Annotated in this window: 209 protein-coding genes, 1 tRNA gene, 2 pseudogenes and 1 riboswitch (2 of these 213 only partly in view); of the genes and pseudogenes, 143 read left to right on the top strand and 69 right to left on the bottom strand. The window is 71.2% G+C overall.

Annotated elements, in window-relative coordinates; genetic code table 11:
- From rpsQ to map, 13 genes are all read left to right on the top strand, one after another.
- Positions 1 to 184 carry the 3' portion of a 30S ribosomal protein S17 gene (rpsQ, locus tag ASG28_RS11035; protein ID WP_043593352.1) on the top strand. The gene continues 113 nt to the left of window position 1, outside the view, so the window shows 184 of its 297 coding nt (coding positions 114–297); its start codon lies beyond the left edge, outside the window; its stop codon occupies positions 182 to 184.
- A 34-nt stretch (positions 185 to 218) separates the two neighbouring features.
- Positions 219 to 587 carry a 50S ribosomal protein L14 gene (gene rplN, locus ASG28_RS11030; RefSeq protein ID WP_043593350.1) on the top strand — a complete coding sequence of 123 codons (369 nt, stop codon included), beginning with the start codon at positions 219 to 221 and terminating at the stop codon, positions 585 to 587.
- Between the two features lie 3 nt (positions 588 to 590).
- Positions 591 to 950: a 50S ribosomal protein L24 gene (gene rplX, locus ASG28_RS11025; protein ID WP_043593348.1), complete on the top strand. Its 360-nt coding sequence runs from the start codon at positions 591 to 593 to the stop codon at positions 948 to 950.
- Positions 950 to 1537, top strand: coding sequence for a 50S ribosomal protein L5 (rplE, locus tag ASG28_RS11020; protein WP_043593346.1), 588 nt, complete (start codon positions 950 to 952; stop codon positions 1535 to 1537). The genes rplX and rplE overlap by 1 nt, the downstream gene beginning before the upstream one ends.
- Positions 1538 to 1678: 141 nt before the next feature.
- Complete coding sequence (rpsH, locus tag ASG28_RS11015) at positions 1679 to 2077, top strand: 30S ribosomal protein S8 (protein WP_043593344.1); 399 nt, start codon at positions 1679 to 1681, stop codon at positions 2075 to 2077.
- A gap of 6 nt (positions 2078 to 2083) precedes the next feature.
- Positions 2084 to 2620 carry a 50S ribosomal protein L6 gene (gene rplF / locus ASG28_RS11010; RefSeq protein ID WP_043593343.1) on the top strand — a complete coding sequence of 179 codons (537 nt, stop codon included), beginning with the start codon at positions 2084 to 2086 and terminating at the stop codon, positions 2618 to 2620.
- Positions 2621 to 2622: 2 nt separating this feature from the next.
- Positions 2623 to 2994, top strand: coding sequence for a 50S ribosomal protein L18 (gene rplR, locus ASG28_RS11005; protein WP_043593341.1), 372 nt, complete (start codon positions 2623 to 2625; stop codon positions 2992 to 2994).
- Positions 2991 to 3731 carry a 30S ribosomal protein S5 gene (gene rpsE, locus ASG28_RS11000; RefSeq protein WP_043593339.1) on the top strand — a complete coding sequence of 247 codons (741 nt, stop codon included), beginning with the start codon at positions 2991 to 2993 and terminating at the stop codon, positions 3729 to 3731. The genes rplR and rpsE overlap by 4 nt, the downstream gene beginning before the upstream one ends.
- Complete coding sequence (rpmD, locus tag ASG28_RS10995) at positions 3731 to 3916, top strand: 50S ribosomal protein L30 (RefSeq protein ID WP_043593338.1); 186 nt, start codon at positions 3731 to 3733, stop codon at positions 3914 to 3916. The genes rpsE and rpmD overlap by 1 nt, the downstream gene beginning before the upstream one ends.
- Positions 3916 to 4551 carry a 50S ribosomal protein L15 gene (gene rplO / locus ASG28_RS10990; protein WP_082059801.1) on the top strand — a complete coding sequence of 212 codons (636 nt, stop codon included), beginning with the start codon at positions 3916 to 3918 and terminating at the stop codon, positions 4549 to 4551. The genes rpmD and rplO overlap by 1 nt, the downstream gene beginning before the upstream one ends.
- A 72-nt stretch (positions 4552 to 4623) precedes the next feature.
- Positions 4624 to 5946: a preprotein translocase subunit SecY gene (secY, locus tag ASG28_RS10985; RefSeq protein WP_055975035.1), complete on the top strand. Its 1323-nt coding sequence runs from the start codon at positions 4624 to 4626 to the stop codon at positions 5944 to 5946.
- Positions 5943 to 6563, top strand: coding sequence for an adenylate kinase (locus tag ASG28_RS10980; RefSeq protein WP_055975032.1), 621 nt, complete (start codon positions 5943 to 5945; stop codon positions 6561 to 6563). The genes secY and ASG28_RS10980 overlap by 4 nt, the downstream gene beginning before the upstream one ends.
- A gap of 4 nt (positions 6564 to 6567) precedes the next feature.
- The gene (gene map, locus ASG28_RS10975) at positions 6568 to 7401 is read left to right on the top strand and encodes a type I methionyl aminopeptidase (RefSeq protein WP_055975029.1); all 834 of its coding nucleotides are present in this window, start codon (positions 6568 to 6570) and stop codon (positions 7399 to 7401) included.
- A gap of 50 nt (positions 7402 to 7451) precedes the next feature.
- Here map and ASG28_RS10970 read toward each other — a convergent pair whose 3' ends face one another.
- The gene (locus ASG28_RS10970; RefSeq protein ID WP_055975026.1) at positions 7452 to 8648 is read right to left on the bottom strand and encodes an LCP family protein; all 1197 of its coding nucleotides are present in this window, start codon (positions 8646 to 8648) and stop codon (positions 7452 to 7454) included.
- Positions 8649 to 8947: 299 nt separating this feature from the next.
- On the opposite strand from ASG28_RS10970, the gene infA reads away from it, so the two are divergent.
- The 11 genes from infA to glmM all read left to right on the top strand — a co-directional run bounded on the left by infA (position 8948) and on the right by glmM (position 18653).
- A complete protein-coding gene (gene infA, locus ASG28_RS10965) occupies positions 8948 to 9169 on the top strand; it encodes a translation initiation factor IF-1 (protein WP_043593329.1) in 222 nt (73 codons plus the stop codon).
- Between the two features lie 68 nt (positions 9170 to 9237).
- Positions 9238 to 9354, top strand: a complete 117-nt coding sequence (gene rpmJ, locus ASG28_RS10960) for a 50S ribosomal protein L36 (RefSeq protein ID WP_043593327.1) — start codon at positions 9238 to 9240, stop codon at positions 9352 to 9354.
- Between the two features lie 190 nt (positions 9355 to 9544).
- Positions 9545 to 9919 carry a 30S ribosomal protein S13 gene (gene rpsM, locus ASG28_RS10955; protein ID WP_043593325.1) on the top strand — a complete coding sequence of 125 codons (375 nt, stop codon included), beginning with the start codon at positions 9545 to 9547 and terminating at the stop codon, positions 9917 to 9919.
- A 45-nt stretch (positions 9920 to 9964) separates the two neighbouring features.
- Positions 9965 to 10363, top strand: a complete 399-nt coding sequence (rpsK, locus tag ASG28_RS10950) for a 30S ribosomal protein S11 (protein WP_043593323.1) — start codon at positions 9965 to 9967, stop codon at positions 10361 to 10363.
- Between the two features lie 191 nt (positions 10364 to 10554).
- Entirely contained in the window at positions 10555 to 11550 is a 996-nt protein-coding gene (locus ASG28_RS10945) for a DNA-directed RNA polymerase subunit alpha (RefSeq protein WP_043593322.1), read from the top strand.
- A 48-nt stretch (positions 11551 to 11598) separates the two neighbouring features.
- Complete coding sequence (gene rplQ / locus ASG28_RS10940) at positions 11599 to 12165, top strand: 50S ribosomal protein L17 (protein ID WP_055975023.1); 567 nt, start codon at positions 11599 to 11601, stop codon at positions 12163 to 12165.
- A 161-nt stretch (positions 12166 to 12326) separates the two neighbouring features.
- Complete coding sequence (locus ASG28_RS10935) at positions 12327 to 15092, top strand: ExeM/NucH family extracellular endonuclease (RefSeq protein WP_055975021.1); 2766 nt, start codon at positions 12327 to 12329, stop codon at positions 15090 to 15092.
- Between the two features lie 112 nt (positions 15093 to 15204).
- Positions 15205 to 16104, top strand: coding sequence for a tRNA pseudouridine synthase A (locus ASG28_RS10930; RefSeq protein WP_235477763.1), 900 nt, complete (start codon positions 15205 to 15207; stop codon positions 16102 to 16104).
- A gap of 195 nt (positions 16105 to 16299) precedes the next feature.
- A complete protein-coding gene (gene rplM / locus ASG28_RS10925) occupies positions 16300 to 16746 on the top strand; it encodes a 50S ribosomal protein L13 (RefSeq protein WP_043593314.1) in 447 nt (148 codons plus the stop codon).
- A 32-nt stretch (positions 16747 to 16778) separates the two neighbouring features.
- The gene (gene rpsI, locus ASG28_RS10920; protein WP_082059799.1) at positions 16779 to 17264 is read left to right on the top strand and encodes a 30S ribosomal protein S9; all 486 of its coding nucleotides are present in this window, start codon (positions 16779 to 16781) and stop codon (positions 17262 to 17264) included.
- A gap of 27 nt (positions 17265 to 17291) precedes the next feature.
- The gene (glmM, locus tag ASG28_RS10915) at positions 17292 to 18653 is read left to right on the top strand and encodes a phosphoglucosamine mutase (protein ID WP_055975018.1); all 1362 of its coding nucleotides are present in this window, start codon (positions 17292 to 17294) and stop codon (positions 18651 to 18653) included.
- Between the two features lie 79 nt (positions 18654 to 18732).
- Here glmM and coaA read toward each other — a convergent pair whose 3' ends face one another.
- On the bottom strand, positions 18733 to 19689 hold the full coding sequence (coaA, locus tag ASG28_RS10910; protein WP_043593310.1) for a type I pantothenate kinase: 957 nt from the start codon (positions 19687 to 19689) through the stop codon (positions 18733 to 18735).
- 83 nt (positions 19690 to 19772) lie between these two features.
- Here coaA and glmS point away from each other — a divergent pair, with 83 nt between their 5' ends.
- The 10 genes from glmS to ASG28_RS10860 all read left to right on the top strand — a co-directional run bounded on the left by glmS (position 19773) and on the right by ASG28_RS10860 (position 31790).
- Positions 19773 to 21626: a glutamine--fructose-6-phosphate transaminase (isomerizing) gene (glmS, locus tag ASG28_RS10905; protein ID WP_055975015.1), complete on the top strand. Its 1854-nt coding sequence runs from the start codon at positions 19773 to 19775 to the stop codon at positions 21624 to 21626.
- 41 nt (positions 21627 to 21667) lie between these two features.
- Positions 21668 to 22090: a holo-ACP synthase gene (locus tag ASG28_RS10900; protein ID WP_055975013.1), complete on the top strand. Its 423-nt coding sequence runs from the start codon at positions 21668 to 21670 to the stop codon at positions 22088 to 22090.
- Positions 22087 to 23178 carry an alanine racemase gene (alr, locus tag ASG28_RS10895; RefSeq protein WP_055975009.1) on the top strand — a complete coding sequence of 364 codons (1092 nt, stop codon included), beginning with the start codon at positions 22087 to 22089 and terminating at the stop codon, positions 23176 to 23178. The genes ASG28_RS10900 and alr (ASG28_RS10895) overlap by 4 nt, the downstream gene beginning before the upstream one ends.
- Complete coding sequence (gene alr / locus ASG28_RS10890) at positions 23175 to 24311, top strand: alanine racemase (protein WP_055975006.1); 1137 nt, start codon at positions 23175 to 23177, stop codon at positions 24309 to 24311. The genes alr (ASG28_RS10895) and alr (ASG28_RS10890) overlap by 4 nt, the downstream gene beginning before the upstream one ends.
- On the top strand, positions 24308 to 24871 hold the full coding sequence (tsaE, locus tag ASG28_RS10885; protein WP_369814163.1) for a tRNA (adenosine(37)-N6)-threonylcarbamoyltransferase complex ATPase subunit type 1 TsaE: 564 nt from the start codon (positions 24308 to 24310) through the stop codon (positions 24869 to 24871). The genes alr (ASG28_RS10890) and tsaE overlap by 4 nt, the downstream gene beginning before the upstream one ends.
- Before the next feature lie 96 nt (positions 24872 to 24967).
- Positions 24968 to 26449 carry a polysaccharide biosynthesis tyrosine autokinase gene (locus ASG28_RS10880; protein ID WP_055975004.1) on the top strand — a complete coding sequence of 494 codons (1482 nt, stop codon included), beginning with the start codon at positions 24968 to 24970 and terminating at the stop codon, positions 26447 to 26449.
- Positions 26446 to 27570 (top strand): glycosyltransferase family 4 protein, encoded by a 1125-nt coding sequence (locus ASG28_RS10875; RefSeq protein WP_055975001.1) that lies wholly within the window; start codon positions 26446 to 26448, stop codon positions 27568 to 27570. The genes ASG28_RS10880 and ASG28_RS10875 overlap by 4 nt, the downstream gene beginning before the upstream one ends.
- Before the next feature lie 47 nt (positions 27571 to 27617).
- Positions 27618 to 29132, top strand: coding sequence for a lipopolysaccharide biosynthesis protein (locus ASG28_RS10870; RefSeq protein WP_200925287.1), 1515 nt, complete (start codon positions 27618 to 27620; stop codon positions 29130 to 29132).
- Entirely contained in the window at positions 29129 to 30136 is a 1008-nt protein-coding gene (locus ASG28_RS10865) for a glycosyltransferase family 4 protein (RefSeq protein WP_157485702.1), read from the top strand. The genes ASG28_RS10870 and ASG28_RS10865 overlap by 4 nt, the downstream gene beginning before the upstream one ends.
- Positions 30137 to 30476: 340 nt before the next feature.
- On the top strand, positions 30477 to 31790 hold the full coding sequence (locus tag ASG28_RS10860) for an arsenate-mycothiol transferase ArsC (protein WP_157510469.1): 1314 nt from the start codon (positions 30477 to 30479) through the stop codon (positions 31788 to 31790).
- Positions 31791 to 32150: 360 nt separating this feature from the next.
- Here the strand turns inward: ASG28_RS10860 and ASG28_RS10850 are convergent, their stop codons facing one another.
- Entirely contained in the window at positions 32151 to 33089 is a 939-nt protein-coding gene (locus ASG28_RS10850; RefSeq protein ID WP_055974992.1) for a glycosyltransferase family 2 protein, read from the bottom strand.
- 76 nt (positions 33090 to 33165) lie between these two features.
- Here ASG28_RS10850 and ASG28_RS10845 point away from each other — a divergent pair, with 76 nt between their 5' ends.
- Complete coding sequence (locus tag ASG28_RS10845) at positions 33166 to 34176, top strand: glycosyltransferase family 2 protein (RefSeq protein WP_235477762.1); 1011 nt, start codon at positions 33166 to 33168, stop codon at positions 34174 to 34176.
- A gap of 2 nt (positions 34177 to 34178) precedes the next feature.
- Here the strand turns inward: ASG28_RS10845 and ASG28_RS10840 are convergent, their stop codons facing one another.
- From ASG28_RS10840 to ASG28_RS10830, 3 genes are all read right to left on the bottom strand, one after another.
- Positions 34179 to 35243, bottom strand: a complete 1065-nt coding sequence (locus tag ASG28_RS10840; protein WP_055974986.1) for a glycosyltransferase — start codon at positions 35241 to 35243, stop codon at positions 34179 to 34181.
- Positions 35240 to 39955 (bottom strand): PKD domain-containing protein, encoded by a 4716-nt coding sequence (locus ASG28_RS10835; protein WP_055974982.1) that lies wholly within the window; start codon positions 39953 to 39955, stop codon positions 35240 to 35242. Before ASG28_RS10835 ends, ASG28_RS10840 begins: the two co-directional genes overlap by 4 nt.
- Before the next feature lie 114 nt (positions 39956 to 40069).
- Positions 40070 to 40720, bottom strand: a complete 651-nt coding sequence (locus ASG28_RS10830) for a hypothetical protein (protein WP_055974979.1) — start codon at positions 40718 to 40720, stop codon at positions 40070 to 40072.
- Between the two features lie 165 nt (positions 40721 to 40885).
- Between ASG28_RS10830 and ASG28_RS10825 the strand changes: the two genes are divergently transcribed.
- Positions 40886 to 42448: a glycosyltransferase family 39 protein gene (locus ASG28_RS10825; RefSeq protein WP_055974976.1), complete on the top strand. Its 1563-nt coding sequence runs from the start codon at positions 40886 to 40888 to the stop codon at positions 42446 to 42448.
- On the opposite strand, the gene ASG28_RS10820 is transcribed toward ASG28_RS10825, so the two are convergent.
- Positions 42396 to 43712, bottom strand: a complete 1317-nt coding sequence (locus tag ASG28_RS10820) for a hypothetical protein (RefSeq protein ID WP_055974973.1) — start codon at positions 43710 to 43712, stop codon at positions 42396 to 42398. The two genes, ASG28_RS10825 and ASG28_RS10820, sit on opposite strands and share 53 nt — an antisense overlap.
- Before the next feature lie 296 nt (positions 43713 to 44008).
- Here ASG28_RS10820 and ASG28_RS16445 point away from each other — a divergent pair, with 296 nt between their 5' ends.
- From ASG28_RS16445 to ASG28_RS10790, 6 genes are all read left to right on the top strand, one after another.
- Positions 44009 to 46507 carry a right-handed parallel beta-helix repeat-containing protein gene (locus ASG28_RS16445; protein WP_055974970.1) on the top strand — a complete coding sequence of 833 codons (2499 nt, stop codon included), beginning with the start codon at positions 44009 to 44011 and terminating at the stop codon, positions 46505 to 46507.
- Between the two features lie 107 nt (positions 46508 to 46614).
- Positions 46615 to 47289 carry a tRNA (adenosine(37)-N6)-threonylcarbamoyltransferase complex dimerization subunit type 1 TsaB gene (gene tsaB, locus ASG28_RS10810; protein ID WP_055974967.1) on the top strand — a complete coding sequence of 225 codons (675 nt, stop codon included), beginning with the start codon at positions 46615 to 46617 and terminating at the stop codon, positions 47287 to 47289.
- A complete protein-coding gene (gene rimI / locus ASG28_RS10805) occupies positions 47286 to 47825 on the top strand; it encodes a ribosomal protein S18-alanine N-acetyltransferase (RefSeq protein ID WP_082454579.1) in 540 nt (179 codons plus the stop codon). The genes tsaB and rimI overlap by 4 nt, the downstream gene beginning before the upstream one ends.
- Complete coding sequence (gene tsaD / locus ASG28_RS10800; RefSeq protein WP_055974964.1) at positions 47822 to 48919, top strand: tRNA (adenosine(37)-N6)-threonylcarbamoyltransferase complex transferase subunit TsaD; 1098 nt, start codon at positions 47822 to 47824, stop codon at positions 48917 to 48919. The genes rimI and tsaD overlap by 4 nt, the downstream gene beginning before the upstream one ends.
- A 118-nt stretch (positions 48920 to 49037) precedes the next feature.
- Positions 49038 to 49442 carry a DUF4190 domain-containing protein gene (locus ASG28_RS16765; protein WP_055974961.1) on the top strand — a complete coding sequence of 135 codons (405 nt, stop codon included), beginning with the start codon at positions 49038 to 49040 and terminating at the stop codon, positions 49440 to 49442.
- A 176-nt stretch (positions 49443 to 49618) separates the two neighbouring features.
- Entirely contained in the window at positions 49619 to 50632 is a 1014-nt protein-coding gene (locus ASG28_RS10790; RefSeq protein WP_055974957.1) for a DUF4190 domain-containing protein, read from the top strand.
- Between the two features lie 100 nt (positions 50633 to 50732).
- On the opposite strand, the gene ASG28_RS10785 is transcribed toward ASG28_RS10790, so the two are convergent.
- Complete coding sequence (locus ASG28_RS10785; protein ID WP_055974954.1) at positions 50733 to 51926, bottom strand: class I SAM-dependent methyltransferase; 1194 nt, start codon at positions 51924 to 51926, stop codon at positions 50733 to 50735.
- A 144-nt stretch (positions 51927 to 52070) separates the two neighbouring features.
- Between ASG28_RS10785 and groES the strand changes: the two genes are divergently transcribed.
- The 3 genes from groES to ASG28_RS10770 all read left to right on the top strand — a co-directional run bounded on the left by groES (position 52071) and on the right by ASG28_RS10770 (position 55029).
- Entirely contained in the window at positions 52071 to 52367 is a 297-nt protein-coding gene (gene groES, locus ASG28_RS10780; protein ID WP_043595988.1) for a co-chaperone GroES, read from the top strand.
- A 196-nt stretch (positions 52368 to 52563) separates the two neighbouring features.
- On the top strand, positions 52564 to 53544 hold the full coding sequence (rarD, locus tag ASG28_RS10775) for an EamA family transporter RarD (protein ID WP_082060075.1): 981 nt from the start codon (positions 52564 to 52566) through the stop codon (positions 53542 to 53544).
- A gap of 162 nt (positions 53545 to 53706) precedes the next feature.
- A complete protein-coding gene (locus ASG28_RS10770; protein ID WP_055974951.1) occupies positions 53707 to 55029 on the top strand; it encodes an ABC transporter substrate-binding protein in 1323 nt (440 codons plus the stop codon).
- A 336-nt stretch (positions 55030 to 55365) separates the two neighbouring features.
- Here ASG28_RS10770 and ASG28_RS10765 read toward each other — a convergent pair whose 3' ends face one another.
- The 4 genes from ASG28_RS10765 to ASG28_RS10750 form a co-directional block, all read right to left on the bottom strand.
- On the bottom strand, positions 55366 to 56088 hold the full coding sequence (locus ASG28_RS10765; RefSeq protein WP_043595993.1) for an ABC transporter ATP-binding protein: 723 nt from the start codon (positions 56086 to 56088) through the stop codon (positions 55366 to 55368).
- 80 nt (positions 56089 to 56168) lie between these two features.
- Positions 56169 to 57284: an ABC transporter ATP-binding protein gene (locus tag ASG28_RS10760; protein WP_157485793.1), complete on the bottom strand. Its 1116-nt coding sequence runs from the start codon at positions 57282 to 57284 to the stop codon at positions 56169 to 56171.
- 43 nt (positions 57285 to 57327) lie between these two features.
- Complete coding sequence (locus tag ASG28_RS10755; protein ID WP_043595990.1) at positions 57328 to 58311, bottom strand: branched-chain amino acid ABC transporter permease; 984 nt, start codon at positions 58309 to 58311, stop codon at positions 57328 to 57330.
- Between the two features lie 12 nt (positions 58312 to 58323).
- Positions 58324 to 59679 carry a branched-chain amino acid ABC transporter permease gene (locus ASG28_RS10750; RefSeq protein ID WP_055974948.1) on the bottom strand — a complete coding sequence of 452 codons (1356 nt, stop codon included), beginning with the start codon at positions 59677 to 59679 and terminating at the stop codon, positions 58324 to 58326.
- Positions 59680 to 60038: 359 nt separating this feature from the next.
- Between ASG28_RS10750 and guaB the strand changes: the two genes are divergently transcribed.
- The 9 genes from guaB to guaA all read left to right on the top strand — a co-directional run bounded on the left by guaB (position 60039) and on the right by guaA (position 70753).
- Complete coding sequence (gene guaB / locus ASG28_RS10745; RefSeq protein WP_055974945.1) at positions 60039 to 61541, top strand: IMP dehydrogenase; 1503 nt, start codon at positions 60039 to 60041, stop codon at positions 61539 to 61541.
- Positions 61542 to 61587: 46 nt separating this feature from the next.
- Entirely contained in the window at positions 61588 to 62709 is a 1122-nt protein-coding gene (locus ASG28_RS10740) for a GuaB3 family IMP dehydrogenase-related protein (RefSeq protein ID WP_055974942.1), read from the top strand.
- A 61-nt stretch (positions 62710 to 62770) separates the two neighbouring features.
- A complete protein-coding gene (locus ASG28_RS10735; RefSeq protein ID WP_082060050.1) occupies positions 62771 to 64630 on the top strand; it encodes a glycerol-3-phosphate dehydrogenase/oxidase in 1860 nt (619 codons plus the stop codon).
- 202 nt (positions 64631 to 64832) lie between these two features.
- On the top strand, positions 64833 to 65363 hold the full coding sequence (locus ASG28_RS10730; protein WP_043595745.1) for a cation:proton antiporter regulatory subunit: 531 nt from the start codon (positions 64833 to 64835) through the stop codon (positions 65361 to 65363).
- Positions 65364 to 65367: 4 nt separating this feature from the next.
- A complete protein-coding gene (locus ASG28_RS10725; protein ID WP_055974939.1) occupies positions 65368 to 66888 on the top strand; it encodes a cation:proton antiporter in 1521 nt (506 codons plus the stop codon).
- A 55-nt stretch (positions 66889 to 66943) separates the two neighbouring features.
- Positions 66944 to 67789 (top strand): SURF1 family protein, encoded by an 846-nt coding sequence (locus tag ASG28_RS10720; protein WP_055974936.1) that lies wholly within the window; start codon positions 66944 to 66946, stop codon positions 67787 to 67789.
- A gap of 74 nt (positions 67790 to 67863) precedes the next feature.
- Entirely contained in the window at positions 67864 to 68337 is a 474-nt protein-coding gene (locus tag ASG28_RS10715; protein ID WP_055974933.1) for a hypothetical protein, read from the top strand.
- 329 nt (positions 68338 to 68666) lie between these two features.
- Positions 68667 to 69107, top strand: a complete 441-nt coding sequence (locus ASG28_RS10710; protein ID WP_055974930.1) for a DUF3817 domain-containing protein — start codon at positions 68667 to 68669, stop codon at positions 69105 to 69107.
- Positions 69108 to 69199: 92 nt separating this feature from the next.
- Entirely contained in the window at positions 69200 to 70753 is a 1554-nt protein-coding gene (gene guaA, locus ASG28_RS10705; protein ID WP_055977499.1) for a glutamine-hydrolyzing GMP synthase, read from the top strand.
- Between the two features lie 354 nt (positions 70754 to 71107).
- Here guaA and ASG28_RS10700 read toward each other — a convergent pair whose 3' ends face one another.
- Positions 71108 to 71944, bottom strand: a complete 837-nt coding sequence (locus ASG28_RS10700; protein ID WP_055974927.1) for a Bax inhibitor-1/YccA family protein — start codon at positions 71942 to 71944, stop codon at positions 71108 to 71110.
- A gap of 274 nt (positions 71945 to 72218) precedes the next feature.
- Between ASG28_RS10700 and ASG28_RS10695 the strand changes: the two genes are divergently transcribed.
- Both ASG28_RS10695 and ASG28_RS10690 read left to right on the top strand, forming a co-directional pair.
- The gene (locus ASG28_RS10695; protein WP_055974924.1) at positions 72219 to 73211 is read left to right on the top strand and encodes a glycerophosphodiester phosphodiesterase family protein; all 993 of its coding nucleotides are present in this window, start codon (positions 72219 to 72221) and stop codon (positions 73209 to 73211) included.
- A gap of 80 nt (positions 73212 to 73291) precedes the next feature.
- Positions 73292 to 75712: an ATP-dependent helicase gene (locus ASG28_RS10690; RefSeq protein WP_055974921.1), complete on the top strand. Its 2421-nt coding sequence runs from the start codon at positions 73292 to 73294 to the stop codon at positions 75710 to 75712.
- Here the strand turns inward: ASG28_RS10690 and ASG28_RS10685 are convergent.
- Entirely contained in the window at positions 75709 to 76518 is an 810-nt protein-coding gene (locus ASG28_RS10685; RefSeq protein WP_162235708.1) for an FHA domain-containing protein, read from the bottom strand. The two genes, ASG28_RS10690 and ASG28_RS10685, sit on opposite strands and share 4 nt — an antisense overlap.
- A gap of 102 nt (positions 76519 to 76620) precedes the next feature.
- On the opposite strand from ASG28_RS10685, the gene ASG28_RS10680 reads away from it, so the two are divergent.
- The 6 genes from ASG28_RS10680 to ASG28_RS10650 all read left to right on the top strand — a co-directional run bounded on the left by ASG28_RS10680 (position 76621) and on the right by ASG28_RS10650 (position 85771).
- Entirely contained in the window at positions 76621 to 76914 is a 294-nt protein-coding gene (locus tag ASG28_RS10680; protein ID WP_043594286.1) for a WXG100 family type VII secretion target, read from the top strand.
- 81 nt (positions 76915 to 76995) lie between these two features.
- Positions 76996 to 77292 (top strand): hypothetical protein, encoded by a 297-nt coding sequence (locus ASG28_RS10675; RefSeq protein WP_055974915.1) that lies wholly within the window; start codon positions 76996 to 76998, stop codon positions 77290 to 77292.
- Positions 77289 to 78548 carry a putative T7SS-secreted protein gene (locus ASG28_RS10670; RefSeq protein WP_055974910.1) on the top strand — a complete coding sequence of 420 codons (1260 nt, stop codon included), beginning with the start codon at positions 77289 to 77291 and terminating at the stop codon, positions 78546 to 78548. The genes ASG28_RS10675 and ASG28_RS10670 overlap by 4 nt, the downstream gene beginning before the upstream one ends.
- Positions 78549 to 80173: 1625 nt before the next feature.
- The gene (locus ASG28_RS10660; protein ID WP_157485700.1) at positions 80174 to 80704 is read left to right on the top strand and encodes a hypothetical protein; all 531 of its coding nucleotides are present in this window, start codon (positions 80174 to 80176) and stop codon (positions 80702 to 80704) included.
- A 34-nt stretch (positions 80705 to 80738) separates the two neighbouring features.
- Positions 80739 to 81341 (top strand): hypothetical protein, encoded by a 603-nt coding sequence (locus tag ASG28_RS10655; protein ID WP_055974900.1) that lies wholly within the window; start codon positions 80739 to 80741, stop codon positions 81339 to 81341.
- A complete protein-coding gene (locus tag ASG28_RS10650; RefSeq protein WP_055974898.1) occupies positions 81338 to 85771 on the top strand; it encodes an FtsK/SpoIIIE domain-containing protein in 4434 nt (1477 codons plus the stop codon). The genes ASG28_RS10655 and ASG28_RS10650 overlap by 4 nt, the downstream gene beginning before the upstream one ends.
- A 35-nt stretch (positions 85772 to 85806) precedes the next feature.
- Here the strand turns inward: ASG28_RS10650 and ASG28_RS10645 are convergent, their stop codons facing one another.
- The 3 genes from ASG28_RS10645 to ASG28_RS10635 form a co-directional block, all read right to left on the bottom strand.
- A complete protein-coding gene (locus tag ASG28_RS10645; RefSeq protein WP_056051171.1) occupies positions 85807 to 87753 on the bottom strand; it encodes a thioester domain-containing protein in 1947 nt (648 codons plus the stop codon).
- A 1192-nt stretch (positions 87754 to 88945) separates the two neighbouring features.
- Positions 88946 to 89224 (bottom strand): hypothetical protein, encoded by a 279-nt coding sequence (locus ASG28_RS16430; RefSeq protein ID WP_157485699.1) that lies wholly within the window; start codon positions 89222 to 89224, stop codon positions 88946 to 88948.
- A gap of 43 nt (positions 89225 to 89267) precedes the next feature.
- Positions 89268 to 89678 (bottom strand): ester cyclase, encoded by a 411-nt coding sequence (locus ASG28_RS10635; RefSeq protein WP_055974889.1) that lies wholly within the window; start codon positions 89676 to 89678, stop codon positions 89268 to 89270.
- Positions 89679 to 89891: 213 nt separating this feature from the next.
- Between ASG28_RS10635 and sucC the strand changes: the two genes are divergently transcribed.
- The 8 genes from sucC (at position 89892) to ASG28_RS10595 (ending at position 100858) form a co-directional block, all read left to right on the top strand.
- Positions 89892 to 91055: an ADP-forming succinate--CoA ligase subunit beta gene (sucC, locus tag ASG28_RS10630; protein WP_055974887.1), complete on the top strand. Its 1164-nt coding sequence runs from the start codon at positions 89892 to 89894 to the stop codon at positions 91053 to 91055.
- Positions 91056 to 91070: 15 nt separating this feature from the next.
- On the top strand, positions 91071 to 91958 hold the full coding sequence (sucD, locus tag ASG28_RS10625; protein ID WP_055974883.1) for a succinate--CoA ligase subunit alpha: 888 nt from the start codon (positions 91071 to 91073) through the stop codon (positions 91956 to 91958).
- A gap of 191 nt (positions 91959 to 92149) precedes the next feature.
- Positions 92150 to 93523 carry a cell division protein PerM gene (locus tag ASG28_RS10620; protein ID WP_200925285.1) on the top strand — a complete coding sequence of 458 codons (1374 nt, stop codon included), beginning with the start codon at positions 92150 to 92152 and terminating at the stop codon, positions 93521 to 93523.
- A gap of 77 nt (positions 93524 to 93600) precedes the next feature.
- On the top strand, positions 93601 to 94194 hold the full coding sequence (purN, locus tag ASG28_RS10615; RefSeq protein WP_055974880.1) for a phosphoribosylglycinamide formyltransferase: 594 nt from the start codon (positions 93601 to 93603) through the stop codon (positions 94192 to 94194).
- The gene (gene purH / locus ASG28_RS10610; protein ID WP_055974876.1) at positions 94191 to 95855 is read left to right on the top strand and encodes a bifunctional phosphoribosylaminoimidazolecarboxamide formyltransferase/IMP cyclohydrolase; all 1665 of its coding nucleotides are present in this window, start codon (positions 94191 to 94193) and stop codon (positions 95853 to 95855) included. Before purN ends, purH begins: the two co-directional genes overlap by 4 nt.
- 429 nt (positions 95856 to 96284) lie before the next feature.
- Positions 96285 to 98120: an ABC transporter ATP-binding protein gene (locus ASG28_RS10605; protein WP_055974874.1), complete on the top strand. Its 1836-nt coding sequence runs from the start codon at positions 96285 to 96287 to the stop codon at positions 98118 to 98120.
- On the top strand, positions 98117 to 100042 hold the full coding sequence (locus tag ASG28_RS10600; RefSeq protein WP_082454575.1) for an ABC transporter ATP-binding protein: 1926 nt from the start codon (positions 98117 to 98119) through the stop codon (positions 100040 to 100042). Before ASG28_RS10605 ends, ASG28_RS10600 begins: the two co-directional genes overlap by 4 nt.
- 27 nt (positions 100043 to 100069) lie before the next feature.
- A complete protein-coding gene (locus ASG28_RS10595) occupies positions 100070 to 100858 on the top strand; it encodes a GNAT family N-acetyltransferase (protein ID WP_055974871.1) in 789 nt (262 codons plus the stop codon).
- Between the two features lie 127 nt (positions 100859 to 100985).
- On the opposite strand, the gene ASG28_RS16070 is transcribed toward ASG28_RS10595, so the two are convergent.
- Together ASG28_RS16070 and ASG28_RS10585 are read right to left on the bottom strand one after the other, a co-directional pair.
- Positions 100986 to 101405 (bottom strand): MGMT family protein, encoded by a 420-nt coding sequence (locus ASG28_RS16070; protein WP_082454574.1) that lies wholly within the window; start codon positions 101403 to 101405, stop codon positions 100986 to 100988.
- 25 nt (positions 101406 to 101430) lie between these two features.
- Positions 101431 to 101901: a GNAT family N-acetyltransferase gene (locus ASG28_RS10585; RefSeq protein WP_055974868.1), complete on the bottom strand. Its 471-nt coding sequence runs from the start codon at positions 101899 to 101901 to the stop codon at positions 101431 to 101433.
- Between the two features lie 98 nt (positions 101902 to 101999).
- Between ASG28_RS10585 and ASG28_RS10580 the strand changes: the two genes are divergently transcribed.
- From ASG28_RS10580 to ASG28_RS10560, 5 genes are all read left to right on the top strand, one after another.
- Entirely contained in the window at positions 102000 to 103274 is a 1275-nt protein-coding gene (locus tag ASG28_RS10580) for an ROK family transcriptional regulator (protein ID WP_055974865.1), read from the top strand.
- 230 nt (positions 103275 to 103504) lie between these two features.
- A complete protein-coding gene (locus ASG28_RS10575; RefSeq protein WP_055974862.1) occupies positions 103505 to 104893 on the top strand; it encodes an extracellular solute-binding protein in 1389 nt (462 codons plus the stop codon).
- A gap of 4 nt (positions 104894 to 104897) precedes the next feature.
- Positions 104898 to 105884, top strand: a complete 987-nt coding sequence (locus ASG28_RS10570) for a carbohydrate ABC transporter permease (protein ID WP_055974859.1) — start codon at positions 104898 to 104900, stop codon at positions 105882 to 105884.
- Between the two features lie 2 nt (positions 105885 to 105886).
- Entirely contained in the window at positions 105887 to 106723 is an 837-nt protein-coding gene (locus ASG28_RS10565; protein ID WP_043594260.1) for a carbohydrate ABC transporter permease, read from the top strand.
- Between the two features lie 94 nt (positions 106724 to 106817).
- A complete protein-coding gene (locus ASG28_RS10560) occupies positions 106818 to 109892 on the top strand; it encodes an alpha-mannosidase (RefSeq protein ID WP_055974856.1) in 3075 nt (1024 codons plus the stop codon).
- Between the two features lie 162 nt (positions 109893 to 110054).
- Here the strand turns inward: ASG28_RS10560 and ASG28_RS10555 are convergent, their stop codons facing one another.
- Positions 110055 to 110981 carry an ROK family protein gene (locus ASG28_RS10555; RefSeq protein ID WP_055974853.1) on the bottom strand — a complete coding sequence of 309 codons (927 nt, stop codon included), beginning with the start codon at positions 110979 to 110981 and terminating at the stop codon, positions 110055 to 110057.
- A 340-nt stretch (positions 110982 to 111321) separates the two neighbouring features.
- On the opposite strand from ASG28_RS10555, the gene ASG28_RS10550 reads away from it, so the two are divergent.
- From ASG28_RS10550 to ASG28_RS10515, 8 genes are all read left to right on the top strand, one after another.
- Positions 111322 to 112509 carry an ROK family transcriptional regulator gene (locus tag ASG28_RS10550; RefSeq protein WP_055974850.1) on the top strand — a complete coding sequence of 396 codons (1188 nt, stop codon included), beginning with the start codon at positions 111322 to 111324 and terminating at the stop codon, positions 112507 to 112509.
- 178 nt (positions 112510 to 112687) lie between these two features.
- Positions 112688 to 114010, top strand: coding sequence for a sugar ABC transporter substrate-binding protein (locus ASG28_RS10545; protein WP_157485698.1), 1323 nt, complete (start codon positions 112688 to 112690; stop codon positions 114008 to 114010).
- 141 nt (positions 114011 to 114151) lie between these two features.
- Entirely contained in the window at positions 114152 to 115153 is a 1002-nt protein-coding gene (locus ASG28_RS10540; protein WP_200925284.1) for a carbohydrate ABC transporter permease, read from the top strand.
- The gene (locus ASG28_RS10535; protein WP_200925282.1) at positions 115150 to 116103 is read left to right on the top strand and encodes a carbohydrate ABC transporter permease; all 954 of its coding nucleotides are present in this window, start codon (positions 115150 to 115152) and stop codon (positions 116101 to 116103) included. The genes ASG28_RS10540 and ASG28_RS10535 overlap by 4 nt, the downstream gene beginning before the upstream one ends.
- A 4-nt stretch (positions 116104 to 116107) precedes the next feature.
- Entirely contained in the window at positions 116108 to 117829 is a 1722-nt protein-coding gene (locus ASG28_RS10530; protein ID WP_082454572.1) for a beta-N-acetylhexosaminidase, read from the top strand.
- Positions 117830 to 117853: 24 nt separating this feature from the next.
- Positions 117854 to 118639, top strand: a complete 786-nt coding sequence (gene nagB, locus ASG28_RS10525) for a glucosamine-6-phosphate deaminase (protein WP_055974848.1) — start codon at positions 117854 to 117856, stop codon at positions 118637 to 118639.
- Between the two features lie 73 nt (positions 118640 to 118712).
- Positions 118713 to 120365, top strand: coding sequence for an N-acyl-D-amino-acid deacylase family protein (locus ASG28_RS10520; RefSeq protein WP_055974843.1), 1653 nt, complete (start codon positions 118713 to 118715; stop codon positions 120363 to 120365).
- Positions 120366 to 120652: 287 nt separating this feature from the next.
- Positions 120653 to 121279, top strand: a complete 627-nt coding sequence (locus tag ASG28_RS10515) for an NAD(P)-dependent oxidoreductase (protein WP_055974840.1) — start codon at positions 120653 to 120655, stop codon at positions 121277 to 121279.
- A gap of 192 nt (positions 121280 to 121471) precedes the next feature.
- Here ASG28_RS10515 and ASG28_RS10510 read toward each other — a convergent pair whose 3' ends face one another.
- On the bottom strand, positions 121472 to 121876 hold the full coding sequence (locus ASG28_RS10510) for a RidA family protein (protein WP_055974838.1): 405 nt from the start codon (positions 121874 to 121876) through the stop codon (positions 121472 to 121474).
- Positions 121877 to 122014: 138 nt separating this feature from the next.
- Here ASG28_RS10510 and ASG28_RS10505 point away from each other — a divergent pair, with 138 nt between their 5' ends.
- Positions 122015 to 123526 (top strand): alanine racemase, encoded by a 1512-nt coding sequence (locus ASG28_RS10505; RefSeq protein ID WP_055974835.1) that lies wholly within the window; start codon positions 122015 to 122017, stop codon positions 123524 to 123526.
- Here ASG28_RS10505 and ASG28_RS10500 read toward each other — a convergent pair.
- The 3 genes from ASG28_RS10500 to ASG28_RS10490 all read right to left on the bottom strand — a co-directional run bounded on the left by ASG28_RS10500 (position 123513) and on the right by ASG28_RS10490 (position 125989).
- A complete protein-coding gene (locus tag ASG28_RS10500; protein WP_055974833.1) occupies positions 123513 to 123743 on the bottom strand; it encodes a hypothetical protein in 231 nt (76 codons plus the stop codon). The two genes, ASG28_RS10505 and ASG28_RS10500, sit on opposite strands and share 14 nt — an antisense overlap.
- A gap of 56 nt (positions 123744 to 123799) precedes the next feature.
- Positions 123800 to 124690, bottom strand: a complete 891-nt coding sequence (locus ASG28_RS10495) for a hypothetical protein (RefSeq protein ID WP_055974829.1) — start codon at positions 124688 to 124690, stop codon at positions 123800 to 123802.
- A 102-nt stretch (positions 124691 to 124792) separates the two neighbouring features.
- Complete coding sequence (locus ASG28_RS10490) at positions 124793 to 125989, bottom strand: hypothetical protein (protein ID WP_157485697.1); 1197 nt, start codon at positions 125987 to 125989, stop codon at positions 124793 to 124795.
- A gap of 62 nt (positions 125990 to 126051) precedes the next feature.
- Between ASG28_RS10490 and ASG28_RS10485 the strand changes: the two genes are divergently transcribed.
- On the top strand, positions 126052 to 126306 hold the full coding sequence (locus ASG28_RS10485; RefSeq protein ID WP_055974824.1) for a DUF4287 domain-containing protein: 255 nt from the start codon (positions 126052 to 126054) through the stop codon (positions 126304 to 126306).
- Between the two features lie 84 nt (positions 126307 to 126390).
- On the opposite strand, the pseudogene ASG28_RS16920 reads toward ASG28_RS10485, so the two are convergent.
- From ASG28_RS16920 to ASG28_RS17100, 3 genes and pseudogenes are all read right to left on the bottom strand, one after another.
- Positions 126391 to 126504: pseudogene (locus ASG28_RS16920) on the bottom strand (DivIVA domain-containing protein); the annotation flags it as partial.
- Positions 126505 to 126552: 48 nt separating this feature from the next.
- A pseudogene (locus tag ASG28_RS17015) lies at positions 126553 to 126630 on the bottom strand (DivIVA domain-containing protein); the annotation flags it as partial.
- A 106-nt stretch (positions 126631 to 126736) separates the two neighbouring features.
- A complete protein-coding gene (locus tag ASG28_RS17100) occupies positions 126737 to 127384 on the bottom strand; it encodes a TetR/AcrR family transcriptional regulator (RefSeq protein WP_055977485.1) in 648 nt (215 codons plus the stop codon).
- On the opposite strand from ASG28_RS17100, the gene ASG28_RS16055 reads away from it, so the two are divergent.
- Entirely contained in the window at positions 127310 to 127819 is a 510-nt protein-coding gene (locus ASG28_RS16055) for a TetR-like C-terminal domain-containing protein (RefSeq protein ID WP_082454570.1), read from the top strand. The two genes, ASG28_RS17100 and ASG28_RS16055, sit on opposite strands and share 75 nt — an antisense overlap.
- Here ASG28_RS16055 and ASG28_RS10465 read toward each other — a convergent pair.
- Positions 127816 to 128070, bottom strand: a complete 255-nt coding sequence (locus ASG28_RS10465) for a hypothetical protein (RefSeq protein ID WP_055974815.1) — start codon at positions 128068 to 128070, stop codon at positions 127816 to 127818. The two genes, ASG28_RS16055 and ASG28_RS10465, sit on opposite strands and share 4 nt — an antisense overlap.
- Positions 128071 to 128210: 140 nt before the next feature.
- Here ASG28_RS10465 and ASG28_RS10460 point away from each other — a divergent pair, with 140 nt between their 5' ends.
- The 4 genes from ASG28_RS10460 to ASG28_RS10445 all read left to right on the top strand — a co-directional run bounded on the left by ASG28_RS10460 (position 128211) and on the right by ASG28_RS10445 (position 132816).
- A complete protein-coding gene (locus ASG28_RS10460; protein ID WP_082454569.1) occupies positions 128211 to 128765 on the top strand; it encodes an SRPBCC family protein in 555 nt (184 codons plus the stop codon).
- Between the two features lie 34 nt (positions 128766 to 128799).
- Positions 128800 to 129468, top strand: coding sequence for a response regulator transcription factor (locus ASG28_RS10455; RefSeq protein WP_055974811.1), 669 nt, complete (start codon positions 128800 to 128802; stop codon positions 129466 to 129468).
- On the top strand, positions 129465 to 131156 hold the full coding sequence (locus ASG28_RS10450; RefSeq protein ID WP_082454568.1) for a sensor histidine kinase: 1692 nt from the start codon (positions 129465 to 129467) through the stop codon (positions 131154 to 131156). The genes ASG28_RS10455 and ASG28_RS10450 overlap by 4 nt, the downstream gene beginning before the upstream one ends.
- Positions 131157 to 131277: 121 nt before the next feature.
- The gene (locus ASG28_RS10445; RefSeq protein WP_055974808.1) at positions 131278 to 132816 is read left to right on the top strand and encodes a hypothetical protein; all 1539 of its coding nucleotides are present in this window, start codon (positions 131278 to 131280) and stop codon (positions 132814 to 132816) included.
- A gap of 61 nt (positions 132817 to 132877) precedes the next feature.
- On the opposite strand, the gene ASG28_RS10440 is transcribed toward ASG28_RS10445, so the two are convergent.
- A complete protein-coding gene (locus tag ASG28_RS10440; RefSeq protein WP_043593424.1) occupies positions 132878 to 133858 on the bottom strand; it encodes an NAD-dependent epimerase/dehydratase family protein in 981 nt (326 codons plus the stop codon).
- 130 nt (positions 133859 to 133988) lie between these two features.
- Positions 133989 to 134891 (bottom strand): copper homeostasis protein CutC, encoded by a 903-nt coding sequence (locus tag ASG28_RS10435; RefSeq protein ID WP_055974805.1) that lies wholly within the window; start codon positions 134889 to 134891, stop codon positions 133989 to 133991.
- Positions 134892 to 135089: 198 nt separating this feature from the next.
- Here ASG28_RS10435 and ASG28_RS10430 point away from each other — a divergent pair, with 198 nt between their 5' ends.
- Positions 135090 to 136868: an AMP-binding protein gene (locus ASG28_RS10430; protein WP_082454567.1), complete on the top strand. Its 1779-nt coding sequence runs from the start codon at positions 135090 to 135092 to the stop codon at positions 136866 to 136868.
- Positions 136869 to 137025: 157 nt separating this feature from the next.
- On the opposite strand, the gene ASG28_RS10425 is transcribed toward ASG28_RS10430, so the two are convergent.
- The 4 genes from ASG28_RS10425 to ASG28_RS10410 all read right to left on the bottom strand — a co-directional run bounded on the left by ASG28_RS10425 (position 137026) and on the right by ASG28_RS10410 (position 140461).
- Complete coding sequence (locus ASG28_RS10425; RefSeq protein ID WP_055974802.1) at positions 137026 to 138411, bottom strand: N-acetylglucosamine-6-phosphate deacetylase; 1386 nt, start codon at positions 138409 to 138411, stop codon at positions 137026 to 137028.
- Positions 138408 to 138803 (bottom strand): YrdB family protein, encoded by a 396-nt coding sequence (locus ASG28_RS10420; protein WP_082454566.1) that lies wholly within the window; start codon positions 138801 to 138803, stop codon positions 138408 to 138410. The genes ASG28_RS10425 and ASG28_RS10420 overlap by 4 nt, the downstream gene beginning before the upstream one ends.
- Positions 138804 to 139107: 304 nt before the next feature.
- The gene (gene purU, locus ASG28_RS10415; RefSeq protein ID WP_369814162.1) at positions 139108 to 140004 is read right to left on the bottom strand and encodes a formyltetrahydrofolate deformylase; all 897 of its coding nucleotides are present in this window, start codon (positions 140002 to 140004) and stop codon (positions 139108 to 139110) included.
- A 40-nt stretch (positions 140005 to 140044) separates the two neighbouring features.
- On the bottom strand, positions 140045 to 140461 hold the full coding sequence (locus ASG28_RS10410; RefSeq protein ID WP_055974799.1) for a DUF1304 domain-containing protein: 417 nt from the start codon (positions 140459 to 140461) through the stop codon (positions 140045 to 140047).
- A 120-nt stretch (positions 140462 to 140581) separates the two neighbouring features.
- Here ASG28_RS10410 and ASG28_RS10405 point away from each other — a divergent pair, with 120 nt between their 5' ends.
- The 13 genes from ASG28_RS10405 to ASG28_RS10345 all read left to right on the top strand — a co-directional run bounded on the left by ASG28_RS10405 (position 140582) and on the right by ASG28_RS10345 (position 155017).
- Positions 140582 to 141610, top strand: coding sequence for a LacI family DNA-binding transcriptional regulator (locus ASG28_RS10405; protein ID WP_055974796.1), 1029 nt, complete (start codon positions 140582 to 140584; stop codon positions 141608 to 141610).
- A gap of 197 nt (positions 141611 to 141807) precedes the next feature.
- Positions 141808 to 143070, top strand: coding sequence for a hypothetical protein (locus ASG28_RS10400; protein WP_157485695.1), 1263 nt, complete (start codon positions 141808 to 141810; stop codon positions 143068 to 143070).
- 37 nt (positions 143071 to 143107) lie between these two features.
- On the top strand, positions 143108 to 144409 hold the full coding sequence (locus tag ASG28_RS10395) for an ABC transporter substrate-binding protein (RefSeq protein WP_369814161.1): 1302 nt from the start codon (positions 143108 to 143110) through the stop codon (positions 144407 to 144409).
- A gap of 149 nt (positions 144410 to 144558) precedes the next feature.
- A complete protein-coding gene (locus tag ASG28_RS10390; RefSeq protein ID WP_055977472.1) occupies positions 144559 to 145431 on the top strand; it encodes a carbohydrate ABC transporter permease in 873 nt (290 codons plus the stop codon).
- 1 nt (position 145432) lies between these two features.
- On the top strand, positions 145433 to 146323 hold the full coding sequence (locus ASG28_RS10385; RefSeq protein ID WP_082454565.1) for a carbohydrate ABC transporter permease: 891 nt from the start codon (positions 145433 to 145435) through the stop codon (positions 146321 to 146323).
- 173 nt (positions 146324 to 146496) lie between these two features.
- Positions 146497 to 147552 carry a glycoside hydrolase family 130 protein gene (locus tag ASG28_RS10380; protein WP_055974795.1) on the top strand — a complete coding sequence of 352 codons (1056 nt, stop codon included), beginning with the start codon at positions 146497 to 146499 and terminating at the stop codon, positions 147550 to 147552.
- A 90-nt stretch (positions 147553 to 147642) separates the two neighbouring features.
- A complete protein-coding gene (locus ASG28_RS10375; protein ID WP_055974791.1) occupies positions 147643 to 149751 on the top strand; it encodes a hypothetical protein in 2109 nt (702 codons plus the stop codon).
- 110 nt (positions 149752 to 149861) lie between these two features.
- Complete coding sequence (locus ASG28_RS10370; RefSeq protein ID WP_055974788.1) at positions 149862 to 150392, top strand: XRE family transcriptional regulator; 531 nt, start codon at positions 149862 to 149864, stop codon at positions 150390 to 150392.
- Entirely contained in the window at positions 150389 to 150712 is a 324-nt protein-coding gene (locus ASG28_RS10365) for a HepT-like ribonuclease domain-containing protein (RefSeq protein WP_055974786.1), read from the top strand. Before ASG28_RS10370 ends, ASG28_RS10365 begins: the two co-directional genes overlap by 4 nt.
- Before the next feature lie 40 nt (positions 150713 to 150752).
- Positions 150753 to 150998: a hypothetical protein gene (locus ASG28_RS10360; RefSeq protein WP_055974783.1), complete on the top strand. Its 246-nt coding sequence runs from the start codon at positions 150753 to 150755 to the stop codon at positions 150996 to 150998.
- 160 nt (positions 150999 to 151158) lie between these two features.
- Positions 151159 to 151764, top strand: a complete 606-nt coding sequence (locus tag ASG28_RS10355; protein ID WP_055974780.1) for a 2Fe-2S iron-sulfur cluster-binding protein — start codon at positions 151159 to 151161, stop codon at positions 151762 to 151764.
- A complete protein-coding gene (locus ASG28_RS10350) occupies positions 151761 to 152888 on the top strand; it encodes an FAD binding domain-containing protein (protein WP_082454564.1) in 1128 nt (375 codons plus the stop codon). The genes ASG28_RS10355 and ASG28_RS10350 overlap by 4 nt, the downstream gene beginning before the upstream one ends.
- Complete coding sequence (locus ASG28_RS10345; protein ID WP_055974779.1) at positions 152885 to 155017, top strand: xanthine dehydrogenase family protein molybdopterin-binding subunit; 2133 nt, start codon at positions 152885 to 152887, stop codon at positions 155015 to 155017. The genes ASG28_RS10350 and ASG28_RS10345 overlap by 4 nt, the downstream gene beginning before the upstream one ends.
- A 62-nt stretch (positions 155018 to 155079) precedes the next feature.
- Here the strand turns inward: ASG28_RS10345 and ASG28_RS10340 are convergent, their stop codons facing one another.
- The gene (locus ASG28_RS10340; protein WP_055974776.1) at positions 155080 to 156054 is read right to left on the bottom strand and encodes an XdhC family protein; all 975 of its coding nucleotides are present in this window, start codon (positions 156052 to 156054) and stop codon (positions 155080 to 155082) included.
- A 119-nt stretch (positions 156055 to 156173) separates the two neighbouring features.
- Between ASG28_RS10340 and ASG28_RS10335 the strand changes: the two genes are divergently transcribed.
- The 4 genes from ASG28_RS10335 to ASG28_RS10320 all read left to right on the top strand — a co-directional run bounded on the left by ASG28_RS10335 (position 156174) and on the right by ASG28_RS10320 (position 159360).
- On the top strand, positions 156174 to 156914 hold the full coding sequence (locus ASG28_RS10335) for a nucleotidyltransferase family protein (protein WP_082454563.1): 741 nt from the start codon (positions 156174 to 156176) through the stop codon (positions 156912 to 156914).
- Positions 156915 to 157116: 202 nt separating this feature from the next.
- Positions 157117 to 157635, top strand: coding sequence for a DinB family protein (locus ASG28_RS10330; RefSeq protein ID WP_055974773.1), 519 nt, complete (start codon positions 157117 to 157119; stop codon positions 157633 to 157635).
- A 499-nt stretch (positions 157636 to 158134) separates the two neighbouring features.
- Entirely contained in the window at positions 158135 to 158638 is a 504-nt protein-coding gene (locus tag ASG28_RS10325; protein WP_055974770.1) for a hypothetical protein, read from the top strand.
- Between the two features lie 176 nt (positions 158639 to 158814).
- Complete coding sequence (locus ASG28_RS10320) at positions 158815 to 159360, top strand: MOSC domain-containing protein (RefSeq protein ID WP_055974767.1); 546 nt, start codon at positions 158815 to 158817, stop codon at positions 159358 to 159360.
- 48 nt (positions 159361 to 159408) lie between these two features.
- On the opposite strand, the gene ASG28_RS10315 is transcribed toward ASG28_RS10320, so the two are convergent.
- Entirely contained in the window at positions 159409 to 159798 is a 390-nt protein-coding gene (locus tag ASG28_RS10315; protein WP_055974764.1) for a DUF2256 and DUF3253 domain-containing protein, read from the bottom strand.
- A gap of 118 nt (positions 159799 to 159916) precedes the next feature.
- On the opposite strand from ASG28_RS10315, the gene ASG28_RS10310 reads away from it, so the two are divergent.
- Positions 159917 to 160627 (top strand): DUF805 domain-containing protein, encoded by a 711-nt coding sequence (locus tag ASG28_RS10310; protein WP_055974761.1) that lies wholly within the window; start codon positions 159917 to 159919, stop codon positions 160625 to 160627.
- Between the two features lie 200 nt (positions 160628 to 160827).
- Entirely contained in the window at positions 160828 to 162126 is a 1299-nt protein-coding gene (locus ASG28_RS10305) for an MFS transporter (protein ID WP_055974759.1), read from the top strand.
- Between the two features lie 283 nt (positions 162127 to 162409).
- Here ASG28_RS10305 and ASG28_RS17010 read toward each other — a convergent pair whose 3' ends face one another.
- Together ASG28_RS17010 and ASG28_RS10300 are read right to left on the bottom strand one after the other, a co-directional pair.
- A complete protein-coding gene (locus tag ASG28_RS17010) occupies positions 162410 to 162535 on the bottom strand; it encodes a hypothetical protein (protein ID WP_255351264.1) in 126 nt (41 codons plus the stop codon).
- Between the two features lie 113 nt (positions 162536 to 162648).
- The gene (locus ASG28_RS10300) at positions 162649 to 163128 is read right to left on the bottom strand and encodes an Asp23/Gls24 family envelope stress response protein (protein ID WP_055974755.1); all 480 of its coding nucleotides are present in this window, start codon (positions 163126 to 163128) and stop codon (positions 162649 to 162651) included.
- 165 nt (positions 163129 to 163293) lie between these two features.
- On the opposite strand from ASG28_RS10300, the gene ASG28_RS10295 reads away from it, so the two are divergent.
- Positions 163294 to 164862, top strand: a complete 1569-nt coding sequence (locus tag ASG28_RS10295) for a cryptochrome/photolyase family protein (protein ID WP_055974752.1) — start codon at positions 163294 to 163296, stop codon at positions 164860 to 164862.
- Positions 164863 to 165117: 255 nt separating this feature from the next.
- Entirely contained in the window at positions 165118 to 165738 is a 621-nt protein-coding gene (locus ASG28_RS10290) for a hypothetical protein (RefSeq protein ID WP_055974749.1), read from the top strand.
- A gap of 269 nt (positions 165739 to 166007) precedes the next feature.
- Here the strand turns inward: ASG28_RS10290 and ASG28_RS10285 are convergent, their stop codons facing one another.
- Both ASG28_RS10285 and ASG28_RS10280 read right to left on the bottom strand, forming a co-directional pair.
- Positions 166008 to 167177, bottom strand: coding sequence for an SGNH/GDSL hydrolase family protein (locus tag ASG28_RS10285; protein WP_055974745.1), 1170 nt, complete (start codon positions 167175 to 167177; stop codon positions 166008 to 166010).
- Between the two features lie 58 nt (positions 167178 to 167235).
- The gene (locus ASG28_RS10280; protein ID WP_055974743.1) at positions 167236 to 168927 is read right to left on the bottom strand and encodes an ABC-F family ATP-binding cassette domain-containing protein; all 1692 of its coding nucleotides are present in this window, start codon (positions 168925 to 168927) and stop codon (positions 167236 to 167238) included.
- Positions 168928 to 169006: 79 nt separating this feature from the next.
- Here ASG28_RS10280 and ASG28_RS10275 point away from each other — a divergent pair, with 79 nt between their 5' ends.
- On the top strand, positions 169007 to 169192 hold the full coding sequence (locus ASG28_RS10275) for a PspC domain-containing protein (RefSeq protein WP_054147120.1): 186 nt from the start codon (positions 169007 to 169009) through the stop codon (positions 169190 to 169192).
- 52 nt (positions 169193 to 169244) lie between these two features.
- Here ASG28_RS10275 and ASG28_RS10270 read toward each other — a convergent pair whose 3' ends face one another.
- Positions 169245 to 169721 carry a DUF2017 domain-containing protein gene (locus ASG28_RS10270; RefSeq protein ID WP_055974740.1) on the bottom strand — a complete coding sequence of 159 codons (477 nt, stop codon included), beginning with the start codon at positions 169719 to 169721 and terminating at the stop codon, positions 169245 to 169247.
- On the bottom strand, positions 169718 to 170023 hold the full coding sequence (clpS, locus tag ASG28_RS10265; RefSeq protein WP_082454561.1) for an ATP-dependent Clp protease adapter ClpS: 306 nt from the start codon (positions 170021 to 170023) through the stop codon (positions 169718 to 169720). Before clpS ends, ASG28_RS10270 begins: the two co-directional genes overlap by 4 nt.
- Positions 170024 to 170083: 60 nt before the next feature.
- Positions 170084 to 170167, top strand: a riboswitch (ZMP/ZTP riboswitch).
- A 44-nt stretch (positions 170168 to 170211) separates the two neighbouring features.
- Here clpS and glyA point away from each other — a divergent pair.
- A complete protein-coding gene (gene glyA / locus ASG28_RS10260; protein ID WP_082454762.1) occupies positions 170212 to 171528 on the top strand; it encodes a serine hydroxymethyltransferase in 1317 nt (438 codons plus the stop codon).
- Between the two features lie 110 nt (positions 171529 to 171638).
- Entirely contained in the window at positions 171639 to 172508 is an 870-nt protein-coding gene (locus tag ASG28_RS10255) for a bifunctional methylenetetrahydrofolate dehydrogenase/methenyltetrahydrofolate cyclohydrolase (RefSeq protein ID WP_055977457.1), read from the top strand.
- Positions 172509 to 173439: 931 nt separating this feature from the next.
- On the opposite strand, the gene galK is transcribed toward ASG28_RS10255, so the two are convergent.
- Both galK and galT read right to left on the bottom strand, forming a co-directional pair.
- Positions 173440 to 174645 (bottom strand): galactokinase, encoded by a 1206-nt coding sequence (galK, locus tag ASG28_RS10250; protein WP_055974736.1) that lies wholly within the window; start codon positions 174643 to 174645, stop codon positions 173440 to 173442.
- A complete protein-coding gene (galT, locus tag ASG28_RS10245) occupies positions 174642 to 175745 on the bottom strand; it encodes a galactose-1-phosphate uridylyltransferase (protein WP_054146884.1) in 1104 nt (367 codons plus the stop codon). Before galT ends, galK begins: the two co-directional genes overlap by 4 nt.
- A 79-nt stretch (positions 175746 to 175824) precedes the next feature.
- Here galT and ASG28_RS10240 point away from each other — a divergent pair, with 79 nt between their 5' ends.
- A complete protein-coding gene (locus tag ASG28_RS10240) occupies positions 175825 to 176685 on the top strand; it encodes a DeoR/GlpR family DNA-binding transcription regulator (RefSeq protein ID WP_235477758.1) in 861 nt (286 codons plus the stop codon).
- A 72-nt stretch (positions 176686 to 176757) separates the two neighbouring features.
- Positions 176758 to 177699: an aldose 1-epimerase family protein gene (locus tag ASG28_RS10235; RefSeq protein WP_055974732.1), complete on the top strand. Its 942-nt coding sequence runs from the start codon at positions 176758 to 176760 to the stop codon at positions 177697 to 177699.
- A gap of 456 nt (positions 177700 to 178155) precedes the next feature.
- Here the strand turns inward: ASG28_RS10235 and ASG28_RS10230 are convergent.
- Positions 178156 to 178228 (bottom strand) — tRNA-Lys (locus ASG28_RS10230).
- 148 nt (positions 178229 to 178376) lie between these two features.
- On the opposite strand from ASG28_RS10230, the gene ASG28_RS10225 reads away from it, so the two are divergent.
- The 3 genes from ASG28_RS10225 to ASG28_RS10215 all read left to right on the top strand — a co-directional run bounded on the left by ASG28_RS10225 (position 178377) and on the right by ASG28_RS10215 (position 181312).
- Complete coding sequence (locus ASG28_RS10225; RefSeq protein WP_055977451.1) at positions 178377 to 179006, top strand: hypothetical protein; 630 nt, start codon at positions 178377 to 178379, stop codon at positions 179004 to 179006.
- Between the two features lie 780 nt (positions 179007 to 179786).
- Complete coding sequence (locus ASG28_RS10220) at positions 179787 to 180383, top strand: sigma-70 family RNA polymerase sigma factor (protein ID WP_055974731.1); 597 nt, start codon at positions 179787 to 179789, stop codon at positions 180381 to 180383.
- Complete coding sequence (locus ASG28_RS10215; RefSeq protein ID WP_055974726.1) at positions 180380 to 181312, top strand: anti-sigma factor; 933 nt, start codon at positions 180380 to 180382, stop codon at positions 181310 to 181312. The genes ASG28_RS10220 and ASG28_RS10215 overlap by 4 nt, the downstream gene beginning before the upstream one ends.
- A 143-nt stretch (positions 181313 to 181455) precedes the next feature.
- Here ASG28_RS10215 and pstB read toward each other — a convergent pair whose 3' ends face one another.
- The 7 genes from pstB to ASG28_RS10180 all read right to left on the bottom strand — a co-directional run bounded on the left by pstB (position 181456) and on the right by ASG28_RS10180 (position 189675).
- Entirely contained in the window at positions 181456 to 182235 is a 780-nt protein-coding gene (gene pstB / locus ASG28_RS10210; RefSeq protein ID WP_043597259.1) for a phosphate ABC transporter ATP-binding protein PstB, read from the bottom strand.
- A gap of 64 nt (positions 182236 to 182299) precedes the next feature.
- Entirely contained in the window at positions 182300 to 183394 is a 1095-nt protein-coding gene (gene pstA / locus ASG28_RS10205) for a phosphate ABC transporter permease PstA (RefSeq protein ID WP_054146879.1), read from the bottom strand.
- Positions 183394 to 184356 carry a phosphate ABC transporter permease subunit PstC gene (gene pstC, locus ASG28_RS10200; RefSeq protein WP_055974722.1) on the bottom strand — a complete coding sequence of 321 codons (963 nt, stop codon included), beginning with the start codon at positions 184354 to 184356 and terminating at the stop codon, positions 183394 to 183396. The genes pstA and pstC overlap by 1 nt, the downstream gene beginning before the upstream one ends.
- 131 nt (positions 184357 to 184487) lie before the next feature.
- The gene (locus ASG28_RS10195; protein ID WP_369814160.1) at positions 184488 to 185588 is read right to left on the bottom strand and encodes a phosphate ABC transporter substrate-binding protein PstS; all 1101 of its coding nucleotides are present in this window, start codon (positions 185586 to 185588) and stop codon (positions 184488 to 184490) included.
- 226 nt (positions 185589 to 185814) lie between these two features.
- Complete coding sequence (locus ASG28_RS10190) at positions 185815 to 186756, bottom strand: NUDIX hydrolase (RefSeq protein WP_055974720.1); 942 nt, start codon at positions 186754 to 186756, stop codon at positions 185815 to 185817.
- Entirely contained in the window at positions 186753 to 188924 is a 2172-nt protein-coding gene (locus ASG28_RS10185) for an RNA degradosome polyphosphate kinase (RefSeq protein ID WP_055974717.1), read from the bottom strand. The genes ASG28_RS10190 and ASG28_RS10185 overlap by 4 nt, the downstream gene beginning before the upstream one ends.
- A 115-nt stretch (positions 188925 to 189039) precedes the next feature.
- Positions 189040 to 189675 carry a helix-turn-helix domain-containing protein gene (locus ASG28_RS10180; RefSeq protein ID WP_055974714.1) on the bottom strand — a complete coding sequence of 212 codons (636 nt, stop codon included), beginning with the start codon at positions 189673 to 189675 and terminating at the stop codon, positions 189040 to 189042.
- Positions 189676 to 189842: 167 nt separating this feature from the next.
- On the opposite strand from ASG28_RS10180, the gene ASG28_RS10175 reads away from it, so the two are divergent.
- Positions 189843 to 191453 carry an NCS1 family nucleobase:cation symporter-1 gene (locus ASG28_RS10175; protein ID WP_055974713.1) on the top strand — a complete coding sequence of 537 codons (1611 nt, stop codon included), beginning with the start codon at positions 189843 to 189845 and terminating at the stop codon, positions 191451 to 191453.
- Complete coding sequence (locus ASG28_RS10170) at positions 191450 to 192199, top strand: aspartate/glutamate racemase family protein (protein ID WP_055974710.1); 750 nt, start codon at positions 191450 to 191452, stop codon at positions 192197 to 192199. Before ASG28_RS10175 ends, ASG28_RS10170 begins: the two co-directional genes overlap by 4 nt.
- A 90-nt stretch (positions 192200 to 192289) precedes the next feature.
- On the opposite strand, the gene ASG28_RS10165 is transcribed toward ASG28_RS10170, so the two are convergent.
- The 4 genes from ASG28_RS10165 to ASG28_RS10150 form a co-directional block, all read right to left on the bottom strand.
- Positions 192290 to 192508, bottom strand: a complete 219-nt coding sequence (locus ASG28_RS10165) for a hypothetical protein (protein WP_054146872.1) — start codon at positions 192506 to 192508, stop codon at positions 192290 to 192292.
- A gap of 142 nt (positions 192509 to 192650) precedes the next feature.
- Entirely contained in the window at positions 192651 to 194138 is a 1488-nt protein-coding gene (locus tag ASG28_RS10160) for a proline-rich domain-containing protein (RefSeq protein WP_055974707.1), read from the bottom strand.
- A gap of 97 nt (positions 194139 to 194235) precedes the next feature.
- Complete coding sequence (mshD, locus tag ASG28_RS10155) at positions 194236 to 195066, bottom strand: mycothiol synthase (RefSeq protein ID WP_200925280.1); 831 nt, start codon at positions 195064 to 195066, stop codon at positions 194236 to 194238.
- Between the two features lie 13 nt (positions 195067 to 195079).
- Positions 195080 to 195760 (bottom strand): winged helix-turn-helix domain-containing protein, encoded by a 681-nt coding sequence (locus ASG28_RS10150; protein WP_043597237.1) that lies wholly within the window; start codon positions 195758 to 195760, stop codon positions 195080 to 195082.
- 113 nt (positions 195761 to 195873) lie between these two features.
- Between ASG28_RS10150 and ASG28_RS10145 the strand changes: the two genes are divergently transcribed.
- The 4 genes from ASG28_RS10145 to ASG28_RS10130 all read left to right on the top strand — a co-directional run bounded on the left by ASG28_RS10145 (position 195874) and on the right by ASG28_RS10130 (position 199367).
- The gene (locus tag ASG28_RS10145) at positions 195874 to 196164 is read left to right on the top strand and encodes a hypothetical protein (RefSeq protein WP_055974701.1); all 291 of its coding nucleotides are present in this window, start codon (positions 195874 to 195876) and stop codon (positions 196162 to 196164) included.
- A gap of 202 nt (positions 196165 to 196366) precedes the next feature.
- Positions 196367 to 196990, top strand: a complete 624-nt coding sequence (locus tag ASG28_RS10140) for an FABP family protein (protein WP_055974697.1) — start codon at positions 196367 to 196369, stop codon at positions 196988 to 196990.
- Positions 196983 to 198218, top strand: coding sequence for a CAF17-like 4Fe-4S cluster assembly/insertion protein YgfZ (ygfZ, locus tag ASG28_RS10135; RefSeq protein ID WP_082454560.1), 1236 nt, complete (start codon positions 196983 to 196985; stop codon positions 198216 to 198218). Before ASG28_RS10140 ends, ygfZ begins: the two co-directional genes overlap by 8 nt.
- Positions 198219 to 198251: 33 nt before the next feature.
- On the top strand, positions 198252 to 199367 hold the full coding sequence (locus tag ASG28_RS10130) for an FUSC family protein (protein WP_055974691.1): 1116 nt from the start codon (positions 198252 to 198254) through the stop codon (positions 199365 to 199367).
- 16 nt (positions 199368 to 199383) lie between these two features.
- Here the strand turns inward: ASG28_RS10130 and ASG28_RS10125 are convergent, their stop codons facing one another.
- Complete coding sequence (locus ASG28_RS10125) at positions 199384 to 200160, bottom strand: hypothetical protein (RefSeq protein ID WP_055974688.1); 777 nt, start codon at positions 200158 to 200160, stop codon at positions 199384 to 199386.
- Between the two features lie 41 nt (positions 200161 to 200201).
- Between ASG28_RS10125 and ASG28_RS10120 the strand changes: the two genes are divergently transcribed.
- A complete protein-coding gene (locus ASG28_RS10120; protein ID WP_055974686.1) occupies positions 200202 to 200945 on the top strand; it encodes a phosphoglyceromutase in 744 nt (247 codons plus the stop codon).
- Between the two features lie 95 nt (positions 200946 to 201040).
- On the opposite strand, the gene ASG28_RS10115 is transcribed toward ASG28_RS10120, so the two are convergent.
- A complete protein-coding gene (locus ASG28_RS10115; RefSeq protein ID WP_056051169.1) occupies positions 201041 to 201574 on the bottom strand; it encodes an AAA family ATPase in 534 nt (177 codons plus the stop codon).
- A 95-nt stretch (positions 201575 to 201669) separates the two neighbouring features.
- Positions 201670 to 202323 (bottom strand): phosphate signaling complex protein PhoU, encoded by a 654-nt coding sequence (gene phoU, locus ASG28_RS10110; protein WP_055974680.1) that lies wholly within the window; start codon positions 202321 to 202323, stop codon positions 201670 to 201672.
- Between the two features lie 238 nt (positions 202324 to 202561).
- On the opposite strand from phoU, the gene ASG28_RS10105 reads away from it, so the two are divergent.
- Both ASG28_RS10105 and ASG28_RS10100 read left to right on the top strand, forming a co-directional pair.
- The gene (locus ASG28_RS10105; RefSeq protein WP_055974677.1) at positions 202562 to 203755 is read left to right on the top strand and encodes a sensor histidine kinase; all 1194 of its coding nucleotides are present in this window, start codon (positions 202562 to 202564) and stop codon (positions 203753 to 203755) included.
- A 13-nt stretch (positions 203756 to 203768) separates the two neighbouring features.
- On the top strand, positions 203769 to 204449 hold the full coding sequence (locus ASG28_RS10100; protein ID WP_055974674.1) for a response regulator transcription factor: 681 nt from the start codon (positions 203769 to 203771) through the stop codon (positions 204447 to 204449).
- A gap of 127 nt (positions 204450 to 204576) precedes the next feature.
- Here the strand turns inward: ASG28_RS10100 and ASG28_RS10095 are convergent, their stop codons facing one another.
- Positions 204577 to 205143 (bottom strand): hypothetical protein, encoded by a 567-nt coding sequence (locus ASG28_RS10095; RefSeq protein WP_055974673.1) that lies wholly within the window; start codon positions 205141 to 205143, stop codon positions 204577 to 204579.
- A 166-nt stretch (positions 205144 to 205309) separates the two neighbouring features.
- On the opposite strand from ASG28_RS10095, the gene ASG28_RS10090 reads away from it, so the two are divergent.
- From ASG28_RS10090 to rlmB, 4 genes are read left to right on the top strand one after another with little or no spacing between them, the layout of a single operon-like run.
- A complete protein-coding gene (locus tag ASG28_RS10090; protein ID WP_043597211.1) occupies positions 205310 to 205792 on the top strand; it encodes a CarD family transcriptional regulator in 483 nt (160 codons plus the stop codon).
- Positions 205782 to 207092, top strand: a complete 1311-nt coding sequence (ispD, locus tag ASG28_RS10085; protein WP_055974669.1) for a 2-C-methyl-D-erythritol 4-phosphate cytidylyltransferase — start codon at positions 205782 to 205784, stop codon at positions 207090 to 207092. Before ASG28_RS10090 ends, ispD begins: the two co-directional genes overlap by 11 nt.
- Positions 207089 to 208507 (top strand): cysteine--tRNA ligase, encoded by a 1419-nt coding sequence (gene cysS / locus ASG28_RS10080; protein WP_055974668.1) that lies wholly within the window; start codon positions 207089 to 207091, stop codon positions 208505 to 208507. Before ispD ends, cysS begins: the two co-directional genes overlap by 4 nt.
- A complete protein-coding gene (rlmB, locus tag ASG28_RS10075) occupies positions 208504 to 209550 on the top strand; it encodes a 23S rRNA (guanosine(2251)-2'-O)-methyltransferase RlmB (protein WP_055974665.1) in 1047 nt (348 codons plus the stop codon). Before cysS ends, rlmB begins: the two co-directional genes overlap by 4 nt.
- A 75-nt stretch (positions 209551 to 209625) precedes the next feature.
- Here rlmB and ASG28_RS10070 read toward each other — a convergent pair whose 3' ends face one another.
- Positions 209626 to 210927, bottom strand: a complete 1302-nt coding sequence (locus ASG28_RS10070; RefSeq protein ID WP_055974662.1) for a DUF4032 domain-containing protein — start codon at positions 210925 to 210927, stop codon at positions 209626 to 209628.
- Positions 210928 to 211069: 142 nt separating this feature from the next.
- Positions 211070 to 212170 carry an ABC transporter ATP-binding protein gene (locus ASG28_RS10065; protein WP_043597318.1) on the bottom strand — a complete coding sequence of 367 codons (1101 nt, stop codon included), beginning with the start codon at positions 212168 to 212170 and terminating at the stop codon, positions 211070 to 211072.
- A gap of 273 nt (positions 212171 to 212443) precedes the next feature.
- On the opposite strand from ASG28_RS10065, the gene ASG28_RS10060 reads away from it, so the two are divergent.
- Entirely contained in the window at positions 212444 to 213391 is a 948-nt protein-coding gene (locus tag ASG28_RS10060; protein ID WP_055974658.1) for a DsbA family protein, read from the top strand.
- On the opposite strand, the gene ASG28_RS10055 is transcribed toward ASG28_RS10060, so the two are convergent.
- Positions 213388 to 213939: a metallophosphoesterase family protein gene (locus tag ASG28_RS10055; protein ID WP_055974655.1), complete on the bottom strand. Its 552-nt coding sequence runs from the start codon at positions 213937 to 213939 to the stop codon at positions 213388 to 213390. The two genes, ASG28_RS10060 and ASG28_RS10055, sit on opposite strands and share 4 nt — an antisense overlap.
- Before the next feature lie 194 nt (positions 213940 to 214133).
- On the opposite strand from ASG28_RS10055, the gene ASG28_RS10050 reads away from it, so the two are divergent.
- From ASG28_RS10050 to ASG28_RS10040, 3 genes are all read left to right on the top strand, one after another.
- Positions 214134 to 215267, top strand: coding sequence for an AI-2E family transporter (locus ASG28_RS10050; RefSeq protein ID WP_055974653.1), 1134 nt, complete (start codon positions 214134 to 214136; stop codon positions 215265 to 215267).
- A gap of 287 nt (positions 215268 to 215554) precedes the next feature.
- The gene (locus ASG28_RS10045; protein ID WP_157485693.1) at positions 215555 to 217492 is read left to right on the top strand and encodes an MDR family MFS transporter; all 1938 of its coding nucleotides are present in this window, start codon (positions 215555 to 215557) and stop codon (positions 217490 to 217492) included.
- On the top strand, positions 217473 to 218060 hold the full coding sequence (locus ASG28_RS10040) for a MarR family winged helix-turn-helix transcriptional regulator (protein WP_055974650.1): 588 nt from the start codon (positions 217473 to 217475) through the stop codon (positions 218058 to 218060). Before ASG28_RS10045 ends, ASG28_RS10040 begins: the two co-directional genes overlap by 20 nt.
- A 176-nt stretch (positions 218061 to 218236) precedes the next feature.
- Here ASG28_RS10040 and ASG28_RS10035 read toward each other — a convergent pair whose 3' ends face one another.
- Positions 218237 to 219280: an NAD(P)-dependent alcohol dehydrogenase gene (locus tag ASG28_RS10035; RefSeq protein WP_055974647.1), complete on the bottom strand. Its 1044-nt coding sequence runs from the start codon at positions 219278 to 219280 to the stop codon at positions 218237 to 218239.
- Between the two features lie 174 nt (positions 219281 to 219454).
- Positions 219455 to 220396 (bottom strand): ROK family protein, encoded by a 942-nt coding sequence (locus tag ASG28_RS10030; RefSeq protein ID WP_043597201.1) that lies wholly within the window; start codon positions 220394 to 220396, stop codon positions 219455 to 219457.
- 82 nt (positions 220397 to 220478) lie between these two features.
- Between ASG28_RS10030 and ASG28_RS10025 the strand changes: the two genes are divergently transcribed.
- Positions 220479 to 221402, top strand: coding sequence for a carbohydrate kinase family protein (locus ASG28_RS10025; RefSeq protein ID WP_055974644.1), 924 nt, complete (start codon positions 220479 to 220481; stop codon positions 221400 to 221402).
- A 50-nt stretch (positions 221403 to 221452) separates the two neighbouring features.
- Here ASG28_RS10025 and ASG28_RS10020 read toward each other — a convergent pair whose 3' ends face one another.
- From ASG28_RS10020 to ASG28_RS10010, 3 genes are all read right to left on the bottom strand, one after another.
- A complete protein-coding gene (locus ASG28_RS10020; protein WP_055974641.1) occupies positions 221453 to 222460 on the bottom strand; it encodes an NADP-dependent oxidoreductase in 1008 nt (335 codons plus the stop codon).
- A gap of 169 nt (positions 222461 to 222629) precedes the next feature.
- Positions 222630 to 223544 (bottom strand): KPN_02809 family neutral zinc metallopeptidase, encoded by a 915-nt coding sequence (gene ypfJ, locus ASG28_RS10015; protein ID WP_055974638.1) that lies wholly within the window; start codon positions 223542 to 223544, stop codon positions 222630 to 222632.
- A 27-nt stretch (positions 223545 to 223571) separates the two neighbouring features.
- Positions 223572 to 224009, bottom strand: a complete 438-nt coding sequence (locus tag ASG28_RS10010; RefSeq protein WP_043597192.1) for a DUF5997 family protein — start codon at positions 224007 to 224009, stop codon at positions 223572 to 223574.
- A gap of 33 nt (positions 224010 to 224042) precedes the next feature.
- Between ASG28_RS10010 and ASG28_RS10005 the strand changes: the two genes are divergently transcribed.
- From ASG28_RS10005 to ASG28_RS09985, 5 genes are all read left to right on the top strand, one after another.
- A complete protein-coding gene (locus ASG28_RS10005; RefSeq protein WP_055974635.1) occupies positions 224043 to 224768 on the top strand; it encodes a LysR substrate-binding domain-containing protein in 726 nt (241 codons plus the stop codon).
- A gap of 51 nt (positions 224769 to 224819) precedes the next feature.
- Positions 224820 to 225602, top strand: coding sequence for an SDR family oxidoreductase (locus ASG28_RS10000; RefSeq protein WP_055974632.1), 783 nt, complete (start codon positions 224820 to 224822; stop codon positions 225600 to 225602).
- Between the two features lie 48 nt (positions 225603 to 225650).
- Positions 225651 to 226100 carry a YdeI/OmpD-associated family protein gene (locus tag ASG28_RS09995; protein ID WP_055974628.1) on the top strand — a complete coding sequence of 150 codons (450 nt, stop codon included), beginning with the start codon at positions 225651 to 225653 and terminating at the stop codon, positions 226098 to 226100.
- 133 nt (positions 226101 to 226233) lie between these two features.
- Positions 226234 to 226443 (top strand): DUF2945 domain-containing protein, encoded by a 210-nt coding sequence (locus ASG28_RS09990; protein ID WP_054146846.1) that lies wholly within the window; start codon positions 226234 to 226236, stop codon positions 226441 to 226443.
- A gap of 49 nt (positions 226444 to 226492) precedes the next feature.
- Positions 226493 to 226729: a hypothetical protein gene (locus tag ASG28_RS09985; RefSeq protein ID WP_043597179.1), complete on the top strand. Its 237-nt coding sequence runs from the start codon at positions 226493 to 226495 to the stop codon at positions 226727 to 226729.
- On the opposite strand, the gene ASG28_RS09980 is transcribed toward ASG28_RS09985, so the two are convergent.
- Positions 226722 to 227673: the 3' portion of an MFS transporter gene (locus ASG28_RS09980; RefSeq protein ID WP_055974626.1), read on the bottom strand. The gene runs 296 nt beyond the window's last position; the window shows 952 of its 1248 coding nt (coding positions 297–1248); the start codon falls outside the window, past its right edge — the gene reads right to left on this strand; the stop codon is at positions 226722 to 226724. The two genes, ASG28_RS09985 and ASG28_RS09980, sit on opposite strands and share 8 nt — an antisense overlap.

Genomic DNA, 227673 nt, shown 5'->3' with positions numbered 1-227673 from the left:
CGAGGTCGAGGACCGCGTGAAGCACCCCCTGTACGGCAAGGTCATCCGCCGCACGTCCAAGGTCAAGGTCCACGACGAGGCCAACGCGGCCGGTGTCGGCGACCTCGTCGTGATCAGCGAGACCCGTCCGCTCAGCGCCTCCAAGCGCTGGCGCCTGGTCGAGATCCTCGAGAAGGCGAAGTAGGCCTCGCGGCCTGCTTGCGTAGAAGGAGACACAAGTGATTCAGCAAGAATCCCGCCTCAAGATCGCCGACAACACCGGGGCAAAAGAGATCCTCACCATCCGCGTCCTCGGTGGCTCCGGCCGTCGTTACGCCGGTCTGGGTGACGTGATCGTCGCCACGGTGAAGGACGCCATCCCCGGTGGCAACGTGAAGAAGGGTGACGTCGTCAAGGCCGTCATCGTTCGCACCAAGAAAGAGGTCCGTCGTCCGGACGGCTCTTACATCAAGTTCGACGAGAACGCCGCAGTGATCCTGAAGGCCGACGGAGACCCCCGCGGAACCCGCATCTTCGGACCGGTCGGTCGCGAACTCCGCGACAAGAAGTTCATGAAGATCATCTCGCTGGCGCCGGAGGTTATCTAAGTCATGGCAAACATCAAGAAGGGTGACCTCGTGCAGGTCATCACCGGTGCCTCGCAGGCCCGCGGCGGAGACCGCGGCAAGCAGGGCAAGGTCCTCGAGGTGCTCGTCGAGCGCAACCGCGTGGTCGTCGAAGGCGTCAACTTCGTCACCAAGCACGTGCGTGTCGGCCAGACCCAGCGTGGTTCCAAGACCGGTGGCATCGAGACGCACGAGGCACCGATCCACGTGTCGAACGTCGCCGTCGTCGACCCCAAGACCAAGAAGCCGACCCGCGTCGGCTTCCGCGAAGAGACGGTCACCAAGGACGGCGTGTCCAAGACCGTCCGCGTCCGTTACGCCAAGAAGTCTGGTGAGAACCTCTGATGACCGACACCACCACGCAGGCCGCCACGGCCCTCCCGCGGCTGAAGGCCAAGTACCGCGCCGAGATCATCGAGCAGCTGAAGTCGGACTTCGGCTTCACGAACGTGCACCAGGTGCCCGGACTCGTGAAGATCGTCGTCAACACCGGTGTCGGTGAAGCGGCTCGCGACAGCAAGATCATCGACGGCGCCATCAAGGACCTGACGGCCATCACCGGCCAGAAGCCCCAGGTCACCAAGGCTCGCAAGTCCATCGCGCAGTTCAAGCTCCGCGAGGGCCAGCCCATCGGTGCACACGTCACGCTCCGTGGCGACCGTGCCTGGGAGTTCCTCGACCGACTGCTGTCGCTCGCGCTTCCTCGCATCCGTGACTTCCGTGGTCTGAGCGACCGCCAGTTCGACGGCAACGGCAACTACACCTTCGGTCTCAACGAACAGAGCATGTTCCACGAGATCGATCAGGACCGCATCGACCGCGTCCGTGGCTTCGACATCACCGTCGTCACGACCGCCAAGAACGACGACGAGGGTCGCGCGCTGCTCAAGGCGCTCGGGTTCCCGTTCCGTTCGGCCGACTCGGCCAACTAAGATCGTCCGGTCGGCAACTCTCTCGAAGAGTTGCCGGCCGTTCCCCTGAGGTCGACGAGAACCGCTCGTCGACCAATCGATCGCCCAGGTCGGCATCCGGTGTACCGGATGTCGAAACCGGACGAGAAAGTGACAAACCGCATGACGATGACAGATCCGGTCGCAGACCTGCTGACCAGACTGCGCAACGCGAACTCGGCTTTCCACGAGACCGTGTCGCTCCCGAGCAGCAAGCTCAAGTCCCACATCGCCGAGATCCTCAAGCGCGAGGGTTTCATCGAGTCGTGGAAGGTCGAAGACGCCCGCGTGGGCCAGACCCTCACGATCGACCTCAAGTACGGCCCCGCCCGTGAGCGCTCCATCAAGGGCATCAAGCGCGTGTCGAAGCCCGGCCTCCGCGTCTACGCCAAGTCGACCGAGATCCCCCAGGTGCTCGGTGGCCTCGGTGTCGCCATCCTGTCGACTTCCTCCGGTCTGCTGACCGACCGTGAGGCCCAGAAGAAGGGCGTAGGCGGAGAAGTCCTCGCCTACGTGTGGTAACTCGTCATGTCTCGAATCGGAAGACTCCCCATCTCGATCCCTGCCGGGGTCGACGTGAAGATCGACGGCCAGGCCGTCAGCGTCAAGGGCCCCAAGGGTGAGCTGTCGCTCGTCGTCAAGAGCCCCATCGAAGCCAAGATCGAAGAAGGCACGGTCGTCGTGACCCGTCCGGACGACGAGCGCGAGTCGCGTTCGCTCCACGGCCTCACGCGCACCCTGATCGCCAACCAGATCATCGGCGTCACCGAGGGCTACACCAAGGGCCTCGAGGTCGTCGGAACCGGCTACCGCGTCCAGGCCAAGGGCTCGAACGTAGAGTTCGCCCTGGGTTACTCGCACCCCATCACCGTCGAGCCGCCCGCGGGCATCAGCTTCACGGTCGAGGGCAACAACAAGCTCACCGTCGTCGGGATCGACAAGCAGGCCGTCGGCGAGATGGCTGCCAACATCCGCAAGCTGCGCAAGCCCGAGCCCTACAAGGGCAAGGGTGTCCGCTACGCCGGCGAGGTCGTCCGCCGCAAGGCCGGAAAGTCAGGTAAGTAATCATGGGTCTCGGTACACGAGGAAAAAGCAAGTCGGCTGCCACCAAGCGCCGTCACACCCGCCTGCGCAAGAAGGTCGTGGGCACCGAAGAGCGCCCCCGTCTCGTCGTCACCCGTTCGGCCCGGCACGTCTTCGTGCAGGTCGTCGACGACAGCAAGGGCTTCACCGTCGCCAGCGCATCGACCCTCGAGGCCGACCTGCGCACGTTCGACGGTGACAAGACCGCGAAGTCCCGCAAGGTCGGCGAGCTCGTCGCCGAGCGCGCGAAGGCTGCGGGCATCGAGGCCGTCGTGTTCGATCGCGGCGGCAACAAGTACGCCGGACGCGTCGCGGCCATCGCCGAAGGCGCCCGAGAGGCTGGTTTGAACCTGTGAGCGACGCTACGAACACCACTCCCCCCGCAGAGACCGAAGCGACCAAGGCGCCGGCTGAGGCCGTTGTCGAGCGTCCCGTCGAGACCGCTGCCGGCTCGGAGTCGAACAACCGCGAGGGTGGTCGCACCGACCGCCGTGGCGGCCAGGGTCGCGGTGACCGCAACCAGGGTGGCCGCGGACGCGGCGACCGTGACGACAAGAGCCAGTTCCTGGAGCGCGTCGTCACGATCAATCGTGTGTCGAAGGTCGTCAAGGGCGGTCGTCGCTTCAGCTTCACCGCGCTCGTCGTCGTCGGTGACGGCAACGGGCTGGTCGGTGTCGGCTACGGCAAGGCCCGAGAGGTCCCCACGGCCATCAGCAAGGGCGTCGAAGAGGCCAAGAAGAACTTCTTCCGCGTCCCGCGCATCGGCAACACGATCCCGCACCCCGTGCAGGGTGAGGCCGCTGCCGGCGTCGTCATGCTGCGTCCGGCTTCGGCCGGTACCGGTGTCATCGCCGGTGGTCCCGTCCGCGCCGTGCTCGAGTGCGCCGGCGTGCACGACGTCCTGAGCAAGTCGCTCGGTTCGTCGAACACGATCAACATCGTCCACGCCACGGTCGAGGCGCTGCAGCAGCTCGAAGAGCCGCGCGCCGTCGCCGCCCGTCGTGGACTCGACATCGACGCTGTCATGCCGGCCTTCATGGTCCGTGCCGAGCAAGCAGCTCGTACCGCCGCAACCGAGAAGGCAGGTGCCTGATGGCCGCCAACCTCAAGGTGACCCAGATCAAGTCCGTAATCAGCGAGAAGCAGAACCAGCGTGACACGCTGCGGAGCCTGGGCCTCAAGCGCATCGGCCAGTCGGTCGTTCGCGAGGACACCAAGCAGAACCGCGGCTACGTCAACACGGTCGCCCACCTCGTGAAGGTCGAGGAGATTGACTAATGGCTGACGAGAAGAACGAGGCCGCCGCGAAGGCCGCCCCGAAGAAGGCCGCCGCCCCCAAGGCGACGACCACCAAGGCTGCAGCTCCCAAGGCTGCAGCCAAGAAGCCGGCGGCCGACAAGGCCGCTGCGTCGACGGGCTCGACCACCAAGGTCGCTCCCGCCTCGACGACGTCCTCCGACGACGTCGCGCGTCCCCAGGTGCTCAAGGTGCACCACCTTCGTCCGGCTCCCGGTGCCAAGAAGGCGAAGACGCGCGTCGGTCGTGGTGAGGGCTCGAAGGGTAAGACGGCCGGTCGTGGCACCAAGGGTCAGAAGGCCCGGTACCAGGTCAAGGTCGGCTTCGAGGGTGGCCAGATGCCGCTCCACATGCGGACTCCGAAGCTGCGCGGGTTCAAGAACCCGTTCCGCGTCGAGTACCAGGTGGTCAACCTCGAGAAGCTGAACGAGCTCTACCCGCAGGGTGGTGACGTCACCGTCGGTGACCTCGTCGCCAAGGGTGCCGTTCGGAAGAACGAGAAGGTCAAGGTCCTCGGACAGGGCGACCTGAGCGTCAAGCTCACCGTCGCGGTCGACAAGGTCTCCGGCTCCGCCGAAGACAAGATCGTCGCCGCCGGCGGGTCCGTCAGCAAGTAAAAATCACCTGAGGGGGTGGTCCGCCAGGGCCACCCCCATCAGTCGTCTATCCTTCATACCGGGAGGCCCCACGTGTTCAGAGCTGTCGCGCGCATCATGCGCACCCCCGACCTGCGTCGCAAGATCGGGTTCACGCTCGGCATCATCGCGCTCTTCCGGCTGGGTAGCTTCATCCCCGCGCCGTTCGTCGACTACCAGAACGTCCAGGCCTGCCTCGCCGGCAACCAGGGCACCTCGGGTCTGTACGAGCTCGTCAACCTGTTCAGCGGTGGCGCTCTGCTGCAGCTGTCGATCTTCGCGCTGGGCATCATGCCTTACATCACCTCGTCGATCATCGTGCAGTTGCTGCGAGTGGTCATCCCGCACTTCGACACCCTCTACAAAGAGGGCCAGTCCGGGCAGGCGAAACTCACCCAGTACACGCGGTACCTCACCATCGCCCTGGGCGTCCTCCAGTCGACGACCCTCATCACTGTGGCCCGCTCCGGCGCCCTGTTCGGCTCGTCGGGCATCGCCGAGTGCAGCCAGCTGATCACGAACGACGCCTGGTACGCCGTCATGCTCATGGTCGTCACGATGACCGCCGGTACCGGCCTCATCATGTGGATGGGCGAGCTCATCACCGAGCGCGGCATCGGCAACGGCATGTCGTTGCTGATCTTCACCTCGATCGCCGCCCGCTTCCCGACCGCCCTCTGGAGCATCGCCCAGTCGCGCAGCTTCGAGATCTTCCTGCTCGTCATCGCCGTCGGTCTGATCATCATGGCGCTCGTCGTATTCGTCGAGCAGTCCCAGCGGCGGATCCCCGTCCAGTACGCCAAACGCATGGTCGGGAGGCGAACCTACGGCGGAAACAACACGTACATCCCGATCAAGGTCAACATGGCCGGTGTCGTGCCGGTCATCTTCGCCTCGTCGCTGCTCTACCTGCCGGCCCTGGTGGCACAGTTCAACCAGCCCTCCGACGGCACGGCTCCGCCCGCCTGGGTCAGCTGGGTGCAGGCGAACCTCACCTCGGGTGACAACCCGCTCTACATGGTGCTATATTTCGCGCTCATCGTCGGGTTCACGTACTTCTACGTCGCGATCACTTTCAACCCCGAAGAGGTCGCCGACAACATGAAGAAGTACGGCGGGTTCATCCCCGGCATCCGTGCCGGTCGCCCCACCGCCGAGTACCTCGACTACGTGCTGACGCGTGTCACGCTGCCCGGCGCCCTGTACCTCGGCATCATCGCGCTCATCCCGTTGATCGCCTTGGCCACGGTCGGTGCGAACCAGAACTTCCCCTTCGGAGGCGCCAGCATCCTGATCATCGTGGGTGTCGGTCTCGAGACGGTCAAGCAGATCGACTCGCAGCTCCAGCAGCGTCACTACGAGGGCCTGCTCCGATGAGCGCCGCTGAGACCCGACTCAGCCCGCGCCTCCTCATCGTCGGTCCCCCCGGGGCCGGCAAGGGCACCCAAGCGGTCGCCATCGCCGACTCGCTGGGCATCCCGGCGATCTCGACCGGTGACATCTTCCGCGCCAACGTCAAGAACGAGACCGAACTCGGCCTCAAGGTGAAGGCGATCCTCGACGCGGGCGACTACGTCCCGGACAGCCTCACCAACGAACTCATCTCCGACCGGCTGTCGCAGGCCGACGCGGCCGAGGGCTTCCTCCTCGACGGTTACCCGCGCACCCTGCAGCAGGTCGAGTTCCTCGACGAGCACCTCGCCGAGCAGGGGCAGTCCCTGACGACCGTGGTCCAGCTCGTCGCCGACCGTGACGAGATCGTCGAGCGTCTCCGCAAACGTGCCCTCGACCAGGGCCGTTCCGACGACACCGAGGACGCCATCCGCCACCGGCAGGACGTCTACCTCCGCGAGACCGCTCCCCTGGTCGACACGTACCGACAGCGTGGCCTGCTGGTCGAGGTCGACGGGCTGGGCAGCATCGACGAGGTCGCCGGGCGCATCGAGTCGGCTCTCGCCGCCCGCGGGTTCACGTCCGTCGCTTCGGCCTCCTGACCTCGTGGCGTTCCGCCGCTCCGGCATCTACAAGACCGCCGACGAACTCCGGCGACTGGTCGCACCGGGACTCCTGACGGCTGCGTCGCTCGATGCCGTCCAGTCCGTCGTGCGACCCGGCGTGTCGACGCTCGAGCTGGACGCTGTCGCCGAGGCCGCCATCCGCGACGGTGGGGGAGAGCCCAACTTCATGTTGGTGCCGGGGTACCGCCACACGGTGTGCGCGTCGGTCGGTGACGAGGTCGTCCACGGCATCCCGGGCTCCCGCGTCCTGGCGGCGGGCGACCTCGTCTCGATCGACAGCGGCGCGCAACTCGACGGGTGGAACGGCGACAGCGCACGCACCTTCGTCCTGGACGACGCCGACCGACCCGACGTGGTGGCCGAGCGCCGTCGCCTCAACGAGGTCACCGAGCAGTCCCTCTGGCACGGCATCGCCGCCTTGGCGTCGGCTTCGCACCTCAACGAGGTCGGTGGCGCCATCGAGGACTACATCGACGCGCAGGGCGACTACGGCATCATCGAGGACTACACCGGTCACGGAATCGGTCGGTCGATGCACGAGGACCCGCCCGTCTTCAACTACCGCGTCCGCGGACGCGGCCCCGCCGTCCGGCCGGGCCTGGTGATCGCCATCGAGCCCATGGTGACGTCCGGCGGAATCGACACGGTCACCCACGACGACGGCTGGACCGTGAGCACGCGAGACGGCTCACTGGCCGCGCACTGGGAGCACTCGATCGCGGTGCACGCCGACGGCATCTGGGTGCTCACGGCACACGACGGTGGTGCCGCGGGGCTGGCGCCGCTGGGTGTGACTCCCGTCCCCATCGCCTGACCCGCGCCTCCTCGTCTCGTCTCGGCGACGCCGAGGAGGCGCGCTGCGGCTCAGCGGGACGAGCCGACGCTGCAGGTGGCTTCGGCCGCGGACTGCCCCGTGATCGTCGAGGGCAGCGTGGTGGTCGGCGCGGCCGTCGCGGCCGGGTCGGCAGGTGCCGCCGAGCCCGAGGTCGCGGCGGACGGCGTGGAGGTCGCTTCGGGTGCGGCGGGGGCCGTGGTCGCGACCGGTGCCGTCCCGTCCGCGACGGAGCCACGTCCCGCGCTGTCGTCGCCGAGGGTGAACTTCTCGTCGGCGTTCAGAGCGGCGTTGAGGGCTGCGGCGTCGGTCGTGGACTCGACCACCCGGTTCGAGTCGCGCGGGTCGTCGACGACCGGGTACTGGACGAAGACGATCCCGGCGGGCTGGATGTCCTTCAGTGCGAGGGCGAGGCGCACGAGCGTGTCGGGGGAGTTGAGGGTGGACGACAGCGTCATGTTGCTCAGGGCGGCCGAGGCGAGTTTGTACAGCGTCGTCACGTCGCCGAGCGTCCCGCCCGAGATGATCTTGCGCATCATCGACGACAGGAAGACCTGCTGCGAACTGATGCGGGCGATGTCGCTGCCGTCGCCCACGCCGTGTCGGGTACGCAGGAAGGCCAGTGCCTCGGCACCCTGTAGGGGGTGGGTGCCCGCGGCCAGATCGATGCCAGAGTCGGTGTCACGGATCGTCCGCGTGACGCAGACGTCGACCCCGCCGATCGCGTTCGACATCTCGATGACGCCGTCGAAGGTGATCTTGCCGGCGTAGGGGATGGCCAGCCCGGTCATGCCCTCGACCGTCTTGACGGTGCACGAGAGGCCACCGCGTCCGAGGGTCGTGTTGAACTGCACGTAGTCCTCGGCGGGGTAGACCTGGCCGTCGTCGCCCACGCATTCGGGCACGTCGATCATGAGGTCCCGGGGAAAGCTCACGGCCGTCAGCTGGGTGTGGTCCGCCGAGAGGTGGGCCAGGATCGTCACGTCGTTGCGGATGCCGTCCACCTCGCCGGCGTCGACCTGGCTGCCGTCGTCGCGTTCGTCGCTGCCCACCAGGAGGATGTTGGCACCGCCCTGGATGGCCGAGATGTCGACCCCGGCCACCTCGTCCTCGTTGCCGAGCGAGACGGTCTGCACCCCGGAGGTCGCGGTGCGGACCGCGATCGCCGCGACGGACACGCCGCTCACGAGTACGACGGCCATCGCCCCGGCGACGAGGGCCAGCAGCATGCGGGCCGGGCCTCGGCGAGGCAGTCGACCGTGGCGGGCGACCCCCTGAGGGGACGAGGGGGTGGTCGAGCGGTCAGGCATGGTGCTCCCGGCAGTCGTGATGCGTACCCGGCGAGACGACGACCGAAGTGGCCGACGGAGCTCGACGGGTGCTCCGGCGTGTCGGGTTGACCGGCCGGGTTGCTGAACTATAGCGGCATCACCTAGGATCGACCTTTGGTGTTCCATGTGCGTTTCTGCGCGCCTGGGCATCGCATCCCCGCACGACCAACACCCCTATTCTTAGCGACAGTGAGGCTATGGCCAAAAAAGACGGTGTCATCGAAATCGAAGGCGCAGTGATCGAAGCTCTGCCCAACGCGATGTTCCGCGTTGAGTTGACCAACGGACACAGGGTCCTCGCGCACATCTCCGGCAAGATGCGGCAGCACTACATCCGCATCCTGCCCGAAGACCGTGTGATCGTGGAGCTCAGCCCCTACGACCTGACCCGCGGCCGGATCGTCTACCGCTACAAGTAGGGCGTGCTGGAAAGGAACGGCCCCACGCACCCGTGGGGCACGAAGCCAGCGAGATCAAGGAAACAACGATGAAGGTCAACCCCAGCGTCAAGCCCATCTGCGAGCACTGCAAGGTCATCCGCCGCAAGGGCAACGTCATGGTCATCTGCAAGAGCAACCCGCGCCACAAACAGCGCCAGGGCTGACTCGACCGCCGCTCCTGCGGCGTGCCGATGCCGACCCGGCCGAGCCGGGTCACACAGCAACACCCTCCCAGCAGCACCAGAACTCGCCACGGTCACCCGACAGGGTGGGTGGAGGCGGGGGACACCCCGGGTCGGAGGCCCGGGCACCGGTGCTGTGACAGACCTCCACCATCTCTGAAAAGAGGCCATCATGGCACGTCTAGCAGGCGTTGACATCCCGCGCGACAAGCGCGTCGAAGTCGCACTGACCTACATCTACGGAGTCGGCCGCACCAGCGCGCTCAAGACTCTCGCCGAGACCGAGATCGACGGCAACATCCGCGTCAAGGACCTCACGGACGACCAGCTCGTCCTGCTCCGCGACTACATCGAGGGCAACTACAAGGTCGAGGGCGACCTCCGCCGCGAGGTGGCCGCCGACATCCGCCGCAAGGTCGAGATCGGCAGCTACGAGGGCATCCGCCACCGCCGTGGCCTCCCCGTCCGCGGCCAGCGCACCAAGACGAACGCTCGTACCCGCAAGGGCCCGAAGCGCACCGTCGCCGGCAAGAAGAAGGCTCGATAGGCCTCGGCTCCCGCCGTACGCCCCTCAAGGTTGTAGGAGAAAAAATTGGCAGCACCGAAGACGGCCGCGCGTAAGCCCCGCCGTAAAGAGAAGAAGAACGTCGCCGTGGGCCAGGCCCACATCAAGAGCACGTTCAACAACACGATCGTCTCGATCACCGACCCCTCGGGCGCCGTCCTGAGCTGGGCCTCGTCCGGCGCCGTCGGCTTCAAGGGTTCGCGCAAGTCGACCCCGTTCGCCGCGCAGCTCGCCGCCGAGTCCGCCGCCCGCCAGGCGCAGGAGCACGGTGTCAAGAAGGTCGACGTCTTCGTCAAGGGTCCGGGTTCGGGTCGCGAGACGGCGATCCGTTCGCTCCAGGCCGCAGGCCTCGAGGTCGGTTCGATCAACGACGTCACCCCCCAGGCGCACAACGGCTGCCGCCCGCCGAAGCGTCGTCGCGTCTAACTGAGTTACCGCCCGCCGCACCCGGCACGGGCCCCGTCACCGGGGTCCGCCGGGGCGGCGGGCTCCCCCGCGTCAGCACCGCCTCCCGCGTGTTCGCCCGAGGTGCCCACAACTCAACAGACCCGACGGGCCAGCCACCTGTCGTACCGCCAAGAGTCATATAGCGGACTCTTCGCCGAAAGGATTAATCAGTGCTCATTGCACAGCGCCCCACCCTCACCGAGGAGAACATCTCGGAGTTCCGCTCCCGCTTCGTGATCGAGCCGCTCGAGCCCGGCTTCGGTTACACCCTCGGCAATTCGCTGCGCCGCACGCTTCTCTCGTCGATCCCCGGCGCTGCTGTCACCAGCATCCGCATCGACGGCGTGCTGCACGAGTTCACGACCGTCCCCGGTGTGAAGGAAGACGTCACCGAGGTCATCCTCAACATCAAGCAGCTGGTCGTCGCCAGCGAGCACGACGAGCCCATCACGGCCTACCTGCGCAAGCAGGGTGCCGGCCAGGTCACGGCCGCCGACATCTCGGCTCCGGCCGGTGTCGAGATCCACAACCCCGAGCTCGTCATCGCCACGCTGAACGACAAGGCGAAGTTCGAGCTCGAGCTCACGATCGAGCGTGGCCGCGGCTACGTGTCGGCCGTGCAGAACCGCAGCGAGTTCAGCGAAGCCGGTCAGATCCCGATCGACTCGATCTACTCGCCCGTGCTCAAGGTCACCTACCGCGTCGAGGCGACGCGTGCCGGTGAGCGCACCGACTTCGACCGTCTGGTCGTCGACGTCGAGTCGAAGCCGTCGATCTCGCCGCGTGACGCCATCGCGTCGGCCGGTCGCACACTGACCGAGCTGTTCGGTCTGGCCCGCGAGCTCAACACCGCCGCCGAGGGCATCGAGATCGGCCCCGCGCCGGTCGACGCCGTCCTGTCGAGCGAGCTGCAGACCCCGATCGAAGACCTCGACCTGTCGGTCCGCAGCTACAACTGCCTGAAGCGTGAGGGCATCAACACGGTGTCCGAGCTGGTCGCCCTGTCCGAGACCCAGTTGATGAACATCCGCAACTTCGGTCAGAAGTCGGTCGACGAGGTGAAGGACAAGCTCGTCGAGCTCGGCCTCTCGCTGAAAGACACGGTCCCCGGGTTCGACGGAGCCCACTTCTACAGCGGTTACGACGAAGAAGAGACCACCAACTAGGTCTCTCCGCCCGACGCCCTCCACTCTCGACTCACTTAGGAACAGACAATGCCCAAGCCCACCAAGGGACCCCGCCTCGGAGGCGGCCCGGCGCACGAGCGCCTCATGCTGGCCAACCTGGCCGCCTCGCTCTTCGAGCACAAGACGATCAAGACGACCGAGACCAAGGCCAAGCGCCTCCGTCCCGTCGCCGAGCGTCTCGTGACCTTCGCGAAGCGTGGCGACCTGCACTCGCGTCGCCGTGCCATGCAGACCCTGCGCAACAACAAAGAGGCAGCGCACATCCTCTTCACCGAGATCGCCCCGCTGGTCGAGAACCGTGACGGCGGCTACACCCGCATCACGAAGCTCGGCTTCCGCAAGGGCGACAACGCGTCGATGGTGTCGATCGAGCTCGTCCTCGAGCCCGTGACCCCCAAGGTCAAGAACTCGAAGACCACCGCCACGGCGGCTCCGGTCACCGAGCCCGCCGACGACGAGCCCACCGAGGCCCCCGTCGACGAGACCGAGACGGTCGAGGAGTCCGCTCCCGTCGAGACCGAGACCGAGTCGGCTGCCGCCGACGAGGTCGAGGCCGACGCCGCTGCCAAGTCGGACGACGAAGCAGCCAAGTAGACCCACCAGCACCACCCGAAGGGCCCGTCACCGTGAGGTGACGGGCCCTTCGTCGTGCCCACAACGGGTGTCGTTTACCTGAGGGACACACGGGGGAAACCCGCCGGGCGGACGCGGGCTCTAGATTCACAGGGTCCTCTTACGAATCACCGAAGGAACCCATGTCACCCCGACCTCGACACACCGCACTGGGCACCGCCGCCCTCGTCGCCGGACTCTCGCTGCTGCTCGGCCCCCTCGTGCCGGTCGCGGCCGTCGCCGCCCCCGACGGCTCCGGCATCGTCATCAACGAGGCGTATCTGAAGGGTGGCAGCGCCAACCAGCCGTTCAACCGGAAGTTCGTCGAGCTCTACAACCCCACGTCGTCATCGGTGTCGTTGGCCGGCTGGTCGCTGCAGTACCGCCCGGCGACAGGTGCCGGAGCTTTCTCGTCGGCAGCCCTGACCGGCACGATCGCCGCCGACGGGTACTTCCTCGTCGCGATCCCGGGCAACGGCACCACGGGAGCGGATCTGCCCGAGCCCGACGCGAGCGTCTCGCTCAACCCCAGCGGGACGACGGGCACGCTGGTGTTGTCGAACGCCACCACACCCGTGGCGCCTGCCCCCGGCTCGATCACCGCCGGTACGCCAGGCGTCGTCGACCTGCTCGGTTACGGCACGTCGAACACCTACGAGACGTCGGTCGCTCCTGTCACGGGCACCAACCAGACGCCGAACTCCGTGGCCCGGGCAGGCGGGGTCGACACCGACGTCAACTCGGCCGATTTCTCGACGCAGACCACCGTCACCCCGCAGAACTCCGGCGGCACGGGCAGCGAGCCCGGCCCCGAGCCCGAGCCGCAGCCCGAGCCGACCCCTGAGGCCGACGTGACGATCGCGCAGATCCAGGGCGTGACCGGCACGAGTCCGTTCGGCGGTCGCACGGTGACCACGCGCGGCATCGTCACGGCGACCTACCCCACGGGCGGCCTGGACGGCTACGTCATCCAGACCCCGGGGACCGGAGGCGCGCTCGACCTGGCGACGCACGTCGCGTCGGACGCACTGTTCGTGTACTCCGCGAGCACCGCCTCCTCGGTCGCCGTGGGCGACTACGTCGAGGTGGACGGGACGGTCACCGAGTTCTTCGGCCTGACGCAGATCACCGTCACCGGTGCGTCCTCGCTCAGGACGCTCGACGCCTCGCCCGTCGTGGCGCCGCGGGCGGCGACCGTCGGCCTGCCGGCCACGGACGCCCAGCGGGAGACGCTCGAGAGCATGCTCGTGCTGCCCCAGGGCGAGTTCACCGTCGCGGACACCTACACGACGAACCAGTACGGCGAGGTGAAGCTCGCCTCGGGTGACCGGCCGCTGATCCAGCCCACCGAGGTCGCCCGTCCGGGTTCGCCCGGCTACGCGGCGGTGGTCGCCGACAACGCGGCCCGTGCCGTGACCCTCGACGACGGTGCCACGACGAACTTCTTCACGGCGGCCAACCAGTCGATCCCGGTGCCCTACCTCTCGAACGAGGACCCGGTGACGGTGGGCGCTTCCGTGGCTTTCACGAAGCCGGTCGTGTTCGACTTCCGCAACTCGGCCTGGAAGTACCAGCCGACCGCCCGTCTCACCGGAGACACCGCCTACGGCGACCTGCCGGTCACGTTCGAGGACATCCGCACCGACGCCCCGCGCGAGGTGGGAGGCGACGTGAAGCTCGCCAGCTTCAACGTGCTGAACTACTTCACGACGACGGGTGACTCGATCCCCGGGTGCACCTTCTACGACGACCGGGCGGGGAACCCGCTCACCGTGAACAGCGGCTGCGACGCCCGCGGTGCGGCGAACGCCGCGAGCCTCGAGCGGCAGCAGGTGAAGATCGTCACGGCGATCAACGCGCTGGGTGCCGACGTCGTGTCGCTCGAGGAGATCGAGAACTCGGCCCGCTTCGGCGAGGACCGCGACTCGGCCCTCACCACGTTGCGCGACGCCCTGAACGCCGCGGCGGGCAGTGCCGTCTGGGAGTTCGTGCCGTCGCCCCCCGCCTCGGCGCGGCCCGCCAACGAGGACGTCATCCGTCTCGCCTTCATCTACAAGAAGGCCGTCGCCGAGCCCGTCGGCGGGTCGACGATCCTGACGGGTTCGGCCGCCTTCAGCAACGCGCGGCAGCCGCTCGCGCAGGCCTTCCGTCCCGTCGGCGGCGACGCCGAGTCGACCTTCGTCGCGATCGCGAACCACTTCAAGTCGAAGGGCAGCGGTTCGGGCACGGACGCCGACCAGGGCGACGGCCAGGGTGGTTCGAACGGCTCGCGCGTCAACCAGGCGAACGCCCTGGTCGCCTTCGCCGCCGAACGCGAGGCCGCTGCGGGAACCGACAAGGTGTTCCTGTTGGGCGACTTCAACGCCTACAGCCAGGAGGACCCGATCCAGGTGCTGCGGGCTGCGGGCTACGTCGACCTCGGTTCCACCGAGACCGACGAGTACAGCTACGTGTTCAGCGGCCTCAGCGGTTCGCTCGACCACGTGCTCGCCTCGCCCGCCGCGGCGGAGGCCGTCACGGGCGTGGACATCTGGAACATCAACTCGGGTGAGGGCATCGGCCTCGAGTACAGCCGCTTCAACTACAACGTGCGGCAGCTCTATCAGGCCGACCAGTTCCGCTCGAGCGACCACGACCCGGTCGTCGTCGGGGTGTCGCTGCTCGCCGCTCCCGTCGATCCGGTGCCGCCGGTGACCGACCCGGGCACGACGCCCGGTGCGGGCGCCGACCCGAGCACGCCGGGTGCTCCCGGCGCCGTCTCGCCGGGCACCACGGCACCGACCGCGGACGGCTCGCTGGCCTTCACGGGTTCCGCGCCCCTGGCCGGGTGGCTCGCGCTCGCCCTGGTGCTGATGGCGATGGGCGGCACGGTCCTCGTGGTCCGGCGCCGCGCCTCCCGCGTGGGCTAGGCGGACACGCCGGACGGCGGTCGCGACCCGGGTGACCGGGTCGCGACCGCCGTCGTCGTCCGACCGACCGGCAGGCCGAGGAGGCGCGGTGTCGGCCCCGTAGGATCGTCGGGTGACGATCGACGCCCCGGCCCTGACGCGCCTCCGTCTCGGGGTCGCGTACGACGGCACCGGCTTCTCGGGCTGGAGCGAGCAGCCCGGACGTCGCACGGTGCAGGGCGAGATCGAGGCCGCGCTGCAGACGCTCTTCCGCCGGCTGGGCGACGTGCCGACCGTGACCGTGGCGGGCCGCACCGACGCCGGTGTGCACGCGCGCGGGCAGGTGGTGCACCTCGACCTCACCGACGCCCAGATCGCCCAGTTGCAGAAGCCGCACCGCGGCATGCGCGACCAGTCGCCGCTCGACGCCCCGACCGTGCTGGCCCGGCGGTTGAACGGGCTCGCGGGCGCGACCGACGAGATCGTCATCTCGGGTGCGCGAGTCGCGCCTCCTGGTTTCCACGCCCGGTTCGGCGCCCTCTGGCGACGGTACGAGTACCGCATCGCCGACCGCGGGGCCGAACGCGACCCGACGAGGCGCGGTCACACCCTCTGGTACGACCAGCGCCTCGACCTCGACCTGATGAACGCCACGGCCGCGGGCCTGCTCGGCCTGCACGACTGGGCCGCCTACTGCCGGCACCGCGACTACGCGACCACCATCCGCGAGCTGCAGGAGTTCTCGTGGAGGCGCGAGGCCGACGGCGTGCTCGTCGCCTCGGTGCAGGCCGACGCGTTCTGCCACAACCTCGTGCGCAACCTGGTGGGCGCCTGCGTCGCCGTCGGCGAGGGAGCGATGGAGGCGCATCGTGCGGAGGGCGTGCGGCGCGAGGCCCAGCGCAACGGCGAGTTCCGCGTCGTGCCCGCCCACGGGCTCACGATGGTCGAGGTCGGTTACCCGCCCGACGACGAGATGGCCGCCCGGGTGGCCCTGACGCAGGTGAAGCGGTCGCACGACCAGCTGGGGGAGTGACTGCCTCGCGCGAGGCGGGCGGCGGTTGACCGTCTCGCCTGTCTCGGGTAACGTGGCCTCTTGGTGTCTGCGCAACTGCGCGCTTTCGCCCGAAGTTGAGCCCTCCACCTGACTCGTTCTCATCGTCTCTGCGGTGACAACGGCAACGGAGCGGGATTCACGAACCTCTCACCTCGACCAGAAAGCAGCACTACTGTGACGCGCACTTTCTCCCCCAAGCCGGCTGACGTTCAGCCGAACTGGCTGATCATCGACGCCAACGACGTCGTGCTCGGCCGCCTCGCGAGCCACGTGGCAGCCCTGCTGCGCGGCAAGCACAAGCCGACCTTCGCCCCCCACATGGACATGGGCGACTTCGTCATCGTCATCAACGCCGACAAGGTGGCCCTCACCGGCTCCAAGCTGGCCGAGAAGCTCTACTACCGTCACTCGGGCTACCCGGGCGGCATCACGGCCACCACGTACTCCGAGATGGTCGAGAAGCACCCCACCCGTGCGGTCGAGAAGGCCATCCGTGGCATGCTGCCGAAGAACTCGCTGGGCCGTGCCCAGATCAAGAAGCTGAAGGTGTACGCGGGTGCCGAGCACCCCCACGCTGCTCAGCAGCCCACGGTTTACACCCTCGACCAGGTCGCCCAGTAGCGTCCGCCTTCAGACTTAAGGACCCCCACACAGTGGCTCAGATCGCAGATTCCATCGACCAGGCTCCCGAGAGCTTCACCACCGAGAGCTCGGCCCCCGAGGCCGCCGCGACGCCCCGCCCCGTGCTGAGCGTCGGCGGTTCCGCCGTCGGTCGTCGCAAAGAGGCCATCGCCCGCGCGCGCCTCACGCCCGGCTCCGGCACGATCGTCGTGAACGGTCGCACCCTCGAGGACTACTTCCCCAACAAGCTGCACCAGCAGCTGATCAACGACCCGTTCAAGGTCCTCGACCTGCTCGGCTCGTACGACGTGGCCGTCAAGGTCACCGGTGGCGGCCCCTCGGGCCAGGCCGGTGCCCTCCGTCTCGCCATCGCCCGTGCGCTGAACGAGATCGACCGCGAGAACAACCGCGCCACGCTCAAGAAGGCCGGCTTCCTCACCCGTGACGCCCGCGTCATCGAGCGCAAGAAGGCCGGTCTCAAGAAGGCCCGCAAGGCCTCGCAGTTCTCGAAGCGCTAACCAGCACCACACAAGGCAGGTCTCGCGATGTCGCGTTTGTTCGGTACCGACGGTGTCAGAGGCCTCGCCAACCGTGAGTTGACCGCCGCGCTCGCCCTGGGGCTCTCCCAGGCGAGCGCGGTGGTGCTCACGAAGGGGCATCACGCCGATGCCCGCCGCGCCGAGGGGCGGCGACCCGTCGCCGTCGTCGCGCGCGACCCCCGCATCTCCGGTGAGTTCCTCACCGCCGCCGTCTGCGCCGGGCTCGCCAGTTCCGGCGTCGACGTGCTCGACGCCGGGGTCATCCCGACCCCCGCCGCGGCCTTCCTGGTCGACGACATCGGCGCCGACTTCGGCGTGATGATCAGTGCCTCGCACAACCCGGCTCCCGACAACGGCATCAAGTTCTTCGCCTTCGGCGGCACGAAGCTGCCCGACGAGGTCGAAGACCGCATCGAGGCCGCCATGGCCGATCCTCAGCTGATGCCGATCGGTGGCGACGTCGGTCGCATCCGTCGCTTCGCCGACGCCGAGGACCGGTACGTGCTGCACCTCCTCGGTGCCCTGCCGAACCGGCTCGACGGCATCCACGTCGTGCTCGACTGCGCCCACGGCGCCGCCTCGGCCGTCTCGCCCGAGGTCTTCACCGACGCCGGCGCGACCGTCACCCTGATCGGTGCCGACCCCGACGGCGTCAACATCAACGACGGCGTGGGCTCCACCCACCTCGACAACCTCGCGAAGGCCGTCCTCGAGCACGGTGCCGACGTCGGCATCGCACACGACGGTGACGCCGACCGCTGCCTGGCCGTCGACGCCACGGGTGCGGTGGTCGACGGCGACCAGATCATGGCCATCATCGCCCTGGCCCAGAAAGAGCGCGGCGCGCTCGTCGGCGACACCCTCGTCGCGACCGTCATGAGCAACCTCGGCCTCATCCGCGCCATGGCCGACCACGGCATCACGGTCCGTCAGACCAAGGTCGGCGACCGCTACGTGCTCGAGGACATGAACGAGCACGGCTTCACCCTCGGCGGCGAGCAGTCCGGCCACATCGTCTTCGCCGACTACGCCACCACCGGCGACGGCATCCTCACCGGCCTCTCGCTCGTGGCGCGCATGGCCGCGACCGGCAAGAGCCTGGCCGAGCTCGCCTCGGTCATGACGGTCTTCCCGCAGATCATGATCAACGTGCGCGACGTCGACCGTTCGCGCGCGGCGTCCGACGAGGGCGTGGCCGAGGCCGTGCGCCGGTTCGAGGCCGAGCTCGGCGACACCGGCCGGGTGCTGCTCCGCCCCTCGGGCACCGAGCCCGTCGTCCGCGTGATGGTCGAGGCCGCCGACCAGGAGACCGCCGACCGCGTCGCCCACGCGCTGGCCGACGTCGTCCGCGAGCGACTCGCCCTCTGAGCCGCGCGGCGGACGGGGCGCGTCGTCGTGGTGACGGCACCCGCGCCTCCTGACCGGGACGCGACGTCGTCGCGGCGGGTCAGATCTTGCGCAGCAGGACCGAGCTGACCTTGTGGTCGGCGGCCTTCCGCAGGACGAGCGTCGCCCGTGACCGGGTCGGCAGCACGTTCTCGATCAGGTTCGGTTCGTTGACCGACTTCCAGATGCCCGAGGCGAACGACCTGGCCTCGGGTTCGCTCATGTCGGCGAAGCGGTGGAAGAACGAGCGCTCCTGGGTGAACGCGCTCTTCTGCAGGGCGAGGAACCGGTCGACGAACCAGTTCTCGATGTCGCCCGTACGGGCGTCGACGTAGACCGTGAAGTCGAAGAGGTCGCTCAGGGCGAGCCGGCCGGCGACGGCGGGCTGCAGCACGTTCAGCCCCTCGACGATCAGGATGTCGGGCCGGCGCACGACGACCTCGGCGCTCGGCATGATGTCGTAGCTGGTGTGCGAGTAGAACGGGGCGCGCACCTCTTCGGCGCCGCTCTTGACCTGCGAGACGAACCGCAGCAGGTGACGGCGGTCGTACGACTCGGGGAACCCCTTGCGGCTCATGATGCCGCGGCGTTCGAGCTCGGCGTTCGGGTAGAGGAACCCGTCGGTCGTGACCAGCTCGACGCGGGGGGTGTCGTCCCAGCGGCTCAAGAGTTCACGCAGGAGGCGCGCGACGGTGGACTTGCCGACGGCCACCGACCCGGCGACGCCGATCACGAAGGGCGTGCGTTGCGCCCGTTCGCCGAGGAAGTCGCTCGTGGCCCGGTGCAGGTTGCGGGCGCCGGCGGCGTACAGGTTGAGGAGGCGGCTGAGCGGAACGTACACGTCCTGCACCTCGCGCATGTCGAGGCGGTCGCCGAGGCCGCGCAGCTGCACGATCTCGGTCTCGGTCAGCGGCAGGCGCGTCGTCGGAGCCAGGTCGGCCCAGGCGTCGCGTCCGATCTCGACGAAGGGGCTCGCGTGCACGGCGGAGGGCGCGGTCGTCGGGTTGGCTTCGGCCATGCGCACGAGGCTACCGGTCCGGGGTCGGCGCGAGTCGGCACGGCCCGCCGGGCTCTCGGACGGGAACCTCTAGGATCGACCGCATGTGTGGAATCGTGGGATACGTCGGAACGGGTGACAAGAGCATCGAGGTGCTGCTGGGCGGCCTCAAGCGACTCGAGTACCGCGGGTACGACTCGGCGGGAGTCGCCGTGATCGACGCCGCGGGCGACCTCGGCACCCGCAAGAAGGCCGGCAAGCTGCAGATGCTCGTCGACGACCTCGAGGCGACGCCGCTCACCGACGGCACGACCGGCATCGGCCACACCCGGTGGGCGACCCACGGCGGCCCGACCGACGCGAACGCTCACCCCCACCTCGCCGACGACGGCAAGCTGGCGCTCATCCACAACGGCATCATCGAGAACTTCTCCGAGCTCAAGGCCGAGCTGCTCGCCGAGGGCGTCGAGTTCCTCAGCGAGACCGACTCCGAGGTCGCCGCGCACCTGGTCGCCCGGGCCTACCGCGCCTCCGGCGACCTGACCGAGGCCCTGCGCACGGTCGTCAACACCCTCGACGGCGCCTTCACGCTGCTCGTCGTGCACGCCGACCAGCCCGGCGTCGTCGTCGGCGCCCGCCGCAACTCGCCCCTGGTCATCGGCTTGGGCGACGGCGAGAACTTCCTCGGCAGTGACGTCGCGGCCTTCGTGGCCCACACCCGTCGTGCCATGTCGATCGGTCAAGACCAATTGGTGACGATCCGTCCCGACTCGGTCGAGGTCGTCGACTTCACCGGCGCGCCGGTCGAGACGAGCGAGTTCGAGGTCGACTGGGACGCCTCGGCCGCCGAGAAGGGCGGCTGGTCCAGCTTCATGGCGAAGGAGATCAGCGAGGAGCCCGAGGCCGTCGCCAAGACGCTGCTCGGCCGCATCACCGCCGACGGTGCCGTGACCTTGTCCGAGCTCGACGGCGTGCGCGAGCGCCTGCTGACCGTCGACCGCGTCATCGTCATCGCCTGCGGCACCGCCGCCTACGCCGGCATCCTCGGCAAGTACGCCATCGAGCAGTGGGCCCGCGTGCCCGTCGAGGTCGAGCTGGCCCACGAGTTCCGGTACCGCGACCCGGTGCTCGACGAGAAGACCCTCGTCGTGTCGATCAGCCAGTCGGGCGAGACGATGGACACCCTGATGGCCGTCAAGTACGCCCGCGAGCAGGGTGCCCAGGTGCTCTCGATCTGCAACACGCAGGGTTCGACGATCCCGCGCGAGTCCGACGCCGTGCTCTACACGCACGCCGGCCCCGAGGTCGCCGTCGCGTCGACCAAGGCGTTCGTCGCCCAGGGCACCGCGCTCTTCCTGCTGGGCCTGCACCTCGCGACCCTGCGCGGCACGCTCAGCACCGAGGCCATCGCCGAGCAGGTCGCCGACCTGCACGAGATCCCCGGCAAGATCGAGCAGGTGCTCGAGTCGTCCGAGCGCATCAAGACCCTCGCCGGCTGGATGGCCGACACCCGGTCGGTCCTGTTCCTCGGTCGCCACGTGGGCTACCCGATCGCCCTCGAGGGGGCGCTCAAGCTGAAAGAGCTCGCCTACATCCACGCCGAGGGCTTCGCCGCCGGTGAACTCAAGCACGGCCCGATCGCCCTGATCGAGCCCGGTCAGATCGTCTTCGTGATCGTCCCCAGCCCGCGCGACCCGCGCTCGCTGCACCCCAAGGTCGTCTCGAACATCCAAGAGATCCGTGCGCGCGGCGCCCGGGTCATCGCGATCGCCGAAGAGGGCGACGCCGCGGTGCTGCCCTTCGCCGACGAGGTGCTGCACATCCCGCTGGCGGCCCCGCTCTTCGAGCCCCTGCTGTCGGTCGTGCCCCTGCACATCTTCGGCATGGAGCTCGCCGCCGCCAAGGGCCTCGACGTCGACCAGCCGCGCAACCTGGCCAAGTCGGTCACCGTCGAGTAGCGGGTCGTGCAGCCGGGGCAGGGCGTCAAGCGGGTGAGGACGTGATCGTGGGCATCGGCGTCGACGTCGTCGACCTCGAACGCTTCGACCGCTCGATCGAGCGCACCCCGACACTCGCGACGCGACTGTTCCGGGCTGACGAACTCGTCCTGCGGGACGGCAGCCCCCGCGGGCGCCAGTCGCTTGCGGCCCGCTTCGCCGCCAAGGAGGCGCTGATCAAGTCCCTGGGCGGCTCCACCGGGGTGCGCTGGCACGACGTCGTCGTCGTCTCCGACGACCAGGGAGCCCCGTCGCTCGTGCTCAGCGGGGGAGCACGGTCGCTGGCGGACTCGCGAGGCGTCACGCGCCTCCACCTGTCGCTCAGCCACGACGGCGGGGTGGCGGTCGCCTACGTGGTCGCCGAGGGCGACGGCCGCGTCGCTGCCGACCACGACGACGCACACCACGAAGGGGCAGACCGATGACCCACGACGTCACCGTCACCGTCGACACGGCCGCGCTGCGACACAACGTCGAGGTGCTGCGGGCGGCCGTCGCGCCGGCCGCCGTCATGGCCGTGGTCAAGGCCAACGCCTACGGCCACGGTGCCGTCGAGTGTGCCCGGGCCTTCGTCGAGGCGGGCGTCGACTGGCTCGGCGTGGCCGACCTGACCGAGGCCGTGGCCCTGCGACGAGCCGGTGTCGAGGCGCCCGTGCTGGCCTGGCTGCACGCGCCCGACGAGGACTTCGTCGAGGCCGCCGCGCTCGGCATCACCCCGGCCGTGTCGAGCGTCGACCAGCTCGAGGCGGCCGTGGCGGCCGGCGTCCGGGCGGTCCACCTGGCGATCGACACGGGTCTGAGTCGAAACGGGGCCGTCGAGTCCGAGTGGCCCGAGCTGTTCGAGCGTGCGGCCGGCCACGCCGGCGTCGTGCCGGTCGAGGGCCTCATGACCCACGTGTCGAACGCCTCGTCCGAGGAGGACGGCCTGCAGACGGCCCGCTTCGCCCGCGCCTCCCAGATGCTCGACGAGCGGGGCGTTCGGCCGCCACTGCTGCACGTCGCCGCCTCGGCGGCGGCGCTCGACTACGTCGGGTCGAGGGCCACGATGGTGCGCTTCGGTCTCGCGAGCTACGGGCTCAGCCCCTACCCCGACCGCACGTCGGCCGAGCTCGGCCTGCGTCCGGCCATGACCGTCACGGCGCCGGTGACCACCGTCAAGCGCATCCCGGCGGGCGAGGGCGTGTCCTACGGCTACCTCTTCCGCCCCGAGCGCGACACGTCGATCGCGATCGTGCCGGTGGGGTACGCGGACGGCATCGACCGGGCCGCGAGCGAGCGCGCGTCCGTCACGATCGGCCGGCGCACCTACCGGGTCCGCGGGCGCATCGCCATGAACGCCCTCGTGATCGACGTGGGCGACGACCCCGTCGAGATCGGTGACGAGGTCGTGCTGTTCGGCGACCCGACCCTGGGCCGGCAGTCCGCCGCCGACTGGGCCGAGGCCATGGGCGGCATCACCTACGAGGTCGTGGCCTGCCTGGCCGCCGGCCTCACCCGGAGGTACACCGCATGAGCGCCGCGACGTCCCTGCGCCGGGCCACGGTCGACCTGGCCGCGTACCGGGCGAACCTCGAGTCGTTGATCGCCCGTCTCGACCCTGTCGAGATCCTGGCCATCGTCAAGGCCGACGCCTACTCGCACGGGGCCGACGTCCTCGTGCCCGAGGCCGTGGCGGCGGGCATCCGCTGGTTCGGCACGGTCGAGCTCGCGCCGGCCCTGAGGATGCGACGCCTGGGCATCGGCGGCGACGCGTCGTTCTTCGCCTGGCAGCTGAGCCCGTCCGACGACCTCGAGGCCGCCGTCGACCTGCACGTCGACCTGGGGGTGTCGACCCTCGACCAGCTCGAGTCCGTGGCCGCGGTCGCGCGGGCACGCGGTGGCGTCGCCCTCCTCCACCTGACGATCGACACCGGGCTGCACCGCGAGGGCTGCCTGCCCTCGGACTGGCCGGTCTTCGTCGCCCGTGCCGTCGAGTTGCGCGACGAGGGCGTGGTCCGCCTGCGCGGCATCTTCTCTCACGTCAGCGAGACGAGCGAGGCCGACGACCAGGCCGCGGCCCGGGTGTTCGAGAAGGCCGTGGCCGACGCCGAGGCGTTCGGTGCGACCGTCGAGAAGCGGCACATGTCGTCGAGTTCGGCCGCGCTCGAGCACCCCGAGCGGCGGTTCGACATGGTGCGCATGGGGTCCAACGGCCTGGGCATCCCCGTGACCGAGGGCGTGACCGCCGCCGACCGCGGACTGCGTCCGGTGCTCACGCTGAGCGCGTCCGTCGTCAAGGTCAAGCGCGTCGCCGCGGGCACCGGGGTCTCGTACGACTACACGTTCCGTGCCCCGTCCGACACGACGCTCGCGCTCGTGCCCCTGGGCTACGCCGACGGCGTCAGCCGCCGGGCGCAGGGGGCGGTGCACGTCGTCGTGAACGGTGCGCCGCGGCCGATCGTGGGCCGGGTCGCCATGGATCAGTTCCTGGTCGACATGGGCGACGACCCGGTCGCGGTCGGCGACGAGGTCGTGCTGTTCGGGCCGGGCGACCGGGGAGAGATGACGATCGGCGAGTGGGCCGACGCCACCGACACGATCCCCGAAGAGGTCGCCTGCCGCGTCGGCGCCCGGGTGCCGCGCGTCTACGTCGGCGGCCGCCCGTGACCATCTCGGGCGCTCCCGTCGAGCTCACGGTCGCCGACTCCGACGCCATGGAGGCGCTGGGGCGTCGGGTGTCCAGCCGGCTGCGAGCGGGTGACCTGCTGGTCCTCACCGGACCGCTCGGAGCCGGCAAGACGACCTTCACGCGCGGCCTCGGCGAGGGGCTCGAGGTCCGCGGGCAGGTGGCGAGCCCGACGTTCGTCCTGGCGCGCACGCACCCGACCGCGTCGGGCACGCCCTTGGTGCACGTCGACGCGTACCGGTTGTCGGGCGAGGCCGAGCTCGACGACCTGGACCTCGACTTCGAGGGCTCGATCGTGGTCGTCGAGTGGGGTGCGGGGCTCCTCGACGGGGTGTCCGACTCGTGGCTCGACGTCGTGATCGAGCGACCGACGGGAGCGGTCGAGAGGCACGGTGTCGGTGCGTCCGAGGGCGAACCGGTGGACGACGGGCACGCCGACGAGTCGGACGCGCCCGATCTCGAGACGCCGGACGAGCCGAGACGCGTGACGATCACCCCGCACGGCACCCGCTGGGCCGACACGGCCCTGCTCGCCGACTGACCGGCGCGGGCGCGGATGCCCCCACCGGGGGTCGTGAGGACTGCTCCGCTCCGGGTAAGCTCGCCAGGTTCCATCACCTCAACCCGGGAGTGTCCGTTGGATCCTCAGCACTACTGGCGCGCTCTCCTGAAGAGTTGGCCCCTCGTCGTCGTCCTCGCCCTCCTGGGGGGAAGCGCGGGTTACGCGTACGCCCAGACGCAGCCCGACTCGTTCCGGGCCACGAGCAGCGTCTTCGTCTCGGCGACCGAGGGCTCCGATCCCAACGAGCTGTTGCAGGGGTCGTCGTACACGCAGAACCTCGTGCAGAGCTACACGCGTCTGGCCACGTCCTCGGTCGTGCTCGAACCCGTCATCGAGCAGATGGGCCTCGACGTGACCCCGACGCAGCTCGCACGTCAGATCACCGCCGAGAACCCTCTGAACACCGTCATCATCGACGTCGCCGTGGTGGACGGTGACGCCCAGCGGGCGGCCGACGTCGCGAACGCGGTCACCATCTCGTTGAGCCGGCAGGCCCGGGCACTGTCGCCCGAGAACACCGCCGGCGACTCGACGCTGAGCGTCGCCCCGATCGCCGAGGCGACGCCCCCGACGTCGCCCATCAGCCCGAACCGTCGGCTGATCGCCCTGAGCGGTCTCGCCGTCGGGACCGTCCTCGGCATCGCCCTGGCGCTGCTGCGCTCGGTGGTCGACACCAGGCTCCGCACCGCCCGCGACGTCGAGGACCTGCATCTCGTCCCCATGCTCGGCAGCGTGACGCGGCGCAACCGTGGCGTGCTCGCCCTCTCGGACGAGCCCCAGGGTGCGGCGGCGGACGATTTCCGTCGCATCCGCGCCCAGCTGCAGTTCGCGGACGTCGACCGGGCCACCCGCACCATCGCGGTCTCGTCGGTCGCGGCCGACGAGCGCGAGGGGCGGGCGGCGGTCGCCCTCGACCTCGCGTTGGCGTTCGCCGAACGCGGTCTCGGTGTGCTCGTCGTGGACGCCGACCTGCGCGGCAGCGGTCTCGCCGAGCTCGCGGCCGTCTCGGACGAGGTGGGCCTGACCGACGTCGTCGTCGGCCGGCTCGAGTTCGCCGCAGCCGTGACGTCGTGGCGCGACGGCGTCGACATCCTGACGGCCGGCGACGTGCCGCCGAACCCGAGCCCCCTGCTGAGCTCGCGTTCGATGGCGCTCCTGCTCGAGACCGCCCGTGAACGCTACGACGTCGTCGTGGTCGACGCGCCCGCCGTGCTCACCTCGTCCGACACGCTCGAGATCGGTCGCCTGACCGACGGCGTCGTCATCGTCGCCACCGCGGGCCGGTCGACCCGACCGCGACTCGTCTCGGCGGTCCGTGCGCTCGAGAACGTCAAGGTCCGCGTCATCGGCGTCGTCTTCGACGGCGTGGCAGCGGGTCGTCAGCGGGCGTCGCACGACCTGCCGCAGTCGGTGCTCGTGCCCGTCTCGACGTCGTCCGACGAGCAGACCTATCCCTTCGCCCGCGACACGGCGGTCGACGGGGCCGCCGCGACCGACCGCCCGTCGGCGGGCAGGTCCCGCCGCACCACGGGTGGCCAGGGCGACGCCACGCCGTGAGCCCCACCCGCCCGGCCGGCCCGTCCCGGGGGCGCACGCCGCGCCTCCCGGCGGTTCGCCTCTACGAGTCCCTCCGCACGGCTCACCTCGAGCGGGCGCACGAGCTGGCTCCGGCCAGCATCGTCTACCGCGTCACCCGGTACGACTTCGATTCCTCGCTCGCCGAGGGCCTCGACCTCGTGCCGGCCGGCCCGGTGCGGGCCGCCTGGCTGATCGCGCGGTCCGAGGTCGAGACCCTCGAGGTCAACGAGCCGCTGATGACGTCGAGCCTGCCCGCGACAGCGCTCGTGCTGGCGGCCCTGGCGGTGCGACGCCGGATCACCGGCCGCCCGACCACCGTGGTGAGCTATCTGATCGGCAACGCCGACCCGTTCACGTCGGCGACCGCTCCCCGGCTGCGGACGCGACTGCGCCGACGCGGTGAACGCGTGCTGGCCCGGGCGGTCTGGCGGCGACTCGACCGGGTGGTCTTCGGGACGGAGGCGGCGCGCGAGACGTACACGCGCCTCCTCGGTTCCCCGTCGCCCCGGGCCTCCGTGGCCTCGGTGCCCGCGCTGCCGACGCGTCACCAGGACGCCCGCGGCGGCGGGGTCCGCCCGCCCGCGGTCGCGTTCGTCGGCTCGTTCGTCGAGCGCAAGGGGCTGCGCGTGCTGGCGGCGGCCTGGCCGCTCGTCGTCGCCGCCCGCCCGCAGGCGACGCTCACGCTGCTCGGCAAGGGCGCCCTCGAGCAGGAGGCGCGGGCACTGTCGGTCACGGAGCCCTCGGTCGCCGTCGAGGTCGATCCGTCGCGCCCGCGCATCCACTCCGTGCTCGACGAGGCGCGCGTGCTCGTGCTCTGGTCGCAGCCGAGCCCGACCTGGCGCGAGCAGGTGGGACTGCCGATCGTCGAGGGGCTGTCGCACGGTTGCACCGTCGTGACGACGACGGAGACCGGCCTCGCCGACTGGCTCGACGCGCACGGCCACGTGGTCGCGTCCGACCCGCGTTCCCCTCGGGTGCTGGCCGACGCGATCGTCGCGGCGCTCGACGCGGGCCGCGCCGCCGACGACGTGCTGGCCGACCTGCCCGACCGCGACGGACGCCTCGCCGCGGACGACCGACTGTTCGGGCGCGCTTCGTGAGCCGGTCGGCGACGGGCTCGACCGGTCGTCCTCGTCGGGGCGGCGCGATGGCCGCCGTGGGCTCGACCGCGGCGATCAAGGTGATCGTGATGGGGCTGTCGGGCGTGCTCGGCATCATCACGAGCCGCATGATCATCCAGAACTTCGGCACCGACGCCTACGCCCAGTACGGACTGCTCTCGACCTTCCCGACCCTGCTGCCGTTCGCCGACCTCGGCATCGCGGCGATCGTGATCAACGCCGTGGCCGGGTCGTCGTCGGTCCGCACCGACGACTTCGTCAAGCGCTCGATCGTCACGGCCTTCCGCGTGCTGCTGGTGTCGGGCGGCATCATGGTCGCGGTCGCCCTGATCATCACGCTCGCCGGCTGGTGGCCCGTCTTGCTGGGTGAAGGGCTGCTGCCCGACGGCGGCTCGCTGGCGGCAGGTCTCTGCCTCGCCGTGTTCGGCCTGGTGATCCCGCTGACGGTCGGCCAACGCATCCTCGTGGGGCTGAAGAAGACCAGCACGCAGGTGGCCAGCCAGGCCGTCGTGGCGCCGTTCATGCTGCTCGCGATCGGCTCGGCCGTCATGTTCAGCGCGCCGATCGGCAGCTACCTCGCAGTCGTCTCGTACGTGGCCAACAGCCTCGTCTCGGTGATCTGCCTGATCGTGGCGGCCCGCGCGCTGTCCCCGCAGATCGGACAAGCCGTCAAGCTCGTGCCGCGCGTCCGCAGCTACCGCGGCGTGCCCGCCCTGGGCCTCGCCTGGCCGATGCTCGTGCAGATGATCGCCCTGCCGGTCGCGATGCAGACGGGCCGCCTGTTGCTCAGCCACCTGGCCGGCCCGGACGAGCTCGCGCAGTACAACCTCGCCTCGCAGCTGTTCGGCATCGTCCTGCAGACCGTCGCCGCGGCGGGCATCGCGCTCTGGCCGGTCTACGCGGCGGCCCGGTCGGCCGGGCGCGTCGAGTCGCCGACCGTGCCGACGCTGTGGTTCCTGCTCGGGGGACTCGTGCTGGGCACCGCGCTCGCCGTGCTGAGCCCGTTCCTGGCGCGGTTCGTCTCGGGCGGGGCGATCACGCTCGACGGCTGGATGCTCGTCGGCTTCGTCGTGTTCGTCGGCCTGCAGGCGGCGAAGTACCCGGTCGGCATGTACATGACCGACAAGACCGGACTGGTCTTCCAGGTGCTGCCGATCGTGCTGATGGTGCCGCTCAACCTCGGGCTGTCGTGGTGGTTCATCGGGATGGTCGGTGCGGCAGGACCCGTGCTGGGCTCGGCGATCTCGGTGGCGCTCTGCCAACTCGTGCCGAACCTCTGGTACGTGTCGCGCGACCTGCGTCGGCGTCGGGCCGAGGCGGCGGGCGATGCGGGTGGTGACGGCGTGGTCGACGAGTCGGCGGAGGACGAGGGCGCCACGGCGGCCGCGGGCCTCGACGTCGACGAACAGCGCGGTGACGAGACCGCCACCGACCAGGCGATCGCCGAGCGAGCGGTGGCCGAGCGGGCGGTGGCCGAGCGGGCCGCCGGGGAACGTGCGCGCGACGGCCGCACCGGTGACGACGAGAAGGAGGCGCGGTGATCGAGGTCCTCTTCGCCCACGAACGCGACGTGGCCGGCTGGGCAGCCGACCACGCGGCAGGGCTCCGTCCCGGGCTCTGGCCCTACGGCCTCGAGGCGCTGCGCGACTCGGACCCGGAGGCGCGCCTCGCGTCGGTCACCGAACCCGGCCGCCTGCAGGTGCTGCGCGACCGGGTGGTGCCGCGCCGCGCCTCCTCGTCCGGGGTCCCGTCCGGCGACGTCGGGGTGACCTGGGACGAGAACGTCGCGCGGCGGATGCTGCTGACGCGGCCCCACGACCGGATGTACACCGGGGTGATCTGGGTGACCGACCGGGTCGACCGCGGGCAGGACGTCGGACGCATGCGCGACGTGCTGCGCCGCATGAGCGGGCTCTGGGTGATCAGCCGGGGGCAGGTCGAGCCGCTGCGACGGTTCGTCGGTGAGGACGGGCCCCCGGTCGGGTTCTTCACCTTCGGGGTCGACGAGGAGTTCTTCGCGTCGCGTCCGTGGCCCTCGCGACCGATGGTGCTGAGCATCGGAGGTGACCGCGACCGCGACCCGGCGACGCTGTTCGCGACGCTGGATCGCGTGCACGCCGAGCGGCCGGACGTCGAGCTGGTCGTGCAGACGACGAGCGACGCGGTGCCTCCCGCGGGCGTCACCGTGGTGCCGCACGTCTCGCATCGCGAGCTGGCCGAGCTGTACGCCCGCGCCTCGGTCGTGGCCGTCGCGACGCGCGACAACCTGCACGCGTCGGGCATGACGGTCAGCCTCGAGGCCATGGCGACGGGGCGACCCGTCGTGATGACGAACACCCCGGGCATCGAGGACTACGTGGAGCACGAGCGAACCGGGTTGTTGGCGCCGGTGGGGGACTCGTCGGCGCTCGCGGGACACGTGCTGCGGCTGCTCGGGGACGAGACCGAGGCCCGGGCGTTCGGCGCGGCGGGGCGGGCCCTCGTCGAGGAACGGCTGACGACACGGCACCTGGCGGCGTCGCTGGCGGAGTTCGTCGCGGGCTGAGGGCGTCAGGGGCTGTGGGCACCAGCCCGGGCCCGATCCGGGCGGGTTCGTCGAACACGGTCGGTCGAAGACGACCGCGCTCGTCGAACACGCCCGCTAAGGTCGGCCCGTTCGCTTGCGGTGACGTCACCGCGCCCCGGGAGGCGCGTGGCCCTCCGACGCGGGATGGCGCCCGGCGCGTCGCGGGCGGCAGGATCGACCTGCACCGAGGGCACGAGATCCTCGGCGGAGGGGGACCGATCGTGCCGACGTCGGACGGACGACCACGGTGACCGCGTCGCAACGACGAGCCTTGTGGGTGTTCCCGGTGTTCGTCGTGACCGCGGTGTACGTCGTGGTCATGAGCACGAACGCGTGGGTCGACCCCGACCCCGAGCAGCGTGCCCGGCTGGCCGCCGGCTGGCCGGTCGCCGGTGCCGTCTGGTTCAAGGTCGGACTCGGCTACGTCGGCGCCCTGGCGGCTCTCGTCCTCACCGGGCTCTTCGCCGTGCTGTACGCCCGCGAGTGGCTCTTCATCCGCCGTACGCGACGGCCGTCCGGGGCGGCCGCCGATGAGGGCGGACCCGTCTCGGGGGCCGCATTGCGCCGTCGCTCCCGCCGGACGGCGGCCCGGATCGACCCGGCGCGGGTCCGCACCGTGCTCGTCGTCAGCCCCAGGGGCATCGGGCGCAGCGTCATGGCCGCCGCGTACCTGCGCGTCCTCGTCGACGACGAGTACTTCGTCGACGCCCGGGGCATCGATCCGCCGGACGAGCCGGTGCCGCCGGCGATGCAGCGCGACGTGACCATCGTGATGGGCTTGGACAAGACCTGGGTGGAATTCGGGCAGACGCCGAAACGGATCATGGCGGCCCCGGTCCGGGCGGCCGACCTGGTGGTCCGGATCGGATGCCCGGACGCGTTCCCCGTGCCCCGGTCGACCCCCGTGCTGGACTGGGACGTGCCCGATCCGATCGGTGCCGGTCTCGTCGACGTCTTCTCCATCAGGGACGACATCAGACGGCCGGTCGAGTCGCTCGCCGAGGCGCTGGCGCTCGAGCGTCGTTCGTTGGACCTGAGGGACCGCGACCTTCCCGGGCGACGTCACACGGTGGCGGAGGGTCGGGCCACGATCGCCTACCCGGAGGTCGAGGACGCCGGCGGCGGTGCTCTCGCCGACACCGCCGCCGGATGGTTCGCCGCGGCCGAGGCCCGCGTGCTGGTCGAGATCGTCGACGCCCCGTACACGGCGGCGGAGATCAACGACCGCGGTCCGTTCGCGCCCGACTTCACCGTTCCCTGGGTGGCATCGGCCGGAGAGGCCGAGTCGGCCCTGGCGGACGAACTGACCTGGCGTGGAGTCGGGGGGCCGCCGACCCTGGCCCGGGATGCCGTCGCCCTGGTCGTCGAGTGGCTCGTGGAGGCGGGCGTCCTCCGGCCGTTGTCCGACGAGCGACGGGAGGCGCTGCGCGAGTCCGGTCAGGCGCAGCGCGACCACGACGATCCGTTCGAGGAGTGGCCCCGGGGTCTGGCGGGCGAGTACCCCGCGATGGCGGAGCTGCGCCACGCCGAAGAGGACTTCGACACGTGGGAGGTCGTGCCCGCTGCGGCGCTGCGTGTCTACCCGAGGCTCGCGGAGGAGTGGGGGAGCCGATCGCGGGCGGACGCGCGGTGAACTGGCGTTCGATGCGCTCATTCCGACGCCAGTCCCCGAGGGGCGCCCCGGGCGGGGGAGCGGCCGAGCGGTCGATCACCGGGCAGAGCGTCGCGACCACGCAGCCCAGGGCGGCCGCGAAGAGCACGATCGCGATGGAGTCGCTGGCAGCCGTCCGGTCGAAGAGGCCCCAGCACGCGTCACCGACGACGAGGAAGGCCCCGAGGACCATGGCGGCGAGCCCGCTCACGAGCGTCCTGCGGCGCACCCTGCCAGCGTCGAGGAACTCCGCCCGGCGCGCGCGGTAGACGCTCCAGCCGCACCGCACCGCCCCCACGTGTCTCGGCGGACGATCCCTCAGATCGACGCTCGATAAATTTATCAAGCCACCGGTCGGGCGCGCCGCCGCAGCTCGGCCGCGACGATCCGACGCCCCTCGAGCACGGCCCGCAGCCCGACGAGCAGCGTGCCCGGCGACCGCACGAACTGCCGCCGCCCGCCCTGCAGCAGCACCTCCCACGCGATGCACGGGGTCAGGCGTCGCCATCGGCGCAGGTCGTCGTCGCCGAGGTGCTTCGCGGCGAACAGCAGACGGTTGCGGATGTTGTACCGGTAGTACCCGGCCGACTTCGCCTGCCCCGACCGGTCGGCCCCGCCGGCGGTCTGCGTGCCGCCCTCGGCGTGGACGACGGTGACGTCGTCGAGCAGCCGCAGCGCGCCTCCTGCACTCACGACGCGGCGCGACAGGTCGACGTCCTCCCAGTACAGGAAGTAGTCGTCGTCGAAGCCGCCGCAGCGCTGCCACAGCTCGTCGCTCAGCACGAGGCAGGCGCCGCTCAGCCACTCCTCGACGCGGGAACCGGGCAGTCGTCGTCGTCGTGACCGGATGCGTCCGTCGTCCAGGTACAGGTCGCTGCCGGCCGACCAGACGCTGCCGTCGGGGCGCAGCACGGTCGGCGCGCTCATCGTCAGCGGTTCGGACGAGGAGGCGCGGTGCAGGGCGACGAGGGCCCCCGCGTCCGCGACGGCGTCCGGGTTGAGCAGCACGTGGTGGCGCGCCCCGGCCTCGCGGGCCCGGGCGACGCCGAGGTTGACCCCGGTGCCGAAGCCCTCGTTGCCGTCGGGCGCGACGAGGTGCCAGCCCTCGGCCGCGGCGAGCTCGCTCACGCGGGCGCGCTCGGCCGCTCCCGACCAGTTGTCGACGACGACCACGACGAGGCCCTCCGTCGCCCGTGAGACGGGCGCGAGGTTCTGGCGCAGCAGGTCGGTCGAACCGTAGTTGACGACGACCACCGAGAGGCCGACGAGCGACTCACCCACGGTTCGTCCCCCGTCCACCCGCAGGAGGCGCGGTGAGCGACCCGACGCCGGTCACCGACCTGACATGCTGGGGGCCGTGACGACCGACCCGACCGCCCCGCGCCTCCTGACGATCGCCGTGCTGACCTTCCGCCGGCCGCGTGATCTCGACGCGGTGCTGCCGCTGCTCGTCGAGCAGGCCCGCAGCGTGCGCGGACTCGGCGTCGAGGCGCGCGTGCTCGTGGTCGACAACGACGCGAGCGGGTCGGGGCGCGAGCGCGTCGAGGCGGCGGCGCTCGCCGCGGCCGGCCCGGGTGACGGTGCCGAGCCGGACGACGCCGTGTCCGTCCACTACGTCGTCGAGGGCACGCCGGGCATCGCCTCGGCCCGCAACCGGGCGCTCGCCGAGAGCGGCGACAGCGACCTGTTGGTCTTCATCGACGACGACGAGCGGCCGTCCGAGCAGTGGCTGCGCGCGCTGGTCGCCCTGCAGGCCGAGACCGGTGCCGCGGCCGTCGTCGGCCCCGTGCGCAGCGAGTACGAGGTCGAGCCCGAGCCGTTCATCGTCGAGGGGCGCTTCTTCGTGCGCCGCCGACTCGCGACCGGCACGTCCGTCGACGTCGCCGCGACCAACAACCTGCTGCTCGACCTCGCCGAGGTGCGCCGCCAGGGGTTGACCTTCGACGTCACGCTCGGTCAGCTCGGCGGCGAGGACACCTTGTTCACCCGCAGCCTGGTCGCCGGCGGCGGCGCGATCCTGTGGTGCGCCGAGGCGGTCGTGACGGACGTCGTCCCCGCCCACCGCGTCACGCGGCTCTGGGTCGTGCAGCGCGCCTACAGCAGCGGCAACGGCTGGAGCCTCACCTCGGTGATGCTGTCCGCGCGAGGGGCCTCGCGACTGGGCACGCGCCTCCGGCTGTCGGCCAAGGGCGGCGTGCGCGTCGTCGGTGGGCTGGGCCGGTACGCGCTCGGCACGGTGTCCCGCCCCCTCGGGCGACGGTCGCTGGGGCAACGCGCTCGTGGCATCCGCACGATGGCCCGGGGCGCAGGCATGGTGGCGGGCGCGTGGGGCGCGGGGTACCGGGAGTACGGCCGCGTCGACGGCTGACCTCACGGGCCGACCCGACGTCCGCCGACGACGCCTCGACCGCGGACGGCGGCGATCGCCCGACGGTACGCCGCGACGTGCGCCTCGCCAGCACGGTCCCAGTCGCGGGCCGACAGATCGGGGCGGGCGTCGTCGTCGAGCCGCGAGGCCGCGTCCAGCGCGTGCTCGACGTCGTCGGGACCGAGGTCGTCGGAGTACTGCCGCACCCAGTCGGCACCGACCTCGTCGGCCAGGCGGGCGTTGACCTCGTTGGCGGGCACGAGCACGGGCCGGCCGAGCGACAGGGCCGTCAGCACACCGCCCGAGTTGTGCATCTCGCGGTAGGGCAGCACGACGAGCTCGGCCCGGCGCACCACGTCGATGAGGGCTTCGTCGTCGAGGAACCGCAGGTCGAGGCTGACCCGGGGGTCGTCGGCCGCGAGCTGCTCGAGGCCATGGGCGAGCTCGGGCGTCGAGGGCTTGCCGGCGGCGTGCAGTCGCCGGTCGTCGCCGCGCACGCCACGGAAGGCCCGGACGAGGCCGTCGACGCCCTTGTACCGGCGGATGAAGCCGAAGTACGACACCCGGCCGGCCTCACGCGACGGCCACGGCCAGCGCGCGAACCAGTCGACGTAGTGGCCGTGGGGGATGAGCGCGCCGAGGGCGTCGGGGTGCTCGGGCGTCTCGTCGTTCAGCCGCACCCAGAGCGTCGTGCGTCGCTCGATCCACCGCAGCAGGACGCGCTCGCGGCGCGAGATGCCGCTCGGCAGCTCGAGGTTGTGCTCGGTGCGGACGATCGGGGTGCGCGTCAGTCGCAGCTTCGTCACCAGGGCGACGGTCAACGCCTGACGCACGAGAGCCTTGAGCGGGCTCTGCCCCGAGACGAGGATCTCGGGCCAGTGCACGTGGAACACGTCGTAGCGGCCGAGCAGCGCGCCCTTCCAGTCGAAGGTGCGCACCTCGACCCCGGGGACCGCGCCGACGGCGTCCCGGAGCATCACGAGGTAGGGGTTCGTCGTCGGTCGCGGTCGGGGGAACGACTGCTGGACGACGAGCCTGCTCGGGTGCCCCGGGACGACGTCGGTCACGGCTTGAAGACGCTCAGGTCGTCGAACGAGACCGTCTGCGGGGCGTTGGTGGTGCTGCCCGAGGCGTAGGCGCCGAGGGCGACCCAGCCGGGTGCCTGCAGCCCCGCGTACGTGTCGGTGGCCGACACGGTCCAGGCCGTCGGCTCGGTGGTGCCGTCCGCCCAGACCTTGGCGCGGATCGTCGTCGTCCCCGTACCGCTCACCTCGAGGCGCACGTTGAGCTTCGCCCCGGGGGCCACCGTTCCGGGGACGAGGGTCTCGCCCACCAGGTTGATGCCCGTGGCCGAACCCTTGAACGCCGTGAGGGCGACGACCGCGCGTCCGTCGGAGCGGTAGCGCAGGGTCGCGCGGTACTCCGAGTTGGTCGCGACCTTCCGGCCGGTGACGTAGACGAACGTGCCGCCACCCGTCGCCGCCTTGTCGAGGCTGACGCTCGTGCGCAGGTCGGTGTCGGTCGAGCTGACCCCGGTGAGGGCCATCGAGGTGTTCCACCCGGCAGCACCGAGGAACTGCGTGCCGACCCCGCCGGTCACCGCGTACTGCGACGCGCTGCCCGTGCGGGCCCAGGTGCCACCGACCTCTGCCGTGCCCCAGCCACCCGTCACCGAGCGGCCGAAGCCGTCCTTGACCACGGCGGTGACGACAGGAGGCGCGGTGACCGTCACCGTGGAGGTGCGGGTCCCGGTGGCGCCCTTGTCGTCGGTCACCGTCAGGGTCACCGTGTACGTTCCGGCGGCGGCGAAGTCGTGCTTCGTCGTGCTGCCGGTCGCGGTGGCTCCGTCACCGAAGTCCCAGGCGTAGGCGGCGACGGTGCCGTCGGAGTCGCTCGAGGAGCGTCCGTCGGCGGAGACCGAGAGCTTGTCGGTCGCCGTCGTGAACGACGCCGTGGGGGCCGCGTTCGGGATCGGCGCGACCGTGACGGTTCCCGTGGAGGTGCCGGTGGCGCCCTTGTCGTCGGTCACCGTGAGGGTCACGGTGTACGTGCCGGCGGCGGCATACGTGTGCGAGGCCGTCCTTCCGGTGGCCGTGCCGCCGTCGCCGAAGGTCCAGGCGTAGCCGGCCACGGTCCCGTCGGGGTCGGCCGAGGTCGACGCGTCGGTCGACACCGCCAGACCCGTCGAGGTGTTCGTGAACGACGCCGTGGGGGCGACGTTCGCCGGCGGGGCCGGGGCGACGGTGACCGTGCCCGTGGAGGTGCCGGTGGCGCCCTCGCCGTCGGTCACCGTGAGGGTCACGGTGTAGGTGCCGGCCGCGGCGTAGGTGTGTCCGGTGGTCGAGCCGGTGGCTGCGGCCGTCCCGTCACCGAAGTCCCAGCGGTACGACGCGATGCTTCCGTCGGCGTCGGTCGATGCCCTACCGTCCACGGCGACGACCAGGTGGTCGACGGTCGAGGCGAACGAGGCGGTGGGTGCCTGGTTCACGCGGGGCGGCGTCACCGTGACGGTCGCGGTCGAGGTGCCGACGGCACCCCGGTCGTCGGTCACGGTCAGCGTGACCGTGTACGTGCCGCCCGCGGCGTAGGTGTGGGCGGGCTTGGTCCCCGACGCCGCGGCGCTGCCGTCACCGAAGTCCCAGGCGTACGAGGCGATCGAGCCGTCGCCGTCGACCGAGGTGCTGCCGTCGAAGGTGGCACCGAGACCGGTGGCCGACGAGGTGAAGGCCGCCGTGGGCGCAGCGTTCGGCTTGTTCGCACCGAGCGCGTAGTGCTGCGCGACCGTAGTGGCGTCGAGGGGGCGGGCGTAGACGGCGGCCTCGTCGAGGCTGCCGGCCCAGTAGCTCGAGCCCGAGTTCCACGAGCTGTCGCCGCCCAGGCGCCAGAAGCCCCGGTAGCCGTCGGAGGCCGTGGTCGGGTTCGACCCCACCTCGGCTCCGTCCACGTAGAGCTTCATGCCGCCCGAGCCCTGCGTGGCGACCACGTGGTGCCAGCGGCCGTCGTTGTAGCTCGCCGTGCTGCTCGCGAGGTTCATCTGGCCGGTCCAGTTGCCGAACTGCAGGCGACCGTCCTGCTCCATGTAGACGTGGCGGTCGTAGTTGCCGCTGTAGCCGGTCTGCTGGTTGCCGAAGCCGATCAGCTTGCCGCCCGAGGTCGTGGTCGTGTTGAACCAGGTCTCGAGCGTGTAGCTGTTCGGGGTGTCGTACGAGGTGGTGGTCGCCACGCCGGCGTCCTGCCCGTTGAACGTCGCCGACCGGCCGGTGCCGCCGACGGCCGACGGGCCGCCGGTCGTCAGCCCGCCGGTGGAGACGCCGTTCGTGCCGATCGGTGAGGAGTCGGTCGCGAGGCCGGACGAGTCGCCGTCGAGTCGGAAGTACGCCTCGGGGTCGTCCTGGAAGACCCGGGCGCCGTAGGCGTCGGCCGGTGCCTTGGGCAGTGTGCTCGTGCGACCCGAGGCGACCCACTGGCCGTCGACCTGCTGGGGGCTCAGGGCCGTCGGGTACACCGACACGTCGTCGATGTCGCCCTGGAAGTAGGGCGCGCCGTCCCAGTTGTTGTCGCCACCGATGCGCCAGAAGCCCGTGTAGTCCTGGGCGCCGGTCGTCCCCGCGTCGGTCGCGATCTTCTTGCCGTCGACGTAGAACGACTGACCGGCCGAGCTCAACGTGCCGACCACCTGGTGCCACTGACCGTCGTTCAGGGCGGTCGGGCTCGTGATGATGCGGCTGGCATTCGGGTACACGCCGAACGAGACACGGCCCCTGGGGTCCATGTACAGGTGCCGGTCGTACGAGTTGGAGTTGCCGGTGCGGTTGCTGCCGAAGCCGACGATCTTTCCGCCGGCGGTCGACGTCGTGCGGAACCAGGCCTCGACCGTGAAGGTCTGCGGGCCGGTGATTGCCGACGCCGTCGACGAGAGACCGGTGTCCGTGCCCGAGAAGGTGCTCGCGCCGTCGGAGTCCGTCGTGGTCTGACCGGTGGTGCCGCGCGTCACGCCGGCCTGGGCCTGCTGGTCGTCGTAACCGACCCAGTCGTAGACGGTCGAGCCGCTCTTCTCGCCGAGGCGCCAGAGCGACGTGGCGCCGTCCGCGGCGACCTGCTTGGCGTAGGGCGAGACCGCGTCGGCCGTCACGGTGATGTCGACACCGTCACCCAGTACCGTGTTGCCGAGCGGATCGGTGGCGCGGATGCGGTAGCTGTGGGTGCTGCCGGGGGCGAGGTCCTTGTCGACGAAGCCGAGGGCGGGGCGCTTCCAGAAGGTCGACGCCGTGGTCTTCGTGTAGACCGGGTTCGTGAGGTCGCCGTCGCGGTACACCGCGTACGTCAGGTTCGCGTTGTCCTTGTCCCAGTTGGACTGCCAGCTGACGCGGACCGTGCCGGACGACAGCGAGACGAGGTTCGGGGTGAAGAGCGCTCCCGATGCCTCGGGGCCCATCTTGTTCGGGGCGAGGCTCGACACCGCGAAGCGCACGAGGCCGTTCTGTGCCTTGCCGTTGACCGTGGGGAACTCGCCGCCGTAGACCACGTACTTGTCGTTGGCGGCGACGCTCCACGGGCCCTGGCTGAGGCCCGTGTAGGTGCCGGTCCCGAAGTCGGGGAACCAGTTGAGGATGCTCGGTGCGGGTGTGCCCGCGAAGTTGTAGTAGCCGTAGGGGTCGTTCGTCACGGTCTGCGTGGCCGAGTCGCTGAAGGCCATCGCCCGCTGGAAGGTCCAGGGGTCGGTCTGCGGCTGGCCGCCGATGTTGCCGCAGTAGTGCGGGTGGCCGGCGACGAAGACGGCGGTGCTGTTGGCGGCCACCGAATAGGTGTCGCCGTGGCAATCCTCGACCCACGTGAGGTCGCCGTTCCAGGACGCCTTGAACGCGCCCTCGAGCCGACCGTCACCGTAGAAGGTGTAGCCCGAGCCGTAGAAACCGTTGGCCGTCGCGCTGAGACTGTAGATCGCCGACTGCGTGCCGCCGTTGCGGACGACGTCGTTCGCCTGCAGAGGCAGGCTGGCGGCGGTGGTCGAGTCCACCATCGCCATGCCGAGTCCGGGCTGTGCCGAACCGTTGACCGAGGTGAACGAGCCGCCGAGCACGATCTTGGAGCCGTCCGGGCTGGCCACGAGGCCGAGGACGTCGCCGCCCGCGATCTGGGGCGACCACGGCAGGTTCGTGCCGTTGGACGCGGTGACCGCGGCGGCCTTCGGGCGCGTGTCCTTGCCGATGCTCGAGAAGACTCCGCCGATGTAGACGGTGGGGCCGACGGCCGCGATGGCGTTGACCGTCGCGTTCGTGCCGGGGTTCCAGCTCGTGACGAGGGCGCCGGTGGTCGGGTCGAGTGCGGCGAGGCGGTACTTGTTCACGCCGTTCACCTTGGTGAACGCGCCGCCGATGTAGAGGCGCTTGCCGTCGGGCGAGGCGGCGAGGGCCTTGACCTGGCCGTCGATCACGGGCGCGAAGCTGGTCGACAAGACGCCGGTCGTGATGTCGTAGGCCAACAGATAGCTCCGCGGGACCTCGTTCACCCCTGCGGCCGCACCAGCCGGGCGCGCCTTGGTGAACTTGCCCGCGGCGTAGACGGTGTTGCCCACGATGACCTGCGAGAACACGGAGCCGTCGATCTGCGGTGCCGGCAGCGCGTCGGCTGTGACGGTCGCCGGGGTCGACGGCGACGTCGGGTCGGCGGGTGCGGAGTCGGCCTGGGCGGGCTGGACTCCGATCATGACGGACAGGAGCACGGCGGACGCAGCGACGATCGCGGGCAGGCGAAGGCGCGACGAGACGGTTCTTCCCATGGGGGAGCCTCATTCGGGTCGGGTAAGTGACATCGGCATTCGGGTACCGACGGCTTGACGACTATAAGGTCCCCCCAAGGGGGGACAATGGCCCCCGTTGTGGGTACAGGAGTATTACGAGGTCGATCCCTCGAAGACGACGACGGGCACGTCGACGGCGTAGTCGAAGGTCAGCCGCAGGTCGTCCTGCGCGTCGGCGGGCACGGCGAACACGAAGACGCCCGTGGCGGTGGCACCGGCCGCGACCGAGGTCGGGAACGAAGAAGTCCCGGTCGAGAACGTGTTGACCGGTGTTCGACCGGTGCCGTAGGCCAGGTTGACGACGACGGTCGACAGGTCGACGGGGGCCGTCGACGAGTTGTACACCTCGAGCTCGGCGCGGACCGCGGGGCCCGACACCTCTCCGGGCAGCGTGGCCTCGCCGTCGACGCCGTCGAGGCTTTTCACCCGGACCGTCACCCCGTCCACGACGGTGGGCGACTCGTCGAGCCCGACGGGTGGTGACTCGGGTGTGTCGGGGCCGGCCGCAGGAGGCGCGGTGTCGGTGGGAGCCGCCGTGCCGCTTTCCGAGGGCGCGGCGGCCGACGGCGACCCCGACGTCGTCCCGGCGGTGCCGGGCTCGTCGTCTCCGCCCGAGACGGCGGGCACGATCACGAAGGCGACGAGCAGCGCGAGCAGGACCACGACGGCGCCGGCGACGACGACGAGGCGTCGGCGGGATCGGGGGGTGGTCGGGTCGGTGGGCGTCTGGTCGTCCGACGACATGGCGGCTCCTCGTTCGGGTGGGCCCGTCCCGCCGGACGCCGGCGGGGTCCAGGGCCGCTGCTAGCATGCCAGCACTCCGGGCCACCCGCACCCGACCCGTCGGTCCGGTCGCCCTCTCCCTCGCCCGAGGCGACGGCTCGCGGTCGGCCACGCGTGAGGACGGCCATGACGACCACCACCCCGACGACGACCCGCCCGGCCGGGTCCGCGGCGTCCTCGCGACGCGCCCGCGCCTCCTCGATCGGCGTCCCGCTCGCGCTCGGTCTGGTCGGCACGGCCGTGGCCCTCGTCGGCTCGTCGACCGTGTCGCTCTGGACCGACGAGGCCGCCACGGTCTCGGCCGCCACCCGGTCGCTGCCCGAGCTCTGGGCCCTGGTGCAGCGCATCGACGCGGTGCACGCCGCCTACTACCTGTTGATGCACGTCTGGACGGCCGTCGCGGGCACCTCGCCCGTCGCCCTGCGCCTGCCGAGCGCACTGGCGGCCGGCGTGGCCGTCGTCGGCGTGCACCGTCTGCTGGTCGTGCTCGGCCGCCCGGACGCCGCCGTCGCGGGTGCGGTGGTCGCCGTCGTGTTGCCGCGCATCACCTGGATGGGCATCGAGGCGCGCTCCTTCGGGCCCAGCGCGGCCGTGGCCGTGTGGGCGACCGTCCTGCTCGTCGTCGCGCTGAACCGTGGAGGCGCGGCGCGGTGGATCGGGTACGCCGCCCTCGTCGGGGTCGGCACCGCCCTGAACATCTACGTCGCCCTGCTCGCCGTGGCCCACGCCGTGACCGTGGCCGCCTGGCGTCGGGTCGCCATGAGGCGCCGTCTGGCCTGGCTCGCCTCCGCCGCGGCGGGTGGCCTGGCGGCGTCTCCGGTCGTCGTGCTCGCAGCCGGTCAGCAGGGCCAACTCGGCGACAACGACCTGAGCCTCGTGCAGATCGCCCGGGGAGTCGTGGTCAACCAGTGGTTCCTCGGCGGCACGCCCACGCGGGTGGACTCGACGGCGTCGCCCACCGAGCCCTGGGCGCTCGCCTCCCTGGCCCTGGCATTCGTGGGATGGGTCGCGATGACGGCCGCGGTCGTCGCCGGGGTGCGCGGCCGGCGGGCCGGGCCGCTGTGGGTGCTGGTCCCGTTGCTCGTCGTGCCGACGTTCGTCGTGGTGGCCTACAGCCTGCTGGTGAGTCCGCTCTACAACCCCCGCTACTTCACCTTCGCCGCCCCGGCGTGCGCGGCGCTGGTCGGCGTCGGCGTGACCGTCCTGCGGCGTCGTGCCGACCGCGTCGTCGCCCTCGCCCTGATCGTCGCCCTGTGCGCTCCGGTCTGGCTGTCGCAGCGGCAGGTCACGGGCAAGAGCGGCACCGACTGGTCCGAGGCCGCAGCGGTGGTCGAGCGGGGTGCGCGGCCCGGCGACGGCGTCTACTTCGCGCCGCTCGACGCCGATCCGCCGCGGGTGGTCGAGCGGTCGACGTCCAACGTCGCCGTCGTCTACCCGGACGCCTTCGAGGGCCTCGTCGACGTCACGGTCCGGAGCCGACCCGTCGACCAGGACAGCCTCCGCGGCACGGCGTGGCCCCTCGACTCGCGGCAGGTGAGGCTCGACGAGGTCGACCGTCTCTGGGTCGTCGAACCCGCCGACGAGCCGACGGCCCTCGACGACGACGACGTCCTCGAGGCGGCGGGCTTCGAGGTCGTCAGCCGGTGGACCGGTGAGATGACGGCAGTCGAGGAGTGGCGCCGACCCTGAACCGCTGGACTCCCTCGCGGGCCACGGGCAGGAAGGCCAGCGCCAAGGCGACGACCAAGGTGGGGAACGCGCTGTAGAAGGGGGCGAAGAAGAGGTTCCAGCTGCTCTGCGCCGCGGTGTACAGGAGGATGCCGCTGGCGCTCCCGTCCGCGATGCGACGCACCACGCCGACCACCAGGACGCCGAAGACGACGGCGGAGAGCACGAGCCCCATGAGGCCGGACTGTGCCCAGAGGTCCCCGACGACCGAGTGCAACTCGAAGTGCCCGCCGAACATGAACCGTTCGACGTAGCCGTTGTCGGGTTGGTACCCGATGCTGCTCATGCCTTCCTTGGCGACCTGGATGTCGCCGGCCGTCGGGACGACCCCGGCTCCGAAACCCCACGGGTGGTGCTCCATCAGGGCGGCCGTGGCCGCGAGCTCGGGGCGCCCGCCCAGGATGAGAGAGCCGGAGACCCGGAGCTGTTCGACGCTCCGCGACTGGGTCGCGAGCCCGAGGTAGCCGTCGAGGATCAGGGCCTGGCCGAGCTGGAACACGACGACCCCGAGGACGCCGAGCCCGATCAGGACGGCGGCGAACGACGGGCGCCGGTGCGGGCGGACGATCGCCAACTGCGCGAAGACGAGCAATGCCGCGAGGAGCAGCAGACCGAACGCCGACCGGAAGTCGCTGAGTGCGGCGACGATCGTCAGGGTGAGCAGGACGGCCAGTTCCCATCGGCGTCCGTACCGGGCGGCCAGGGCGAGGGCGATGACCGTCACCGGCAGGGCGAAGCCGAACTTCCAGGGGTTGCTGGCGAACAGGGGTGTGCCGGAGCTGAAGCCGAGCGCCAGGCCGATGCCGAACCACAGGACCGCCCGTTCCGGCGTCAGCACCTCGGTCCCCCAGAGGAGGAGGCCGACGCCGAAGAGGGTCCCGACGAGGACGACCGTCATGGGCACCGTCGAGGACGACGACGAGACGTGGTCCCCGGAGTTGGCGACGCCCAGCCAGAAGCCCAGCGCGACGGCCAGGAGGCCCGCGACCATGAAGGCGACTCCCCAGCGGTGTCGACGCAGCGAGCCCCACCACACCGGCAGCAGCAGCGCGGCCACGACGAAGCCCGCCTGCAGACCCTGCGGAAGGGTGAGGCGCATCCCGAGCACGACGAGCGCGGCGGCGGCGATCGCCCGGACCCAGACGCGCGCATCGCCGGAGGAGGCGCGGGTGCGGTCGGGACGGTCGGCCACCGGCGCCGGCGGGGCGGCTCGGAGCAGCGTCATGCGACGAACTCTAGGCGACGCCGACGCCCCCGACGACCCCTGTCCTGGTGTCCCCCACAGTGCCGACACCCGAGAGGGAGCCACCTTGTTGGGGGCTGACGGCCCCTTGCGGACTACGCGTGAATGTAACAAGATCACCTCTTGTCCTGACCGGGTGAGATTCCGTCCCCTCAGATCCATTCCGCGCAAGCCCCCGTCCTGGGGGCACGGCGTGGTGTTCGTCCTCTCGCACGAGCCTCCGTCCTCGGGGCACGTGGCGGGATCGCCCATACCTTCCTTCGACGAAAGCAGCGACGATGCCCAGCGCCCCCGAGCACCGCCTCTCTCCACCCACCCGCGTCCGCACCGCCATCGGTGCCCTCGCGACGGTCGTCGCCGTCGTGGCCGGCGTCGTCGTCCCGGTGACCGGTGCGTCCGCAGCCCCGAGCACGGTTGCGTCCGACTCGTCGACGCGCACGTCGACCACCAGTTGGGGGTCCGCCGACAAGGGAGGGGCCTGGTCGACCTGGTCCGGTCCGTCGAAGGCGTCCTTCACGGTCGGCTCCGGCTCTTCGACCATCTCGAACCTCGCTCCCGGCTCGACCGCCACGGCGACCCTCGCGAGCGTGTCGGTCAAGGACGTCGAAGTCGAGGGCACGGTCGACCTGCCGAAGACGAAGGCCGGTTTCTACCAGGGGTGGGAGCTCCGTCGCCAAGGTGACGGCTCCGCCTACCGAGGCCGCCTCGAGTCGGGCAGCTCGGGCAGCGTGGCCCTCGCGGTGACCAAGGTGAAGAAGTCCGGAGAGACCCTGCTCGGCCGCGTCGCGCTCCCCGCGAGCGTCGCTCCGGGTGCGACGCTGGCCGTCTCGTTCCGCGCCGAGGGCACGTCCACGGTGGCGCTCAAGGGCAAGGCCTGGGTCGACGGCTCCTCCGAGCCCGGCTGGCAGCTGGCCGTCTCGGACTCGGCCGCCGACCGTGTCTCGCAGGGCGGTTCCGTCGGCCTCTGGCAGTACGCCAGCGCCGGCAACACGGCCCGGTCGAGCACCTCGTTCGACGACCTCGTCGTCATCGGCAGCCCGTCGGACGCCGCCCCGGCCCCGACGCCGACGCCTGCACCGACTCCCACTCCGACACCGACACCGACTCCGACACCGACTCCGACACCCGCCCCGGCGCCCGCACCCGAGGCAGCTCCCGTCGGCTCGCGCGGTTCGCTCCCGGTCGGCTCGGCCTCGTACCCCGTGCCGTCGGGCGCGCTGGTCGTGTCGCCGTCCGGCAACGACGGCGCGGCCGGAACGCAGGCTGCGCCGCTGCGTACCCTCGCGGCGGCGGTGGCGAAGGCGAAGTCGGGAGCGACCATCGTCCTCCGCGCCGGTACCTACAACGAGAGCGTCGTCGTGCCCTTCCAGAAGACGGTCACGATCCAGTCCTATCCCCGTGAGGCGGTGTGGCTCGACGGTTCCGTTCCCGTGACGTCCTGGTCGCGCTCGGGTTCGGGGTGGAGCACCCCGTGGTCCGCCTTCCCGTCCTCGGTCATGGACAACGTGGCGGACAACCCCCGGTTCGTCTCACCGTCGTTCCCGCTCGCCGCGCGTCCGGACCAGGTGTTCCTCGACGGCGTCCAGCTCACCCAGGTGACGCCCGACCGGCTCGCCCCGGGTACCTTCGCGGCCGACGCCGCGTCGGGCCGCATGCTGATCGGCAGCGACCCGTCGGGACACGCCGTGCGCGTCAGCAACAAGGCACAGGCCATCTGGGTGCAGTCGCCCGACTCGACCGTGCGCGGCTTCGGCGTCCGGGGTTACGCGACGCCCTACGCCGAGCGAGGCGCCATCCGCCTCGGCAACACCGGAGCGACGGCCGAGAACCTCGTCATCCAGGACAACGCCATGATCGGCATCAACCTCGAGAACAACGGCGGCACCCTGTCGAAGCTGACCGTCGAGCGCAGCGGCCTGCTGGGCATCGGCACCAACGCCTCGTACGACCTGTCGATCACCGACTCGGTCATCCGCCAGAACAACTGGCAGCGCTTCAAGGAGGCACCGGTCTCGGGCGGCATCAAGATCACGCGGGCACGTGGCGTGACGGTGTCGAACAACGACATCAGCCGCAACTACAGCTCGGGTCTCTGGCTCGACGAGTCCGTCTACGACAGCAAGGTGATCGGCAACACCGCCGACGGCAACGAGTGGACGGGCATCCAGCTCGAGCTCTCGAGCAAGGCCGTGGTGGCGGGCAACACGATCACGGGTGGCAAGGCCGGGTTGCAGATCTTCAACACCGACGACGTCCGCGTCTTCAACAACTCGATCGGCGGCTTCAGCCAGTTCGGCATCAAGATCACCCAGGACGAGCGTCGGCAGGCCACGGCCTCCACCGGTCAGGACCGTCGACGCCCCCTGCCCGACCCGACCATGACCTGGGTCACGGGCAAGATCACGATCGCCAACAACGCGTTCGGCAGCGGTGGTTCGTACCAGGTGTTCGTCCTCGACGGGAAGACGAACCGGCCGGCCGACTCGATGGGCATCTCGCTCACGGGCAACGCGTTCAACCAGCGGCGCACCACGGCGCAGGCGACGCTCGTCGGCTGGGGTGCCGGGGACAACAAGACCGTGACCCGCCTCGACTCGGTCGCCGCCCTCTCGGCCAAGAACGGGTCCTGGCGCAACGTCGAGACCTCGGGGGTGCTCGACCTCGGCGCGATGGGCAGCCTGCTCGCCTCGTCGCTCGGCATCGTCTCGACCCTGCCGTCCGACGTCGCGGCACTGCTCGGTCAACCCGTCACGGCGCGCCGCATCGGCGCGTTCTGATCGACCGACGACGCCCGGCACCTCGTGGTGCCGGGCGTCGTCGCGTCCGGCGGGCGCTCGGTCGAGGAGGCGCGGGTCGGCGTCCCGACACCGCCTACGATTGACCCGTGATCCTGGCCATCGACACCTCAGCCGGCTCGTCCGTCGCCGTCGTCGACCGCGACGGCGGTGTCCTCGCCGAGCACACGGTCGCCGACACCCGGCGTCACGCCGAGGTGATCGGCCGCCTGATCGACGACGCCCTGCGCGAGGCCGGCGTCGCCCCGGCCGAGCTCTCCGCCGTGGTCGCCGGTCGCGGCCCCGGCCCCTTCACGGGCCTGCGCGTCGGCATCGCCGCCGCCCGCGCCTTCGCCTTCGGTGCCGGCGTGCCGTGCCTGTCGGTCGGCAGTCACGACGCCGTCGCGTTCGAGCGGCTCTCCGCGGCCGCCGGCCGCTCCGTCGGCACCGCCGGCGGCCCCGTCGACTCGCCGCTCGTCGTCGTCACCGACGCCCGCCGCCGCGAGGTGGCGTACAGCTCGTGGTCGGGGCTCGACGACGACGGCCTGCCCGTGCTCGTGGCCGGCCCCGCCCTCGTGAGGCCGGCCGACCTCGACGAGGCGACCGGCGCCTCCTCGTCCTGGGCGCGCACCGACCCCGACGCGACGACGGTCTCGGCGGCCGCCCTGGGCATGCTGGCCGAGCGGCTCTTCGAGCACGGTCGCGCGTTCGCCGACGCCGAGCCGTTGTACCTGCGCGAGCCCGACGTCACCCCGTCGGCCGGTCCCAAGCCGGTCACACGATGAGCGTCCTGCTGCGCACGGCCACCCTCGACGACCTCGACGGCATCATGGCCATCGAGACCTCGACCTTCGCGAACGACGCCTGGTCGCGGGCGAGCATGACGCACGAGCTCACCGCCCCCGGCGGTCGGTACCTGGTCGCCACGGCCGAGAGCGACGACACCACCGTCATCGGTTACGCCGGCATGCTGGCGCTGCGAGGGGCCCCCGAGGCCGACATCCAGACCATCGCCGTGCTCGCCGAGCACCAGGGGCAGGGGCTCGGTCGGGCGATGCTGACCCAGCTGCTCACCGAGGCCCGTCAGGGCGGGGTTCGCGAGGTGTTCCTCGAGGTGCGGGCCGACAACCCCGGGGCGCAGCACCTCTACGAGACACTCGGCTTCGAGCGGATCGCCGTCCGCCCGCGGTACTACATGCCCGACGGGGTCGACGCGGTCGTCATGCGGCTGAGCGTCCCGCCGGCCGTCACCGAGACCACCCCGGGCCCCGTCGAGCCGTTCGGCGACGCGCCCCTCGACGAACAGGACGTCCGCCCGTGACCGTCACCCGCGCTTCCTCGTCCGCCGTCGCCGAGCCGGTCGTCCGCGAGCCGCTCGTGCTCGGCATCGAGACCAGCTGCGACGAGACCGGCATCGGCATCGTGCGCGGTCGCACCCTGCTCGCGAACGTCATCTCGTCGTCGATGGACGAACACGCCCGTTACGGCGGCGTCGTGCCCGAGGTCGCCGCGCGCGCCCACCTCGAGGCGCTCGAACCGGCCCTCGCCGCGGCGCTCGCCGAGGCCGGCGTCACGACGGCCGAACTCGACGCGATCGCCGTGACGAGCGGGCCCGGCCTCGCCGGGGCGCTCATGGTCGGCGTCGGGGCGGCCAAGGCCCTGGCCCTGGCGGCGGGCAAGCCCCTCTACGCCGTGAACCACCTCGTCGGCCACGTCGGGGCCGACGTGCTGCGAGACGACGGCAGCGAGCTCGAGCTGCCGACCATCGCGCTGCTCGTCTCGGGCGGCCACACCTCGCTGCTGCACGTGCGCGACCTCGTCGACGACGTCGAACTGCTCGGCGAGACCATCGACGACGCCGCGGGCGAGGCCTTCGACAAGGTCGCCCGCCTGCTCGGCCTGCCCTACCCCGGCGGGCCGCAGATCGACCGCGTCGCCGAAGGCGGCGACCCCAGGGCCATCCGCTTCCCGCGGGGGTTGACCCTGCCGAAAGACCTGGCGAAGCACCGGTACGACTTCTCGTTCTCGGGGCTGAAGACGGCCGTCGCCCGGTGGGTCGAACAGCGTCGCAGCGAAGGAGGCGCGGTGCCGGTCGCGGACGTCGCCGCCAGCTTCCGCGAGGCGGTCGCCGACGTCCTGCTCACCAAGGCGCTCGCGGCCTGCGCCGACCGGGGCGTGCCCCGCCTGCTGCTCGGCGGGGGAGTCGTCGCCAACGCCCGCGTGCGCGAGCTCGCGGCCGAACGGTGCGCGGCGGCCGGGGTCGAGCTGCGCGTGCCGCCCCTCTCACTGTGCACCGACAACGGCGCCATGATCGCGGCGCTCGGCGCCGAGCTCGTGTCGCGCGGGCGGGCGCCGTCGCCGCTCGACTTCGGGGCCGACTCGACGTTGCCCGTGACGACGGTCCAGGCGGTCTGAACCCGCAGGCGGCGCCCGGGTGGCCCGTCCCCGGTCGCAGGCCATCCGTCGCCGATAGCATGGGCGCTCGACCGACCGCGGCCGTCACCGGCCGACCCTCAGCAGAAGGACGTCCCCGATGACCGACCAGAACCCCTCCCCCCACGGCCAGCCCTCGTCGCAGAACCCGTACCAGGGCCAGCAGCCGGCCTACCCGGGGCAGCCCTCCGGTGGTCAGCCGGCCTACCAGGGGCAGGACGGCGCTCGCCCCGGTCAGCGCAACACCCTCGCCCTCGTCTCGATGATCCTGGGCATCGCCGGCTTCCTGACCTCGATCACGGCCCTGGGTGCCATCGTCACGGGCCACATGGCGTTGAGCCAGATCAAGAAGCGGGGCGAAGAGGGCCGCGGGATGGCCCTGACGGGTCTCATCCTCGGTTACGTCGTCGTCGCCCTGACGATCATCGGCATCATCCTGCTCGTGGTCCTGTTCGGTGCCATCGCCAGTAACCCCGACCTCTACGACGGAAGCTACAACTCGTAGGTCGTCCTCGCGTCGTCGGGCGTCGCCTCCCAGGGGCCGCTCATCACGACCCTCGCTAGCATGACGGGGTCCGCACCGGATGGTGCGGGCCCTTTCGTGTCCCGGGACGCGACCGTCACAGGCGTGACCGGCCGCTCCGGCGGCACGACCGACGCACCGCTCGCGAAAGGCAGCTGATGGCCACCGACGACACCACCCCCGAGAAGCCGTCCTCGGCGCCGACCGCGCCCTCGGCTCCGACGCCGCCCGCGGCACCCACGGCGCCTCCCACGCGCCCGACCGAGGGGAGCGGTGCGGCCACCGCCTCGCCGCCGCTGCCGCCGACCGCCTTCCCGGGGGCCGCGTCGCAGCCGCCCGCGTCGTCGCCGTACGCCGGGGCCGGGGTGCCGCCGACGGGGTCGGCGCCGTACGGCGCACCCCAGGGGGCTCCGGCGCCGCAGTCCCGCCCGGGGCAGGTCCCGCCGGGTGCACCCCAGCCGCCCCGGCCGCCCTACGGCCAGCCGGGTGCGCAGCCGCCGGCAGGGTACGGGCAGCAGGGCTACGGGCAGCAGGGCTACGGCCAGCAGCCCGGGTACGGCCAGCAGTCGGGATACGGCCAGCCGCAGGGCCAGCCGCAGGGCCAGCAACCCGGATACGGCCAGCCGCAGGGTCAGCAGCCGGGCTACGGCCAGCCGCAGGGCTACGGTCAGCAGCCCCAGGGTCAGCAGCCGTCCGGTCAGTCCGGTGCGCCGTACGGTCAGCAGTCGTCCGGCCAGCAGGGCCAGCCCGGCGGACAGTACGGCCAGCAGGGCCAGCCCGGCGCGCAGTACGGCCAGCCCGCCGCGCAGTACGGCCAGCAGGGCCAGCCCGCCGCGCAGTACGGTCAGCAGCCCTACGGCTCGCCCTATCCGCCGTACGCCTCGGCGGGTGCCGCTCAGCCCCCTCGGCTGCTCAGCCTGCTCTCGATGATCGGCTCGATCGCCGGTCTCGTGCTGGCACCCTTCACCTTCGGGCTCTCGATCGTGGCGTCCATCGCGGGCGTCGTGCTCGGGCACCTGGGCATGTCGCGTGAGCGTCACGCCCGCGGGTTCTGGCTCACCGGACTGATCGTGGGCTACGCCGGCGTCGTCCTGATCGTGATCGGCTGGGTGGCCTTCGGCCTCTTCATCGCCGGCTTCTCGTCGAGTTCCGACTACTACGGCGGGTACTGACCTCCGCCTCACCTCGGTGGGGCATCGAGTGGGCAGACGACGTCGTTCTCGCGCCGGCGAACGACATCTTCTGCCCACTCGTGCGTGACGGCCGGGAGACTCAGGCCAGGCGCTCGCAGAGCAGGGCCGTATGCCGCCCCGCGACCCGGGTCAGCACGAGGGTCGCCGACCCGGCGCCCTGCAACGAGAGTCGTTTGCGGAACGTCGCGGGGTCGACGTCGACCCCGCGCTTCTTGATCTCGAGGCGGCCGATGCCCCGCGCCCGCAGCTCGCGCTTCAGCGTCCGCTCGTCGAGCGGGAAGGTCTCGAGCACGCGGAAACCCTGCGCGAAGGGGGTGTCGACCCGCGCCTCCGTCGTCAGCCAGGCGATGTCGCGACTGATCATGCGGGCGTCGATCGACCGGGCCAGGTCGCCGATCAGGCGCGCCCGGATGACGGCACCGTCGGGCTCGTAGAGGTATTCGCCCAGTTCGCCCGGGTCCACGTCGTCCGAGTCGGCGGCGGCCGTCAGCTCGGACGCCCCGGAGGCGCTGATCACCAGAGCCGATCGGCCCACTCCCTGCCGCGCGAGCGGACCGAACCACACGCCCACCTCGACCACGTCGCGGTCGACCGAGATCCACTGGCACTCGGCGTCTGCCGGCAGCAGCTCGCGGTCGACCCCGGGGCCGAGCTTGACGCCGGTGGGCAGGCGGTCGGCGAAGCCGAAGGCGACGTCGAGGCCGGGGGACCAGTCGGCCGGATCGGCGAGGCGCTTGGTGGCGCTGTGGCCGGACGTCCGTCGTGCCGGGTCGAGGAAGACGCCCTCGACGCCCCCGAGGTCGGTCGTCTCGGCGTCGCCCTGCTCGACGCGCGACGACGACCAGGGCGCGAGGTTGTACGACGCGACGGCCGCGGTGACCTCGTCGCGGTCGACGGCGAGCACGTCGAGGTCGAGCGCGGCGAACGCCAGGGCGTCGCCACCGATGCCGCAGCCGAGATCGGCCACGCTGCCGATCCCCGCCGCGGCGTAGCGCCCGGCGTGGCGGGCGGCGACCGGGAGGCGCGTGGCCTGTTCGAGGCCGGCCTCGGTGAACAGCATGCGGCTCGCGAACTCGCCGAACTTGGCCACCGCGCGGCCACGGAGCCGGGCCTGCGTGAGCACCGCCGACACGAGGGCGGGGGAGTGGCCCTGCTTGCGCAACGCGGCGACCGTGCCGACGACGTCGTCGCCGGAGGCGCCACCCGTCGGCAGCGAGTCGAGCAGCCGCAGCCCCTCGGGCGAGAGGACTTCGAGCAGCTCGGAGGAATCCATGTCGTCCAGTGTGACGCACGCGGGCCGACGCGTTGGCACTCGGATTGACCGAGTGCCAGTCTCGTCCTACAGTTGTTCTGGCACTCGCCCCCGGCAAGTGCCAGCCCCCATGTTTTCGTAGCACCGAGAAAGAAGAGGTCACCCGTGTCGGTCAGCATCAAGCCGCTCGAAGATCGCATCGTCATTCGTCAGGTCGAAGCCGAGCAGACCACTGCTTCGGGCCTCGTGATCCCCGACACCGCCAAAGAGAAGCCCCAAGAGGGTGAAGTGGTGGCGGTCGGCCCGGGCCGCATCGACGACAACGGCAACCGCGTGCCGCTCGACGTCGCCACCGGCGACAAGGTCATCTACAGCAAGTACGGCGGAACCGAGGTGAAGTACGGCGGAGAAGACCTGCTCGTCCTCTCGGCTCGCGACGTCCTGGCGGTCATCGTCCGCTAGCACCTCGGCACGGCTCCGGCCGTGCTCCGCGACCCCGGTCGCCGTCTCGAAGGCCCCTGCTCCGGCAGGGGCCTTCGTCGTGTCGGCGACGTCGCCGCCGGCATCCGCTCGTCCCCGGGTGTGATCGTCCGTCGATCGATCCACGGTGGCAGGAGTGGCCGTTCCGGCGGCGGGCGCAGCCACCTAGAGTCTCCTGGTGACCTCGACCCGCGCCTCCTCGTCCCCCTCCGCCCCGACCTCGGGGCTCGGCGTCGCCGGGGCCGGCGGGGCGGGCCTGGCCTACGCCCTGGGGGCCTACGGGCTCTGGGGCGTGCTGCCGGTGTACTTCCTGCTGTTGGCCCCGGCCGGCCCGTTCGAGATCGTCGCGTGGCGAGTGCTGTTCTCGCTCGTCTTCTGCGCGGTGCTGCTCGTCGTGACGGGGGCGCTGCGGTCGTTCCTGGCCCTGCTGCGGCAGCCCCGCGTGGTGGGCACCATGGGGCTGGCGGGGGCGTTCATCGTCGTCAACTGGACGGTCTTCATCTCGGCGACGCTCAGCGGGCACGTGGTCGAGGCGGCGCTCGGGTACTTCATCAACCCGATCGTCACGGTGCTGCTCGGCGTGGTGGTGCTGCGTGAACGTCTGCGCACGACCCAGTGGGTGGCCGTCGGGCTGAGCGCCGTCGCCGTCCTCGTGATCGCGATCGGGGCGGGCAGGCCGCCGTTCATCTCACTCGTCCTCGCGTTCTCGTTCGGGCTCTACGGCCTGGTGAAGAAGCAGGTCGGTGGTCGGGTCGACGCGGTCGGCGGGCTCACGCTCGAGACGCTGTGGATCGCACCCTTCGCGGCCGTCACCCTGATCGTGCTGCACGTGACGGGTCTCGGGGGCGGCGTCGTGCTCGGCACCGTGAGCGTCGGGCACACCCTCGCCACGATCGGCACGGGCGTGATCACGGCGGTGCCGCTGCTGCTCTTCGCCTCGGCGACGCGTCGGCTGCCCCTGACGACCGTGGGTCTGACGCAGTACGTCGCCCCCGTGCTGCAGTTCGTGGTCGGGGTCGTCGTGCTCGGCGAGCACATGTCGGCGGCGCGATGGGTCGGCTTCGCGATCGTCTGGGTCGCCTCGATCGTGCTCACCGTCGACATGGTGCGCGCGGGGCGGCGGTCACGTCGTCCGCTCGCGGTGGCACCGACCGCCTAGAAGCGACCATCCCTCGCAAAGTCACGAATGGCTAACGAAACGTCACTTTGACGTCGAGAACACACGCCAGAAACATTCGACCCCTAGTTTCGGACCAATCGCGGCAGGTTCGACCGCCACCGGTCGGGCTGCACTGCCGCTGTCCACGAAAGGGTTCCACGGATGATCCGATCCAGCACCGCCCTCCGAGCACTGGCTCTCGCCGGCGCAGCCTCCGTGCTGCTCGCTGCCTGTTCGACGGCATCTCCCTCTGACGACGCCTCGTCGTCGTCGTCGGCCAAGGCCGATCCCGCCTCCAAGTGCGAGGTCGGGACGCCCAGCACCGATCCCTTCGCGATCGGCACCATGCTGCCGCTGACCGGAACCCTGGCCTACCTCGGCCCGCCCGCCATCGCGGGGGCGAACCTGGCGATCAGCGACATCAACGCCGCCGGCGGCGTGCTCGACCAGCCCGCCGAGATCTCGACCAGCACCGACTCGGGCGACAGCAACGACATGACCGTGTCGAGCAACGCCGCGACGGAGCTGATCGACGCCAAGGTGCCCGTCGTGCTCGGTGCCGAATCGTCGAGCGTCACGCTCAACGTGGTCGACCAGCTCACCAGCAACTGCATCATCGAGATCTCGCCGGCCAACACGGCGAGCTCGCTCAGCGGCTACTCGTCGTACTACTACCGGACGGCTCCGCCGGACTCGGTGCAGGGTTCGGCACTCGGCCAGCAGATCACGGCCGACGGCAACGCCAACGTCGCGTTCCTCGTCTTCAACGACACCTACGGCACGGGTCTCCGCGACTCGACGCAGAAGTCGATCGAGAGCTCGGGCGGCACCGTCGTCTACGGCGGCACCGGCAAGGGCGAGGAGTTCCCCCCCGGTCAGACCACGTTCTCGTCCGAGGTGTCCGCGGCCATCGCCGCCGAGCCCGACGCGATCGTCATCCTCGCCTTCGACGAGACCAAGTCGATCGTCCCCGAGCTGAAGAGCCAGGGCTGGGACATGAGCAAGGTCTACATGTCCGACGGCAACACGGCCGACTACAGCGCCGACTTCGAGCCCGGCACCCTCGAGGGCGCCAAGGGCACGATCCCCGGTGCCGACGCCAGCGCCGACTTCAAGTCGAAGCTCGTGGCCGGCTACCAGGCGAGTGAGGGCGGCGAACTGGCCGACTTCTCGTACGCGGCCGAGTCGTACGACGCCGTCATCCTGACCGCTCTCGCGGCGCAGGCCGGTGGCGGCACCGACGCCGGGACGATCCAGGCCAACATGGCCGCGGTCTCCGGCGCGAACGGCGGCACCGAGTGCACCACGTACGCGGACTGCAAGACCGCGCTCGACGCCGGTGACGACATCCACTACACCGGCCCCTCGGGCATCGGACCGTTCAACGACAACAACGACCCGTCGTCCGCCTCGATCGGCGTCTACACGTTCGACGCCGACAACAAGCCCGTCTACCAGACCGGCATCGAGGGCAAGGTCGAATAACAGCACCTCGCACCACCCGGGGCCCGGCACGAGTCATCGTGCCGGGCCCTTCGGCGTGCCAGGGAGGCGCGGAGCCGGACCGCAGGCAGGTCGCGACGTCCGCGTCCTCCGGCACCGCGCCTCCTCGTCCCCGGTCCCGCCGGCCGTGGGGGCCGCGCTCTGCTTCGCACCGCGTTTCGTGCACCGCACCGCGTCGAGACCGGGTGCGCTGCACGACACGCGGCGCGCAGCCCCGACGCCCCGCCCCGACGTTCAGCCCTGACGCCCCGCGGGCGCACGCACGAGGCCCCGACCACGCCGGGGCGTGATCGGGGCCTCAGGGTGCCACCCGGGGCGTCAGGACGCGTCGACGTCCTTCGCCAGGGTGCCGAGGTAGAGCTCGATGACCTTGGGGTCGTCGGCCAGCTCGCGGCCGGTGCCCGAGTAGGCGTTGCGGCCCTGGTCGAGGACGTAGCCGCGGTCGCAGATCTGCAGGCAGCGGCGGGCGTTCTGTTCGACCATGATCACCGAGACGCCGGCCTTGTTGATGCGGCGGGTGCGGATGAACGTCTCGTCCTGGCGCACGGGCGACAGGCCGGCGGACGGCTCGTCGAGCAACAGCACCTTGGGGTCCATCATCAGGGCCCGGGCCATGGCGACCGACTGGCGCTCGCCGCCCGAGAGGGAACCGGCACGCTGGCCGCGACGGTCGGCGAGCACCGGGAAGAGGTCGTAGATGACCTCGAGGCGCTCGGCGAACTTCTTGGGCCGCAGGAACATGCCCATCTGCAGGTTCTCCTCGATGGTCAGCGAGGGGAACACGTTGTTGGTCTGCGGCACGAAGCCGACGCCCGCCTCGACCAGCTTGTTGGCCTTGAGGTTCGTGATGTCGGTGCCGCCGAGGGTGACCGACCCCGAGTGGATCTTGACCTGGCCGAAGAGCGCCTTGAGCAGCGTCGACTTGCCGGCGCCGTTCGGGCCGATGATGCCGATCAGCTCGCCGGGGTAGCAGACGAGGTCGCACCCGTTGAGGATGTTGACGCCCGGCAGGTAGCCGGCGACGAGGTCCGTCGCGTTCATGACCGGTTCGACGCCGGCGAACTTCTCGGTGCCCGGGTGCTTGGGGGCGGTGGTGGCACCCGCGCCGTCCTGTGCCGTGCTCATCGCTTGTCTCCGCTCTGCCGTCCGCCGGACAGCTGGTCGTCGGCCGCGTTCGTGGCCTGCGGGGTCGAGGGGTCGGGGTGGCCGGGCAGGTCGCGTCCCGCGACGCCGCCCGTGGACGAGGAGGCGCTGGTCGCCTCGGCCGCGCGGGCCGCGTCCTCGCGCGCCACCTCTTCTTCGAGTTGTTCGAGGGTGGCGTCGTCGAGCAGCGAGTCGTCGCCCAGGTCGGTGTCGTGGTGCGCACCCAGGTAGGCGTCGATGACGGCCTGGTCGTCCATCACCGTGTCGGCCGGGCCCTCGGCCACGATGCGGCCCTCGGCCATGACGATCACCCAGTCCGAGATGTGGCGGACCATGTGCATGTCGTGCTCGACGAAGAGCACCGTGGTGCCGTCGTCACGCAGGCTCTGGATGTGCCCCAGCAGCGACTGCGTCAGCGCCGGGTTCACGCCGGCCATCGGCTCGTCGAGCATGATCATGGCCGGGTCGCTCATCAGGGCGCGGGCCATCTCGAGCAGCTTCCGCTGGCCGCCCGAGAGGCTGCCGGCGAAGTCGTCCTTCTTCTCGAGCAGCTTGAACCGGGCGAGGAGGTCCTCGGCCTTGGCCTCGATCTCGCGCTCGCGTTTGCGCCAGAGCGGCGCGACGATCGCGACGAAGAAGTTCTCGCCGGGCTGGTCCTTGGCACCGAGCAGCATGTTCTGCATGACCGTGAGCCGCGAGAGCGCTTTGGTGAGCTGGAACGTGCGCACCATGCCCGAGCGGGCGACCTTGGCGGCGCCGACGTTGCCCATGGCCTTGCCCTCGAACACCCACTTCGCGATGCCCGGGCCGCTGCGCTTGAACGCCGTGGGGGCCGACGAGGCCTTGTCGAAGCCGGTCAGCAGGTTGAAGAAGGTGGTCTTGCCGGCACCGTTGGGGCCGATCAGCGCCGTGATCGCGCCGCGCTGCACCTCGACGTGGCCGACGTCGACGGCGGTCATCCCGCCGAAGCGTCGGACGACGTTGTCGACCGTGAGGATCGGGTCGGGCTTCGCCGACCCCGGGGTCCGCTCGACCGTGGTGAGCTTCGAGCGCAGGACGCTGCGGTCGTAGTCGTAGCCCTCTCGGCGGGGCAGCGTGCTGCCGCTCGGGGCCGGTCCGTTGGTGGTGCTCGAGGTGTCAGACACTGAACGCCAACTCCTTCTTCTTTCCGAGGATGCCCTGTGGCCTGAAGATGATCAGCAGCATCAGGGCGATGCCGACGAGGATGTACGAGAACTGCTCGGCCTGCTGGCCGTTCATGATGTTCGACGGGATGAAGTCGCCGGCGAGGGTCCGCACCAGCAGGCGGGTGACGAAGAACAGGATCGCTCCGAGCACCGGGCCGAAGACGGTGGCCGCGCCACCGAGCAGCAGGGCCGTCCAGATGAAGAAGGTCATCGACCGTCCCATGCTGTCCGGCTGCACCGAGCTCGGCAGCACGTAGATGATGCCGGCGAGCGACCCCATCAGCGCGCCGAGCACGAGGGCCTGCATCTTGTACGAGTAGACGTTCTTGCCGAGGCTGCGCACGGCGTCCTCGTCCTCACGGATGCCCTTCAGCACGCGGCCCCACGGGCTGCGGCTGAGCAGGAAGACCAGCAGGCTGAGCAGGGCGACGATGCTCCAGCCGGCGATGCGGATCCACCAGCCGTTGACGCCGTTGTTCTCGTAGGTGAACCACAGGATCGTCGTCTGTCCGTCGGGCAGGGGCGACAGGGCGGTGAAGGCCTCGCGGTACGAGGCTCCGGGGATGCCGTTCGAGCCACCCGTCGTGGTCGTCAGGATGCTCGACCGTCCCACGTACCGGATGATCTCGGCCGAACAGATGGTGACGATGGCCAGGTAGTCGCCCCGCAGCTTCAGCGTCGGCACGCCGAGGATGAGCGCGAAGACCAACGAGCAGAGCAACGCGATGATGACGGCGAGACCGAGGGGCAGGCCGTTGCTGATCGAGATGGCGAAGCCGTAGGCGCCGAGCAGCAGGAACGCCGCCTGGCCCATGTTGATCAGGCCGGTGAAGCCGAAGTGGATGTTCAGGCCGATCGCGGCGATGGCGAAGGCGGCCGTCGTGGGCGCGAGGGCCTCGGCGCTCAGCGCCCGCAGGAGTTCGATGAAGTACATGGTCGTGTCCCCTTAGCCCACTCGTTCTTTTCGCCCGAAGATGCCCTGTGGTCTGAACACGAGGATCAGGATCAGGATCAGCAGCGCCGTCGCGTACTTGAAGTCGCCGGGCAGCCAGATGTTGGTCAGCTCGACGATGATGCCGATGATCAACGAGCCGACCAGGGCGCCGAAGGCCGTGCCGAGGCCGCCCAGGGTGACGGCGGCGAAGATCAGCAGCAGGATCTGCAGGCCGGTCATCCAGTTGACGCCGTTCAGCACGAGGCCGAGCATGACGCCCGACAGGCCGGCCAGGCCGGCGGCCAGCGTCCAGACCAGGCGGATGATGCGGTCGACGTCGATGCCCGAGGCCGCGGCGAGGGCCGGGTTGTCCGACACAGCGCGGGTGGCGCGTCCGGTGCGGGTCTTCAGCAGGAACAGTCCCGTGCCGACCAGCACGACCACCGAGATCGCCATCGCGACGTACGACTGGACGGTCAGGGTCACGCCGAGGAAGTCCACGGTGGTCGGGTTGTCGCGGTCGATGCGCACGGTGCCGGCGCCGTAGAAGTACTGGAAGGCGTACTGCAGGGCGATCGAGAGGCCGATGGTCACGATCATCAGCTGCGTGAGGCTGAGCCGGCGTTTCCGCAGCGGTTTCCAGATCGCGAGGTCCTGCAGGTAGCCCGTGGCCGCACAGATCACCGTGCTCAGCACCGCGGCCAGGATCAGCGGCATCCCGATCGAGGTGAACGAGTAGGCCAGCAGACCGCCGAGGGTCACCTGCTCGCCGTGCGAGAAGCTGCTGAGGCCCGTCGTGCCGTAGATCAGCGACAGGCCGATGGCGGCGAGGGCGAGCAGCAGGCCGAGGCGGATGCCCGAGGCGAACTGCTGCGCGAAGCGGTCCCAGTTGAAGCTCGTCGCGGTCGCCTCGCCGCTCGTGGCGCCTTCCTCGGCGGTGAGGGCGAACAGGGCGCTCGCCGTGGCCCCGAGGTTCACGGTCACGGTGCGCTCGGCGTTGTCGGCGTTCACCAGGAACTGGCCGTCGGGCAGGGTGTCCTGGTCGACCGTGACGGTGTAGCTGCCGGCCTCGGTCACCGCGATGCTCCATCGACCGGTGTCGTCGGTGGTCGCGGTCTGCTCGTCGCCGGTCGCGTTCGTCGCGATCACGTCGACGCCCGAGGCGGGCTCCCGCTCGCTGTCGTTGATCGTGCCCTGGATGCAGCCGGTCGTCGCGTCGGTGGTGCAGGCGGCGGCCGCGGCGTGGGCGGCCGTCGGGGCGAACGCCCCCATGAAGGTCGCCAGGAGTCCGAGCAGTACGGCTGAGGCCGTCACGATCAGGGACTGCCGCAGCCGTGGCCGCGACGCGATGGTCGTCGAGAGTCTCACAAAACCTCCTGGTGGGAAGCGCCCCGTCGAGATTCGGGCGGTCTCGTTCTGCTCCCGGGGCGTCGTCGTCGCTGACAGTAACTCCGCTGTGTGTCGAGCATGTTTCAGGTGCGAGACGGAGTGGAGTCGGTACAGAATCCCCCATGTCGAGCGAGAATCACGAATCTTCCGTGTGTCGGATCGGTAACGGTGCCGTTCCGTTGCGTCCCCGGGGGCCGCGCCGCGCCTCCTCGTCGTCCGCGAGGGACGCGCCCGACAGGAATGCAGGAGGCGCGGGCTGGGTTAATATCGACTACCGGACTCGACGGCGAACCGGTGCCAACCCACCCACCCTCATCTCGCTCCTTCGAAGGGGACTCATGGACCAGCCGGACCCGTTCGGATTCATCGGACTCACCTACGACGACGTCATGCTGCTTCCGGGCCGCACCGACGTCATCCCGAGCGAGACCGACACCTCGTCGCAGCTCACCAAGCGCATCCGGGTCGCCGTGCCGCTGCTCTCGGCCGCGATGGACACCGTGACCGAGTCGCGCATGGCCATCGCCATGGCGCGCCAGGGCGGCATCGGCATCATCCACCGCAACCTCTCGATCTCCGACCAGGCCGCGCACGTCGACAAGGTCAAGCGCAGCGAGTCGGGCATGATCACCAACCCCGTCACGACGACTCCCGACGCCACGGTGGCCGAGGTCGACGCGCTCTGCGGGCAGTTCCGCGTCTCGGGTCTGCCGGTCGTCGAGGGCGACGGCACGCTGGTCGGCATCATCACCAACCGCGACATGCGCTTCGTCTCGCCGTTCGAGATGTCGACGACGCTCGTCCGGGACGTCATGACGAAGGCCCCGCTGATCACCGCGCCCGAGGGCGTCGACCCCGACTCGGCGATCGCCATCTTCGCGCAGCACAAGATCGAGAAGCTGCCCCTGGTCGACGAGGCCGGGCACCTGCGCGGCCTCATCACCGTCAAGGACTTCGACAAGAGCGAGAAGTACCCCGATGCCACGAAGGACGACGAGGGCCGCCTGCGGGTCGGCGCCGCGATCGGCTTCTTCGGAGACGCGTGGGAGCGCGCCGGCGCCCTGCGCGACGCGGGGGTCGACGTGCTCGTGGTCGACACCGCCAACGGCGAGAGCTCGGGCGAGCTCGACATGATCCGCCGCATCAAGGCCGACCCGACCTTCGCGCACATCGACGTGATCGGTGGCAACGTCGCCACGCGCAGCGGTGCCCAGGCCCTGATCGACGCCGGCGCCGACGCCATCAAGGTCGGCGTGGGGCCGGGGTCCATCTGCACCACCCGCGTCGTCGCGGGCGTGGGCGTGCCCCAGGTGACTGCTGTCTACGAGGCCTCCCTCGCCGCGCGCGAGTCCGGCGTCCCGGTCATCGCCGACGGCGGGCTGCAGTACTCGGGCGACATCGCCAAGGCCCTCGTGGCCGGCGCCGACACGGTCATGCTGGGCTCGTTGCTCGCCGGCTGCGACGAGAGCCCGGGCGACCTGGTCTTCGTGGGCGGGAAGCAGTTCAAGAACTACCGCGGCATGGGCTCGCTGGGCGCGATGCAGACCCGCGGCAAGAACACGTCCTACTCGAAAGACCGGTACTTCCAGGCGGACGTGCCGAGCGACGACAAGCTCATCCCCGAGGGCGTCGAGGGCCAGGTGCCCTATCGCGGCGCACTCAACAACGTCGTGTACCAGCTCAGCGGCGGACTGCGTCAGTCGATGTTCTACGTCGGCGGGCGCACCGTGGCCGAGCTCAAGGCCAAGGGCAAGTTCGTCCGCATCACCGCGGCCGGCCTGAAAGAGAGCCACCCGCACGACCTCCAGATGGTCGTCGAGGCCCCGAACTACCGCCGGTGAGGCGCCGGGCCGGGGGCGCGACCCCCGGCTCCGGTAGGGTGGCACGGTGACTGAGGTAGAGATCGGCGTCTCCAAGCGAGCCCGCCGCGCGTACGCGTTCGACGACATCGCCATCGTTCCGAGCCGGCGTACGCGCGACCCGCGCGACGTCTCGGTCGGCTGGTCGATCGACGCGTTCCAGTTCGAGTCGCCGGTCATCGCGGCGCCCATGGACTCGGTGGTCAGCCCCGCCACGGCCATCCGCATCGGCCAGCTCGGCGGCCTCGGCGTCCTCGACCTCGAGGGCGTCTGGACGCGGTACGACGACCCCGAACAGGTCCTCGCCGAGATCCGCGAGCTCTCCGACGACGACTCGGTCACCCGCATGCAAGAGATCTACAGCGAGCCGATCAAGCCCGAGCTCGTCCGCGACCGCCTCGCCGAGATCCGGGCAGCCGGGGTCACCGTGGCCGGTGCCCTCAGCCCGCAGCGCACCCAAGACCTGTACCAGACGGTCGTCGACGCCGGTGTCGACCTCTTCGTCATCCGGGGCACGACGGTCAGCGCCGAGCACGTCTCGAAGAGCAGCGAGCCGCTCAACCTCAAGAAGTTCATCTACGAGCTCGACGTCCCCGTCATCGTCGGCGGCGCCTCGACCTACACGGCCGCGCTGCACCTCATGCGCACCGGTGCCGCGGGCGTCCTCGTCGGGTTCGGGGGCGGCGCCGCCAGCACGACCCGCGCCTCCCTGGGCATCCACGCCCCGATGGCGAGCGCCGTGGCCGACGTGGCGGGCGCACGCCGCGACTACCTCGACGAGTCGGGCGGGCGCTACGTGCACGTCATCGCCGACGGTGGCCTCGGCACCTCGGGCGACCTGGTCAAGGCCATCGCCTGCGGTGCGGACGCCGTCATGCTCGGTGCCGCGCTGGCCCGGGCCGACGACGTGCCCGGTGGCGGCTTCCACTGGGGCGCCGAGGCGCACCACCCCGAACTGCCCCGCGGCCGCCGCATGCACGTCGGCACGATCGGCTCGCTCGAGAAGATCCTCTACGGCCCGGCCACGACGGTCGACGGCACGTCGAACATCATGGGTGCGCTGCGACGCTCGATGGCGACCACGGGCTACAGCGACCTGAAAGAGTTCCAGCGCGTCGAAGTGGTTGTGGCCCCCTACCAGCCTCACTAGCGTTTGATGGGGTGGTCCGGTCGAGAGACCGGGCCGACCGAATCCAACGATGGAGGCTCGCATGGCCAAGTCCGCGTCCGTTTCGCTCTCCACGAAGCTCGGCCCCGACGAACGGGCCGCAGCCGTCGAGGCGTTGAAGACGAAAGAACTCGACATCCTCGTGATCGGGGGTGGCATCGTCGGTGCGGGTTCCGCGCTCGACGCCGTGACCCGCGGGCTGAGCGTCGGCATCGTCGAGGCCCGTGACTGGGGCTCGGGCACGTCGAGCCGTTCGTCGAAGCTCGTGCACGGGGGCATCCGCTACCTCGAGCAGCTGAACTTCCGTCTCGTCCGCGAGGCCCTGATCGAGCGGGGTCTGCTGCTGCAGCGTCTCGCGCCGCACCTGGTCAAGCCCGTGCGGTTCCTCTACCCGCTCAGCAAGCCGGTCTACGAGCGGTTCTACATCGGTGCCGGCATGGCGCTCTACGACATCTTCAGCTGGACCGGAGGCCGCCCGCCCGGCGTTCCCCACCACCGTCACCTCAGCAAGACGCAGGTGCTGCGCGCCATCCCGAGCCTGTCCAAGGACGCGGTCGTCGGTGGCCTCACCTACTACGACGCCCAGGTCGACGACGCCCGCTACGTCTCGTCGCTGGTGCGCACCGCGTCGAGCTACGGCGCCCACGCCGCGAGCCGCATCCGGGTCGAGGGCTTCGTCAAGGTCGGCGAGCGGGTCGTCGGCGTGAAGGCCCACGACTACCAGACCGGCGAGCACTTCGAGATCCGGGCCAAGCAGGTCGTCAACGCGACCGGCGTCTGGACGGACGACACACAGGCGATGGTCGGCGAGCGGGGTCAGTTCAAGGTGCGGGCGTCGAAGGGCGTGCACCTCGTGGTGCCGCGCGACCGCATCCACTCCGACATGGGCATGATCTTCCGCACCGAGAAGAGCGTCCTGTTCGTCATCCCGTGGGGCCGTCACTGGCTCGTCGGCACGACCGACACCGACTGGGACCTCGACAAGGCCCACCCCGCGGCGACGGCGGCCGACATCGACTACATCCTCGAGCACGTCAACAAGGTCATGGCCGTGCCGCTCACCCGCGCCGACGTCGAGGGCGTCTACGCCGGTCTGCGTCCGCTGCTGGCGGGCGAGTCCGACCAGACGTCGAAGCTGTCGCGTGAGCACATCGTCGCCCACACCGTGCCCGGGCTCGTCGTCGTGGCCGGTGGCAAGTGGACGACCTACCGGGTCATGGCCGAGGACGCCATCGACGAGGCCGTCGCGGCCCTCGACGGTCGCATCCCGTCGAGCACGACGATGGAGATCCCGCTGATCGGCGCCGAGGGGTACCACGCGGCGTGGAACAAACGCGGCAAGATCGCGAAGGCCTTCGGCGTGCACAAGGTGCGCATCGAGCACCTGCTCAACCGGTACGGCACCACGACGGACGAGATCCTCGACCTCATCCGCGACGACCCCTCGCTCGCCGAGCCCCTGCCCGGGGCCGACGACTACATCCGCGCCGAGGTCGTCTACGCCGCGAGCCACGAGAGCGCCCTGCACCTCGAGGACGTGCTCGCGCGCCGTACCCGCATTTCGATCGAGGCCTGGGACCGCGGTGAGTCCGCCGCCCCCGTCGCCGCCAAGCTCATGGCCGGCGTGCTCGGCTGGAGCGACGACGAGGCCGAGGCCGAGGTCGCGAACTACCTCAAGCGCGTCGCGGCCGAGCGGGCGAGCCAGCTCGAGCCCGACGACGAGTCGGCCGACCGCGTCCGCCTCGAGGCGCCCGACATCACCTTCGGCTTCGACGAGGACGACATGGTCGTCGCCGGTGCCGACCAAGGAGGCGCGCCCAAGCCGGGCGAGAAGGTCACCGAGCCCGCGGGCACGCCGGGCGACGACACCTCGGCGGGCAGCCCGGGCGGTCGCCAGGGCTGACCCCGCGGTCGCCTTCGCGACCACCTGCAGGAGGCGCGGTGCCGGTTCGACCGGCACCGCGCCTCCTCTGCGTCCGCCGTCCGAGAACGTGGGAACACCTGTGGACGGCGACGGGTTGTCCCCACCACGAGCAGCCCGGCTGCCGCGGCCGAACCCGCCGCTAGGCTGAGACGACTGCCCCCGAGTCCACTGGAGACGAACCATGGTTGACGTGCGTCGAGTCAAGCTCCCCGGCGTGGGTGTGCTGCACACCTTCATCACCGACGACGGCGGCAAGTGCGGTGTGATCACGCACCGTTCGGGTCACAGCGACCTCATCACGTTCAGCGACGACGTCGACGGCGACCACGTCAAGAAGGTCTCGCTGCGTCTCAGCGAGGACGAGGCCCACACGCTCGCCGAACTCCTCGGCGGCACGCGCATCACCGAGTCGCTGTCGGCCCTCGACCAGATCCCCGGCCTCAGCATCGACTGGTTCACGGTCGACTACGACGACCACATCGCGGGGCAGCCGCTCGGCGACCTCGGCGCCAAGGGCGTCGTCGGCCTCACCGTCGTCGCGGTCGTCCGTGGCGATGCGGCCAACCCGGCGCCGTCGGGCGACTTCAAGGTGTTCCCCGGCGACACGCTCGTCGTGGCCGGTTCGCCCGAGAAGGTCGCCAAGGCGTTCTCGTTCTACCGCACGGGCGAGCTCAAGCACCGCTCGCCGGTCGACGCGCCGCCCGGGGGCTAGGCCGATGCACCTGGGTGAAGAGCTGATCGTCCTCGGCATCCTGCTGCTGATCGCGTACGTGCTCGGCCGCGCCGGCAAGCTGATCGGCCTGCCGTCGATCCCGATCTACATGATCGTGGGCCTGCTCGCCAGCACGAACACGGGGTGGTTCCCGCTCAGCTTCGAGTCCGACAACATCGAGCTGATCGCCATCTTCGGGCTGATCCTGCTGCTGTTCAACCTCGGCCTCGAGTTCGATCAGGACGAGTTCTTCTCGAACGCGGGGCGGTTGATCGTCTCGGGCGGCAGCTACATCGCCATCAACATGGGTGTCGGCCTGATCTTCGGTTTCATGCTCGGCTGGGGCACCCGCGAGGCGTTGATCATCGCGGGCATGACGGCGACGTCGTCGAGCGCGATCGTCACCAAGCTCCTCATCGAGCTGAACCGCCTGGCCAACCGCGAGACGCCGATGATCCTCGGCGTCACGGTCGTGGAAGACATCTTCATCGCCATCTACCTGGCGATCGTCTCGGTCGTGCTCAGCGGCGAGACCGACCCCGGGCCGGTGATCCTCAAGCTCGGCATCGCCTTCGCGTTCCTCGTCGTGATGTTCAGCGTGGCCCGATGGGGCGGCCGCGTCGTGTCGAGGCTCATGCGCACCCGCGACGACGAACTCTTCACCGTGCTCTTCTTCGGTCTGGCCGTGCTCTTCGCCGGCCTCGGCGAGGTGCTCGGCGTGACCGACGCGATCGGCGCCTTCCTCATCGGGCTGATCATCGGGGCGACGAAGTTCCGCAACCGGGTCGAGCAGTTCGCCCTGCCCATGCGCGACGTCTTCGGGGCGTTCTTCTTCCTGAACTTCGGCCTCGGGCTCAACCCTGCCCTCTTCCCGAGCGTGCTCGGCCCGGTGGCCGTCGCCGTCGGCATGACCGTGCTGCTCAACGTCGGCGCGGGGCAGTTCGTCGCCTGGCTGAACAAGTTGGGGCCGCAGGCGGGCATCAACACGACGGTGATCCTGGTCAACCGGGGCGAGTTCGCGCTCATCCTGGCGACGCTGTCCGCCGGTGCGGGTCTCGACGAGCGGTTGCAGCCGTTCGCCGGTCTCTACGTGCTGATCATGGCGGTGCTCGGCCCCGTGCTCGCCTCGAACAGCGAGCGCATCGGCTCGGTGCTGCTGCGGTCGCGCAAGAAGGCCGAGCGCGCCGAAGCCGAAGCCCGTCGCCTCGAACGCGAGGCGCGCAGCGGTGACGAGATCGCCCTGATGGAGGCCGCGCTCGCCGGCGACGACCTCGAGCAGACCGAGGTCACGGAAGACGACGACGAGCGCGAGACCGAGCGGGTCCGGGCCGGCGCGGCGCGAGCTGCCTCAGGGCGGGGCGCCGCGGGCCGTCACGGTGCCGAGGGCGACGACGTCGACGGCACGGACGACGACGACCTGGACGACCTCGACGCGATGGACGCCGACGAGGCCCGTGTCTGGGCCGAGCAGGCCGGTCAGCAGAGCGACCAGCGGGCCACGCGCCGACGCGACCCCGAGTACTGACCCGAGCCCCGCCGTCCCAGCGGGTTCGTGGGCGACGGGAGGTACGATCGCCTCCGTGACCCAGACCGAGCAGCGCCCCGCCCTCCTCGGCGTCGACGGCGAGCCGCTGCCCGCGACCATGTGGCACGTCGCCCGTCGGCCCCGGTGGATCGCCCTGCTGGGCCTCGCCCTGGTCGTGGCGGCGATCTTCGCCTGGCTCGGTCACTGGCAGATCGAGCGCAGCGTCGAGAGCGTGCAGGTCGTCAACCCCGAGACCGAGACGAGCAAGGTGCTGTCGTCCGTCGCCACCCCGCAGACGCCCTTCGCCGACTCGCTCGGCGCCCAGCGCGTGTCCGTCACCGGTGAGTTCGATCCCGACGACTTCGCCGTCATCGGTGACCGCGTCAACGGCGGCGAGACCGGCTACTGGCTGATCGGCCGCTTCGTCGACGACGCCAACGGCGCCTCGCTGCCCGTGGGGCTCGGCTGGTCCGCGACCCGCGAGGGCGCCGAGGCCGCCGAGCCGTCCGTGGCCGCCACCTCGACCGTGACGGTCGAGGGCCGCTACTTCCCGTCCGAGTCGCCGACCGAGAGCGACTTCGAGAGCGGAGCGCAGACCGTCGTCTCGGTGGCCGCCCTCATCAACGAGTGGCCCGGCTTCGACGGCCAGGTCTACGGCGGCTACGTCGTCTCCGACGTCGCGCCCGCCTCGCTGAGCGAGATCGATTCCGCTCCGCCGGCCTCCGACGTGCAGTTCAACTGGCTCAACGTCTTCTACGCGATCGAGTGGGTCGTCTTCGCCGGCTTCGCCGTGTTCCTCTGGTTCCGGCTCGTCCGCGACGCGTTCGAGCGAGAGCACGAAGAAGCCGAGGAGGCGCGGGCCGAGGCGGACGCGCGCGGCGCGACCCAGCCGACCCGATGAGTACTGCAAGCACAAGCCCGCCCAAGAGAACGCTTTGCCGGTCCGCTGTCGTCCTCGTCGGGCTTATCGCTTTCGTGGCGGGTTTCTTCTTACGGGGGTTGCTGCCTCCTTTCGTCATCGACGACGAGTTCGCGAGGGCATTCTTGACGTCAGCAGGCTTCGGTGGCTTGATGGCCGTCGTTGCGGCAGGGCTGGCGTACGCCGCTGCACGGCACACGGTGAAGAACAACCGCGAACAAGCGACGGCTGACCGCGAGCAGAAGGAACAACGCGAACGCAAGAGTCAGTGGTGGTCTCAGGCAGAGTGGGCGTTCGACCTCGTGGCGAAGGGTGACACAGAGGCGGCGCTGATCGGCCAGAAGGTTCTTCGTGGCCTCGCGCAAAGTGAAGTGGTCGACGACTACGAGATCGGCATCATCAGCGTCGCAACGACGGAGGCCCTAGGTGCGAGCATCAGCGAGGACCTGGTCGAGGTGGATACCGTCGAGCGCTCCAGATTGCGTCGCCCGCGCACAAGGCGTTCTCGATTCCTCAGACAAAAAGGGTGAGAATGAGCGCAGGAGGAAACCATGACGCCATCTAGCCAGAAACGATCCGTCATCCGGTCGGTCCCGTTGGGCAGCAAAAAGGTCTACAGAAGTCAGTCCGGACGTCTGATCTCAGAGCAAGAACGTATTGCCGCCGCTCAGACGCGGGTCGTGACCGACAAGCGCCTTGGGATCAAGACCGACCAGTGGATCGTGAACTTGGCTGAGCAGGTTCCTCCGGGGCAAGTCGGTTAGGGGTTCCAACCAAGCTCGTCTGTTCCTAGAGGGCGTCGTTCGACGTCGACAGGTGCCGTCCTGACGCCTCGACGGGCGCGGCTAGAATCGTGCCCATGCCTCTGAAGCCCCGGCAACGCGACATCCCGAAGATCCCGGGTGCCGTCAGGTTCTACAAGATCTCGGCGTACGTCACCGGCGTCATGCTGCTGCTGCTCATCTTCGAGATGGTGTTCAAGTACACGCCGCTTCAGCTCGAGATGCAGCTCGGCGGTCAGGGCGGGTTCCTCGTGCCGGTCGATTCGACCACCGGCTTCAACCTCTCGACGGCCATCCTCATCGCCCACGGCTGGCTCTACGTCGTCTACCTCTTCGCCGACTTCCGCCTCTGGAGCCTCATGAGGTGGCCGTTCTCACGGTTCTTCCTCATCGCGCTCGGCGGTGTCGTGCCCCTGCTCTCGTTCTTCGTCGAGAGCCACATGACCAAGCTCGCGACGCGGCAGTACGAAGCCCTGACCGCCGAGACCACCCCCACGACCGAGGGAGCCCCCGCGTGACCGACGCACCCGAGACCGCCGAGGCGTCGGCGACGACCGCCGCCACGGCCCCCGCACCGGCCGACCGCGCGCCCGAGACCGCCCAGAGCCCTGTGCTCGTGGTCGACTTCGGCGCCCAGTACGCGCAGTTGATCGCCCGCCGCGTGCGTGAGGCCAACGTCTACAGCGAGATCGTGCCGCACACGATCACCGCGGCCGAGATCGCCGAGAAGAACCCCGTGGGCATCGTGCTCAGCGGCGGGCCGTCGAGCGTCTACGAAGAGGGCGCGCCGAGCATCGACGCGGGCATCTTCGACCTCGACATCCCCGTGCTGGGCATCTGCTACGGCTTCCAGGCGATGGCCAAGGCGCTCGGCGGCGAGGTCTCGCAGACGGGCCAGCGCGAGTACGGCGCCACCGACGTCACGCTCGCCGAGGGCGACAGCACGCTGCTGTCGGGCCAGCCCACCTCGCAGACGACGTGGATGAGCCACGGCGACTCGGTGTCGAAGGCCCCCGAGGGCTTCGACGTCCTGGCCTCGAGCGCCTCGACCCCCGTCGCCGCGTTCTCGAGCGACGCCCGCAAGCTCTACGGCGTGCAGTGGCACCCCGAGGTCAAGCACTCGTCGTACGGCCAGGCCGTGCTCGAGAACTTCCTGCACCGTGCCGCCGGCATCCCCGCCGACTGGAACAGCGGCAACGTCATCGCCGAGCAGGTCACCCGCATCCGCGAGCAGGTCGGTGACGCGCGCGTCATCTGCGGCTTGTCGGGTGGCGTCGACTCGGCCGTCGCCGCCGCGATCGTGCACGAGGCCGTCGGCGACCAGCTGATCTGCGTCTTCGTCGACCACGGTCTGCTGCGGGCCGACGAGCGTCGCCAGGTCGAAGAGGACTACGTCGCCTCGACCGGTGTGCGGCTCGTCACGATCGACGCCGAGCAGCAGTTCCTCGACGCCCTCGCCGGGGTGACCGACCCCGAGCAGAAGCGCAAGATCATCGGCCGCGAGTTCATCCGCAGCTTCGAGGCGGCCGCCGAGGCACTCGTGCTCGAGGCCGCGGCCGAGGGCGACTCGGCCGTGAAGTTCCTCGTGCAGGGCACGCTCTACCCCGACGTCGTCGAGAGCGGTGGCGGTACCGGCACGGCCAACATCAAGAGCCACCACAACGTGGGCGGGCTGCCCGAAGACCTGCAGTTCGAGCTCGTCGAGCCGCTGCGCACCCTGTTCAAGGACGAGGTCCGTGCCATCGGCCGCGAGCTCGGCCTGCCCGAGGTCATCGTGGGGCGCCAGCCGTTCCCCGGCCCGGGGCTCGGCATCCGCATCGTGGGCGAGGTCACGCACGAGCGTCTCGAACTGCTGCGTGCGGCGGACGCCATCGCGCGCGCCGAGCTGACCGCCGCCGGCCTGGACGACGAGATCTGGCAATGCCCCGTGGTGCTGCTCGCCGACGTCCGTTCGGTGGGTGTGCAGGGCGACGGCCGCACGTACGGTCACCCGATCGTGTTGCGCCCGGTGTCGTCGGAGGACGCCATGACAGCCGACTGGACGCGTCTGCCCTACGACGTGCTGGCCCGCATCTCGAACCGCATCACGAACGAGGTGGACGGCGTCAACCGAGTCGTGCTCGACGTCACCTCGAAGCCCCCGGGAACGATCGAGTGGGAATGATCAGGCTGGTTTCGGCGCGGAGCGCCGAGGCCTGATCATTCCGGGGGAGCCTGCGACCCCGGTGCCCACCAGTAACCGCGAAGGTGGAGTGAGGGAGACCTCCCGCGAAGCGCAGTGACGCGAAGCCCCCTCCGGCAGACATCTGCCCGAGGGGGCTTCGTCGTCGGTAGGTCGAGGCATTTCGGGCGACTCCGCCGAATCCGGGCGTCTATGGTCGCCCAGAACCCACGAACCAGCCCGCCTTGTCTCGGCTGACAGCTCGTTCCTTCCCAAAGTCCCGGCATACACAGAAGCGGGGCCCGTCCCTCTCGGAACGAGCCCCGCTTCGGGGTGGTGCTGGTGACGCCGTGGTGCTTAGTCGCTGCCTCGCAGGATGGCGAGCATGCGCAGGATCTCGACGTAGAGCCAGACCACGGTCATGACGATGCCGAAGGCGGCCGACCAGGCGTAGATGCGGGGTGCGCCGCGCTCGACGCCGGTCTTGACCTGGTCGAAGTCGAGGACGAGCGAATACGCCGCCATGAGGATGACCAGGATGCCCAGGAAGAAGCCGAGCGGGATGCCGAAGATCTCGATCGACCCGCGCAGGCCCCACGGGTTGCTGTTGGCGCCGAAGGCCATGAGGCCGAGGTTGAGCAGCGAGAAGACGGCGTAGCCGACCATGCCGATCAGGAAGATCTTGGTGGCCTTGGCCGACGCGCGCACCTTGCCGCTCTTGAAGAGCAGCAGGGTGACGACGAAGACGGCCACGGTGCCGAGCAGGGCCTGGGTGACGATGCCGTCGAACTGGGCCTCGAAGATGGCCGAGATGCCACCGACGAAGAGGCCCTGTGCCGCCGAGTAGGCGAGCACGAGACCGGGCGAGGGCTTCTTCTTGAAGATGTTGACGAGCGCCAGCACGAAGCCGGCGATGGCGCCGACGATGGCGAGGGCGGGGACGAACCACCCGATGGCCGCGCCGACGAGCACGACGCCGAACGCCAGCAGCGTCTTGGTGATCGTGTCTTCGTACGTCATGCGGTCGGTCTGCGTGGGGCCGGCGGCGGGCTGCGAGTAGAGCTGCTGCAGCTGCTCGGCGGTCATGCCGTTGTACTCGACCGGCTGGGCTGCGCCCTGCTGCTGACGGATGACGGGCCCGCCGTTCTTCGAGAAGGCCGGCGACTGACTGAAGCCGGGATTCGAGAATGCCAAGGGGTTCCTCTTCTGATCGCTAGGGATGTGTGGACCGCCCACGTAGGTTCACGAAGGCGTTTCCGTACAGACGAGGCTAACGCCTGTCGTGCAACGAATGGCTGAAGATCTGCCTGATGAGAGCCGCATTCTCGCAGGGCGAACGTGCGTGCCGTGCATCTTTTGCGTCTGCGGGTGGTGAGACGCCTCGTCCCCAGGGGTCGCGCCTCCTCGTCTCTCCACAGGCGGTCGGGCGGCTCGGGCCGTGCACGGGGACGCCGGTTAGCGTGGCCGGGTGTCCACCTCGCCTCTCGTCATCGCCCACCGCGGCGCCAGCGGTCACCGACCCGAGCACGGGGAAGACGCCTACCGTCTCGCGATCGAGCTCGGGGCCGATGCCATCGAGCCCGACCTGGTCGCGTCGAGCGACGGTGTGCTCGTCCTACGGCACGAGAACGAGATCTCGGGCACGACCGACGTCGCCGAGCACGACGAGTTCCGCCACCGACGCACGACCAAGACCATCGACGGCACGAAAGTCACGGGCTGGTTCACCGAGGACTTCACCTGGGACGAACTCAGCACGCTGCGCATCCGCGAACGGCTGCCCGAGCTGCGGCCAGAGAGCGCCGCGCACGACGGCGAGGGGCGCATCCAGCGGCTCGGCGACCTGCTCGACCTGCTCGACGCCGCCGATCGCCCCGTCGGGCTCGTCGCCGAGGTCAAGCACGCCACGTACTTCGACTCCATCGGCCTGCCGCTCGGCGAGCTGCTCGCCGACGAATTGCGGCAGCGGCGCTGGGTCGACGACCCGCGGCTGACCATCGAGTCGTTCGAGCAGACCGTGCTCGATCGGCTCGCCGATCAGCGACTCGGGGCCCGGCTCGTCTACCTGCTCGAGAAGGCCGGCGTCGCGGCCGACCTGGTCGCCGAGGGGCGGACGTCGGTGGGCTACCGCGACCAGCTGCACGCCGAGTCGCTCGAGTCGTTCGTCGACGCGGGGCTGCACGGCGTCAGCCTCGACAAGCACACGCTCGTCGACGCCCGGGGGGTGACCGACGGCCGGGTCGTCGACCGGGCGCACGCGGCCGGCCTCGACGTCTTCACCTGGACGCTTCGTGCCGAGAACGCGTTCCTGGCCAAGGCCAACCGCGGTCCCGGCGGCAAGGCGGCCTTCGGCGACTGGCGGGCCGAGTTCACCTCGCTCATGGCGCTCGGCGTCGACGGAGTCTTCGCCGACCAGCCCGAGCTCGCCGAGGAGGCGCGGGTCGCCTTCGCGTCCCGCTGACCTCGCTCGACGTCGCACGCCCCCGTGGTCGCCCCGCACCCTCTCGCCATGTCGGGGATCGCGCTTAGACTCGACGGGCCATGACGATCGTGCTCGAGCCCTCTGACGCTGCCGGCGGTTCCGGCGACCCCCTGACCGCCGGTCTCAACCCCCAGCAGAAAGAGGCGGTCGAGTACCGCGGGCAGTCGCTGCTGATCGTGGCCGGTGCCGGCTCCGGCAAGACCAGCGTCCTCACCCGCCGCATCGCCGGGCTGCTGGCGACACGCGAGGCATGGCCCAGCCAGATCCTCGCCATCACGTTCACCAACAAGGCCGCGGCCGAGATGCGCGAGCGCGTGGCGCACCTCGTCGGCCAGGCCGGCGAGGGCATGTGGATCAGCACGTTCCACTCGGCGTGCGTGCGCATCCTGCGGCGCGAGGCCGAGCAGTTCGGCTTCACCAAGAGCTTCACGATCTACGACTCGGCCGACTCGCGTGCGCTGCTCAAGCGCATCCTGAAAGAGCTCGACGCCGACCAGCTCGGCCTCACCGTCAGCATGGCGTCGGGCAAGATCTCCAAGCTCAAGAACGAGCTCAGCGACGTCGAGTCGTACTCGCGCCAGATCAACATGAACGACCCGCAAGAGGTCATGTTCCTCGAGATCTTCCGGCAGTACACCCGCGAGCTGCAGCGGGCGAACGCCTTCGACTTCGACGACCTCATAGCGCAGACCGTCTACCTGTTCCGCGCCTTCCCTCACGTGGCGGCGCAGTACCAACGGCGGTTCCGGCACATCCTGGTCGACGAGTACCAAGACACCAACCACGCCCAGTACTCGCTCATCCGCGAGCTGACCCGCCCGGTGCAGGGCGACCTCGTCGACGAGCTCGAGCGCGGCGGCCAGTTCGTGCAGTCGATGCGTGACGGCAGCGGCGGCATCCCCGGGGCGTCGCTCACCGTGGTGGGTGACTCCGACCAGTCGATCTACGCGTTCCGCGGCGCCGACATCCGCAACATCGTCGAGTTCGAGCGCGACTTCCCGAACTCGAAGGTCATCCTGCTCGAGCAGAACTACCGCTCGACGCAGAACATCCTCGACGCCGCCAACGCGGTCATCTCGAACAACTTCGACCGTCAGGCCAAGAACCTCTTCACCACGGTCGGCGCCGGCAGCAAGATCGTGGGGTTCACCGGCTACACCGGTCACGACGAGGCCCAGTTCGTCGCGGACGAGATCGCGGCGCTGCACGAGTCGGGCACCGACTACAAAGACATGGCCGTCTTCTACCGCACCAACTCGCAGACGCGTGCGCTCGAAGAGATCTTCATCCGCTCGGCGATCCCGTATCGCGTGCTCGGCGGCACGAAGTTCTACGAGCGTGCCGAGATCAAGGACGCCATGGCGTACCTGATCACCGTCGCCAACCCGGCCGATCCGCTCGCCCTGCGGCGCATCATGAACGTGCCCAAGCGCGGCATCGGTCCGGCGACCGAGACCGCGATGCAGCGCTGGGCCGACACCAACGAGGCACCGCTGCGTGACGCGATGCGCAACGCCGACCAGCTCGGTCTCGGGCCGAAGGTCACCGGGGCGATCACGGGCCTGGCGAAACTGCTCGACGACGTGCAGGCCACGGCGGCGACTGCGCCCGTCCACGAGATCCTGTCCGCCCTGATCGCGGGCAGCGGCCTGGTCGAGGTGTTGCGGGCGTCGCGTGACCCGCAAGACGAGGCCCGCGCCGAGAACATCGACGAGCTCGTCGCCGTGACGAAAGAGTTCCAGAAGAACAACCCCGACGGCACGCTGCTCGACTTCCTCACCGAGGTCACGTTGGTCGCTGCTGCCGACGACCTCGACGACACGAGCGGCACCGTCTCGCTGATGACGCTCCACACCGCCAAGGGGCTCGAGTACGAGGCGGTGTTCCTCACCGGCGTCGAAGAAGACCTGTTGCCGCACCGCATGTCGGCGAACGAGCCCGGCGGTCCTTCCGAAGAGCGACGACTGTTCTACGTCGGCATCACGCGTGCGCGACAGCGGCTGTTCCTGTCGCTCGCGATGACGCGGGCGCAGTTCGGCGAGGTCAACGTGGCGATGCCGTCTCGGTACCTGCAAGAGATCCCCGTCGAGCTCATCGACTGGAAGCAGTCGCCGGGCATGGCCACCAGCCGCGGGGGCACGCAGCCGCGGGCGCTCAACGCCCGTCGCGAGGGTGGCGACGGCAACCGCGGTGCGACTCCGCGGGCGTCGGGCGGCTACGGCTCGGGCAGCTACGACCGGGCGACGGCGGCGGCGAAGACCAAGCCGAAGACCGAGTGGGCGAACCGGGTCACGGGCACCGTGCGCGACAACGGCGACATGGAACTCGAGGCAGGCGACCGCATCTCGCACGTCGACTTCGGCGAGGGGCGCGTCATGGCCGTCACAGGCATCGGCGCCCGTCGCATCGCCGAGGTGCTCTTCGACGGTGCCGGCCGCAAGAAGCTGCTGATCAAGGTCGCGCCGATCGAGAAGATCTAGCGCCCTTCCACGTTCTCGCGAGAATTCCCCTCGGTCGTGTCGCTCTCGGGTCGGTGCCGGATGACCGTCACGCTGTGGTCGCCGATCGAGAGCAGCGATCCGACCCGTGCGCGGGCCGGGGTGTGCGCGTCGAGTTCGGTGACCTCGCCGGTGGTCGACACGAGGGTGGTGCCGTTGCCCGAACCGAGATCGGTGACCCAGACGGCCGCGTCGGCGCCGATCACGATCGAGACGTGGTGGCGGGACAGCGATCGGCCGACGTCGTCGAGCGCCACGACATCGGCGTCGGTCGGTGGGGGCAGGGGGCGGTCGGTTCGACGCCCGACCACGATCGCGCGTCGTGTGATGGGGACGACGCTCTCGTCCGGGAGGCGGAGGCCGTAGTGCCGAGGGCGCAGCGTCGTCGCCTCGAGATCGGGAACGGATGGCACCGCGTCACCGCCGACCGGCTGATCGGGGGCTGACCGCCTCGGGGTGGTGACGGGCATCGGTGGCGTGTCAGGGATCGCGGCAGTGAGGGGCGCGAGGGGCGCGAAGGGTGCGACCGCGGGTGGTGCCGTGCTCTCAGGGCTGACGGGGGCGAGCTGCGCCGGCCCGCTTCGGTGGTCCTCGACGACGAACCCCGAGGAGGCGCGGGCCGACGGGGGAGGGGACGTCACGATCGGCGCGGGCGGCTGGAGGGGCAGGGTGGTGATGCGCGAGAGCAGCCCTGTGGCGCGTTGCTCACGAATCGTCTCGGCGGTGATCACCGGAGGCGGCGTCGGGTGGTGCTCGCGCCTCCTGGGCTTGTCCTTCTTGCGACGCATGTCGACTCCGATCTGTGGAGAATCGTTACGCAAACTATCAGGCATGACATATTGGTCAGGTCCGACCGACCGGTCGGCATCTCAGAAGAAGGGGATCACCTCATGGCCAATGTCACCGTCACCTACGACGACCTGCGTACGCAGGCCACCCAGCTGCGGAACGGGCAGCGCGCGATCGAAGACCAGCTGGGCCAGATGAAGTCGCAGATCGACAACCTCGTCGGCTCGGGCTACGTGACCGACAAGTCGTCGAAGGCGTTCGACGCGACGTACACCGAGTTCACGACCGGGGCGTCGAAGACGATCTCGGCGGTCGAGAGCATGGCGACGTTCCTCGAGAACGCGGCCAGCACCCTCGAGGGTGCCGACCAGCAGCTCGCCAGCAGCCTGGGCTGACCGACCGCACCGAAGGGTGGCCGGGGCGGGTCGCGGTGAGATGCGACGCGCTCCGGCCTCCCGGCACGAGGGGAGGACCTCATGGCTCGAACGAGCCTGAACATCGACGGTGCGGGTCTCGAGGCGTTGCTCGCCGACCTGGCCACCGTGAAGACCGAGTTCGAGTCGGGCGACTCCTCGGCGTCGGCCACGGCCGAGGCCTGCGGGCACGCCGGGCTGGCGGCGAAGGTCACGTCGTTCGCGACGAACTGGAACGACCGGCGGGCGAAGCTCGCCGAGCAGATCACCGAGCTGGGCGAGGCGTTGTCGACGATCGACAAGACCTTCACCGAGGTCGACGGAGAACTCGAGGGCGTCTTGGTCGGGGGCGACAAGTGACGGCCGGCACGCTCGCGGGGGTGGCGGCCGACTCGCTGGTGGGGGTGACGGGTGACCCGGTACTGCTGAACTCCATGGCGAGCCACTACGAGTCGGTGGCGGCCTCGATCCGAGGGGCGGCAGCGAAGCTGAGATCGCTCGAGACGGGGTCGTCGTCCAGTGACGCCCTGGATGCGTTCGTGGTCAAGGCCGAGGAGGTCTCCGCGAGTCTCGGCAAGGCCGAGGGGCGATACGGGGAGACAGGGTCCGCGCTCATGGCGTACGCGTCCGAATTGTCGCTGGCCCAAGAGGCAGCTGCCCCGGCCCTGGCGAACCACCGCGACGCCGTCGACGACCTCGCCGCAGCCGAGAAGCTGGTCGAGCGGTACGAGCACTTCGCGCTCGTGGCCACCGACGAGGTGACGAAGCAGGAGCACCTCGACCAGGCCGCGGCGCAACGCACGAAAGCCGAGGAGGCGCGGGGCCGGGTCTCCCTCTACGCGCGCCGCCTCACCGACGCGCACACGTCCGTCGAGACCGCCGCGACGGCTGCCATCGCGAGGATCGACGACGCCACCGACGACGGCCTCGCCGACACCCTCTGGGACGACCTCGGAGGTGCGTGGGACGCCGGCTTCGCCGCCTTCCAGAAATGGATGGAAGAGAACGACTCGTGGATCAGCACGGTCGTGGATGCGCTCACTATCCTCGGTGGCCTCCTGGCTTTTGCCTCGCTGTTCGTCCCGGGCCTGAACCTTCTGGTCTTGGCCGTCATGGCGGTGTCTTTGGGTCTGGCCGTGGCGCGGTTCGCTGCTGGCACAGGAACAGCTCTCGATCTCGCGATGGCACTCCTCTCGGTCGCGACCCTCGGTATCGGAGGAACTCTGGTCGCGTCGGCAAGAGCCTCCGTCAAGGTCGTGAGTATGAACCGGGTCACCGGTCTCATGAAAGCTGGAGATTCCAGAAGGCTCGCGACCTCGCGGGTCTCGACGAGTTGGAGCCGTGCCCGGCCGGGAATCGGTGATCCATTCCTGCTGAAGAGCTTTGGCGATGAGGGAATCGCCCAGATGCTTCATTTTCTTCGTTCCTCTCGGCCAGGAGCTTTTGCCGATGACCCTGTCTTGATCGCGAACACGCTGGCGAAGCTCAACGCTGCTCGAACCATCCAGGCGGTTGAACAAAGCCGCGCCGCAGCGGAAGGTGCCGCTACGTGGCTTGGAATCGACCTTCCAGCCGCAGTCTGGCGGAGGGCAACCAGTTCGGGAGGCTCACTTTGATCGCTCGTGTGCGCTCGAGGCAGCGAGAAGGCCGAATCCGAGGACACAGGGGCGTGATTGTGAACGCCCTCGTCCTCTCATCAGGCGTCATACCTCCCTGCACCGCTCAAGCGACTCGCCTGATTCTTCAGGTCCGTGGAGGAGGGCGTGGCGACGCCCGTCGGTTGAATCCCGAGGGGGGACCGCTCTTCGTCTCGGCAGAAGGCTGGCCGCCCTTCGTGGGATCGTCTCTTCCGTTTTGGGTTGCTTGCTCTTGTCTCGTGGCGGCGATAATCATGCTCTCTCGATCACGACGTGGGGATGATCCTCACCCGCTCGATGCGCCTCTGGTCGCCTACGCGGGGTTTCTGGGAGGCGTGTGGGGCATCATCTTCGCTCTCCCGTTCCGCGATCTCGACACCTGGCCGCGGGACTCTGCGATCGCGGGCGTCATCCAGATCATCTGTGCCATCCGGGTGGTCGTCGAGGTCATCCGTGGTCGGCGTCGTCGTCGGAATCAGCGACGAGTGCGTGACCAGGCGACGTTAGTCGAGAGCCCAGATGGGAAGCGCTGGCACAGGGTTCGTCCCGCCGGGGCTGGACTTCCCTCGGGGGACGAGTCGTGACTGGCGCGGGGCATGTGGGGCGGACGGCCGCGACGGCGGAGGCGTCGTGTTCGATCGTCGTGCCTCCCGGGTTTATCCGGGTGCCGGCTGGGGTGAATGCGCATGTCGCGGCGTCGTCGTTCACGACGAACCGGACGGCACATGGACTCTGCAAGTCGGGTGTTTCCGGTGTGACATCTCGGGAACCGAACGTTGCGACCTGGCGGATTCCTACTGGAGGTGGCCTGTGAGCTCCGGTCGACGTGCTGCTCCGGTCTCGTACCGCTCGCTGGCCTTGCGGGGCCTTCCTCTTTTTGCTGGGATCGCGGGGATCGCATCGCCCGTCTACTTCCAGTTGGCACGCTTCGTCTTCGGATGTCTGGCGCTGCCTACTGGGGGTGGCTTCCGGACTAACCCTGGGGGCGGTCCTCTTTTTCAAGCCAGCGAAGGCTGGCCCCCGTTCGTCTTGCCGTCGGGCATTTCTTGGTTGGTGACCGCAGCGATGATGATCTTGCTCGTCATCGTGTACCGCAAGAGGGCAGAATCACTCGACTTTGCACTCCAACCTTGGGTGCTGTCGTTCTGGTGTGGACTCGGAGCTTTCTACGCGTGGGCCCACTCCCATTTCTTCCTCGAGCTGGCTGAGTGGCCTCGCGATTCGTTCGCGGCAGCGCTCGTGCTGGCGGCCGAGTGTCTCGCATTCTTCGCGTTGGGAGTCGAAAGGGCGGTCCGATCCATCGTCGTCCGGCGCGAACTCAAAGCTGCCCAGAGTGGTGACGGCCCCCGTCTTGCGAGGGCTGGACTTCGCCCCGAGGACCAGTCATGAGCGGCGCGGGATACGTGGGGCGGACGGCCGGGACGGTGGCGGCGTCGTATTCGATCGTCGTGCCTCCGGGGTTCGTCCGGGTTCCGGGTGGGATGGATGCGCCGGACGCAGCGGCGTTCGTCGCCGCACAGCTGGGAGACCAGCCCGCCCCCGGAACCGGAACGGCTCCCGACGATTGGCGGCTGCGGTTCGGGTCGGCGCTCGGACGGGCTCTGGTGGCAGACGTCAACGGCCGCGTGCTCGACTCGTACCTCAGTGCGGGCCCGCTGCCCGGCACCGACGTCGTGTGCTCGATCGTCGTCGCGACCGTGCCCGTCACCCGGTCCGAGCATGCCGACCTCGACCGGCTGCTGCTGCGACGGGTCGCCACCCACGGGGCAACTCCCTTCGTCCTCGCCGGCGATCCCGCCGTCGTCTGGGACGACCCCGCAACGGAAGCACCGCCATCGGGCGCCCATTCCGCACTGGACGAGACCGCCGACCTGACACCGCTCCGCCGTCGGACCGTCCTGGCACGCGTCGCCGGCCACGACGACCGACTGGTCACCCTCGTCCTCACCATCGGGTCCGCGGAGGCGGGTGTCACCGCCTCGGGCGAGTCCGCGACAGAAACAGAAACAGAACCGGACGCCGACGCACGCACCCGCATCGTCGACGCCCTCAACGACGTCTTCGACGCCATGCTCAGCACCTTCCGCTGGCGGGACGCCGATGGGCGCCTCGTCACCGACCGGCCCCTCGCCTGAACTTCCTCGACTGCCACAGAAAGCGACCTGCACCGTGACCGAAACCGACACCGATGCCACCACCGATTTCGACATCCTCATCGGGCACGACCCCGAGACCTGGGTGGCCCTTCCGACCTCCTGGCCGCACGACGGCCACCGCGCGCCGCGATCGTGGATCAAGACGACCGTGCGCACCGTGGCCGAGCGATCCGAGGTGTCGACCCGCGCCTCCCGGTCCTGGCTGACGGAGGTGCTCTCGGCCCTCGCGCGCTGGTCGCCCGAGGACGAACGCCGGTATCTCTACCTGCCCGACATCGCGACCCCTCCGTCGCTGCTGCGCGTCCAGTACGGGTTCGTCGAGGGCGATCGTGATCTCGCCCTCCGCGCCATGGTCTTCGACAGCGACGTGGCCGCGGTCGAGCCTCCCGTCGTCGAGCAGGTCGAAGCGAGTGGTCTCGGGCAGGGGCTCCGAGGCGTGCGGTACGCGGTCGTCGAGGGCGACGCCGGCCTCCACGCCACGCTCGTCTACGCCTTCCGGGTCGAGCCGTACGACCTCCGCGTCACCTGCCAGGTCGGCGGGCCGGAGGGCGTCCCGGGCATGATCGACGAAGTCGACGTGTTCGTGGACGGCATCAGCGTGGTGCCCGCCGCGTGAGGCTGATCGTCACCGTCCTGCACGTCCCGACCGGCCACCGGGCCGACCGCTCGATCCTCGTCGATCCGGACGCCACAGTCGACGCCGTGGCACGGCACCTCGTGTCGTCACTCGGTCACTCGCGGCACGCCCCGACCGTCGAGCCCGGGAGCATCACCGTCGACGGCGTCCCGGTCGATCCGACCGCGCGCCTGAGCTCGGGAGTCCTGCTCGACGGCGCCGTCCTCGGCCTCGGCGGCCCCGCCATGCACCTCCGCCTTCCCGACGACCTGCCCACCATCCGCATCATCGGAGGTCGCGGTGCCGGGACGATCCACGTCGTCGACGTCGGGCTCGTCCACCTCGGCAGCGGTCCGGACGCGGGCGTGAGACTGGACGACCCGCGGGTGCCCCCGATCGTCGCGACGATCGAACTCGACGGCGCCGGGCGCTTCGCGCTGACCCCCACGGCGGAGGCCTTCCCCGAGTCCGACGACGAGGCTCGCGGTCCACTCGTCCTCGTCGACCGTGTTCCCGTCCGAGGTACGGCCGCGGTCGACGAACACTGCGTCATCACGATCGGCGACACCCTCCTCGCCGTCGCCCCGGCCGGGCACCCGTCCGCCGCCATCACCGTGAGCGAAGGCGGAGGCACCCTCGACCACGCACGCCCCCCGCGCCTCCTGCCGGAGCCGCCGACCACGACGTTCCGGTTCCCCGCCGAACCCCAGCAGGGGACGAAACGGCCCCTGCCGATCGTCGCGGCGCTCGCGCCGATGCTGATGGCCGTCGTCATGGTCACCGTGTTCGGGAACGTCGCCTTCCTCGCCTTCGGGCTCATGTCGCCGGTGGTCATGATGGGCAACTACCTCTACGACAAGCGCAACGGCAAGGTCTCGCACCGGCAGCGCCTCGCCGACCACCAGGCCACGAAGGAGGCGGTGGCGGCGGATGCCGAGAGCGCCGTGCGGCAGCTGCAGCGCGAGTTGCGACACCTCAGCCCCGACGCCGCGACCGTGCTCGACATCGCCGCCCGGCGTCGTTCGCGGTTGTGGGAACGCCGTCGTGACGATCCGGACCACCTGCGCGTCAGGATCGGCACCGCGGATCTGCCCTCGGGCGTCACCATCGAGGACCCGGCCGAACTCGAGCACCGTCGAACCGTCGCCCGCCCTGCCGTCGACGTGCCCGTGACCGTCGATCTGGCCGACCACGGGGTCGTCGGGGTGGCAGGCCGATCCGAACACGCAAGGCCTCTCGTCGCGTGGATGCTGGCTCAGCTCGCCGTCGCCCAGAGCCCCCGTGACGTACGCTTCGTCGTCCTGACCGAACACGCTGCGGGCGACGACTGGTCCTGGCTGGCCCACGTCCCCCACGCCCGTCCCGAGAACGGTCGGCCGGCCACCGTCTGGGTGGGGAACGACGCCGAGACCGTCGCGCGTCGGATCGCCGAGCTGGGGGCCGAGATCGACGCCCGCCAGCGGGCGGTGCGGGAATCGCGGGGGACGCTCCGTGCGTCGACCGACATCGTCCTCGTCGTCGACGGTGCGCGGCGGTTGCGGGCACTGCCCGGGCTCGTCCGCGTCCTGCGCGACGGGCCCTCCGTCGGCGTGTACGCGGTGTGCGTCGACACCGAACGACGGTCCCTTCCCGAGGAATGCGTCGCCGTCGTCACCTGCGGCCCCACGCGGCACTCCCTCGACGTGCACCGCACCGCCGACGTGCACGAGGTCAAGGCCGACCTGTTGCCCGCCGGTTGGTTCGCGGCCGTCGCTCGGGCCGTCGCCCCGCTGGTCGACGTCGACGACGGCGGCGGAACGGGCGGACTCCCGGCCCGATCGCGACTGCTCGACGTGCTGCAGCTCCAACCGCCCACTCCCGAGGCCGTGCTCGACCGGTGGGCTCGCACGGGCCCCACGACCGAGGTCGTCATCGGAGAGAGCCTCGACGGGCCGTTCTCGTTCGACCTCCGCCGGGACGGACCCCACGGTCTCGTGGCCGGTACGACCGGGTCCGGCAAGTCCGAGTTGCTGCAGAGCATGGTCGCGGCGCTCGCCGCCGCCAACACCCCGGAGTCGATGACCTTCGTCCTCGTCGACTACAAGGGCGGTGCCGCGTTCCGCGACTTCGCACCGCTGCCCCACACCGTCGGGATGGTCACCGACCTCGACACGCACCTGGTCGAGAGGGCACTGCACTCGCTCGGGGCCGAACTCCGACGCCGCGAGCACCTCCTCGCCGACGTCGGGGCTAAGGACCTCGAGGACTACGTGGAGGGCGCGGTCGGCGACGCCGCGAGGCCTCCGTTGCCCCGCCTCCTGATCGTCATCGACGAGTTCGCGAGCATGGTCCGAGAGCTGCCGGACTTCGTGACCGGCCTCGTCAACATCGCCCAGCGCGGGCGTTCTCTCGGAATCCACCTCGTGCTCGCGACGCAACGGCCCACGGGCGTCGTCACGGGCGACATCCGGGCGAACACGAACCTGAGGATCGCCCTGCGCGTGACCGATGCAGGCGAGAGCAGCGACGTGATCGACGCGGGTGACGCGGCCGGCATCTCCAAGTCCACACCGGGCCGCGCCTTCGTCCGGCTGGGTGCGAGCGCGCTCGTACCGTTCCAGGCCGGCCGTGTCGGTGGCCGACGTCCGGGCGTGGTGGCCGACGTCGTGCCCGAGGTGTGGTCGAGTCCACTCGGCTGGGACGACCTCGGGCGGGTCGTGGCCGAGCCGCCGCCACGAGCGTCGACCGAGTCCGTCGGTCGTACCGACCTGGTCGAGCTCGTCGACGCGCTCGCCTCCGCCTCCGCTCGTCTGGGAATCCCGCGCCCGCACCGTCCCTGGCTCGACGCCTTGCCGGACAGGCTCGTCCTCGACGACCTCGCAGAATCCCCGGGAGGCCAGGACGCCGGCGCGTGCGTCGAGGGAGACGTGCCCCTGCTGGCCTTCGGCAGGCAGGACTTCCCGGCCGCTCAGCATCAGGCCCCGGCCGCGCTCGACCTGCAGACCTTGGGCCATCTCTTCGTCGTCGGCGCCCCCCGCACGGGACGCTCGCAGGTGCTGCGCACCATCGCGGCCTCCCTCGCCGACCGCACGAGCTGCGCCGACGTCCACCTCTTCGGCATCGACTGCGGCAGTGGTGCCCTGCTGCCGCTCGAGAGCCTTCCGCACGTCGGAGCCGTCGTCCAGCGGACCCAGCTCGACCGGGTCCGACGCCTGCTGACGAAGCTCGTCGACGAGATCTACCGTCGGCAGCAGGTGCTCGCGGCCGGAGGCCACGCGGGGGTGGTCGAGCAGCGGCGAACGGCTCCCGAGATCGACCGGCTGCCGCACCTCGTCGTCATGATCGACCGGTGGGAAGGGTTCACCGGCACCTTCGCCGAGATCGAGCACGGCAAGCTCGTCGACCAGGTGGGGTTGCTGCTGCGTGAGGGCGCCGCCGCCGGTGTCCACGTGCTCGTCACGGGTGACCGTCAACTCGTCGCCGGCCGGCTCGCGGCCCTGGTCGACGACAAGCTGCTCCTGCGATTGACCGACCGGGCCGACTACGCCCTCGCCGGACTGAACGTACGAGCACTTCCCGATGTCCTGCCCCCGGGGCGGGGCTTCACCGCGGAGACCTCGATCGAGACGCAGGTCGCGTTGATCGACGCCGAGGCCACGGGGCAGGCGCAGGCCGAAGCCCTGCGACGACGTGGCGCCGAGGCGGCTCACCGTGACCGTCACGTTCCCGGCGGCCGTCGGCCCTTCCGCGTCGACCAACTGGCAGGCCCCATCTCGTTCGACGACGCCTGGTCCCGACGGATCGCGGCGGACCCGGCGGCCGTCTTCGCCTTGATCGGCGTCGGTGGTGACGACCTCGTGCCGATGGGGCCGGACCTGGCCGACGGCCCCGGCAGCTACGCCGTGACGGGCCCCCCGAAGAGCGGGCGCAGCACCGTCCTGAGCGCCGTCGTCCGGTCGCTCACCGCCCAGGGCGTCGGGGTCGTCGTGGTCGCGCCACGGCGCTCGCCGCTGAGGGCGTTCGAGGGGTCGCCCGGCGTGGTCGCGGTGATCACCACCCGGACCGTCGAGGAGGCCCTCCTCGCCCCGTTCTTCGCCGACGACGACGGCCCCCGTGTGCTCGTGATCGACGACGGCGAACAGCTCAAGGACTGCCCTGCGGCCGACTGGCTCGCGGAGTTCCTCCGGTCGTGCCCCGACACCGGTCGAGCGCTCGTCGTGGCAGGGACGACCGGCGAGGTCTTGGCGGGGTGGGCCGGCTGGCAGGTCGACGTGAGGAACAACCGGTGCGGCGCCGCGCTCAGCCCACAGCTGCCCAATGAAGGTGACCAGGTGGGGCTCCGGCTGACGAAGTCCGACCTCGCCGACCGGCCGACACCCGGGTTCGCCCTCGTGGACGACGGGAGCGGTCAAGCCGTTCGGGTGCAGGTGCCGTTCGATCGGGCCGGATGAGGCCGGACCGACTCGCGGCACCCGCACCCGGGGGTTCATCGCGCCTCGCCCAGCCCGAAGGACGACAGCGCCCCGGCATCGACCGCGAGGGAGGCTGCGTCCGAGCCCTCGGCGAGGCGGCGCCTCCGCACGTGGAAGGCACTCGCCGCGGCCGCGGCCACGAGCACGAAGCCGGTCCCGACGATTCCGAGGGCGACGAGTAGTGCCTGCCCGCCACCCTCCGAACCGGTGAAGGCTAGCCCTGCCGGGGGAGCAGGAGCCTCGGACGGGGCCGGCTGCCGTACCGTCGCCATCTCGCTCCGGTAGACGGTCGTGTCGGCGAAGGCCGGCACGACCTGGCTTCCGTCATCGCCGACAGCCGACCCCTCCGACGAGAACAGGAAGACGTAGGTGCCGGGTCGCTCGAGGGCGACGCACGGTGTGGTGTACGTGCCGTCCTCGCCGATGGTCACCGTCTCGCGGGCCACGACGCGGCCCGGGTCGAGACGGTCGATCGGACCGAGGTCGCTTCCCACGACCGGGGCCTCGGCGAACGGTCCGACGAGCACCGACTCGACGTCGACCCCACCGGGCACGTCGGGGTGCAGGTCGACGACGGTGAGCTCGTCGCTGACGCAGGCACCCGGGTCGATCTCGGCGTCGGACACCACGGTCGAGATGGTCGGCGTCCAGGGCACGAAGGTCGTCTCGGTCGCCACCCCGAACGGTGACCGCCAGGAACCCACCCGGTCACGCCCGGCCTCGACCGGCGTGTCCGAGGGATCGATGGTCTCGACCCAGGTGTAGTACCCGCCACCGGGCAGTTCGCAGCCCGGCGTCGAGTAGGTGCCCGGACCGTCGGACACGTCGAGGGCGACCTCGCAGACCGACGGAGCGTCGTCCGGCCACTCGGCCGCCGGGGTCACGGGGGCGAGGAAGGGGCCCAGCAGCCGGCTGCGCACCGTGACCGGGACGGGGCGCCAGGTGCCGGCGTCGTCGTACCGTCCCCACTCCGACAGGAGCCCCTCACCGGGCCGCACGCCGAGCGTCACCTGGTCGGTGACGACCGTCCCGGTCTCGGCCACGGTGTCGCTGGTGATCGTCGACACCGTCGGCTGGAACGGCAGGGGTGACAGCTGCTCGACACTCGCCGTTTCGGAAGCGGATGCCGCGACCCCGCCCGAGAACAGGATCATCTGCGAGCCGGCAGGGCTGTTCCCCACCGTGGTCTCCCGTCCGTACGGCAGGTCGACGAACTCGACCGAGGCGTTCACGGTGAGCTGGGCAGCATCACCGGTGGCGCTGACGGGCACGCTCTCGCCGTTGCGGACGAGGGCCGTGGTCGAGCCGTCCGCGAACACGGCTCCGTCCAGGGTGACCGTGCCCACGTGCGTCGGCTCGAGGGTCGTCGGCCCACCCGCCACGCGGTCGACCGTGAGGTCGGGGCGGATGAGCCCCTTGCCGTCGTCCGAGAGCTCGACGGTGATCGCTGCCGCGACCGACTTCGACGCGGCGGACGAGGCCTCGGCGAGCATCTGGTTCGCGCGTTCGAGCACGATCGGCCACCGCTCGTTGGCACGGCCGGCGTAGTACCGCTGCGTGTGGCCGTTCAGGCCGGTGATGGTCCAGACAGCGAGCTGTCCCGCGGCGGCCGTGTCGGCGTCGGTCGTGCCGCCCCAGGTGCGGGCGATGTACGCGAGGCGTGCGTGGTCGTCGGTCGAGACGCCGATCACGTCGCCACCCGTGGTCGTGTCGTAGTGGTTGCCGACGGGCGAGCTCTTGCCGGCCTCGAGGCAGAACGCCTGGGTGCCGTCGTCGAGGCGGTACGTGCCGAGCCACGAGACGTCGTCGCCGCGCCAGAGGTGGCCCGGGCCGAGTCCCGTGCCGGTGACGGCGGCGGCCGGGGCGTGGCCGAGCAGGGCGACGACGACGGAGAACAACAGGGCGAGGGCGAGCGCGAGGCGCCGTCTGGGGGGATGGAGGGCGCTGTGTGGTGAAGTCATGCACCGACGATCGGGCAGCGACCCCGGCAGCCGAGGCCGGCACCGCGCCTCCTGTGCACGGGTGGCGTCGGCGACCGCCGGGGGAGGAGCCGTGACGCGACGACGCCCCCGTCGCGCCTCGCGACGGGGGCGTCGTCAGGCGGCGGTGATCGAGGTCACTCGGTCTCGTCGAGGTCGATCTCGTCGCCCTCGAGGTCGTTCGAGGCGTACTCGGGCGAGCCCTCGCGGGGCGCGCCACCGGTCGGGCCGTCGTTGCCCTCGCCGACGCCGGGGAAGACCGTCTCGCCGGCGACGGCGTCGTTGGTCGCGATCTGCTCGGACTCGGCGAACTCGNGCGCCACCGGTCGGGCCGTCGTTGCCCTCGCCGACGCCGGGGAAGACCGTCTCGCCGGCGACGGCGTCGTTGGTCGCGATCTGCTCGGACTCGGCGAACTCGTCGGCCTGGTCGTAGGGCTGGTCACCCGATGCTGCGGGGGTGTTGGTGTCGCTCCTGATGCGTCCTTCCGAAAGCGGTGCGGGGTTGTGGGGGGAGCGGCTCAGGCCAGGCTGAGCTGCTGCTTCAGGCATGCCTCGTCGGTTACGCCCAGTGCTCGGTGAGGAGATCGAAGGCCCGCGGAGGCAAAGTGCGCTTCCGCAATTCCGCTTCGACGAGTAGCGTCATGCCAAATCGAAAATATCGATTCGAAATGAGGGATAAAGATGAAGAACTCTCGCCAGCCGGCTTTCTTGGGGGCGGCCACCATGATCGTTCTAAGCGCACTAGGCGCTGGGCCCGCGAGTGCCGCAACTGCCACGACTGAGGGGCCAGTTGTTCTACCGCCCACGACGTCATACGAGCAGGCCCTCGACTGGCTGAAGGACAACAGCGGGGAACAGACCCGCCAAAGCATCGAAGCGACCAGTGCCCTGGCTAGTCCATCGGTTCACGTCGAGGAGTATGTCGACGAACAAGGGCAGGTTCTCTCCGCAGTGGCAGTGAACAAAGCTTCGGGGCTCCAACGGGCCGTCTACTGGACGTCCCCGGGCTGCACAACCAGCGGGGCATGCCTTACCTCCGGCGGCCGAAACCTGGGCTACAGCGGGACAGGTTCGCTGAGCGGCTCTTGGAGCGGCGTAACGCGAATCGCGGCAGGTAACGCTACAACGGGCCTATGGCAAGGCAATGTAGTGAAGTTGGTCGTCAAGAACAAGGCTACTTCTTACCAGACGCCCGTTGCCGGCAACAAGATTGTGCGGACGCCCTAGTAACTGAAAGGGCCGTCAGTCGTGTTCTCAAGGCACGGCTGGCGGCCCGTCGCATTTCTTGCGCCCCCTGGTTGACGAGAGGACGCTCTAAGGTCTCGCCGACGCCGGGGAAGACCGTCTCGCCGGCGACGGCGTCGTTGGTCGCGATCTGCTCGGACTCGGCGAACTCGTCGGCCTGGTCGTAGGGCTGGTCGCCCGATGCTGCGGGGGTGTTGGTGTCGCTCATGATGCGTCCTCTCGAAAGCGGTGCGGGGTGATGGGGGAGCGGCTCAGGCCAGGCCGAGCTGCTGCTTGAGGCCGGCCTCGTCGGTGGCGCCCCAGCGCTCGACCAGCAGGCCGTCCTCGTCGAAGCGGCCGACCTGGATGCCGCGCACGGTGAACGACTTGCCCGTGGGCTCGGCGCCCTGGAACGTGCCGGTGTGCGTGCCCGAGATCGTGAAGACCGCGGTGACGTTCTCGTCGTCGGCGACGAGCGTCTCGACGCCCAGGTCGGCGTCGGGGAAGGCCGCGAAGAACTCGGTCCAGAAGGCCTGGATGCCCGCGAGGCCGGCGGGTGCGTCGGGGGCCGGGTCGTGGTCGACGACGTCGGCGTGGAAGCCCTCGCCGAGGCGGTCGATCTCACGGGCGGTCAGGATCTCGCCGATGCGTTCCTGTGTGGCGAGGTTCTTCTCTTTCGACATGCGTGTCTCCGTCTTCTCGTTCTGTCGGGGTGTCTCTCGTCTACTCCCCAGGTCATCGGTGGCCGCCGATGCTCACAGCAGACGCGACGCTCGGCGTACCCCTCGGGTCGCCCGCTAGGCTGACCGCTGGCCCAGATGTCTTCATGTCGAGATGGCTCGATGTCGAGACGGATCATGGTGAGACGACGCAGCGATGCGGATTGGAAGAACAGCGTGGATCTTTTCGAGTACCAGGCCAGAGACCTGTTCGAGCAGTACGGCGTGCCCGTGTTGCCCGGCATCGTGGCCGACACCCCCGAGGAGGCGCGAGCGGCGTCCGAGAAGCTGGGTGGCGTCACCGTCGTGAAGGCCCAGGTCAAGGTCGGCGGCCGCGGCAAGGCCGGCGGCGTCAAGGTGGCGAAGACCCCGGACGACGCCGAAGCCGCGGCGAAGGACATCCTCGGGCTCGACATCAAGGGCCACGTCGTCAAGCGCGTGATGATCGCCGGCGGCGCCCAGATCGCCCGCGAGTTCTACTTCTCGGTGTTACTCGACCGCGCCAACCGCTCGTACCTCTCGCTCTGCAGCGTCGAGGGCGGCATGGAGATCGAGCAGCTCGCCGTCGAGAAGCCCGACGCGCTGGCGCGCATCGAGGTCGACCCCCGCTCGGGCATCGACCTGGCGAAGGCCACCGAGATCGCGAAGGCCGGCGGGTTCCCCGACGAGCTGATCGAGAAGGTCGCGCCCGTGCTGGTCAAGCTCTACGCCGTCTACGAGGGCGAGGACGCCACGCTCGTCGAGGTCAACCCGCTCGTCCTCACCGAGCAGGGCGACATCGTCGCCCTCGACGGCAAGGTCTCCATCGACGAGAACGCCGAGTTCCGTCACCCCGGCCACGCCGAGCTCGAGGACGCCGATGCGGCCGACCCGCTCGAGGCGAAGGCCAAGGCTGCGGGCCTCAACTACGTGAAGCTCGACGGCGAGGTCGGCATCATCGGCAACGGTGCCGGGCTCGTCATGTCGACGCTCGACGTCGTCGCCTACGCCGGCGAGGCACACGGCGGCGTGAAGCCCGCCAACTTCCTCGACATCGGCGGCGGAGCGAGCGCCGAGGTCATGGCGGCGGGGCTCGACGTGATCCTGGGCGACGCCCAGGTCAAGAGCGTCTTCGTCAACGTCTTCGGTGGCATCACCGCCTGTGACGCGGTCGCCAACGGCATCGTCGCCGCCCTCGGCATCCTCGGCGACGCGGCCACCAAGCCGCTCGTCGTGCGACTCGACGGCAACAACGTCGACGAGGGTCGACGCATCCTGGCGGAGGCGGCGCACCCGCTGGTCACCGTCGTCGCGACCATGGACGAGGCTGCCGACAAGGCCGCCGAGCTGGCTTCGAAGTAAGGACTGCAGAGAACAATGTCGATCTTCCTCAACAAGGACAGCAAGGTCATCGTCCAGGGCATCACCGGCGGCGAGGGCACCAAGCACACCGCCCTCATGCTCAAGGCCGGCACCCAGGTCGTCGGTGGCGTCAACGCCCGCAAGGCCGGCACGACCGTCACCCACGGTGACGTCGAGCTGCCCGTCTTCGGCACCGTGACCGAGGCCGTCACCGAGACCGGTGCCGACGTCTCGATCGTGTTCGTGCCGCCGGCCTTCGCCAAGGACGCGGTCGTCGAGGCCATCGAGGCCGAGGTGCCGCTCGTCGTCGTCATCACCGAGGGCATCCCGGTGCAAGACTCCGCCGAGTTCTGGGCGCTCGCCAAGGCCAAGGGCGGCACGACCCGCATCATCGGCCCGAACTGCCCCGGCATCATCACGCCGGGCGAGTCGCTGGTCGGCATCACGCCCGCCTCGATCTCGGGTTCGGGGCCCATCGGCCTGGTCTCGAAGTCGGGCACCCTGACCTACCAGATGATGTTCGAGCTGCGCGACCTCGGCTTCTCGACCGCCATCGGCATCGGCGGCGACCCGGTCATCGGCACGACCCACATCGACGCCCTCGAGGCGTTCGAGGCCGACCCCGACACCAAGGCGATCGTCATGATCGGCGAGATCGGCGGCGACGCCGAAGAGCGCGCCGCCGACTACATCAAGGCGCACGTCACCAAGCCCGTCGTCGGCTACGTCGCGGGCTTCACGGCCCCCGAGGGCAAGACGATGGGTCACGCCGGTGCGATCGTGTCCGGCTCGGCCGGCACCGCCCAGGCCAAGAAAGAGGCACTCGAGGCCGCCGGCGTCAAGGTCGGCAAGACGCCGAGCGAGACCGCGGCCCTGCTCCGCGAGGTCTACGCCTCTCTCTAGGGGCCGACCCGCGCCTCCTCGACGGGCGTGTTCGTCACGGCCGGTCGTCCTCGGACGCCCGGTCACGACGGACACGCCCGTCGTCGTCCGTGGGGCGCGGCGCGGGCGCGGTGCGGGTGCCGACCGGTGTCGTCGTCGCGGGCGGCGGGGCAGCAGGCCGGCCCCGGTCGGCACCGGTACAGTCGCTCGCGATGAACCGCCCAGTCACCGCCCTCTTCTCCGCGCTCGAAGCCCTGCTCGTCGTGGCCATCGGCGTCGGCATCCCCCTCGTCGTGCTGACCTCGCTCTGGGCGTTCCAGTACGGCCTGCAGATCGACTGGATCGTCTTCTGGCGCGCGGCCGTGGACTCGTGGCTCGTCGGGCACGGTGCCGACCTGACCGTCCAGCTCAGCGCCGACGCGGCCGCGGCGACGGGCATCCCCGGGGCCGATGCCCCCATCGTCGTCTCGCTGGCCGCGCTCGGCTTCGCCCTTCTCACGGTGCTGATGGGGGTCCGCGCCGGCCGTGCCGCCGCCGAGACGGCCCACCGCGTGACCGGCGTGCTCGTCACGATCGGCACCTTCGCCCTGCTGTCCCTGGCCCTGGCGGCCTCCGCACAGCACGAGCTCGCGCGCCCGTCGTTGTGGCAGGGCACGCTGCTGCCCGCGCTCGTCTACGCCGTGCCCGTCGTGGCCATGGCCGAGATCACGCGCCGCCGTCGGGGCGAGGTCGCCGACCCGGTCACCGGTGCCGTGATCGGGCTGCTGTCCCGACTGCCCGGACAGGTGACCGGCATCGCGGCCGCCGGGCTGCGTCTCGGGGCCGTGGCCGCATCGACCGTGCTCGCCGTGTCGGCCCTGATCGTCTCCGTGCTGATCGTGACGAACTACGCCGAGATCATCACCCTGTACGAAGGCGCGCACGGCGGGCTCCTCGGCGGGCTCGCGTTGACGCTCGGTCAACTCGCGCTGCTCCCCGACGTCGTCGTCTGGGCGGCGTCGTGGCTGGTCGGCCCCGGCTTCGCCATCGGCACCGGGTCGTCGATCTCGCCCCTGGGCACCGCCGTCGGTCCGATGCCCGCGATCCCCTTCCTCGGCGCCCTGCCCACCGCCGACCTGACGTTCGGCTTCGTCGGGCTGCTGGTGCCGGTCGTCGCCGCGTACGTCTGCGCGACGCTGCTGAGGCCGAAGCTGCAGCGGATGCTCGCCGGGCACGGAGTCGACGACCTGGTCCGCCGCATCGTCGTCGCGGTCGTCGGCGGGCTCGTCGGGGGAGTGCTGCTGGGCCTGCTCGCCTGGGCGGCCTCGGGTTCGGCCGGGCCCGGGCGACTGACCGAGGTCGGACCCGACCCGCTGCTGGTCGGCGGGTTCGCGGCGCTCGAGTTCGCCGTCGCCGGTGTGCTGGCCATGGTCGTCACGCCGCCGAGGTTCGCGGGTCCGCGGGCCGAGACGACGTCGGACAGGCCCCGCACGAGGCGGCACGACGATCCGCGTGTCGACGCGACCGCGCCCACCGGGCCCGTACCCGTGTCCGCTCCCCGGCCCGACGGTGACGACACCGAGCGCATCGAGGGCATCACGCGCTGACGTCGTCGTCCGACCGGCGACCGAGCCTCGCCTCCGCCGCCCCACGGTGCGCGTGCCCGGCCCGCTAGGCTTGCCGGGTGCTGAAGCTCGTGGTGCTCATCTCCGGTGGCGGCTCGAACCTCCGGGCGCTGCTCGAGGCCGCGAGCGACGCCGAGTACCCGGCCCGGGTGGTCGCCGTCGGGGCCGACCGCGAGGCCGACGGCTTCGAGCACGCCGAGCACTTCGGGGTGCCGACCTTCTCGGTCGCCTTCTCGAACTTCGCCGACCGTGCCGCCTGGGGTGACGAGCTGCTGGCCCAGATCGAGCAGTGGCAGCCCGACCTCGTGGTGCTCAGCGGCTTCATGCGGCTCGTGCCACCGCGGGTCGTCGCCGCCCTCGCCCCGAACCTCATCAACACGCACCCCGCCTACCTGCCCGAGTTCCCCGGGGCCCACGGCGTCCGCGACGCGCTCGCGGCCGGGGTCGACCGGACCGGCGCCAGCGTGATCGTCGTCGACGAGGGCGTCGACAGCGGCCCGATCCTCGCGCAACGCCGCATCCCGGTGCTGCCCGGCGACGACGAGTCGTCGCTGCACGACCGCATCAAGGTCGTCGAGCGCGAACTGCTCGTCCAGACCGTGCTCGACATCGCCAACGGAACGATCTCTCTCGAACAGGAGCCCACCGCATGAGCGGCCACGCCATCGACCCCAGCCTCTACCGCGACCGTGACGCCGTGCCCGTGCGACGGGCGCTGATCAGCGTCAGCGACAAGACGGGCCTGCTCGACCTGGCCGCCGCCCTGTCGGCCTCCGGTGTCGAGATCGTGTCGACCGGCTCGACCGCCCAGACCATCCGCGACGCCGGCCACGCCGTCACCGACGTCAGGAGCGTCACCGGGTTCCCCGAGTCGCTCGACGGTCGCGTCAAGACCCTGCACCCCGCGGTGCACGCCGGCATCCTCGCCGACCTGCGGCTCGAGTCCCACGAGGCCCAGCTGGCCGAACTCGACATCGCCGCGTTCGAGCTCGTCGTCGTCAACCTCTACCCGTTCGTCGAGACCGTCGCGTCGGGTGCCGACGTGCCCACCGTCATCGAGAACGTCGACATCGGCGGGCCCGCGATGGTCCGGGCCGCCGCGAAGAACCACGCCAACGTCGCCATCGTGGTCTCGCCGACGAACTACCCGCAGGTCGTGAAAGCGCTCACACTCGGTGGCACGACCCTGGCCCAGCGTCAGCGCCTGGCCGGCGAGGCCTTCGCCCACACGGCCGCGTACGACACGGCAGTCGCGGCGTACTTCGCCGCACACGTGGGTGTGCGCGCCGAGGCCGACGCGTCCGCCACGGCGACCGGCGCCTCCTCGTCCGTCGTCGACGAGCAGGAGGCGCGGGCGGGCTTCGAGCCCGCGGTCACCCTCTCGGCCGAGTTGCAGCACACCCTCCGCTACGGCGAGAACGCCCACCAGGCCGCGGCGATCTATGCGACGCCCGGGGCACACGGCATCGCGCAGGCGACGCAGCTGCACGGCAAAGAGATGTCGTACAACAACTACGTCGACGCCGACGCGGCCCTGCGCGCCGCCTTCGACTTCGACGAGCCCGCCGTCGCGATCATCAAGCACGCGAACCCGTGCGGCATCGCCGTCGCCTCGCCCGACGCCGTCGACGCCATCGCCGACGCTCACCAGCGGGCGCACGCCTGTGACCCCGTCTCGGCGTTCGGCGGCGTCATCGCGGCCAACCGCACCGTGACGCGCGCCATGGCCGAGACCGTCGCGGACATCTTCACCGAGGTCGTCATCGCCCCGGCCTTCGACCCCGAGGCCGTCGAGATCCTCAGTGCGAAGAAGAACATCCGCCTGCTGACCCTGCCCGCCGACTTCGCCCGTGACGTCCGCGAGGTCAAGCAGATCTCGGGTGGTCTGCTCGTCCAGGACGCCGACCGGTTCGACGGGTTCACGTCCGACGGCTGGACGCTCGTCGCCGGCGACGAGGCCGACGCCGCGACGCGGGCCGACCTCGAGTTCGCCTGGAAGGCCTCGCGCGCCGTCAAGTCGAACGCCATCCTGCTCGCCTCGGGCGGAGCATCCGTAGGGGTGGGCATGGGCCAGGTCAACCGGGTCGACTCGTGCCACCTCGCCGTCGACCGCGCCGGGGCCCGCGCCGCCGGGTCGGTCGCGGCGTCCGACGCGTTCTTCCCCTTCGCTGACGGCCTGCAGGTGCTGCTCGACGCCGGCGTGGCCGCGGTGGTGCAGCCCGGCGGGTCGATCCGCGACGACGAGGTCGTGGCCGCGGCGAAGGCCGCCGGCGTGACCATGTACTTCACGGGCGAGCGCCACTTCTTCCACTAGGTCGTCGTCGACGAGGTCCAGGAGGCACGGGTCGCGTCGTCCGCCGATCCGAACGATTCCGTCTTGCGGCGGAGTCGACGGCACGCATATCCTGTAAGGCTGCTCACAGCCGGTCGGACACGACCGCACGGACGGACGACGACACTCAGGAGGACATGATGACGACGACGACACTGACCACGGTGGGCACGGCCACCGACGGTGCTCGCGTGGGTCGCGCCTCCTCGGCGTATCCGAGCCCGGCGCCGATCAGCTAGACGAGACGGTCCGCCGCCCACCGGCACCACTCCGACACCTCCGCCCGGCGACGTCCCGGGCGCGACCGCGCGACCATGCGTCCTCCCAGGACGGTCGCCGCACCACCTTTCTCCACAACGGGTCAGCGCTCTGCGCCGTCGCCTGTGCCAGATCACGACACTTGGATCACCCATGTCTCAGAAGTCCTCGTCCGCCCGTCCACCCGACGCCGCGAAGCGTCCCTCGACGGTGCAGTCGCTCACCCGGCTGTACCCGTACGTCAAGCCGGCCCTGCCCCGCATCGTGCTGGGCATGGTCGCGGCCCTGCTCGCCGCCGTCGTCGCCCTGCTGATCCCCCTCGTCCTGCAACTGCTCGTCGACGGACCGCTGTCGAGCGGTGACCGATCGCAGGTGTGGCCCGCCTTCGCCGTCGTGCTGGGCCTCGGCGTGGCCGAGGCGATCATGATCGGTGCTCGCCGCCGACTGGTGCTCACCCCGAGCACGCACGTCGAGGCGACCATGCGCAACGCCCTGTACGCCAAGCTGCAAGATCTGCCGGTGGCGTTCCACGACCGGTGGCAGAGCGGTCAGCTGCTCAGCCGGTCTGTCAGCGACCTGAGCCTCATCCGTCGCTGGCTCGCCTTCGGCGTCGTGCTGCTCGTGGTCAACGTGCTCACCATCGTCGTCGGCTTCGTCGTGCTGTTCTGGTACAGCTGGGTGCTCGGCCTCGTCTTTCTCGTCGCGTCGCTTCCGGTCTTCTTCGTCAGCTTCGCGTTCGAGAAGCGGTACTCGATCGTCGCCCGTCGGTCCCAGGACCAGGTCGGCGACCTGGCGACCAGCGTGGAAGAGAGCGTGCACGGCATCCGGGTGCTCAAGGCCTTCGGTCGCGGCAAGCACTCGCTGCGTGAGTTCGCCAAGCAGGCCGAAGACCTCCGCGGGACCGAGATCGAGAAGGCCAAGGCCATCTCGAAGCTGTGGCTCTGGCTGCTGCTCGTCCCCGACGTGGCCTTCGCGCTGTGTCTGCTCGGCGGCGTGTGGCTCGCCGCCGACGGTCAGCTGACCGTCGGCCAGCTGTTCGCCTTCTTCGCGACGGCGACCGTGCTGCGCTGGCCGGTCGAGTCGATCGGCTTCCTGCTCTCGATGACCTTCGACACCCGCACGGCCGTCGACCGCTACTTCGAGGTGATGGACAGCGAGAACACGGTGACCGACCCCGAGAACCCGTCGACGATCGCCGAACCCCACGGGCGCCTCGAGTTCAAGGGCACGCACTTCCGCTACCAGGACTCACCGGCCCAGTTCGCCGACCTGGTCAACGGGGTCGACCTGGTCGTCGAGCCCGGCGAGACGATGGCCCTCGTCGGGCTCACCGGTTCGGGCAAGACCACGCTGCTGTCTCTCGTGTCCCGGCTCTACGACGTCACCGGCGGGCAGGTCCTGATCGACGGCGTCGACGTCCGCGACCTCAGCCGCGAAGAACTCCGCCGCCACATCGGCATGGCGTTCGAGGACGCGACGTTGTTCAGCGCGTCCGTGCGTGACAACGTGCTGCTCGGCCGCCCCGATCTCGCGGACGACCCCGACGAGGCCGACCGGGTGATGCGCGAGGCCCTCGAGATCGCCCAGGCCGACTTCGTCGAGCGGCTGCCCGAGGGCGTCGACACCCGGGTGGGCGAAGAGGGCCTCAGCCTGTCCGGCGGACAGCGTCAGCGCCTCGCCCTGGCACGGGCCATCGCGGCCCGCCCGGCCGTGCTGGTGCTCGACGACCCGTTGTCGGCCCTGGACGTCGACACCGAGGCGCGCGTCGAGGCCGGACTGAGACGCGTGCTCGCGTCGACGACGTCCCTGATCGTCGCCCACCGACCGTCGACGGTCACCCTGGCCGACCGGGTCGCGCTGCTCGAGAACGGCACGGTCACCGCGGTGGGCCGCCACTCCGACCTCATCGCGAGCAACGAGCACTACCGCTACGTCATCTCGTCGCTCGACGACGACTCCACCACCAGCCGAGAGGAGGTGCTCGCATGACCGACACGACACTCGAGGACGACCGTCCCGACCGTCCGGCAGTCGCCGACGGCCCCGTCGAGCGCGAGGCGCTCGACGGACGAACCCCCGCCGAGAAGCGCGCCGAGCAGGGCTCGACGACGCAGGGCGTCCGCGGCGAAGAGCGCGAGAACTTCACCAAGGACGAGAGCAAGAGGCTGCGCCGACGTTCGCTGCGCCTCCTCGGCTCGCTCGTGCACCCGCTGCGCTGGCGTCTCGCCCTGATGGGCGTCGTCGTCGTGATCAGCACGGCCTCGCAGGTCGCGGGGCCGGCCCTGATCGCGATCGGCATCGACACCGCCCTGCCGGCGCTGATGGACGACCAGGACTGGGCGCCCGCGATCCTCGTCGTGGTCGCCTACCTGTTGACCGGCGTGATCGGTGCGGTGCTGATGGCGCAGTACACGGTGTTGTCGGCGCGCATCAGCCAGGCGATCCTCTTCGACCTGCGCAAGCGTCTGTTCCTGCACACGCAACGGCTCAGCCTCGAGTTCCACGAGACGTACACGTCGGGCCGCATCATCTCGCGCCAGACGAGCGATCTGGACTCCATCCGCGAGCTGTTGGACTCGGGCATCAACCAGCTCGTCTCGGGTCTGCTGTACATGGTCTTCACCGCCGTCGCCCTCGTCGCGCTCGACCCGCAGAGCGGCCTCGTCCTCGCCGTGGCGCTCGTGCCGCTCGTGGCGTTGACCCGGTGGTTCCAGGTGCGCTCGCAGAAGCTGTTCCGGGCGACCCGCGTCACGAGTGCCCGCGTCATCGTGCACTTCGTCGAGACGATGACGGGCATGCGCGCGGTGCAGGCCTTCCGCAAGGAGGCGCGCAACGAGAAGGAGTACGCCGGTCACGTCGAGGACTACCGGCAGGCCAACTCGAAGGTGTTCACGTTGTTCGGCACCTTCGACCCGGGCCTGGTGCTGATCGGCAACGCGACCCTCGCGGCGGTCGTGCTCTTCGGCGGCTTCCGGGTGATCGACGGTTCGCTCGAGATCGGCGCCCTGCTCGCGGTGGCACTCTACGCGAAGCGGTTCTTCGACCCGGCCGAAGAGATGGCCATGTTCTACAACGGCTACCAGTCGGCGTCGGCCGCGCTCGAGAAGATCTCGGGCGTGCTCGAGGAGCAGCCGAGCGTGCCCGACCCGACGCGCCCGGTCGACCTGTGGGACGCCAAGGGGCAGGTGCACTTCGACGACGTCGAGTTCGCCTACAACGCCGACACGGTCGTGCTGCCCGGCTTCGACCTCCACGTGCCCGCGGGGCAGACCATCGCCCTCGTCGGGTCGACGGGGGCCGGCAAGTCGACGTTGGCGAAGCTCATCTCGCGCTTCTACGACCCGACGCGCGGAGCGGTGACGCTCGACGGCGTCGACCTGCGCGACCTGCACCCGAAAGACCTGCGCCGCGCGATCGTCATGGTCACGCAAGAGGCGTACCTCTTCTCGGGTTCGGTGGCCGACAACATCTCGCTCGGCAAGCCCGACGCGACGCGTGACGAGATCGTGCGGGCGGCGAAGGCGGTCGGAGCGCACGAGTTCATCGAGGCCCTGCCCGACGGGTACGACACCGACGTGAACAAGCGCGGCGGCCGGGTGTCGGCCGGGCAACGTCAGCTGCTGTCGTTCGCCCGGGCGTTCATCGCGGACCCGAGCGTGCTGATCCTCGACGAGGCGACGGCGTCGCTCGACATCCCGTCCGAGCGCATGGTGCAGGAGGCGCTGCAGACCCTGCTCGCCGACCGCACCGCGGTCATCATCGCGCACCGCCTGTCGACCGTCGCGATCGCCGATCGGGTGCTCGTGATGGAGCACGGCAAGATCGTCGAGGACGGCACCCCGGACGACCTGATCGCGGGCACCGGTCGCTTCGCGCAGCTGCACGCCGCGTGGCGCGACTCGCTCGTGTGAGATCGCGGCTCGGCTAGCGTGTCCCCGATGACCGACGCGACGACCTACCTGCAGGCCTACGACGAGCAACTCCGCACCGACGCCGAGACGCCGAGCGCGATCGACGTCACCCGGCACGGTCCGTTGCGGCTCGTCACCTTCGCCGGTGGCCGCGGGTTCGTCACCTACCGCGACCTCGGCGAGGCGGACGCCGAGGCGGTGCGCGCGCTCGTGGCCGCCGCCGTCGAGCACTTCGATGCCGACGCCGAGATCACCCGGGTCGAGTGGAAGACGCGGGGCCACGACCGGGCCCCCGGGCTGCACGACGCGCTCGTGGCCTCGGGCTTCGAGCCCGGCGAGCCCGAGTCGATCATGATCGGGCCGCTCACGGCGCTGGCCGGTCTCGGCGATGCACCCGAGGGGGTGACGGTCCGTCGGGTCACCACCGAGGCGGACGTGCGGGCGATGAGCGCGATGGTCGACGAGGCGTTCGGTGAGGCGGTCGACGCGCGGATGGCCGACGCGCTGCTCTCGCGGCTGGGTCGCGACGACGGCATGGAGCTCTGGGTCGCCGAGGTCGACGGTCGGATGGTCAGTGGTGGCCGACTCGAACCCGTCCCCGGCACGGACTTCGTCGGCATCTGGGGCGGTGCCACCCTCAAGGCGTACCGCCACCGCGGCATCTACCGGGCGTTGACCGCCGCACGGGCGCGTTCCGCCCTCGCGCAGGGCAAATCGCTCGTGCACAGCGACTCGACCGACGACTCGCGTCCGATCCTCGAACGGTCGGGCCTGGTCGCGGTGTCGACGACGACCCCGTACGACCGGACGCGCTGAGGCCGCCCGAGCCACGGCGGGCGAGTCCGGGGGAGTCGGGCGGTCGTGACCGACCGTCTCCGACGAACTCGCCCGGTCCGGCCCGGTCCGGCCCCGAGGGTCGGCCCGCCCCTTGGCCTCGGCCCGGTCAGGGACGGTAGGAGGCGAGCTCGAGATCGACGCGGAAGGTACCCGACCGGCTCCACAACAGAGGCGTGCCCTCGACGCGGTACTGCTCGAGGGCCCGCTGCTCGTGGTCGCGCGGGGCGTGGCCCGAGGCGCGGATCACCCGCCACCAGGGCAGGTCGGCCCCCGCGTACGCCATGACCTGGCCGACGCCGCGGGAGGCCCGTGAGCCGAGAGCGGCGGCGACCGAGCCGTAGGTCATCACGTGGCCCGGCGGGATCGACTCGACCACGGCGACGACCTGCGAGGCGAAGTCGTCGGGGTGCGGCCCGGGGCCGGCTGCGCGCCCCGGCCCCGCGTCGGGGTCGGGGTCGGGCCCGTGGTGGAGCCCGGCATCGACCCCGGGCGCGGGCTCGCTGCCCGGGGTGGACGCCGGCGTCACGACGTCGGCCTCACGCGGTGCCGACTCAGACCTGCGACGACGCCAGCGTCAGCCCCGCGACGTGCTCGCCGTAGGGTGTCTCGCCGATGACCTCGAAGCCGATGTGGTGGAAGAACTCTTCGGGACCGTCGTCACCCGGTTCGTAGATGACGGTGACCCGGTCGAAGCCGCGGCTGCGGGCCTCGTCGGCGAGGGCGTGGACGGCGAACCGCCCGATGCCCCGGCCCTGGGCGTCGGCCTCGACGTTGATGCGCCAGATGCAGCTGCGGAGCGCCTCGTCGTCGGCCGCGGCGTCGAAGTTGCCCATGATGAAGCCGACGACCGTGTCGTCGTCGTCGACGACGACGCGGGGCCAGGCGGTGGTCGGGTTGACGTAGGCCTCGGCGATCGAGTGCGAGACGGGGGCGACGAACTGCTCTTGCCCCGGCTTGAGCGTGAGGTTGTTGGCCGCGACGACGGTGGCGGCGGACAGTTCTTCGAGGCGCAGTCCAGACATGGATTCAGGGTAACGGCGCGTCCCGACGGGCACCACCGCCGGGCGGATGACGGGTCGTGGTCTGCGCGCGACCCCCGACGTCGTGGATGATGACGAGAATGAACCGCGGGACGAACCTGCCGGCGATCGGCGGCTACAACCGATCGGTCGTGCTCGACGCGATCCGGCGCGAGAGCGCGGGCCTGAGCCGGACCGAGATCGCCGGGCGCACCGGACTCAGCCCGCAGGCCGTGACGAACGTCTCGCGACGGCTGATCGAGGCGGGCCTGATCCGTGAGAGCGGCACCGTCATCAGCGGCCCCGGCAAGCCCCGCACCATGCTGCAGCTCGAGTCCCGGGGGCGCTTCGCGGTCGGCGTGCACGTCGACCCCGCCGTGCTGACGTTCGTGCTGCTCGACCTCGTCGGCACGGTCGTCGCCCACGCCCGCGAGCTGACCCCGTCCGCCAGCGAACCCGACGAGGTGGTGGCCCTGATGGCGCGCGCCATCGACGGGCTGGTCGTCACGAGCGGCGTCGACCGCGACCTCCTGCTCGGGGTCGGCATCGCCTCGCCCGGCCCGGTCGACATCGGGCCCGGCCTCGTGCTCGATCCGCCGATGATGCCGCTGTGGCGGCACGTGCCGTTGCGCCGGGCGCTCAGCGAGGCCACCGGCCTGCCGGTCCTGCTCGAGAAGGACGTCACGGCCTGCGCGGTCGCCGAGCTCTGGCTGAGCGACGGAGGCGCGGGTGAGCGCAGCGACTTCGCCTTCGTCTACTACGGCACCGGCTACGGCACCGGGCTCGTGCTCGGCGGCGACGTGCTGCGCGGGGCCAGCGCGAACGCGGGGGACTCGGGGCACGTGATGGTCGACGACCACGGTCACCGCTGCACCTGCGGACGGATCGGCTGCGTGGGCGAGCTGATCACGCCGCACGCCCTCGTGCGCGAGGCCGTCGCCACGGGAGTGCTGGTCGAGGGGGACGTGTCGGACGACGCGCTCGCCGAGGCGGCGCACAGCGGGGACGACGTCGACATGCGTCGCATCGACGAGGCGTTCGTCGCCCTGGTCGGCAAGGCGGACGAGGGCGACGCCGGGGCCTTGCACGTGCTGCACGGCGCCGGGCGACACCTCGCCCGGGCCCTGGTGACCATCGTCAACCTGCTCGACCTCGACGAGGTCGTCTTCGGCGGGCCGTTCTGGGCGCCGCTGTCGCGGCACGTCCTCGCGGTGCTGCCGGCCGCGCTCCGCGACGACCCCGCGCTGATCCCGAAGCACCCGATCCGGCTCGTCGAGTCGTCGATCGGCATCGACGTCGCGGCCGTCGGAGCGGCCTGCCTGGTGCTCGACCAGACGTTCTCGCCGCGACCGTCCGCCCTGCTGATCCGCGCCTGACGGGGCCGAGCCGCGCCTCCTGCGTGGCCCGCGCCTCCTGCGTGGCCCGCGCCTCCTGGCGTCGTGACCCGCGCCTCCTGCCGTCCTGACCCGCGCCTCCTCGGCCGTCGCGTCGTTACCGGACCGTTGCGCGAGAAGATCTTGACACGAGTTACTCCATACGATGTAGTAATCGCATCGCGGTCGGGCAGAGCAGCCCGGCGCCGACGCGACTGGAGCAAAGGAGCACCATGTCACGCACGTTCACCTCGGCCCGGGGGCGCAGGCGCGCACTGGCCGTCGCCGCCGCGGCGGTCGCCACGGCCCTGCTGGCCTCGGGTTGCTCGGGGGGTGCCGGCAGCGGCGACTCCGACACCATCAAGGTCGCATACCAGAAGTTCGGCACGTTCACCCAGATGGACGCCCACATGAAGGAGACCGCCAAGACCTTCGAGGCGGCCAACCCCGGCATGAAGGTCGAGTTCGTGCCCATCGCGGCACAGAACGACGACTACTTCACCAAGCTCGCCCTGATGAACCGGTCGGCGGCCACCGCACCCGACGTCATGTACGAGGACACGTTCAAGGTCAAGAGCGACGCGGCCGCCGGCTACCTGCTGCCGCTCGACGAGTACACCGACGCCTGGGACGACTGGGACAAGTTCTACGAGAACGCCAAAGAGGCCGGCGTCGGCGAGGACGGCAAGACCTACGGCATCCCGATGGGCACCGACACACGGGCCCTCTGGTACAACAAGGACCTCTTCGCGCAGGCCGGCCTGCCCGTGCCGTGGGAGCCGAAGACCTGGCAGGACGTGCTCGACGCGGCCGAGACGGTCAAGGCGAAGGTGCCCGACGTGGTCCCGCTCAACGTCTACTCGGGCAAGCCGCAGGGCGAGGGCGCGACGATGCAGGGCTTCGAGATGCTGCTCTACGGCACGCCGACCGGCACCCTCTACGACGACGAGACCGGCAAGTGGCTCACCGACTCGCAGGGCTTCGTCGACTCGCTCGGCTTCATCGAGGACGTCTACCAGGGCGGCATCGGGCCGAAACCCGAGGAGGCGCTGGACACCAACATCGCCACCATCGTCGGTGGGGAATGGCTCCCGCAGGGCAAGCTCGCCATCGCCCTCGACGGCTCGTGGATGAGCGGCACCTGGCTCGAGACCGGCACCAACCCGTGGCCCGAGTGGAACGACGTGATGGGCCAGGCGCCCATGCCCACCCAGGACGGTGCGAAGCCCGGCGCCACGAGCATGTCGGGCGGCTGGACGCTGGCCGTCGGCTCGAAGACGAAGAACCCCGACAAGGCGTTCGAGTTCATCGCCGACGCCCTCGACAAGGACGGCTCGCAGAGCTACGACATCGCCGCCAGCCAGATCGCGGTGCGCAGCGACGTCGCGGAGGACCCCGAGTACGTCGGCAGCAACCCGACCTTCGAGTTCTTCTCGTCGATCGTGCCGGTGACGCACTTCCGTCCGGCGACCACCGACTACAGCCGCATCTCGAACGAGATCACCGTCGCGATGGAGGCCGTCATGACCGGGCAGCAGTCGCCCGAGGAGGCGGCGGCCGCGTTCGACGACCAACTGGTCGGCATCGTCGGCGAGGACCAGACGCAGAAGGCGGGGGACTAGCCGGATGGCGACCATCGCCCCCACCCCGGTCGGCCGTGAGAGCGGCCGACCGGGGGCCTCCGGGCCCGGCCCCGGGCCCCACGGCGAGAAGCCGGGTCGCCGGGCGGGTGCGTCGAAGGCGCGCGCCCTGCGCACCGGCGCCCGCACCCTGCCGCTCGTCCCGGCGTTCGTGCTGCTGGCCCTGTTCCTGCTGGGGCCCGTCATCTCGAGCTTCTACGGCTCGTTCACCGACGCCTCGCTGACCGGCTACGCCGCCGGCGGGTCGGAGTTCATCGGGTTCCGCAACTACACCGAGCTGTTCGCCGACCCGGACTTCCCGAAGTCGGTGCTGCTGACGCTCGCGTTCGTCTTCTTCTCGGCCGTGGTCGGGCAGAACGTCGTCGGCCTGGGGCTCGCCCTGCTGATGCGGAACGGCCACAAGGTCGTGCGCTCGATCGTCGGCACGTTCGTCATCGCCGCATGGGTGCTGCCCGAGATCGTCGCCGCCTTCGCGGCGTACGCGTTCTTCAACGACGCGGGCACGCTCAACACGGTCCTGTCGTGGTTCGGCATCACCGGCGCCAACTGGCTCTACGCGATGCCGATGCTCTCGGTGATCCTCGCCAACATCTGGCGCGGCGCCGCGTTCTCGATGCTCGTCTACTCGGCGGCGGTGCAGGAGGTGCCCCCCGAGATCACCGAGTCGGCCGAGGTCGACGGCGCCACCGGCTGGCAGCGCCTGGTCTACATCACGCTGCCGGTCATCCGACGCAGCATCTCGACCAACCTCATGCTGACCACGTTGCAGACGCTCTCGGTCTTCACGCTGATCTACGTGATGACCGGCGGCGGGCCGGGCACGAACAGCACGACCCTGCCGATCCTGGCCTACCAAGAGGCCTTCCAGTTCTCGCAGCTGGGCTTCGGCACGGCCATCGCCACGATCATGCTGCTCGTCGGCGCGGTCTTCTCGATCATCTACATCAGGGCCCTGAAACCGGAGGTCGACTGACCATGGCCATGACCTCACCCAGCGGCCGCAGCATGAAGGCCGTCTCGAACGCCGTGCTGATCGTCATCGCGATCTGCTTCGCCGTGCCGCTCGCCTGGCTGCTGCTGGCCTCGTTCGACCCGTCGGCGACGTTGTCGGCCAAGGTGCCGTCGCAGTTCACGCTCGACAACTTCACCGCCGTGCTGACGCCCGAGATCTCGTTCGTGCCGCTGGCCAACAGCCTCATCGTGTCGGGTGGCTGCGCCCTGGTGACCGTCGTCGTGGCGATCCTCGCGGCGTACCCGCTCTCGCGGTACCGGATGCGCATCAACAAGCCGTTCCTCTACGGCATCCTCTTCGGCACCGGCTTGCCCATCACCGCGATGATGGTGCCGGTCTACAGCCTGTTCGTCTCGCTGAACCTGATCGACTCGATCGGCGGCACGGTGTTCTTCCTCGCCGCGACCAGCCTGCCGATGGCGATCTGGATGGCGAAGAACTTCATGGACTCGGTGCCGATCTCGCTCGAGGAGGCCGCGTGGACCGACGGGGCCTCGATGTTCTCGACCCTGACGCGCATCGTCGTGCCGCTCATGCGGCCGGGCATCGCCGTGGTGTTCATCTTCGTGTTCATCCAGGCGTGGGGGAACTTCTTCGTGCCGTTCGTGCTGCTGCTCAGCCCCGACAAGCAGCCCGCGGCCGTGAGCATCTTCAACTTCTTCGGGCAGTACGGCTCGGTGGCCTACGGCCAGCTCGCGGCGTTCTCGATCGTCTACTCGGTGCCCGTCATCGCGTTGTACGTGCTCGTCTCGCGGACCCTCGGCGGCTCGAACGCGCTGGCTGGCGCCGTGAAGGGGTGACGCGCCTCCCCACCAGTGCCTCCGTTGCCCTCTCGATCCACAGAACGACCCGCCCCACCGTGCGCCTCGGCGCGCCCGTCAGGAGACTGATCCCATGCACGACAACACCGTCCTCGTCGAGGCCCGCATCGACCGCTTCGTCCGCGACCGCATCACACCGGCGGTCTACCGCCGGGCCGTCCCGCTGACGATCACGGCCTGGGAGGCGCCCGGCGAGCCGGTCCCCTTCGCCGAGGCCGTCTCGCAGACGTACGAGCCGTTCGCCGTCGGCTCACCGTGGAGCCGCCCGTGGGGCACCACGTGGTTCCACGTCACGGGGACGGTGCCCGACGACTTCGGCACCGACCCCGCGACCATCCTCGAGCTCGTCGTCGACCTGGGCTTCAGCATCCGCCAACCCGGGTTCCAGGCCGAGGGTCTCGTCTGGCGACCCGACGGCACCATCGTCAAGGCGATCGAGCCGTACAACGGCTACGTGCCGCTGACCGCGATCGGCGCGGGCGTCACCCCGGGCAGCACGATCGACGTCTACGTCGAGGCCGCGTCGAACCCCGACATCGGCGGCGACGACTTCCACGGCGAGACACCGCTGGGCGACCCCGAGACCGCCGGCGACGCCCCGATCTACGCCCTGCGCAGCATCGTGCTCGCCGAACGCGACCAGGTCGTCGCCGAACTCGACCGAGACGTCTGGACGCTCGTCGGGCTGATGCGCACCCTCGAGCTCACCTCGCCGCGACGGCACGAGATCCTGCGGGCCCTCGACCGGATGTGCGACGTCGTCGACCACGCCGACGTCGCGGGGTCGGCGACGGCCGGGCGGGCCGCGCTCGCCGACGTGCTCGCGGCGCCGGCGAACGCGAGCGCCCACCGGGTCGTCGCGACCGGCCACGCGCACATCGACTCGGCCTGGCTCTGGCCCGTCCGCGAGACGCAGCGCAAGGTCGCCCGCACCTTCTCGAACGTCGTCGCGCTGATGGACGACGATCTCGACTTCGTGTTCGCCGCCTCGAGCGCCCAGCAGTACGCCTGGCTGAAGGAGCGCTACCCCGAGCTGTTCGAGCGGGTGAAGCAGAAGGTCGCCGAGGGCCGGTTCGTACCCGTCGGCGGCATGTGGGTCGAGTCGGACACGAACATGCCCGGCGGTGAGGCGCTCGCCCGTCAGTTCGTCGCGGGCAAGGGGTTCTTCCTCCGCGAGTTCGGCGTCGACGCCGACGAGGTCTGGCTGCCCGACTCGTTCGGCTACACGGGCGCCATGCCGCAGATCGCTCGCGCGGCCGGCGCCAGCTCGTTCTTCACCCAGAAGGAGTCCTGGAACGAGACGAACCGCATGCCGCACCACACCTTCCTCTGGGAGGGCATCGACGGCAGCCGGGTCTTCACGCACTTCCCGCCGGTCGACACCTACAACTCCGACCTCTCGCCGGCCGAGCTCGCCCACGCCGAGCGCGGCTACGCCGAGAAGGGGTACTCGAACGTCTCGATCGTCCCGTTCGGCTGGGGCGACGGCGGCGGCGGCCCGACCCGCGAGATGATGGCGGCCGCGCGACGGGCCGGCGACCTCGAGGGCTCACCGCGCGTGACCGTCGGCACCCCCGCCTCCTTCTTCGCGCAGGCACGTGACGAACTCGCCGACCCGGCCGTCTGGTCGGGCGAGATGTACCTCGAGTTCCACCGCGGCACCTACACCTCGCAGGCCCGCACCAAGCAGGGCAACCGCCGCAGCGAGCACCTGCTGCGCGAGGCCGAGCTCTGGAGCGCCACGGCGACGGCGCGCGGCTTGCTCGACTACCCCTACGACGAACTCGAGCAGATCTGGCACGTCGTGCTGCTGCAGCAGTTCCACGACATCCTGCCCGGGTCGTCGATCGCCTGGGTGCACCACGAGGCCGAACGGCACTACGCCCGGGTCGCCGAGCAGCTCGGGGCGATCATCGGGTCGGCCCAGCGGGCGCTCGCCGGGTCGGGGTCGGCGACGACCACGTTCAACGCCGGGCCGGTCCCGGCCGCCGGGGTCGACGCCTCGGCCGGCTCGGCCGCGGGTGAGGCGCAGGAGGCGGGGGTCGGGTCGGTGACGCCGGTCGCCTCCGACGGCGGGTGGGTGCTCGACAACGGACTCGTGAGCGCCGTGTTCGACGGGGACGGCCTGGTCACCTCGCTCGTCGACGCGACGTCGGGGCGCGACCTCGTCGCCCCGGGCTCGCGGCTCGGATTGCTGCAGCTCTTCCGCGACACCCCCAACCAGTGGGACGCGTGGGACGTCGACCAGGCCTACAAGAACGTCCGCACCGACCTGGTCGAGGCCGAGTCGGTAGTCGCCGACGGCGGAGCCCTCGTCGTGACGCGCCGCGTCGGCGACTCGACGATCGTGCAGCGCTGGTGGCTCGACGACGGCGAGGCCGAACTGCACGTGCAGACCGAGGTCGACTGGCACGAGCGGCAGAAGTTGCTCAAGCTGGCGTTCCCGCTCGACGTGCACGCCGACCGGGCCGCCTCCGAGGTGCAGTTCGGTCACGTGCAGCGCCCGACGCACCAGAACACGTCGTGGGACTTCGCCCGGTTCGAGACCGTCGCGCACCGCTGGGTGCACGTCGCCGAGCCCGGCTTCGGCGTGGCCGTGGCGAACGACGCCACGTACGGCCACGACATCACGCGGAGCACCCGCGACACGGCCGACGGTGGTGACGGCGGCACGACGACGCTCGTGCGGCAGTCGCTGCTGCGGGCGCCGACCTTCCCCGACCCCCACGCCGACCAGGGGTGGCACGTGCTGCGCTCGTCGGTGCGGGTCGCGCCCGACGTGCTCGACGCGGCGACCGCGGGCTACCGCCTCAACCTGCCCGTCCGGCGGGTCGACGGGTCGTCCGGTGCGGCCGTGGCTCCGCTCGTCACGTCGTCGTCGCCGGCCGTGCTGGTCGAGGCGGTCAAGCTGGCCGAGGACCGCTCGGGCGACCTGATCGTGCGGCTCTACGAGGCACGCGGCGCGCGGGCGGCGACCACGGTCACGGTCGACGCCGACAGCGGGTTCGGCGGTGCGTGGCGAACCGACCTGATCGAGCGCGAGCTCGAGCCGGGCACCGCCGGGGCGGGTCGATGGGCCGCGGGTTCTGTCGTCGAGCTGACGCTGCGCCCGTTCGAGATCGTGACGCTCCGGGTGGCCCGGGCGTAGCGCTGAACCGGCGGGCACTGCACCACGAGATGGTCACGGCGCCAGGTTTTCCCCTGGTGCTGTGATCACCTCGTGGCGGCGTGGCGGCGTGGCGGCGTGGCGGCGTGGCGGCGTGGCGGTGTGGCAGCACAGGGGTGTGGGGGCAGAGCGCCGTGGTGGCGGTCAAACGGCGGCTGCGGTCGCCGTGGCCGTCCCGCGGGCTCCGACCGTGGCCGCGCCCACGGCCGCCACGGGGAACCCCGGCGGCAGCAGCTCGATGCGCGACGAGAGCTCGAGCGAGGCGAGGAACGGCGACCTCGCCGCCCACCGGTCGAGCACCCCGGCGACGTCGTCGAGCAGGGGGCGACCGAGGTTGCTGAGTCCGCCCCCGATCACGACCGAGTCCACGTCGGTCGTCAGGACGAGGAGGCGCACCGCGGCCGCCACCCCCGCCGCCAGGTCGGCACGCACGCGGACGGCCTCGGGGTCGCCGGCGTCGGCCGCCGCGAACAGCGCCACGGCCGGGTACGCCCCCTCGGTCGGCCAGTGCCGTGACACCGCGGCGCCGGCCGCGACGGTCTCGAGGCACCCGCGCTGCCCACAGGGGCAGAGTTCGCCCCCGGGGTCGACGGGGACGTGCCCGATCTCGCCCGAGACGCCTCGTGAGCCGCGCCAGAGTTCGCCGTCCACGACGAGGCCCGCGGCGAGGCCGGTGCCGAGGTTGAGGTAGCCGACCGAACCCGACAGCGACATGGCGAGGTACGCGCCGAGGGCGGCCGCGTTGACGTCGTTCTCGACCCGGACCGGCACCCCGAGCCGGGTGCTCAACGTGGACCCCACGGCGACGTCGTCGAAGCCGATGTTCACCGCGTGACGCACGCGACCGGTGCTGCCGTCGACCAGGCCGGGGATGCCGACGCCGACCGACTCGAAGGCCCCGACGGCGACGCCGACGCGATCCGCCGACGAGGTGACCGCCGTGGCCGCGTTCGCCAACACGGCGTCAGGGCCGAAACCCGTCGGCAGGCGGAGACGGTGGACGGGGGCGCCGGACCCGTCGACGACGACCGCGTCGATCTTGGTGCCGCCGATGTCGAGGCCGACCCTCACGGCCGCCCCGTCGATCCGGCCCCGGAGGCACCTGCCGGCGCGTCGTCGAGAGCGCCGGGAGGCACGGTGACGGACACGGTGGCGGTCGTGGACATGTTTGTTAGTAAAGCTTACGAACCAGGTCTCGGCAAGGGAATCGGCCCGGACGGATCACGATGTTTCGGGTGTTGACCGCCGGTGTTTCGTGTGCGTAAACTCGCCGCCACGCACCTTGACACGTGTTTGTAAGGCCCATTTACTAACGGCACGCCACCACGGCGACGCCGCCCGGCACCGCTGCCGACGGGCCCTCTCACCGGGTCCGAGGTCGGCGACGATGCCGAGACGAGAGGACGCGCCCGTGACCACCACGACGATCACCCGGCAGCAGCAGCCACCCGTCCGCGCGCACAACCGCTCGCTGGTCCTCGAGGCGCTCTACCGCGACGGCTCGATGAGTCGGGCCGACCTCGCCCGTCGCTCGGGCCTGACGCGCCCGACCGTCTCCGCCCTCGTGGCCGAACTGATCGACGTCGGCATCGCACGCGAGCTCGGCGTCCGCGACGACGCCAGGGTCGGCAAACCGGCGACGCTCGTCGGCATCGAGTCGGACGCCTTCCACATCGTCACGGTCGACCTGTCGAGCGCCGACCGTTTCGTCGGGGCCGTCGTCGACCTGCGGGGCGGGGTCGTCGAGCGCGCCAGCGTCGAGCTCGAGGGTGCCGTCGGCGAGGCCGCCGTGTCCCTGGTCGAACGACTCGTCGACGACCTCGGCTCACGCACGACCCGCCCGCTGCTCGGTGTCGGCGTCGCGACCCCCGGCATCGTCGACCACGACGGCGTCGTGCGCACGGCCGTCCACCTCGGCTGGTACGACCTGCCCCTGCGGTCCCGGCTCGCCGACCACGTCGGGCTGCCCGTCCACGTCGGCAACGATTCCAACGCCGCGGCCGTGGGCATCCGCACCTTCGGCGAGAAGGCCGGGCAGGGCGCGGCCGGGCAGGGTACAGCCGGGCACGGCGCGGCCGGGCAGGGCGCAGGCGGGCGAGCCCCGGCCGGGCAGAGCCTCATGGTCGTGACGATCGACCACGGTGTCGGCGTCGGGCTGGTCGTCGCCGGCTCGCTCGTCGAGGGCGACCAGTTCTCGGCCGGTGAGATCGGGCACGTGACGGTCGACGAGAACGGCGACGTGTGCGCGTGCGGTCGACGCGGCTGCCTCGAGGAGGTGCTGGCCGCCCCACAGCTGAGGGCGCGCCTCCTGCAGCACGACGAGGGGTCGCGGGGTGCGGTGCTGCACGACGCCGGGCGCGCGCTGGGCCTCGTGCTCGCCCCCATCATCAGTGCGCTCAACATCGACGAGGTCGTGCTGTCGGGCCCCGCCGACCTGGTCGAGGGCGCCCTCCTGCGGGCCGCCCGCGACACCGTGCGGCAGCGCACGCTGTCGGCCGTGAGCAACGGCCTGACCATGAGCATCGCGGGCAGCGGCACCGACCTCGCCCTGCGGGGTGCGGCGTCGTTCGTGCTGCAGGCCGAACTGGGGCTGACGTGACCCCGGCGAGCGGCTCGTCGGCCGCCCGGGGCGAACGCCCCACCACAGACCTCGGGGGCCCACCCCCGGAGGCGGCGAGGGCCCTGGCCCGTGCCGCATTCCCGACCCGACGCTTGTGCGAGCGCGGGCCGGGACCACAGCGATGCGGCATCCCCGCTTCGACGACGAGGAGATGAAATTGCGAATCCAACGCTACACGGCGGTCGGAGCCCTGGGCCTGGCTGCGGCACTCGCCCTGACCGCCTGCTCGAGCTCGGGCACGGGCGGCAGCTCGTCCGACGAGCCCCAGGCCGTACCCACCACCAAGGGCGAGGGCAAGACCCTGACGGTCTGGGTCATGACGGGTGACTACACGCCCGAGACGATCGATGCCATCAACGCCGAGTTCACCGAGCAGACGGGCGCCGACGTCGACGTCCAGATCCAGCAGTGGGACGGCATCACCACGAAGATCAGCACGGCGCTCGCCACCAGCACGCCGCCCGACGTGCTCGACCTCGGCAACACGCAGGTCGCCAGCTACGCCGCCAACGGCGCGCTCCTCGACCTGACGCCGTACCGGGACGACCTGAAGCAGGGGCAGACCTGGTTGACCGGTCTCGAGGAGCCCGCGACCGTCGACGACTCGCTGTACGCCGTGCCGGGCTTCGCCGGTGCCCGCGCCGTCATCTACAACAAGACGATGTGGGCCGAGGCCGGCATCACCGAGGCCCCCACCACCTACGACGAGCTCACGGCCGACCTCGACAAGGTGAAGGCCGCCAACACGGCGTCCGACTTCTCGGCCTTCTACCTGCCCGGCCAGTACTGGTACGCGGGCATGCAGTTCGTCTGGGACGCCGGCGGCGACATCGCCACGTCGAGCGACGGCACCTGGAAGGCCGGTCTCGAGAGCGACGAGGCGCAGCAGGGCCTGGCCGACTTCACCGAGTTCCAGAACGCCTACTCGACGCCCGCGTCGCAGACCCTCGACACCGACGCCCCCGACCAGACGCAGGTCTTCGCCGACGGCAAGACGGCGACGATCCTGCACACCAATGGCTCGATCGACCTGATCCAGAAGGCCAACCCCGCCCTGACCGACGACGACTTCGGCACCTTCCCGATGCCGGGCAAGTCGGGTGAGACGCAGCCGGTCATGCTGGGCGGATCGGACTGGGGCATCGCGGCCAAGAGCCAGAACTCCGACCTGGCCCTGCAGTGGACGAAGATCGCCACGAGCCCCGACATCCAGAGTGAATGGGTCGTGGGCAACGACGGCTGGATCCCGAACAGCGAAGAGGGCATCGAGGCAGCCGGCAGCGTGGTGACGCCGATCCAGAAGGGCTTCTTCGACGCCGCGCTCAACTCGAAGGCCACGCCGGCCAGCGCGAACTGGGCGGCCCTCGAGGGCGACAAGAGCATCAACCAGCTCTTCTCCTCGGTGGTCTCGGGCTCGAAGTCGCCCGAGGCGGCCGCGAAGTCCTTCGACGAGGCCACCGACGAGGCGCTGAACGACTAGCACCGAGCCACCGGCAGCACCGAGCCACCGGCAGCACCGGCAGCCCCCTGCTGCCCCCGGGGGCGTCGCGCGACCACCTGACCGCGCGACGCTCCCACCCCCTCGACCCGCACCTCCTGGACTCGAACCGAAAGAGGAACCGTGGCTCTCTCGATCGCCCCCGGTCTCACCGAGACCCCGCCCGGCGCGGCGCCCGACCAGAAGGGCCGCAGGCGCCCGAAGAACGAGCGGAAGGCCCCGGTGCGGCCAGGGAAGAAGCGCCAGCTCGCCCCGCTCTGGCTGCTGTCGCCCGCGGGCATCGTGCTGCTCGCCGTCACGGTCGCGCCCATCGTCTTCCTGGTCTTCACCTCGTTCACCGACTACGACCAGCGCTCGCTCTTCACCGGCGCCTACGACTCGGTCGGCGTGCAGCAGTACGCGACCCTGCTGGCCGACACCGACTTCTGGTGGTCGCTCGTCCGCACCCTGGTCTTCACGGCCGCGATGGTCGGCGGCAGCGTCCTGATCGGCACGGGCGTCTCGCACCTGCTGACCCGGCTCGGCACGCCGATGCGCTACACGGTGACGGTCGTGCTGATCCTCGCCTGGGCGATGCCGAACGTGGCGTCGTCGATCGTCTGGAAGTGGCTGTTCCAGCCCGGCTACGGCGTCGTGAACTGGCTGCTCACCCAGACCGGCCTGGTGGGCGACATGACCAACGTCGACTGGTCGAACGACGCCGCGCTCGCCTACACGAGCATCTGGCTGCTGATCGTGTGGCAGGCCGTGCCGTTCATCGCGCTGACCATGTACGCCGCCGAGACGCAGATCCCGCTCGAGTACAAAGAGGCCGCGCGACTCGACGGCGCGAGCGAGTGGCGCGTCTACCGCACCGTCACCCTGGTCTTCCTCAAGCCGACGCTGCTGTTGATCACGATCCTGTCGATCATCTGGGACTTCAACGTCTTCAACCAGATCTGGCTCGTCTCGGCCGGCGGTCCCGACGACGCCACCTCGACCCTCGGCGTCTTCACCTACGTCACCGCGTTCGTCGGCTTCGACATCGGGCAGGGCGCCGCCATCTCGGTGGTCACCACCCTGCTGCTCGTCGTGCTGACCGCGTTCTACGTCCGCAACCTCGTCCGATCCGGAGAAGACCTGTGACCACGACCGCACCCGCCGGCGTCGGCAACACGACGTCCGAGACCGTCGCACGCGACGAGAGAACCGAGGAGGCGCGCTCGGGCCACGGCACCGGCCGCCCGTCGACCGCCCGCCCGACCCGTCGCCGCCGGAAGCCCCGCTGGGTCAGCAACGCGATCGCGATCGTCTTCAGCCTCGTCTGGCTGTTCCCCGTCTACTGGATGGTGAACACGGCGTTCAAGCCGCGCCCCGAGGTGATGACGGCGACCCCGCTGTTCTGGCCGCAGAACCCGACCCTCGACAACTTCGTCGTCGCGGTCACGCAGTCCGACTTCTTCACGAACCTGCGCAACAGCGTGATCGTCGTGGTCGGGGCCGTCGTCTTCTCGATCGTGCTCGGCCTGTTCGCCTCGGCCGCCCTGTCGCGGTTCCGGTTCCGCGGGCGGCGCACGATCATGGTGTTCATCCTGATCGTGCAGATGCTGCCGGCGACGGCCCTGCTGATCCCGCAGTTCCTGATCTTCAACAGCCTCGGGCTGCTCGGCACCTACGGCGGGCTCATCCTGGCGTACGTCGCGTCGACGCTGCCGTTCTCGATCTGGGTGATGCGCGGGTTCTTCCTGGCGATCCCGGTCGAGGTCGAGGAGGCGGCGCAGCTCGACGGCGCGAGCACCTGGCAGGTGCTGACGCGCATCATGTTCCCGCTCGTGCTGCCCGGCATGATCGCGACCAGCATCTTCGCCTTCATCGCGGCGTGGAACGACTACCTCGTGGCCTACACGTTCATGAAGGACCAGTCGATGTACACGCTGCCGGTCTGGCTGGCCTCGTTCAGCACGCCGACCAGCGGTACCGACTTCGGCGGGCAGATGGCGGCCTCGGTGCTGTTCTCGCTGCCGGTCGTCGTCTTCTTCATGATCATCCAACGCAACCTGGTGACCGGCATGTCCGCCGGCGCCGTGAAGGGCTGACCCCGTGACGAACGCATCCTCGACCCCCTCGGCCACCTCGCGGGCCGGCACCGGGACGCCCGAGACCGCACCGGTCGCGATCGTGCCCCGCCCGGCGAGGCTGACCCGCGCCTCCGGGGCGTTCCGCCTCGACGAGGCGACGCGTGTCTCGGCGCCCGACGAGCTGGCGGGCGTCGTCGCCTGGCTGCAGCAGGCGCTGCGCCTGGCGACCGGCTTGCCGCTGCGCGAGGGCAGCGCCGACGGCACCGGCATCTCGTTCGACCTCGACGCCTCGCTCGGGGCCGAGGCGTACCGGCTGGAGGCGCGACCCGCCGGGGTGCGCATCACCGGTGGCGACGCGGCCGGCGCGTTCCACGGGGCGCATGTGCTGCGTCAGCTGCTGCCCGCGGCCGTGTACCGGTCGGCCCTCGTGACCGGGGTCGACTGGGTCGTGCCCGCCGTCGACGTCGAGGACCGGCCGCGGTTCGGGTGGCGGGGGACGCACCTGGACGTCGCCCGGCACTTCCTGCCGAAGCACGACGTGCTGCGGTTCGTCGACCTGATGGCGCTGCACCGGCTGAACACGCTGCACTGGCACCTCACCGAGGACCAGGGCTGGCGCATCGAGATCACGAAGTATCCGCGCCTCACCTCGGTCGGTGCCTGGCGGGAGTCGACGCAGGTGGGGGCCGGGCCGGACGCGACCCAGGACGGTCGACCGCACGGCGGCTTCTACACGCAGGACGACATCCGTGAGGTCGTCGCCTACGCCGCCGCCCGTCACATCACGGTCGTGCCCGAGGTCGACGTGCCGGGCCACTCGATGGCGGCGATCACGGCGTACCCGCACCTGGGCGTCGGCGCCGTCGAGGTCGGCGGCACGCCCGTCGCGGAGCCGCGACAGATCGCCGTCGGCACCGAGTGGGGCATCTTCGAGGACGTCCTCAACACCGAGCAGTCGACGGTCGACTTCTACACCGACGTGCTCGACGAGGTCATGGAGCTCTTCCCGGGCACCTGGATCGGCATCGGCGGCGACGAGTGTCCCAAGGCCCAGTGGCAGGCCGACCCGCGCACGCAGGAGTTGATGAGCGAACGCGGGCTCGCCGACGAGGAAGAGCTGCAGGCGTGGTTCATCGGGCGGCTCGACGCGCATCTCACGGCGGCCGGGCGACGCACCTTCGGCTGGGACGAGATCCTCGAGGGGAACGCGACGATGTCGCCCGGCGCGACGGTCGCGTCGTGGCGGGGCATGACCGGAGCCGTCACGGCCGCGCGACGCGGGTACGACGTCGTCGCCTGCCCGGACGACCAGGTCTACCTCGACTACCGGCAGTCCGACGGGCCGGACGAGCCGATCCCCGTGTCGATCCCGCTGACCCTCGCCGACGTGTACGCGTTCGAGCCCGTGCCGGCCGTCCTCGACGAGGTCGAGGCCCGCCACGTGCTCGGCGGTCAGGCCAACATCTGGACCGAGCACATGGACTCGCCCCGCACCGTCGACTTCTTCGCCTTCCCCCGGTTGTGCGCCGTCGCCGAGGCGCTGTGGACGACCGAACCGCGGGACTTCGACGACTTCTCCACACGCCTCGCCGTGCACCTCGGACGCCTCGACGCGATCGGCGTCGAGTACCGGCACGAGTCGGGGCCGCTACCGTGGCAGCAGCGTCCGGGCGTGCCCGGACGGCCGGCCTCGCGGGAAGAACGCGAGGCGTACATCGCGTCGGTCGTGGCGAACATCACCTGACGCCGCGTCAGCAAGGAGACCCCCATGGAGATCATCATCGTCCGCGACTCCGACGAGGTCGGCCGCGTCGCCGCCCTCAAGATCGCGTCGGTCGTGCAGCGCGAGCCCGAGGCCGTGCTGGGCCTCGCGACCGGGTCGTCGCCGACCGGCATCTACGCCTCGCTCGCGGCCCGGGTCGCGGCGGGCGAGCTCGACTTCGGCCGCGCCTCCGGGTTCGCGCTCGACGAGTACGTCGGCATCCCGCTCGAGCATCCCGAGAGCTACGCGTCGGTGATCGAGCGCGACGTCGTCGTGCCGCTGGGCATGGACGCGTCGAAGGTGCGCGTGCCCGACGGCCGAGCGAGCGACATCGAGGCGGCCGTCGTCGACTACGAGCAGGCCATCGTCGACGCGGGCGGCATCGACATCCAGATCCTCGGCATCGGCGCGAACGGGCACATCGGCTTCAACGAGCCCACCTCGTCGTTCGCCTCGCGCACCCGCATCAAGACGCTCGCGCCGCAGACCCGAGCCGACAACGCACGCTTCTTCGACGACCCGTCACAGGTGCCCACGCACTGCCTGACCCAGGGGCTCGGCACGATCCTCGACGCGCACGAGGTCGTGCTCGTGGCGCAGGGGACGGCCAAGGCGGCGGCCGTCGCGGGCATGGTCGAGGGGCCGCTCAGCGCGATGTGCCCGGGCAGCGCGTTGCAGCTGCACCGGCACGCGACGATCGTGGTCGACGAGGCCGCCGCGGCCGACCTGCAGCTGGCGGACTACTACCGCTACACGTACGCGAACAAGCCCGTGTGGCAGCGCTTCGAGTAGCCCGGCCCTCCTGGCGATGACCGCGGTGCTCGCGTGACGGCGGCGGTGCCCTCGTGACGGCGGCGGTGCCCTCGTGACGACGGTGGTGCTCGCGGGCGGGACGGTCTGGGACGGGTCCGGAGGCGCGGGTCGCGTCGCGGACGTCGTCGTGCGCGACGGGGTGGTCACGGCCGTGGGGGTCGGGGCGGTGACGTCCGTCGGTGACGGGCACCGCGCCTCCTCGTCCGGGGTGCCGGACGGTGTCGAGGTGGTCGACGCGAGCGGGCTCGACGTGCTGCCGGGGTTCGTCGACGTGCACGCGCACGACGACGCGGCGCTCTTCCGCCCGGGAGGGGTCGCGCCCAAGACCGGGCAGGGCGTGACGACCACGATCGTCGGCAACTGCGGCCAGGGCGTCGCACCGTCGCCGACCGATCCCGACGACCGTTCGCTCGAGGACTACTCGCGGCCGGTGCTCGGCGGGTTCCCTGCGCGACGATGGGCGACGTTCGCCGACTACGTGCGGACGCTGGCCGACGGCGACGCTGACGGGCGGTTCGGCCTGCACGCGGCGACCCTCGTGCCGCACGCACCGCTGCGGGCGGGCGTGCTCGGCTTCGAGCGACGTCCGGCCGACGCCGCCGAGCGGTCGCTCATCGCGGCGTCGGTGGGTGACGCGCTCGACGCCGGGGCCCTCGGCGTCTCGCTCGGCCTGATGTACGCACCCGGCGACGCCGCCGACCGGCCCGAGCTCGTCGCCCTGGCCGGGGAGTGCGCGGTGCGGGGCACGCTGCTGGTCGCCCACGTCCGCAACGAGGCCGACGGTCTCCGCGACTCGATCGACGAGCTGGCCTCGCTGGGACGCGAGACCGGGGCCGCCGTCCACATCAGCCACCTCAAGGTGACCGGACCGCGGAACGTCGGCGGCATGCCCGCGATCGTCGAGCACCTCGACGCCCTGCGCGACTCGGGGGTCGACGTCAGCGCGGACGTCTACCCGTACGACGCGGGCAGCACGACGGTCGCGTCGCTGTTCCCTCCGGCCACGGCCGACCGCGGGGTCGAGAGCCTGCTCGAGGCGCTCCGGCCCGGCACGCGCTCGCGGCGTCAGGTGCTCGACGGGCTGCTCGAGCCCTGGGCCGAGACGACGCTCGAGAACCAGTACGCCGCGATCGGCCCCGCACGGATCTCGCTGGCGGGGTTCACGCGACCCGAGCACGCGGCCTTCGAGGGCCGGTCGGTGGCCGAGATCGCCGCGTCGGTCGGTGCCGACCCGCGCGAAGTGCTTGCCGACCTCGTCCTCGCCGAGCAGGGCGCCCTCACCGTCATCGTGTTCCACACCGACCTCGAGGGCATGCGGACGGCCCTGGCCTGGCCGCACACCCTGGTCGGGTCGGACGGTCTGCCGCGCGAGACCGGCACCGTGCACCCGCGGCTGTACGGCACGTTCTCGCGCGTGCTCGACGAGTACGCCGGGTCGGGGCCGCGGGCCGTGCTGTCCCGGGGCGAAGCGATCGCACGCATGTCGACCCGCGCCTCCTCGCGGTTCGGGCTGGGCGGTCGCGGCGTGGCTGGTGGTGCGCCCGTCGGCGGTGCAGGAGGCGCGCTCGGCATCGACCCCGGGGCCGTCGCCGACCTGCAGCTGATCGATCCCAGGGCCTACGCCGACCGGGCCACCTACGCGACGCCGCGCCTCGGCCCCTCGGGGCTGATCGGCCTCTGGGCCGCCGGCCGCCGCCTCCGCTGACCCGCGCCCCGCACGCCCAGCCCCCGCCCCCGGATTTGCCGCCGACGTGTGCACATCGCGACAACCGGCGGGCGACTTGCCGCCTCGGGGGGAAGATGAGCGGCGTGCCGGCCCGAAGATGTCGGGATTTGCACACATCCGGGTGCCCGGAGGTCGGGTTCGGCGCGCATCCAGGGTGCCCGGGGGTCGGGTTCGAGCGGGTGAAGGTTCGGCGGTGGAGCTCTCGGCCTGTTCTCGGCCCGCTCTTGGCCGGGCGGTGTTCGCTTTCCTGAACGACAGGAGGCGCGATGAAGGTTCTGGTGCTGGGAGCGACCGGGGGCACGGGCTCCCACGTCCTGCGGGTCGCCCTGTCGGCGGGGCACGAGGTGACGGTGCTCGTCCGGGACTCGTCCACCCTCGACGTGACCGACGGCGTCCGGGTGCTCACCGGGGACGCGACTTCGGCCGAGGCCGTCCGCGCCGCGGTCGCCGGCCAGGACGCCGTGCTCAACGCGGTCGGCTCGCGGAACATGCGGCACCCGGTCGAGGTCGAGGTCGGCCGCGCCCTGCTGCCGGCGATGCGTGACGCCGCGGTCGACCGCCTCGTCGTCTGTTCGGCCTTCGGCGTCGGCGAGAGTCAGGCCGACGCGAACACCCTGCAGAAGATGTTCTTCCACACCATGCTCGGCAAGGTCTATGCCGCCAAGGAGGTCGCCGACGCCGAGGTGCGCGAGAGCGGCCTCGACTGGACGCTCGTCTACCCCACGCGCCTCACCGACGACCCGGCGACCGGGTCGCTCGCCACGGGGGAGCGGCTGCCCCAGGGGGCAGGCAGCCACGTGACCCGGGCCGACGTGGCGCGCTTCATGCTGGCCCAGCTGACCGTCTCGACGTGGTCACGGAAGACTGTGGTCGTGACCGGCGCGGCGGGCTGACCCGCGCCTCCTGCCGTGGTGCCGCCTGGACGCCGCGGCCCTCTGAACACGGGCGTGTTCGGGGTGGACGGGCGATCGTGCCGGCCCGGAACACACGAACTCGCCCGCATTCGACGCGCGGCAGTGCGGCAGTGCGGCCGCGCGGCAGGGCCGCTGAGCCGCTGAGCCGCAGGGCCGCAGGGCCGCAGGGCGTCAGCTGAGGATCGCGAGCGCGTCGATCTCGACGAGCATGGCCTCGTGCGGCAGCTCGACGAACACCGTCGTGCGGGTGGGGAACACGCCGCTCGGGACGTTCTGCAGCAGGTAGGTCTCGTACGCGGCGTTCATCTCGGCGAAGTCGTCGCGCGTGGTCAGGAAGACGCGCAGCGAGACGACGTCGTCGAACGTGCCGCCGGCGCCCTCGACGATCGCCTTGACGTTGTCGAGCGTGCGGACGGTCTGTGACGTCAGGTCGCCGGGGTGCAGGTACTCGCTCGTGGCGGGGTCTTGCGGGCCCTGGCCCGACACGCTGAGGAAGCCGTTCTTCAGCACGCCCTGCGAGAAGGTCGAGATGGGGGTGGGTGCGCCGCCGGTGCGGACTTCGGTCTTCTCGCTCACAGGTCTGCTCTTCTCTGATCGATGGTCTGTGGACCCGACGTGATGTGTCGCGTGTCGGGGGTGACTGCAAAACTACCGTCAGGCACCGACACACGGTCTGACCGCAGCACCACCCCACCCGCCCCGTCGGAAGGCACCATGACCACGTCACCCTCGACCCCGCCCGCCCCCGCCGTCACGTCGATCACCAAGGTCGGCTTCGGCCGCGAACCCCGGCCCGTCCCGCTGATCGACCTCGCGACCCCGCTGCTCACGATCGACCTCGACGCCCTCGATCACAACGTCGTGACCATGGCCGCCTGGTGCCGCGAGGCCGGGGTCGACCTGGCGCCGCACGGCAAGACCACCATGGCGCCCGAGATCTGGCGGCGGCAGCTCGACGCCGGGGCCTGGGGCATCACGCTCGCGACGGCGTTCCAGGTCGCCGTCGCCCGCGAGGCCTTGGTGCCGAACGTCATCCTGGCCGGCACCGCGTTCGCGCCCGCGACCCTGGCGGCGCTAGCCGCACCCGGCACGGACGTGCTCATGTGGGTCGACTCGGTCGAGACCGTGCGGCTCGTCGACGCCGCCCTGGCGCGGGCCGAGGCCGAGCGTCCGCTCGCCGTGCTGGTCGAGTTCGGGTCGCCGCTCGGTCGGACCGGAGCCCGTTCGGTGCGTGAGGCCCTGCTCGTCGCCGAGGCCGTAGCGGCCTCACCGCACCTCGTCCTGGCCGGGGTGGCCGGCTACGAGGGCGCCCTCACTCACGACGTCGACGCGGCCGGCATCGCCGTGGTCGACGAGTACCTGCGGGGCCTCCTCGACGTGCTCGACGGCATCGGAGCCCCCGCCTTCGACCCGTGGCTGACGTCCGGTCACGACGTGGTGCTCACCGCCGGCGGCAGCGTGTACTTCGACCGCGTCGTCGCCGTGCTCGGCGACCGGCACGACCCGTCGGGGCTGCAGGGGCCGCGCACACGCGTCGTGCTGCGGTCGGGTTCGTACGTCGCCCACGACCACGACCTCTACCGCCGGTTGACGCCGTTCGCCCGCGACACCGGGCCGACGACCGCAGGAGGCGCGGGTGGCGTCGACGCGGACGTCACGGTGGTCGTCGGCGACGGTTCCGCGGGGTCGCAGGCCGATCGCGAGATGGGCGGTCCGACCGACGGCGAGCTCACCGGGTTCGACGGAGCGGCCGAGGGGTTCGGGGCCGAGCGGTCCGAGGAGCCGTACGCCGAGCCCGCCGATTCGTCCCCGACCGGGCCCGGCGCCGAGGCCTCGGCCGGGCCCTCGTTCCTGCCGGCCCTCGAGTTGTGGGCGTCCGTGGTGTCCCGTCCCGAGCCCGGGTTGGCCCTGCTCAACGTCGGGCGTCGCGACACGTCGGACGACGAGGGGTTCCCGGTGCCGCTCGAGGCGTGGCGTCCGCAGGCGGCCGACCGGCGCCTCCCCGGGGTTCTCGACGGGTCGCACGTGTCGGCGCTGAACGACCAGCACGCCTTCCTGCGGCTCGAGCCGTCGTCGGGGCTGCAGGTCGGCGACCTGGTGCGGCTCGGCGTCTCGCACCCCTGCACCACGATCGACAAGTGGAACGAGATCGCCACGGTGCGGGGCTCGGCCGACCGCCGCGGTGTGCCACCCGTGGTCGAGGGCGGCATCGTCACTCGGTTCTGAGTGCGGCCACGACCGCCAGGGCCGAACAGCCGAGCCACACCGAGAGTCCGTGCAGCGCGACGAGCAGGTACGACCATTCGGCCTGCGGGCCGGCGGGCATCCACTCGTCGACCAGGGTGAGGCCCGTGCGGACCACCACGACACCCGCGACGAGGGCTGCGACGCAACCGATCGCGATCGTCAGGAACCGTGTGGGTCTCGACCGGGCACCGCTCATGTCACGAGGTTAGGCCAGGACCGCTCGGGGTCGGTGTTGCTCGACGGGTCGTCGAGTCAGCTACCCGAGTCGGATTCGGCGGGTGAGTCACTCGACGTGGGCGCGTCCGCGGGAGGGGTGGGCGCGTCGGTCGGCGGGGTGGGGCGGTCGGAGTCGTCCTCGGTGTCGCCGGAGTCCGTCTTCGGGCCGCCCTTCTCGCCGGGGCCGTGGCCCGGGCCACCCTTCGGCCCGCCAGCCGCAGGCCCGCCCTCGGGGGCCTCGGGCAGGGCCTTGCCGTCGGGGCCCGTGCCGGGGGTCGGCAGAGCCTCACCGTCGGGGCCGTCGCCGGGGGTCGGCAGGGCCTCACCGTCGGGGCCGGTGCCCGGGGTCGGCAGGGCCTTCCCGTCAGGGCCGGTGCCCTCGGCAGGAGCACTCCCGTCCGAGTCGTCGCCCACGGCCGGCGGGGTCGGAGCGTCCGTGGGGGCACCGGTGGCGCCGTCGTCGGAGCCTCGGCCTCCGGGCTCCTGTCGTGAGCCGTCGCCCTGGTTCGCCGCGTCGTCCTGCCCCGGAGTCGCGGTCGACGAGGCACTGGTCGAGCTCCCGGCGTTCGACACGGCGACGGCGGTGCTGGTGCCGACCAGGGCGAGCCCGGCCGCCGCGATGCCGATGCCGACGAGCAGGCGCTTGGTGGGGCGGCGACGGGTGGTCGTCCCGGCGGCCTCCGCCGACGACGCGGTCCGGAACGCACTGCCGTCCGCGGGCAGCTCTCGGGTGCGTTGGTCGTCGGCGACGATCGGCGTGGTCGGGGCCGTCGGCTGCCCGGGCGTCGCGGCCGGCAGCTCCGTGGTGGCGCGGGCGTCCTGGTCCTCGTCCTCGCGGCGCAACCGTTCGGCCCACGCGTCGTCCTGCGAGGGGGTGTTCTCGTCGCGACGGTCGTCGCGGCCGTCGGGGGTGGTGTCCTTCGCCATGGTGTCTCCAGATGTGGGGTGCCGGGCGAGCCGCGAGGCGGCTGGCGGTCGGGGCGTTCCCGCCGGCACACACCACTCTCGGAACCGAATCTGAAGCGGGGCTTAAGTCGCGTCGTCGGCCACGACTCCTCGGGCCACGGTGCGCTGCCCCTCGAGCAGCATCACCGGACTGCCCCGCGTGACCAGGTCGCCGAGGTCGACCTCGGCCCAGAACCGTAGCTCGACCCGGTCCTTGCTGTCGTCGCCGCCGACCCACGAGCAGACGGCCCCCACGAGCACTCCGTCGAGGGTCGCCTCGCCGGCATCGAAGTCGGGCCGGCCGGAGCCGAGCCAGACCAGCGGGCGATAGCTCCAGCCCGGCATCAGGCGAGTCTGGACGTCGGTCGCATCGAGCATCCAGGTGACGTCGGCCCGGATGGGCCGGGGTGACACGCGCCGACCGACGGGAAGCGCGGGAACGGGGCGCGGGTCGGATTCCCGGGCATCTCGGAGGACGCGGGTGAGACGCCACGCCACCTCGTTGACGATCCCCTCGTCGAGTTCCGGCACGTCGACTCCTGGCGAACCGGCGGGCGATGCCGTCCGGGCCGCGTGCCGGACCGCATTCGTGACGAACTCGAGCTGGTCGACCGGAATGACGAACCAGGCGTCCGGTGCTTCTCCGACCCCGACCGGGTGATCTTGCTCGAGGGCCCAGGCTGTCCAGCCGATGCGGCGGACCCCCACCGACTCGACGCCGAGAGGTCCCGGTGCGGGCGCGTCACGGGCGGCTCGATCCGCTCGACGCGCCCAGGCGAGGGCTTCCCGTGACGACACGCCGATGACTCTGTCGGTGTCGACCAGGTGGGGGTCGACGACGACGGCCCGCAGGGCACTCGACATCGTGACGAGATCTCGGGCGGAGAGCGCGACGACGATCTGGCGCTCGTCGCCCCGTGCGTTCTCACCACGATCGTGGACGAGCAGCAGGTCGAGGGTCTCGTCGACACCGACGCGTCGCAAGATCGGCACGAACCGCTCCTCCCGGATGCGCCAGACCGGGTCGGTCGCAGGGATCGGCGGCAGCACCGTCCTTGTCATGGCCTCGGAGGGCGTCGACCGCGGGCCATCCCGCTCGGCGATGACCGTGAGGAAGAACCAGAGCGAGACCAGGAACGCCCCGAAGCTGACGGCGCCGACGGGCCCCGATGCCGACGGCCAGGCAGCCGCCACCAGGTCGCCTGCGGCGAACGCCACGAGGGAGACGGTCGCCGTCACGCCACCGGCGACGAGTTGGCGCCTCCGACGTTCCCTCGACATGAGGCGACCCTAGGGCACGCGAAGGATCTCGACACGGCGCCCTCGGCTGCTACCGTCACCGCATGGCGGAGCGACGAGTCCTGGCACCCGATCCGCCGGTTGACGGCCAGAAGGTCACGGGCCCGGCGTCGTACTTCCCGAGCATCGAGCGCACCCACGGTCGCCCGATCCAGCAGTGGCTCGACCTGACCGCCGAACGCCTCGACGAGGACGAACACACGCACATGCAGGTGGTGTCGTGGCTGAAGTCCGAGCACGGCCTGGGTCACGGTCACGCCAACGCGATCGTCGCGTACGTGCGCCACGCCCGCGGTTGACGCGACAGCGCGGCTGACGCGACGGCGTGACAGCGCGGCTGACGCGAAAGCCAGACGCGGTCAGCGGCCTCCGGCCGATTCGCGGCGCCTCAGCTCGGCGACGACCTCGTCCAGGAAATCGTCGACCTCGTCCTGGCTGTACCCCTCCCGGAACTTCGTCGGCTGGAATCGTGCGTTCACGACGTCGACGTCCGCCAGGACATCGACGGCGGTCCCCTGCTCGTAGGCCGTGAGGGTCGCGTGGATGCGCTCGAGGAACGCGTCCACGTCGTCCATCGCGTAACCCTCGCGGAAGCGGGTCGGGGTGAATCTCTTCTCGGTCACGTCGCGTGCGAGCACGGTGCTCCTCGGGGTTCGGGGATCGGGGTCGACAGGTCGGTCCTGATCTTTCCACGCCGCGGCGGTCGGTTGTGCCGGTGTCGGCAGGTGGTTAGGCGGTGGCTCGTGTACCGCGGACGGCTGCGAGGACGACGTCGTCCACGACGGCGACGAAGAATTCGCGTCCCGTGGTCGTGTGGTCGAGCCCGAACCGGAGGCTGCTCATCGCGGGGATGACGGCGGCGAGGGTGTCGACCCGACTCCGGAGTTCTTCGGGTGCCTCGTCCTCGTCGATCGCCCGGGTCAGGAGTCGCCGATAGATCTCGACGTAGGGCTCGGTGATCTCGGTCCGGACGACCGCATCGAGGCCCGTCACGTGGCTCGCCGTCGTCGCGAGGCCGGCGAAGAGTGCGAGTCGCCTCGCCGTCCCGCCGAGCCAAGGCGAGTCGACGACCGCCAGCAGGTCCGCGCGGAGGGAGCCTCGGCGCGGGGGGTGCTCAGCCTCGGGCGGGCGGCCCATCGAGCGGACCGCCGCAACGACCAGGGCGTCCTTCGTGGCCCAGCGACGGTACAGCGTCGTCTTGGCTCTGCCGGTCCGAGCGGCGACGGCATCGAGGGTGACGCCTTCGAGCGGGTTCTCCGCGATGAGATCCAGCGTCGTGGCCAGGACGGCGTCGTCGAGCGAATGGTCGACGGGGCGCCCCGGGCGAGCCGCCTGTCGGCCGAGATCGAGTACAGCCAATCGGTCATCTACAAGCACTTCGCCTCGCTCGACGAGATCGCCGACGCCGTCGCCCTCGAGGGCTTCGCCGAACTCGCGGCCGGTCTGCACGAGGCGCGCACGACGGTCGCGCCGGGTGATGCGCCCACCGCCGTCGCCCGCCGCTACGCCGCCTTCGCGACCGACGCCCCCGCCGTCTACGAGGCGATGTTCGGCAGAGCGACACGCCTGCGTTTCGGAAACGGCTCCGCCCCGGCACCCTCGTCCGCCTTCGCCGAACTCAGGGCCGTCCTCGAACCGCGAGCCGGGCACGACGACGTCGAGCTGCTGACGGAGACGTTCTGGGCCGGCCTGCACGGCCTCGTCGTGTTGCAGCGCGGTGCCCGGTTGCGGCCCGACCTCCAGGAGGCGCGCATAAACCTCCTGGTGGAGCAGATCGTGCCTGCGGGTCTCGGCGGCGACCGACGTCGCTAGCGGAGGTTCGGGGGCGTGGGTCGCTTCGCGGCGATCATGAAGCCGTAGATCAGGGACCACACGTAGAAGATGATCGCGACGCCGAGACCGGCGAGACCGATGCCGCCGAGGACCGCGCTCTGCACGTTCGCCTGCAGGACGATCCCGAAGCAGATCAGGCCGACCAGGGCCGCGCCGAAGGCGACGAACTGGAGGCGGAGCCTGAACCGGACGCGTTTCTTGTGCTCCGCGACCGAGATGATGTCCGACATGGAGTCCCCCTTCTTCCGGGCGGTACGACTGCACCCCCGTGTGGGGAGAACACTACGACTCGAACGATCGTCGACGCGCTCTCGACCACTGACCAGTCGCGAGCCGTCGCCCGGACGCCCCGAGGTGCGACGATGAACCCATGCCTGTCGTCGAGTCCCGGTGTGTCGTCCCCGTCGACGTGCGCGTCGCCTTCGCGGTGTCCCAGACCCAGGGGGAGGCACGCAAGCGGTGGGACCCCTTCATCCGGCGGCAGTACCTCGTCGGCGGAGCGACACGGGCCGCCAAGGGGGTCCGGACCTTCACCGTGCAGCGGTTCGGGTTCCGGATGGAGAGCGAGTACGTCTCGTACAACCCGCCGACGAACGTCGGGATGAAGATGACGAAGGGGTCGTGGTTCTTCGAGCGCCTCGGCGGGGGATGGCGGTTCCGCGAGGTCGACGGTGACCCGACCTCGACCGAGGCCGTGTGGCGCTACAACTTCTCGTGCAAGCCCAGGTGGCTGGCGCCGGTGGCCGAGCGCATCGGTGCCGTCCTCCTGCAGCGCGACATCGACCGACGCATCCGTGGCTTCGCCCGAGGCTGCGTCGATCCGTTCGTCCTCGCCCACCTCGACCCCGACCTCGACCCCGACCTCGACCCCGACCTCGACGTCACCGACGACCCGACCCACACCGCGCCTCCAGCCCGTCCATAGCTTCCACCCACCGAGGGCCCCTACCGTGCGGAGGATGCTCAGCCCCGCCCGCGTCCTCGTGATCGACGACGACGAGACCATCCGCACCGCCGTCGTCACCGCGCTCGGCGCCGAGGGCTTCGCCGTGCACGGTCTGGCCGACGGCGCGGACCTGCCCGAGCAGCTGAAGGCGTTCGTGCCCGACCTCGTCGTGCTCGACTGGATGCTGCCCGGGGCGAGCGGCATCCGCCTGGCGAGCACCATCCGCACCTCGTCCGACGCCGCCGTCGTCATGCTGACCGCCCGCGACGAGGTCGACGACCGGCTGCGCGGCTTCTCGGAGGGCGTCGACGACTACGTGGTCAAGCCGTTTGCCGTCGCCGAGCTGATCGCCCGGGTCACGGCCGTCCTGCGCCGCCGCGGTCGCATCCCCTCGGTGATCGAGATCGGCGACCTCGTGCTCGACCCCGAGGCGGCCCGCATCACGCGCGGCGGCGAACCGCTCGACCTCACGGCGACCGAGTTCCGCCTGCTCGGCTTCCTCGCCGAGAGTCGCGGACGCACCGTCTCGAAGACGCAGATCCTCACTCAGGTCTGGGGCTACGACGACTACGACCCCAACCTCGTCGAGGTGCACCTCAGCGCCCTGCGCCGCAAGATGGAGACCCGCGGCCCCCGCCTGATCCACACCGTCCGCGGCCTCGGCTACCGGATGAGCGCGTGACGCGCCGCCGCCCCGCCGCGCTCTCGACGGGACACCACCCCCGAGGAGGCGCGGCGTCGGCCCCCGACACCGCCGCCCCCGGGCTGCGCACCGGCTCGTTGCGCGTCCGCACGGTCGTCGCCGTGCTGCTGCTGCTTGCCGTCCTGCTGGCGGCGCTCGCCGTGACGGTCGAGCTCACCCTCGGCCAGCGGCTCCGCGCCCAGGTCGTCGACCGGCTGTCCGACCGTGCCGCGGCCGCCGCCGCCCTGGTGGGCACGGTCGACGGCGACGAACTCGCCGACCGGCTCTCGGCCCAGGGACTCTCGGTCGTCATCCGCGACGCGAACGGCGACGCCATCGTCGCCGGCCCGAGCCCCGACCAGTTGCGCGACGGTCCGCCCTCACTCGGCGAGGGAGGCCCCGGTCGCGGCGGCCCGGCCTCGGGCCTCGACGACGGACGAGGAGGCGCGGGCACCGACACGCAGGACGGCACCGGCACCGGCGCGACCGGCACGGGCGCGACCGGCACCGACTCCGGGGACGCGGGCAGCGCCTCCTCGTCCGACGCGACGACCGTCACCTCGTCCGAGGTGCGGAGCGACGACGAGGTGACCACGCTCGTCTCGCAGCTCAGCGACGGGTCCACCATCACGCTGACCACGGACTCGCGGTCGGTGGGCGAGACCCTGGTGCAGCTGCGCTGGGTGATGATCGGCGCCTCCGCGGCGTTCCTGCTGATCGCGGCGATCGGCCTCGCCCTCGTGGTGCGGGCGACGTTGCGGCCGCTCGACCGGATGACGACCGTCGCCCGGTCGATCGCCCACGGCGACCGCGGTCGACGCCTGCGACCGGCCCGACGCGACACCGAGATCGGTCGGGTCGCCGTCGCCTTCGACGAGATGCTCGACGGCGTCGAGGGGGCCGAGCGGACGGCCCTCGACGCCGAGACACGGGTGAGGGCGTTCGTGTCGGACGCCGCCCACGAACTGCGCACCCCCGTCGCCGGCATGCGCGCCGCGGCCGACACCCTCGTGCGGTCGCCCGGCACGGCCGACGAACGCGAGCGGCTGGCGACGCACGTGGTGCGCGAGGCCGAGCGCGCCTCCCGGTTGATCGACGACATGCTGCTGATGGCCCGCGTCGACCAGGGCATCTCGCTCGACGTCGCCCCCGTCGACCTCGGGGCGTCGCTGCTCGCCGACGTGGAACGCCACCGGCTGCGGCGGCCGTCGCTCGACCTGCGCGTCGTGCTGCCCGACGGCCCCGTCGTGGTCGCCGCCGACGCGGAGCGGGTCTCGCAGATCGTCGGCAACCTGGTCGACAACGCGGCCCGGGCGACGGCCGGCACGGGTCAGGTGACGCTCTGGCTCGACGCGTCGAGGGCCGACGAGGTCGCCGTGTTCGTGTCCGACGACGGCCCGGGCGTGCCCGACGTCGACCGCGAGCGGGTGTTCGACCGACTGGTCCGGCTCGACGAGGCCCGGCGGTCCGGGGACGGAGGCGCGGGCCTGGGGCTGCCCATCGCCCGCGGTCTCGCCCGGGCCCACGGCGGCGACCTGGTCTGCGAGGCGTCCGGGTCCGGCCGGCCCGGCGCGGTGTTCCGGCTGACGCTGCCCCTCGGCGTGGGGCAGGCCGGCTCGGAGCCGGCTGCCGCTGCCGGCGCCCCGACCGCCGCGCCCGCGCCCGCGCTGCGTCGCACCGCCGACTGAACATCGCACCGCCGATGTGGCCGGTGCCACGTTCAGTCGGCGGTGCGACGAGGGGGCCGGTCGCCCGAGACGCGGGTCGAGCGGCGCGAAGGCCGCGATCGCCCGGCGCTAGGGTCGAGGCGTGATCCGAAGCAGGCAGGTCGTCCTCGCCGTGGTGGCACTCGCCGTGCTGGCGACGAGCGGCTGCGTGTACCGGCCCGACGCGGTGGGACCGCTCCGTGAGTTCACGGCGTGGGCCGAGGCGCTCGACGGGGTCGCCCGGGTGACCGACCAGGACGCCGTGCTGACGAACGCGGCCAACCCCTTCTCCGACGACTCGGTCGGCAACGCCCGGGTCGTGCTCGACGACGACTCCGACGCACAGGACGTCGACCGGGTCGCTCGCGCCGTGTGGTCCTGGATCGACGATCGCCCCGACGACCGGTTCGACGTGTCCGTCGACGGACCCACCGGCGGGCTCGTCGTCCCCGACGAGCCCGGCCAGCTCGACGAGTCGCTCGCGCTCGTCGCCCAGTCGGCCGCCGACCCGGACGTGGTCGGCGTCGACGTCCACGTCGACCTGGGGGGCATCTCGACGGTGGTCGTCCGGCGCGGACCGGAGGCGCGGGTCTCGACGGTCTGGGACACCTGGGCCCCGACTGTGCCCGCCGGCGGAACGCTGACCGTCGTGGCGCCCGCGGGCGGCGTCGAGGCATCCGCCGAGGGGCTGGCCCGGGCTCGCGCGTCGTCCTCTTCGGACCAGGTGGCCGGCACCCGGAGCGTGTCGGGTCCTGCCGTGGAGGACACCGTCGGAGGAATCGCCCCCGTGCTGCCCTGGCTGGACGGGTTGGAGGCGGTGGACGGCGTGGAGGGGTGGGCCGTCACCCCGTGGAGCACCGACGACCAGACGGCGGTCGACCCCGATGCCGCAGTCGTACCGGGTGCGGTCTCGGCCACGATCGGTGTCGCGGGTCTGTCGGACGTCGATCCGGTCGACGACATCGTTCGTGCCGTCCCGGGTGCCGAGAGCGTCGGCGACCTCCGACTCGCCTACGACGACGTCGAGATCCGCACGGCGGGCGGGCCGGGGTCACCGGGACGGTCGCTGTTCGACGCCCTGGTCGGGGAGGTCGCCTGGTCCCACGTGGCGGTCGGCCCGTCGTCACTCACGGCGTCGTCGGACGACCCCTCCCTGCCGGTCCGACTGCAGGAGGCCGTCGCCGGGTCACCCGGTGCGGGGTCGGTGACTCTGGGCTTGAGCCTCACGGCGCGGGACGCGAAGGGGACTCCTCGGGGTGGGGGCGTCGACGTGCAGGACGCTCCGGCGTCCCGGGTGGTCGACGTGCTGCCCGGACTCCTCGGGTTGCTCGACGACCCGAGGGCCGGCCTCACCTACGTCCGTGACGACGGCGCCCTCGACGTCTCCGTGGACGATCGGTTCGACGAGACCGGGCTCGCCGCCCTCGTCGCGGCCACCGCCGATGCGGCGGACGGTACCGCCGTGTCGTACCGCTTCGCGGGCAGGGCCGGTGACGAGGCGTCGGAGCGGTTCTTCGTCTCTTTCGTGTCGGCAGCCCGCCTCACGACCGCCGACGTCGACGCCTCGGGTGGTCGCGACGAGGACCCCGACCGGTCGCGCGCCCGGACCCAGGCGCTCGTCGACGCATGGAACGCCCGCTGAGCGACGGATCGGCACGACAGCCGCACGGCACCTCGTGCTGCTCCTCGGTCCGGGCCTCGGGCTACAGCGCGACGAGCCGCTCGTAGGCGTCGTCGACCCAGGGGTCGACCGTGCGGCGCGAGGCGTCGGCGTCGTGCCAGGCGACGATCTGGCGGGCTCCCTCGGCGAAGGGGACCCGCGCCTCCCAACCGGGCACCAACGCGCGGATCTTCGACGTGTCGAACACGGCCGGGTGGCTGCGGTCGCCGCACAGGTCGGCCGTCCACTCGGGCACCTCGTCGGTGAGCACCTGCGTCGTGCGGTGGACGACGTGCAGCGACGCCCCCGCGGCGTCGGCGAGGTCGCGGGCGATCATGTTCCAGGTGAGCAGCTCGGGCGACATGATGTGGAAGGCCTCGCCCAGGGCTCCGGGGTGCCCGAGCAACCCGACGAAGGCGCGGGCGAAGTCGGCCGAGTGGGTCAGCGCCCAGAGCGAGGTGCCGTCGCCGTGCAGCACGACCGGGTCTCCACGTCGCATGCGCTCGATGGTCGTCCAGCCGCCGAGCAACGGCACGGCCGTCTCGTCGTAGGTGTGCGAGGGGCGCACGACCGTCGCCTGCACCCGCCCGGCGAGGTGCTCGTCGCGCAGCAGGCGTTCGCAGGCGATCTTGTCGCGCGAGTACGACCACCACGGGTTGAACAGCGGCGTCGCCTCGGTGATCGGCAACGACACCGGCGGCTTCTGGTACGCCGAGGCCGAGCCGATGAACACGTACTGATCGGTGAGCGGGGCCACGACCCGCAACATCGACGCGAGCTGGTCGGGCGTGAACGTCAGGAAGTCGGCCACGGAGTCGAAGCGACGTCCGTCGAGGGCGGCGACCAGCGCCTCCTCGTCCCGGACGTCGGCGACGAGCTGCTCGACGCCCGCGGGCACGGGCCGGATCGTGGTGCTGCCGCGGTTCAGCACGGTCACGGCCAGGCCGTCGCGCAGGGCCTGTCGCACGACCGAGGCGCTGATCTGCCCGGTGCCGCCGATCACGAGGAGGGACGTCGATGTCATCGCTCCACTGTGCACCCCCGCGACCGGGGGCGGTCGTCGAGGTGGGCCGGAGGTGGGCAGGAGGCGCGGGTCGGGACACCGGGACGGGTCGCGTCGCCGGTGCGCGGCCGTGTCGCGGTCGGCCGCGGCCTCAGGCCTGGTCGAGGGCGTGACGGGCGGCGCGGACCAGCTCGGGGTCGGTCTCGAACCACGAGTCGGTCGACGCCTCGGTGCCGAGCGACACGGTCGTCCCCGACCGGGACGAGGAGGCGCGGACGGCCTGCGCCCGCTTCGCCGAGAGGTGCACGGCGTCGACCCCCGCGGCCACGAGTGCCGGGACGTCGCCGAGCTGCACCCCGCCCCCGGCCATCACCTGCACGTCGCCGGCCACCTCGACCATGCGCGGCAGCACCCCCGACGCCAGACCCGCCCCGACCCTGGACGCCCCGCCCGACGTCAGCACCCGCGTCACGCCCAGCCCCGGGAGCGCCGCCACCGCCGCCACCGGGTCCGCCGCCCGATCCACGGCCCGGTGCACGGTGATCTCCAGCGGGCGCGGCTCCAGCGGTGAGACCCCAGGAACCCGCCGAGACCCCGGGGCGCGAGCTGGGGTCTCGGCGGGTTCCTGGGGTGTCGTGCGCGGCTGATGTGCCGCGGCGTCGAGCGCGGCCTCGACGAACCAGCGGACGGCGTCGACGTCGAGCGAGCCGTCCTCGCGCAGCGCGCCCACGACGACGCCGGCCACGCCCGACCGCACGAGCGCCCGGATCTCGCGCACCATCACGTCGAGCTCGTCCGCGTCGTACACGAAACCGCCGGGACGGCACCGCACCAGCGCGTGCACGGGCACGCCCGTCGCGACGGTCGCCTCGACCAGCCCCTGCGACGGGGTGACGCCCCCGAGCTCGAGGGCGCTGCACAGTTCGACGCGGTCGGCTCCGCCGTCGCGGGCCGTGACGGCTCCGGCGGCGCTGGTCACCGCGATCTCGAGGGCGGGCCGCGAGCGGGCGGACGTGGCTGCGGATGAGGAGGCGCGGGTCGCGTCGTTCGTCATGTCACGACCCTAGGCGAGCGGCCCGCCCGCCTGCCGGGCGCTCCCGGTCACCCGACCCGCGCCTCCTGCCCCCGCCCCCGTCCCTCGAGATGTCACGATTTGCCGCTCATGTTCATGGGTGAGCGGCAAGTCGTGACATCTCGAGGGGCCGGGAGGCTCATGCCGGGCCCGGCATGGGGCGGGGTGCATGATGGCGGGATGTCCGACGCACCCGCATCCGCCGACACGCCCGCCGCACCCGCCGACGCACCCGCACCCACCGAGGCCCCGGCCACCGCCGCCTACCGGGCGGCCCGCGACCACCTGCTGGGGCTCGGGCACGACCTCGACCGGGCGAGCGACGAGTTCCGCTGGCCGGACGTCGGCGACCGCTTCAACTGGGCGACCGACTGGTTCGACGTGATCGCGCGCGACAACGAGCGTACGGCGCTGTGGATCGTCGAGGAGGACGGCTCCGAGCAGAGGGTGTCGTTCGACGCCATGCGCCGCCGCAGCGACCAGGTCGCCGCCTGGCTGCACGACCTCGGCGTCGCGATGGGCGACCACGTCATGCTGATGCTGGGCAACCAGGTCGAGCTGTGGGAGGCGATGCTCGCCGTGATGAAGGTGGGCGCGGTCATCCTGCCGACGTCGACCGTGCTCGGCAGTGCCGACCTCGCCGACCGCATCGACCGGGGGCTCGTCCGGCACGTGATCGCCAACGCGTCCGACGCCCCCGCGTTCGCCGGGGTGGAGGGGGTCGAGGCCGTCACGCGGATCGCCGTCGTCCCCGAGGGCGACGAGGCCCCCGCGGGCTGGACGTCCTTCGGGGACTCGCACCGCGCCTCCTGGGCTCGCCCCGACGTCGCGACCGCGACCGAGGACGCCTGCCTCGTCTACTTCACGTCGGGCACGACGAGCAAGCCGAAGATGGTCGTGCACTCGCACGCCTCGTACCCGGTCGGGCACCTGACCACGACCTACTGGCTCGGCGTGCAGCCGGGCGACGTGCACATGACGATCTCGTCGCCGGGCTGGGGCAAGCACGCCTGGAGCTGCTTCTTCGCACCGTGGACCGCCGAGGCCACCGTGTTCGTCTACAACTACGGGCGCTTCCGGCCGGCCGAGCTCCGGGACCAGCTCGAGCGCGCCCGGGTGACCTCGTTCTGTGCGCCGCCGACCGTGTGGCGCATGCTGATCCAGTCGTCGCTGGGCTCGCGGCCGAGCGCCCTCCGCGAGGCGCTGTCGGCCGGCGAACCGCTCAACCCCGAGGTGATCGGGCGGGTCCAGCAGGGCTGGGGTCTCGACATCCGCGACGGGTACGGGCAGACCGAGACGACCGCCATCGTCGCGAACGCGCCGGGCGGCACCATCAAGGCCGGCTCGATGGGGCGCGCCCTGCCCGGCGTCGAGGTCGTGCTGGTCGACCCCGTCACGGGCGTCGTCGGTGACGAGGGCGAGGTCTGCCTCGACCTCACCACGCGGCCCGTCAACCTGATGACCGGCTACCTCGGCGACGCCGCCCGCACCGAGTCGTCGATGCGCGACGGGTTGTTCCACACCGGCGACGTGGCCGTGCGCGACGCCGACGGCATGATCACGTTCGTCGGGCGCACCGACGACGTCTTCAAGTCGTCGGACTACAAGATCTCGCCGTTCGAGGTCGAGAGCATGCTGATCGAGCACCCGGCCGTCGCCGAGTCCGCGGTCGTGCCGGCTCCCGACGACACCCGGCTGAACATCGTCAAGGCGTACGTGACCCTGGCCGAGGGGTGGGCGCCCGACGCCGAGACCGCGCGGGCCGTGCTGGCGCACGCCCGGGTGTCGCTGCCCGCCTACGAGCGGGTGCGCCGGGTGGAGTTCGCCGAGCTGCCGAAGACGATCTCGGGGAAGATCCGCCGCGTCGAGCTGCGCGACCGCGAGGAGGCGCTGGCCCGGTCGGGCGAGCGGGCTGCGGCCGAGTGGCGCGAGGCGGACTTCCCCGACCTGAAGGGGTAGGGCTGCTCGACGAGCACCACGGCCCACGGCTCCGACTCACTGCACCGCGTTTCGTGCACGACACCGCAACTAGTCGCGGTGTCGTGCACGAATCGCGGTGCAGTGTCGTGAGGGGCGGGGCTGGGCGGGGCTGGGCTGGGCGGGGCGGTGCCGGAGATCAGCCGACGGGCAGTTCGCGGCCGGCGGCCCAGACCCTTGCGACCGTCCAGTCGTCGTGCCACGCGACGGCGTCGGCGGCGTGCCCGGGGGCCAGCCGGCCGAGCGGCGGCCCGGCCGCGGCGGCCTGCGCCGCACCCTGCGCCGTGCGTGCGGCACCGGCCGGCGCGATGCCCAGCGCCGGGCTCTGCGCCGTGCGCGCGACGCCGGCCTGCGCGGCGTGCGTGCCCACTCGCCTGCCCCCGGCGTCGAGGCCGAGCACGCGGGCCGGCACGAGCGTGAGCGCCGCGACGGCGTCGACGGCCGAGAGCCCCGTCTGCAGGACCGCGATGCGCAGGGCGGCGTCCTGCGTCAGGGTCGAGCCCGCGATGGTCGACGTGCCGGTGAGCGTGGCGACGCCGTGCTCGACCGTGACCGCGAGTTCGCCGATGCGGTAGTCGCCGTCGGCGGCTCCGGCCGCGGCCATCGCGTCGGTGATGAGGGCGACCCGCCGCGGGGCCGACCGCAGCACGAGGTCGGCGACGGCCGGGTGCACGTGCACGCCGTCGAGGATCAGTTCGATCGTCACGCGCTCGTCGCCGACCGCCGCGACGAGCGGCCCGGGGTCGCGGTGGTGGATGCCGGCCATGGCGTTGAACGCGTGGGTCACGAGGCTCGCGCCGCGGTCGAACGCCGCGCGGGCGAGGTCGAAGTCGGCCTCGGTGTGCCCGACGGCGGCGACCACGCCCGAGCTGACGAGCCGGTCGATCGCGTCGAGCCCGCCGGGCAGCTCGGGGGCGATGGTGACCTGCCGCACGATGCCGTCGCCGGCCTCGAGCAGGCTCTCGACGGTGGCCGCGTCGGGTTCGAGCAGGAAGTGCGGGGCGTGGGCTCCCCGCCGGTCGGGCGCCAGGAACGGCCCCTCGAGATGGGCCCCGAGCACGAGCGGGTCACGGCGCATGAGGTCGCCGACCAGCCCGAGCGACCGGGACAGCACGGGCACCGGGTTCGCGACGAGGCTGATCAGTGAACGGGTCGTGCCGTGCCGGCGGTGCAGGGCGAGACCGGCGTCGAGGTCGTCCGGCCCGCCGTCGAAGGCGTGCCCGCCGCCGCCGTGCGTGTGCAGGTCGATCAGCCCCGGGGTGAGCGTGGCGCCCGCGAGGTCGACCGTGACATCCGCCGGGGGTGGCACCGCGCCTCCTGCGGTCGGGTCGTCGGGTGCACCCGAGGACGACCCCGGGGAGGCGCGGGTCGCGTCGACCGCGCCCGTCACCTCGGCCGCCGCGCGCGACCCCGGCACCGTCGAACCGGTGGCGACGATGACGTCGCCGTCGACGAGCATCCAGAAGCCGTCGACCTCGCCGTCGGCGTCGACCTTGCGGGCGTCCGTGAACAGGGTGGTGGTCATCGGCGGGCCCCCCGGCGGTTCTCGCGACGGAAGGCCAGGACGCCCGTGACGCCGGCCAGGACGGCGAACGCCACGGCGACGATGGGGTAGCCGAGCATGGCCCAGGCCGCGACCACGGCGCCCATGATCGCGATCTCGACGAGCGCCTTGCCGACGGCGTCGGTCGGGATCGGTGCGCGCGGTGAGCGGAAGAGGCCCCACACGACGATCGCGAACAGGGGCGCCCCGATCATGAACGCCAGCGACGGGAACGGGAACGGCCAGGCGAGGTAGCCCCAGAACCCGAGGCTCAGGAAGGCGAGGATCAGCGTGACGAACCGCACCACGTCGAGGGCGGCGACCGGGCCGCCTCGGGCCGGGGCGGGAGAGGGTGCGGGGTCGGTCGGAGTCACGCGTCCAGCGTACGGCCGGTGTGTGCTGTGCGGCCTGTCTCTGATCCGGTACGTACCGGATCGAGCTGCGGAGCGGCGAGTGGGCAGGAGATGCTCCTCGCGGGCGCGGCAGCAGCATCTTCTGCCCACTCGGCGGCCGAACGGTCGGGCGGCCACTGGCCGGGACCCGTGACACGGGGTCGAGTGGGCAGGATGTGCTCGTCACGGGGCCGTGAGCAGCATCTTCTGCCCACTCGGCGTCGGGCGTCGGGCGCCGGGCGCACGGGAGGGGGCTGGAGCCGACGAGGCCTGTGCCCGCGCGGGCCTAGCGGAAGACGATGGTGCGGGCGCCGTCGAGCAGCACGCGGTCTTCGGCGAACCAGCGGACCGCCTGGGTCAGGGTGCGGCTCTCCTCGTCCTGGCCGATCGCCATCAGTTCGGGGGCGCTGCGGGTGTGGTCGACCCGGACGACGTTCTGCTCGATGATCGGCCCCTCGTCGAGGTCGCTCGTGACGAAGTGAGCCGTCGCACCGATCAACTTCACGCCGCGGGCGTGCGCCTGGCGGTAGGGGTTCGCCCCCTTGAACCCGGGCAGGAACGAGTGGTGGATGTTGATCGCCCGCCCCTCGAGCGCCGCGCAGAGCTCGGGGCTGAGGATCTGCATGTACCGGGCGAGCACGACCAGCTCGACGTCGTACCGGTCGACGACCTGCAGCACGCGGGCCTCGAACGCCGCCTTCGACTCGGGGTCGGTGACCGGGTGGTGCTCGAACCGCTTGCCGTAGAACTCGGCCAGCCCCGACAGGTCGTCGTGGTTCGCCAGGATCAGTGGCACCTCGATCGGCAGCTGCCCGGCGCGCTGCCGGAACAGCAGGTCGTTGACGCAGTGCGCCGCCTTGCTCGCGAGCACGAGCGTGCGGGTCGGGCGACCGACGACGTCGAGCTTCGCCTGCACGTCGTAGTGCGCGAGCACGGGCGCCAGCGCGGCCTCGAACGCGTCGCGCTCGCCGGGGGCCTCGACCTGCAGCCGCATGAAGAACGTGCCGGTGTCGTGGCTCGAGAACTGCGCCGACTCGGTGATGTTGCCGCCGGCCTGCACCACGGCGCCGCTGATCGCGTGGACGATGCCGGGCCGGTCCTGGCAGACGAGCGTCAGCGTCCAGTGCGTCGTCGGGGCGGCGGGAGCGGAGGAGGCGCGGGTGGCGTCGGTCACGTCGGTCACCCGCCCAGGGTAGTGCGGCCGACGGGGGCGGACGGGCAGGTCAGTACGACGAGATGAGCAGCGTGACGAGGGCGACGAGCGGGAGGGCTCCCTGCGTGAGCGCGGCCCGGGCCTTGGTCCGGTCGGAGAAGAGCAGGACCAGCGCGGCGGCGAGCATCGACCCCGTGCCCGCGACCAGCAGGGCGGTGCCCGCGGCGGATGCCTCGAAGGCGCTGCCCGCGCCTCCTGCCCCTCCGGCGACGACGAGGACGACGCCCACGATCGTGACGATCGCGAGGAACAGGTTGTAGAAGCCCTGGTTGTAGGCGAGCGGCTTCGTGTGCTCGGCCTGTGCGTCGTCGGTGATGCCGAAGGTGGCGCGGACCCGCGGGGTGGTCCAGAGGAAGGACTCCATCACGAAGATGTAGAGGTGCAGCAGGGCGGCGAGCGAGGCCGCGACGAGCGAGACGATGAGCATGCCCCGACCCTAGGGGCGGGCGGCCGCCGCGAGGGTGGCGGCCACGGCGGGTCAGTAGCATCGTGGGGGCGCGGCGGGCGAACAGGCGCACCGGCACAGGCGAGGACGAGGAGGCGCGGCGTGGCAGAGCGGGTCACCATCGTCGAGGTCGCGGCCCGGGCCGGCGTCGCGATCAGCTCTGTCAGCAGCGCCCTCAACGGTCGCCCCGGCGTCTCGGAGCAGACCCGTGCACGCATCCGCCAGGCCGCCGACGACCTCGGTTTCGTGCCGAGCGTCCGGGGGCGCAGCCTCAGTGCCAAACGAGCGTTCACCGTGGGGCTCGTCGTGCACCGCGACCCGTTCGTGCTCGAGTCCGACCCGTTCTTCGGCAGCTTCATCGGCGGACTCGAATCCGTGCTCGACCCGCGCGGGTACGCGCTCATCCTGCAGATGGGGTCGGCTGCGGACGAGCCGCTCGACCGCTACCGCCGGCTCGCGGCCGGGCGCCGGGTCGACGGCGTCGTCCTGAACGAGCTGACCGTGGACGACCCGCGCGTCGACCTCGTGCGCGAGCTCGACCTGCCCGCCGTCGGGGTCAACCCGGCCGGCGACTTCCCCCTGCCCGCCGTGCGCCAGGATGACTCGGCCGGCATCGGCGAGCTCGTCGACCACCTCGTGTCGCTCGGTCACCGGCGGTTCGCGCACGTCGCCGGGCCCGGCCGCTTCGTGCACTCGCGGCGCCGCGGAGCCGCCTGGCGGGACGCCCTCGTGGCGGCCGGGCACGACCCCGGGGTCGTCGTCGAGGCCGACTTCACCTACGACGGGGGAGCCCGGGCCGCCGCTCGCCTGTTCGGCTCGGACTCACCGGTCGACGACCGGCCCACCGCCGTCTTCTGCGCGAACGACCTGGCCGCGATCGGGTTCATGACCGAGCTCGACCGGCTCGGGGCCCGCGTCCCCGGCGACGTCAGCGTGGCCGGGTTCGACGGCATCGAGCTCGGGTCGTACGTGCGCCCCGGGCTGACCACGCTGACCACGGCTCCGCGGCTGATCGGGGCCGAGGCGGCGCGTCTCCTGCTCTCGTCGGTCGAGGGCGAGACCGTCACCGACGCCGAGATCGAGCCCGCGCGGCTGCTGGTCCGCGCGTCGACGGGCCCCGCCGCCCGCTGACCCGGCCAGGCGCGCGGATCGCACCGCCGACTGAACGTCGCACCGTGGACGTGCGCGGTGCGACGTTCAGTCGGCGGTGCGACAGGGGGGTGAGGCCGCAGGGGGTTCCGGTCGGGCCGTCACCGTGCTAGCTTCTCGATTTACCGAAACGTTTCGGTAAAGCGAGCGAGACCGCACACGACGACGTGGGAGCCCCGATGACGACGACAGCCGACGCGACGACGGTCGACGCGACGATCAGCGACGCCGACGCGGCCCGCGCCGCCTCGAAGCCGTACCTCGTGCCGCTGACCCGGGCGCGCCTCCGGACGGTCCTCGACGAGGCACTCGTCCACCGCAACGAGCTGACCGGCGCGCTCTCGCAGCTGACCTTCTCCAGCCCCGCCGCGTACGAGCCCGCCCGCACCGACTGGGCGGTCGGCCCCTTCGCCGTCGACCCGGCCCTCACCTTCACGCTCGACGCCCAATGGCCCGACCCCGACGGTCTCGGCTGGACCAGCGAGTCCCTCTACAACCCCAGCCTGATCGAGCACGACGGCACCCTGCACCTCTTCTACCGGGCCTCGCCCCGCAAGGAGAGCCTCGGCAGCCGCATCGGCCACGCCACCCTCGCGCTCACGCCCGAGGGTGAGCCCGCTCCCGGTGCCACCTGGGTCGACGACCCGGCGAACCCGGTCGTCCGTCCCACCCTCGACGACGAGCTGCTCGGCACCGAGGACCCCAAGGTCTACCGGGCCGAGGGCCGCTTCTGGCTCTTCTACAACGGCGTCTTCCCGATCACCGAGGAGGCGCGGGTCGCCCACCCGAGCCCCGGTTACCCCGTCCAGGCGGTCGGCATCGACATGCTGGTCGCCGTCAGCGACGACCTCGTGACCTGGGAGAAGCTCGGCCCGATCGCGGACCACGAGCAGACGCGGCTCTGGGCCAAGGGCGCCGTGATCCCGCGCGACGAGCACGGCAACGCCGTCCGCCTCGGCGGAGGCAGCGGAGGCACCGGCGACGACGACACCGGCGACTACCTCATGTTCGTCAGCGAGGGCTTCGACGGCGTGCTGCACGTCGGCCGCTCGGACGACCTGTGCCACTGGAGCTTCGAGCCCGTGCCGTACCTCGACCTGTCGGACGTCGGCGGCCACCTGCACGAGGTCGCCGCCGCGATCGTCACGGGCGACGGCCACCTCGTGCTCGACGTCTTCCACGACGTCGACGGGGTCTTCGCGGCGAGCCAGGCGCTGTACGACGTCGACCACCCGGTCGACCAGCTCGCCCTGACGCCGGGCGGCTCGCTCAGCTGGGGCGGCCTGCAGAAGCTCGGCGGCCGCTGGACCTTCGCCCAGGGCTGGGACGCCCCCGCCGGCCACCGCGACCTGTACTTCTACCGCGCCGACACAGCCCGAGCCGACGCGGCCCGCGCCGACCCCGCCGACCCGCACGCCCCCGCACCTCACACGACCCCCTAGTCACACCCGCAGCACCACCCCACCCAAGGAGAACACCGTGCAACGACGCACACGCTTCACCCGCCGCGCCACCCTCGGCGCGACCGTCCTGGTCGCCGCCCTCGGCCTGACCGCCTGCTCCGGCGGCGGCGGAGCCTCGAGCGACGCCCTCACCGCCAAGGGCCCCATCACGATCTGGTACTCGAACAACGAGCAGGAGGTCACCTGGGGCAAGGCCATGGTCGAGGCCTGGAACGCCGACCACCCCGACGAGCAGGTCAAGGGTCAGGAGATCCCCGCCGGCAAGTCGAGCGAAGAGGTCATCGGTGCCGCCATCACGGCCGGCAACGCTCCCTGCCTCGTCTACAACACGGCCCCCAGCGCGGTCGGGCAGTTCCAGAAGCAGGGCGGCCTGGTCGACCTGTCGAGCTTCGACGACGGCGCGAGCTACATCGAGGAGCGCAGCGGCGACCTCGCGAAGCAGTACCAGGACGCCGACGGCAAGTACTACCAGCTGCCCTGGAAGTCGAACCCGGTGATGATCTTCTACAACAAGGACCTCTTCACGAAGGCCGGCCTCGACGCCGAGAACCCCGACCTGTCGACCTACGACGACTTCCTCGCGACGTCGAAGACCCTGGTCGACGCGGGCGTCTCGAAGTACGCCATCCACCCGGCGCCGACGAGCGAGTTCTTCCAGTCGCAGTTCGACTTCATGCCGCTCTACGCGGCCGAGACCGGCGGCACCGGCCTCGTCGAGGACGGCAAGGCGACCTTCGCCGACACCGCCGGCGAGGACGTCGCGACCTTCTGGCGCTCGCTCTACGAGCAGGGGCTGGCCGGTCAGGAGCAGTACACGGGCGACTCGTTCGCCGACGGCGAGGCCGCGATGTCGATCGTCGGGCCGTGGGCCGTGTCCGTCTACGAGGACGTCAACTGGGGTGCCGTGCCCGTCCCGACCAAGGACGGCACGAGTGCCGACGAGACCTACACGTTCAGCGACGCGAAGAACGTCGGCATGTACACGGCCTGCGAGAACCAGGGCACGGCGTGGGACTTCCTGAAGTTCTCGACCAGCAGCGACGAGGACCGCGCCCTGCTCGAGACCACGGGACAGATGCCGATCCGCACCGACCTGGCCTCGACCTACTCCGACTACTTCGACGCGAACCCCTCGTACGCGCTCTTCGGCGACCAGGCCGCCCGCACCGTCGAGGTGCCGGCCGGCCCGAACACCGTGGCCGAGCTGCAGGCTTTCCGCGACGCGTGGTCGAGCAGCGTGATCTTCGGCAAGGGTGACGTCGACTCGTCGCTGAAGGACGCCGCGGACAAGATCGACGAGCTCGCGGCGCAGGGCTGATCGTGTCCACCCTGCACGAGACGGCGGCAGCGTCGCCGACCGCCGGACGAGCCGAGGAGGCGCACCGCGCCTCCTCGGGGGGTCCCGGCTCGGGGCACCGGGCGGGCCGTCGCCGCGACGACGACCCGCGCGGGCGTCGGCGGGGCGGCCTGCTCGGCAAGCACCCGCTCGGCCTGCTGTTCAGCGCGCCCTACCTGGTGTTCGTGCTGGCGGTGTTCGCGTACCCGTTGGTCTACGCGGTCTACATCGCCTTCCACGACTACTTCTTCACGGCGCCCGGTGCCGTCGTCGCGCGGCCCTTCGTTGGCCTCGACAACTTCGTCACCGCGTTCACCGACCCCGCGGTCATCCGCTCGTTCGGCAACGTCGGCGTCTTCCTGGTGATCAACGTGCCGCTGACCGTCGTGCTGAGCATGGTGCTCGCCACGGCGCTCGACAAGGTCGCGCACTTCCGGGGCTTCCTGCGGGTGGCGTTCTACGTGCCGTACCTGACGGCGAGCGTCGCGGTCGTCGCGGTCTGGTTGTTCCTGTTCAACGGCGACGGCCTGGTCAACAACGTGCTCGGACCGCTGGCCCCGACGCCGTCGTGGCTGATCAACTCGGCGTGGGCGATGCCCTCGATCGCGCTGTTCGTCACGTGGAAGCAGCTCGGGTTCTACATCCTGCTGTACCTCGCGGCGTTGCAGAACGTGCCGAAAGAGCTGTACGAGGCGGCCTCGAGCGACGGCGCCGGCCCGATCCGGTCGTTCTTCACCGTCACCGTGCCGGGTGTCCGGCCGGCCACCGTGCTCGTGCTGCTCGTCTCGACCGTCACGGGGGCGAACCTCTTCACCGAGCCGTACCTGCTGACCGGGGGAGGCGGGCCGAACGGCGCGTCGACCTCGCCCGTGCTGCTGATGTACCAGAAGGGCATCGAGCAGGGGAACCCCGACCAGGCCGCCGCGATCGGCGTCGTGCTCGTGATCCTCGTGCTGGTCATCGCCCTGCTGCAGAACCGGTTCGCCGGCGGAAAGGAGGACTGACATGACCGTCTCCGACGAGACCACCGCCCGCCCCCGGCGGATCGCGAAGAAGCCGCCCCTGACCCGGGCCCAGTCCACGCTGCGAGGCGTCGTGCTGGCGATCGGTGCCCTGGCGTTCCTGTTCCCGTTCTACTACATGGTGATCGGCTCGCTGCAGACCAAACCCGACCCGACCGTGGCCGGAGCGTTCCCGCACCCGTCGAACCTGACGGTCGAGAACTACGCCGCGATCGACAGCCGCATCGGGCTGCTGAGCGGCCTGCTCAACTCGGGCATCTTCACGGTCGGCGTGCTCGCCTGCACCCTCGTGTTCGGCGTGCTGGTCGGCTACGCGCTGGCCGTGCTGCAGTGGCGCGGTCGCGGGGTCACCTTCGCGTTGGCGCTGCTGGTGCAGGTGGTGCCGTTCCAGCTGTTGATCATCCCGCTGTACGTGCTCATCGCGCGCAACTACGGGCTGAGCGACAACTACCTGGGCATGATCCTGCCGTTCGCGATCAACTCGACGGCGGTGATCATCTTCCGGCAGTACTTCCTGCAGCTGCCGAAGGAGCTCTTCGAGGCGGCACGCATCGACGGCACCGGCGAGTTCCGGCTGCTGTGGAACATCGCGTTGCCGCTCGTGCGCCCCGCGCTGGTCACGGCCCTGCTGCTGACCTTCATCGGCCCGTGGAACGAGTTCCTCTGGCCGTTCCTCATCACCAAGGAGGCGTCGATGCAGCCGCTCGCCGTGTCGCTGGCGAACTACATCAGCAACGTGGCGGCGACCGCGGCGAACCCGTTCGGCGCGACCCTCGCGGGCGCCGTCGTGCTGGCCGCTCCGGTCGTGCTGCTGTTCATCGTGTTCCAGCGCTACTTCATCTCGACCGACGTCGGCTCGAGCGTGAAGGGCTGACCGATCGCCCCCGGCCCGAGGAGGCGCGGTGCGCGATCACCGCTCGCCGCGCCTCCTCGGCTCCCCGCCCCCAGACCGGGTCGCCGTGCCGGCGGCCCCCACCGCAGGAGGCGCGGTGCGATCCCCCCTCGCGCCGCGCCTCCGTCGCCTCTCGCCTCTCGAAAGGGCCTCCCATGGCTGACTTCCCGTACCGACTGACCCGCCTGGGCGTCGTGATGACCCCCGACCCCGACTCGCCCGACGAGGCCGAGGGAGTGCTCAACCCCGGTTCGGGACGCGGGCCCGACGGCGAGCTGTACCTGCTGCCGCGGCTCGTGGCCACGGGCAACGTGTCGCGGGTCGGCCTGGCCCGGGTGGTCGTCGAGGACGGCGTGCCCGTGGGCGTGACCCGCGAGGGCATCGTGCTCGCACCCGACCGCGGGTGGGAACGCGGCGCGACCCACGCCGGCGTCGAGGACCCGCGCGTCACGTGGATCGACGAGCTCGGGCTGCACGTGATGACCTACGTCGCCTACGGGCCGCTCGGGCCGCGCACCGCGGTCGCCGTGAGCGACGACCTGCGCGACTGGCGCCGGCTCGGGCCGGCCACCTTCGAGTACGTCGACGAGCTCGACACCGACCTCGGGCTGTTCCACAACAAGGACACCGTGTTCTTCCCGTCGCCGGTCACCGCGCCGGACGGCGTGCGCAGCTTCGCCGTGCTGCACCGGCCGATGTGGCACATCGGGGCGACGGTGCCGGGCGAGGGCAGCCCGCTGCCGGCCGGCGTCGCCGACGGGCGGCACTCGATCTGGATCAGCTACGTGCCGGTCGAGGCGGTCGCCGCCGACCTGCGAGCGTTGGCGCGCTGGGGGCAGCACCGGTTCGTCGCCGGCCCCGCCTTCCCGTTCGAGGAGCTGAAGATCGGCGGCGGGCCGCCCCCGCTGCGCGTCGACGAGGGCTGGCTGCTGCTGCACCACGGCGTCACCGGAGTGATCGACGACGCGTTCGCCCAACAGCAGAACGTGAACTACGCCGCGGGCGGGATGATCCTCGACGCCGACGACCCGTCCCGCGTCGTCACCCGGTCGGAGGTGCCGCTGCTCGAGGCCGAGACCGCCGACGAACGCGACGGCATCGTGCCGAACGTGGTGTTCCCGACCGCGATCGAGGAGGTCGACGGCGTCCGGTACGTGTTCTACGGCATGGCCGACTCGAAGATCGGCGTCGCCCGCCTCGACCGGGCCTGAGCTCCACCACGGACCGACGTCGACACGGACCGACGTCGGGCACGGACCCACGTCAACCAGGAATCACTGACAAGAAGGAGGCGGTCGACGATGATCGCACGCAACTCACGATGGACGGGCGCGGCACTGGCCGCGGCCCTGGCGACCGTGCTGGGGGTGACGGGGGCGCTGCCGGCTGCCGCCGCGCCTCCTGGTCCGGCGGCCGCGCCGAGCGGGACGGCTGCTCCGACCGCGCCGACCGCCGCCCCGGCGGCCGCACCGGCCGTGGCGCCGCTGACGAACCTGGCGCACCTGGACTTCCTGCTCGACCGGACGACGCCCGTGCCCGAGGCCGGCCACTCGACCTATCGTCAGAGCACGGAGCCGACGCTCACCCTGCCGTGGACCTACGCCGACGCCCGCGACGGCGGCACCTTCGCCCGGGTGGGCGGCGGTCCGCTCGACCCCGCGACCGGGTACTGGGGGCAGGGCGCGTTCAACAGCGACGACGTCTCGCGGACGGCCGTCGTGTACCTGCGCGACTGGCAGCAGACCGGTTCGGAGTCGAGCCGGCAGAAGGCCTACGAACTGCTGCGGGCGACCGCGTACTTCCAGACGACCACCGGTGAGGACGCCGGCAACGTCGTGCTCTGGATGCAGCCCGACGGCACCTTCAACCAGAGTCCGGTGCCGGTCGAGCTACCCGACCCGTCGGACAGCGGCAACAGCTACTGGCTCGCCCGCAGCATCTGGGCGTTCGGCGAGGGATACGCCGCGTTCGCCGACGAGGACCCCGAGTTCGCCGCGTTCCTGCAGCAGCGTCTGCAACTCGGCGTGACGGCGCTGAACCGCGAGACGCTCGCCCGCTACGGGCAGTACGACGTGGCCGACGGGGCGAAGGTGCCCGCGTGGCTGATCGGCTCCGGCGCGGACGCCTCGGCCGAGGCCGTCCTCGGACTGAGCGCCTACTCGGCCGTCGTGCCGGGTGACGCGGCCTCGCGCACCGCGTTGACGCAGCTCGCCGAGGGCGTCGCCGCGATGTCGTCCGGCGACGGGCAGACCTGGCCGTACGGAGCCGTGCTGCCCTGGGCGAAGTCCCGCTCGATGTGGCACGCCTGGTCGTCGCAGATGCCCGCCGCCCTGGCCCGGGCGTCGACGACGCTCGCCCGACCCGACCTGCTGAAGCCCGCCGTGCTCGACCAGACCTCGTTCACGACGACGCTGCTCACCGCGAGCGGGCCCGACAACGCCTGGTACCCGACGCCCGTCGACCAGACCCAGATCGCCTACGGGGCCGACTCGCGACTGCAGTCGGCGCTCGCCGTGGCCGGCGCCGGTGCGGGTGCGCCGGGCCTGAAGCGGATCGCGGCCGTCGCCGCGAGCTGGTACTTCGGCACGAACCGTTCGGGCACCCCCGTGTACGACCCGGCCACCGGCGTGACGTTCGACGGCGTGCAGGCCGACGGCACGGTGAACCGCAACAGCGGCGCCGAGAGCACGATCCACGGCCTGCTGTCGATGATCGCCCTCGACGGTGCCCCCGACGTCTCGGCCGAGGCGCAGGGGCTGACGAGCGTCACGTCGCGTGACGGCCTGACGGTGGTCGAGGCCGAGACGGCGGCGTCCACGACGGGCACGGTCGTCACGCCCGACTCGGCGTGGACGGGCGAGTCGCAGTACGGCGGCGGCTCGGCCTTGCGGCTCGAGCCCGGGCAGAGTGCGACGATCACGGTGCCCGCGGGCTCCGGGTTGCGGCACGTCGAACCGGTGCTGCTCGCCGCCGAGGGCGTGCGGTCGACGTCGGTCTGGAAGGCGGGACGCGTGCCCCTGGGGACGCTGACGACGCAGGCCGGTGCGCGGGGCGTGACCGCCGCCTCCGGGGCCCTGCTGCCCCAGACGCTGCCGGTGCCGATCGGTGCGGGTACGACCACGATCACCGTGACCGCCGGGCGCGCCGCGACCGTGGTCGACGGCTTGATCGTGCGGCCGCTCGTCCAGCGACTCGTGCTCGCGGGCACGGCGGCCGACGGGCGGGCGACGACGACCGAGCTGCTGTCGTCGACCTCGCGGCTGCCGCTGCCGGCCTCGGTCGGCGTGCGCGGCACCCGGTCGTCGGTGTCGTCGTACGACGCGCAGGGCCGACTCGTGCAGCAGCGCGACGTGCAGGGCCGCAGCGTGATCGTGGTGAAGCCCGGCGGCTTCGCCGTCCTCACCCGCTAGCGCGGCCCCGAAACCCCAGGAACCCGCTCAAACCCCACGCCGCGCGCGAGGGTCTCGGCGGCTTCCTGGGGTCTCGTCGCGCGCCATGCACGATCGTATATAGTCCGATCATGATCACCACGGATGTCGGTTCGCGTCTGCGCGAGGCGCGGGTCGCCGCGCGGCTGACACAAGGCGAGGTGGGGCGGAGGGCAGGGCTGCCGCAGAGCGCCGTCTCGAGGTACGAGAACGGCTCGAAGACCCCGTCGTTGCCCGTGCTCGAGCGTCTCTTCGAGGCGTCGGGCCTCGACCTGGCGCTCACGCTCACGCCGTCTCGTCCTCGGACGTCCACGACCGTGTCCCCGTTCGTCGGGCCCGTGGGACGCAGCGTGCAACCACATCGTGCCGAACTGAGATCGTTCTTCGCGCACGAGGGGTTCGGCTCGCCCCAGGTCTTCGGCAGCGTCAGCCGAGGCGACGACCGCGCCGACAGCGACCTCGACGTCGTCGTCGACCTGCCCGACGGCCTCGGGTTGTTCGGGCTGGCGGCGGCTGCGCGTCGGGCGAGCGACATCGCCGGGGTCGTGGTCGACGTCGTGCCCCGCGACGGCCTGTCCCCCGAGGTCGCCGAGGCGGTCTCGCGCGACGGGGTCGCTCTGTGAGCCGCCACGATCGGGCACGGCTGGACGACATCGCCGCCGCCTTGGCCGCCGTCGAGGCTCATCGGCGACGTGGCGACCTCACGGACGGGCTCGTCTTCGACGCCGTGCGGGTCCGCCTCATCGAGATCGGCGAGGCGGTGAAGGGGCTGTCGTCCGAGACGACGAGCGAGGCACCCGAGATCCCCTGGACCGACGTCGCTCGCATGCGTGACTTCCTCGCCCACCGGTACTTCGACACCTCCCACTCCGTGGTGGCGCACACCGTCGACCACGACCTGCCGGTGCTGTCGTCCGCCGTCGAGCGGCTGCGTCGCGGGTGACGCGCTCCGCGGACGAGGAGGCGCGGGTACGGTCGAGCGCATGAGCGACGACACGCAGGCCCACGGTCCCGACGACGGCGGCCGCGACACGAGCCCGGGGCACGAGGTCGACCACGACCCGACCGGCATGACCGACGACGAGAAGCGGCACGACCAGCTGACCCGCGCCCCGAAGTCGGACGAGTCGGACGCCGCCCCGCGCATCACGACCGAGGACCGCGGCGACGGCGTCACCCGCATCGACGTCGCCGACACCGCCAAGGTCCGCCCGGGCAAGGCCGACTGACGCGGGGTGCCGGTCGGCGGGCCGTCCGCGGCGGCCGACCCGCGCCTCCTCGGCACCCCCCCTCGGCCCGCCACGCGGGCGTCGACAGCCCCCCGGCTCCGCGCTTCGCAAACGGGACAGCACGCGGGCACCCGCCCGCCCCCGGGCATACCGTGCACGCATGGTGTCCCAGGTCAGCGTAGAAACCAGTCCACCGAGCGCGGGCGCGAACCCGCCCGGCGTTCCGACGACGACGATCACGCTCGACGTCAACGGCAGCCCGCACCGGCTCGAGGTCGACAACCGCACCTCGTTGCTCGACGCCCTGCGGGAGCGCCTCGACCTGACCGGCTCGAAGAAGGGCTGCGACCACGGCCAGTGCGGCGCCTGCACGGTCCTGGTCGACGGACGACGCACCAACAGCTGCCTGGTCCTCGCCGTCAGCGCCGAGGGCAGTGACGTCACCACCGTCGAGGGGCTCGCCGACGGCGACGCCCTGCACCCGGTGCAGCAGGCGTTCCTCGACCGGGACGCCTACCAGTGCGGCTACTGCACGCCGGGCCAGATCTGTTCGACGGTCGGCATGCTCGAGGAGGCGCGGGCCGGCATGCCGAGCCACGTCACCACCGACATCACCAACGGCGAGATCGACCTCGACGACGAGGAGGTCCGCGAACGTCTCAGCGGCAACCTGTGTCGGTGCGGGGCCTACATGAACATCGTCCCGGCCGTGCACGACGCGGCCTGCGCGCACGACGCCGACGCGACCGACGGAGCCACCCGATGAAGACCTTCGAGTACGAGCGTGCGACCGACGTCGCCTCCGCCGTCGCCACCCTCGACCGCGCCCCGAACGCCAAGCCCCTGGGCGGCGGCACGAACCTCGTCGACCTGATGAAGCTCGGCGTCGAGCGTCCCGACCTGCTCGTCGACGTCAGCCGCGTCGACTTCGGCGGGGTGGACGAGCTGCCCGACGGGGGCCTGCGCATCGGTGCGGGGGTCCGCAACAGCGACCTCGCCGCGCACCCTCTCGTCCGCACCCGCTACCCGGCGCTGACACGGGCCCTCGTCAGCGCGGCCTCGGGTCAGCTGCGCAACCAGGCGACGACCGGCGGCAACCTGCTGCAGCGCACCCGGTGCACCTACTTCATGGACACCACGAAGCCCTGCAACAAGCGCGAACCCGGCACGGGCTGCGGTGCGATCGCGGGGCTGTCGCGCGAACTCGGCATCCTGGGTGTCAACGACCTCTGCATCGCGACGCACCCGGGCGACATGGCCGTCGCCCTGGCGGCGCTCGACGCGGTCGTCGTCTTCGAGACCGTCGACGGCGAGCAGCGCCTGCCGATCGACGAGTTCTTCCGCGAGCCGGGCGACGACCCGACCCGCGACACGAACCTGCCGAGCGGAGCGCTGATCACCGCGGTCGAGCTGCCGTCCCTGCCGGTCGCCACGAACTCCACGTACCGCAAGGCGCGTGACCGCCGGTCCTACGCCTTCGCACTCGGCTCGGTCGCCGCCGCCCTCTCGGTCGACGAGGCCGGTCTCGTGACCGACGTGCGCATCGCCCTGGGCGCCGCGTCGCCGGTGCCGTGGCGTGCGCGCAAGGCCGAGGAGGCGCTGGTCGGCTCCCCGGCGACGCCCGCCTCGTTCGCGGCCGCCGCGCAGCTCGAGCTGGCCGCCGCGACCACCACCGAGCAGAACGCCTTCAAGGTGCCGCTGCTGACCCGGCTCGTCGTGGGCGTGCTGAGCGAGTTGGCCGGCCTCGACCACGAGGGTGACGACCCGGCCGAGGACGTCGACCCGTCGCCGTTCCGCCCGACCGGCGCCAACGGGTCGCCCCGTCGCGTCGCGGCCGACGTCGAGCCCGGCACCCGGAATGCCACCGGTACCGACGGGAGCGCCTCGTGACCGCCGTCGACGTCGTCACCCCGGTCGACACGAGCGTCCCCACCGGTCTCGGCGCCCCCGTCGCCCGGCTCGAGGGCCGGGACAAGGTGACGGGCGCCGCCCGCTACGCCTACGAGCACACGCCCGACGGCGTGCTGTACGGCTGGATCGTGCAGTCGACGGTGACGACCGGCACGATCACCGGCTCGAACCGTGACGAGGTGCTCGCGATGCCCGGCGTGCACGACGTCATCACGTACGAGCAGGCTCCACACCTCGAGGACGCCGAGGACGGCGAGCTGCTCGTCCTGCAGTCGGCCGAGGTCGCCTACCGCGGCCAGCCCGTCGCGCTCGTGGTGGCCGACACCTTCGACACCGCCCGCGAGGCCGCGTCGGCGCTCGCCTTCGAGTACGACGAGGGCGGCATCGACGTCGTGCTGAGCACCGACCACCCCAGCCTCTACGCCCCCGAGACCGTCAACGCGGGCTTCGAGACCGACACCTCGCAGGGTGACGTCGACGCGGCGATGGCCGATTCGTCCGTCGTGATCGACGAGACGTACGAGACGGCGGCCCTGTTCAACAGCCCGATGGAGCCGCACGCCACGGTCGCCACCTGGGCCGACGGCGAGCTCGACGTGCTCGACTCGAACCAGGGCACGAGCGGCGTCGCGACGTCTCTCGCCACGCTGTTCTCGCTCGACCCGTCCGCCGTGCGCGTCCGTGCCCAGCACGTCGGCGGCGGCTTCGGCTCGAAGGGCTCGGCCCGCCCGGTCGTCGTCCTCGCCTCGATCGGCACCATGCTCACCGGTCGTCCCGTGAAGGTCGCCTACACGCGACAGATGATGTTCGCGATCGCGGGGTACCGCACGCCGACGATCTCGCGCATCCGCCTCGCCGCCGACTCCGAGGGGCACCTCTCGGCGCTGTCGCACCAGACGTGGTCGCACTCGTCGACGCTTCAGGAGTTCACCGAACAGACCGCCGAGCCGACCCGCCACCTGTGGGCCGCGCCCAGCCGTCTGATGACGCACCGGCTCGCCCGACTCGACGTCCCGACGCCGCGCTGGATGCGTGCGCCCGGCGAGGCACCCGGCATCTACGCCGTCGAGTCCGCCATGGACGAGCTGGCGTCGGAGCTGGGCCTCGACCCGGTCGAGCTGCGCGTCCGCAACGAGCCCGAGGTCGACCCGCACACCGGTCAGCCGTTCAGCAGCCGGCACCTGGTCGAGTGCCTGCGACGGGGGTCCGAGCTGTTCGCCTGGGACGGCCGCGACCCGCGTCAGGGCGTGCGCCGGGTCGGACGCTGGCTGGTCGGAACGGGCGTCGCCGCCGCGACGTATCCCGCGAGCGTGATGCCCGCGGGTGCCCGGGTCACCGCGCTGCCGGGTGGTCGCTTCGAGGTCGGCGTCAACGCGACCGACATCGGCCAGGGGGCCCGCACCGTGATGGCGCAGATCGCCGCGTCCGAGTTGGGTGTGCCCCTCGACCTCGTCGACCTGCACATCGCCGACAGCCGGCTTCCGACCGCAGGCGTGGCCGGCGGCTCGTCGGGCACGGCGTCGTGGGGGTGGGCGGTGACCAAGGCGAGTCGGCAGGTGACCGAGCTGCTCTCGCAGGGCCAGCCCGTGCCTCCGGAAGGTCTCGAGGTCGTCGTCGACATCGAGGAGGACATCTCCGCGATGAGCGACCACTCGCGCTTCGCCTACGGCGCCCAGTTCGTCGAGGCGCGCGTGGACCTCGACTCGGGTGAGGTCGTCGTGCCGCGCATGGTCGGCGTCTTCGCGGCCGGGCGCATCATGAACGCCCGCACGGCCCGATCGCAGTTCATCGGCGGCATGACCATGGGCCTGTCGATGGCGTTGCACGAGCACGGCATGCTCGACCCGACGCAGGGCGACTACGGCAACCACGACTTCGCGACGTACCACGTGGCGGCCAACGCCGACGTGGGCTCGATCGAGGTCGAGTGGCTCGACGAGGAGGACCCGCACCTCGCCCCGATGGGCGGCAAGGGCATCGGCGAGATCGGCAACGTCGGCGCGGCCGCCGCGGTGGCGAACGCCGTCGCCCACGCGACCGGCATCCGCGTGCGCGACCTGCCGATCCAGCCCGACAAGCTGCTCGCCGGCCTGCCGACGCGGTACTGAGCGGACTCGAGAGCAGGAGGCGCGGTGTCGGCGGGCACCGCGCCTCCTGACCGCGGGCGGCGTCAGCGGATCAGGTGGATGCTGCCGTCACGGTCGCGCAGCGGGGCCCGCGAGGCTCCCGAGCGGACGGCGAGCACCTCGGCCAGGATCGACACGGCGGTCTCCTCGGGCGTGCTGGCACCGAGGTCGAGCCCGATGGGGGAGTGCAGGCGGGCCAGCGCGTCGGGCCCCACGTCACGCGACCGCAGTGCGGCCATGCGGCGGTCGTGGGTCGTCCGCGAACCCATCGCCCCGACGTACGCCGCGGGGGACGCGAGCGCCGCCTCGACCAGGTCGGCGTCGAACCGTTCGTCGTGCGAGAGCACCGCGATGACGGTGCGCTCGTCGACGTCGGTGCGCGCCAGGTAGTTCGGCGGCCACTCGACGACGACCTCGTCGGCCGACGGGAAGCGCTCGCGGGTCATGAACACGGGGCGCGGGTCGCACACCGTCACGCGGTAGCCCAGCACCGCCCCGGCGTTGCAGAGGGCGACGGCGAACTCGACCGCCCCGAAGACGAGGAGGCGCGGCGGCGGCACCGAGCGCTCGCTGAAGACCCGCAGACCCTCGCAGTCGTCGATCGTCGGCACGACCTCGCCGGTGCGGACCGGCCCGAGCACGACGTGGGTCGACGCCTCCCGCCCGGCGGCCGCGTCGCGGAGGGCGGCGATCGTCACGGCGTCGTCCGGGGTGACGACACGGGCGAGCACCTCGATGCGCCCGCCGCAGCTGAGCCCGACCTCGAACGCCGTCTCGTCGCTGAATCCGAACGTCTCGAGCTGCGGCGTGCCGTCGTCGAGCACCTGCGCGCAGATCTCGTAGACCGCGCCCTCGACGCAGCCGCCCGAGATGCTGCCGATCACGGTGCCGTCGACGGTGACGGCCATGGACGTGCCGACGGTGCGCGGCGCGCTGCCCACAACCGACACGGCGGTCGCGACTGCCAGGCGCTCGCCGGCGTCGAGTCGCGCCAGCAGGCGGTCGGCGATCTCGAACACGGGACTCCTCGGGGGTGGCGTCGGGTGGCGCCAGGTCTCGATGGTGCCACGGCCCGAGCCCCGGGGCACACCGCGTCGCCGCACGTTCGCCGCGTGGACAGTCCGGTTAGCCTGCAGCCATGCCCGAGATCGTCGCTCCGCCGTCCGACGGCCTGCCGCCGGTCGACCCGCCGTCCGTCGGCCCGCCCTCCTCGGTCGGACTGCTGCTCGCGGCCGGTGCCGGGACGCGCATGGGCCGCCCCAAGGCGCTCGTGGTCGACGAGCGCGGACCCTGGCTGACCCGTGCCGTGGCGACGCTGCTCGACGGGGGCTGTGACCGCGTCGTCGTCGTGCTCGGTGCGGGCGCGACCGAGGCGCGAGCGCTGCTGGCCGCCGACCCGCGCCTCCTGCCGGTCGGGTCGCCGGGGTCGGACGGGGCGACGGGCGCGTTCTCGGACGACCCGCGCCTCCTCGGGGTCGACGGTCGGGCGAGGGTGTCGGTCGTCGTCGCGGACGACTGGGCCGACGGCCTCGCGGCGTCGCTGCGCGCCGGGCTGGAGGCGCTCGCCGCGTCGGACCCCGAGGAGGCGCGGCTCGCCCTCGTCACGCTGGTCGACTACCCGGGTCTGCCGTCGTCCGCGGTCGCACGGTTGCTGACGCCCCCGGCCGCCGACGTGCCCCTGGGTCCGGGTGCGCTGCGGCAGTCCGTCTTCCACGGACGCCCGGGTCACCCCGTCGTGGTCGGTCGCTCCCACTGGTCGGCACTCGCGGCGTCCCTCACCGGGGATCGCGGGGCGGGCCCGTACCTGCGGGCCCACGCCGCCGAGCCGGTCGACTGCTCCGACCTCTGGGACGGCCGCGACGTCGACGCGCCCGCCTGACCCGACCTGCCCGCCCGCCCGACCCGGCCGCCGGCCCGCGCACCTGACCCGGTGAACCCGGTTTCGATCCGTGCACCCGGAAGCTTCCGGGTGCACGGATCGAAACCGGGTTCATCGCGGGTCCACCGGTTGGCGCCGGGGGCACCGACGTCGGCAGGATCTCGATGGCGCATCCCGGGCAGCGCGTCCTAGCGTCGGTCCCATGCCGATCACTCCCGACACGAAGAACTGGACCTGGGTGCTCGAACGCCCTTGCGCCGACTGCGGCTTCGACCCCGCCGAGGTCGCGTTCCGCGACGTGCCCGGCCTCGTCCGCGCGAGCGCCGCCGCCTGGCCCGCCGAGCTCGCTCGGCCCGACGCCCGCACCCGGCCCGACGACGCCACCTGGTCGCCGCTCGAGTACGGGGCGCACGTGCGCGACGTGTTCCGGGTCTTCGACGCGCGCCTCCGGTTGATGCTGGTCGAGAACGCGCCGACCTTCGCGAACTGGGACCAGGACGCCACCGCCCTCGACGACGACTACGCCGCCCAGCAGCCCGTCGTCGTGGCCGACGAACTCGTGGCCGCCGCCTCCGTCGTGGCCGACGCGTTCGAGGCGGTGCCCGACGGCCGGCTCGGTCGCACCGGCCTGCGCAGCGACGGCTCGGCCTTCACGGTCGACTCGCTCGCCCGCTACTTCGTGCACGACCCCGTGCACCACCTGCACGACGTCCGCCGCTGACCCGTGCCCCGGCCGGCACCATCGAGCTCCGGCTTCACACCACCCATCGAGCATCGAACCATGCACTTCGGCGGTTCGATGCTCGATCGGTGGTGCGACGCTCTTTCGCAATGAGGAACTTCACATCACGGTCAGATCGGGATTGTTCTTGGGTCGTTGATGGGGCAGGATCTCGGTCTCCGTGGGCTCGACCGGGATCAGGGTTTCCACGGGGTGGTGGTCGGCGTTCGTCCCGGCGAACGATGTCGAGACGTGTCGTGAGATCGACATGTCCCCGACCGGTACAGGTGGTCTCGGGTCGCGGTTCGCGCCCGGGCGCACCCGATCGCTGCTCCTCACCTTCGGGCCAGGAGTCGAGTTCGTTCGGCGATCGGATGGTCGACGTCTCAGGGTGCGTACCGACCACGCATGCGAGATCGTCGACCTGCTCGTCAAGGGGGAGGACCGATCCTGTGCGCCCAGGCTCGACGACCCGAGGAGGCGCGGTTAGGCTCCCGCCATGCCCGTCCGGTCCGAAGAAGGTCGCGTCGTCGTGCGGATGTTCGCGGGGTTCACAGGCACCGTCCTGTGGCTCGGTGATGCGGTCGACCACTCGGACGTCCATCTGTCTCCCGGGCTCGTGGCCGACCTGGACGGGTGGGACGCCTTCCACCGGTCACGACTCGACCCCGATGTCGGGACACCCTCCGAAGCCGACGATTGCACCTTCGCGCGGACCGGTGCCGCCCTCGCCGTCCGACTGGCGGACGAGCTCGGCGTCGGGTTCGAGGTGCACCTCGTCTTCGACGGTCGCGAGGTCCACCGGTCGTCGGAACCCCCGACGAATGCTCGGGCCGCTCGAGCGCTGAACGCCCGTGCCGAGGAGGTCGAGGCCGAGGAGCGTGCGATCGCCGCGAGCCACCCGGGTGGCGGCTGGTACGCCTACGCGCCGCTCTCGGGCAGACGCTTCACGCCGTCGAGACGTGAGCGGCCAGCCCCCGGCACCGACCGGCCGTCGCGCTGAGGTCTCGGGCCGCACCCCGCACTCCAGGCCCTGGTCGCACCGCCGACTGAACATCGCACCGCCTACTTCGGCGGTGCGATGTTCATTCGGCGGTGCGACCCCGCCCGGCCCAGCTCCCGACCCCGACCCCGCCCGCACCCTCGACCCCGGCACCCGACGCGGGCAGACTGGGCGACATGACCCGCGCCTCCGTCCTCTCGGTCAACGTCGACGACGCCCACCGGTTCAGCAAGCCGCCCGTCGAGCGGGTCACCCTGCTCGTCGGGCTCGGCGTCGAGGGCGACGCGCACCTCGGGCGCACGGTGCAGCACCGCTCCCGCGTGGCCCGTGACCCGAACCAGCCCAACCTGCGGCAGGTGCACCTGATGCACGCCGAGCTCTTCGCCGAGTTGGCCGCCCTCGGCTACGACGTCGGGCCCGGCGACCTCGGCGAGAACGTCACCACCCACGGGGTCGACCTGCTCGCCCTGCCCGTCGGCACCGTGGTCTCCCTCGGTCAGGAGGCGCGGGTCGAGATCACCGGACTCCGCAACCCGTGCCTGCAGATCGACCGCTTCGAGTCGGGCCTGCTGAAGGCCGTGGTCGGACGCGACGAGGCCGGCGAGCTCGTCCGCAAGGCGGGAGTCATGGGTGTGGTGCTCGCCGGGGGAGAGTTGCGCCCCGGAGACCCCGTCGGCGTCGACCTGCCCGTCGAGCCCTGGTCGGCGTTGCAGCCCGTCTGATCCCCGTCGCTCGCCCCGCGCGTCCCGCTCGCGGCGTCGCCGCCCGGCTCACGACCGGTGCCGGCGGATGCGGATCGGACCCTTCGCCGTCGACGGATCGACCACCGACCCGCCCTGCGTGATGTCGACCTCGCCCGCGGCCACCAGGCGTCGAGCCGCGCGCCGCACGGGCTCCATGAGGCCGCGCCAGGCGTCCTCGTCGTCGGGGTGCATCGACCGCGCGACGTCCGACGGGCAGATCGTCGAGGTGGCCGCCCGGGCCGCCAGCAGGTCGCGGATGCGCTGCTCGAGCTCCCGGTCCTGCGCCGTCACCTTGCGCTTGCGGCACGCGTCGCTGCAGTACGCGACCTCGTCCCAGTTCGACGCCCACTTCTTGCGCCACTCGATGGTGCGTCCGCACGATCGGCAGGTCTTCGGGTCGGGGGTCGCGGCGCTCATGGTGACAGTCAACGCGGGAGGCGCGGTGTGCGTTCCCGGGGACGCTCGGTTCCCGTCCGCACGATCTCGGCCGCCAGGGGGATGGAGGCGCGGGCCCGGTCCGCGTAGCGTCGTACGGATGAGCGGGGTCACGGCGGCAGGCACGACGAGAGGTTCGTGGTTCGAGGTCGACCGGCTGCCGCTGCCCGGGGCCACGCCGATGCAGGCGGTGCGCCGGTTCGTGGGCAACGCCTACGTGGTGCACGCCCGGGCGGGCCGCGCCGAGTTCTGGTGGATCTGGCTCTTGCAGACCGTGCTCGGGCTCGTGGTCAACCTCGGCGTCGGGTCGCTCGTGCGCGGCGCGAGTGTGGTCTCGTGGTCGATCGGCGCCTACGGCTCGTCGCTGTTCGCGCCCTGGCCGGTCGTCGACCTCGGTCGCCCGGCCGGTGCGGGTCCGGGCACCAGCCTGGGCCAGGGTGCGTCCCTCCAGGTCGGGGAGTTCTCGATCGGACCGTTCGGGCCCGCCGGCCCGGCCTGGGGCGGCATGACCTGGGTCGCCCTGGTCTGGGGTCTGTGGTGCCTGATGACCTTCGTGCCCATGGCGACGTTGACCATCCGGCGCCTGCACGGTGCCCGGGCCTGGGGGTGGGGCTGGTTCTGGCTCGGGGCGTTGATCCCGTTCCTCCAGATCGTCGTCGTGTTCATGCTCGCCCGCGAGACACAGCCGCCGAGCGCCCGCTTCCTCGAGCGCGAGCGCGAGCGCGACCGCGACCGCGCCGACAACGTCGATGCCCGCGACGACGGGACGCCCCCGCCCCCGCCCCTGGCCAGGCCGGACGGCAACGGGTAGACTCGACCTCGGTCGGGCGGTACTCCCGGCCCCGGGCGTGCACGACAGCGCGCAGTCGGGATCACCATCCTCCCCGAGTCACCCACGGTCACCAGCGGCACGAGTCGCGAGGGCCGTGCCGCCGACAGATCGTCACGATCAGCCGGCCCGTGGCCGCCATCGGGTCGAGAGAACGGCGCCCGCCGACCACCCCAGGTTCCATGACACTCGCACCCCCGCGCCCCACCGCGCCCTCGTCCACCCCGTCCGCCCGCTTCCCGTGGGCCGGCCTGATCGCCATCGCCGTCGCCACGTTCCTCTCGATCTCGGGCGAGATGCTGCCGACCGGCCTGCTGCCCGAGATGAGCGCCGACCTCGGCGTCACCGAGTCGAGCATCGGCCTGCTCGTCAGCGTCTTCGCCTTCACGGTCGTCCTCACCAGCACCGGACTGACCCACCTCACCCGGCGCCTGCCCCGGCACCTCATCGTCGTCGGTCTGATCGTCGTCCTCGCGATCAGCGCGGGCCTGACCGCCATCGCGCCCACCTACGAGCTCGTGCTCGCGAGCCGCGTGCTCGGCGGTCTCGCCCACGGCATGTTCTGGGCGATCGGTGGTGCCTACGCCGGTCACCTCGTGCCGCGGGCCCAGGTCGGCCGGGCGCTCGCCGTCGCGATGAGCGGCGGCACCCTCGCGTTCGTGCTGGGCGTCCCGCTCGGCACGGCGCTCGGTCAGGCCCTCGGCTGGCGTGAGGCGTTCGGCATCCTCGCCGGGCTCATGGCGCTCGGGGCGGTCTTCGTGTACAGGTTCCTGCCGCCGGTCGGTCGGGGCACGGCGCACGAGTCGACGCCGGAGCCGGTGACCGACGCGATCCCGACGCTGGTCGACGGCACCGCGCCTCCTACGGGTGCTGCCGTCCGTCGTCGTCGCGCGCTGCCGAAGCCGAGCGTGCTCGGTGTCGTGCTGAGCTGCGTCATCACGGCGGTCTTCATGATCGGGCACTACTCGTTCTTCACCTACATCACGCCGTACCTCGTGCGGTCGACCGGCGTGCCCGAGCAGGGCCTCGCCGGGTGGCTCTTCGCGTTCGGCGTCGCCGGGGCCGTCGGGCTCGGCATGGTCGGCTGGTTCCTCGGGGCGCGGCCGCGGGTGAGCATCCCCATCGGGGTGGCCGTGGTCGGTCTCGCCGTGACCGGCATGCTGCTGTTCGAGGGGATGCTCGTACCGTCGCTCGTGGCCTTCGTGCTGTGGGGCGTGACGTTCGGGGCGCTGCCGCCGCTGTTCCAGACGCGCATGCTGCAGGTCGCCCCCGAGCGGATGCGCGACCTGGCGAGCGCGTTCTACACGACCGGCTTCAATGCCGGCATCGGTGGAGGTGCGCTGATCGGCGCGCTCGTGCTCGACGGGTCCGGGCTCGACTCGCTGCCCGTGCTCTACATCGTGGTGGCCGCGGTGGTGCTGGTCGCGGTGCTCGCGAGCGACCGTCTGCTCGCGCGCCGCTCGGTCCGCCGCGTCGCCTGATCCGCGCGCCGCTCGGGTCGCCGCCTCGCCTGAGCCGCGCGCCGCTCGGGTCGCCGGCCCCGCCGTTCGCCGTCAACACCGCAGGACGCCAGCACTTTCCCTGATCCGGTAGGTACCGGATCGTCGGTGCCCTGATCCGGTACCTACCGGATCAAGGCGAGAGAGATGCCGCCCCCCGGGCCCGGGCCCGAACCCGGACCCCGGGGACGACGAAAGACGCAGGAGGCGCGACTCGCGTGAGTCGCGCCTCCTGCGTCCGAAGCGGTGCGGGGCGTGCTGTGGGTCAGCGGCGCCGACCGGGCTGCTGGTAGCCGCCGCCCTGGCCGTTGCCGCCGCCGCGCTTGTTCATGATCTTCTTGATGACGAAGCCCACGATGAGCGGGGCGAAGCGTCGGAGCAGTGATGCCATGGGGTGCCTCCTGGGGCGATGGTGCACGGGTCGTGCGGTCGAGCCGGTCGGCTCGGTGGGTGCGGCCCGCGATGGTGCGGGAGACGGTCGTGTCGGGACGACCGCCGCAGCTACTACTGAACCCGCTGCGCGTCGGCTTTGTCGCCCTTGTCGTCGTCGTCCTGGCCGGCGATGAAGATGTCGCTGACCTCGATGTTGATCTCGACGACCTCGAGCCCGACGAGCTGCGTGATGGCGTCGGCGACGGCCCGGCGGACGTCGTCCGCGACCTTCTGCACCGACAGGGGGTAGTCGACGACGATGCTGAGGTCCGCCGCGGCCTGGGTCTCGCCGACATCGACCTTGATGCCCTGGCCGTGGTCCTGCTGACCGACGGCGTTGCGCAGCGCACCCACGGCACGCGAGGCCCCGCCACCGATCGAGTGGACGCCGGGCACCTGGCGGGCGGCGATGCCCGCGACCTTGGCGACGACGCCGTCGGCGATCTGCGTGGTGCCCGCGGCGTCGGACGACACGGTCGACGCACCGTCGACACGGGCGACGCCGTCGACGCGCGAGGTGGTGGCAGGGGTGGGAGTGGCGGTGTTCGACATCTCGGGTCCTCTTTCGGCTGGGGGAGTCGTGCGGATGGTCGTGCGGTGGTCGTCGTGCGAGCGGGCCGTGACCCGGGCTGCACGTCAATGAGACGCCGTGCCCGTCCCGTTCGTCACGGTGAACATGCTGGCAACCCGCTGAGTGCCCGCGTCTACTGTCGGGGCATGCAGCGCACCCGGTGGATCTTCCTCGACCAGCTCGGCCCGCACTTCGACGACGGCGACCCGATGCTGCTGATCGAGAGCCGTTCGTCGTGGCAGGGTCGCACCCTGCACCGCGCCAAGCTGCAGCTGATCCTGTCGGCGATCCGGCACCGGGCGGCCGAACTGGGCGACCGCGTCGAGTTCCGGCAGGTCGAGCACTACTCCGAGGCACTCGAGGGGCGGGACGACCTGCAGGTGATCGATCCCACGTCGTACCGGGCCCGCCGCCTCGTGCGGTCGGTCGGCGCCGAGGTGCTGCCGAGTCGCGGCTTCGTCTCGAGCGAGGCCGAGTTCGCCGAGTGGGCCGCCGGTCGCCAGGGCGGTCGCGGCTCGGGCCGGTCCGGAGGCGCCACGGCGGACGCCGACGACGCCCGTCGAGGAGGCGCGGGTCGACCCACCGGCGCGTCCGGCGGTCGACCGGCACCGCGCCTCCTGATGGAGGACTGGTACCGGGCCGTGCGCCAGCGCACCGGCCTGCTGATGGAGGGCCCCCAGCCCGTCGGAGGCCAGTGGAACTACGACCACGACAACCGCGAGAAGCCACCGAAGGGTGCCGCCACGCTCGGCCTGCCGCCGCAGGAGTGGCCCGAAGAGGACGACATCGACGCCGAGGTGCGGGCCGACCTCGAGCGCTGGGAGCGCGAGGGGGTCGTCCGGCTCGTCGGCGACGACGCGCCTCGACGGTTCGCCGCGACCCGGGCCGAGGCGACGGCCGCACTCACGGACTTCGTCGAGGTGCGGCTGCCCGACTTCGGCCCGTTCGAGGACGCCACCCTGTCGGGCGACTGGACGATGGCGCACTCGCTGCTCAGCGCCCCCATGAACCTCGGACTGCTCGACCCGCGCGAGGTCGTCGAGGCCGCCGTCGCGTCGTACCAGGCCGGCGACGCGCCCTTGCGCAGCGTCGAGGGGTTCACCCGGCAGATCGTCGGCTGGCGCGACTGGGTCTGGCACCTCTACTGGCACCTCGGCGAGGACTTCGCGACGACGAGCAACGCGCTCGGGGCGACGCAGCCCCTGCCCGAGGTGTTCGCCGGGCTCGACGTCGAGGCGGTCGAGGCCGAGTGCCTCAGCGACACGCTCGACGGGCTGCGGCGGCACGGCTGGAACCACCACATCCAGCGGCTGATGATCCTCGGCAACTGGGCCCTGCAGCGCGGGGTCGACCCGGCGGCCCTCAACCAGTGGTTCGTCGACATGTACGTCGACGGCACCCCGTGGGTGATGCCCGCCAACGTCGTGGGCATGTCGCAGCACGCCGACGGCGGCATCGTCGCGACCAAGCCGTACGCGTCGGGTGGTGCGTACATCAACCGCATGACCGACCACTGCGGCTCGTGCCGGTTCGACCCGAAGAAGCGGCTCGGCGAGGACGCCTGCCCGGTGACCGCCGGGTACTGGGCGTTCCTCGACCGCGTCGAGCCGGTGCTCGCGGGCAACCCGCGCATGGGCCAGCAGTTCGCCGGGCTGCGCGGGCTCTCCGACCGCGAGGCCGTCGTCGAGCAGGAGCGCACCCGCACGACCTGGTGACGCGCGGCGCGGTGGCGTCGGCGTCGGGGCCGGGCCATCGCCTCCCTTCGCGAGCACCGGTCGGAGTGGAACCACCCATGTGCCGTCGAGCTACGCACATGTGTGGTTCGACGGCACATCGGCGGTGTGGCGGTGGCGGCGCTGGCGGTGATGGCGGCGGCGGTGGCCCCGTCGGGGTCCTCGGAGGTGCCCCTCGTTAGGGTGACGACAGCACCGGGCGCAGCGAGTCCGAGGCAGATCACGAGGGAGTCCCCGATGACCACGACCACGCGCAGAGCGGCCGTGACGGCCACCACCACGGGCGTGCTCGCCCTCGGCCTGCTGCTCGCCGGCTGCACCTCAGGAGGCGCGGGTGGCGGTGACGACGCCGGTTCCGGCGGGTCGTCGGCCGGCTCGAGCGGCTCGGGGTCGACCGCGTCCGGCGAGGGCACCTTCGACGACCTCGCCAGCTGCGACGACGTCGGTTCGGCGCTCGGCGGCGTGGTGGACGGACTCGAGCTGCGCGACGACAGCACGTTCTCGGGCGACCAGGCGAACTGCCAGTGGGCGACCCCGACCACCGAGGCCACCGACGCGGCCGACGTGACGGCGATCGTCGTCCTCGCCCAACGCCAGGAGTTCAGCGCCGACGACATCAGCGCCCAGACCTCGCAGATCGAGGGCACCGAGGGGGTCGAGACCGTCGACGACTCGCGCGTCGGGGCGTTCGGCGGCCAGGCGTTCTCGCAGACGGTGACGCAGCAGGGCATCACGGCGTCGGCCAGCACGATCCTCTCGCCGCACGGCCTGATCGCCGTCACGGCGACGGGTGCGGGCGACGCCGCCCCGCTCAGCACCGACGAGACGCTCGACGCCGCCTACGGCCTCTTCGACTGAGCCGCGCCGGGGCGGGCGTCGTCCTCGTGACGCGCCCGCGCCTCCTCGTCCACCCACTCCTCTGCCGACATGTCGCTCGAGTGGGCAGAAGATGCTCTCCGTCCGGCTGCGAGCGACATCTCCTGCCCACTCGACGTCACGTGCGGGCGAGCGCGGGCGGGCACGGGCGCCGAGTGGGCAGAAGATGCTCTTCGCCGACGTGTGAGCAGCATCTTCTGCCCACTCGGCGCAGCGACGCCCAGCCGAGCCGTGCCGAGCCGTGCCGCGGCTCAGCCGACGCTGAGCTGCTCGAGCACGTAGTCGGCGATGACGCGCTGGCCGGCGTCGTTCGGGTGCACCCCGTCGGCCGAGAGCAACGAGGCGACCCCGTCGGCCGGCAGCGCGTCGGCGAGGTCGATGTAGGCACTGCCGGTCTCGTGGGCGAGTCGCTGCACGACGGCGTCGTACTCGGACGCGTCCCCGGCCAAGCCCTCGGTGAGGTTCGTCCCGGGCACGAACTCGCCCATCAGCATGACCGACGGCGGGTCGTCGAGGCTCTGCAGGCCGTCGATCAGGGTGCGGTAGTCGTCCTCGAACTGGTCCGGCGTGCGGCTGAACGCGTCGTTGGCGCCGAGCGTGATCGTGACGAGGTCGGGTTTCGTCGCGGCGATCGAGTCGAGGTACCCGGGCAGGTCGGCCGTGAAGGTGCGGGCCGTGGCGCCGGAGCGGGACGAGTCGAAGAGCGTGATGCCGCGGTCGCGATCCCCGTCGAAGGCGGTCAGGCCCTCGATGTCGACGGGCGTCTCGGCGTGGATCGTCACGGTGTGGGCCCCCGCGTCGAGCCCGGTCACGGACGAGATGCCGCTGGTGGCCATCGAGTCGCGCGTGTCGACCTCGACCGCGTCGCCGTCGTCGACCGTGTAGCTGAAGGTGCCGCGGCCGCTCGACCACCAGAGGTCGAGGTCGGTGCCCGTGAACGGGTACGTCGTGGTCGCGCCGGCGCCGAGCGTGACCGAGCGGTAGCCGAGGTCGGCGGTGCGGGACGAGGCCGACACCGACCCCTCGCTGCTCGAGGCCCAGCGCGCCCAGGTCGACGCCGGGGGAGCGACGGCGAACGCGGCCGGCCGGTAGCCGACCCCGCCCGGCACGTCGTCGGTCGGGTAGCGCTCGCGCAGGCCGTCGAGGGTCAGGTCGATCCAGCGGGAGTCCACGGTCGAGGCGCCCATGCCCTCGGAGATCGAGTCGCCGACGGCGACCCAGCGGGCGGAGTAGTCGTCACGGTCGTCGAGGGCGGTGGCCCAGTCGGCGAGCTCCGAGGAGGCGCGGGTCGGCAGGGCCGACGAGGTCCCGTCCGCGGAGGCGCCGCCCGTGGGCTCGCTCGGGGTTGTCGGGTTCGCGGTGCAGCCCGTGAGCAGGGCAAGGGCGACGGCGACCGCGACCAGTCGGGTGGTTCGGGTCATGACGACGACGGTAGTCGAGGCCCGGGGGAGTCGTTCACCGGCAGCGTCGTCGGCGGGCTCACGATTCGGTGACGGTGCCGCCCTCGACCCTCCAGTGGCGGTCGAGCCGGACCGTCTCGAGCATGCGCCGGTCGTGGGTGACGAGCAGCAGCGTGCCGTCGTACGACTCGAGGGCCTGCTCGAGCTGCTCGATGGCGGCGAGGTCGAGGTGGTTCGTGGGCTCGTCGAGCACGAGCACGTTGACGCCGCGGGCCTGCAGCAGCGCGAGGCCGGCGCGGGTCCGCTCGCCGGGCGAGAGCTCGTCGACCGGGCGCGAGACGTGGTCCGCTTTCAGCCCGAACTTGGCGAGCAGCGTCCGCACCTCGGCCTGGGGCCAGTCCGGCACGAGCGCCTCGAACGCGTCGGCCAACGGCACGTCACCGGCCAGGAGTGCGCGGGCCTGGTCGATCTCACCGACGGCGATGCTGGCTCCGCGACTCGCGCCTCCTTCGCTCGGGGCCTGGCGGCCGAGCAGGCCGCGCAGCAGGGTCGACTTGCCGGCGCCGTTCGGGCCGGTGATGCCGATGCGGTCGCCGCCGTCCACCTGCAGCGAGACCGGGCCGAGCACGAACTCGCCCGTGGCGGGGTCGCCCTGGCGGAACACGGCGCCGCTCAGGGTCGAGACGACCGAGCTCGACCGGGGGGCCGCGCCGATGGTGAACTCGAGCTGCCACTCCTTCCGGGGTTCGTCGACCTCGTCGAGGCGGGCGATGCGGCTCTCCATCTGGCGGACCTTCTGGGCCTGCTTCTCGCTCGACTCGGCCGACGCCTTGCGGCGGATCTTGTCGTTGTCGGGCGCCTTCTTCATCGCGTTGCGGACGCCCTGGCTCGACCACTCGCGCTGCGTCCGGGCACGACCGACGAGGTCGGCCTTCTTCTCGGCGAACTCGTCGTAGGCCTCGCGGGCGTGACGGCGGGCCGTCTCGCGCTCGTCGAGGTAGGCGTCGTAGCCGCCGCCGAAGACGCGGTTCGACGACTGCGCGAGGTCGAGTTCGAGCACCTTCGTGACGCACCGGGCGAGGAACTCGCGATCGTGGCTGACAAGGACGATGCCGCCGCGCTGCCCCTGCACGAATCGCTCGAGTCGTTCGAGGCCGTCGAGGTCGAGGTCGTTGGTGGGTTCGTCGAGCAGCGCGACGTCGAAGCGGCTGAGCAGCAGGGCGGCGAGGCCGACGCGGGCGGCCTGGCCGCCGCTGAGGCCGGTCATCGGGCTGTCGGGGCCGACGGCTCCGTCGCCGTCACGGTCGAGGCCGAGGTCGGCGAGCACCTGGGGCAGACGGTCGTCGAGGTCGGCGGCGCCGCTGGCGAGCCACCGGTCGAGGGCGGTCGAGTAGGCGTCGGCCGGCTCGAGGCCGTCGGGTCGCGGGGCCGGGTCGGGGTCGCCGAGGGCCGCCGCGGCGGCGTCCATCTCGGCGGTCGCCTGCGTGCTGCCGGTGCGGCGGCCGATGTAGTCGGCGACGGTCTCGCCGGGCACGCGCTCGTGCTCTTGTGGCAGCCAGCCGACGAAGGCGTCGCCGGGGCTGAGGGTGATCGTGCCGGCCTGCGGCTCGTCGACCCCCGCGAGGAGGCGCAGCAACGTCGACTTGCCGGCCCCGTTCACGCCCACCACACCCACGACGTCGCCCGGGGCGACGGTCAGGTCGAGGTCGTCGAAGAGGGTGCGGTGGCCGTGGCCGCCGGCCAGGCCCTTGGCCACGAGTGAAGCGCTCATCCGGCCATTCTCGCGTACCGGGCACCGGCCCGCGCGGCAGCCCTGGCGCCCTCCAGGCGGGGCTGGCATGCTCGGGGGCATGGCCTCCCTCACTCGTCCCCGCCGCGGCAAGATCATCGCCGGAGTCTGCGCCGCCCTCGCGAACCGCTTCGGCATCAGCGCCTTCCTGGTGCGCCTGATCTTCGTGCTGTCGATCATCCTGCCCGGGCCGCAGGTGCTCGTGTACCTCGTGCTCTGGGTCGTGTTCCCGAAGGAGAACCGCTAGGCCCTCGCCACGCCGGGTCGCCGGGTCGCGCGTCGGGACCCAGAGCGCTGGGTCAGCCCTTGGGCAGGGACCGCAGCAGCGCCTCCTGCAGGTAGCCCAGCCAGTCGAAGACGTGGCCCATCGCCTGCAGCTGTCGGTCGTCGCTCACGGGGACGCCCTCGCCCGTGACCCCGAGGCGCTCGCCGAGGGTGAGCCGCAGGTCGTTCAAGGTGCGCAGCCAGGACTGCTGTGCCGCGCGGTCGAGCGTCGTGCCCGGTTCGCCGAGCGCGGCCAGCACGGCTCGGCCGTTCTCGATCTTGCGCCGCGTGAGGTCGTCGGCCGTGAACCGGCGGAACTCGGCCGCCGCCTCGGCGTCGTCGCGGTACGCCGCCGGCAGGAGGCGCGCCAGGGCCGGATCGCCCTCGTCCCCGTTCTCGAGCAGAGACACCAGCTGACCGACCAGGTCGGTGAGCAGCCCCCGCTCGTCGGCGTCGAGCCGCACACGGATCTCGTCGCCGCCCCGCGGGCGGACGAACGGCACGAGCGTCACGCCTCGTCCTGCTTCGCGAGGGTCGCCCACAGGCCGTAGTCGTGCATCGCCTCGACGTGGCGCTCCATCTCTTCCCGGTTGCCCGTGGCAACGACCGCATGGCCCTCGGTGTGCACGCGCATCATGAGGCGCTTCGCCTCGGCCCGGCCGAAGCCGAAGTAGGTCTCGAAGACGTGGGTGACGTAGGTCATCAGGTTGACCGGGTCGTCCCAGACGAGCGTCACCCAGGGGGTGTCGGGCGAGGTCAGGAGGCGCGGGTCGGCCTCCGTTCCCGTGCGGGTGTCGTCGAGGGTGAGGCTCACCCGTCCAGGGTGTCACACGGTCGCCGAGCGGGTTCCCGCCCGGAGGTCGTCTTGTTATGCTGGGCGGGTCGCGACTGGCGTTCAGATGGTCACCATCGGGGAGCGACTGACACACGTGCGTGGCCGTACGCCTGGGCCACGACATCCGACCTCCGTCCGTCCCGTGTGCCAAGGAGTCCTCCGTGACCATCTCCGACCAGACCGCCGCTTCGTCCGCCGGCTCGACCCCCGCGTCGACCGACCGCCAGCCGTCGACCTTCAACCAGCCGCTCTCGGTCGTCGACCCCGAGATCGCCGCCGTCCTCGAGCAAGAGCTCGGGCGCCAGCGCGACTACCTCGAGATGATCGCGTCCGAGAACTTCGTGCCGCGCGCCGTGCTCGAGTCGCAGGGCTCGGTGCTGACGAACAAGTATGCCGAGGGCTACCCGGGTCGCCGCTACTACGGCGGCTGCGAGTTCGTCGACGTCGCCGAGAACCTCGCCATCGAGCGCGCCAAGTCGCTGTTCGGCGCCGACTTCGCCAACGTGCAGCCCCACTCGGGCGCCCAGGCGAACGCCGCCGTGCTCGCGGCGATCGCCGACATCGGCGACACGATCCTCGGCCTCGAGCTGTCGCACGGCGGCCACCTGACCCACGGCATGAAGCTCAACTTCTCGGGCAAGATGTACAAGGCCGTGGCCTACGAGGTCGACCCCGAGACCTACCTGATCGACATGGACGTCGTCCGTCGCCAGGCGATCGAGCACCAGCCCAAGGTCATCATCGCCGGCTGGTCGGCCTACCCCCGTCAGCTCGACTTTGCGGCCTTCCGCGCCATCGCCGACGAGGTGGGCGCCTACCTCTGGGTCGACATGGCGCACTTCGCCGGCCTCGTCGCCGCGGGCCTGCACCCGTCGCCCCTGCCGCACGCGCACGTCGTCTCGTCGACCGTGCACAAGACCCTCGCGGGTCCCCGCTCGGGCGTGATCCTCTCGAACCACGAGCCGCTGTTCAAGAAGCTCAACTCGGCCGTGTTCCCCGGCCAGCAGGGCGGCCCGCTGATGCACGTCATCGCGGCCAAGGCGACGGCGTTCAAGCTCGCCGCCGAGCCCGAGTTCAAGGACCGTCAGGAGCGCACCATCCGCGGTGCCCAGGCCCTGGCCGCCCGCCTGACCGCCGACGACGCCAAGGCCGCCGGGGTGGATGTGCTGACCGGTGGCACCGACGTGCACCTGGTGCTCGTCGACCTGCGCGCCAGCGAGGTCGACGGCAAGCAGGCCGAGAACCTGCTGCACGACGTCGGCATCACGGTGAACCGCAACTCGGTGCCGTGGGACCCTCGCCCGCCGATGGTCACCTCGGGCGTGCGCATCGGCACGTCGGCGCTCGCCACCCGCGGCTTCTCGGACGCCGAGTTCGCCGAGGTCGCCGACATCATCGCGCTCACGCTGATGCCGTCGCCCGACATCGCGGCCCTCGCGGCCCGCGTCAAGGCGCTGACCGACGCGTTCCCGCTCTACGCGTGAGCGCTGACGTCACGGCCGGGGCTCCGGCGGGCGTCGGGGTCGAGGGCTCGTCACACGGCACGGGGGGCGTCGAGCGCACCCGTTTCGTCGCCGGTGACGATTCGTCCGCGGTGAAGCTCGACGGGACGGCTCTGGCCGCCGCCGTCAAGGACGACCTGCGCCTCCGGGTGGACGCCCTCAAGGCCCGCGGCGTCGCGCCAGGGCTCGGCACGATCCTGGTCGGGGCGAACCCCGGCTCGTTGTCCTACGTCGCGGGCAAGCACCGTGACTGCGCCGAGGTCGGCATCGAGTCCATCCGCATCGACCTGCCCGACACGGCGACCGAGGCCGAGATCCGTCAGGCCATCGAGACGATGAACGCCGACCCCGCGGTCACGGCGTTCATCATCCAGCTGCCGCTGCCCGCCGGCATCGACCCCACGGCGATGCTCGAACTGATGGACCCGGCCAAGGACGCCGACGGTCTGCACCCGGTCAACCTCGGCGAGCTCGTGCTGGCGGTGCCGGGTGGCAAGGGCTCGATCGACACGCCCCTGCCGTGCACGCCGCGCGGAATCGTCGAGATGTTGCACGCCTACGACATCCCGATCGCGGGGACGCACGTCACGATCATCGGGCAGGGGCTGACGGTGGGGCGCCCGCTCGGGCTGCTGCTGACCCGCCTCGAGGCGACGGCGACGCTGACGCACTCGCGGACGGTCGACGTGGCCGCCGAGGTACGTCGGGCCGACATCGTCGTGGCCGCCGCCGGCGTCGCCGGGCTCGTCAAGCCGGACTGGGTGAAGCCCGGGGCCGCCGTGATCGACGTCGGCATCACCCGTGTGCTGAACGACGAGACGGGCAAGTACAAGCTGCGCGGGGACGTCGACCCCGCGGTCGCCGCGGTGGCGGGCTTCCAGTCGCCCGTGCCGGGTGGTGTCGGGCCGATGACCCGGGCCATGCTGCTGAAGAACGTGGTCGAGGCCGCCGAGCGCCCCTGACGCCCCGGCCGGCCAGTGTGGTGCCGCTGCACCCGCCACGCCAGAAGATGGGCACAGCGCCAGGTTTTCCCCTGGTGCTGTGCCCATCGCGTGGTGAGGTGGCCCTCCGCGTGGTGCACGGCCCATCGCGTGGTGCTGGGCTCGTCGCGTGGTGCGGCACTCATCGCGTGGTGCTGTGCCCGTCTCGTGGTGCGGTGGCCCTTCGCGTGGTGCTGCGTCGGGATCGTGCCCTCATCCCGCCACGAGGTAAACATGCCGCCAGGCAATCGTGTGGCGGCGTGTTTACCTCGTGGCGGGCTGTGTCGCCGCCGCCGCCCCCACCACACCACAAGATGGTCACAGCGCCAGGTTTTCCCCTGGTGCTGTGCCCATCCCGTGGTGCTGTGCCCATCCCGTGGTGCTGTGCCACGTCTCGTGGTGCGGTGGCCCTCCGCGTGGTGCTGCGTGGGGGTCGTGCCCTCATCCCGCCACGAACTAAACATGCCGCCATGCAATCGTGTGGCGGCGTGTTTACCTCCTGGCGGGGTGTGCCGCCGCCCCCTCCACCACGCCAGATGATGGTCACAGCGCCAGGTTTTCCCCTGGTGCTGTGCCCATCGCGTGGTGCTGTGCCCGTCTCGTGGTGCTGTGCCCGTCTCGGGGTGCTGTGCCCGTCTTGTGGTGCTGTGCCCGTCGCGTGGTTCGGTGGCCCCCCGTGGTGCCGTGTCGGGGTCGTGCCCTCATCCCGCCGCGAAGTGAACACGCCGCCACCTGATGTCGCGGCGGCGTGTTCACCTCGTGACGGGGTGTACCGCTGCTGCACCCACCACGCGAGAAGATGGGCACAGCGCCAGGTTTTCTCCTGGTGCTGTGCCCATCCCGTGGTGCCGTGTCAATCCCGTGGTGCTGTGTTCATCTTCAGGTGCGGTACCCGTCTCGGGGCTGCGCGGCGTCAGGCGTCGCGGCGGGCACCCTCGGCGGCGTGCACGGTGAACACGGTCGGAGCCGTGTGGCCGGCCTCGGCGAAGGCGGCGACGATCGCGGCCTCGACGTCGGCACGGGCCTCGGTGGGGACGAGCGCGATGGCCGCCCCACCGAAACCGCCACCCGTCATGCGGGCGCCGACGGCACCGGTGGCCTGGGCGGTGGCGACGGCGAGGTCGAGCTCGGGCACCGAGATCTCGAAGTCGTCGCGCATCGACACGTGCGAGGCGTCGAGCAGGTGACCGATAGCGCGCGGTCCGTCGGTGCGTAGCGTGCGGACGGTGTCGAGCACACGCTGGTTCTCGGTGACGACGTGGCGGACTCGACGGAAGGTCTCGTCGTCGAGCAGCTCTTCGGCCCGACCGAGGTCGTTGACGTCGAGGTCGCGCAGGGAGTCGACGCCGAGGGTGGCGGCGCCCTTCTCGCACGACGTGCGGCGCTCGACGTAGCCGCCGGTGGCGTGGGCGTGCTCGACGTGGGTGTCGACGACGAGCACCTCGAGGCCGGCGGCGGCGAAGCCGAGGTCGACGACGTCGGCGTCGAGGCTGCGGCAGTCGAGGAACACCCCCGAGTCGGCTTTGCCGAGCAGTGACGCGGACTGGTCCATGATGCCCGTCGGGGCGCCGACGACCTCGTTCTCGGCTAGTTGCCCGACCGCGGCCAGGGCCGAGCGGTTGACGTCGAGCGACCAGAGTTCGGCGAAGGCCACGGCCACCGAGCACTCGAGTGCGGCCGACGACGAGAGCCCGGCGCCGACCGGCACCTCGGACTCGACGAACAGGTCGAGGCCCGGGACGCCCGACAGGTCGATGGTCGAGAGGTCGCCCCCGGCGGCGGCGAACGCGGGGGAGTCGGCCCGGTCGTGCGCGACCGACAAGGCCCAGGCGATGCCGAGGGCGTAGGCCGACCAGCCCGACATCGAGGCCGGGTCGAGGTCGTCGAGAGACACCTCGTGGACGCCACCCTCGAAGGACGACGCCACACGCAGCAGGCGGTCGTCGCGGCGGCCGACCGTCACGGTGGTGCGACGGTCGATGGCGAAAGGCAGCACGAAACCGTCGTTGTAGTCGGTGTGCTCGCCGATGAGGTTCACGCGGCCCGGGGCGGACCACCGCCCGGCGACCTCGGTGTCGAAGACCTCGCTGAAGCCCTGGGGAGTGGTGGTGTCGGTCATGATCGCTCGATCGCCTCTCGGATTCGGTCGGCCTGCACCTCGGGGACGAGGTCGCCCACCCAGGCTCCCATCGCCGCCTCGGAGCCTGCCAGGAACTTCAACTTGCTCTCGGCCCGACGAGGCGAGGTGATCTGCAGCATCAGGCGCACGGTGTCGCGTCCGACGCCGACGGGGGCCTGGTGCCAGGCGGCGATGTAGGGCGTCGGGTCGTCGTACAGGCCGTCGACCCCGCGCAGGAGGCGCCGGTACATGACCGCGAGCTCGTCGCGTTCGTCGTCGGTCAGTGCCGCGAAGTCGGGGGCGTGGCGGTGCGGCAGCAGGTGGATCTCGATCGGCCAGCGCGCGGCGAACGGCACGAAGGCCGTGAAGTGCTCGCCCGCGAGGACGACGCGCGGGCCGGAGCGTTCGCGGTCGAGCAGGTCGGCGAACAGGGTCGGGCCGTAGGTCTCGATGCTGTCGAGCAGTCGCGTCGTGCGCGGTGTGACGTAGGGGTAGGCGTAGATCTGGCCGTGCGGGTGGTGCAGGGTGACGCCGATGGCCTGGCCGCGGTTCTCGAAGGGGAACACCTGCTGGATGCCGGGCAGGGCCGACAGGGCGGCCGTGCGGTCGGCCCAGGCCTCGACCACCGTGCGGGCGCGCGACTCGCTCAGGTCGGCGAACGACCCGTGGGTCTCGGGGCTGAAGCAGACGACCTCGCACCGGCCGACGCTGCGGAGGGTGCGTTCGAGGCCGATCCGCGTCAGGTCGTCGAGGCCCTCGGGAGCGTCGTCGCTCTCGAGCAGCGGCCCGAACGACGGCGAGCGGTTCTCGAACACGGCTACGTCGTAGACGTCGGGGATCTCGGACGGGTTCGTCTCGCTGGCCGGTGCGAGCGGGTCGAGCTCGGCCGGGGGCAGGAACACGCGGTTCTGCCGCGACGCTGCGATCGAGACCCACTCGCCGGTGAGGACGTCCTGTCGCATGGTCGCCGTGTCGGGACGCGGGTCGAGCGTGCGGGCGTCGACGCGTCGCTCGGCCGTGAGCGTGGTGTCGGCGTCGTCGAAGTAGATGAGTTCGCGACCGTCGGACAGGACCGTCGCGCGTTTCGTGATGGACGACATCGCGCCTCCTTCAGTTCGGGGCACTCGCGACCACGACTTGCAGTTGCGAAAGTACGTGAAAGCATACGAAACTAGCCGGGTGAACGGCAACTCGACCCCGCCCCCGCAGCCCGCGCCGCTGCCGGGCGAGCGGCGTCGCGACCGCATCGCCGACCTCGTCGGGCGTCGCGGGTTCGTCCGCACGGCCGAGCTGGCGCGCGAGTTCCGGCTGTCCGAGGTGACGATCCGCACCGATCTCGAGAGCCTCGCGGCGGACGGTCTGCTCTCGCGAGTGCACGGCGGGGCGCTGTCGGTCGACCGGCCGGCCGAGCGCCCGTTCGAAGAAGAGAGCTCGGTGTCGACCGAGGCCAAGAGGGCGATCGGGGTCGAAGCCGCGTCGCTCGTGCGCTCGGGCGACTGCGTCGTGCTCGACGTCGGCACGACGACCACGCAGATCGCGTTGGCCCTGCTCGAACGGCACGACCTCGAGGGGGTCGTGGTCGTGACGAACGGCCTCACCATCGCGCTGGCGCTCGAGCAGGCGGTGCCGCGGTTCACCGTGATCGTGTCCGGCGGCACCTTGCGACCGCTGCAGCACTCGCTGGTCAACCCGCTGGCGACGAGCGTGTTCGCGAGCGTGACGGCCGACCTGGCGTTCATCGGCTGCACCGGCGTCCATGCGACCCACGGCGTGACGAACGTCAACCTGCCCGAGACCGACCTCAAGCGCCTCATGACCCAGACGGCCCGACGGTCGTACATCGTGGCCGACGGCAGCAAGCTCGGCGAGGCCCATCTGGGCGTCATCGGGCCGCTCGAGACCTTCGAGGGGCTCGTCACGGCGGGGGCGGACGACGGTGCCGTCGCCGAGCTGCGTCGAGCGGGCCTCGCCGTCGTGACCGCAGGAGGCGCGGGCGAGGTCGACGCGCCTCCTCGCGACCCGGCCCCCTCGCGTCCCTGAGCCCAGGGGTCCTCACCACGGGGCCGCACGAGATCCCGGACGACACCGACACCCGAGAGCGAGACTGGAACGATGACGACGAGCAACCCGACCGGAGAGCAGTACGACCTCACCCTCGAGCACGACGGGCACCACGTCACGGGTGTCGTCACGCAGGTGGCGGCGGGCATCCGCGCGCTGGCCGTCGACGGTGTCGCCCTGACCGAGACGTTCGGTGCCGACGAGGCCCCGCCCTCGGCCTGCGGCATCACGCTCGTGCCCTGGCCGAACCGCGTCGCCGGCGGCCGGTGGTCGCTCGACGGGCGCGAGCAGCAGCTCGACCTCACCGAGCCGGCCAAGGGAAACGCCAGCCACGGGCTGCTGCGCTACACGGCCTACCGGGTGGTCGAGCGCGAGCCCCACGCCGTGACGCTCGGGGCAACGGTGTTCCCGCAGCACGGGTACCCGTTCCAGCTCGACACGACCGTGCGGCACGAACTCGTCGCGGACGGCATGGTCGTCACGCACACGATCACGAACGTCGGCTCCGACCGGGCCCCGTTCGCCGTCGGGTCGCACCCGTTCTTCCGGGTGGGCGACCACGACCCGGCGACGCTGACCGTCACGCTGGCGGCGGCGACGCGGTACGAGACGGACGAGGCGAGCATCCCGGTCGGCACGTCGCCCGTGGCCGGCACCGAGTTCGACCTGTCGCAGGGCCCGCGCCTGGGCGACCTCGACCTCGACACGGGCTACCGCGACGTCGCGCCCGACGCCGACGGCATCCGCACGACGACGTTCACGGCCCCCGACGGTTCGGCGACCGAGCTCTGGCAAGACGCCTCGTTCGAGTACGTGCAGGTGTTCACGCCCCGCAACTTCCCCCGCGACGGGGTGAAGGGTTTGGCCGTGGCTGCCGAGCCCATGACGGCACCGGCCAACGCGCTGGCCTCGGGCGAGGGTCTGCGCTGGCTCGACCCGGGGGAGTCTTGGACGGGCAGCTGGGGTGTGCGGTATCGAGCGACCGGCGTCTAGCGGCCCTCTCCGTGGTGGACCGGCGAGCGCATTGTCCGGATTGCGCGAAGCTGGGACCGGTCGGCGTACGTCCGCGTACCGTTCACTGCTGTCTCCCCAGGGCCCCCCTGACCCTGACGTACCCCGTAGCGACCCAGACGGCTTGCCCGACACCTGTCGCGGGGAGGCAGAGCGCCCCTCCCGGCCCGAACCGGAGGGGCGCTTTCTCTCGTCCTCGACAGAAAAGCCGACACCTGACGTCTTGAGGGCGTATGTTCTGCGCGTACCAGGTGGGTGGGACCCACCTGAAATCGGGGGACAGGATTCGGGTTCGGTCTCTCGTGGTGGGGCCGCCGCATTCGGGTGCGACGTCGGCCCCGCCTTCCCGGGTCACCGGGTGAGGCCTTTGGAGTCGCGATAATGCGGGCTCGGAGGCCGGACGACGTCGAACATCGCAGGCACTGCGACGGATACAGGTGGGCCCCGTGGGGCTCGAACCCACGACCCGCGGATTAAAAGTCCGATGCTCTACCAACTGAGCTAGAGGCCCGTGCGCGTCCAGTTTACGGGATGCCGCGCCTCGCGCTCGCCAGGCCGACCCGCGCCTCCTCGGTGGAGCCGGCGTCGCCGGGTGCCGGCGGTGGTGCCGTGGGCGAACGTCCGGCTCGGTGTCGGTGGTCGCGCCTATCGTGGGTCCGGTGCCGAGACCTTTCCACCGCCCGACCCAGTTCTCGGGGTCCGAGTTCGAAGCCTTCCAGGGCGGAGACGACCCCGCGACGATGAACCGCGTCGCCCACGAGTCGGCCTCGGCCCTCGTCGCCCGCGTCAAGCACGACCCGAGCCCCGAGATCCTCGACCGGCTCGTCACGTTCACCGACCAACACGGCATCGACGCGGTCGCCGAGCTCTGGGCACGGGCCAGCCCGCACAGCCTGCCCGGTGCTCTCTGGCGCATCTACCTCGTGCGGGCCGTCATCCGGCAGAACCCGGTCGAGGTCACCCAGCTCTTCGAGCGCGGGGTCGAGGTCGCCACCACGATCGACCCGGTCGTCGCAGGGGCCCCCGCGCCGGCCAGCCCGGAAGAGATCCTCGAACTCGCCGACCTGATCCTCCGCGGCGTCTTCGTCGGCGACTTCGCCATCGCGCTCGAGCGGGGTGCCGCGTTCTGCCGCCTCGCCGCCGCCGGAGCCACCTCGGTCGCCGACGACCAGGACGCCGTCGGGTCCGACCGCGCCGGCGAACTCACGCGCCGCGCGCTGCGCTTCAGCGAACTCGGGGTCGACCTCGTCGCCTGCGCCCACCTGTGGCGCGACGACAGCCTCGACTGAGCGATGCCCCGCGTGCGGCCGAGTCCTGAGTCGAGCCGCACGTGCCCGGGCGGGCTCGACACGCGCGGACCCGCACGGCGTTCGCACGACGCGAACTCGTCGGACCGCCCGGCCCGAGGCGGGTAAAGTCTCTCTGGTCGGGCCGCAGTAACCCCGGGCTCCAAATTTAGCCGCTTCGAGCGGCCTCGCGCCGAGAGGCGTTTCTGCGGTCCGGCACCTCTTCCTCCCGAGACGAGTTCTCGGTCGAGAACCGGCGTGACGACCGACCGCCGCCCTCCTCGTTGCGCGACCCGCGCCTCCTCGTCCCGCCCGAGTCCCCGCACAGCGCCCTCGCCCACGTGTGCAAATCGCGACAACTCGGCAGCGTCCGACGACTGCAGCGGGAAAGTGAGCGGCGCGTCGGTGCCCGTCTGTCGGGTTCGGCACGCGTTCCGGCCCGCCCCCGGTCGGGTTCGGCCCAGAGCGCCGGCCGAGCAGGACGACCACACGCGAATGTTCGCCCAATCCGCCCGACCCCCGGTGCCGAACCATTCACGTGAGGGATCCACGATCCCCCGCCGACACCCGTCCTCCCTAAGCTTCGGGCGTCGGCGGGCTGGTCTCCCTGCGATGCACCGGGCCTGAACGCCATCCCAGACGGCCGCATCGCAGGGGGTCCCGCCCGCACCACGAACACGGCACCACGAAGCACCACCAGGCACCACGAAGCCCCACATCACGATCCGCCCCGGATCGCGAGCCACGAACCGACGAACAGTGCGACCGGAGGTGAACCCTGACATGCTCGAACTCGTGACCCGAGAGACAGAGACGCCCGACGCCGGGCACACCCCGTCGACTCCCGACGAACTGTTGCCGCGAGTCGCACAGGGCGACCAGGCCGCCTTCGCCGAGCTGTACGACCAGACCGCACCCCGCGTGCTCGGCCTGGTGAAGCGGCTCCTCAAAGACCATGCCCAGTCCGAAGAGGTGACCCAAGAGGTCTTCCTCGAGATCTGGCAGAACGCCACGCGCTTCGACTCCACCCGGGGCAGCGCCGCCAGCTGGATGCTCACGATGGCGCACCGCCGGGCCGTCGACCGCATCCGCGCCTCCCAGGCCGGTCGTGACCGCGACCTGAAGATCGGCGTGCGCGACCTCGAGACCGACTACGACTCGGTCACCGAGTCCGTCGAGATCCGCATCGAGCACGAGCGGGTCGAACGGGCACTCGGACGCCTCACCGAACTGCAACGGCAGGCGGTGAAGCTCGCCTACTACGGCGGCCTCAGCCACAGCGAGGTCGCGAAACTGTTGGACGTGCCGATCGGCACGGTCAAGACCAGACTGCGCGACGGCATGATCCGTCTGCGCGACGAGATGGGGGTGGCCTCGTGACCGACCACGACGAGCCCACGCGAAACCGCCACGCGGACGACGCGGGCACCACGAACGTCGACACCGACAACCTGTCCGGTGCCTACGTGCTCAACGCATTGAGCGACGACGAACGACACGCGTTCGAGGTCCTCCTCGACGACACATCAGACCAGCACGACGACACCAGGACGGAGGTGGCCGAATTGAGAGAGACCGCATTGTTGCTCGCCCACGCGGCTCGGCCCGTCACCCCGTCGGCCGAGCTCCGCGCCAGCGTGCTCGACCTCATCGCGTCGACGCCGCAACGGGCGCCGCTCACGGCGACGGCCCCGACGACAGACCGCGACATCGCGACGACCGCAGGAGGCGCGGGTGACGACGACCACGAACGTCGCGTAGAGCGCACCCCCGCCCCCGAGATGGAGCCCAGCGAGTCCGAGGGTGCCCGCGTCCTCACGCCGACCGGGGCCGCGCACCGTCGCTGGTTCACGCGTCCCGTCGCCGTCCTCGGTGCGGCCGCCGCGGCCGCCGCGCTCTTCTTCGGCGGCGGAGCCCTCGTCGAGGGTCTCGGTCAGTCCGGTCAGCAGCAAGAGCAGCAGGCCTCCGGCATCGACGAGATCTACGCCGCGAGCGACTTCCAGCGCTCGGTGGCCGACGTCAGCACCGGTGGCAAGGCGACGCTCATCTGGTCGAACGAACTCGGTCGCTCGGCCGTCGTCGTCGACGGGATGACCTCGCTGCCCGGCGACCAGACCTACGAGCTCTGGTACATCAACGACGACGGCGCCGTGCCCGCGGGTACCTTCGACGCCTCGTCGAACGCCCCGGCCACGCACGTGCTCAAGGGCGAGATGAGTGCAGGCGACACGGTCGGCATCACGGTCGAGCCCGCGGGTGGATCGTCGTCGCCGACCAGCGACCCGGTCGTCGCGATCCCCAGCGCCTGACCCGGCACGCCTGACCCGGCACGCCTGATCCGCCACCACACGCAAGAGGCGGTCCACCACCCGGTGGACCGCCTCTTCTCGTGTGCACCTCGCGGACACGCGACGTGCGGATGCGCCTCACCCCGAGGAGGCGCGGTGCCGGATCAGCCGAAGCGACCCGACACGTAGTCTTCCGTGGCCTGCACGCTCGGGTTCGAGAACATCTTGGCGGTGTCGTCGTACTCGATCAGCTTGCCGGGCTTGCCGGTGCCGGCGATGTTGAAGAACGCCGTCTTGTCGCTGACGCGGCTGGCCTGCTGCATGTTGTGGGTCACGATGACGATCGTGTACTGCTGCTTGAGCTCCTCGATGAGGTCCTCGATGGCCAGTGTCGAGATCGGGTCGAGGGCCGAGCAGGGCTCGTCCATCAGCACGACGTCGGGGGAGACCGCGATGGCCCGTGCGATGCAGAGACGCTGCTGCTGACCGCCCGAGAGGCCCGAGCCGGGCTTGTCGAGGCGGTCCTTGACCTCGTTCCAGAGGTTCGCGCCCTGCAGCGACGACTCGACGAGGCCGTCCTGGTCGCTCTTCGACATGCGGCGGTTGTTGAGCTTGACGCCAGCGAGCACGTTGTCGCGGATGCTCATCGTCGGGAACGGGTTGGGGCGCTGGAACACCATGCCGACCTGACGGCGGACGAGCACGGGGTCGACGCCGGGGCTGTACAGGTCGTTGCCGTCGATCAGCACCTCGCCCTCGACGTAGGCGCCGGGGATGACCTCGTGCATGCGGTTCAGCGTGCGGAGGAAGGTCGACTTGCCACAACCGGACGGGCCGATGAACGCGGTGACCGTGCGGGGCTCGATGGTGATGTTGACGTCTTCGACAGCCTTGAACTTGCTGTAGTAGACGTTGAGGTCGTTGACCTCGATGCGCTTGGACACGGTGATTCCTTCGGGGTGGGAGCCGGGCGGGAGCCGGGACGGGGTGTGGGTCGGAGGTGCCGGGTCAGCGGCCGAGCTTGGGGGCGAAGACGCGGGCGATCAGGCGGGCCAGCAGGTTCAGCGCCATCACCATCAGGATCAGGGTGAGGGCGGAGGTCCAGGCCCGGTCGATGAAGGCCGCCGCGTCGGTGCCCTGGCTCACGTACGAGCTGTAGGCGAACACCGGCAGCGACTGCATGCGACCGTCGAAGAGGTTGTAGTTCATGCTGGCGGTGAAGCCGGCCGTGATCAGCAGCGGGGCGGTCTCACCGATGATGCGGGCGATGGCCAGCATGACGCCGGTCGTGATGCCCGCGACCGAGGTGGGGATGACCACCTTGACGATGGTCAGCCACTTCGGCACGCCGAGGGCGTAGGCGGCCTCGCGCAACTCGTTCGGCACGAGCTTCAGCATCTCCTCGGTGCTGCGCACGACGACCGGGATCATCAGGACCGCGAGTGCCACGGAGCCTGCGGCGCCCATGCGCACGCCTTCACCGAAGAAGATCACGAAGAGGGCGTAGGCGAAGAGGCCGGCGACGATCGACGGGATGCCCGTCATGACGTCGACGAAGAACGTGATCGCGCGGGCCAGACGGCCCTGGCCGTACTCGACGAGGTAGATGGCGGTCAGCAGGCCGATCGGGACCGAGATGACCGCGGCCAGGGCCGTGATCAGCAGGGTGCCGGTGATGGCGTGCAGGCCACCGCCGCCGGCTCCGACGACGTTGCGCATCGACATCGCGAAGAAGTCGGCATCGAACCGGTTGGAACCCGACGTCACGACCGTGAAGAGCAGGGAGACCAGCGGGACCAGCGCGATGATGAACGCGGCACTGACGGCGGTCGTGACGACGCGGTCCTTCGCGCGGCGGATGCCCTCGATCTGCATCGCGACGACGAAGACGAGCACGGCGTAGAGCACGGTGCCGAGGATGATCGCCCCGACCCAGTTGAAGGACTCGGTGACGCCGGCCGCGTTCAGCAGCGCGAAGACGACTCCCATGACGACCCAGCTGCCGAGCAGGATGACCAGCGGGGCGGCCTTGGGCAGGCGGCCCGTCGTGAGGGCGTTGACCGAGGGGCTGGACCGGCGCACGCCGGCGGTGGTGGTGGCCATCAGTTCGCTCCCGAGAAGGCCTTGCGGCGGTTGATGACGTAGCGGGCGATCGAGTTGACGATCAGGGTGATGACGAACAGCACGAGGCCGGTCGCGATCAGGGTGTTGATGCCGATGTCGTGGGCCTCGGGGAATCGCAGGGCGATGTTCGCCGCGATGGTCGAGGAGTTCGTCGAGGTCAGGATCGCGGGGTTGATGACGAGCGCCGGCGAGAGCACGAGGGCCACCGCCATGGTCTCGCCGAGAGCACGACCGAGGCCCAGCATCGCGGACGAGATGACGCCGGGGCGGCCGAACGGCAGCACGGCGATCTGGATCATCTCCCAGCGGGTGGCCCCGAGGGCCAGGGCGGCCTCTTCGTGCAGCACCGGCGTCTGGAGGAAGACCTCGCGGCTCAGGGCGGTGATGATCGGCAGGATCATCACGGCGAGCACGATGGAAGCGGTCAGGAGGGTGCGACCCGTGCCCGAGACGGGGCCGGCGAAGAGCGGGAACCAGCCGAACGTGCTGACCAGCCAGTCGTAGAAGGGCTGGATCGCGGGGGCGAGCACGATGCTGCCCCAGAGGCCGAAGACGACCGACGGCACGGCGGCCAGGAGGTCGATCACGTAGCCGAGTCCCTGGGCGAGCTTGCGGGGCGCGTAGTGCGAGATGAAGAGGGCGATGCCGATGGCGACGGGGAGCGCCATCAGGAGGGCGAGGGCGGCGGCGTAGACCGTGCCGAACGCCAGCGGTCCGACGTACTGCCAGAACGATCCGGGGTAACCCGAGAGCGAGACGTCCTCGGGAGCCGCGGTGAGGGCCGGGATGCTCTGCACGATGAGGAAGAGCGCGACGGCCGCGAGGATCGCGAGGATGAGGCCACCGGCGACGACCGTGCTGCCCGAGAAGATCCGGTCGGCTGGACGTCGCTTGGGCTTCGGGACGACGGTGGGGGCCGAGGTCGTGGCGGGGGCGGTCATCGGACGGGGTCCTCCGGAGGCTCGGGTGGGGTTCGGGGGTGGTGCGTGGTGCTGGTGGTGCGTGGTGCCTGTCAGGCCGATGGCCCGGGAACGCACGCGGTGCGTTCCCGGGCCCCCGGGGTGGTGCCGTCTTACTTGATCAGTGCGATGGCGTCGGCGACCTGACCCGAGAGCGTGCTCGAGATCGGGGCCGAGCCGGCGGCGTCGGCCGCGACCTTCTGGCCGTCTTCGCTGGTGACGTACGAGAGGTACGCCTTCACGAGCTCGCCCTTGGCGGCGTCCTCGTAGGACTCGCAGGCGATCAGGTAGCTGACCAGGACGATCGGGTACACGCCCGCGGCGCTCGAGGTGCGGTCGAGCTCGATGGCGATGTCGCCGTCGGTGCGTCCTTCTTCTTCGGGCGACTCGTCGACGATGGCGGCAGCGGCCTCGGCCGAGTAGCCGACGAAGTCGTCGCCGACCTTGACCTTGGCGACACCGAGGTCACCGGCGCGCGAGGCGTCGGCGTAGCCGATGGTGCCGGTGCCGTTGGTGACGGCGTCGATCACGCCGGTGGTGCCCGAGGCTCCCTCGCCGCCGAAGGCGGTCGGCCAGGTGCCGTCGGCCTCTTCGGTCCAGGTGTCGCCCGCCGTGGCGTGCAGGTAGTCGGTGAAGTTCTCGGTGGTGCCCGAGTCGTCCGAGCGGTGGACGGCGGTGATGCCCGTGCTGGGCAGCTCGGCGTCGGGGTTGTCGGCCTTGATCTCGGCGGCGTCCCAGGTGGTGATCTTGCCGCTGAAGATGCCGGCGAGGGTGGCGGGCGTGAGGTTGAGCTCTTTCACGCCGTCGAGGTTGAAGACGACCGCGATGGGCGAGACGTAGGCGGGCAGCTCGACGATGCCGGTGTCGGGCGTGCAGCCGGCGAAGGTGCTCGACGAGATCTCGTCGGTCTTGAACGCGCGGTCGGAACCGGCGAAGTCCGCGGCGCCCGAGATGAAGCTCTCACGGCCGCCACCCGAACCCTGCGGGTCGTAGTTGATGGTGACGTCGGGGTTGGCGGTCTGGAAGCCCGCGACCCAGGCTTCTTGCGCAGCCTGCTGCGACGAGGCGCCGATGCCCGAGATGGAGCCGGAGAGGTCGCTGGCCGATGCGTCGCCCGAGGGCGAGGCGCCGCCTTCGTTGCTGGCGCAGGACGCGAGGAGCATGGTTCCGACCGCGGCGATCGCGACGATGCTGCCGGTGCGCTTGAAGTTCACAGGGGGGTCCTTTTCGGGATGTGATGGCTGGGTGCTGTGGGCCAGGTGCCGACCCGTGCGAGACGCTACGGCGACGGGTTAACCACGGTCGCCTGCCCCGGTGAACGGAAGGTGAACGAGGGGGGAACATCGGCCGGGACAAGCGCGTCCCGACAGAGGTCGGCCCCCGCCCGTCGCAGGCGGGGGCCGACCGTCTCGATGACGTGGGGAGCCGAGGAGGCGCGGGTCAGACGGCCGGGCCGTGCGTCTCGATCGCGACGAGCGCCGTGTCGTCGACCGAGACGTGCAGCACCGTGAACTCGGCCGTGCCGAGCGACGAGGCACGGCGCAGGTCGATGCGGTCGCCCCCCTTGGTGCCCAGCGAGATCTGCCGGATGACCTCGGGCAGCACGGGGCCGTGGCTGCAGATGACGGCCGCGACCTTCTTCTTCAGTCGCTTCTTGACGACCCCGGCGACGTCGTCCGTGCCCTGTTCGAAGGCGTCTTGGCTGATCGCGTCGGTCTGTCGGACGCCCACCCGGGTCAGCTCGGACAAGGGCTCGAGCGTGGCCAGGCAGCGCGCCGCCGTGCTGCTGACGATGCGCGTCGGGGCCCAGGCCGCGATGACCGGTGCGATCGACTTCGCCTGACGGCGGCCCTGGGGCAGCAGAGGGCGCGTGGCGTCCGAGCCGTGCCAGTCGGACGGCGAGGTCGTCTTGGCGTGACGGAGGGCCACGATCGGGAACGTGCGAGCCCTGCCCGTCGTCACCCGGTCGGCGAAGCGCTGGAGCACGTCGGCGTCGCGGGCGTAGGTCAGCATCGCCTTCGCCTTGTCGATGCCGACCCACTCGATGGCGGCGACCTCGTGGTTCGGTGTGAACGCCCCGGCCTCGGCGACGGACTCGTCGGTCACCTCGGCGGACCAGTAGTGCACGACCTTGTCGCGACCGCCGGGCAGCAGGTACTCGGCCGTGCCGAGCGGGGCGCCCAGCGTGACGCGGTAACCGGTCTCTTCGCGGATCTCTCGAACGGCCGTCTGTGGCGTCGCCTCGCCCGGGTCGACCTTGCCCTTGGGCAGCGAGACGTCGCCGTGGTGGTCGCGGTGGATCAGCAGCACCCGGACCTTGCCCTCGACCAGCCGCCAGCAGACGGCGCCCGCGGCGACGACGGTCGTCGAGGTGATGGTCATCGCTTGGAGCGCTTCCGCTGCGTGATGGCCTTCATCTGGGCGTTCTGCAGATCGGTCAGCGACCGGCCCTCGGCGTCACGGGCGTGGCGGGTCCAGGTGCCGTCGGACTCGAGCCACCAGGAGGCGGTCTCGTCCGACATGGCCTGCTCGAACAGGTCGGCGACCTCGGTGAGGTGGTCGGCCTGCGTCAGGCGCACCAGGGCCTCGACGCGACGGTCGAGGTTGCGGTGCATCATGTCGGCGCTTCCGATGAAGACCTGCGGGTCGCCGTCGTTCGCGAACCAGAACAGGCGGCTGTGTTCGAGGTACCGCCCGAGGATCGACCGCACCCGGATGTTGTCGCTGAGCCCCGGCTCGCCCGGCTTGATCGTGCAGATGCCGCGCACCCAGACGTCGACGGGGACCCCGGCCTGGCTCGCCTTGTAGAGCGCGTCGATGATCTGCTCGTCGACGATCGAGTTGATCTTGATGCGGATGCCCGCGGGGCGTCCGGCCTGCGCGTTCTCGATCTCGTTCTGGATCTGCTTGAGCAGACCGCGACGGAGGTAGCGGGGAGCCACGAGCAGTCGCTTGAACTTCTTCTCGATCGCGTAGCCCGAGAGCTCGTTGAACAGGCGCGTCAGGTCTTTGCCGACCTGGTCGTCGGCGGTGAACAGACCCATGTCTTCGTAGATGCGGCTGGTCTTCGGGTTGTAGTTGCCCGTGCCGATGTGCGTGTAGTGCTTCAGCGTGCCCTTCTCCTGGCGGATGACCAGGGCGAGCTTGCAGTGGGTCTTGAGCCCGACGAGGCCGTAGACGACGTGCACGCCGGCCTTCTCGAGCTTGCGGGCCCAGGTGATGTTGTTCTGTTCGTCGAACCGCGCCTTGACCTCGACGAGCGCGAGCACCTGCTTGCCCGCCTCGGCGGCGTCGATGAGGGCCTCGATGATCGGGCTGTCACCGCTCGTGCGATACAGCGTCTGCTTGATGGCCAGCACGTTGGGGTCGGCCGCGGCCTGCTCGAGGAACGCCTGCACGCTGGTCGCGAACGACTCGTACGGGTGGTGCACGAGGATGTCCTGCCGCGCGATGCTGGCGAACATGTCGGGCTTCATGTTCGGCTCGGTCTGCTGCAGCTGGACGGCCGTGGTCGGCAGGTGCTTGGGGTACTTGAGGTCGGCCCGCGGCATCTTGGTGATCTCGAACAGGCCGGCCAGGTCGAGCGGGGCCGGCAGCTTGTAGACCTCTTGGTCGGTCACGTCGAGTTCGCGCACGAGCAGCTCGAGGGTGACCGGGTCCATGTCGTCGGTGATCTCGAGGCGGATCGGCGGGCCGAACCGACGGCGCAGCAGCTCGCGCTCCAGCGCCTGGATGAGGTTCTCGGACTCGTCCTCGTCGACCTCGACGTCCTCGTTGCGGGTCACGCGGAACACATGGTGCTCGACGACCTCCATGCCGGGGAAGAGGTCTTGCAGGTGGTTGGCGATGAGGTCCTCGAGGGGGATGAACCGCACGCGCCCGCTGTCGTTGTCGGGCAGCTGCACGAAGCGCGGCAGCATCTGCGGCACCTTGAGGCGCGCGAACTCCTGTCGCATCGTCTTGGGGTTGCGGACGCGGATGGACAGGTTCAGCGACAGCCCCGAGATGTAGGGGAAGGGGTGGGCCGGGTCGACCGCGAGCGGCATGAGCACCGGGAAGATCTGCTCGGCGAAGATCTCGCGCATGCGCACCCGGTCGGCCTCTTCGAGGTCGGACCAGTTCTCGATGTGGATGCCCGCGTCGTCGAGGTCGGGCTTGACCAGGTCGAGGAACGCCCTCGCGTGGCGCTCTTGCAGCTCGTGGGCCTTCCTGTTGATGTCGGCCAACACCTCGTTCGGCCCGCGCCCCACGTTGGTCGGCACGGCGAGGCCCGTCGCGATGCGGCGCTTCAGGCCGGCGACGCGCACCATGAAGAACTCGTCGAGGTTGCTCGCGAAGATCGCCAGGAAGTTGGCCCGTTCGAGCAGCGGCGTGGTCGGGTCCTCTGCGAGCTCGAGCACGCGCTGGTTGAACGCCAGCCAGCTCAGCTCGCGGTCGAGGTAGCGCTCGGCGGGCAGGGTGCCGTCCTCGAAGCTGACGATCTCGTCGAAGTCGTCGAGGAAGTCGGGGGTGACGCCGGCGCCGTCGACGCGGGGTTCGCTGCTGTCCATCGCACCATCGTGCCACCCCCGACCGCCTCTCAGCGTCGTCCCGGGTAAACGCGAGATGACGTGTGGACGCCCGACGGCCGGGGGAGGAGGCGCGGGCGGGCCCGGTCGCGCCGGTTCAGTGCACGATCAGCCACGTGGCGACCGCGTCGACCCCGCCCCCGTTGCTCAACCGGTGCGGCAGGTAGCACGGGAAGGTGATCGAGTCGCCGGCCCGCATCGTGACGGTCTCGTCGGGGAAGTCGATGGTCAGCTCTCCCGAGGTGACCGTGCCGACCTCGTAGCCCTCGTGGGTGATGAGGGCGGCGACCTCGGTGGCGAGGGCTCCCGGCGGGTAGGTCGACTCGAAGAAGTCGACGCCCGAGAGATGGGCGGGCGAGAGGCGGCGGAAGACCACTCCGCCGCCGAGCACGACCGGCTGCGCCGCGCCTCCTCGGGCCAGGACGTAGCCGCCCGTGGCGGCGTCCCCGCGGTCGGACGGGGCCGTGCGACGGGTGGCGGGTTCGGCGCGGTCGTCGAAGACGTCGGCGAGCGGCACCCCGAGCACCTGGACGATGGCGATCAGTCGGCTGACCGAGGGGCGCCGGACGCCGCGCTCGATCTGCGAGACGGCGCTGGGCGAGATGTCGAGCGCCCGGGCGAGGGCGCTGAGCGAGAGACCCGCCGCCGCGCGGAGGTGGCGCAGGCGGGCACCGAGGGCGGCGGCGTCGAGATCGCCGATCGCCGGCGTGGGCGCGGCGGGGTCGTCGGGCATGACCCTCCTGGTGCGGGGACGGGTGGTCGGGCAGGCGCGGTTCCGTGAAGCAACCGCTGTCACGAACACGTAACACGGCCGACATCCGGCCGAATCCGTGAAGCCATAGATTCACGATCGACCCGTCCCGCCGATCGTCAGACTACAACGCCGCCTGGAGGCACGCCGTGACCACAGACATCGCCCGACCCCCGGCCGACCCGGCCCCGCCCGCCGTCGGAGCCGCCGGCTCACCCGCCCCGCTGACGTCCGTCGCGGCCGCTCGGATCGAGGGCGCCCGGGACCCCCGGCTGACGAACGACGACCTCGCGCCGCTGAAGAGACAGACCTGGTCGAGCTACAACATCTTCGCCTTCTGGATGTCGGACGTGCACTCGGTCGGCGGCTACGTGACCGCCGGCAGCCTCTTCGCCCTCGGCATCGCGAGCTGGCAGGTGCTCGTGTCGCTCGTGGTCGGCATCGTGATCGTCAACGTCTTCGCGAACCTCGTCGCCAAGCCCAGCCAGCGCACGGGCGTTCCCTATCCGGTGATCAACCGCGCCGTCTTCGGCGTGCTGGGGGCGAACGTCCCGGCGATCATCCGAGGCCTGATCGCGACGGCCTGGTACGGCGTGCAGACCTACCTGGCCGCGGAGTCGCTCAACATCGTCTTCCTCAAGTTCGTCCCGTCGACGGCCGCGCTGCTCGAGCCGTCCTTCCTCGGCCTCAGCGCCCTGGGCTGGATCTCGTACGGCATCCTCTGGTTCGCCCAGGCCGCCCTGTTCTGGCGCGGCATGGAGACCATCCGCCGGTTCATCGACTTCGCCGGTCCCGCCGTCTACGTGCTGATGATCGCCCTCGCGGTCTACCTCGTCTCGCAGGCGGGCTGGAGCGCGATCGACCTCGACCTCTCGGTGGGCGAGCCCCTGTCGTTCGCCGCGTCGTTGCCGGTCATGGCGTCGGCCGTCGCCATCGTCGTCAGCTACTTCTCGGGGCCCGTCCTGAACTTCGGCGACTTCTCGCGGTACGGCAAGAGCTTCGCGGCGGTGAAGCGAGGCAACTTCCTCGGGCTGCCGGTGAACTTCCTCTTCTTCTCGATCCTCACCGTGCTGTGCGCCTCGGCGACGGTGCCGGTGTTCGGTCGACTCATCACCGACCCGATCGAGACCGTGGACGCCATCGGCACGCCCTTCGTGGTCCTGCTCGGCGGTCTCACCTTCGTCACCGCGACCGTCGGCATCAACATCGTCGCCAACTTCATCGCCCCGGCCTTCGACTTCTCGAACGTCGCGCCGCGGAAGATCAGCTGGCGGCTCGGCGGCATGATCGCCGCCGTCGGTTCCGTGCTGCTCACCCCGTGGAACTGGTACGGCAACGCCGAGGCGATCCAGTACACGCTCGGCGTGCTGGGGGCGCTGATCGGGCCGCTGTTCGGCATGCTGATCGCCGGCTACTACCTCGTCGCCCGTCAGCGCGTCGCCGTCGAGGACATGTTCACGATGTCGCCCTCGGGTCGCTACTGGTACCGCGGCGGGTTCAACCCCAACGCCGTCTGGACCCTCGTGATCGCGGGCGCCGTCTCGGTCGCGTCGGCACTCGTTCCCGGCTGGGTCGTGGACGCCGGCGGCCCCTCGTTCACCTGGATCGGCAACTACAGCTGGTTCATCGGCTGCGGCCTCGGTCTCGTGCTGTTCTGGGCCCTCGAGAAGCGTCGGCCCCGCATGCCCCGACTCGACGCCGACGACCCCACGGTCGACGACGGGACCGTCGCGCGACCGGCCGAGGGGCCGGCCGCATGAGGCTCCGCCTGATCAACCCCAACACCACACAGGCCATGACCGCCGCGATCGGCCGCACCGCGGCCGCCGTCGTCGGGCCGGGCACCCGCGTCGAGGCCCTCGGCCCGTCGATGGGTCCCGCGTCGATCGAGAGCCATTACGAGGAGGCGCTGGCGGTACCCGGTGTCCTCGAGCTGGTCCGCGACGGAGAACGCGACGGTGTCGACGCCACCGTGCTCGCCTGCTTCGGTGACCCGGGGTTGGACGCCGCTCGCGAGCTGGCGACCGGCCCGGTGCTGGGCATCGCCGAGGCCGGCATGCACGCGGCCTCGATGGTCGGACGCGGCTTCGGCATCGTGACCACGCTCGGGCGCACGGTCGGGCGGTCCCGCGAACTGGTGCAGCGGTACGGCTTCGCCGACCGGTGCGTCGACGTCCGGGCGTGCGAGGTGTCGGTGCTGGGACTCGACGACCCCTCGTCGGACGCGCGCGCCCTGATCGTCGACGAGTGCCACGAGGTCCTGGCGTCGGGGGCCGACGCGGTCCTGCTCGGCTGCGCCGGGATGACCGACCTCTGTCGGTCGATCTCGAACGAGATCGGCGCCCCCGTCGTCGACGGGGTCGCTGCCGCGACGGTGTTCGCCGAGTCGCTCGTGCGGCTGGGGCTCGTCACCGGCAAGCGCGGCGAGTACGCGCGGCCGCCGCTCAAGGAGATCACCGGCCTGCTGTCACCGTTCGCGCTGGGCGGTGCGCCGGCCCTGCTCTGAGGTGCGCTCGGCCGACCGACCGCCGCACCCCGCGCGCGACGACGCCCCCGCCGGTTCGGCGAGGGCGTCGTCGTGCTGGTGGGGTCGTGCCTACTTCTCTTCGTTCTTCAGGGCGAGGCCCAGGGCGAAGAAGGTCGGCGCCCAGTGGCCGATGAAGATGCCCCAGCGGTCGGACTGCGCCTTGTCGGACGAGTCCTTGCCCTGCGAGGCGATCCAGGCCACGAGGGCGATGACGATGGAGGCGAAGCCTCCCCAGTAGGCGTGCTTGCTCTGGAGGCCGAGATCGGAAAGGAACTTGACGGGGTTCATGGTGTTCTCCTGACGATGGGATGCGTGCCGTGCGCGGTGCCTCAATCCACTCCCCGGTGCTGTGAGCGCGATGGCAGGTCGGCTCGGCCCCCTGGAGTAAGGCCCACCGAGCCGATCGTGTACCCCGGTTGTACCCCTCGGATCAGGTGAGCGGCGTGGCGACGCTCGACGTGAACGTGGCACCCTCGGCGGTCACGTCGCTGATCAGGCCGCCCACCCGCACCGGCACCGGTGCGAGCGAGCCGTAGATGCCGCTGTTGCCCGCAGCGTCGACCCCTTGGGCGGTGAAGGAGGCCGAGCCCGGTGTCGTCGTGCTGACCGTCCAGCCGCCGTCCTGCCAGTCGCCGACGGTGAACTGCGGCGCGGACTCGAGGGTCCACTTCTGCCCGGACAACGTGTACCGGCCCGACTCCGTGTCGTACAGGCCGAAGCTGCAGCCCTCCGGACGCAGATCGGTCGAAGCGATGCAGCCCGCGACCCAGGCGTCGACGGCTGCGGTCGCCGTCGTCGTGCCCGCCGGCGTGAGGGTGGTGGTGAGCAGGGTCGGCTGGGCGGCGACGTCGGCACCCTCGACCACGGCCGTGGCGGCGGTGGCGGAGTACGACTCGTTCTCGGCGGCGAGGGCGACCTCGTAGCTGCCGGGGAAGGCCTTGAGGCTCACCGAGCCGTCGGACCCCCGTGTGACGGGCGTGCCGTCGACGGCGATCTCGGCCGACGCCGGGCCGGCGACCTGCACCGAGACCGTGCCGAGGTCGACCGGCTGGAGTGCCCAGCGGTCGAAGAACAGCAGATCGCGCCCGTCGCGCACGAGCGTGAAGTCCTGCGCGTGGGTCGACCCGTCGGCGCGGTGCACGACGGCCTCGACCTGCGCGTCGTCTCCGTCGGTCGAGACGGCGCCCAGCTGGAATCCGTCGACCTGGTCGTCGGCCGCGGCGTAGGCGTCGTCGGTCAGCAGGACGTCGCTGTCGGCGACCTCGGTGCCGTCGAGGGCCAGGGCACGTTCGACCTCTCCGGCCTGGACCGCGCCGAGGTAGTCGCGGACGGTCGCCTCGGGCCGGTGGGAGGCGCTCATCGTGGCGAACGTCACGGCACCCGCCACGACCAGCACGAGCAGCAGGGCTGCTCCACCGATGAGGCCGATCAGCAGTCGCCGACGTCGCGCGGCCTGCTCGGGCGTCCTCGGTGCCGGGGGAGTCGGAGCCTGCGCGTACGCGAACTGCTGGGTCGGTCGGCCGTAGGCATCCTGCCCGGGCGCCTCCTGCGGGTGCCCGGAGGCGCCGTGCGGTTGCTCGTATGCCGCCTGCGGCTGTCCGTACGCGCCGGGCGATTGCTCGTACGCACCCTGCGGCTGTCCGTGGTCGCCCGGTTGCGGCGCCGAACCGTAGAGCTGGTGCCCGTAGCCGGACGGCTGCTGCGCCTGCCCCTCGGGCTGCTGCCCGTACGGCAGGCCCTGGTACGGGAACGCGGCAGGCGCTGCCGGCGGCTCGTGCCCCTGCTCGGGCCCCTGTCCCTGAGGGTGCTGCCCCTGAGGCTGCTGCCCCTCGTGCTGCTGCCCTTCGTGCTGCTGCCCCTCGGTCGGCGGCCCGTCGTGCCCCTGGTCGTCGCCGCTCGGTCTGGTCTGATCGGTCATGATGCCCCCTCGATCGCTGTCATCCGACCCGCAGCATATCGGTGGACCGGATCGGCGCGCACCCCCCGATCGAGAACGGGGCGTCAGAGGGCGGCGCTCAGCGCGTGAGCGTGTACTGCACGTCGACCGCGTGGTCCGTGAACCCGCGAGCCGCGTAGAGCCGGAGGGCGGCGGTGTTGTCACCTTCGACGTACAGCGCCGCGGTGCCGGCCCCGCGCTCGGTGAGGCGGGCGAACCCGGCGTCGACCACCGCGCCTCCGAGCCCTTCGCCCTGGTGGTCGGGCGAGACGCCGACCGCGTAGAACTCTCCGGGCTGACCCTCGTCGAGCTTCAGCCAGCAGAAGGCGAGCAGTTCGTCATTGCGCCAGAGCAGGACGAAGTCGCCGGCGTCGAACCACGGCTCGGCCTGCCGGGCGTCGAGGTCGGACTGGACGAGCGAGCCCTGCTCGGGGTGGTCGGCGAACGCCCGGGCGTTGAGGTCGAGCCAGGCCCGATCGTCGACGCCCGGTCGGAACGAGGCGACCCGGTCGCCGTCACGCAGGCGGGGTGTGCGGGGCTCGGTGGGGACGTCGGCACGCTGTTGCAACAGGCGCCGCGTCTCGGCGAGGCCGAAGCGCGCGGCGAGCACGCGCGAGCCCGGGTGGTCGCCGTGGGCCCAGAGCAGCAGCGGACCCTCGGTCTCGTCGACGAGTCGCTGCAGCAGCTCGGCGCCGCGACCCTGTCGGCGGTCGTCGGGGTGCACGACCAGTTCGGCCTCGCCGTCGCGCAGCACCGCCGCGGCATGCGGATCGCCGACCACGGTCGCCGCGCCCGACCGGACGTCGACCAGCGTCTGGTCGGAGAACGGCGGGCTGCCGTCGGCCTCGGTGGCCGCGCGGGCGAGCGTGGGCACGAAGGAGGCGCGGGTCGCGTCGAGAGCGCCCGTCACCACGACACCGTGCTCACGAGACGACCGCCTGGGCGTCGTCGTCGTAGACGTTGAACCGGTAGCCCACGTTGCGCACGGTGCCGATCAGCGACTCGAGGTCGCCGAGCTTGGCCCGGAGGCGCCGGACGTGCACGTCGACCGTGCGCGTGCCGCCGAAGTAGTCGTAGCCCCAGACCTCGCTGAGCAGTTGCTCGCGGGTGAAGACGCGGGACGGATGCGTGGCGAAGAAGCGCAGCAGCTCGAACTCCTTGAAGGTGAGGTCGAGGGGTCGGCCGTGCACCTTGGCCGAGTAGCTGGCCTCGTCGATGACGACACCCGAGGCGTGGATCTTCGAGCCGTTCTGCGACTGCGCGAGACGACCCGTGACCAGGCGGATGCGGGCGTCGATCTCGGCGGGACCGGCGGTCTCGAGGATGACGTCGTCGACGCCCCACTCGCTGTTGACGGCGGTCAGCCCGCCCTCGGTGAGCACCAGGACGAGCGGCACCGTGACGCCGGTGGTGCGCAGGATCTTGCACAGCGACTTGGCGCTGGCGAGGTCGGCGCGCGCGTCGACGAAGATCAGGTCGCTCGAGGGCGCGTTCACCAGTTGCGCGGGTTCGGCCGGGATCTGCCGGGTACGGTGGCTGAGCAGAGCGAGCGACGGCAGGACGTCGGGGCCGCCCGCAGACGTCAGTACCAAGAGCTGCGCCACACGACCTCCAGTGAATGTACTGTCGAGCAGTCTAAAACATGAGACTCCGCCACTCCGACCATCCGATGCTAGGGCAGGTCGGCAGAACGGCGGACACGAACGAGGGACGAACGGTGCAGGCAGGCGAACGAGACGTCGACGCGACGACGGCACGGCTCAAGCCGATCACGGTCGTCCCGGTCTGGGCCGCCACCCTCGTCGTGGCCGTGCTGATCGGCCTGCGGTCGCCCGCCTCCGAATACTGGGACCACGTCGTCCTCGCCCTCGGCGGGGCCATCGTGCTCACCTTCGTGCTGCAGCTCGCCACGAGCCAGAAGGACGGCCTGGTCTCGCGCACGATGCTCAGCACCTGTGGCAGCCTGGTGATCCTGGCCGTCGTGACGGGCGTCTTCGCGCTCGCCTGACCGCCCGCCGCTCGGCTCGTCTGAACGGTCGCCCCGAAGGACTGGGCACGTCGGTGGTCGCCGGGTAGGCTCGACGACATGGATTCCCTGCTCGCACTCGAGGTGTTCTACATCGGGCTCCTCGGCCTCGCCACCCTCGCCATCGGCTTCGTCTCGGTCGTCGTCCTGCTCAAGTTGTTCAAGGGTCAGCGCTGACCGCTCCATGATCGACATCCCCACCGACCTGCCGTCCGAGCTCGTCCCCCTCTCGTGGCTGATCGGCGTCTGGCAGGGCACCGGCGTCGTCGACTACAAGATCGGCGAGGGCGACCCCGACTCCGAACCGGGCACCGAACGTCGCACCCACGAGTTCGGTCAGCGCATCAGCTTCAGCCATGACGGCCTGCCCTTCCTCAACTACAGCTCGTTCACCTGGCTGCTCGACGACGAGCACACGCCTCTGACGAGCGAGACCGGCTACTGGCGGCTCGAACGTCCGGCCGAGCCGGGTGACCGCGGCCCGGGCATGTTGCCCGGCGTCGGCGTCCAGCCCTTCAGCTCGGCCCGCGCGGTCGAGATCCTGCGCACGCCCGACGACGGCTTCGGCCTCGAGGTGCAGATCGCCCACCCGACCGGCGTCAACGAGCTCTACCTCGGTCGGGTCAAGGGCCCGCGCATCGACCTCGCCACCGACGCGGTCGTCCGGTCGAGCAACGCGAAAGAGTACTCGGCCGCCACCCGCATGTACGGCCTCGTCGAGGGCAAGCTCTTCTGGGCGTGGGACATCGCGGCCCTCGGCCAAGAGCTGCGTTCGCACGCATCCGGGCAGCTGGCGCGCGTTGACTGACGCCGGCGACCCGAGCCTCGAGACCACGGGCCCCGTGGTCTCGCCCTTCTCGTCGCGTGACGGCTTCGTCGACGACGGTTCGGGCGTGGCGGCGCACTACGGCAACCCGCTCGGCGAACAGCGCCTGCTCGCCCGGGGCGCGGCGGTCGTCGACCTGTCCGACCGCGGCGTGCTGACCGTGACGGGGCCCGACCGGCTCAGCTGGCTCAACTCGCTGACGAGCCAGGCCCTCGTCGGTCTCGCGCCGGGAGTCTCGACCGAGACCCTGTTGCTCGACGCCAACGGTCGCCTCGAGCACGCCGCCCGCGTCCTCGACGACGGTGAGACCACCTGGTTGCTCGTCGACCGCTCCGAGGTCGACCCCCTCGGCACCTGGCTCGACCGGATGCGCTTCATGCTGCGCGTCGAGGTCGCCGACCGCACGGGCGACGTCGCGACGATCGGCTCGATGCACGACCTGCGCGGCGGTGGCGACGGCGCCGATCCGCTCGTCCCGGTCCTGACGTCGCACGACACGGCGCTCGTCTGGGTCGACCCCTGGCACGAGGTGACCGCCGGCGGCCACAGCTACGCCGACTCCGACCGTCACCCGGGGCACGACTGGACCTACCGCGAGAGTCTCGTCCGACGCTCCGACCTCGACGCGCTCGCGGCCTTCCCGGCCGAGCGGCTCGCCGTGGCGGGCACCCTCGCCCTCGAGGCCCTGCGCATCGAGGCGTGGCGTCCTCGCCTCTCGACCGAGGTCGACGAGCGCACCATCCCGCACGAGCTCGACTGGATGCGCAGCGCGGTGCACCTCACCAAGGGGTGCTATCGCGGCCAAGAGACCGTCGCCAAGGTGCACAACATCGGCCACCCGCCGCGGCGGCTCGTCATGCTCCACCTGGACGGCAGCGACGGCGTGCTGCCCCAGCGAGGTGCCGAGGTCGTGCTGGCCCCGGTCGCGGGCAGCGCCCCCGACGAGGCCGACGCCGCAGGAGGCGCGGTGCCCGTCCCCGAGGCGACCGCACCCAGGTCGGTCGGTCACGTCACGAGCGTCGCCTTGCACCACGAGCTCGGTCCGGTCGCCCTCGCGCTCGTCAAGCGCGGCATCGACGAGTCCGCCCCGCTGGCCGTCGTCGTCGACGGCCTGGTGATCGCGGCCGCACAAGAGATCGTCGTGCCCGCTTCGGCCGGTGCCGCCGCGGGTGTTCCCCGGCTGCCGCGCCTCGGCGCCGTCCGCCGCTGACGGCCCGGTGAGGCAGTTCACCCGGGCCCGGTCGTGACCGGGCCGACGCGCGGCGGCGGGCTGCGACGCGGCTGGCACCGCGCCTCCTCGTCCTTCGACGTGCGCGACGCGACGGCGCGCACGATCGCGTCCGGCCCGGCGATCGTCCAGATCGTGCTCGCCGTGGCCGGGGCCTACGCCATCACGCACTACGGACTCGGGCACGCGATCCCCCTGCTGGCCGTGACCATCACGATCTCGTCCCTCGGCCTGGCCCGCGACGCCCGCCCGCGACGGGTGCTCGAGAACGCCGTCGGCGTGCTGATCGGCATCGCGCTCAGCGAGGTGCTGCTGATGGTGGTGGGCAAGGGGCTGTGGCAGATCGCCCTCGTGCTGTTCGTGACGCTGCTGGTCGCCCGGTTCTTCTCGTCGAGCAGCGCCTTCGCCGCGGCTGCCGCGACCCAGTCGATGCTCGTCATGCTGCTGCCCGACCCCGACGGCGGGGCGTTCGTCCGCAGCATCGACGGCGCCGTCGGGGGAGCGGTGGCGTTGCTCGTCACGGCCATCGTGCCCCGTGACCCGGTCGGCCTGGCCCGCCACGACGCCCGGCACCTGTTCGACGAGGTCGACCGGGCCTTCGCGGCGCTCGTCGGTGCCCTCCGCACCGACGACGCCCCACGGGCCGACGACGCCCTCGAGCGGCTGCGGTCGACGCAGCCGGTGCTCGACGACTGGTCGTCCACCCTCGAGTCGGCCGAGTCCATCGCCCGGCTGTCGCCGTTCCTGCGGTCGAGGCTGCCCGACCTGCGGCAGCAGGCGACCGTGCGGCGCTACGTCGACCTCGCCGTGCGCAACCTGCGGGTGGTCGCCCGGCGGCTCGACACGCAGCTCGGCGACGGCGTCGACCGGTCGGCTCTGGCCGACCTGCTCGAGTCGACCTCGCGTGCGGTCGCCGTGCTCGGCCGGTCGGTGCACGATGTCGAGCAGCGGCCCGTCGCCCGCGAGGCCCTGTCGGCCGTCGCCCGTCGACTCGACCCGGCCGTCGTGCTGCCCGGCGCGCCCGTGACCGAGGCGATGGTCGTGCTCATGTTGCGCCCGCTGCTCGTCGACCTCCTGATGGCCACCGGACTGGACCACGACGAGGCCCGCGCCCGACTCGCCCGCGTCTGAGAAGACCCGGCCCGGGTCAGTCCCGTGGGGCGACCGCGGCCCAGGGCAGCGACAGCTCGCCGAGCCGCCACCGTGACCGCCCGCCCTGCACCGGCCAGCCCGCGTCGCGCAGCCCCTGCACCGTCGCGAGCCACCGCTGGACCGGTCCGTAGACCGAGAGCGGGGCCGCCACCGCCCACTGCCGGTCGAGGTCGACGAGCAGGTCGTGCACCCGCTCGCCCGGGACGTTGCGGTGGATCAACGCCTTGGGCAGCCGTTCGGCCACGATCGAGGGCAACTCGAGCCCGGCGAGCCGCAGCGAGATCGTGAAGGTCGTGGGCCCCGCGGGCGTCACGTCGATCCAGCTCGCGACGCGCCCCACCTCGTTGCAGGTGCCCTCGACGAGGACGCCACCGGGCTGCAGCCGTGCCGTCATGAGCGCCCAGGCGTCCGCGACCTGCGACTCGTCGTACTGGCGCAGCACGTTGAACGCGCGGATGACCGCCGGTCGCCGGTCGCCGTCGAGCGGCACCTCGAAGCCGCCCCGCCGGAAGCTCACACCGGGCCGCGCCGACAGGCTCGCCAGTCGGACGCGCTCGGGCTCGATCTCGATGCCCACGACCTCGACGTCGTCGCGCACCTTCAGGAGGCGCTGGTGCAGTTCGAGGGGAGTCGTCGCGCTCGCCCCGTACCCCAGGTCGACGACGAGCGGGTCGTCCGCCCGCCGGAACGACGGGTGCGCGGCGATCCAGCGATCGACGCGCCGCAGGCGGTTGGTGCCGGTCGTGCCGCGCGTGACGGAACCGATGGGCATGCGCCAAGTCTGCCATCGGCCCCTCGCGATACGCTGGCGGCATGACTTCGACCCTCATCCTCCTGCGTCACGGCAACAGCGAATGGAACGCGAAGAACCTCTTCACCGGATGGGTCGACGTGCGGCTCACCGAGCAGGGCCGCCGAGAGGCCAAGCGTGCCGGCGAGCTGCTGCGCGAGGCCGACCTGCTGCCCGACATCCTCTACACGTCGCGCCTGACCCGGGCGATCCAGACCGCCGACATCGCCCTCGAAGAGGCCGACCGCCTCTGGATCGACGTCAAGCGCTCGTGGCGTCTCAACGAGCGCCACTACGGCGCGCTCCAGGGCAAGGACAAGGCGCAGACGCTCGAGCAGTACGGCCCCGAGCAGTTCCAGACCTGGCGTCGCTCGTTCGACGTGCCGCCGCCCCCGCTCGACGACGACAGCGAGTTCTCGCAGGCGCACGACAAGCGTTACGCCGAACTCGGCATCGACGCCCCGCGCACCGAGTCGCTCGCCCTCGTCATCGAGCGCATGCTGCCCTACTGGCACAGCGACATCACCGAGAGCCTGGCCGCCGGTGACGTCACCCTCGTCGTCGCCCACGGCAACTCGCTGCGTGCGCTGGTCAAGCACCTCGACGGCATCGGCGACGACGAGATCGCCGAGCTGAACATCCCCACGGGCATCCCGCTCGTCTACGAGCTCGACGACGATTTCGTGCCGACCGGCCCGGCCCGCTACCTCGACCCCGAGGCCGCCGCCGCCGGTGCCGCAGCGGTCGCGAACCAGGGCAAGAAATAGCGCCTCCTGAAGTCCCCGCGCCCCGCGCCCCGTTCTCGGGGCGTGGGGCGCTTCGGCGTCCGGCACCCCCGGCACGACAGGGTTCGGGGCGGCGGTCAGACGAACCGGGAGCTGATCTGCACGACCAGGTCGTCCATGTCGACGGGCGCGCTCGTGTCGACGCGGATGACCGGCCACAGCCCGAGGGGCTCGGCACCGGTCACCCGGGTCGGCCAGGCGGCCCGGGCCGACTCGACCGTGCCATGCGCCGGGTGCCGGCCGCCGGCCGCGAGCCGGTCGACCACGCGCTGCAGGGCCACGTCGGGGTCGACGTCGCACCATACCTCGACGGTGCGCGGCGACCCGGCGCGCTCGACGCCGGCCCGGGCGGACTCGAGGTCGCGCTCCCGGTGCCACGACGCGTCGACCACCACGCCCGCCTCGACCTCGCCCGCCATCGCCCAGACGGTGTCCATCGCGATGCCGCCGAGGGCCTCGGGGGCGATCATCGGCCCGGCCAGGTCGACCAGCGCCTCCGTGATCGGGTCCTTCGCGAGCAGCGGGCACCCGAGCACGCCGGCCAGCGTGGCCGAGAGGGTGGTCTTGCCCGATCCGGGCAGACCGTTGACGAGGATCGCGACTGAAGCCATGCCCCCATCCTCGCGGACGGCGACGGCCCCGACCGAACGCAGGAGGCGCGGTGCCCGTCGAACGGACACCGCGCCTCCTGCAGGTCGGCAGTCGATCAGACCTCGGGTGCGACCCAGTCGCCGGTGGCGAGGTACTGGACCTTCTTGGCGATCGACACCGCGTGGTCGGCGAAGCGCTCGTGGTAGCGCGACGCGAGGGTGGAGTCGACCGTGTCGACGGCCGCGCCCTTCCAGGTCTCGCCGAGCACCTTGTCGAAGACGCTGAGGTGCAGCTCATCGATGCGGTCGTCGTCCTTGCGGATCTCTTCGGCCAGGCGGACGTCCTCGGTCGTGAGCAGCTCGGTGAGCTTGTTCGCGATGGCGACGTCGAGCTCGCCCAGCTCTTTGAAGGTCGGGCGCAGCGACTTCGGCACGACCTTCTCGGGGAACCGGTAGCGGGCGAGCTGGGCGATGTGCTCGGCCATGTCGCCCATGCGCTCGAGCGAGGCGCTGATGCGCAGCGCGCTGACCACGATGCGCAGGTCGCGGGCGACCGGGTTCTGGCGGGCCAGGATGTCGATGGCCAGCTCGTCGAGGGCGATGGCGCGCTCGTCGATCTTGTCGTCGTCGGCGATGACCTGCTCGGCCAACGAGACGTTCGACTCGTTGAAGGCCGTGGTCGCGTTCGCGATCGAGACGGCGACGAGGCCGGCGATCTCGACGAGACGCTCCTGCACCTCCAGGAGTTCCTGCTGGAATACCTCGCGCATGTCGTGTTCGACCCTCTCGTCGTGGGGGCTCGGTGGCCCTGGGAGCACGGTGGCTGTGAGCGACGTGCAGGACGCACGCTCGGCTCGTGACGTGGGGGCAGAGTCGCCCGCACAGTCCCGACGATGCTCTCCGGTGAAGGTTAACGACCGGTGATCACCGCCTGAACTCTGACCAAAGTACAGCGGATGGGGCGACCCCCGTTCGTCCACCCGTCGGGGGGTCACTACTGTGAACGACATGGAATCCGCCTGGCTGGTGCCGTTGTCGCTGGCCTTCGGGGTCGTCGTCGGCGCCGCGATCGTGGTGGTCGTCGTCTCGGCCCACCGACGAGCCGTGCGTGCCGCGGCCCTCGTCGACGTCGCCCTGCCCGACGGCATCGACGCCGTGCTCGACGCGCTCGAGTCGGCCGGCCTCGTGGTCGACCCGTCGGGGAACGTGCTCAAGGCCTCGGCCGCGGCACGCCAGCTCGGCCTGGTCTCGGCCCAGCAGCACCTCGTGCACCCCGAGCTCGAGACGATCGTCGACGCGGTGCGTCGGCACGGCGACCCCGTGGTCGAAGAACTCACCCTGCCGCGCCTGCCCGGCAGCGAGGCGACCATCGCCGTGCACGTGCGGGCCGCGGCACTCGGCGGGCGATTCGTGCTGGTGCTCGCCGAGGACCGCACCGAGGGTCGCCGTCTCGACGACATGCGCCGTGACTTCGTCGCCAACATCAGTCACGAACTCAAGACGCCGATCGGCGCCGTCGGCCTGCTCGCCGAGGCGCTCGAGTCCGCGTCCGCCGATCCCGAGCAGGTGCGTCACTTCGCCGCCCGCCTCACCCGTGAGGCCGGCCGGCTCGGTCGCCTCACCCAGGACATCATCGAGTTGTCGCGTCTGCAGGCGACCGACGCGCTCGAGACCAGCGACTCGGTCGACGTCCGCACGGTGGTCGACACCGCCGTCGACCGCAACCGCGTGGGTGCCGAGGCGCGGGGCATCGACCTCGTCGTCCGAGGCGGCAAGCACGCGCAGGTGATCGGCGACCAGGCGATGCTCGTCACGGCCGTCGACAACCTCGTCGCGAACGCCATCAACTACTCGCCCGACGGGTCGCGGGTCGGCATCGGAGCCACCGTCGACACGGGCGGGGTGGTCGAGATCTCCGTGACCGACCAGGGCTACGGCATCCCCGACGACGAGCTCGACCGGGTCTTCGAGCGGTTCTACCGGGTCGACCCGGCCCGGTCCCGACGGACCGGTGGCACGGGCCTCGGGCTCGCGATCGTCAAGCACGTGGTGCAGAACCACGGCGGTGACGTGCGCGTCTGGTCGCAGGTCGGCAAGGGCTCGACCTTCACCCTGCGCCTGCCGGCCGCGGACGTCGACCCCGACACCCGATCGATCCCGACCACGGCCGCCTCGGCACCAGAGCACCAGGAGACACGATGACCATGGAGACCCGATGACCCACATCTTGATCGTCGAGGACGAAGAGTCCCTCAGCGAGCCGCTCGCCTACATCCTGCAGCGCGAGGGCTACCAGGTGAGCGTGGCCGAGGACGGCCCGGCCGCCGTCGCCGCGTTCGACAAGACCGGTGCCGACCTCGTGCTGCTCGACCTCATGCTCCCGGGGATCCCGGGCACCGAGGTCTGCCGCGTGATCCGCACCAAGTCCCAGGTGCCGATCGTCATGCTCACCGCGAAGGACAGCGAGGTCGACATCGTGGTCGGCCTCGAGCTCGGCGCCGACGACTACGTCACGAAGCCGTACTCGACCCGCGAGCTGCTCGCGCGCATCCGGGCCGTGCTGCGCCGCCGCGTCGACCCCGACGACCTGTCCGACTCGATGCTCGAGGCAGGCGACATCCGCATGGACGTCGAGCGTCACGTGGTGACGGTCCGCGGTGACGACGTCGCCATGCCCCTCAAGGAGTTCGAGCTGCTCGAGCTGCTCATGCGGAACGCCGGCCGGGTGCTCACGCGCGGTCAGCTGATCGACCGGGTCTGGGGGTCGGACTACTTCGGCGACACCAAGACCCTCGACGTGCACATCAAGCGCATCCGCTCGAAGATCGAGGCCGTGCCGTCCGAGCCGAAGGCGCTCGTCACCGTTCGCGGCCTCGGCTACCGCATCGAGGCCTGACCGGGGGCACGGGCCGACGGCCCACTCCGACCGCGTCGACAGCCCAGGAGGCGCGGCGCGCGTCAGACGCGAGAGGCCCGGCACCGCACACGGCGGGCCGGGCCTCTCGGCTGACGGGGGAGGGACGCTACGGCGTCGGCGACGAGGACGGTGCCTGCTCGGTCGCCTCGGGCAGCGGCGTCGACGAGGGCGTGGCCTCGGCGGACGGCGTGGGCGAGGGCAGCAGGGTGGCGTACTCGCCCAGCGCGCCGGTGAGCACGGGCACGACGAACGACTTGCCGGTCTCGGTGCCGTACTGGACGAAGATCGTCACGAGGGCACCCGGGTCGGAGTCGAGGGACTCCATGAGGAACTGGTCCTGACCGGGCTCGGTGCCCAGCGAGACCTGCGACGAGCCGTCGACCTCGACGGTCTGGGTCTTCTTGCCCGAGGTGGTGGGGTACTCGAACGAGACCTCGGCGGCCTCGTCGCTCGTGTTGAGCACGACCATGCTGAGGCTGGCGGTGCCGCCGTCACCTTCGCTGGCGGTGAGGGCGATCGCGTTGCGCACCTGGATGTCGCCGACGTTCACGCTCGTGCCGTCGCTCGCGTCGTACTGCTTGGTGGTGGCCTGCGGACTGATGAAGTTGCACCCGGCGGCGGTCAGGACGACCACGGCACCGACGGCGGCGGCCGAGACGAGCCGCGTCGTCAAGCCGCGCGACTTCAGGGTTGGGGCTCGCACAGGTGTCCTCCAGGATCAGCGTCACGACAAACGTACGTCGTCCAGCTTATCCGCGCCCGCGGGGGTCGGTTCCTTAGGGCAGCCTTACCAACGACCGCTTATGGTATCCTGGGTGTCGCAGAATGGAGCCTGATTCATGCAGTTCGAGGTCGGCGAGACCGTTGTATACCCGCATCACGGGGCAGCGACAATCTCAGAAGTCAAGAAGCGGATCATCAAGGGCGAAGAGAAGCTGTACCTCAAGCTTCGCGTCACCCAGGGTGATCTGACCATCGAAGTACCCGCAGACAACGTCGACCTTGTCGGCGTGCGAGACGTCATCGGCAAAGAAGGGCTGGACCGCGTCTTCGACGTGCTCCGCGCCCCCTTCACCGAAGAGCCGACCAACTGGTCGCGCCGCTACAAGGCGAACCTCGAGAAGCTCGCCAGCGGTGACGTCATCAAGGTGTCCGAGGTCGTCCGCGACCTCTGGCGTCGCGATCAGGACCGCGGCCTCTCGGCCGGTGAGAAGCGCATGCTCGCCAAGGCTCGTCAGATCCTGATCAGTGAGCTCGCGCTCGCCGAGAAGACCGACGAAGAGAAGGCGTCGAGCGTCCTCGACGAGGTCCTTGCGTCCTAGCACTCCCGACGACCGCTCGGTCGACGACGGTGGGGTCCACACCCCGTCCGGCGTCGGTCGGGCGGTCGTCGTCGTTGCGGCCGGCAGCGGTACCCGCCTCGCCCTCGGCAGGCCCAAGGCCTTCGTCGAGGTGGCCGGGCGCAGCATCCTCGAGCGCTCGCTCGACGCCGTCTTCGCCTCGGCCGAGCCGACACAGGTCGTCGTCGTCGTCCCCGAGGCGCTCGTCGACGAGTCCCGCGCCCTCGTCGACGCCGTCGCCGGCCCGGCCCGCGGCTACGCCTCCGTCGTCGTGGGCGGCGCCACGCGCCAGCAGTCCGTCGCGGCCGGCCTGACGGTCCTGGGGCCCGACGTCGCGACCGTGCTGGTGCACGACTGCGCCCGGCCGTTCACCCCCACGGCCCAGTTCGACCTGGTCGCCACGACCGTCGAGGCGAGCGGTGACGGCGTCGTCCCCGGGCTGCCGGTCACCGACACGATCAAACGGGTCGACGGGGACGCCGCCTTCGTCGTCGACACCGTCGACCGCAGCGAACTCGTCGCCATGCAGACGCCGCAGGGTTTCCCCCGTGCCGCCCTCGACCACGCCTACGCGGCGGCGTCCGTCGAGCACACCGACGACGCGGCGCTCTTCGCCGCCGCTGGCCACCGCGTCCGCATCGTGGCGGGCGACCCCGTGGCCTTCAAGATCACCACCCCGTGGGACTTGCGACGGGCCGAGACGATCGTCGCCGAGAGCGAGGCGACCGGGCCGGGGCGCGAGACGACCGGTCGACCGGGCCCGCGCCTCCTGACCGGGGTCGGCACCGACGTCCACGCGTTCGACGCGACGCAGCCGATGCACCTCGGGCTGCTGCACTTCCCGGGCGAGCCGGGCCTCGCGGGCCACAGTGACGGCGACGCGGTCGCCCACGCCATCGTCGACGCCCTGCTCTCGGCCGCGGGTCTCGGCGACATCGGGTCGAGCTTCGGCACCGACGACCCCCGCTTCGCCGGGGCGTCGGGCGACGTCTTCCTCACGGCCACCCTCGAACTGCTCGCGGCGGAGGGGGCCGCACCGGTCAACGTCGCCGTCCAGGTGATCGGCAACCGGCCCCGGCTGTCGTCCCGCCGCGTCGAGATGCAAGACCAGCTGACCCGCGTGGTCGGGGCGCCGGTCAGCGTGTCGGCCACGACGACCGACGGGCTCGGCTTCACCGGTCGCGGCGAGGGCGTGGCCGTCATCGCGACGGCACTCGTCACGCGCGACGGGTCGTCCGCGGGCGACGCGGCGGAAGCTGCGTCAAATAGGCTGATCACGTGACCATCAGGCTCTACGACTCCCGTCAGCAGACGCTCGTCGACTTCGTCCCGCTCGTGCCCGGCCAGGTCGGGCTGTACGTCTGCGGACCCACCGTGCAGTCCTCGCCCCACATCGGGCACCTGCGCTCGGCCCTCGTCTACGACCTCTGGCGCCGCTGGTTCACCTACCGCGGCCTCGACGTCACCCTGGTGCGCAACGTCACCGACATCGACGACAAGATCCTCGCGCTGGCCGCCGACACGACCGAAGAGTGGTGGGCGCGCGCCTACCGCTACGAGCTCGAGTTCACCGCCGGCTACCAGGCGCTCGGCATCCTGCCCCCGACCTACGAGCCCCGCGCGACCGCCAGTGTCAGCGAGATGCAGCAGATCATCACGACGCTGCTCGACAAGGGGCACGCCTACGTCGCCCCCGACGGCTCGGGCGACGTCTACTTCGACACCGCCGGCTGGCCGACCTACGGGTCCCTGACCAACCAGTCGACCGACGACATGGCGCCCGCCACCGACGCCGACCCCCGGGGCAAGCGCGACCCACGCGACTTCGCGCTGTGGAAGGGCCACAAGGCCGACGAGCCCGAGTCCGCCTCGTGGGCCTCGCCCTGGGGCGAAGGGCGACCCGGCTGGCACATCGAGTGCTCGGCGATGTCGGCCCGGTACCTCGGCGAGGCGTTCGACATCCACGGCGGTGGGCTCGACCTGCGGTTCCCGCATCACGAGAACGAGCTGGCACAGTCGACCGCGGCCGGCATGGGCTTCGCCTCGCACTGGATGCACAACGGCCTCGTCGCGGTCGAGGGCCAGAAGATGTCGAAGTCCCTCGGCAACTCGATCTTCGCCGCCGACTTCCTGGCGCAGGCCCGGCCCGTGGTCGTGCGCTACTTCTTCAGCGCCGCGCACTACCGGTCGACCATCGATTACCACGAGGGCGCGTTGCTCGAGGCCGAGGCCGCGCTCGACCGCGTCGAGACGTTCCTCGAGCGGGCGCAGCGCCGCCTCGCCGACACACGCTTCGCCGGGGTCGGCGCCCGCGTCGTGCCCGACGAGTTCGGCGAGGCGATGGACGACGACCTCAACGTCCCGCAGGCCGTGGCCGTGCTGCACGACAGGGTGCGCGCCGGCAACGTGGCCCTGGACGACGGCGACCTCGACACCGCCGCGCGCGCCTGGCAGCACGTGGCCGCCATGGTGGCCGTGCTCGGCATCGACCCGACGGCGCCCGAGTGGCGTGCCGGTGACGAGGCCGACGCGCACCGCGCGCTCGGCACGCTCGTCGACGTACTCTTGGCCGAACGCCAGCAAGCCCGGGCCGATCGCGACTTCTCGCGGGCCGACGAGATCAGAGGCGTCCTGACGGGCGCCGGCATCACCATCGAAGACACCCCCAGCGGGTCGCATTGGAGCCTCGAACAGTGAAGAACACCAGCGGAGCACGCAAGGGCCGTCCCGGCAGCAGTGCCGTGCGGCAGGGCAGCAAGGGCAAGCAGGTCGGCAGCGGCGGGCAGGGGCGCCAGGCGCTCGAGGGCAAGAAGCCCACTCCCGCGGCCGAGGACCGCCCCTACCACCCCGCGGGCAAGGCCAAGGCGGCGCGCGACCGGCTCGAGGCGGCGCGCGGTCGTGGCGGAGCCGGCCCCCGCGCCGGGTCGCCGATCGCCGGTCGCGGCGGACCCGACGCACCCCGCCGCCGTCCGAAGTCGGCCGACGACCACGAGATGGTCACCGGTCGCAACTCGGTCGTCGAGGCCCTCCGGACGCGCATCCCGGCGACGACCCTCTACATCGCCGCCCGCATCGAGATGGACGAGCGCACCAAAGAGATCCTGCAGCTCGCCACCCGTCGTGGCCTGCCGATCCTCGAGGTCATGCGCCCCGAGCTCGACCGCATCACCGGGCACGACTCCGTGCACCAGGGCGTCGCGCTCAAGGTTCCGCCGTACGAGTACGCGCACCCCGTCGACATGCTCGAGGCCGCGGTCAAGCGTCAGCAAAAGCCGCTCTTCGTCGCGCTTGACGGCATCACCGACCCGCGCAACCTCGGGGCGATCATCCGATCGGTGGCCGCCTTCGGCGGGCAGGGCGTCATCGTCCCGCAGCGTCGTTCGGTGGGCCTGACGGCGTCGGCCTGGAAGACCTCGGCCGGTGCCGCCGCGCGCATCCCCGTCGCGATGGCGTCGAACCTGACGCAGACCCTCAAGTCGTTCAAAGAGCAGGGCGTGTTCGTCGTGGGCCTCGACGGTGACGGCGACGTCATGCTGCCCGGCCTCGAGCTCGCCGACCGCCCGATCGTGGTCGTCGTCGGCAGCGAGGGCAAGGGCCTGTCGCGCATCGTGGCCGAGACCTGCGACGCGATCGTGTCGGTGCCGATCTCCGGTGCGGTCGAATCGCTGAACGCCGGCATCGCGGCGTCGGTCACGCTGTACGAGATCTCGAAGCTGCGCGCCGAACGCAAGAAGAAGTAGGCACGGGCACCCGCGAGACGCGGGGCCTCGAGGAGGCGCGGGTCGGCTGGTCGCCGGCCCGCGCCTCCTGCGTCCTCAGACCTTGCTGCGCCAGTCCTCGTCGGCGTCGGCCTCGTCGGCCTCGAGCCGGGCGGCCTCGGGCAGCGTGATCGACTCGGTCGCCGGCTCGATCACCATCTGCTCGTCGCGACGGTGCCGCAGCACGTCGTTGATGTACGAGGTGAGGGCCTCGGCGATCGGCACGTCGCGGTTCTCGGCCTGCGACTGGTACCAGCGGTGCTCGAGCAGCTGGTGGAACACCTCGGCCGGTTCGAGCCGCCCGCGCAGGTCACGGGGGATCGACCGCACGACGGGCTCGAAGACGCGCGAGGCCCACTCGTGGGCGATCATCTCTTCGTCCGAGTCCGACTGGTCGGTGCGCATCCGGTAGGCGTCGAGGTCGTTCAGCAGGCGACGGGCCTGGTTCTCTTCCACGTCGAGGCCGGTGAGTCGCAGCAGACGGCGGGAGTGGTGCCCCGCGTCGACGACCTTGGGCTGGATCTTGACCTGGCTGCCGCCCTCGGCCGTCTTGATCGCGAGTTCCTCGATGTCGAAGCCCAGGTCGTTCAGGCGCTCGACGCGGTCGTTGATGCGCCAGCGCTCCGAGCTGTCGAAGGTCTCGGCACCGGTCAGCTCGGTCCAGAGGCTGCGGTACGCGGCGACGATGCCGTTGCTGACGTCGACCGGGTCGAGGTTGTCGTCGAGGCGACCGCCGGCCTCGAGGTCGAGCAGCTCGCCGGCGATGTTGACGCGCGCGACCTCGAGGTCGTTCTCGCGCTGACCGTTCGAGAGGCCGCCCGGGTAGAGCTTGCCGGTCTCGGCGTCGACGAGGTACGCGGCGAACGCGCCGGCGTCGCGGCGGAACAGCGTGTTCGACAGCGACACGTCGCCCCAGTAGAAGCCGATGATGTGCAGCCGGACGAGCAGCAGGGCCAGTGCGTCGACGAGGCGACGGGCCGTGTCGGGGCGCAGAGTCTGCGAGTACAGCGCCCGGTACGGCAGCGAGAACTTCAGGTGCCGCGTGACGAGCACCGGGTTGAGGGGTGACCCGTCGGCGTCCTGGCGGTTGGTGATGACGGCGAGCGGATCGACGCACGGGATGTCCATGCGCTGCAGCGTGCGCAGCATCTCGTACTCGCCACGGGCCATCTCGCCCGAGGTCTCCTTGATCGCGATGACGAAGCCGCTGAGGTGCGCGAAGCGCACGAGGTGCCGCGAGATGCCCTTGGGCAGGGTCGCGATGGCCTCGTCGGGCCACTCGTCGAGCGGCAGGGACCAGGGCAGGTCGAGCAGCGCAGGGTCGGCCGTGGCCGAGGTGATGTTGAGGGAGTCGGGCATGAGGGCCTCTCGTGCGGGGGAGCGCCGCCTGAGGCGGGGCGGCGGGGGAGGTCAGGAGGCGCGGGGCCGGAACGCGGGACGGCCCGCCGGGTCGATCGGAGGAGTGCTCCGAGCGGACTCGACGGGCCGACCCGACGGGGTGCTACGCGCTGACGACGGCCTTGTCGCCGAGGCGCTCGCCGCTCTCGGTGTCGAAGACGTGCACGTGGTGCGCCTGCGGGGTGACGTAGATCGTCTCGCCCAGCTTGGGGTGGTTGCGACCGTCGACGCGGACGACGACGTCGACGCGGTTGCCGTCGACCTCGGTGTGACCGTAGAGGTAGCCGTCGGCGCCGAGCTCTTCGACGACGTCGACGGTGACCGCGAGGCCTTCGCCGGTCGTGTTGACCACGACGTCCTCGGGGCGGACGCCCACGGTGACGCTCTTGCCGTTGGCCTGGCCGACGGTGTCGCGGTCGACCGCGGTGACGGCGGTGCCGAACTGGATGCCCCCGTCGACGACGTCGGCGGGCAGCAGGTTCATGGCGGGCGAACCGATGAAGCCGGCGACGAAGACGTTCTGCGGCTTCTCGTACAGGTCGCGAGGCGTGCCGACCTGCTGCAGGACGCCGTCCTTCAGCACGGCGATGCGGTCACCCATGGTGAGCGCCTCGGTCTGGTCGTGCGTGACGTAGACCGTGGTGACGCCCAGGCGGCGCTGCAGCGAAGCGATCTGGGTGCGGGTCTGCACGCGGAGCTTGGCGTCGAGGTTCGACAGCGGCTCGTCCATGAGGAAGACCTGGGGCTGACGCACGATCGCGCGACCCATGGCGACGCGCTGACGCTGACCACCCGAGAGGGCCTTGGGCTTGCGCGAGAGGTAGGGCTCGAGGTCGAGCAGCTTGGCGGCCTCGAGGACGCGGGTGGCGCGCTCTTCCTTGCCGACGCCGGCGATCTTCAGGGCGAAGCCCATGTTCTCGGCGACCGTCATGTGCGGGTAGAGCGCGTAGTTCTGGAAGACCATCGCGATGTCGCGGTCCTTCGGCGGGACGTCGGTGACGTTGCGGTCGCCGATGTAGATGTCACCCGAGTTGACCTCTTCGAGGCCCGCGAGCATGCGCAGGGTGGTCGACTTGCCGCAGCCGGAGGGGCCGACGAGCACGAGGAACTCGCCGTCGGCGACCTCGAGGTCGATGCCGTCGACCGCGGCGCGCGTGGAGCCGGGGTAGAGACGAGTTGCCTTGCTGAACGTGACTGACGCCATGATCTTCTCCTTCACCGGCAGGTACGTGCCGGACGATCCGTTGTGAATGGACGGTGATCAACCTCAGAGGTCTGCGGTGACCACCACCGATCAGCATGCCATGAAAATCTCTCGGATCGCCACGGGAGCGCCTGTTCTCCACCCTCTCTCGCCCGCGCCTGGCGGACTTCTGCCAGGCTCGCCTCGTACCATGTTTCGTGGCCACGACTCGTGGCGACCGTCCCCACCACCCGCTCGACGCGACCATGCGAGGCCGTCGCGCACCGGAGCCCCATGACTGACCTGAATCCCGACGACTCGTCGTTGACCAAGAACCAGCGGCGCGCGGCGGCCCGCCAGAAGGCCCAGCTCGCCCGCCAGAAGCAGAAGCGTCGCCAACGCGCCGGCAAGTGGGCGCTGCAGGGCGGCCTCGCGCTCGTGGTGATCGCCATCGTCGTGGGCGTCGTGCTGGTCATCACGAACAGCATCCGTCCGGCCGGCCCCGGCCCCGCCAACATGGCGAGCGACGGCATCAAGATCGGTCAGGGCTTCGAGGCCGTGCAGACCGGCGCCCTGGGCCCCGACGACGAACCCACGGCGTCGGCGTCGGCGGCGTCCAGCGACACGGTCGACATCGTCGTCTACCTCGACTACCTCTGCCCCATCTGCGGCGAGTTCGAGCAGGCCAACAACGACTACATCAGCGGGCTCGTCGAGTCGGGGGCGGCGACGGTCGAGTACCACCCGGTCGCCATCCTCACGAACCAGTCCCTCGGCACGAAGTACAGCAACCGGGCGGCCAACGCGGCGGCCTGCGTGGCGAACTACTCGCCGAACTCGTTCTTCGACTTCAACACCGCCATGTTCGAGCAGCAACCCGAAGAGGGCACCCGTGGTCTCGACGACTCACAGCTCGCCGACATCGCGACCGGTGTCGACGGGGTGACGAAGGCGAGCGACATCACGAGGTGCATCGACGACGACGAGTTCGGCTCGTGGGTGACGGCGTCGACGCAGCGGGCCATCGACGGGCCCCTGCCGAACAGCGACCTCGACGCCCTGACGGGCACCCCGACGGTCCTCGTCAACGGTCAGAAGTACGACGGCAGCCGGCCGTTCACGGTGCAGGAGTTCCGCAGCTTCGTCGTCACGGCGGCCGGCAACAGCTACACCGAGTCGGGCACGGCCAGCCCGTCGCCGACGCCCACCGAGTCGGCCCCGGCCGAGACGCCCGCCGGCTAGGTCGTCATGCGGGGGTGCGGAAGCACCCCCGTGCGGTCCCGTGCGGCGACGGGCAACTCGTGCAGCACCACGTCGCGCACCTCGCCCGCGTCGAGGGTCAGCGTGAGGTAGGTGGCATGCGGCTGGCGCCGACGGTCCGTGGGCGACCCCGGGTTCAGCAGGCGCAGGCCCGCGGGCGTCGTCGTGTCCCACGGGATGTGGCTGTGTCCGAACAGCAGCAGGTCGGTCTCGGGGAAGAGGCGGTCCATGCGTCGCTCGCGCGCCTCCTTGGCTCCGGTCTCGTGCACCACGGCGAGGCGCACGCCCTCGATCGTCGTGCGGGCGACCTCGGGCAGGCGGGCGCGCAGCCCGGCGCCGTCGTTGTTGCCCCGGACCCCGATCAGGAGGCGCGCTCGGGCCTCGAACTCGTCGAGCAGCGGTTCGCCGGTCCAGTCGCCCGCGTGCACGACGACGTCGGCCCGTTCGACCGCGGTCCAGACGACCCCCGGCACGGCCTTGGCCTTCTGCGGGACGTGGGTGTCGGACACGACGAGGACGGAGGTCGGCATGCCCTCCACGCTAGGCGCGCGCCAGGTCGCGAGGGCACCGATCCGGCCCGATATTCTCGTGACGGGGTTGGCTGTCCTAGTCGGGCCGATCACCCCCGACGATTCCGCCAGCCCACCGGCACCGGCCGCACCCGACCGCGCCTCGCCCGGCACCCCTCTCGACCCCCCGCACCACCAGAAACGAGGACGACACCGTGGGACTCTTCCGCAGCCAAGAAGCCGAGGTGGCCCGTGAGGACGCCGCCGTCCGGCACTCCCTCTGGGCCGACGCGTTCGGCACGCTCGCGACCCGGGCCGTGCAGATCATCGCCGTGCTCATCGTCGCGATCGGCGTCATCTACGTCTTCCTCAGCCTGAGCCTCGTCACCCTGCCGGTGCTGCTCGCGCTGATCTTCGCGTCGGCCATGCTGCCGGTCGTCGCCTTCCTGCGGCGGCACAAGGTGCCCTCGGTGCTGGCGACCCTGATCTGCCTGTTCGCCGTGCTGATCATCCTCGGGCTCGTCGCCTGGCTGATCGTGTGGGCCGTCGAGAGCCAGGCCAGCTCGCTCGCCGACTCGGCCACCTCGGGCTTCAACAAGCTGCAGGACTGGATCACCACCCTGCCCTTCTCGATCAGCGACCAGCAGATCGACGACGTCCGCAACGCGGCCGTCGACTTCGTCACGAGCTCGCAGTTCGGCTCGGGGGCGCTCGCCGGGGCCTCGGCCGTCGGCAGCTTCGCGACGGGCCTCGTCCTGATGATCGTCGTGCTGTTCTTCTTCCTCAAGGACGGCCCGGCCATCTGGGAGTTCCTGCTCCGCCCGTTCAAGGGTGAGAACTACGCCCGCGCCCGCCGCATCGGCGACAAGACGGTCACCACGCTCGGTGGCTACGTCCGCGGCACGGCGACGGTCGCCGCGGTCGACGCGATCGGCATCGGCGTCGGCCTCTGGATCGTCGGGGTGCCGCTGGCCCTGCCGCTCGCGGTCATCGTGTTCCTCACCGCGTTCATCCCCCTCGTCGGAGCCACGGCCGCGGGCATCCTCGCGGCCCTCGTCGCCCTCGTCGCGCTCGGCCCGGTCCAGGCGCTGATCGTCGTCGGCATCGTGGTCGTCGTCAACCAGCTCGAGGGCAACTTCCTGCAGCCGGTGCTCATGGGCCGCACGTTGCAGTTGCACGGCCTGGTCATCCTGGTCGCCCTGACCGCCGGCACGATCCTCGGCGGCGTCGTCGGGGCCGTCATCGCCGTGCCGCTCATGGCCGTCGTCTGGGGCATCACCCAGGTCTGGAACGGCGAGCACCAGCCGGCCGAGATGTTCCGTCAGAAACGGCCCGAAGAGGTCCGCTGACCCGGAAGGCCCTGAAGGAGGCGCGGTGCGAGGAGGACTCGCACCGCGCCTCCTGCGTTCCCCCGCGACCGCGTCGCGGAGTTCGAGAAAGATTTCTGCAGCAACTGCAGCAAAATGGTTGCTATTCGTCAACGAAAGCGTATGGTTGACATTCTGCAACCAACGGACCCGACCAACGGCGGTCAGTCCCTCACCATCTCGAACCACCGGAGCGCACCTTGTCGCAGACCACGACCGCCGCGGGCACGAAGCCCGCGGCACCCCACGAACCGGGCGAAGCGCCCGGCATGAGCCACCGCGAAGTCCTCACGGCCCTGTCGGGCCTGCTGATGGGCATGCTCGTCGCGATCCTCTCGTCGACCGTCGTGTCGACCTCGCTGCCGCGCATCGTCAGCGACCTGAACGGAAGCCAGACCTCGTACACCTGGGTCATCACCGCGACCCTGCTGGCGACCACCGTGAGCACCCCGCTGTGGGGCAAGTTCAGCGACCTGACGAACCGCAAGGTGCTGCTGCAGGTGGCGCTCGTGCTGTTCGTGCTCGCCTCCGTCGCGGCCGGCTTCTCGCAGAACACCGCGACGCTGATCACCTTCCGCGTCTTCCAGGGTCTCGGCGCCGGCGGCCTCACCGCCCTGGTGCAGGTCGTCATGAGCGACATCATCAGCCCGCGTGAGCGCGGCCGGTACATGGGCTACCTCGGCGCCGTCATGAGCGTCGGCACCATCGGCGGCCCGCTGCTCGGCGGCGTGCTCACCGACAGCATCGGCTGGCGCTGGAACTTCTTCGTCGGCGTGCCCGTCGGCATCGCGGCCCTGATCGTCATCCAGAAGACGCTGCACCTGCCCGCCAAACCCGCGAAGAAGGTCGTCATCGACTACTGGGGTGCCGGGCTGATCGCCGGTGGCGTCTCGCTGCTGCTCATCTGGGTGTCGCTCGGCGGCAAGCAGTTCGAGTGGAACTCGGTCACCAGCTGGGTCATGGGCCTCGGCGCCGCCGTGCTCCTCGTGCTCGCCGTGATCGTCGAGTTCAACAGCAAGGAGCCGATCATCCCGCTCACGCTGTTCCGCAACCGCACCTTCACCTTCGCGGTGATCGCCTCGCTCAGCGTCGGCGTGGCCATGTTCGGCACCAGCGTCTTCCTCGGTCAGTACATGCAGCTGGCCCGCGGCCAGTCGCCGACCATGGCCGGCATCCTGACCCTGCCGATGGTGCTCGGCCTGCTCATCTCGTCGATGGTCGCCGGTGCGCTCATCTCGAAGTACGGCAAGTGGAAGCCCTACATGATCGTCGGGTCCGTCCTGCTCGCCGCCGGGCTCTTCCTCATGTCGACCATCGAGTACGACACGAACTTCTTCGTCGTCTCGGTCTTCATGGCCATGATGGGTCTCGGCATCGGCATGGTGATGCAGAACCTCGTGCTCGTCGTGCAGAACTCGGTCGACGTCAGCGTCGTCGGCGCGGCCTCGTCGAGCGTCGCGTTCTTCCGCAGCCTCGGCGGCACCATCGGCGTCTCGGTCATGGGCGCCGTGCTCGGCACCAAGGTCTCGGGCTACATCACCGACGGCCTGACCGATGCCGGGGTCGACCCCAGCGCCCTGGGTGGTGGCGGCGCCACGAGCATCCCCGACCTCAGCACCGTGCCCGGTCCGATCCGCACGATCATCGAGTCGGCCTACGGGCAGGGCGTCGCCGACGTCTTCCTCATCGCGGCCCCGCTGGCGATCATCACCATCGTGTTCGTCTGCCTGTTGCCGAACGTCGAGCTCGGCACCAAGACCGGCCTCCAGCGCGCGGCGGCGAAGACGGACGGGCCGACCGACGGTGCGACGTCGGCTGCCGCCTCCGAGGGGAACGACGGAGGCGCGGCCCCGGTCGACGCGAACGCCGCGTCCCCGGTCGCCAAGGGAGCAGCGGCCACGGCCGGCCTGGCCCCCGCGGTGTCGAGTGCCCCGGCGACGGCCTCCACGCCCGCCACGGCGACCGCCCCGACCTCGGGCCTCTCCGGTTCGCCCGCGCCGGTCTCGCCCGTCGACGGAGGGGACGGCGTCGCCGAGGCGCAGCGCCGTCACCACAGCCACACGACGACCGCCACCGGTACCATCGACACGATCATCGCGACGGGCGCCGCCGAGGTGGCGGGTCACCCGGTGCCCGCCGACGAACTGGCCGAGAGCCCGGTGTTCTCGTCCCTGGTCGAGGAGAAGGATGTCGCAGCCGACCGTTGACGGCCAGCCCGAGGGCGCGGTGCTCGACGCGGCGCGCCCCTCGGGGGGCGACGTTGCCGACCGGGCCGCACCGCGCCTCCTCGGGGCCGAGGGGCCTGGCCAGGCCGCACCGCGCCTCCCGGGTCCTGACGACGACGGCCGCGAGGGCCTCATGGCCGGCGTGGTCGACGAGATCGGCTCGATGATGGTCGAGGCCAAGCGCACGATCGCTGCGGCGGCGTCGCGCTTCGACCCGGACGTGCCTCCCACGGCCTTCTACGTGCTGAGGTACGTGATGAAGCACCAGCCGTGCAGTGCCGGCGACATCGTCAAGGCGATGGCGATGGACAAGAGCGCGGTCAGCCGGCAGGTCACCCTGCTGCGCGAGGCCGGGTTCGTCGACGTGGTGCCCGACCCGGCCGACGGACGCGTCATGACCCTGCGCAGCACCGAGCGCGCCGAGAGCCGCATGCTCGAGGTGCGGCACGAGAACCGTGCCGTGTTCCGCAACCACGTCGAGGGCTGGTCGGACGGCGAGCTCGCCGAGTTCGCCGGTTGGCTGCGTCGGTTCAACACCCCCGCCGGGTAGGCCGGGCCCGTCTGACGCCTGCTGGTGCCTACCCCCGACGGGCGAGTTCGTCGGAGGCGGGCTGCCGTGGTCGCCCGCCGTCGCCGAAGTCGCCCGCCTTCGTGCCCGTCCGCCCTCCGCACCGACGAAGGCCCCCTCCCGTGACGGGAGGGGGCCTTCGTGCGTGCAGGCGGGTGCTAGATGGTCGCGGTGTCGATCACGAAGCGGTAGCGGACCTTGCTGGCGACGACGCGCTCGTAGGCCTCGTCGACCTCGTCGGCGCCGATCGTCTCGATCTCGGCGCCGATGTGGTGCTCGGCGCAGAAGTCCAGCATCTCCTGCGTCTCGGGGATGCCGCCGATGTTCGAGCCGGCGAGGCTGCGACGGCCGCCGATCAGCGACCCGGCGCGGAACGACTGGGGGTTCTCGGGCAGGCCGACGAACACCATCGTGCCGTTGAGGCGCAGGGTGCGGGCGTAGGCGTCGATGTCCATGTCGGCCGAGATCGTGTTGATGATCAGGTCGAACGAGTTCTTGAGCTTTCCGAAGGTCTCGGGGTCGCTCGAGGCATAGTAGTGGTCGGCGCCGAGCTTGAGGCCGTCGTCCTGCTTGGACAGCGTCTGGCTGATGACGGTGACCTCGGCGCCCATGGCGTGCGCGATCTTGACGGCCATGTGCCCGAGACCGCCCATTCCGACGACGGCGACCTTCGTGCCGGGGCCCGCGCCCCAGTGCTTCAGCGGCGAGTAGGTGGTGATGCCTGCGCAGAGCAGGGGGGCGGCCTCGTCGAGCGCGATGCCCTCGGGGATCGACAGGACATAGTTCTCGTCGGCGACGATCTGCTTGGCGTAGCCGCCGTAGGTGGGCTCGCCCGAGTACTGGCGGCCGTTGTAGGTCGCGACGTTGCCCTTGACGCAGAACTGCTGCTCACCGGCGAGGCAGTTCTCGCACTCGCGGCAGCTGTCGACGAAGCAGCCGATGCCGACGCGGTCGCCGACCTTGTGCTTGGTGACGTCGGAACCGACCTCGGTGACGATGCCGGCGATCTCGTGGCCGGGCACCATCGGGAAGATGGCCTTGCCCCACTCCTCGCGGGCCTGGTGGATGTCGCTGTGGCAGATGCCGGCGAACGCGATGTCGATCTGGACGTCGTTCGGACCGACGTCGCGCAGCTCGACGGTGGAGTGCTCGAAGGGGGCGCCGGCGGACGGCGTGAGCAGGACGGGGACGGTGGTGGGCATGAGATGACCTCTCTGCGAGTGGTGGTGCGGTGGTGGTGGTGCGCGCCCCGAGGGCGCGACGGATTCCGACGACGTTGTGGGATGCAACCCAGCCTAGGCCGGGCCACCGACGACCGTTCCCAGAGAAGCGGCCGACCCCGGGAGGCGCGGGTCACCGACCGCAGGAGGCGCGGCTCAGCCGAGCAGCTCGGCCCGCCAGACGAGCGCGGCGGCTCCGACCAAGGGGCTCTCGTCGCTCAGGCCCGAGCGGACGACCCGGACGCGACGGGCGTACTCGTTGACCGGCGCCTCCTGGACCGTGGCCCGGACCAGGTCGAGGTAGTCGTCGCTGACGCGCGAGAACCCGCCGCCGATCGCGACGACGTCGAGGTCGAGCAGCGTCGTGACCGACGAGACCGCCTCGCCCACGGCGTTGGCCGAGCGGCGGACGGCCGCGACGGCGATCTCGTCGCCCGCGACGTAGCCGGCCGCCAGGTCTTCACCGCGCTCGCCCTGCCAGCCCTGCTCACGGGCCCAGGCGACGACGTTCGGGCCCGAGGCGATGACCTCGAGGGTGGCCGCCCAGGCGTTCTCGCCCGCGGGGCGGTCGGCGATCTGGATCTGGCCGATGTGGCCGGCGTTGCCCGTGCCGCCCGAGAGCAGGCGGCCGTTGACGATGAGGCCGCCGCCGACACCGGTCGAGACGGTGATCGCCAGGGCGTTGTCGGCGCCCTGGGTGGCGCCGACCCAGTGCTCGGCGAGGGCGAGGCTGACGCCGTCGAGTCGCAGGGTCACGGGGGCGGCGTCGGGCAGGGTCGAGGCCGCGAGTGCCGCGACCTGCTCGCGCAGCGGGTAACCGCGCCAGGCGTGCAGGTTGATCGGCGACACCGTGCCGTGCACGAGGTCGACCGGCCCGGCGCTGCCGATGCCCGCCCCGACGAGCGCGTCACCGTCGGGCAGGGCATCGAGGGCGTGAGCGACGACCGCGCGGACCGCCTCGGCGAGTTCGTCGGACGTCGACCCGGCGCCGGTGGGGCGTCGGTCGCGACTGCCGTCGAGCAGGGTTCCGTCGGAGGCGACCAGCGCCGCCTCGACCTTCGTTCCGCCCACGTCGACGGCCAGTGCGTAATCGGTCACGTCGGCCAGCGTAGCGGGGGAGTGCGACCCGACCGCGTGCCGGAATAGGGTGGCTGCCGGCACGCTGACGAAAGGCACCCCCATGGACACCACCGACGGTCGGGTCGCCGTTCTCGGCGACGCCCTCATCGACGAACTCCGCACCGACGACGGCTCGACCGACCACGTCGGCGGGGCCGGCCTCAACGTCGCCGTGGGGCTCAGCCGCCTCGGCGTCCCCACGACGCTGCTCGCCTCGATCGGCGACGACGCCGACGGCGAGTCGATCCGCGCCTTCCTCGCCGAGCACGGTGTCGAACTCGTCGCGACGATCAACCCCCTCGGCACCGGCCGGGCGGTCTCGCTGCGGGTCGACGGCGAGCCGACCTACGTCTTCACCGACGCCGCCGTCGCCCGCGGTCTCGACTTCTCGCCCGAACAGCTCGCCGTGCTCGCCGCCGCCCCCGTGGTCGCCGTCAGCTCGTACCCGTTCGACGACGCCCCGCTCACCGAGCGGCTGCTGCGGGTGGTCGGCACCGACCCCGTGCGGCTCGTCGTCGACCCGAACCCGCGGCCGGGGTTCCTGCCCGGTGGGGCGGCCCAGATCGCCGACTTCGCCGCCGGCTTCGAGCGGGTCGCGGCCTCGACCCTGCTCGTCAAGATCGGCGACGACGACGCCGAACTCGTCGCCGGGCGCTCCCTCGACGACTGGCAGGAGACGCTCCTCGCGGCGGGCACCGGGGGAGTGCTCGCGACCCGCGGCTCGGCCGGGGCGAGCCTGGTGCTGGCCGCGTCGGCGGGTGGCACCGCCGGCAACGACGTGACGCGGGGCATCTCGTCGGCCGAGGGCGAGGTCGTCGACACGATGGGCGCGGGCGACGCGACCTTCGCGTCGATCGTCGCCTCGCTGCTCGCCGAGCGGCGCGAACCCGGCTCGGTCTACTGGCCGGCCGCCCTCGAGCGGGCCATGGACGTGGCCGCGGCGACGGTCAGGGCTCCGGGGGCGTTGCTGCGGCTGCCCCGCTGACGCCGACCGGGTCCGCCGACCCGCGCCTCCTGCGCTCTGCCGGCGGAGGCTCAGCCGAGCGACTCGGCGACCGCCCGCGCCTTGCCCGACAGGTACCAGTGCGACCGTGCTCCGGTCTCGACCGGCTGCATGCCCACGACGACCTTGCCGCGCGAGTGCTGCTCGGCGAGGTCCTCGAACGCCTGGGCGATGTAGTCGAACGGGTAGAAGCCCGAGACGAGCACGCGCAGCTTGTTCTCGGCGATGAGCTTCGCCAGGGCCGACAGGATCATCGCGGGCTCGGTGTCGTCGCGCTCGGCGCCGATGAAGCGGATCTCGCGCTCGAGGCGGTCCTCGCTCGAGCTGAACCGCGCCGGCAGCACGCCGAGGTCGGCACTGAGCGCCGGGTTGTCCCCGCCGAAGTTGTCGATGAACGCCGTCACGTGGCGGTCGGTGCCCGCGGCCTTGTCGATGCGCTCGCGCAGGCCCTCGCCGTAGTCGACCGGCACGACGCCGATCGAGCGCAGGTAGTCGTGGTTGCCCGGGCTGCAGGTGCCGATCACCTTGGCTCCGAGCTGCAGGGCGAGCTGGCACTCGATGTGGCCGACACCACCCGCCGCCGCTGTGATCACGACCACGTCGTCGGGCCCGAGGTGCAGGCTGCGGACCGTGTCGTACGCGGTGGCCCCGGCGAGGTAGAGCCCTCCGGCGACCTCCCACGGGACGTGCTGCGGCTTCGGCACCACCGCGCTGGCCGGCACGGCGATGTAGGTGGCGTGCGCGCCACCGCCGACCGCGTGGCCGATCACCTCGGCACCGACCGAGAAGTTGCGCACCGCCGCGCCGCGCTTCTTCACGATGCCCGCGAAGCACGAGCCCTCACGGGCCGGGAAGTCGAGGGGCAGCCGGTCGACGAAGTCTCCCTGCCGGATGAAGTTCTCGATGTGGTTGAGGCCCGCGCAGATGACCTCGACGACGACCTCGTCGTCGGCCGGTGTCGGCAGCGGCTGCTCGACGAAGTGCAGCTGGGCGACGTCTCCGTACCCGTCGAACTCGATGGCCTTGCCCGGTCGTGCCATGACGCGCCTCCACTGCTGTCGTCGCGGCGGCGCCTGTGCCGTCGCGAGGGTGAGTGAATTGTGCGCCCTCGAGGTCGTCGTCGTCCGGCGGGCTCGCTTCGAGTTGCCTGGACGCGTCGTGCCGGCGGTGGCGGTGTCCCCGGTCAGGAGGCGCGGGTCGGCCTCGCCGTCAGAGCTGGCCGGTCGGCACCGAGAACGTGTCGCAGGCCGTCGCGCCCTGGCTGCGGCCGGTCTCGAACCACCTCTGGCGCTGCTCGGCCGAGCCGTGCGTCCAGGTGTCGGGATCGACCTGGCCGCCGCTCGCGGACTGGATGCGGTCGTCGCCCACCGCCGCCGCCGCGTCGAGCGCGTCGGCGACCTGCTGGTCGGTCACGGGCTCGAGGAACGTGGTGCCGTTCGCGTCCTGCACGGTGGAGGCCGCGCCGACCCAGGCGCCGGCGTAGCAGTCGGCCTGCACCTCGAGCCGGATGGTGTCGGAGCCCGGCCCCGTGCCGCTGCGATCGGCGCGGTCGAAGGCCCCGGTCAGCTGCTGGACGTGGTGGCCCCACTCGTGGCCGACGACGTACATCTGGGCGAGGGGGCCGCCGCTGGCCCCGAACTGCGACCGCAGCTGCTCGAAGAAGTCGGTGTCGACGAAGAGGGCCTCGTCGGGCGGGCAGTAGAACGGGCCCGTGGCGCTCGTCGCGCCGCCGCAGCCGGTGTCGGTCGAACCGCTGAAGAGGAAGAAGTCGGGGGTGCGGTAGTCGGTGACGCCGAGGGCGGGTGCCTCGGCGGCCCAGTACGCGTCGAGCGAGTCGGCCGCACCGACCATGCGGCAGTCGACGCTGTCATTGGCCTGCGCGCCGGTGGTGCACTCGGAGGACAGGTCGCCTTCGCTGACCGGCTGGGCGCCACCGCCGGCCATGCCGCCGCCGAGCAGCCCCGACACGTCGACGCCGGTGGCCTGGCTGATGAGGAAGACGGCGATGAGGCCGACGATGCCGATGCCGATGCCGATGCCGCCGCCGGCGACACCCACCGTGCGACCGCGACCGCGCCGCTTGACCTTGCTGCCGTCGAGGCGCGCGTCGTCGTTGAAGGACATGTCGCCGACGGTAGCGCAGGGCGGGGGTCAGTGCCCTTCGGCGGCTTCTTTCGCCTCGCGCTCTTTGCGGAGGACCTCGCGACCGGCGTTGCGCTCTTTGACGCGCAGTTCTTCTTCGCGCACGTCGGCGTGGATGCCGCGTTCGGTGCGCAGCCAGTCGGGCATCTCGTCGAGCAGGGCGTGGATCTCGTCGGTGGTCATGACGTCATCGACGCCGGCCCGGGCGAGGCCCGAGGTCGAGATGCCGAGCTTCTGGGCGACGACGGGCCGCGGGTGGGGACCGGTGCGGCGCAGCTCGGACAGCCACTCGGGCGGGTTCGTGCTGAGCTCGGCGAAGGCCTCGCGCGTGACGGGGGCGGCCTGGAACTCGGCGGGCGTGGCCGGCAGGTACACGCCGAGCTTCTTGGCGGCCGTGAAGGGCTTGAGGGTCTGCGGCTGCTTGCCGGACGGCGCGTCGGAGGTCATCTGCCCAGGGTACCGGGCCGATACCCTCGACCCATGACGACCGAGCCGACCCGCGCCCCGTTCCGCATCGGGGTCGTGCCCGGCGTGACCCTGTCGAAGTGGTCGAGGCTCTGGGAGGAACGCCGCCCCGAGACCCCGCTGGCCTTCGTGCCGCTCGCCGACGCGGACGCGGTGCCCGCCCTCGACGACGCCCGGGGCGACGAGCGGGTGGACATGGTCCTGGCCCGCCTGCCGATCGAGGTCGAGGGGTTGTCGGTCATCCGCCTCTACGACGAGCGAGCCGTCGTCGTCGTGCCGAAGGACCACGCCGTCACCGCGGCCGGCGTCGAGGACGAGGTCGAGGCCGCCGCGTTCGCCGACGAGCACCGGCACGACCTCGACCCGTCCCTCTCGCTCGCCGATGCCGTCGCCGTCGTCGCGACCGGGGCCGGCGTCGCCGTCATGCCGCAGTCCCTCGCCCGGCTGCACGCCCGCAAAGAGGTGACCTACCGCTACGTCGCCGACCTGCCGTCGACCACGATCGCGCTGGTCTGGCCCGAGGGCGAGCTCACCGACGACCTCGACGACTTCATCGGCGTCGTGCGGGGCCGCACGGCCCGCAGCTCGCGATCGAGGAGGCGCGACGAACCCGGGCAGGAGGCCACGGCCCGCAAGGGGTCGGCTCCCGACCCGCGCGGGGCGAAGCCGAAGCGCACGCCGCCGAAGGGCCGTGGGCCGCAGCGCGGCACGGGCCGCAGTCGACCCCGCCGAGGGCGCTGACCCCTCTCGCGCCGACCCCTCCGGCGCCGATGGGTCTGACAAGCTGAGCGGATGTCGAAGGAGACCTACATGTCGAAGAACATCTGTCTGCTCACCGGTGCCGGCCGCACGAACTCGATCGCGAACGGCATCGCCCACGAGCTCGCCGCCGACGGGTGGGACCTCGCCCTGACCACCTGGGACGGTTACGACGCCGCCATGCCCTGGGGTCTCAAGGCCGTCGACGTGGACTCGCTCGTCGGCGAGCTCGAGGCCACGGGTGCGCGCGTGGCCGTGTACCCGGCGGATCTGGGGGACCCGGGGACTCCCGCGCGCCTCCTCGGGGCGGTGAACGACGACCTGGGGCCGGTGACGGCACTCGTTCTGTCGCACTCGCACAGCGTCGACTCGTCGATCCTCGACACGACGCTCGAGAGCTGGGACGCGCACTACGCGGTCAACGTGCGTGCGGCATGGCTCGCGATCAAGGCCTTCGCCGAGCAGTTGCCCCCGGTCGACCGGCTCGACGACGGCGCCCGCATCGTCGCCCTCACGAGCGACCACGTCGTCCACAACCTGCCCTACGGGTCGAGCAAGGGCGCCCTCGACCGGCTCGTCGTCGCGGCGGCGCGTGAGCTCGGGCACCTGGGCGTCTCGTCGAACGCGCTGAATCCCGGCCCGATCGACACGGGGTGGATGGACGATGCCATCCGCGCCAGCGGCACCGAGCGTCAACCGACCGGGCGCCTCGGCACGCCCGCCGACATCGGACGGGTCGTGCGCTTCCTGCTGTCGCCCGAGGGTCGCTGGATCTCGGGCCAACTGCTCAAGGCCGACGGCGGCTTCTCGGTCTGAGCGGCGCCGGTGGTGGTGCCGGCGGTGGCGGCTCGCTAGCATCCGGGCATGACCGAACCCGTGACGTTCCGCACCACGATCGCCGAAGCTCGGACGAACGCGACGGGCATCGTCGTGCCGCCCGAGGCCGTCGAGTCCCTCGCCTCGGGGAAGAAGCCGGCGGTCGTCGTCACGGTCGAGGGGTACACCTACCGCAGCACGGTCGCGAGCATGGGCGGGCGGTTCCTGATCCCCGTCAGTGCCGAGCACCGGGCGGGGTCGGGCGTCGTGGGCGGGCAGGACGTCGAGGTCACACTGGCCCTCGACACCGAGCCGCGGGTCGTCGAGGTGCCGGCGGACCTGCGCGAGGCACTCGACGCGGACGACGCGGCCCGCGCCTCCTACGAGTCCCTGTCCTTCAGCCGGCAGCGCGCCCTGGTCGAACCGATCGGAGCGGCGAAGACCTCCGAGACCAGGGCTCGTCGGCTCGCCGCGGCGCTCGCCGTCCTCACCGGCTGAGCCCGACGGGTCGCGGCGTCCGACCTGTACCCCGCCACGCTGGGTGGTGGGTCGGCGCGAGCGGGGTACCGTCCACGCCACCACCGCGCGGCACCGGACGCCGACGGACGGACCGACACACCAAGGAGGCGCGATGTCGTTCAGCAAGGGAGACCACGTCACCTGGAACACCCCCCAGGGCGAGACCCACGGCACGGTCGTGGAGAAGCGCGTGAAGGAGTTCCAGCTCGACGGGCAGAAGTTCAAGGCCTCGGACGACGAGCCCTACTTCGTCGTCGAGAGCGACAAGAGCGGGGCGAAGGCCGCCCACAAGGGCTCGTCGTTGAGCCCGAAGAAGAAGTAGCACCAGCCGCACCCCACCCACCACCGCCCCACCCCACGAGGAGAACACCATGGCCGACCTGAACGACGTTCGCTGGAACGACGAAGCCCGCGACAAGATCCTGACCGACGCCGACAACGTCCTGCGCGACGCCGTCCGCGACGCCGCCGCCGCCCACTCGGGCGAGTCGTGGGAGGAGTCCTTCAAGGCGATCAACGACGCCGTCAAGGACCGCTTCATCGACTACGAGCCCGGCCCGGACGTCCGCAAGTACGCCGAGGCCATCGAGCGCGGCGACTTCAGCTGACCCGCGCCTCCTGGCCGGCGTCGACCCGTCGCACCCGTGAGCTGAGTGCCACGGCCACCGCGACGGCGACCACGAGGCCGGCCAGGGCGGCGAGCGACGCCGGGGTGCCGATGAGTTCGGTGAGCGGTCCGACGACGACCTCGCCGACCGGCACGCCGGCCAACGACGCCAACGTCAGGCACGAGAAGACGCGACCCAGGTAGGCCCCCGGCACCTGCCGTTGGACGACCACGTCGAGCGGCACCGTGAAGATCTCGAGCCCCACGCTGGCGGCGAAGAGGCCGAGGCTGATCCAGAAGAACCAGTGCAGCGGGTCGAACACGACCGGGTCGGTGCCGTAGGCGAACGACAGCAACACGAGCGGCAGAGCGAGCGCCGCGGCTCCGAGGCAGGCCGCCCAGAGGCGAAGCCGTCCTCGCAGGGCGCCGGCCCAGTACGCCCCGACGATCAGGCCGAGGGTCTGCAGGGCACCCGCGAACCCCCAGAGCAGCCGTCCGAACGACTGGTCGGCCACGAGCGGGCCCACCACCTGCACCCCGCCGGCGAAGGCGAACTGGAACGTGAAGGCCAGTGCCGCGGTGGCGACCAGCCAGCGCGTGCGCCAGACGAAGCCGAGCCCGCTGCCGAGGTCCTCGAGCACCGACGTCCCTCCGGAGGCGCGGGCACCGTCCCGAGGCAGCCCCACGAACACGACCGCCGCGACCACGAAGACGACCGCCCCGACGGCCAGCGCCACGCCCGACCCGGCGGTCGCGACCACCGCGCCGCCCACCGCCGTCCCGATCACCAATCCGACGTTCATGCCGACCCGGCTGAGCACCGTCGCGTCCCGGAGGCGATCGTCGGGCACGGTCTCGCGCAGCAGGGCGCTCGTCGCGGGGCCGAAGAAGGCGGCCGCGGCGCCGTTCACCGCGCCGACCGCCGCGAGGGTGGGCAACGTCTCG

The sequence above is a fragment of the Frigoribacterium sp. Leaf415 genome (assembly GCF_001424645.1).
Classification (GTDB): Bacteria; Actinomycetota; Actinomycetes; order Actinomycetales; family Microbacteriaceae; genus Frigoribacterium.
This window is presented reverse-complemented; position numbering and strand designations above follow the sequence as displayed.

What these genes read in the sequence shown, in the direction of transcription:
- rplX (WP_043593348.1), top strand. Translation starts at nt 591, where the DNA reads ATGGCAAACATCAAGAAGGGTGACCTCGTGCAGGTCATCACCGGTGCC.
- rplE (WP_043593346.1), top strand. Translation starts at nt 950, where the DNA reads ATGACCGACACCACCACGCAGGCCGCCACGGCCCTCCCGCGGCTGAAG.
- rpsH (WP_043593344.1), top strand. Translation starts at nt 1,679, where the DNA reads ATGACGATGACAGATCCGGTCGCAGACCTGCTGACCAGACTGCGCAAC.
- rplF (WP_043593343.1), top strand. Translation starts at nt 2,084, where the DNA reads ATGTCTCGAATCGGAAGACTCCCCATCTCGATCCCTGCCGGGGTCGAC.
- rplR (WP_043593341.1), top strand. Translation starts at nt 2,623, where the DNA reads ATGGGTCTCGGTACACGAGGAAAAAGCAAGTCGGCTGCCACCAAGCGC.
- rpmD (WP_043593338.1), top strand. Translation starts at nt 3,731, where the DNA reads ATGGCCGCCAACCTCAAGGTGACCCAGATCAAGTCCGTAATCAGCGAG.
- rplO (WP_082059801.1), top strand. Translation starts at nt 3,916, where the DNA reads ATGGCTGACGAGAAGAACGAGGCCGCCGCGAAGGCCGCCCCGAAGAAG.
- ASG28_RS10980 (WP_055975032.1), top strand. Translation starts at nt 5,943, where the DNA reads ATGAGCGCCGCTGAGACCCGACTCAGCCCGCGCCTCCTCATCGTCGGT.
- ASG28_RS10970 (WP_055975026.1), bottom strand. Translation starts at nt 8,648, where the DNA reads ATGCTGCTGGCCCTCGTCGCCGGGGCGATGGCCGTCGTACTCGTGAGC.
- infA (WP_043593329.1), top strand. Translation starts at nt 8,948, where the DNA reads ATGGCCAAAAAAGACGGTGTCATCGAAATCGAAGGCGCAGTGATCGAA.
- rpmJ (WP_043593327.1), top strand. Translation starts at nt 9,238, where the DNA reads ATGAAGGTCAACCCCAGCGTCAAGCCCATCTGCGAGCACTGCAAGGTC.
- rpsM (WP_043593325.1), top strand. Translation starts at nt 9,545, where the DNA reads ATGGCACGTCTAGCAGGCGTTGACATCCCGCGCGACAAGCGCGTCGAA.
- rplQ (WP_055975023.1), top strand. Translation starts at nt 11,599, where the DNA reads ATGCCCAAGCCCACCAAGGGACCCCGCCTCGGAGGCGGCCCGGCGCAC.
- ASG28_RS10935 (WP_055975021.1), top strand. Translation starts at nt 12,327, where the DNA reads ATGTCACCCCGACCTCGACACACCGCACTGGGCACCGCCGCCCTCGTC.
- glmM (WP_055975018.1), top strand. Translation starts at nt 17,292, where the DNA reads ATGTCGCGTTTGTTCGGTACCGACGGTGTCAGAGGCCTCGCCAACCGT.
- coaA (WP_043593310.1), bottom strand. Translation starts at nt 19,689, where the DNA reads ATGGCCGAAGCCAACCCGACGACCGCGCCCTCCGCCGTGCACGCGAGC.
- glmS (WP_055975015.1), top strand. Translation starts at nt 19,773, where the DNA reads ATGTGTGGAATCGTGGGATACGTCGGAACGGGTGACAAGAGCATCGAG.
- alr (WP_055975009.1), top strand. Translation starts at nt 22,087, where the DNA reads ATGACCCACGACGTCACCGTCACCGTCGACACGGCCGCGCTGCGACAC.
- alr (WP_055975006.1), top strand. Translation starts at nt 23,175, where the DNA reads ATGAGCGCCGCGACGTCCCTGCGCCGGGCCACGGTCGACCTGGCCGCG.
- ASG28_RS10870 (WP_200925287.1), top strand. Translation starts at nt 27,618, where the DNA reads ATGGCCGCCGTGGGCTCGACCGCGGCGATCAAGGTGATCGTGATGGGG.
- ASG28_RS10860 (WP_157510469.1), top strand. Translation starts at nt 30,477, where the DNA reads ATGAGCACGAACGCGTGGGTCGACCCCGACCCCGAGCAGCGTGCCCGG.
- ASG28_RS10835 (WP_055974982.1), bottom strand. Translation starts at nt 39,955, where the DNA reads ATGGGAAGAACCGTCTCGTCGCGCCTTCGCCTGCCCGCGATCGTCGCT.
- ASG28_RS10830 (WP_055974979.1), bottom strand. Translation starts at nt 40,720, where the DNA reads ATGTCGTCGGACGACCAGACGCCCACCGACCCGACCACCCCCCGATCC.
- ASG28_RS10825 (WP_055974976.1), top strand. Translation starts at nt 40,886, where the DNA reads ATGACGACCACCACCCCGACGACGACCCGCCCGGCCGGGTCCGCGGCG.
- ASG28_RS10820 (WP_055974973.1), bottom strand. Translation starts at nt 43,712, where the DNA reads ATGACGCTGCTCCGAGCCGCCCCGCCGGCGCCGGTGGCCGACCGTCCC.
- ASG28_RS16445 (WP_055974970.1), top strand. Translation starts at nt 44,009, where the DNA reads ATGCCCAGCGCCCCCGAGCACCGCCTCTCTCCACCCACCCGCGTCCGC.
- rimI (WP_082454579.1), top strand. Translation starts at nt 47,286, where the DNA reads ATGAGCGTCCTGCTGCGCACGGCCACCCTCGACGACCTCGACGGCATC.
- ASG28_RS16765 (WP_055974961.1), top strand. Translation starts at nt 49,038, where the DNA reads ATGACCGACCAGAACCCCTCCCCCCACGGCCAGCCCTCGTCGCAGAAC.
- ASG28_RS10790 (WP_055974957.1), top strand. Translation starts at nt 49,619, where the DNA reads ATGGCCACCGACGACACCACCCCCGAGAAGCCGTCCTCGGCGCCGACC.
- ASG28_RS10785 (WP_055974954.1), bottom strand. Translation starts at nt 51,926, where the DNA reads ATGGATTCCTCCGAGCTGCTCGAAGTCCTCTCGCCCGAGGGGCTGCGG.
- ASG28_RS10770 (WP_055974951.1), top strand. Translation starts at nt 53,707, where the DNA reads ATGATCCGATCCAGCACCGCCCTCCGAGCACTGGCTCTCGCCGGCGCA.
- ASG28_RS10765 (WP_043595993.1), bottom strand. Translation starts at nt 56,088, where the DNA reads ATGAACGCGACGGACCTCGTCGCCGGCTACCTGCCGGGCGTCAACATC.
- ASG28_RS10755 (WP_043595990.1), bottom strand. Translation starts at nt 58,311, where the DNA reads ATGTACTTCATCGAACTCCTGCGGGCGCTGAGCGCCGAGGCCCTCGCG.
- guaB (WP_055974945.1), top strand. Translation starts at nt 60,039, where the DNA reads ATGGACCAGCCGGACCCGTTCGGATTCATCGGACTCACCTACGACGAC.
- ASG28_RS10735 (WP_082060050.1), top strand. Translation starts at nt 62,771, where the DNA reads ATGGCCAAGTCCGCGTCCGTTTCGCTCTCCACGAAGCTCGGCCCCGAC.
- ASG28_RS10730 (WP_043595745.1), top strand. Translation starts at nt 64,833, where the DNA reads ATGGTTGACGTGCGTCGAGTCAAGCTCCCCGGCGTGGGTGTGCTGCAC.
- ASG28_RS10725 (WP_055974939.1), top strand. Translation starts at nt 65,368, where the DNA reads ATGCACCTGGGTGAAGAGCTGATCGTCCTCGGCATCCTGCTGCTGATC.
- ASG28_RS10710 (WP_055974930.1), top strand. Translation starts at nt 68,667, where the DNA reads ATGCCTCTGAAGCCCCGGCAACGCGACATCCCGAAGATCCCGGGTGCC.
- ASG28_RS10690 (WP_055974921.1), top strand. Translation starts at nt 73,292, where the DNA reads ATGACGATCGTGCTCGAGCCCTCTGACGCTGCCGGCGGTTCCGGCGAC.
- ASG28_RS10685 (WP_162235708.1), bottom strand. Translation starts at nt 76,518, where the DNA reads ATGCGTCGCAAGAAGGACAAGCCCAGGAGGCGCGAGCACCACCCGACG.
- ASG28_RS10680 (WP_043594286.1), top strand. Translation starts at nt 76,621, where the DNA reads ATGGCCAATGTCACCGTCACCTACGACGACCTGCGTACGCAGGCCACC.
- ASG28_RS10675 (WP_055974915.1), top strand. Translation starts at nt 76,996, where the DNA reads ATGGCTCGAACGAGCCTGAACATCGACGGTGCGGGTCTCGAGGCGTTG.
- ASG28_RS10645 (WP_056051171.1), bottom strand. Translation starts at nt 87,753, where the DNA reads ATGACTTCACCACACAGCGCCCTCCATCCCCCCAGACGGCGCCTCGCG.
- ASG28_RS16430 (WP_157485699.1), bottom strand. Translation starts at nt 89,224, where the DNA reads ATGAGCGACACCAACACCCCCGCAGCATCGGGCGACCAGCCCTACGAC.
- ASG28_RS10635 (WP_055974889.1), bottom strand. Translation starts at nt 89,678, where the DNA reads ATGTCGAAAGAGAAGAACCTCGCCACACAGGAACGCATCGGCGAGATC.
- sucD (WP_055974883.1), top strand. Translation starts at nt 91,071, where the DNA reads ATGTCGATCTTCCTCAACAAGGACAGCAAGGTCATCGTCCAGGGCATC.
- ASG28_RS10620 (WP_200925285.1), top strand. Translation starts at nt 92,150, where the DNA reads ATGAACCGCCCAGTCACCGCCCTCTTCTCCGCGCTCGAAGCCCTGCTC.
- purH (WP_055974876.1), top strand. Translation starts at nt 94,191, where the DNA reads ATGAGCGGCCACGCCATCGACCCCAGCCTCTACCGCGACCGTGACGCC.
- ASG28_RS10605 (WP_055974874.1), top strand. Translation starts at nt 96,285, where the DNA reads ATGTCTCAGAAGTCCTCGTCCGCCCGTCCACCCGACGCCGCGAAGCGT.
- ASG28_RS10600 (WP_082454575.1), top strand. Translation starts at nt 98,117, where the DNA reads ATGACCGACACGACACTCGAGGACGACCGTCCCGACCGTCCGGCAGTC.
- ASG28_RS10595 (WP_055974871.1), top strand. Translation starts at nt 100,070, where the DNA reads ATGACCGACGCGACGACCTACCTGCAGGCCTACGACGAGCAACTCCGC.
- ASG28_RS10585 (WP_055974868.1), bottom strand. Translation starts at nt 101,901, where the DNA reads ATGTCTGGACTGCGCCTCGAAGAACTGTCCGCCGCCACCGTCGTCGCG.
- ASG28_RS10580 (WP_055974865.1), top strand. Translation starts at nt 102,000, where the DNA reads ATGAACCGCGGGACGAACCTGCCGGCGATCGGCGGCTACAACCGATCG.
- ASG28_RS10575 (WP_055974862.1), top strand. Translation starts at nt 103,505, where the DNA reads ATGTCACGCACGTTCACCTCGGCCCGGGGGCGCAGGCGCGCACTGGCC.
- ASG28_RS10570 (WP_055974859.1), top strand. Translation starts at nt 104,898, where the DNA reads ATGGCGACCATCGCCCCCACCCCGGTCGGCCGTGAGAGCGGCCGACCG.
- ASG28_RS10565 (WP_043594260.1), top strand. Translation starts at nt 105,887, where the DNA reads ATGGCCATGACCTCACCCAGCGGCCGCAGCATGAAGGCCGTCTCGAAC.
- ASG28_RS10560 (WP_055974856.1), top strand. Translation starts at nt 106,818, where the DNA reads ATGCACGACAACACCGTCCTCGTCGAGGCCCGCATCGACCGCTTCGTC.
- nagB (WP_055974848.1), top strand. Translation starts at nt 117,854, where the DNA reads ATGGAGATCATCATCGTCCGCGACTCCGACGAGGTCGGCCGCGTCGCC.
- ASG28_RS10515 (WP_055974840.1), top strand. Translation starts at nt 120,653, where the DNA reads ATGAAGGTTCTGGTGCTGGGAGCGACCGGGGGCACGGGCTCCCACGTC.
- ASG28_RS10505 (WP_055974835.1), top strand. Translation starts at nt 122,015, where the DNA reads ATGACCACGTCACCCTCGACCCCGCCCGCCCCCGCCGTCACGTCGATC.
- ASG28_RS10500 (WP_055974833.1), bottom strand. Translation starts at nt 123,743, where the DNA reads ATGAGCGGTGCCCGGTCGAGACCCACACGGTTCCTGACGATCGCGATC.
- ASG28_RS10495 (WP_055974829.1), bottom strand. Translation starts at nt 124,690, where the DNA reads ATGGCGAAGGACACCACCCCCGACGGCCGCGACGACCGTCGCGACGAG.
- ASG28_RS10490 (WP_157485697.1), bottom strand. Translation starts at nt 125,989, where the DNA reads ATGTCGAGGGAACGTCGGAGGCGCCAACTCGTCGCCGGTGGCGTGACG.
- ASG28_RS10485 (WP_055974824.1), top strand. Translation starts at nt 126,052, where the DNA reads ATGGCGGAGCGACGAGTCCTGGCACCCGATCCGCCGGTTGACGGCCAG.
- ASG28_RS16055 (WP_082454570.1), top strand. Translation starts at nt 127,310, where the DNA reads ATGGTCGACGGGGCGCCCCGGGCGAGCCGCCTGTCGGCCGAGATCGAG.
- ASG28_RS10465 (WP_055974815.1), bottom strand. Translation starts at nt 128,070, where the DNA reads ATGTCGGACATCATCTCGGTCGCGGAGCACAAGAAACGCGTCCGGTTC.
- ASG28_RS10460 (WP_082454569.1), top strand. Translation starts at nt 128,211, where the DNA reads ATGCCTGTCGTCGAGTCCCGGTGTGTCGTCCCCGTCGACGTGCGCGTC.
- ASG28_RS10455 (WP_055974811.1), top strand. Translation starts at nt 128,800, where the DNA reads ATGCTCAGCCCCGCCCGCGTCCTCGTGATCGACGACGACGAGACCATC.
- ASG28_RS10440 (WP_043593424.1), bottom strand. Translation starts at nt 133,858, where the DNA reads ATGACATCGACGTCCCTCCTCGTGATCGGCGGCACCGGGCAGATCAGC.
- ASG28_RS10435 (WP_055974805.1), bottom strand. Translation starts at nt 134,891, where the DNA reads ATGACGAACGACGCGACCCGCGCCTCCTCATCCGCAGCCACGTCCGCC.
- ASG28_RS10430 (WP_082454567.1), top strand. Translation starts at nt 135,090, where the DNA reads ATGTCCGACGCACCCGCATCCGCCGACACGCCCGCCGCACCCGCCGAC.
- ASG28_RS10425 (WP_055974802.1), bottom strand. Translation starts at nt 138,411, where the DNA reads ATGACCACCACCCTGTTCACGGACGCCCGCAAGGTCGACGCCGACGGC.
- ASG28_RS10410 (WP_055974799.1), bottom strand. Translation starts at nt 140,461, where the DNA reads ATGCTCATCGTCTCGCTCGTCGCGGCCTCGCTCGCCGCCCTGCTGCAC.
- ASG28_RS10400 (WP_157485695.1), top strand. Translation starts at nt 141,808, where the DNA reads ATGACGACGACAGCCGACGCGACGACGGTCGACGCGACGATCAGCGAC.
- ASG28_RS10385 (WP_082454565.1), top strand. Translation starts at nt 145,433, where the DNA reads ATGACCGTCTCCGACGAGACCACCGCCCGCCCCCGGCGGATCGCGAAG.
- ASG28_RS10380 (WP_055974795.1), top strand. Translation starts at nt 146,497, where the DNA reads ATGGCTGACTTCCCGTACCGACTGACCCGCCTGGGCGTCGTGATGACC.
- ASG28_RS10375 (WP_055974791.1), top strand. Translation starts at nt 147,643, where the DNA reads ATGATCGCACGCAACTCACGATGGACGGGCGCGGCACTGGCCGCGGCC.
- ASG28_RS10370 (WP_055974788.1), top strand. Translation starts at nt 149,862, where the DNA reads ATGATCACCACGGATGTCGGTTCGCGTCTGCGCGAGGCGCGGGTCGCC.
- ASG28_RS10360 (WP_055974783.1), top strand. Translation starts at nt 150,753, where the DNA reads ATGAGCGACGACACGCAGGCCCACGGTCCCGACGACGGCGGCCGCGAC.
- ASG28_RS10355 (WP_055974780.1), top strand. Translation starts at nt 151,159, where the DNA reads ATGGTGTCCCAGGTCAGCGTAGAAACCAGTCCACCGAGCGCGGGCGCG.
- ASG28_RS10350 (WP_082454564.1), top strand. Translation starts at nt 151,761, where the DNA reads ATGAAGACCTTCGAGTACGAGCGTGCGACCGACGTCGCCTCCGCCGTC.
- ASG28_RS10335 (WP_082454563.1), top strand. Translation starts at nt 156,174, where the DNA reads ATGCCCGAGATCGTCGCTCCGCCGTCCGACGGCCTGCCGCCGGTCGAC.
- ASG28_RS10330 (WP_055974773.1), top strand. Translation starts at nt 157,117, where the DNA reads ATGCCGATCACTCCCGACACGAAGAACTGGACCTGGGTGCTCGAACGC.
- ASG28_RS10325 (WP_055974770.1), top strand. Translation starts at nt 158,135, where the DNA reads ATGCCCGTCCGGTCCGAAGAAGGTCGCGTCGTCGTGCGGATGTTCGCG.
- ASG28_RS10320 (WP_055974767.1), top strand. Translation starts at nt 158,815, where the DNA reads ATGACCCGCGCCTCCGTCCTCTCGGTCAACGTCGACGACGCCCACCGG.
- ASG28_RS10315 (WP_055974764.1), bottom strand. Translation starts at nt 159,798, where the DNA reads ATGAGCGCCGCGACCCCCGACCCGAAGACCTGCCGATCGTGCGGACGC.
- ASG28_RS10310 (WP_055974761.1), top strand. Translation starts at nt 159,917, where the DNA reads ATGAGCGGGGTCACGGCGGCAGGCACGACGAGAGGTTCGTGGTTCGAG.
- ASG28_RS10305 (WP_055974759.1), top strand. Translation starts at nt 160,828, where the DNA reads ATGACACTCGCACCCCCGCGCCCCACCGCGCCCTCGTCCACCCCGTCC.
- ASG28_RS17010 (WP_255351264.1), bottom strand. Translation starts at nt 162,535, where the DNA reads ATGGCATCACTGCTCCGACGCTTCGCCCCGCTCATCGTGGGCTTCGTC.
- ASG28_RS10300 (WP_055974755.1), bottom strand. Translation starts at nt 163,128, where the DNA reads ATGTCGAACACCGCCACTCCCACCCCTGCCACCACCTCGCGCGTCGAC.
- ASG28_RS10295 (WP_055974752.1), top strand. Translation starts at nt 163,294, where the DNA reads ATGCAGCGCACCCGGTGGATCTTCCTCGACCAGCTCGGCCCGCACTTC.
- ASG28_RS10290 (WP_055974749.1), top strand. Translation starts at nt 165,118, where the DNA reads ATGACCACGACCACGCGCAGAGCGGCCGTGACGGCCACCACCACGGGC.
- ASG28_RS10285 (WP_055974745.1), bottom strand. Translation starts at nt 167,177, where the DNA reads ATGACCCGAACCACCCGACTGGTCGCGGTCGCCGTCGCCCTTGCCCTG.
- ASG28_RS10280 (WP_055974743.1), bottom strand. Translation starts at nt 168,927, where the DNA reads ATGAGCGCTTCACTCGTGGCCAAGGGCCTGGCCGGCGGCCACGGCCAC.
- ASG28_RS10275 (WP_054147120.1), top strand. Translation starts at nt 169,007, where the DNA reads ATGGCCTCCCTCACTCGTCCCCGCCGCGGCAAGATCATCGCCGGAGTC.
- galK (WP_055974736.1), bottom strand. Translation starts at nt 174,645, where the DNA reads ATGACCGACACCACCACTCCCCAGGGCTTCAGCGAGGTCTTCGACACC.
- galT (WP_054146884.1), bottom strand. Translation starts at nt 175,745, where the DNA reads ATGTCGTCCATCACGAAACGCGCGACGGTCCTGTCCGACGGTCGCGAA.
- ASG28_RS10235 (WP_055974732.1), top strand. Translation starts at nt 176,758, where the DNA reads ATGACGACGAGCAACCCGACCGGAGAGCAGTACGACCTCACCCTCGAG.
- ASG28_RS10220 (WP_055974731.1), top strand. Translation starts at nt 179,787, where the DNA reads ATGCTCGAACTCGTGACCCGAGAGACAGAGACGCCCGACGCCGGGCAC.
- pstA (WP_054146879.1), bottom strand. Translation starts at nt 183,394, where the DNA reads ATGGCCACCACCACCGCCGGCGTGCGCCGGTCCAGCCCCTCGGTCAAC.
- pstC (WP_055974722.1), bottom strand. Translation starts at nt 184,356, where the DNA reads ATGACCGCCCCCGCCACGACCTCGGCCCCCACCGTCGTCCCGAAGCCC.
- ASG28_RS10190 (WP_055974720.1), bottom strand. Translation starts at nt 186,756, where the DNA reads ATGACCATCACCTCGACGACCGTCGTCGCCGCGGGCGCCGTCTGCTGG.
- ASG28_RS10185 (WP_055974717.1), bottom strand. Translation starts at nt 188,924, where the DNA reads ATGGACAGCAGCGAACCCCGCGTCGACGGCGCCGGCGTCACCCCCGAC.
- ASG28_RS10180 (WP_055974714.1), bottom strand. Translation starts at nt 189,675, where the DNA reads ATGCCCGACGACCCCGCCGCGCCCACGCCGGCGATCGGCGATCTCGAC.
- ASG28_RS10170 (WP_055974710.1), top strand. Translation starts at nt 191,450, where the DNA reads ATGAGGCTCCGCCTGATCAACCCCAACACCACACAGGCCATGACCGCC.
- ASG28_RS10165 (WP_054146872.1), bottom strand. Translation starts at nt 192,508, where the DNA reads ATGAACCCCGTCAAGTTCCTTTCCGATCTCGGCCTCCAGAGCAAGCAC.
- ASG28_RS10160 (WP_055974707.1), bottom strand. Translation starts at nt 194,138, where the DNA reads ATGACCGATCAGACCAGACCGAGCGGCGACGACCAGGGGCACGACGGG.
- ASG28_RS10140 (WP_055974697.1), top strand. Translation starts at nt 196,367, where the DNA reads ATGATCGACATCCCCACCGACCTGCCGTCCGAGCTCGTCCCCCTCTCG.
- ASG28_RS10125 (WP_055974688.1), bottom strand. Translation starts at nt 200,160, where the DNA reads ATGCCCATCGGTTCCGTCACGCGCGGCACGACCGGCACCAACCGCCTG.
- ASG28_RS10120 (WP_055974686.1), top strand. Translation starts at nt 200,202, where the DNA reads ATGACTTCGACCCTCATCCTCCTGCGTCACGGCAACAGCGAATGGAAC.
- ASG28_RS10115 (WP_056051169.1), bottom strand. Translation starts at nt 201,574, where the DNA reads ATGGCTTCAGTCGCGATCCTCGTCAACGGTCTGCCCGGATCGGGCAAG.
- phoU (WP_055974680.1), bottom strand. Translation starts at nt 202,323, where the DNA reads ATGCGCGAGGTATTCCAGCAGGAACTCCTGGAGGTGCAGGAGCGTCTC.
- ASG28_RS10105 (WP_055974677.1), top strand. Translation starts at nt 202,562, where the DNA reads ATGGAATCCGCCTGGCTGGTGCCGTTGTCGCTGGCCTTCGGGGTCGTC.
- ASG28_RS10100 (WP_055974674.1), top strand. Translation starts at nt 203,769, where the DNA reads ATGACCCACATCTTGATCGTCGAGGACGAAGAGTCCCTCAGCGAGCCG.
- ASG28_RS10090 (WP_043597211.1), top strand. Translation starts at nt 205,310, where the DNA reads ATGCAGTTCGAGGTCGGCGAGACCGTTGTATACCCGCATCACGGGGCA.
- ASG28_RS10070 (WP_055974662.1), bottom strand. Translation starts at nt 210,927, where the DNA reads ATGCCCGACTCCCTCAACATCACCTCGGCCACGGCCGACCCTGCGCTG.
- ASG28_RS10065 (WP_043597318.1), bottom strand. Translation starts at nt 212,170, where the DNA reads ATGGCGTCAGTCACGTTCAGCAAGGCAACTCGTCTCTACCCCGGCTCC.
- ASG28_RS10060 (WP_055974658.1), top strand. Translation starts at nt 212,444, where the DNA reads ATGACTGACCTGAATCCCGACGACTCGTCGTTGACCAAGAACCAGCGG.
- ASG28_RS10055 (WP_055974655.1), bottom strand. Translation starts at nt 213,939, where the DNA reads ATGCCGACCTCCGTCCTCGTCGTGTCCGACACCCACGTCCCGCAGAAG.
- ASG28_RS10045 (WP_157485693.1), top strand. Translation starts at nt 215,555, where the DNA reads ATGAGCCACCGCGAAGTCCTCACGGCCCTGTCGGGCCTGCTGATGGGC.
- ASG28_RS10040 (WP_055974650.1), top strand. Translation starts at nt 217,473, where the DNA reads ATGTCGCAGCCGACCGTTGACGGCCAGCCCGAGGGCGCGGTGCTCGAC.
- ASG28_RS10035 (WP_055974647.1), bottom strand. Translation starts at nt 219,280, where the DNA reads ATGCCCACCACCGTCCCCGTCCTGCTCACGCCGTCCGCCGGCGCCCCC.
- ASG28_RS10025 (WP_055974644.1), top strand. Translation starts at nt 220,479, where the DNA reads ATGGACACCACCGACGGTCGGGTCGCCGTTCTCGGCGACGCCCTCATC.
- ASG28_RS10020 (WP_055974641.1), bottom strand. Translation starts at nt 222,460, where the DNA reads ATGGCACGACCGGGCAAGGCCATCGAGTTCGACGGGTACGGAGACGTC.
- ypfJ (WP_055974638.1), bottom strand. Translation starts at nt 223,544, where the DNA reads ATGTCCTTCAACGACGACGCGCGCCTCGACGGCAGCAAGGTCAAGCGG.
- ASG28_RS10010 (WP_043597192.1), bottom strand. Translation starts at nt 224,009, where the DNA reads ATGACCTCCGACGCGCCGTCCGGCAAGCAGCCGCAGACCCTCAAGCCC.
- ASG28_RS10005 (WP_055974635.1), top strand. Translation starts at nt 224,043, where the DNA reads ATGACGACCGAGCCGACCCGCGCCCCGTTCCGCATCGGGGTCGTGCCC.
- ASG28_RS10000 (WP_055974632.1), top strand. Translation starts at nt 224,820, where the DNA reads ATGTCGAAGGAGACCTACATGTCGAAGAACATCTGTCTGCTCACCGGT.
- ASG28_RS09995 (WP_055974628.1), top strand. Translation starts at nt 225,651, where the DNA reads ATGACCGAACCCGTGACGTTCCGCACCACGATCGCCGAAGCTCGGACG.
- ASG28_RS09990 (WP_054146846.1), top strand. Translation starts at nt 226,234, where the DNA reads ATGTCGTTCAGCAAGGGAGACCACGTCACCTGGAACACCCCCCAGGGC.
- ASG28_RS09985 (WP_043597179.1), top strand. Translation starts at nt 226,493, where the DNA reads ATGGCCGACCTGAACGACGTTCGCTGGAACGACGAAGCCCGCGACAAG.